The sequence below is a fragment of the Desulfonatronum thiosulfatophilum genome, from assembly GCF_900104215.1.
Lineage (GTDB): Bacteria > Desulfobacterota > Desulfovibrionia > Desulfovibrionales > Desulfonatronaceae > Desulfonatronum > Desulfonatronum thiosulfatophilum.
The window spans coordinates 56,915-233,780 of sequence record NZ_FMXO01000004.1; the positions used below are offsets into that span (position 1 = coordinate 56,915).

The following is a 176,866-nucleotide window of genomic DNA, read 5'->3' on the forward strand; positions in this document are numbered from 1 at the left end:
TCCAGCCGGGGCCATCCCTTGATCGGTGACCGTAAATACGGCGGGCCACCCCGCCCCTCAGGCATGCTGCTGCATGCCTGGCACATCCGTTGGCCTGGCCAGGAGTTTCAGCTTTTGCCGGACTGGCAGGGGACCTGGGCAATTTCTCGGATTGCTTCCGAGGCCGTGTTGCTGCAAAGAACCAGGGAGCTTATTGCAATGCCGGGGAAGGTGGATTGGGATTGCGGGACAGGTGGGGGCTAAAAGGTCCGGGCCGCGATCCATCCTCCGGAGATGAAGGCCGCCAGGGAGCTGCCCAGGTTGACCAGGGCCACAACGAGCAGGATCCGGCAAAGCGGATTGGTCCAGAAGCCTTTCAACGTCGTGATGGCCTGGGGGAGATCTTCAAGGTCCGCCACGGTGGGGCGCCGGATCACGGCCTGGACGAAACCGGCCACGAATCCGGCGGCGATCATCGGATTGAGGCTGGTAAACGGAGAAGCGACCATGGCCGTGAGTATCGTCAACGGATGGGCCCAGGCCAGAACGGCACCCAGTCCGGCCAGGACGCTGTTCAGGCCGATCCAGATGAATGCCGATTCCATGGCATGGCTCTGACCTTCCTTGAAAAACCCCCACGCTATCAGGGCGAGAATGGCGATGGGAATGGCCCATTTCAGAAATTTCGCGATGTTGGTCTTGGGCGGTAAAACCACCAGGGGAGTCAGGTCGATGTCCTGGTGGATGTGAGCTTCAATGCCGCTGACATGGCCGGCGCCGACCACGGCCACAATTGTTTTTCCGGGGGCCTGACGAATTTTTTGGGCCAGGTAGACGTCGCGCTCATCAATCAAACGCCGTTTGACCTGGGGAAACTCGTCCGCGAAAGCATCCATCAGGATTTCCAACTGGTCTTTCTTCTTCAAGGATTCCACGACCTGATCATCGATCTTGCCGGCAAACAACAGCCCCATCAGCAACTGCCCGACCATCTTGAATTTTTCCAGAAATCCCAAATGCCGCCATGTTCGCTTCAGGGTAATTTCCACTTCCCGGTCCGCGAGAACCAGTTGCGCCCCTGTCTCCTTGGCCAGGCGGACTCCCTCGGCCATGTCCGCTCCCGGCTGGATGCCGAGCTGATCGCCCAGCTTGCGGTAGAACGAGGAAAGTATCAGCTGGGCCAAAAGAAAGGGAGTCTTGCGTTCACGGATCACACGCATGATGTCCATCTTGCGCCATCCGTCCCGGTCGACGATGGCGCGGTGGCGGGAGGCGCAGAGTTCAACGCAGATGGTGTCCGGGTGGACAGCTTCGACGGTTTGGCGGACATCCTGTACGCTTTGCTTGGAAACATGGGCCGTGCCAACTAGGTACACGTCTCTGTCGTCAACACGGACATGTTTTACGCAGGAAGGCAGTTCAAGGGGCTCAGCCGGGGAATTTTGTACTTGATTCATTGTTCGGAAAATGGAGAAATGTTCTGCCGGGAAAAAGATTTGGGGGAATAGCGGAAAAAATAATTATCTACACCGGGCGGCAAATGAGAGCAAGCGGGTGGGATGACGAATTCTTGACCATCACTGGTTTGGATACAATAATTGAGTCTGGATGTTCCACACAATACAGCATTCTTGCCTTGACATTTTTCCAGAGATTGACCAAACACAGCGCATGTGAACTTTATCGCAAAGGAGCGCACTCATGGGCATCACTGAAATTATTCCCACTTTGATCAGCAACGCAGCCAAGGAAGCCGATTTGTCCAGCGTGATCGGCGTCGGTTTCATTTTCACCTACCTGACCATCATTGTCGTCACCGCACTTGTTCGCATCAAGCAGGGCAAGCACATGGATCACTGATCCATCGGCGACGATGTCCTGACCTGAGCTTCATCAGGACCTGATCTCCATCAAAGCCGGGCATTCCTGCCGGATTCATGCAGGATGTTCGGCTTTGCAACCGACGGGAGCCGCCATGAACGTGATCCTTCGGTCCTCACGGGAAGAGGCTGTCGTTCGTGACCAACGCCTCCCCCTATTCACTTCCGGTTCCCCGAAGAGTTTCGCCGGCCCTTGTTTTATCATTGACCAAGGGGCAATGCCCACCGTGGGTTCCGTGCTGACAAGCCCGGACGATGCGGCGAGCGTCCAGGTCGTGAGCAAATTCTATTGGGCGGAAGATTCAGAAGACCTGCCAAGCATTGAGAGCTGCTGGGTGAGGATCTTGAAGGATTTTCATGCGGATTCCCTTGCCTTGCCCTGGACGGTTGCGAAGCAGGGATACGCTTTGGCCTGGGTTACCCTGAGCGACAAGGGCTATGTCGGCGCCAGGGAAGATCAGGCCGGGCCCTTGATTGCCGAGCTGGTCGGCGGGGATCTTTCCGTGGCTCTGGTGCAAGGATATCTGATCCCGGATGACCCGAGGCGACTGCGTTCGCTCCTTGTGGGGCTGGCCCTGGAGCAGCAGTTCGACCTGGTCCTGACCACCGGAGGGACCGGAGTCGGTCCTCGCGACATCACCCCGGAAACGACGCTGTCGGTAATTGAGAAGCGGCTTCCGGGAATGGAAACGGCGATGCTCCAGACGGCATTGCTGAAAACAGCGCACGCCGTTATCTCCAGGGCCGTTGTCGGCACGCTTGGTCAAAGCCTGATCATCAATCTGCCCGGTTCTCCCAAGGCGGTCCGTGAAAATCTCGGCGCGCTTCTCCCGGCTCTTCGTCATACCTTGGCCAAGCTCCAAGGCGATCAGTCCGACTGCGCGCAAGTCTGCTGAAGGCGCGCGAATTCCAAGACGAGCATTTCATTCTCTAATCCCGATTGGCATCTTCCATGTCCAGTGATCTGTTTCGAGCCGATCTTCACATCCATTCGCGGCATTCTCGCGCCACGAGCCGGAACCTCTCGCCCCGGCTTCTCGCGGCCTGGGCCCGGGTCAAGGGGTTGGATGTGGTGGCCACCGGTGACTTCACCCACCCCGGATGGCTTGCGGAACTGGAAGACGATCTGGAAGAAGACGGATCGGGACTGCTGGTTCCCAGGCAGCCCGTTGATGTCGCCGCTGAAATCCCCTGGCTGGAAGCCGTCCCCCCGGTATCCCGAACGCGGTTCATGCTTTCCGCGGAAATCAGCACCATCTACAAACGTGGGGACAAGGTTCGCAAGGTCCATCACCTGGTTTTTCTGCCCGGTCTGGAGCAGGTCAGAGCCCTGAACTTCAAGCTGGCCCAGATCGGCAACCTGGGATCGGACGGTCGGCCCATTCTGGGGCTCGATTCCCGCCACCTGCTGGAAATGGTCCTTGAAACCCATCCCTTGGCCTTTCTCGTCCCCGCCCACATCTGGACGCCCTGGTTTTCTTTGTTCGGCTCCAAATCCGGCTTCGACACCATCGAGGAATGCTACGGTGATCTGGCTTCGGAAATTTTTGCCCTGGAAACCGGACTGTCTTCGGACCCGGCGATGAACTGGCAATGGAGCGCGCTGGATCGATTCCGGATGATCTCCAATTCGGATGCCCATTCCGGGGAGAAACTGGCTCGCGAAGCCAACCTGTTCAGTGGCGAGCCGAGTTACGAGGGGATTTTCCGGGCCTTGCGCGGCGAAGGGCAGAGCCACAAATTCTTGGGTACCGTGGAATTCTTTCCCGAAGAGGGGAAGTATCATCTGGACGGACACCGGAACTGCAATGTGGTGCTGGACCCCAAGGAATCCAAGGCTCATCAAAACATTTGCCCGGTATGCAACCAGCCTTTGACCCTGGGCGTATTGCACCGCGTTCTCGAACTCGCCGACCGGGGCCTGCCTCTGCAGCCGGAGAACCAGCCGGATTTTCATTCCCTGGTGCCGCTCAACGAGCTGATTGCCGAGATCGTGGGTACGGGCCCGGCCACGAAGCGGGTGCGCAACGAGTACTCCCGGCTGGTCGCCTCACACGGATCGGAACTGCACATTCTCGGTGAATTGCCGCTGGACGAGCTTCGTCGCAACAAGCCGCTCCTGGCCGAATCCATCAGCCGCATGCGCCAGGGAAAGGTTCTTCGTCAATCCGGTTTTGACGGAAACTACGGCAAGATCTCCATGTTCACGCCACAGGAGCAACGTGAATTCCTGCGCGGACGGTCCTTCTTCATCCCTGAGCCGACAGCGGCTGCCTCTCCCGAGGTGGCGGCCCAGACCGCGGCGCCATATTCAGCCACGGAGACCCAAATTTCGGATCACCCGGTTCAAGACGCCGCACCCGTTCTTGTGTTCAACGAAGAGCAGGATCGGGCCCTGCGGGCCGGGCCGCATCCGGTTCTGGTACTTGCCGGACCAGGCACTGGAAAAACAAGGACATTGATGGGCAGAATCGCCCATCTGCTGCGCCAGGGAGTTCATCCGCGACGGATGCTGGTGGTCACGTTCACTCGTCGCGCCGCCCAGGAACTTCGCGAACGACTGGTAAACATGCATGGAGAGGACGAGGCCATACCCCAGGCTGATACGCTGCACGCCATGGCTTATGAAACCTGGACCCGCGTCCAGGGCGAGGCGCCGGTCCTGCTCTCCGACGACGCAGCCCGGCGCGTTTTTGCCGCGGCCAACCCCGAGTTGACTTCCGCTCAGCTTAAGCAACTGTGGGATGAACTTTCCCAGGCCAGGGAACGGCGAAGTTTATCCGAAAACATAACGGAACCCGCCGATCGCTATGCTCGCCAAAAACAGGACTGGAATTTGGTGGACTATAGCGATCTCCTGGAATTCTGGCTGGCACATGCCGCGAACGATCAGACTTCCAGCCCTTATACGCACATTCTGGTGGACGAGGTCCAGGATCTTTCACTCCTGCAATGGGAGTTGCTGCAACACCTGTCCCCGGCGGACGGCGCAGGGTTCTGGGCCATCGGGGATCCTCGTCAATGCATATACGGATTCCGGGGCGCCGTGCCGGATATTGCTGACGCCATGCAATCAAAATGGTCGAATCTGGAAACCATTCCCCTGAACGTCAACTACCGTTCGGCCTCAAACCTGACGCAACTCTACCGCGGATTGTTCCCTGAAGAACAGGCAATGCAATGCCATGACCAGTCAAGCGGGCGAATTGCGCTGTTTCAAGCTTCCACCGACATGCGGGAAGCTGCCTGGATTGCGGGACAGGTCCGGGGACTTCTTGGCGGGACGGGACACTGGGAATCGGATCATGGGCGGCACGGGTGCCTCAGTCCCGGCGACATCGGGATTCTGGTGCGGATGAAGACTTTGATTCCCGCGGTAATGCAGGCCTTGCAGCGGGAGGGGATACCCTGCTCAGCCCCGGAAGCCGAACCCTTCTGGAAAGAACCCCGGGTTGCGATTCTGCTCCAGGCGGCGTCCGGAATCCTCGGACTTGGCGGAATGGAAGAAGGAGCTTTGCAGTGTCCGCAACAGGTGGTCGTTCAAGGTCCGGTGGCCCTTGCGGCGCATCTTCAGGATGTGATGCCGTTTGACCGGCTTTTCTGGCAAGGCAAGGAGTTCCTGGCCCTCAAAAAGGCCTATGCACGACATCAAGGCTGGGCGGGACTGCTGACCTGGATCAATTTCCAGGCTGAATTGGAACTTGTTCGAAGCCGCGCGGAAACGGTACAGGTGATGACCCTGCATGCATCCAAGGGACTGGAGTTCGAGGCGATCTTTCTGCCGGCTCTGGAAGACGGTTTGCTGCCCATGATCGGTCTGGACCTGTTTGGAGGGTCAGGCGGGAACACAGCCGGCGTCTCGAATATTCCTGCCGGTCGCCAGACGGATCTGGAAGAAGAGCGCAGGTTGTTTTACGTGGGGTTGAGCAGAGCCAAGCGATGGTTGTTTCTCAGCCATGCCGGAAAACGGAATCTCTTCGGGCGGAGCCTGAGACTCAAGGCCTCCCGTTTTCTCGAGAACTTTCCCAAAAAGGGAATCCAGCGCAGTAAAACCGTAGAGCAGACCGTACGCCGCCAAAAGCGCATTTCCCTCTTTTCCTGAACGGGGAAGCACGGCTTCCTAAAACCGTCGCAAGAGCCGGCACATTCTCATTGCAAGAATGAAGTGGTCCGGCATGATTCGATTTTTAGTTGCCGGTTGTATGATGAAGCCAGGCTTCGTTCCTCGAGCTATTGCCCTGAGGGCTGATGCGCCAAAATTGGTATTTGCGCAAGCGGCTCGATGCAAGAAGCCGGCGGGAAATTTGTATTCTCAACAACGCAGTTGATTCTCTCGTTCTGAGAAAACGGGATAATGTTATTACGGGAGTCGCTCGGGCATTATGAGAAACGGAGTCTCAAACCCGTACTGAAGTGCAATTGAAAGGGAGCGAGGGAATCTGATCTGAGTCAGGAAGATGCGCTACTGAAGCTAGAAAAATCGCAGGGCACGGTAGATGAGACGTTCGTAGACCGTGCATACCCTTTGAGCCGTGCAGGTGTCGACGCCGATTTCGCGTAGCCTGCAGTATACGTGCAAGGGGTTAAAATAATGTTGAAAAATAATACGAACTTTGCGCATTCCTGGATGGCCTTTCGTTTCAGTGACGAACTACATGTAGATTTTGATCTCTGTATGCAACTGCAACGTATGTGCCATGTCTTGCTCATCAAACCTTGCGCATGGAATCTATTGCTGTAAAATATACTTTGTGTCAATCACCTTGCGCCATGACAGGTAAACAATTCGGCAGTATGGAAGTACGCTCATTTCTTCAAATCAAGAACATCCTGCAAAAGTGCGAGCAATAATTGCCGCTCCGTCCTTTGTCTGGCCGGAGCACATTGCCGGCAACTGCCTGCGTCTCTGCGAACATGTCGATGAAGTCGGCCTGCTTTTCCTGGAATCACAAACCTGCCTGGCCTATACCGATCATGACCTGCCGAAGTTTCTTGGGGAGACAGGGCTGCGGTTTCATGTTCACTTGCCCTTGGACCTGCCATGGTGCGAAGGACCGGAGCGCGTCTGGCAGGTTATCTGGGGGCTTCAAAAGAAAGCGGCATTTCTCAATCCCTGGGGGGTCGTACTGCATCCGCCCTCTATGGTCGGTATCCGATCTCTTCAAGAGGAGGTCATCGATCCGCTGGCAAGCGTTGCGGATCAGTGGTTGCAATCTGGGGCACAAGCTGAAAGTCTGCTCTTGGAGAATACCAGGGAAAATGACCTGATCGCCTTGTGGCCATTGATTCAAGCGCTCAAGCTGGGTATTTGCCTTGATTTGGGCCATCTGCTCGCCTATGGTCAGGGAATGCACAACATCCCCGGTGTATGGCCGCATGTGCGAATGGTTCATCTCAGCGCACCGGGGCCACATGGCGAGCATTTTTCTTTGCGAAAACTGGATGATCGTGGCTTTGCTCTCATGCAGGAAATCCTTCGTCAGATCGACCCGGGTTGTGTGTTGATGGTGGAAGTGTTTGACCCAAAAGATTTTCTAGAATCACTCCATATCCTTCTAGCCCTGATAGGTTCCGAAAATGATCACCCTGATTCTCGGCGGTGAAAAATCCGGCAAATCCGGCTGGGCACTGCAGCATCTGCTGCAAGCCCCGGGGTCACGCCTGTTTGTCGGCACGGCCAGAGCCCGTGACCTTGAAATGCGTCGGCGCATCCGGGAGCATCGCCGTGATCGCCCCGCGCATTTGCCGGCCCGGGAGGCCGACATCGACCTGCCCGCCATCCTGTCTCAGGAAGTCCCGCAGCATGGGGCGATCCTGGTTGACAGCCTGGACTTCTGGCTTTTCTCCTGCGTCCAGACTGATCAGGAGGAGTTGCTTCGCGAAAACCTGCTGGATTGTCTGCGCAACACAACACCCACGACGCATTTAATCCTTGTCAGCTCGGAAATTGGTTTTGGACCGATCCAGGCAACTCCACAGGCTCGGTCCTTTGTGCGTTCCCTGGGCCTGCTCAACCAGCAGGTGGCTGCTCTCGCGGACGAAGTCGTAATGATCGTGGCCGGGTTGCCTCTCTGGTTGAAGGGAAGGAATTGAAATGGGTTATTTTCGTTCATTGGAAGCCAAGCTGGAGGTACTGAGCGGATTGTGGCGCAAATCGGATCGCTGGTTGATCATGATGAACGCCGATCCCGATGCATTGGCTTCAGCTCAGGCCTTGCGCCGAATCATGGCCAGAAAAGTGGCCGCGGTGGACTGTGCTCAGGTGAACGAGATTTCGCGTCCGGACAATCTGACCATGATCAAGTCCCTGCGCATCCCGACACAACGACTGACTCCGAACCTCGCCGTCCAGTACGACCGGTTCGCCCTGGTGGATTCCCAGCCGCACCATCATCCAGCCTTTCGTGAACATGCATTTTCGGTGGTCATCGATCACCACCCGCTGGTTCCGGATAATCCCGTGGAAGCTGAATTCAAGGATATCCAGCCCGGATACGGCGCCACCAGCACCATGTTGACGGAGTATCTCTACAACCTGAAGATCCGGCCCGGAGAGTTGCTGGCCACGGCTCTGCTCTACGGCATCAAGACTGATACCCAAAGTTTTGAGCGTCAGTTTTCAGATATCGATGTGCGTGCCTTTCGCTACCTGAGCAAGTTCGGCAACCACAACTTGCTTCGCAAGATCACGCGCAGTGAATTTCGGCTGGACTGGCTGAAATATTTCTCGCTGGCCTTTCGCAAGCTCAGGGTGAGCGGTCATTGCCTCCATGTGTTCATGGGCCGTCTGGACTCTCCGGACATTCTGGTCATCCTCGGGGACTTTTTCCTGCGTCTTTACGGCATATCCTGGACCGTGACCTGCGGCATCTGCGACAGCACCCTGATCCTGATCTTCCGGGGAGACGGGCTGCATCGGGACATGGGAAAGCTGGCCGCCAAGCTGTTCGGCGATGTTGGATCGGCCGGAGGACACGCGACCATGGCCCGGGCGGAAATTCCGCTGGAAAATATCGGTGATCAAGAGCCGGAGGATTTCATTCTGCACCGCCTGTGCCCCTCGAAGGTCCGCCCTCTTGCCGTTCCTGTCCAATCATAGAGAACCCATGAGTTTAAAATCCCGCCTCAATCTGAATACGGATCCCATTTTCCTGATCGACGGAACGTCGTTTCTCTACCGGGCGTTTTACGCCTTTCCGGACCTGAAACGCTCGGATGGATTTCCCACCAACGCCCTGTTTATCGTTCTGCGCCTGCTGTTGCGCTTGCAACGAGAGGAGAACCCCGAATTTGCGGGCTTTTTTCTGGACGGGCGGGGGGCGACCTTTCGCCACGAACTCTTTACGCCTTACAAGGCGCAACGCCAGAGCACGCCCGAGGGCTTGGTGCAGCAGATCGAGCCCCTGGTGCAAGGGGTTCGTCTTTTTGGTTTGACGACGCAGATTTCCGAAGGCGTCGAGGCCGACGATCTCATTGCCAGCCTTTGCTCCCGGTTCAAATCGCAACGTCCGGTGATCATTGTCGGCTCGGACAAGGATCTGCTGCAGTGCCTGGATGCCAACGTTTTTCTTTGGGACCCCGGTCTGAAGAACGAGAAACTGGTCTCCAAAGAATCATTCCAGCAAGAACATGGTCTCGATCCGCGGCAGTGGCCGGATTATCAGGCTCTTGTGGGCGACAGCAGCGACAATATTCCCGGTGTTCCCGGAGTTGGTCCCAAGACTGCCAAGGCCCTGATGCAGCGTTTTCCCACGCTGGAGGCATTGCGGGACAATTTTTCATCACTATTGCCCAAAGAGCGAAAAAAGATCGAACCCAGCCTGGAAGATCTCTTCATCTATCGGGAATTGACCCGCTTGCGCACGGATCTGCAGCCGGAAGCCCGGATTTTCGATTACCAGTGCAAACCGCATGAAGGTGATGCGTTCAGGAATTTTTTGCGCACGTATGAGTTTCGATCCCTGGAGCGGGAAATTTTGGCTTTGACGCCACATCTGGCCGGCAGTGGCGATTTGCTCCGACCGAGAACGGCAAAGCCTCTCCGACCGGTCGGCAGACCCAAGGCAGTTCAAGCCGTTAGTTCGGCTATACCCGAATCAGGCGCACTCCATGACGAGGCGCAACGTCGTGTCCTGCCGCTGGAGGAACTGCCGGATCTTGGATCTAAAACCGTCAGTGTCTTGCGACTTCCCGATGGGTGGGGCCTTGGGTTGGGTGACCAGGAACTGCTCTGGACTGGTCCAACGGATGCCTTGATCGCCGCGGCGAAGGGCTCGGATTTGGTTGCGGCGCATTCCTGGAAGGATCTTCTGGCCGCCGAGCCCTCCTGGACAGTCATTGACATGGCTCGCCGGTTCGACGTCAGCCTGGCGGCATATCTGCTGCAGCCCGAGGAACGGGACTACGCTCCTGCTGCTCTGGCACGCAGATACCAGCACGAATTGGCCGAGGAGGCGTCGCCGGCCAACCCTGCCCAACTGATTCTCCAACTGACGGCCGTCCTGCAGCGCAGCACGGCGCAGGCCGGATTCGAAGGTCTTGTCGCCTCGCTGGAAATGCCGTTGATCCCGGTGTTGGTGGACATGGAACGCAGCGGCGTGCTGCTGGATCAAAAAGCGTTGCGCTCTTTCCTGGATGAGGTTCAGGCAACGCTGGCCCAGCTTTCCTGCTCCATTTGCGAGAAGGCCGGAAAGGAGTTCAATTTGCGGTCCAGCCAGCAACTGGCGGAAGTCCTTTTCCAACGCCTGGGGCTGAAAACCGGCCGCAAAACTCCCGGAGGGAGCCGTTCCACGAACGTGGAGATTCTCGAAAAGCTGGCCGGGGAACACCCCATCGTCCCTGAAATTCTAGAGTATCGGAAACTGGAGAAACTGCGATCCACCTATCTGGAGCCCCTTCCCAAGTTGATGGATCGCGAAGGCCGGGTGCACACCACCTTCAACCAGTTGGCCGTGGCCACGGGGCGGCTGTCCAGCAGCAACCCCAATCTCCAGAACATCCCTATTCGTGGACCTCTGGGCATGAGGATGCGGGCCTGCTTTACCGCTCCGGAAGGACATCAACTGATCAGCGCGGACTATTCCCAGATCGAACTGCGTGTCCTGGCCCATCTTTCCGAAGATCCTCACCTGAGGGATCTGTTTACCCGGGGTGTTGATGTTCATGCCGGTACGGCAGCCATTCTTTTCGTGAAAGACCCGGATCAGGTTACAGCGGATGAACGCCGTAAGGCCAAGACCATCAATTTCGGGCTGCTCTACGGCATGGGGCCCCAGAAACTCGGTCGGGACCTGGGTATCGGCCTCCAGAAGGCGAAGGAATTTATCGCGTTGTACTTCATGCGGTTGCAGAAGGTCCGCGACTTCTACGAGCATATCGTGGCGCAGGCCAAGGAACAGGGCGCTGTGTTCACCCTGGCCGGACGACGCAGGATTCTTCCGGACATCAATTCCCGCAACGACAACATGGCCCAAACCGCTCGCCGGATGGCCATAAATACGGTAGTCCAGGGCTCGGCGGCGGACATCATCAAAATGGCCATGATCCGTGTGCATCACGATGAAATCCTGCGCGAGCTGCGCGCCAGAATGGTTTTGCAGGTCCATGACGAGCTTCTTCTGGAGGTTCCCACGCAAAGTTGCCGGGAAGCCGGAGCCCGGGTCGCCGACCTGATGGCCACGGTGGTTAATCTGGATGTCCCCCTGGTCGTGGACTGGGGATGCGGCCCCAACTGGGCCACGGGACATGATTGATACACGGACCGAAACACCGAATATCAGCATATCCTTGACCTGCAGGCTTGGGATGAGCTTTGGTTCAGCGGGTTGCATTCCTATGAAGCAATGTGCCGGATTCCATTAATTCGAGTGGTGGATAGTCCGGGTTGAAATCAATACAGAAGGTAACTACTCAGCACTTTTGATGACAAAACTCGGAATGTTCCGGCTGGTCTCGATTTTTCGGCATCGCCTGTCTGACTGAGCCAGGATTCGTTCATCGAACCATTGCCAAGCGCCTGAAGCGCCCATTGATGTTTATTCAAGCAATGGTTTGATGTTACGAAGCCGGCGAAGGAGTTGCGAGGTCGAAAAATCGAGACAAGCCGGAACGCTGCTGAGTAATTCCTACAGAAGGATAAATAAGAACATGCGCAATAAACTTCGTCTTCTCACTCCCGGTCCAACGCCCTTGCCCGAGGAGGTTCGCCTGGCTCTGGCCCAGGACATGGTTCATCACCGCAAGGCGGGTTTCAAGGAGGTCTTGCACCGCGTTCAGGAAGGCTTACAGTGGCTGTTCGGCACGCGTCAGCCGGTCCTGCCGCTGACCTGTTCCGGAAGCGGGGCCATGAACGCGGCGTTGTGGAATCTGTTTGCTCCTGGTGAGCGGGTGTTGGTGGTCGATGCCGGCAAATTCGGGCAACGCTGGGGAGATATCGCCCAGTCCCGCGGCTTGGAAATCACAGCGATTCGTCTGCCTTGGGGCGTGGCCGTTTCTCCGGCGCAAATCCAGGAAGCCCTGGATAACGATCCCTCCATCCGGGGTGTGTTGGTCCAGGCTTCGGAAACCTCCACCGGAGTGCTCCACCCGATCCGGGAAATAGCGGAAATAACAAAGGTCCGGGAAACACTGCTGGTGGTGGACGGAATATCCGCCGTGGCCATTTCTCCGTGCCCCATGGACGACTGGGGGGTGGACTGCCTGCTTACCGGCTCCCAGAAAGGGTTGATGCTGCCGCCCGGGCTGGCCTTCATTGCGCTCAGCCCGCGGGCCTGGAACGAGGTGGAACGCCATCCTTGCGCCGTGGCCTATTTTGATCTGCTCCGGGAACGTGAGAACTGTGGAAAGAATCAGACCCTGTTCACTCCGGCCATTAACCTGCTCAACGGGTTGGATGTTTCCCTGCATCTGTTCCGGAAACAAGGCCTGGAGGAAATATTTCGCAAGCAATGGGCTCTGACCTGTATGACCCGTGCCGGCGTCCAGGCCCTGGGACTGGATTTGATGGTCAAGGAAAACTATACATGGGGACTGACCAGCATTCTTCTGCCTCAAGGCATGGACGGGCAACGCTTGCTGGAAATTGCCGCCCGGGATTACGGCGTGGTCATGGCAGGCGGTCAGGATCATCTCAAAGGGCGAATTGTTCGGCTTGGCCATATGGGACATGTGGATTTCGCGGATATCCTGGCCGGCATCTACGCTTTGCGTCAATCCTTCAAGGCCTGCGGTGGACATTCCGGGAGCAGGGATTATTTGGAAATCAGCTTGGCCGCGTACCAACAGGCGCTTGATCACAAAACATGATCGGGTGACCGCATTTTCGCGCTGCAGTTGCGTGACGTATTCACAATTGTACAAAGCCACTATCCGCGCAAAAGCCATCTATACATGAGGTTTACCTGGAATGTCCGCATGAACTGGTACTTCATGCCTGATCTCCGCGAGAGGGCAAACGCAACAGCGCTGAAATTTTCAAGAAGGAAGGTGAGTGATGACCGAAGACGCCAAAATCACGGACCGCAGAATCAACCACGAAACAGGTTCCACGGAACAGGGGCCATCCGTCATGGAACAAGCCCATGCGGATCATCAAGCTCAACGGGGAGCATTCCAGGAATGCTTCATGCCCCATGTCTGTTTTTCCACGTTCGTACTCTCCTTGAGTTCTTCCGCCCTGGTACACCTGGGGGAAGTTCCGGATCCGGACAATGGGAAAACATCGATCAATATTTCCTTGGCAAAACATACCATCGATATCCTGGTCATGCTTGAGGAAAAGACCAAAGGCAATCTCGATCTCGAAGAATCCAAGCTGCTCAGGGACATGCTCTTCGAGTTGCGCATGCATTTCGTTCGCAAGTCATCCTGACACCCAACACCCTCCAGAAGGAAACCCATGCAACGCATTCCCGTCGGACTTGTAGGCGTGGCCGGTTATACCGGCATGGAGCTGTGCCGGTTGCTGGCCGCACATCCGGAGCTGGAACTGGTCCGGGTCACCAGCCGGACCGAGGCCGGCAAGACGCTGGGGCAAATCCTGCCTCATCTGCACGAAACAGGGCTGGCGGAACTGGTCGTTACAGCGCCGGATACGCAGGACCTGGCCCAGGCCTGCAAGCTTGTTTTTCTAGCCGTGCCCCATGGAACGGCCATGGATCTGGCCGCGGACCTGTTGCGGAAAAACGTTCGGGTGGTGGATTTGAGCGCGGATTTTCGTCTTCGCGATCCCGAGACGTATTCCCAGTGGTACAATCTGGACCACCGTCATGTCTCCTTGCTGGAACAGGCGGTCTACGGTTTGCCCGAGCTGTACGGCAAGGAGATCGCCGGAGCGAACCTGGTGGCCAATCCCGGTTGCTACCCCACCAGCGTGCTGCTGGCTTTGGCTCCAGCACTGCACCACGAACTGGTGAATCCCGAGGATATTCTCGTGGACAGCAAGTCCGGAGCCACCGGCGCGGGACGCAAACCGTCCACGGCGACTCTCTTTTGTGAAGTGCAGGATAATTTCCGGGCCTACAGCCTCGGAAGACATCGTCACACTCCTGAAATGGAACAGGAAATAGGCGTGTTGTCAGGCCAGCAGGTTCAACTTTCCTTTACTCCCCATCTGCTGCCCATCGGCCGGGGAATCCTCTCTACGATCTACGCACGGCTGAAAACCACGGCTTCCTCCGAAGAGGTCCATGCACTCTACCGTGATTACTACGCCCAAAGTCCCGTATCTGCCCGCTGGGTGCGCATCCAGACGCCCGGCGTCTGGCCGGAGACCCGATTCGTCCGCGGAACCATGTATTGTGATCTGGGCCTGCTGGTGGATCAGCGCACCAAACGGTTGCTCATCGTCAGCGTCATCGACAACCTCTGCCGCGGTGCCTCCGGTCAGGCTCTGGCCAATGCCAATCTGATGCTCGGGCTGGCCCCGGACATGGGCCTGCCTGTCGCGCCCATGGTGCCGTAGACGGTCTCCCCCGACGTCCGGCCTCCGAATACATACTTGCCTTCACAACAGTGAATCCCTTGCTCTCCATATTTCCGCTGCTTTCCCTGGTCCTGGGGCTGTTGCTGGGAAGTTTTTACAATGTCTGCGTTCATCGGTACCTGACCGGACAATCCGTGATCCTCCCGGCCTCACATTGTCCCAAGTGCGGGCATGGGCTGTCCTGGTGGGAGAACATCCCCCTGTTCAGCTTTCTTGTACTGCGGGGGCGCTGCCGTTCCTGCGGCGAGGGCATTTCCTGGCGCTATCCATTGGTCGAGGCGGTGTCCGGGCTGTGGGCCCTGCTTCTTGCCTTGCAGTTCGGCTTTGGCTGGGCATGGTTCCTGTACATGGCGGCCGGCGGACTGCTGATTATCATGAGCTTTATCGACTTCCAGGAGTACATCCTTCCGGACATTTTCACCTTTCCCGGAGCCCTGCTCGCATTTGGCGGGTCGTTTCTTCTGGCGGACATGTCCTGGCAGGATTCCTTGCTGGGAGCCCTGTTCGGCGCCGGTGCGTTCTGGCTGCTGCAGAAAGGGTATTATCTTTTGCGCGGAGTGGAAGGGTTGGGCACTGGGGACATCAAGCTGATGCTCATGCTCGGAGCTCTGGTGGGCTGGCAGGGCTTGCCGATGATGATTTTTCTGGCCGCATTCACCGCACTGGCGGCAAGCCTGGGATACATGGCAAAAAATGCCCATCAAGGCATGCAGACCCGGATTCCCTTCGGCCCGTTTCTCAGCCTGGGCGCAATGCTGCAAATCCTCTACGGCCAACAGTTGATGGCGCTTTGGATGCCCCTGGGCTGATCCGGCTTGACCATCAGAGGTAATATTGGCAATTTAATTGCAAAGCGAATGAACAGCCGGATTTCACCGTCACCAGGAGTATGCCAATGAAAATCAATCCCGAACAAACCTCGGCTTTAAAGGCAGATGCGGACCGGGATGCCCGCAAGGTGAACAAGAGCGGCGAGCGCTTTGAAGATCTCCTCTTCCGTGCATCGAGAAACGGTGCATCGCCTCAGGATTCCTTGTCTCCCGCCGTGTCGCAGCCGTCAGGCCCCATGTCCCCGATGCACCTCACGCCGACGCAGATGCTGTTTCCTGTTGAAAATGCACCGGCATTCCAGAGCAAAGCCATGGACACCTTCGACAATCTGCTTTCAAGGTGGGAAAATTATGCCCACCAGTTGTCCGCCGATCCTCAAGGGTTGCGTAACGCCAACGGCATTCTTGAAGAGATTTCCGAGCAAATCGGAACTTTGAAAGCCAACTGGCCGCAGCAGGGATCGTCACAACCTCTGGGTCCGGAGTTGCGGGGCATGCTTGACGAACTGGAAGTCATGGCGGTCACCGAAAGAATCAAGTTCAATCGCGGGGACTACCTGTAGCGCACCATCTTTCCGATTTTTGTTCGTCCGTCCTATGGAACCGGATCATTAGCTGGCCGGAGTTCGAACTCGGCCAGACGTTGATAACATGGCCCGGCCGGCGTCAGCCGGCTTTGCCACAGCACGATCCGTTCCATTCTGATTTCCGGCCAGGAGGCGCGCCGCAACTCCGACAGCAGATTTGCCCATGGGTCATCCAGGGCTTGCCTGATACGGGCCACGGTCAGATGGGGCTGGAAGGGACGGCTTTCAGGGGCAAAGCCCAGGGTGGCGCATCTTCGGTCAATTTCAGCAGCCAGATCCTGGACTGCTTTCATTCCTTGCCCGACACCCACCCACAAGACTCTGGGGCGCCGCCGGTCCGGGAAAAAACCTCCTCCCTGTCCTTGCAATGTGAAGGACTCGCCCAGGGGAGTCTGAAACAGTCCCACCAGAGACTCCAGCTTTTCAGAAGAGACTTCCCCAAGAAATTTCAACGTCAAATGCCAATTGTCCGGCCTGGTCCAGGATATTCTGGAACGCAGTCCGGGTTTCACATCGTTGATCAGGACCGCCAGATTGCTTTGGTATGCCTCCGGCATCGGCAAACCGAAAAAACAGCGCATTATCCGTCCTTGGCCAGCTGATCCAGAATCAGGGCGAAAAAAAGGCCATTTGGACCGGCAAAAAGCCATCCGAGATGACTGCGGCAACGGCTGCAGACGGCAATCTGCCATGTGCACTCGGAAAACCAGGAAAACTCCGCGCTGCTCGGACCCAGGGGCATCGCTCCGGGTGCATTCCCGAAGCAACCGATCTCAAAGACATGGCCATGGGGGTTGAAGAAGACGTGATCATGACGTCCGTTTACTGAGATGCGATTCGCATCCTTTGTGACGACCAAACCACAGTTGCGACAGCGCAACGACGAATCATCGTCCGTCGTCGGTTCACCGACTGTTTGGTCGTCCAGCCCCCGATCGGGGTTATTGCCCTGATCCAGACGCAATAACATTGCCGGCCGCACTGCATATTCCGTTGCCGATTTTGAAAAGTCGCTTTCGGTTGAACCGCTGATACCTGTTAAGAGCGCCATCAACTTTCCTGCCATCTGAGTCAACTCAGTGAACGCAAGGCATTCCGAGCTTTGCCCGTCGTTATCCATTCTTCCATGTCCATGCTGTATCTCTTCAGCAAATATTTTCTCGCAGCAGACTTGAACTGGTCCGTTTCGGCTAGGTCGCTGCTCCATCCATCTCATTCCTCCATGCTCAAAAAATCAACCATGATGATCTTCAAGCCGAAGCCGGGGAAGTTGATGCGGTAGCGGTTGGGGGGGAGGAATTCCACGATTTTGCCGCGACCGAAAATCTTGTGTCGGCAATGGCCGAAGGTGTTGTTTCGGTGCCGGGCGGCACCGGGAGATGGGAGTGGGGCCGAGTGGGAAGGCGTGTCGGGGTTGTTGCAGAACGGGCGTGGCTCCCGCGCTGGGAGCGGTGTGCGCGGCTTGACCTGGCCGAGGTAGTTTTCCCGCAATTCCTCATAGCAGGACGGCGGCAGTTCGCTGACAAAGAGGCTGGGCAGGGCCGGCTCACTGCCGCCCATGAACCGGTTGTAGACCGAGGAGGGGACGAACAGGCCGAGGTAGTCCCTGGCCCGGGTGCAGGCCACGTAGAGCAGACGTCGCTCTTCTTCAAGATCTTCGCTGTTCTCCATGGCATGGCGGGAGGGAAAGCGTCCGTTGACCAGATCAATGACCAGTACGGCGGACCACTCCAGTCCTTTGGCCGAGTGCACGGTGGACAGGACCACGTGATCCTCGACGTCGCAATCCTCTTCCCGGCTTTCCTCCGGACTTTCCAGAGTCAGTTCGGCCAGAAAAGCGTCCAGGTCAGTAAACCCAGATGCGATCTGGAGCAGTTGATCCAGCCCGGCCTGACGACGGGGATAATCGTCCGGATAGCGATCCTGAAAGAGCGGCGTGTAGAATTCCAGAATGCGCTGCAAGGCCGAGGTGGGCGCGGGTTTTTCATGGCGCAAGGCATTGATCAGGTCGAAGGCCGCGGCCACGTCCGGAAATTTCTTGGTGGTGCGGGCGATTTTTTGCTGTTCTCCTTCCAGCAGAGCCTGACAAAAGGTGTTGCACGTCTTGGGGCCCATGCCTTTGACGTGGGATACGGCCCGCTGCCAGGCAGGCAGGTCGGCTGGGTTCACGATCAGCCGCAGGTAGGCCAGTACGTCCTTGACGTGCGCGGCGTCGGTGAATTTGAGGCCGCCGTATTTGCGAAAGCGCAGGCCGATCTTGTTCAGGAGCATTTCCACGGGATATGACTGATATCCGGCCCGGAACAGCACGGCGATGTCCCGCAGGCGGCAACTCCGGGAAAGCTCCAGGATTTTATCCACCACCACCTTGGCCTGGGTCTGGTCGCTGACCGTGTTGATTAGCTGAGGCTTGAGACCATCCGTGCGGCGGGAGAAGAGATTCTTGTCAAACTTTGTGGTCGCGTTCCGGAGCAAGGCGTTGGTCAATTCCAGGATGGGCTGGACCGAGCGGTAGTTTTCTTCCAGGCGGACAATGGTCGTGTTCGGGAAGGTATCAGGAAAGGCGAGGATGTTGCGTACTTCGGCTCCGCGAAAGGCATAGATGGACTGGGCGTCGTCGCCCACGGCCATCACTCCCCGTCCATCGCCGGCCAACTGCCGGACAAGTCGGGCCTGGACCTTGTTCGTGTCCTGGAACTCGTCCACCATCACGTGGCTGTGGCGCATGCGCAAGAATTCGGCCAGGTCATCGCGCTCCAGGAGCAAACGTTCCAGATTGAACAGCAGGTCGTCGTAATCCATCAATCCGTGACGCAGTTTGAATTCCGCATAGGTCCGGGCGATGCGGATCATGTCGTCGCCATAATGCAGCATGTGCGGGGATTCGCGCTCCAGGAGCATCGCCAGGTCGACTTCCTTGTTTCGTGATTTGCTGATCAGCCCCAGGATGGTCTTTTTTTTGGGGAACGCCTTGTCTCCCTTGCCCACTCCCAGTTCGGCGCGAACCTGTCCCAGAATTTCGCTCATGTCCGGACCGTCCATGATCGTGAAACGGTCCGGATAGCCCAGGACCGAGGCGTAACGCCGCAGGATCGAACCGGCAAAGGAGTGGAAGGTGCCGCCGGCCACGCCCCCAAGTTCCTGGCCGATCAGGCTGGAGGCGCGGAAAAGCATTTCCTGGGCGGCCTTGCGGGTGAACGTGAGCAGCAGGATGTTTTCCGGTGCTACGCCGTTCCGGACAAGATAGGCCAGGCGATAGGCAATGGTCCGGGTCTTGCCGCTGCCGGCCCCGGCAATAACCAGGAGGGGCCCATGGGCAGCGCGAACCGCCTGCCACTGGGCGGGATTGAGTTGTTTTTCGAAATCGATGGACATTTAAGATTGTTGAGCAGTTAGAATGACAGGATCCAAGGCGTTGAAATGTTCCAGCACGGTTCGGCCCACATCCCGGACCCGCTGAGGCCGCTTTCCCTCGGAATCATAGAAAAAGGCATCATCCCGGGTATGGCAGCCCTGGCGATCGGCCCGGCCGAATATTGAGGTCTGGTCAAACTTGGCCCGCAACGAAAAGCCTTTGCGGGGCACGCAGACCAGATCCGGGACAGCGGAGTCGCGGGTCGCCAAGACGGCGGGGAAATGCTTCTCCTTCAGGCCGGGATAAAGTTCTTCCGCCCGGAGCACCTCGGCCATGACCGGTTCCCCTTGCCATTGCAGATCAAGGAGGCCGGCGCGGACGGCTTCGCGCAGTTTCGGCGCTTCAGCAAGGGAAACATGGCCCCGGCTGAAGCGGGGAGTATGCAGATATATCCGGCTCGGGTCCAGGGCAAAGGCCCTGCTCCTGGGGCTGATGTTTGAGCAGTCCAGTTCATGATCCGGCGGCGTGTCCTGGACGAGGTGACCCTGTTGGCGAAGCCAGGCGTTGAGGTCCACTTCGACATTCAGAGTTGTGAAACCGTGGTCGGCCAGTACAAGGAGGCGTTTCGGCTCCGGAAGCTGTTCAAACCGCTCCAGCACGTCGCCGATCAGCTCGTCCCACCGGTGCATGAAGGCCAAGCATGCATCCCGCTGGGGATGGCCGGGATCTTCCAGGGCCGGAAAGAGGAAATGACCCAGGCGGTCCGTTTCCGTCAGCACGAATACAAAAAGATCCCAGGCCAGATCCGGCCAGAGCAGATCCAGGGCTGCCCTGCGTCCGCGCAGGGCGGTGTCCAGCATTGTCAGCAGATAAGACGGATCCCTGCCCCCACGGCTTGTGTCGGCTTCCAGCACGTAGCCCGCCGCACGGAGCTGGTGGGCCAGAAATGGAGGAAACGTCGCCCGGGTCAGCTCCGGAGCCACGAACCCGGCCACCAGCATGCCCTTGATGGGCTTGACCGGATAGGTGTTGGGCAGGTTGATCACCCGGCTGGTCAGGCCGCGGTCGCCCAGCCGGTCAAAGATCGTCCGGGCGCGGACCTGGGTGAAGTCGGCAAAGCGGAGGGCATAACTGTGTGGGTCGAGGCTGGTGAAACCGTAGATCCCATGCTCCTCCGGTCCGGCAGCGGTGAAAAACGAGGTCCAATTCACCGGGGACAACTCCGGAAGCTCCGCCTGGAGGGGGTGAGCCTCGGATGTCAGGGCAATCCGCGCCAGATTGGGCAGGTATCCCGCCCGACATAACCGGACAGCCGTGCTGAAAGGCAGGCCATCCAGCCCGAGCACGAGCAGCCTGGAACGTTGCGGGGGGTGAGACATATTTATGAAAGAAGCGGTGACAAAAGAAGTCACCCTATGCGAGTTGCTGTTCCCCCGCAAGGAACATGAAATCAAACTGGCCGCCTTTAAAATCGAAATCGAAATCGAAATCGAAATCGAAGTCGATCAATATTTTCAGTAGCTCGCAGCGTGCGATGGCGCCGTATGGACTGGCCCCTTAGATGACGGCATGTTGCGAAGGTGGAGTTGATGGTTGATTTTTTTCGATTTCGATTTCGATTTCGATTTCGATTTCGATTTCGATTTCGATTTCGATTTCGATTGCGAGGGAATTGTCGAGTTGGTTGCGGTATGGGGGGATCAAGTTTTGTGTTGCTAAAGGAAAAATATTTTTTGTGTCCTGAGAGAATTTCTTGACAACATGCCCCGGTTTTGACTATACAACAAATCCTTCAGGGCGGGATGGGCGGATAGCTCAGCTGGGAGAGCATCGGCCTTACAAGCCGAGGGTCACAGGTTCGATCCCTGTTCCGCCCACCATTACATGCGGGGCCGTAGTTAAGCTGGTTATAACGCCGGCCTGTCACGTCGGAGGGCGCGGGTTCAAGTCCCGTCGGCCCCGCCAGATTGCAAGTTCCTCTTCGAGAGGACTTATTTAAAGGCCGGAAGCTTGCTTCCGGCCTTTTTATGTTTAATGTTTATACTATCCAAGATTCCGGCAGTTCAAATCGATATGGGTCGGGCGTCCTTCTGCCCCCTTGTGCCTTTTTTGATTTTCAAGTAGCCGGAATTCAGGACGGAAGATCAGCGCACGTTTGTTTTCCGATCTTCTTGGTTTTTTGGCATGTTGGAAAGGACATCACCTGAATTGGCCCGAATCTGGGCGACCGGCCTCAGTAGAAAGCGGTCAAACGTTAACTGGAGATTCTCGCATGGAAAACAAACTGTACGTTGGCAACCTTTCCTATTCAGTCACCGAAGACTCCCTGCATTCGCTTTTCGCGGAAGCAGGTTCGGTGCAGTCCGTCGCCTTGATCAAGGACCGCGACACAGGCCGCTCCAAAGGTTTTGCGTTTGTCGAGATGAACTCGCAAGAAGATGCGCAAAAGGCCATTGAGCAATTTCACGGCAAAGATTTCGATGGGCGTCCTCTGACGGTGAACATCGCCCGACCTCGCGAAGATCGTCCTCGCGGTGGAGGAGATCGGTATGACGGTGGAGGCAGGGGAGGCCGCTCCGGTGGCGGACGTTCAGGTGGCGGCGGTGGCGGCGGTGGGAGACAGCGCGGCTGGTAGTACCGTCTGAAACGGATTTGATTTAGATTCATATAACCGACCGGACATCAAGTCCGGTCGGTTATTTTTATTGGTTCTTCTGCAGATCCCGGGCATGGCTGGATATGCCGAAATATGTTCTAGCTGGTCCACCCGGCAACAGTCGAATCTATCTTCTTCGATCACGCTGATGGTCGATCCAGTCGGATTTTACTATTGCGGTTAGAAGCCTACGTCTGCTCGTTCAAGACCACAACGTCCTCGCCGTCCTGTTCCCGCACGAAAACATCCACTTTCTCATGCTGGGAAGTATTCACTTTTTTGCCGACATAATCCGCATGAATGGGCAGTTCACGGTGGCCGCGATCCACGAGAACCAGGAGTTCCACCCGCTTCGGTCGCCCGTAATCCAGTATTGCCTCCAAAGCCGCGCGAATGGTCCGTCCAGTGAACAGCACGTCGTCCACCAGGATGATTTCACGATCGTCCACATTGAAGGGAATCTGCGTCCTGTGAATCTGGGGCTGGCTGTCCATGTTGGTCCAGTCGTCCCGGTAGAGATTGATGTCCAGACTACCCAGAGGGATCTCGGACCCGAATCGACTTTCCAGCACGCTTTTGAGGCGCTTGGCCAACTCCACCCCGCGGCGCTGAATGCCGATCAGGGCCAGAGGGGCGCCTTCACCGTGGCGTTCGATAACTTCATAGGCCAGACGTTCCATGGTCCTTCGGACCTCTTCGGCCTGCAGCAAAACCTTTCCGCGGGGGTGGGTGGTTGATCTGGTCATGTTTCACCTCCAGTCGTGCACGAAACCGGCTATCATTATATGAAGAAAGCGAGTTTCGATTGATGAACAGCAATTGAATTCACCTTGTTTGGCGAATGAGCTTTCAATTCTTCAATTCTTTCCATACGTAGCCGCATGCCTCAGCTACTGCCTTATAGACGACCTTTCCACCAACCACGTTCAGGCCGCGGCCCAGAGCCGGATCTTCCCGGCAAGCCTTGTTCCAGCCCTTGTCCGCTAGCTGCAGCACGTAACGAAGCGTGGCGTTGGTCAGGGATTCGGATGCCGTGCGTGGATAGGCGCCGGGCATGTTCGAGACGCAATAGAGATTGACTCCGTTGCCCACTTGAAGGCAAGGGCTGTCATGGGTGGTCGGCCGGGACAGGTCCGTGGTGCCGCCCTGGTCAATGGCAATGTCCATGATCACCGCTCCGGGCTTCATGGCTTCCAACAGTTGCCTGGTGATCAGTTTTGGCGCCGATGCGCCGGGGATGAGCACGCAACTGATTATTACATCCGCCTTGACCACCTGGTCCTCGATGTTCATGGCGTTGGAAAACAAAGTTTTAATTTGTTGGTTGAGGTGATGATACAGGCGGTAAAGTTTGGCCATGTCCACATCCAGTACCAGTACGTCCGCCCCTAGGCCCACGGCCATCTGAGCCGCTCCGGCTCCGGAAATGCCCGCGCCGATGACGATTACCCGGGCCGGCAGAGTTCCGGTCACCCCGCCCAGGAACACGCCGCTGCCCCCGTTGTTGTGGCAGAGCATTTCCGTGGCCTTGGTCACGGACATCCGTCCCGCGATTTCGGACATGGGCGCCAGCAGCGGCAGGCTGTTGTCAGGCAATTGCACGGTTTCATAAGCAATGGCCACGCACCCGGAGCCGACCAAGGCGTCGGTCAGGGGCTTGTCCGCGGCCAGATGCAGATAGGTGAACAGGCATAGGTCTTCCCGCAGATGCCTGTATTCCTGGGCTAAAGGCTCCTTGACCTTGACCACGAGTTCCTGACTCCAGGCCTCATCGGCTGTTCCGATCCGGGCGCCCTGGGAACGATAGACATCGTCCGAGGCGCCGCAACCCTCGCCGGCCCCTGCTTCCACCACCACCTGATGTCCATGCTCCACCAGCGCCTTCACGCCGGACGGAAACAAACCCACCCTGCGTTCCTGGGCCTTGATCTCCTTGGGCACTCCAACCAGCATGTCGTCCTCTCCTTTGCAAAGCATGATATGGCCGTATCCGGCGGCAAGCGATTCACAATGACGGAGAAAAAACGTACTCAAAAAGGACCTTGACCATGGACGTCGCCGTGACCACAAATGAACCAGATGTTTAGACGGAAGTTGAGCCGGCATTATATCCGATAAGGATCTAAAACCCCCTACACGTCGAAGCCGTTGGGCGCAATCGGTCATGAAAGAAGTGCATTCGCGACCGGACGCGCGCCACGCAGGAGGTGACCTTCGAATGATTCCCGAACCTGAGGTGCGTCTTGACGCACAGCAAAGCCGAAGATCGGAATATGCCGTCCAGGGCATGACCTGTGCCGCCTGCGTGCGCCGGGTGGAAAACGCCGTTTCCGAGTTGCCCGGCGTGCGCACTGTTTCCGTGAACCTGGCCACGGAGACCATGTCCGTGGAATGGGATTCGGAAGCGCTTCAGCCGGAAAAAATTGTCTCCGCGGTGGAAGAGGCCGGATACGGCCTTCGCTCCAAAACCGATGACGGTCTTATTGAATTAGGCATCCGGGACATGACCTGCGCTGCCTGCGTGCACCGGGTGGAAAGCGCGGTCAGCTCCCTGGAGGGCGTGGAAGAGGCCACCGTCAATCTTGCATCTGAAACGGCTCAGGTACGCTTCCGTCCGGAAAAGGTCAATCTTCAGGCCATCATGGAGGCAATCCGGGAAGCCGGATATGAAGCGTTTCTCCGGGAATCCGGACCGGAGTCACTTGCGGATGTCCAGCGCAAGGAAATGATGGAACGCCTTGCCGCTCTGCGCCTGAAGCTCCTGCTGGCCACCTTCTTTTCCGTTCCTCTGTTCATCGTCTCCATGGGGGAGATGGTGGGGCTGCCCATGCCGGGCTTTCTCAGTCCGCACCACGCTCCACTCTCATTTGCCTTGACCCAGTTCCTGCTGACCCTGCCCGTGGTCTGGGCCGGCAGGGAGTTCTACCTGCGCGGGTTTCCCAATTTATGGAAACGGGTTCCGAACATGGATTCCCTGATTGCCGTGGGTACCGGCGCCGCTGTGGTTTACAGCACTTGGAACCTCCTGGAAATCGCTCTTGGCCACGAGGCCATGTCCCGGGCCATGGATCTCTATTTTGAGTCCGGGGCCGTGATCATCACCCTGGTTCTGCTCGGCAAATATCTGGAAACCCGCTCCAAGGCCCGCACTTCGGACGCCATCCGTCAGTTGATGGCCTTGACCCCCAACACGGCCACCCGAGTCCGGGATGGACGCAGGGAGAGCATCCCCTTGGAACAGATCCGCCCTGGTGACGTGCTTCTGGTCAAGCCCGGCGAACGCATTCCCGCGGACGGCCGGCTGACGGAAGGGCAGTCAAGCGTGGACGAATCCATGCTTACCGGCGAGAGCTTTCCCGTGGCTAAAAAAGAGGGAGATCCGCTGATCGGCGGCACCCTCAACGGTCACGGCTCCATCTCCATGACCGCGGAACGTGTCGGCAAGGACACGGTCCTGGCGCGAATCATCCGGCTGGTCCAGGAGGCCCAGGGCTCCAAGGCGCCCATTGCCAGGATGGTGGATCAACTGAGTCTGTACTTCGTGCCCACGGTGATCGTCATCGCAGTGGTATCGGGATTGTCCTGGTATTTCATCGGTAATGAACCCTTCACTTTTGCCCTACGCATCTTCATTGCGGTCCTTGTCATCGCCTGCCCCTGCGCCATGGGATTGGCCACGCCCACGGCGATCATGGTCGGCACCGGCCGCGGCGCGCAACTCGGGGTCCTGATCAAAGGCGGTGAGGCCCTGGAGACGGCCAGGGGCATCCAGGCCGTGATTCTGGACAAGACAGGCACGCTGACGGAAGGCCGACCGGCGGTGACGGACATCGTCCTGTTGCCTGATCAATCCATTTCGGAAGATGAACTGCTGCGTTTGGCGGCCGGAGCGGAAGCCGACTCCGAGCATCCGTTGGCAGCGGCCGTGGTCCGTTCGGCGGAGGAACGCGGCCTCGAGGCGCCGCAAGCTGGAGACTTCCTCTATGTTCCGGGGCAGGGGATCCAGGCTTTGGTGGACGGGCGGACGCTGCTTCTGGGGAACGACAAGCTGTTTGAAGCCAATGCCATAGCCGGTCGGGATGCCGCTGTCCTTGGGGATGTCCGGGACAGACTGGCCGGAGAGGGCAAGACGCCGCTGCTGGTGGCCGTGGACGGGGTGGCCGCGGGAATTTTGGCTGTTGCAGACCGCATCAAGCCCGAAGCCGGGCAGGTGGTCGCCAATCTTAAAGCCATGGGCCTGCGCGTGGTGATGCTCACCGGAGACAATGCTCGCACGGCCGGAGCCATCGCTCTTCAGGCGGGCATTGACGAGGTTCGGGCGGAAGTATTGCCGGAAAACAAGGCGGAGATGGTCGACCGACTTCAGGCGCAAGGTCTCAAGGTGGCCATGGTCGGCGACGGGGTCAACGATGCCCCGGCCCTGGCCAAGGCAGACCTGGGCATTGCCATGGGCACGGGCATCGATGTGGCCATGGAATCCGGGGATATGGTATTAATGAGCGGCAATCTCAACGGCCTGATCACGGCCTTGACCTTGAGCCGAGCCGTGGTGCGCAACATCAAGCAGAACCTGTTCTGGGCCTTTGCCTACAACGTGCTGGGCATTCCCGTGGCTGCCGGGCTGCTCTACGCTTTCGGCGGGCCAACGCTCAGCCCGATGATTGCCGGCGGAGCCATGGCCATGAGTTCCGTCTCCGTAGTCAGCAATGCGCTGCGGCTGCGTTTTTTTCAGCCTTCATAACGGTTTGAACTCACTTTTTTGTTCTGATGTTTGACAAAGCATTATCGTGTATTTATTTAATCTGTTGAACGCAATATTTCACTTGGAGGTAAGATTGTATGTTCGAACTGACATTGTCTGCGAAGCAGCAGTTGGATAGTTATTTCCAGGACAAGGACACATCGCCGATTCGTGTCTATATGGCACCCGGCTGAGGCGGTCCAAAGCTTGCTCTTGCTCTGGATGAGCAGAAGGAATCCGACAGCGTGCATGAGGTTGATGGGTACAAGTTTGTCATTGAACAGGAACTCCTCAAGAATTCCGGTGGAATCAAGGTGGACATGACACCCTATGGATTTGCCGTCAGTTCAGCCGTCAATCTTGGCGGTGGCGGTGGCGGTGGTTGCAGCGGATCCTGTTCTTCATGTTAATTTAAAGTTGAAGCGTTGATAAGACGCTAAAAAGGCACGCCATCGGCGTGCCTTTTTTTGTTGCATTGCCGCAACGCTTAATGAGTATTGCTATGCGTCTTCGTAATTCCGTTCATCCACCAGGGCCGGCGCATTCTCGGAAAGTCCTTCCGATTCAGTTCGTATGGATACCTCCGGCCTGAGCTTCAATCCTTCCTGAAAAGCTGCTTGCACGGACGCGGAGTCGATGTTGTCGGCGATTTCCAGGCGCAGCTCCAGATGATCCTTGCCCTTTGGATTTGAAATCACCACCTGCCAGCGAACGACCTGGGGAAAACGGCACATCACCTGGGCCACCTGGTGAGGATAGATGAATTGGCCCTTTACCTTGGCCGTGTCGTCGGCCCGGCCAAGGATTCCAGCCAGTTTGGGAGCTGTGCGTCCGCAGGCGCAGGGTTGGGTAATCAGCCGGGAGAGATCGCCGGTGGCAAAGCGGATCAGCGGATAAACCGGGTTGAACGGAGTGACCACCACTTCCCCGGTTTCACCGGCCGGAAGCGGTTCGCCGGTTTTCGGATCGCAGATTTCCACCAGGCAGCGGGAGGAAAGGTGCATCCCTCCCATGTCCGGGCATTCGTAGGCGATGCAGCCCAGATCCGCGGTGCCGTAGCCCTGACGAACAAGCATGCCGAAACTTGTTTCCAGGTCCTCGCGCACGGCCTCGGTAAGCCGTTCCGCGGCCACGAAGGCGGTGCGCAAATGAAAGTCCGTCCGGGGATTTTTGCCCTGGCTCACCGCCTTGTCCCGAATGATCTTCAGAAAACTGGCCATGCCCACGAAACCGGTCACCGGCCAGGAGGTCATGATCTCCACCTGCTGCATGGTATTGCCGGGGCCAGCGGGAATCACGGCACATCCCAACTCGCGCAGGGGTTCCTCCAGCATCAGGCCGGCCGGCGTAAGGTGATAGCCGAAGGTCATCTGCACCAGGTCCGACTTTCGAAATCCCGCGGCATAAAAGGCCTCGGTCCAGCCCCAGAAGTCCTGGTCGCGACCTTCCGGGTCGGCAATGGGACCAGGAGAGAAGTAGAGCCGCTGCAAGTCGCCCAGGTCCGTGGTCAACAGGCCGCCCAGGCGGAGCCCAGAGCGCTGCAGGTCGATCAGCTGCTTCTTGCGCAGCACCGGGATGCGCTGCCAATCCTGGGCGGATCGCACATCCTCCGGGGTCATACCCGCGTTTTCCAGCCGAGTCTTGAACGCCGGGGCCGAGTTCCAGGCCTGACGGATCAGTTCCACCGCTGCCTGCCACTTGCGCTCCCGGCGCTGCTCCTCGGGTTCCTGTTCCAAATCGTGATACATGCCGTTTCGTCGCGTTGCGTCGTCCATGCGTCGCTCCCCCTGCTGGTCGTATAATGTTCCGGGTTGGTTATGGGCGAGTATGCGAGCCGGAGCGTGATGTCCCCAGCTTCCCCCGGTAATTGTTACCGTGGACCTGGAAAATATTCAATTGTTCTCGTTGAAGATATCATTTCATTCAAGATCTTCTAAAACGGGGATTGTCCGGTAACTACTAGCTCATCCGAGTTAGAGCGAATCGATTTAAAGTTAATGATTAAATGAGAATGCTGCTTAAGTTCGCAGAGTTAGTAGTCTTGATAAGCCCTGGAAGGTCTGCCTTGACGTCATTGTCAAAATGCGTAAGTTCAGCATCGAATTATTGTTGTTTGAAAAAGAACCTCTTTCAATACATCCTCATCTTAAATTTACTCTCGATCGTCATTCCCTCACGTGCTCATGTTCCACCAAACCGCTGTCGCCATTGATCGTTTCGGGGCCTTGCTGAATTGGCTCACGGAGCGGGTCTGCGCGTTGCTGGTGGCTGTCATGGTCGTCATCATCTGGTGGGGGGTGATTACCCGTTATTTTATCGGCACCGGAGGGATCTGGACCGAGGAGCTTTCACGCTACGTGATGATATGGGCCGCCTTGCTGGCGATTCCCGTGGGCGCATATCGACGAGAGCATATTGGCCTGGACATTCTGTTCCGGTTTTTTCCGCAAAAGCTGCAGAAATGGTTTCGCGCCCTGCTGGACCTGGTGGGCTTTTCTTTTTTTCTTTTTTTGACCATCTACGGCATTGGCATGACCCAGGCCGGGGCCTCGCAGTTCGCCACGATTTTCGGGATGACCATGTTCTTTCCTTTCGCTTCCGTGCCCGTGAGCGCCGGATTGGCCTGTCTGCAAATACTGGTGGCCATGGTCCGCGACCTCGCGGAACTGCCGCCCCCACTTTTTTCCATGTCCGCTCCGAACATCGCCGCTCAGGAGAAACCGTGATCCTCGCTAAGGAGGGAGCATGATCCTCGTTGCCACGGTTTTCTTCGGCCTGCTTCTGCTTGGACTGCCCATCGGATTCACCCTGGGCATCGCCGGAACCGTCGGTCTGCTTCAGATCGGTGGCGAGCAGTTTCTGACCATGGCGCCGAAGCGATTCTTCGAGGGGCTGGATCTGTTCACCTTCATGGCCATGCCTTTTTTCATCCTGGCCGGAGAGATCATGAACCGTTCGGGGATCACAGAACGTCTGGCCCATTTTGCCGACGCTCTTGTGGGCTATCTGCGCGGCGGCCTTGCTCATTCGAATATGGTCGCTTCCGTGCTTTTCGCGGGGATGACCGGCGCCGCGGTCTCCGACACCGCGGCCTTCGGCAACACTTTGGTTCCGGCCATGGTCAAAAAAGGCTACACACGGCCCTTTGCCTGCGCCGTGACCGCGGCCGGATCGATCATCGGGCCCACCATTCCCCCGTCCAATCTGATGGTCATCTACGGCTCCCTGATGGGCGTTTCCATTGCCGGCCTGTTCGCCGCGGGCATTCTACCGGGACTGCTGATTTGCCTGCTGTGCATGGCCTTGATCGCGGCCATGGGCAAGCGCTGGAATCTGCCCAAAGGCGAAGGCGGACCAAGCCTGTGGAAAATCCTGAAAGCCTTCAAGGACAGCATCCTGGCTTTGCTGATGCCCGCGATCATTCTCGGCGGCATTCTTGGCGGCATCGTCACCCCCACCGAGGCCGCGGCCATTGCCGTGTTCTACGCCCTGTTCATCGCCATCGTTATTTATCGCTCCCTCTCTCTGCAGGACATTCTGGAAATGCTCATCCGCACGGCGCGGATCACCGGCGTGGTTTTTTTGATCATCGCCTCGGCATCCATCTTGAGCTGGTGGATGACGTTCATGCAGATCCCCCAGTCCATAGCGGCATTTTTTCTGACCATCTCTCAGGAACCGCACGTAATTATCGCCATGATCCTGGGATTGCTTTTGATCATCGGGATGTTCATGGACATCAACGCAGCTTTGATCATTTTGGCCCCGGTCCTGGTTCCTCTGACCCAGGCCATCGGCATGCATCCGGTGCATGCCGGAATCATGATTGTCCTGGCCCTGAACATATCCCTGATGACTCCCCCCGTGGGAGCCTGCCTGTTCGTATTGTCGTCGGTCACCGGCGAGCGCATCGAGCGCATCGCCGTGGCCTTGTGGCCGTTCCTGTTGCTGCAGGTGGGGATTTTGTTCTGCGTGGCGTATTTCGAAAAGCTGACCATGTTCATTCCGCGCTTGCTGCTGGGGATAGGGTAGGTTTGACGGTGGGAAGGAAGTTGTTGATGTTTTTGTTCGATTTCGATTTCGATTTCGATTTCGATTTCGATTTGGATGAGATGAGATGAGTGTGATATTTTGTTGCAACCAATCAACCGAGTGGAGGATGATGATGAGGCTCTCGACCAAGTTTTTTGCGCTGGCCCTTGCTCCTGTTATGGCTTTGGCCCTGGTACTGGGAACGGCTCCCCAGGCCGCGGCTCAGAAGAGCATCAAGCTGCATCACCTGAACAATGACGATCCGTTCGACAATGCCACCGGGGCCATGGCCACGGTGTTCAAAAGTCTGGTCGAAGCCGGAACCAATGGCCAGATCAGAGTGCAGACCTTTCCCAACGGTCAGCTCGGCAAGGACAATGAAGTGCTCCAGCAGGTCCGGGCCGGCGTGATCGAGATGGGCATCCATTCCGTGGGCGGCTTTGCCAGCATCTATCCCATGATGGGCATCATCGACGTGCCCTTCGCCTTCCCGGATATCGCCGCCACCTATGAAGTTTTCGACGGCCCCTTTGGGCAGAAGTTCGCCGCGGACATGGAGGCCAAGACCGGCATGAAAATTCTGGGCTTCGGAGACTCAGGAGGCTTTTTTCACTTCACGAACTCCCGGAAGGCCATCACCACGCCGGATGACATGAAAGGCCTGAAGATCCGGACCATGACCCTGGACACCCACCAGGCCATGATCAATGCTCTGGGCGCCCAGCCTGCTCCCATCGCCTGGGCCGAACTGTACACCGCCCTGCAGACCGGCGTTGCCGACGGCCAGATGAACCCTGTTCCAATCATCGCTTTTGCCAGGTTCAACGAAGTCCAGAAGTACCTCAGCCTGACAGGACACCTCTTCGCTCCTTATGTCTGGGCCGTGAACATGAAGTTCTGGGATACCCTGAGCCCTGAAGAGCAGACCATTGTCCAGAATGCCGCCCGCTCCGCCATCGTGGCCGGTCGCGGCATTTCCCGGATCATCGAAGCCTCGGATCGCGGCCTTCCGGCTCTGTCCAGAAACATGGAAGTCAATGCGCTGACTCCTGAACAAAAAGCCGCCTTCCAGGCCCAGGCCATGCCCGCGGTCAAACAGGTCATCGCCGACAAGCACGGCGACGAAGGCGTCGCCATGATGAACGCGTTCCTGGAGGCCATCGAGCAGGCCGGCAACTAATCGCAATATCCGTTTTCTGTAGCGCGCCCGGAAATCCCGCGGGCGCGCTTTTTTTCGGCAGTCTCACGATCATCATCACTGAAGTTGTTGACAGGGGGCTTTTGGTGTTGGTATTAAATCCAACATGAAGGCTGTCCCGCTTTTCCATCATCGTATCGTGCTTGCTCCGGATGCCTTCGCGGAAGTCGTGATATGGCGCGTTTCGGCGTCTGTTCCGCCATCGAGTCATGAGTTCAAGTACCGCCTGGCGTATGTTGTGGGTGGGAAATGCGTGGTGCGGTACGACAATGAGCGGGGCAAAGGGGATCATCGACATTTCGGAGAAGTGCAAGAATCGTATGTCTTTTCAGGTCCTGATCAGTTGATGATTGATTTTCAGGCCGATATTGCGAGGTGGAATCATGAGCACGGTCGTTCTTGAGGTGAGCACACTGGAGAAAACCCTGGCTCGGGCGGCGCATTCCATGAAAACCGGCCAGGCTGATGAGGATGTGCATATAGCCTTTGCATCACCTGAACTGCTCTGGCAGGTACTGACTGCAAAGCGTTGGGAGATTTTGAAGGCATTGTGCGGTATCGGGCCGGTTTCCATTCGAGAAGCCGCCCGTCGTGTCGATCGCGACGTCAAAGCCGTCCATGGGGATGTCACAGCTCTCCTGCAGGCCGGTCTGCTCAATCGTACTAAAACGGGCGGGATTGAGTTTCCATTCGATGCCGTGAAGGTGGAGTTTTATTTGAAGGCCGCATGACGAATGCGGCAAAAACGTTGTTGCGACTAACTTATAAAGCTGCAAAGAGGCTGGCATGACTGTAGATCCAAAGCGTATTCTTGAACGAGCGGAACATTACAAGCCGGAGATAAGCCGGTTCCTGCGGGAAATGATCGCCATTCCCAGCGAATCGGGTCAGGAAAAGGAAGTCTGCGCCTTGATCAAGCGCGAGATGGAAAAGGTCGGGTTCGATCGGGTGGAAATCGATCCCATGGGCAATGTCCTGGGGTTCATTGGCAACGGACCCCGGTTGATCGCCCTGGACGCCCATGTGGACACCGTGGGCGTGGGTGACCGGAGCCAATGGACGTCTGATCCCTTTCTCGGCGATGAAGACGAGGAGACCATCACCGGGCGCGGGGCCAGCGATCAGGAAGGCGGCATGGCCTCCATGGTCTATGCCGGCAAGATCATCAAGGAACTGGATCTGCTGCCTCCGGACGTGACCCTGATGATGGCCGGTACTGTCCAGGAGGAGGATTGCGACGGCCTTTGCTGGCTGTACATCATCAACGAGGGCAAGCTGCGGCCGGAATTCGTGGTCTCCACCGAGCCGACATCCTGTAACGTCTCTCGAGGCCAGCGCGGGCGGATGGAGATCCGGGTGGGCACCAGGGGCTTGAGTTGCCATGGTTCGGCGCCGGAACGCGGGGATAACGCCATTTTCAAGATGGGGCCGATCCTGGGCGAACTCCAGACCCTGCACGCCAATTTGCGCACCGATCCCTTTCTGGGCAAAGGCAGTCTGACCGTCTCCGAGATCGGCCACTGCTCCCCGTCACGCTGCGCCGTGGCCGACGGTTGCTGGATTTCCGTGGATCGCCGCCTGACCTGGGGCGAGACCTGGGAGGAAGCCCTGCAGCAGATCCGCGACCTGCCTTCTGTAAAGGCGGCCGGAGCTGAAGTGAGCATGTACAACTACGACAAACAATCCTACACCGGCCTGGTCTATCCCACGGAATGCTACTTCCCGGCATGGGTCCTGGAAGAAAGTCATCCGGTCTGTGAAACACTGGTCCAGAGCTACGAACGTCTTTTCGGGCAAAAGCCCCTGGTGGACAAATGGACCTTTTCCACCAACGGCGTTTCCATCATGGGCCGGCTGGGCATCCCCTGCATCGGCTTCGGTCCTGGGCATGAAGACCAGGCGCATGCGCCCAACGAAAAAACTTGGAAAAAGGAACTGGTCCAGGCCGCGGCCATGTACGCCATGATCCCCGCGGTATACGTGGAGCAGACCCAAGGATGAGGAAGAGACGGTCCAGTCCCTCTCATCCGTTCCATTGCAATTCCGAAAGACACCTGACTTCAAAACAAGGAATCAATCATGGACAAGATCGGTATTGAACAGGCCATTCGTCGGCTGGCCGACCGTCGCGTTGACGGCATGCATCATCAGGATTTTTTGCTTACCTGGGAAAAGTCTATGGAAGAATTGGCCGCGGTTTTCGATACGGCCGAGATTCTGCGGGCCATGCGCGGCTTGGACCTTTCGCCGCGGCTGTTTGATTCCGGCCTGGCAATTTCCATCTTCCGGGACAACTCCACCCGGACCCGGTTCAGCTTTGCCGCGGCGGCCAATCTTTTGGGATTGACCGTTCAGGATCTGGACGAGGAAAAATCCCAGATCGCTCATGGGGAAACCGTGCGGGAGACCGCGAACATGGTTTCGTTCATGGCCGAGGCGGTCGGCATTCGCGACGACATCTTCCTGGGCCAGGGCAATACTTACATGCGCGAGGTGGCCGCCTCCCTGCAGGACGGCTACCAGCAGGGCGTGCTGCCCACCAGGCCCACGGTGGTCAACCTGCAGTGCGACCTGGACCATCCCACCCAGACCATGGCCGACGCCCTGCACCTGATCAATCACTTCGGCGGCCTGGACAAGCTCCGGGGCAAGAAGATCGCCATGACCTGGGCCTACTCTCCGTCCTACGGCAAGCCTCTCTCCGTGGCCCAGGGCGTCATCGGCCTGATGACCCGGCTGGGCATGGACGTGGTTTTGGGTCATCCTGAAGGGTACAACGTGCTGCCGGAAGTGGAGTCCATGGCCGGGAAACAGGCGGCCGCATCCGGCGGATCCTTCCAGGTGGTCAATTCCATGGCCGAAGCCTTTGCCGACGCGGACATCGTCTACCCCAAAAGCTGGGCGCCCTTTGCGGTGATGCAGGAACGCACCGAGCTGCTGACCAACAACGACACCGCCGGATTGAAGGAACTGGAAAAACGCTGCTTGGAAAACAACAAGCGCTTCGTGGACTGGGAATGCACCGAAGAGCTGATGCGGAAAACCAGAAACGGCGACGCACTGTACATGCACTGCCTGCCGGCGGACATTTCCGGGGTCAGTTGCAAGCAGGGCGAAGTCCAGGCCTCGGTCTTCGAACGTCACCGGATCAACACCTACAAGGAGGCCGGCTACAAGCCCTATGTCGTTGCCGCCATGATCCTTCTCGCCCGTCTGAAACATCCGGCGGATGCGTTGCAGGGCATCCTTAAAAGGAGCCGGACACGCCGAGTGGCGTGAACCGCTCCATCCGCGACGGCGGTCATGACCGGTGCAGCCGGGTTGTTGATTCACCAATAAAAAAAGCGGGCATAGCCCGCTTTTTTTATTGGATCTTATCAGCCATTGTCATTGATCGTCCAAGCCAATCAAGGAAGGTTCATATCCCTCAGGTGCTTCATAACCTAGCAATGTGCAGAGGGTCGCGGCAACATTGGCCAGGCCGGGTTCGGCCACGCCGGTCAGCCGGAAGTTGTTGGCGCCGCAATAATCCTTGATGATCAACGGCACCGGATTGAGGGTGTGGGCGACCATGGGGGCGACCTGGCCTTTCTTCTCGGTCCACATGCTGTCCGCGTTGCCGTGATCCGACGTGACCACCGCAATGCCCCCGGCCTGCCGCACCGCTTCCAGGATGCGGCCCAGGCAAAAATCCACGGTGGCCACGGCAATGCGGATGGCCGGTTCCACTCCGGTGTGGCCGACCATGTCGCCGTTGGCCAGGTTCAACCGGATGAAACGGTGCTTCCCTTCGGCAATGATCTCCAGGACGCGGTCCGTGATTTCAGCGGCCTTCATCCAGGGCCGTAGGTCAAAGGCGATCCTGTCCGAGAGTATTTCCTCGTAGGTTTCCAAATTCTTGTCGATATATCCCGACCGGTTGCCGTTCCAGAAATAGGTGACATGGCCGAACTTCTGGGTCTCGGAAACGGCAAAGGAGGTGACGCCGGAGCCGCAGAGATATTCGCCTAGTGTCCTGTCCACAATGGGCGGCTCAACCAGAAAATTCTTCGGGATCATGGCGTCCCCGTCGTACTGCATCATACCCGCGTAAAAGACCTTCGGAACGCGGACCCGGTCAAACTCCGTGAAATCGTCCTCTTCAAATGCCTTGGAGATCTCAATGGCCCTGTCTCCGCGGAAGTTGAAGAAAACCACTGCGTCGCCGTCCACGATGGGACCCACCGGACCGTCCTTGTCGGCGACCACGAAGGAGTCCATGTACTGGTCCGTGATTTTGGGATCTTCACGGTAGTAGGTGCGGACCGCTTCGGAAGCCGTGGGAAATTCCCTGGCCTGACCCAGAACGTGGGCCTGCCAGCCCTTTTCCACAACCGGCCAGTTGGCATTGTAGCGATCCATGGTCGTGACCATGCGGCCTCCTCCCGAGGCAATCCGATAATCGCGGCCGTCCGTGGAGAGTTCGGCAAGCCGTGCCTCCAGCGGTTCGACATAGCGCAGGGCGCTCTTCTGATCCACATCCCGGCCGTCCAGCAGGGCGTGCACCCGCACCCGGCGCACGCCGGCCCGGAGGCATCCGTCCAGCAGGGCATGGAGCTGGTCGATATGGCTGTGCACGTTGCCGTCGGATACGAGGCCGATGAAATGAACGGTGTTGTCGTCCATTCCTGCCTGGATCACCCGTTGCCAGGCTTCGCCCTGGAAGACGTGGCCCGAGGCAATGGCTTCGTTGATCAGTTTCGCTCCCTGGGAGATGACCCGGCCCGCGCCCAGGGCGTTGTGGCCGACTTCGGAATTGCCCATGTCGTCGTCCGAGGGCAGGCCGACCGCCGTGCCGTGGGCCTTCAGCGAAACCGTCAGCGGCTCCTCCAGCAATGCGTCCAGCACCGGCGTATGTGAAATAAAAACTCCGTCGCGTTCATCCCGTGATCCGAGTCCGATGCCGTCCAGGATGACGAGAACCAGCGGACCGGAGCAGGGTTGGGCTTCGGGCAAAGGAGCAAGATGGAGTTTGGACATGATATGGTTCCTCGTTCCATGCAAAGCAGGTCGATCTTCTGCGACGACCATCAGCAACGCATGATGCTTGCTTGAGTACGGATTAATTGATCAAATCAATGCGCGTCCGGCCAGGGCGAACTGGTTCTGGCCGGAGCATAGCCTTCTCGGAACGCCTGTTCCAGGGAAAAGATGGCTACGCGATTCGCGGAACTGATGCGCGAGGCGTAATGGCTGTCCGGATGATGGAAGCGTTTGCTGCGGCGATTGCCCACCCAGCCGGTCAGGGGTTGGGGCAGGGAGAGAATTCGTGGCCAGAAACCTTTCTGGGCCGAGATGGCCCGGTTCTGTGATTCGAGCATCTGCTTCTGGAAATCCCGGCTCTGGTGGGCATGGGGGTAGAAAAAGGCCATTCCTTCTTCCACAAGAACCTGATTCGCCATGCGTCCATCCGCCAAGTAGACATATGCCAGGATCCTGCCGTATCGATCCGGCCCCTGATCGTCAGCCTCCAGACGAACCGGCCTGTCGCCCACCAGTCGCCGCAGGTAATCGCGGGCTTCCCGGGCATAATACTGATCCGAAGCATTGTCCCGGCCGAATTCCGGAGCGTCGATGCCCAGCAGCCGGACACGGCGGCCGTCCTCCAGGTGAATCGTGTCGCCGTCCGGAATCCACTTCACCCGCACTTCATCGGCGTGGGACGGCAGGGGCCAGAACAGCCACAACGCCAGAAACAGGCACATGATTTGCGAGCCGATCCGCCAAGCGGCAACGGGGCAAACACGATTCATGGCGTGACGGTGCAACATGAGAATCATCCGTCGTAGAACGAGCGCAGGATCTGGCTGCGACCGGGGTGGCGCAGTTTGCGCAGAGCCTTGGCCTCGATCTGCCGGATTCGTTCCCTGGTCACGTTGAAGAGCTTGCCCACTTCCTCCAGAGTATGGTCCGACGGTTCGCCGATGCCGAACCGTTTGCGCAAAACCTGTTCCTCCCGGGGAGTCAGTTCGGACAAGATCTCAGCGATCTGTTCGGAAAGCTTGGCATTGACCACCTCTTCGGCAGGAGCCAGGGCCTTCTTGTCCTCGATGAAATCGCCCAGACTGCTGTCCTCTTCCTCACCGATGGGCGTTTCCAGGGAAATGGGCTCCTTGGCGATCTTGAGGACCTTCTTGACCTTGTCCAGGGGGTAGTCCATTCGCTCGGCGATTTCCTCGGGAGAGGGATCGCGGCCCAGTTCCTGGACCAGATAGCGGGAGGTGCGGATCAGCTTGTTGATGGTCTCGATCATGTGCACGGGGATGCGGATGGTCCGGGCCTGGTCGGCAATGGCTCGGGTGATGGCCTGGCGGATCCACCAGGTGGCATATGTGGAAAACTTGTACCCGCGCTGGTATTCGAACTTGTCCACGGCTTTCATCAAGCCGATGTTGCCCTCCTGGATCAGGTCCAGGAACTGCAGACCGCGATTGGTGTATTTTTTGGCGATGCTGACCACCAGACGCAGGTTGGAGCGGATCAGCTCCTGCTTCGCGGCCAGGGCTGCGATGTTGCCGCGTTTGGCCCGCCAGAGAACTTCCTCCAGGTCATGGACGCTGTGATGGCACTGCTCCCGGAGCCGTTCCAGGATTTCCATCTTGCCGGCCAGCATCTCCTTGAAGGAAAAGAGTTCGTCCATGGTCATGTTCAGGGAGTCCGCCGCGGCTACGGGGCTGATTTCCCGCTTGTCCAGCAAACTGAAGATTTCCTTGATCTCACTCTGGGTTTTTCCCACGGAAAGAATGTATGCGCTGATGTCGCGCTGGCAGTTGTGCATCTGCCGGACAAAATCCTCCACCGTTTCGATCAGCCTATCTATCAGGGTTTTCTCCAGCTTGATGTCCCTCAGAGATGCGACGATTTCTTCCTTGAAGGCGATCACTTCCATCTGCAGGCCGTAAACCCGACGATCCAGCCGGGCGCACTGGTCCAGCTTCATGTACACCTTGCGCTTTTTCCGGTAGACCCCGCGAATTTCATCCAGCAGGAACAGTACGCGCTGGCGCTGGTTCATCTGATCTTCGGAAGGATCGTCTTCCTCAATGGTTTTGACCACGTCCTTGAGTTTAATCCGGCCCTGTTTCAAGTCTTCGCCGATCTTGATCAACTCGTCGATGACCACGGGAACCTCCACCAGGGCGTACAGCACCTCCATCTCGCCAACCTCGATCTTCTTGGCGATGTGCACCTCTCCCTCCCGGTCCAGGAGGGGCACTGCACCCATCTCACGCAAATACATCCGGACAGGATCGGACCCACGGGGGGCGTACTCAGCGTCATCGCCTTCGGCAAACTGAACGCCGACACTCTCGGTTGCCGGCGTTTCGTCAATTTCTTCGGTCAGGATGCCCTTGGTCACCTTGCCCGCGTCGATGATCGTGATATCCAGCTGATCAAAAATATTGATGACTTCCTCGATCTGCTCGGGGTTGCTGATTTCCGAAGGCAGAGCCTTGTTCAGCTCCTCAAAGGTCAGGAAGCCTTTTTTCGTGCCCTCGGCAATCAACATTTTGATCTGTTGGATTTCCTTGATATTGCTCATTATGCCTCCATGGCGAGATCTTGATAGGCTTGAAGCAGTTCGGCCACACGTTGCTGGTCGCCCTGGTTCTGGGCTTCACGCATGGCCCGCAACATGTCTTGTTGTTTTTTCTTGAGAAGATTCCTGTTCAGGCAAGTTTGGATTTCCGTCCAGAGTACACCCCGGTCCGGCTCTCCACGCTGTTGCACTTCCGCGAGTAGCTGATAGCAGACGCGGCGTTCGTCCTCATCCAAACTTGTATAATCAAAGCCGGGCCGGACGGAGCTCTCGGATGAGCCGTCTTCTTTTCCGGTGAGGTGTTCCGCATCCATAGCTCGCAATTTGGTCCAGAGCCGTAGGGCCCAAGGATCTTCCAGGACCGCTTCCAGATCGCCGGTGGCGAGTTGAGAGCGATATTCCGGACAGCTCACGGCAAAGGCGAGCAACTGCCGGTCACGGGTCGTGAGTCTGGATTTCCCGGCAGTACTTTTACCGGAATCCGGGGATGATGCCCCAGTCGTTTCGGAAACAGATGACGATGCCGACGTGAACCGGCTACGGCGCAGTTCTGTTTCGGACATGCCGAGTCCGGTGGCGAGTCGCGGCAGGTAGTAGGCCCGCAGGTCATCCCCGGGTATGGAGTCTAGAAAGCGGCGCACCCAGTCCATGATATCCCGTGGCGCATAGGTTCTGGAAATGGTCTGCACGCAAAATTCCAGGCCGGAACGGGCGGAATCGAGGATTTTCCCCAGCGCTTCCGGTCCCTGGCCATGGAGGACGTCGTCCACGTCCCGGCCTTCGGGCATGGTCGCCACATTGCATGCAATTCCCTGGATCAAAAACATTTCCGCGGCACGCACCGCAGCTTTCAATCCGGCCTGATCACCGTCGAAAAGCAGGTCGACCCGAGGGCACAAACCGCCCAGTCTTTTGACTTGGTCTTGGGTCAGTGCAGTCCCCAGAACTCCAACAGCGCCGGTGAATCCGAATTGATGCAGGGCCACCACGTCCAGATAGCCTTCGGTCAGAAGCGCCCGCTTGTCGCGGACGATGGTTCGCCTGGCTTGATACAACCCATAAAGATGCTTGCCTTTGGTGTAAATCGGTGTTTCACTGCTGTTGATATATTTTGGTTCGGAACTGTCAATGGCCCGACCGCCGAAAGCAATGATCGCTCCGGCAAGATCATGGATGGGAAACATGATCCGATTCCGGAAACGGTCGTACACCTTGCCCTGGTCATTGCGCACCAGTAGCCCGCAGGTCACGGCCTTGTCCTGGTCATACCCCTCGGAGAGCAGAAACTTCTCCAGCCCGTGCCAATCCTCGCGGCTGCAACCGATCTGGAAGGCATCGATCATCTCCGGGCTGACCCCGCGATCCAACAGGTATTTGCGTTGCATCCCCCCCTTGGAAGAAACGAAATTTTCCTGAAAATAAGCCGCGCTCCGGACGTACATGCGCAGATAGATTTCCCGGTCCTCCAGGATTTTTTTATCCTGGGGATTCGTGGGACCGTCATCCAGTTCCACGCCGGTTTCTCGGGCCAGCTGGGTCAGGGCCTGCCGGAAGTCCAGCCCGTTGATGCGGGCGTAGAAATCAATGGCGTCTCCGGAAGCCTGACACCCGAAACAGTAGTAGAAACCCTGGCCCGGATTGACGTGAAAGGAAGGGTGGGTTTCGTGGTGAAAGGGGCAGGGGCCGCTCCACCGTTCGCCATTGGGCCGCAATTCCAGATACCGGCCGGCCAGCTCCACGAAATCGAGCCGAGATTTGATTTGCTGGATGGCGGTTTTGTTCATAATTCCGATGGGAGAATAATGGCAGTATGTGGTTCGGGTGGACGACGCCGTCGAAGGCATCAATCTCATCCGGATGGTTGATTTAGCGCAGCGTGACCATGGTCATTCCGTCGCCGCCCTCGTCCTCGTTGGCAGTGGCATACGAGGCGACCACGGGATGATCCTTCAGGAATTGATGCACTTCCCGGCGTAGGGCGCCGGTACCCCGGCCGTGGATGATCTCCACCTGATGCGAACCACGCAACAGGGCGCGATCCAGAAAGGCCGCCAGCAGGCTGAGGGCTTCGTCGGCGCGCTGGCCACGCAAATCAAGGCGCAGCGGCATGGCTTGATCCGGCGATTTTCGAATCAAGACCGAGCCGGATGCGGCCTGCTGGGGCTGACTGCCTGATCCACGCGGGGTTACATCCTGGTACGGAAGCCACAACGACACCCCGCCCAGTTCGACCTTTAACGCCTTGCGCCGTTCGTCCTTCTCCTGGATGGTTCCGGACTTGTTCCAGGCCGGATAGGAGACGGACTCACCAATCTGGAAATCCTCCCATGCCTTCTCCTCTACCCGGGACGGCGATTCGGACTCGGCTTCCAGCTCTTTGCGGGTTCGGGCCAATTCGCGCAAGGCTTGGCGACGGGAAACTTTTTCTTCTCGCAACCGCAGCAGAACATCCTGGGCCTGTTTCTTGATTTCCTGGAGCAGAGCCGCTTTCTCCCGCTCAAAGCCGGCACGCAGCTTTGTTTTCTGCTCGTCCAGCGCGCGGCGCAGTTCGCGAGCCCTGGTCAGTTCCTCTTCGCGCTCCACGGTCAGGGCGTTGAGCCGCTCGATCAGCCTGCCCGTATCCGCGCCGTCCACCAGGAGATACTGCTCCGCTTTGGTCAGAATGGAATCCGGCAGGCCGTATTCCCTGGCAACTTCCATGGCCTGACTGGCTCCAACCTGATCATAGGCCAGACTGTAGAGGGGCTTGTTGTTCTTCGGATCGAAAAGCACGGATGCTGAGCGCACTCCTTCCCTGGTCAAGGCGTAGGCCTTCAGAGACGGAAAATGCGTGGCCACGGCGGCCCAGGCCCCTTTCTCCAGCAGCCCGTCCACCACGGCCTGGGCCAGAGCCGCACCCTGACTGGGATCGGTTCCGGCGCCGAACTCGTCCAGCAGGACGAGGCTTTGCGAACCGATGTTCTCCCATACCGCGGCTACATGGCTGATCTGGGCTGAAAAGGTGCTCAGCTGGCCTTCCAGGCTTTGTTCGTCGCCCATGAAAACATGGATGTCGAGCAACAGCGGCAGGGTGCTGCCCTCGCCCACGGGCACCGGAAGCCCGGACAGGGCCATCAGGGCCAGCAGCCCGGCCGTCTTCAGGGCCACGGTCTTGCCGCCGGCGTTGCCGCCGCTGATGATCAAGACCCGGTGTTCGCCCTTGAGTTGGACATCCACCGGCTTGGCCGCATGGCCGGACAGGACCAGCAGGGGATGCCGGGCAGTCCTCAGGTTCAACTCGCCGCCGGAAACAATGTCGATGGAACGGGCCTGCATCTGGTCCGCGAGCCGGACCTTGGCCAGCAGCAGATCCATGGACGCCAGCCAGAGGAAAAGCGCCTGCAACGCATCCAGTTCCTGGCGAATCAGCCCCGTGAGATGGGCCATGACCCGCGCTTCGGCTTCACGTTCTTCCTGTTTCAGTTCCTGGAGTTTGTTGTTGACCTCCACCAGGAACAGCGGTTCTATGTAACAGGTTTCCCCGGTCTGGGAATAATCATGAATGATTCCCGGGACCTTGCCCTTGAAATTGCTCTTGAGCGGCAGCACGTAGCGATCCGAGGAGATGGTCATGAAGTCGTCCTGCAGATAGGTGCCGATCCCCTGCTCGGCGACGTATTCCTTGACCCGCCGTGTACACTGCTGATGGATAGCCCGGATTTCCTGCCGCACGGACCACAGTTCAGGGGAGCTTTCGTCCTTGAGATGGCCGTCGTCGCTGAGGCATCGCTTCAGCGAGGCCGCGGTCATCTCCGGCCAGGCCAGGTTTGCGGCCTCTTCATGCAGCTCAGGCCAGCGCGGGCCGTCCGTTGCAAGCAGTGCTTGCCGCACGTACTTGGCGGCGGTAACGAATTGTCCCACTGCCCAGAGCGCGTCCAGATCAAGGATGCGCGATGGAGACTGGACATATGTCCAAACCCCGGCCAGATCCGGAAAGGACGGGCAATCCACGCGGCTTTCCCCGGCCCAAGCCATGGCCTGACGCAGACGGCGCTGCCGGCGGGCGACTTCTGAGACATCACGGGCCGGCGTCAACGCATGACTCGCCTGCCGTCCTGAATCGGACCGACAACAGGCGGCAAGGGCGTCAAGGATTTTGGGAAATTCTAAAAGAAGATATGTTCGTGATTCCATCGGAAATGGAACCGGGCGTGTTTTTCAGGAAGAAAGGCGGTTCCGCACCAGTTCGCTGACGGTCTTTCCGTCTACCCGCCCTTTGTGGGTATTCATGATCGCCTGGATGACCCGGCCCATATCCTTGATGGATGTGGCGCCTTGCTCAGCCGTCACGGCATCGACAAGCGCGTACAATTCATCGGAGGACAATGGTTGTGGCTGGTAGGCCCGCAAGAGTTCCAACTCCAGGGCCTCCTTGGCTGCCAGCTCGGTCCGGCCGGCCTTGGAGTACATTTCGATGGACTCCTGGCGTTGCTTGATCTGCTTGAGTACGAGGTCGAGGACTTCGTCGTCCGTCAGGGAACGTCGCAGCTCGACCTGACGATTTTTGACGGCTGCCTTGAGCATTCTCAAGACAGCCGTCAAATCGTGATCTCTGCTTTTGTAGGCGACGATGTAGTCGCCCTCAATCCGCTCGAGTAGGCTCATCGGAAAGATGTTGTCTTTCTGCTTTTCTTGATTGCACGTTTGCGGGCCGCGGCTTCCTTTTTCTTCTTCTGGACGCTGGGCTTTTCATAGTGCTGCCGCTTTTTCAGCTCGGAGAGGATTCCGGCCTTTTCCACTTGTTTCTTGAACTTTCGCAATGCAAAATCAAAGTGATCGTTCTCACTCAAAACAATTCCTGGCAAGTTGTATTCACCTCCCGGCCTCACGCCGGGGGCGGACGTGAGGGGAACTTTCAAAAGATTATGACTATATCCGAAATGTTTGCAGCAGGCAAGCGACATTCTGAATAAAATGTTCACCGTATCGTGCGCATGGCGCAACAATTGTTGCGCCATGTAATTCTTAAAATAAGTAGTATACTTGCTGAACAAAGTATGCTAACGGGCAAACAATCTTCACGAATCCTTACTAATTTAGTCGGCTATCTTCGACATGCATGTCTTCGTGTAGGAGTTCAATAGTGGGGTATGCCTTCGGTTATCATGGCCAATGATGGGATTTATATTTTCACGGTTCAGCATGCAGTGGGGAATGGCGTTCAGGGGCTTCCGGGAAACATGCACATCGAAACATTTTTTATAAATGGAGCAAATCAATGAAAGTGTCGATTTTCGGCAAACTGATCGGGGTTGTCGTCCTGGCGGTGCTGCTGACGAGCAGCGTCCTGTTTTTCACCACGAATCATTATGTCGCCAAAGGATTTGATGAGAAGGCTCTGGAGGAACTGAACGGTTTCCAGGGAGCAGTGCGGGCGCAGATCGAGGATTGGGAAGAGTTGCTTGAAGCCGTTGGATTTTTAATGTCCTCCAACTTTGAAGTTCAACATGCCTTGCAACAAAACGATACTCAAATGTTGAAGGAATTTGCCCGCGACGTCATGCAGCAGACCGGAGTCGATTTTCTTACCATATCCGATCGTAACGGAGTGGTAGTCGCCAGGGGCCATTCACAGCGAACCGGAGACAGCGTCGCCAATCAGGTCAACGTGCAAAGAGCGCTCAAGGGGGAATCCAGCGTGGGGATCGAGCACGGGACGGAAGTCAAGTTTTCCGTGCGTGCTGGTTTTCCGGTCAAAATGGGCGATCGAATTTTGGGGGTTGTCACGCCCGGCTTCAATCTTGGCTCCTTCGCTTTCGTGGATGACGTCAAGCGCCGGTTCGGGGTCGAGGCCACGATTTTTGAGGGTGATACCCGCTTGGCCACAACGATCATGCGCGACGGCCAGCGTGTGGTGGGCACCAGGATGGACAATCAGCAGGTGCTCTCCACGGTTCTGCAACAGCGCCAAACCTACTTCGACAGGAACATGATTCTCGGTCAGAATTATGATACCGCCTACTGGCCGATCATCAACAGTAGGGGAGAGGTAAGCGGGATGTTCTTCATCGGCGTGCCGCGCAATGTGGTGGAGGAGGCCCAGAACAACATTCTCATGTCCATTCTGTTGGTCAGTTTGGTCGTCGGCGGAGTCATGATCGCCGTGGGGATCTTGTTCGCACGCAGTTTGGCCCTGCCTATCCGCAATGCGACTGCTTTCGCGACCCAGGTTGCCCAGGGAAATTTGGACGAGCAACTGGAGGTCAAGAACAAGGATGAGATCGGCATCCTGGCGGGTGCGCTGAAAACCATGGTCGGTAATCTGAAGATCAAAATCCAGGAGGCGGATGAAAAAGCCCGGGAAGCGGCACTGGCCGCGCAGCAGGCCCGTGAAGCCACTGAGGAAGCCATGCAAGCGAAGGAGCAGGCTGAGAATGCCAAGCGTGAAGGTATGTTGCAGGCCGCTGGCCAGCTTGAAGGCGTGATTGAGCAGATGACTTCGGCTTCCGAGCAGCTTGCCGCCCAGGTGGAGCAGGCCAGTCGCGGATCGGAGGAGCAGCGGGCCAGGACCGGGGAAACCGCCACGGCCATGGAGGAAATGAACGCAACGGTACTTGAGGTGGCCAAGAATGCATCCCAGGCAGCAGAAGCCTCGGACCAGTCCAGAACCAAGGCCGAGGACGGGGCGAAGGTCGTCACGGCTTCCGTCGCGGCCATCAACAAGGTCCAGCAACAGGCCGCGGAAATGAAGAACAACCTGAATCAACTCGGTCAGCAGGCCGAGCAGATCGGTCGCATCATGAACGTGATCGAGGACATTGCCGACCAAACCAATCTATTGGCCCTGAACGCGGCCATAGAAGCGGCCCGGGCCGGTGATGCCGGTCGCGGATTTGCCGTGGTGGCCGACGAGGTGCGCAAGTTGGCGGAAAAGACCATGAATGCAACCAAGGAAGTCGGGCAGGCCATATCGGCCATTCAACAAGGCACTAAAGCAAACATTCAGGGTATGGATCAATCCGTTCATGCCATTGAGCAGGCCACGGACTTGGCGAACCAGTCCGGTCAGGCCCTGAAGGAAATTCTGGCCCTGGCGGAGCAGGCGGCGGATCAGGTCCGCTCCATTGCCACGGCTGCCGAGGAACAGTCTGCCACCAGTGAAGAAATCAATCGCGGCGTGGAGGACATCAACCGGATTGCCTCTGAGACCAACGAGGTTATGAGCCAGTCAGCCCAGGCCGTTTCCGATCTGGCCAGGCAATCCCAGGATCTGCAGAATCTCGTGCGGCAGATGAAGGATTCCTGATCTTTGTCGCCCAGGCGCACATGCCCGGAACTCACGCATGAGTTCCGGGCATGTGCGCCGGAGTTGCCGACCTGTTGCGCAACTGATATGGACCCTGCATCATTCACCGTTTCCGGAGAAATTGTCATGCAAGAGCAATATACGCGACAAGACAAGGACAGCGCACTGCTTCAACTGGTCACCTTCAACATCGGCGATGAAGAGTTCGGTGTGGAAATTCTTAAGGTTCAGGAGATCATCCGAATGATGGGCATCACCCGGGTGCCCAAGGCGCCGGATTTCGTGGAGGGCGTGATCAACCTGCGGGGCAAGGTCATTCCAATCATTGATCTGCGCAAACGGTTCGGCATGGCTACACAGGAGCACGACAAGCACACCCGGATCATCGTGATCGAGATCAGCAAGGTGATTGTCGGCTTTGTTGTGGATTCCGTCTCCGAGGTTCTTCGCATCCCGGCGAATACCGTGGAACCGCCACCGCCCATCATTTCCGGGATTGAGTCCGAATACATCAGCGGGGTGGGCAAGCTGGCCGATCGCCTGCTGATCCTGCTGGATCTGGACAGGCTGCTGAGCAAGGGCGAGCAAAGTATGCTGGCTGGAGTCTAGCCTCGCCAGTTGCCTGTTTAACAATCTTCTCTTCCTCCTCCTTGCCCCGGGGCGTCACGCGCCTCGGGGCTTTCATCGCATTTTGCAATTACGCAGCAGATTCCATTTATGGCCTTAATTCGGTCCTGGATTCCCGCCTTTGCGGCGATTTTTTATCTGGGCGACTTCAAATCAGCTATGCCCACGAAGGGAGGTATCCAGTTCTTTTATCCATATGAACTGAGTAGTTTCCGTAATTTCACATTTAATCAGCGCCTTATGGCGTCTCCCACCTCTTCATGCACTTGCAACGTTATCGCTTGATTGTCACCGGCCAGGTTCAGGGCGTGGGATTTCGACCTACGGTGTACAAGCTGGCCCTGGAGTCGGGGCTGACTGGATTCGTGTTGAATTCTGCTGAAGGCGTGGCCATAGAAGTTCAGGGATCGGGTTCGAATGCTTCAATTTTCGCGGATCTTCTGCGTCGCTCGCTCCCGCCATTAGCCCAAATCACTTCTCTTTCCGCGACTCCGGTCCCGGTCCAAACCGGGGAGAAGGAGTTCCGGATTCTGCAGAGCATCTCCGCAACCGGTCACCAGGTTCTGATCAGCCCGGACACAGCCACCTGCGACGATTGTCTGGGAGAACTCTTCGATCCCCGAAATCGGCGCTACCGCTACCCGTTCATCAATTGCACCAATTGCGGCCCCCGGTTGACCATCACCAAGAGCATTCCTTACGACCGCCCGATGACCTCCATGGCCTGTTTCCCGCAATGTCCGGATTGTCTCCGGGAATATGAAGACCCTCTGAATCGCCGCTTTCACGCCCAGCCGAACTGTTGTCCAATTTGTGGTCCCCAGGTCTGGCTTTCCTCGCACCAGGGCAGCCGTCTGGCTGAAGCGAATTCCGCTTTGGAAGGTGCGGCTCGGGCTCTGGCTGAAGGCAAGATCCTCGCGGTCAAGGGGCTTGGCGGCTTTCACTTGGTCTGCGCAGCCGGCAGCGATCAGGCCGTGGCTGAACTGCGGCGGCGCAAGCAGCGCTGGGAGAAACCACTGGCCGTGATGGCTTCGGATGTGGAAACGGCACTTCGGGTCGCCGTGGTGTCCCCCGCGGCACAGGAGCAGCTGGTTTCCATTCAGCGTCCCATCGTGCTGTTGCCCGCTGCCCACAATGGAATTCTGTCCGAACATCTGGCTCCGGATACGGACTATCTGGGTCTGATGCTGCCGTATACCCCGTTGCACCATGTTCTGCTGGACATGTTCCGCCTAGCCGTCGGGCCCAAATGGCCACCGGTTCTGGTGATGACTTCCGGCAACCTGAGCAGTGAACCCATAGCCTTGGGCAACCGGGAGGCCCTGCAGCGCCTTGCGCCGCTCGCGGATCTCTTTCTTTTCCACGACCGGGACATTTTGATCCGCTGTGATGATTCCGTACTCCGCCCCAATTCGGTTACCGGGCAGCCGGATTTTTTCCGGCGAGCCAGGGGATACACGCCGTCTCCGGTATTTTTACGCCGCCCGGGACCCAGCGTGCTTGGCCTCGGTCCGGAACTGAAGGTCACCGTCTGTCTGACCAAAGGCGACCAGGCGTTTGTCAGTCAGCATGTAGGGGATCTGAAGAACCTGGAAACCTTCGCCTTCTACCGGGAAACCATCAGCCACTTGCAGAGCATTCTGCAGGTCCGCCCTGAAGCCCAAGTCGCAGACCTGCATCCCGACTATATGAGCACCGTCCATGGCCGGGAACTGGAAGGGCCGCTGTTTCAACTTCAGCACCATGTGGCGCATATTCACTCGGTCCTGGCCGAGAACCGGCATGAACTTCCGGCTCTGGGGCTGGCTCTGGACGGGGCCGGGCTGGGCGACGATCGGACCATCTGGGGCGGCGAAGCCTTGCTGGTTGATCCTCGCGGCACCGAATACGCAAGACTTGGACACTTCGCGCCGGTGATGCAGCCCGGCGGGGAAGCCGCGGCCCGGGAGCCATGGCGCATGGCCCGCAGCTATCTGTGGAGCATCGGAATCGCTACTCCGGCGGATCGGCCCTGGCCCTGGCTTGAGACCCATGGCCAGGCCGACGCCATGGTGGGAACCATGCTCCATAAGCAGATCAATTCTCCGCAAACCACGAGCTGCGGCAGGCTGTTCGATGCCGTGGCCGGCTTGCTGGGACTCAAAAACGTCATGGCCTATGAAGGACAGGCCGCCATCATCCTGGAACGGATCCAGCATCCCGGCGATCTTGAACCCTATCCCTGCCCGTTACGTCTGGATCTCGAACCGGTGCAGCTGGATACCCTGTTCCTCTTTTCCCAGGTTCATGCCGACTGGGAGAGAGGCGCACCGGCAGGTATGATCAGCCGCCGGTTCCATTTGGGCCTGATCAGGGGATTGGCCGAGCTGGCGGTTCGTCTGGCCGAACGGGCCGGTGTCCACAGCGTGGGGCTCAGCGGCGGGGTGATGCAGAACGCCACCCTTGCCACTCTCCTCCCGGCTGCTCTGGCCAAAAGGGGCCTGACTGCTCTGATGCACGCCCAACTTCCCCCCAATGACGCCTGCATCTCCCTGGGGCAGGCCATGTACGGCCGGATGATGTTGGAGCGCGGATAAAAAACGCCTCGGCAAGCTCAAGGACCCGGCCCGCCGTTCCAAATCGGCGTTATTCGACGACCATCACTGCCCCCATCACAAGCCTTTCGCTTGCATTTACAATCCCTGTTCATATTTCTCGATGAGCACTTCTGGCAAAGCCTCAGGGCGAGGGTTTCTGGGTAATAACTGTTCGCGGATTCCTATCGCAATCCAAATCGAAATCGCAATCGAAATCGCAATCGAAATCGCAATCGAAAAAAAACGCTTTCCCTCGTTGAGCCGTGATCCTTATTTATATGGTCTTCGATTTCGATTGCGATTTCGATTGCGACTGCGGTGGGACAGAGTGTTCAGGTGTATCTATATCCTCCCGAATTTATGATAAAATCGAAATTTCCTGCAAGCCTCTGGCAATCACCTTGTCTTTCCCATCAGTCTTAACTAACATTCATTCCTTTTCGCAATTTTCAGGTTGGTATTCATGACATCACGTGGACCGCATATCTCCATTCCTCATATTCGTTTATTGCCCCGGGTATTCAATTTGACGCAGGAACAGGTCGATTCCTGGCCGGAAAGCGTCCGTTCCCTGGCCGTGGAAATGGCCGCGGAACTTTTTCTGCTGCGTTACAATCCGTTCATTGCACCGGACATGGTTCGGAACAGCGTGAATGCGCAACTGTCGGCCAACGCCCCTTCCCTGGACTCGGAATATGCCACTGCCCTGGAACAGGCCGTGGATCATTTCTGGCAGGACTACGAGGCGGAACAAAATTTCAAGTCCGACCTGATCAAGCGCCTTCAGGAATGTCTGCCCACGGAGTGCATTAACAATAATCCCAATGCCCTGGTGGAGTGCTCAACGGACGCTACGGACTTGCGCCTGGAACTGCCGTTGCTGGTGGTGGCTCCGGAAAATACCGAACAGGTCCAGTGCATTATCCGATTGGCCAATGAAATGGGTTTCAGCATCGTGCCCCGCGGCGGCGGTTCCGGCCTGACCGGAGGGGCCATTCCGGCCGGAAAACGAACGGTAATGCTCAGCCTGAGCCGGATGAAAAACATCCTCAGTATCGACAAGAAGGAAAAAAAATTGTGCGCCCAAAGCGGCGTGATCACCCTGAACGCGATCCAGGCGGCTGCCGGCCAGGGTCTGCTGTTCACCGTTGATCCGGCGTCCAAGGCAGCTTCGTCCCTGGGGGGCAACATCTCCGAGAACGCCGGAGGCCCCTTCGCCTTTGAGTACGGAACCACCCTGGACAACATCCTCAGCTATGTCATGGTCCTGCCCAGCGGGGACTGCATCGAGGTGCGGCGGAAAAATCATCCTCTGCACAAGATTCTTCCCAACGAGGACGCCGTTTTTGAGGTTCTGGACGATCAGGGACAACCGCGGGAAACCATTTCCCTCCACGGGAGCGATATCCGCGGCGAGAACCTGGGCAAGGACGTTTCCAACAAGTTTCTCGGCGGCCTGCCTGGAATCCAGAAAGAAGGCGTGGACGGCATCATCACCGAAGCCTGCTTCATTCTGCACCCCATGCCCGCCTATTCCCGCACGCTGTGCCTTGAATTCTATGGTCGGAGCATGCATCCGGCCATGCTGGTCATCAATGACCTGGTGGCCATGCGCGACACCATCCGGGAGCAGGGGGACCTGGTCAAAATGTCCGCTCTGGAAGAATTCGGGACCAAATACGTCCAGGCCATCGAGTACCAAAAGAAATCATCCCGATATGAGGGCGATCCGATCTCGGTGCTTCTGATCCAGATGGACTCGGACGACGAGGCCGCGCTGGATGGAGCTGTCGGAACAGTGGTGGACATTGTCGGTCCGTATGAGAACGTGGATGTATTCGTGGCCTCGGACTCCAAGCAGGCTGAAATATTCTGGGAGGATCGCCACCGCCTCAGCGCCATCACCCGCCGGACCAGCGGTTTCAAGATCAACGAGGACATCGTCATCCCGCTGAAGGTGATTCCCGAATTTTCGGACTTTTTGGAACATCTGAATCTGCGATGTCTGGCCAAGGCCTACCGCCGGGCTCTCCAGGAAGTCGCCGGCCTTCAGGGTGTGGCCGACCAAGACGAATTTGTGGAAATGGAGCTGGACTACTGCGCTCGGATTCTCAAAGACGAAATTACGGCCAAGGAGTTGTCGGACCAGGAGTTCGAGATCCAGACCCAGTTTTTCTTTCAGGATCTGCGCAACCGCTACCCCCGTTTGCAGCCGGAACTGGACGAAATCCTGACCCGGATGCGGGCCACGCGGATTATCGTGGCCAATCACATGCACGCCGGTGACGGCAACTGCCACGTCAACATCCCCGTCAACTCCAACGATCCCCAAATGCTGCATCAGGCAGAGGAAGCGGCGGGCGAAGTCTTCAAGAAAGTCCTGGAACTCAAGGGCGCGGTTTCCGGCGAGCACGGCATCGGGATCACCAAGATCGCCTTCCTGCCCGATGAGAAGATCCAGGCCTTGAAAGCCTACAAGAACAAGGTGGATCCTAAAAATATCATCAACCCCGGGAAGCTGACCCTGCGCGAGCAGCCCTCCCCCCCGTACACCTTTTCCTTCAATCGGCTGATCCAGGACTTGAGCCGGAGCGGATTGCCGGAACGGGATCGGTTGATCAGGCTGCTGACCAACATCCAGACATGCTCGCGCTGCGGAAAATGCAAGCAGGTCTGCCCAATGTATCTTCCGGCTCAGGGCCTGTTGTTCCACCCCCGCAACAAGAACATCAGCCTGGGTGCGATGATCGAGGCTATTTACTACACCCAAACCCTGACCGGACAGCCCGAGCAGAGACTGCTCAAGGAACTGGGCAGGTTGATGCAGCACTGCACCGGATGCGGCAAATGCACATCCGCATGCCCCGTCAAGATCAACACACCGGATGTTGTTCTGGAACTGCGGGGGTATCTGCAGGGCAAGGGCGCGGACGGCCATCCATTCAAGAATCGGATCATGGACTACCTGGCCAAGGATCCTCCGTGCCGCCTGCCACGGGCTGCAAAATTCATGGCCGTGGCGCAGAATATTCAGAACAAGGCCATTGGCCTTGTTCCGACCAAATGGCGGCAGCGGGCTGAGAGTCCGTTGCTGCGCGGCAAGGGGCCGCAGCTGGAATTCAGGAATCTGTCTGAAAGCTTGAGCCTGGGCAAAGGCAGCATCTTCATTCCCGCCGGAAACGGAAAATCCATCCAGAATAAAGAGACGGTGCTCTATTTTCCGGGCTGCGGGGCCGGCCTGTTTTTTCGCTCCATCGGCCTGGCCACGATCAGCCTGCTTTTGAAAGCCGATTGCCAGGTCATTCTCCCGGAAAGCCACCTGTGCTGCGGTTATCCCCTGTTGGCCGGAGGCAGTGAGAAGGCGTTTCAAACCAACAAGGACCGAAATGTCGCGGCCCTGACCCGCCTGCTGAACAAGGCCAAGGGCCAAGGGTTCACGGTCTCACATATCATCACGGCCTGCGGTTCCTGCCGGGAAGGCGTGAAGGATTATCATTTGGCGGCGAAGGCCGGACATGCCCTGAAACACCAGGACTCCCTCCAGTTTCTTTTGCAGCGCCTGGCGCACAAGCTGCCGGAATCGCTTCATGCTCCAGGGCCGTTGCTTTATCATGCCGCCTGCCATAACGAATGGTCCGGCGTGGAGGGAGTCAAATCCGGAAAAATCTATGCCGAGGCCCTGTCCAAGCTTCTGAAGACGGACGTGCGGATCAGCCCCCACTGCTGCGGAGAAAGCGGCCTGGGCGCCATGACCTCGCCGGCCATCTACAACAAGCTGCGGCGAAGGAAAACGGATCAATTGCGGTCGGACATCGAGCAGATGGATTCCCCGGAACCGATCCTGGTGGGGTGTCCCTCCTGTCGTATCGGCTTGACCAGATGCCTGCAGGAACTGGGGCAACAGAAAAAGGTAGTGCATACAATGGAATACATGGCTGGCCTTCTTGCCGGGGAGGACTGGGAAAAGAACGCCGCCAAGGAGATCGCCCAATCCCGTTTCACCCAACGAAATACCAGGACATGACGAGGACTCTCTTACAGAGACTACTTTCTATTTTCGCAGATTTTCTATCGCAGCGCGTTAGGACTTAACCACCAAGGCATTGAACCGAAAACCACTGAGGAGCGATCATTGATGAGCACGCATTTTTCGGCAAGTTACAGTTTTACCATGGACATTCGGCTGGAAAAAAAGCAGGAGAACCGCGTTCGACTGCTGGAGACCCTGGGGCGGGAGGGTGCCCGACTAATCCAGTTCTTTCGCATGGGCGACAACATGGAGGCCGAGGAAATCACCATTGAGTTCTACGCAACTTCAGTGGAGCACGGGGAAAAGGTGGTAGCGGCGCTGCAAGACCTGCCGGGTGTTTTGGAATCCTGGGCCACGGACACGACCATGGCCATCCATGACGGAGGCAAGCTTGAAATCTCTCCCACATCCTCCGTGGACAATGCCGACGAACTGGCCATGGCTTATACCCCTGGCGTGGCCAGGGTCTGCCAGGAAATTCACAAGAATCCGGAGCGGGCTTTTGATCTGACCATCCGGCAAAATTGCGTAGCCGTAGTTTCCGACGGCACCGCCGTGCTCGGGCTCGGCAACATCGGTCCCCTGGCAGCCATGCCCGTGATGGAAGGCAAGGCAGTTCTTTTCAAGGCCTTTGGACGGGTGGACGCGTTTCCGCTGTGCGTGAAAACGAAGACTCCGGAAGAATTGATCGACTTCGTGGAAAAGGTCGCACCGTCTTTTGGCGGCATCAACCTGGAAGACATCGCTGCCCCGGCCTGCTTTCAAGTGGAACAGGAACTGAAAAAACGTCTGGACATCCCGGTGTTTCACGACGACCAGCACGGCACCGCGGTAGTCGCCCTGGCCGCGCTGCTCAATTCGTTGAAGCTGTCCGGGAAGAAGATCGGGGAGCTGAAGATGGTGATCAACGGCTTCGGAGCCGCGGGCGTGGCCTGCGCCAAGATGTTTGCCGAAGCCGGGGTCAAGAACATCATACCCTGCGACCGGGCCGGCGCGATCTACCGTGGACGCACCCAGGGCATGAATTCCGTCAAAGAAGAATGCGCTCAAATCTTTAACCCAAATAACGAACAAGGTTCTCTGAGCGAGGTGATCCAGGGGGCGGATATATTTATCGGCCTTTCCGGCCCCGGCACGTTGAAGCGGGAGGATGTCCTGAAGATGGCGCCCAAGCCGATCATCTTTGCCATGGCCAATCCCATTCCGGAAATTCTGCCCGAAGAAATCGCCGACCTGGACTGCCTGATCGCCACGGGCCGTTCCGATTATCCGAACCAGATCAACAACGTGCTCTGCTTTCCCGGCATTTTCCGCGGGGCGCTGGATTGTCGGGCTTCGGACATCAACGAGGCCATGAAGCTCGCCGCGGCGCAGGCCATTGCAGACTGCGTCGACGACGAGCAACTGGCCCAGGGCATCATCATTCCCAGCGCCTTTCACCCCGGCGTGGCCGATTTTGTGGCCGAACGCGTCGAGCAGGCCGCCAGGGACAGCGGAGTCGCCAGGATTTAATGCCCTCCCGAGGCATTTAGCATGCGTCTGTTGGGCATCGACTACGGTACGAAACGGGTGGGCCTGGCTTTGAGCGACGGCCTGGGGCTTCTGGCCCACCCGTATGCAACCCTGGAAAAGACGACTCGGGATCGGCTTTTTGCCGACCTGCTGGCGATCATCGCCAAGGAAGATGTTGGCGCCGTGGTGCTCGGCCTGCCCCAATCCCTGAGCGGGGAGGACACCGATACGACCCGCCAGGTCCGTAATTTCGCCCAGAGCCTGCGACGCCGCACGGCGATACCGGTATACTTTCAGAACGAAGCGTTCAGTTCGCGGGAAGCTGAATCACAATTGTGGCAGAGCGGACGCCGCGGTCGAAAACTGCGCCCGGTGCTGGACCGGCAATCTGCCGTGATTATTCTCAACGATTATCTGGAATGCACCAGAGAATCCCGAACCGACGTCTCTTAGGAGGACCCATGGAATCAATCCTGTCCCCGATAATCATTATCCTTGTCGTTGTCTTTTTTGCGTATATCATGCGCCGCGGCGGCGGCTTTTCCGGGTGAGGCCCGGCCAAGGGTTGCGGTCCGCAACCACCGGAGCAGCAGGGGAAAAAGCCTGCGGGCAAGGGAAAAGGCAAGCAGGAACGCAGCTGAGCAGTTGCCAGCACGCTATCAATTGATGAAGGCGGGCAGTGAGAATTTGCTTGCAAACTCAGAAATAATACTTTAAGTATCGACGTTTCGCGTGGAGAGGTGTCCGAGCGGCCGAAGGAGCACGATTGGAAATCGTGTGTACGCTAACCCCGTACCGTGGGTTCAAATCCCACCCTCTCCGCCATTATTTCAGGTATTTAAGCCGCCCCTTGGGGCGGCTTTTTTGTTGTCTCGGGATCTAACGCATGGCCTCGGGGAAAAGTTTGGCGGCCATTTCGCGCAGCTTGTACTTCTGGATCTTTCCGCTGGCGGTCATGGGATACGAGTCCACGAAGGCCACGTAACGCGGCGTCTTGTAGCGGGCGATCTTGCCGCGGCAGAAGTCGCGGACCTCTTCCGGCGTCAAGGTCGCGCCGGGTTTGGGGATGATGAAGGCGCCCACTTCCTCGCCGTACTTGCGGCTGGCCACGCCCGCCACCTGCACGTCCGAGACGCCCTCCAATGTGTAGAGAAACTCCTCAATCTCCCGCGGATAGATGTTTTCCCCGCCCCGGATGATCATGTCCTTGATCCGCCCGGTGATGGCCAGATAGCCCTCCTCGTCCATTACGCCCAAATCTCCCGAGTGCAGCCAGCCGTCCGCGTCGATGGTCTGGGCCGTGGCTTCAGGCATGTTGTAGTAGCCCTTCATCACATTATAGCCTCGGCAGCAAACCTCGCCCTGGACTCCGCTCGGCACGGGCTCGTTCGTCTCCGGATCAACGACGCGCACCTCGATGGCCGGCATGGCCCGACCCACGCTGGCTACGCGGCGGTTGACATCGTCGTCCACCCTGGTCTGGGTCATCACCGGCGACGTTTCGGTCAGACCGTAGCAGATGGTGATGTCGTTCATGTACATCTTCTCCATGACCTGGCGCATGACGCGAACCGGACAGGGCGAGCCGGCCATGATTCCGGTGCGCAGGGAGCTGAAGTCGAACTTGGGGAAAAGGCGATGCTCCAGCACGGCGATGAACATGGTGGGCACGCCGTAGAGTGCGGTGCAGCGTTCCTGCTCCACCGAGGCCATGACATGCACCGGATTGAATCCCTCCAGAATGACCAGGGTGCTGCCGTGGCTGACCGCGGCCAGCACGCCCAGCACGCATCCGAAACAGTGGAACAGGGGTACGGGCAGGCAGATCCGGTCTTTGTGGGTGAAGAGCTGGTTTTCGCCGATCCAGTAACCGTTGTTGGCGATATTGTAGTGCGTCAGCATCACCCCTTTGGGGAAGCCCGTGGTGCCGGAGGTGTATTGCATATTCACCACGTCGTGGGGGTTCAAGGCGTCCTGCCGGGCTTGATACTCGGATTGCGGCGTCATGTGTCCCAAGGCGAGCAGCTCCGGAATGGAGTACATGCCGCGGTGCTTTTCCGGGCCAAGAAAGAGGACGCGTTTCAGGTGCGGGAAGCGCGCGCTCTTCAGGTGTCCGCGAGGCATCGTGCGCAGCTCCGGGACCAGTTCGTTGATGGTGGCCACGTAGTCCGTATCCCGGAAACCGTCGATCAGAAAGATGTTTTCCGTCTCGGATTGTTCCAGAATATATGCCAGTTCGTTGGTTTTGTAGTTGGTATTCACGGTCAGCAGCACCGCGCCGATCTTGGCCGTGGCGAACTGCAGCGCCACCCAGTACGGCACGTTGGTGGCCCAGACGGCCACCTTTTCACCGTGTTGCACGCCGAGATGCATCAGCCCTTTGGCCAGTTGATCGACCACCTCGCCGAATTCACTGTAGGTCAGGCGAAAGCCGCGGTCGACATAGACCACGGCGTCGTTGTCCGGGTGGTTCCTGACTGCCTCGTCCAGAAGTTGGCCCAAGGTAATTTCTCGTAGAATGGAATTGTCCACAAAGCGCTCCTTCGCAATATCGGAATATCGACAACTGGCCGGGTGCGCGACAACCGGCCAAAATTTCTCTCAGACCGCTACTCCGGAATGTAGAGCACGGCGTAGATTTCAGCGGGATCCGGACCTGCCGTTCCCAGGTGATGCGGCACCGCGGAATTGTAGTATACAGAGTCTCCCGCCTTCAGGCGATGAGTCTCCTGGCCGTAGAGGATCTCGATCTCACCGGAAGCCACGATGATGAATTCCTCGCCCTCGTGAAAGGACAGCTTTTTTTCCGTGGAGGACTCGGGAAGAACCTGGATGAAGAACGGTTCCATGTGCCGGTCGGTCTTGCCCTGGCCGAGAGGGAAGAAGCGAAGGGCCACGGGACCGCCCTGATCGTGATGCATGTTCAGGCCGGCTTGACGCTCCTCAAGACGGACAACCAGGGGGTCACGACTGACGTGATCATCCAGAAACGTCCCCAGGCGTACTCCGAGACCTCGGGCAATTTTCAAAAGCGGCCCCAGGGACGGCGGGTTTCCCGATGCTTCTATCCTGGCGATAAATTCCGCGGGCAGGCCGCTGCGTTCGGCCAGGTCTTCCAGGCTCAGTTCCCGTTCTTCGCGCAAACTCCGAATTCTGACTCCGACGTTTTCTTTGCTCATGTTTGTTACCTTTGGTATGCATGACCGCGGCAGCGATCTGATTGAACGAAGGTCGACCAACTTCCCGACTGCGGGAATTCGGCTAGATCAATGATGTACATGTCGATAAAAAAGGTTGTCATATTCAGCATCCCGTCCTCGTGCAACCCCAGATTCATCTGATGCGTTCCGAAAATAATAGCCAGGATCTCCACGCAACTGAAAAAGGACTTGTCCATGTGCTCGGACTGGGCCAGTCTGTTCAGGAGATTTCCGCACCGCGCATGGAGTTGATCAATTCCGCGGAGCTGCTTGTGGCCGGAAAACGACTGCATGGGGCATTTCCTGACTATCAGGGAAGGCGGATTACCTTGAAGGCCCCTCTGGCTCAGGTGATGGATGAACTGGAACAAGTCGTCGTCGATCATGGCCCGCGGGTCGTGGTGCTGGTCGGCGGAGATCCCTGTTATTACGGCATAGGTCCGCTCCTGGTGCAACGCCTGGGTCCGGAGCGGGTGCGGCTGCATCCCGGAACCACCACGCTCCAGGCCGCTGCTTCCCTGCTGGGCTTGGCCTGGCAGCATGTCGGCGTGGTTTCCCTGCATGGCCGAAACGGCACGACTCTGCTTTTTGCAGCTCTGGCCCGCAACCGACATGTTGCCGTGTACACCGACGACAGCAATACACCGGCGGCCGTGGCGACCATGGTCCTGGAGCGGGGGGGGGAGAACTTCCGGATGTGGGTCTTTGAAGATCTGGGCACGCCGGAGCAACGCTGGGGACAATTCACCTTGGAGCAGGTTCTGGGACAGGAGTTCTCGCCCTTGAACCTGGTTCTTCTGGAACGTACCGCGGAGCCTGAACTGCAGATTTGCCTGGGCATGGCCGAAAAAGATTACTGCCGCGAGAACGGGCTGATCACCAAGCGGACGGTTCGCGCCGCCGTGATCGCGGCCCTGGCGTTGCAGCCGGACAACTTGCTCTGGGATCTCGGAGCCGGGTGCGGTTCCGTGGGCCTCGAAGCCGGCTTGCTGCTGCCTCAGGGCGGCGTGACAGCTGTGGAGAGAGAGCCGCGAAGAGTGGCCATGATCCGGGAGAACATCCGCCGGACCAATGCCTTTTGGCTGCAGGTGGTTCAAGGCAGGATGCCCGAGTGTCTACATGGACTGCCGGTTCCGGATCGTATCTTTATCGGCGGGGGGCTCTCCGGCGGCATGTCTATTCTGGAGGAGGCCTGCATGCGTCTCAAGCCGGGCGGGCGGCTCGTGGCCTCAGTCGTTCTCCTGCAAAGCCTGGAGCGGATCAGGGATCATCTTGAGCACATGCGCTGGCCTCTCGAAATACTGCAGATCCAGGCCAGCCATGCCGTGCCTCTGGCTGGCGGGCATCGCCTACAATCCCAGAATCCGATTTTTCTCGTCTGCACTCTCAAACCGGAAGATGCGACACCGTGACAAATCATAACCCACCCCTCGTCCATTTCGTCGGCGCCGGTCCCGGTGATCCGGAGTTGCTGACAGTCAAGGCCCAGCGCCTCATCCGGGAGGCGGATCTGATCATCTACGCCGGCTCACTGGTTCCCCGGACCATGCTGGATCAGGCCAAGTCCCGGGCCAGAATTCATGATTCCGCCGGACTGACTCTGAAGCAGACTCACGGCCTGATCCGGGACGCGGTCCTTTCCGGTGAATTCGTGGTCCGGTTGCACACCGGCGATCCGGGTCTTTACGGTGCTGTACGCGAACAAGTCCGCTTGCTGGAAGCGGAAGGAATTGACTACGCCGTGGTCCCCGGGGTCACCGCGGCCATGGCCGCGGCGGCCGCGACGAGAATTTCATTCACGATTCCCGAGACCTGCCAGACTCTGATCCTGACGCGCATGGGCGGGCTTACTCCAGTACCGGAGCGCGAAAGATTGCGCGGTCTCGCCACGCATCGGGCCGCTCTGGCCGTCTATCTCAGCGGGCCCAACCACCTGGAGATGGCCCGGGAACTTCTGGACGGAGGCTATCCGTCGGACACGATGATCATCGCGGCGCACCGGGTCGGGTGGCCCGAAGAGCGGATTGAGCGCCTGACCCTGGACAAACTGGCCGCAAGCGAGGCAAGGACGCACTGGAAACGACAGACGGTGTTCCTGGTCTTGCCGGGACAGGAACAGTCCACATCCTCGCGCCTCTATGCGCCGGAATTTGAACACGGGTTTCGTGACGCCGTCGATCCTGCGACGGGGGAATGATCCGGTTGTCTTGCACCGTCATCCGAATCTTGAGCAATACCATGAACCAAAACGCACGAATCTACGTTGCCGGTCATCGCGGGCTGGTGGGATCGGCCTTGGTGAGGGCTTTGGAAGGCGAAGGATATACCCGGATTCTCAAGCGGACTAGCGTTGAATTGGACCTGACGAACCAGGCTGCCGTGCGAGAATTTTTCCAACGCGAACGTCCGGAGTACGTCTTTCTGGCCGCGGCCAAAGTCGGCGGTATTCTGGCCAACAACACCTATCCAGCCCAATTCATCCACATCAATCTGGCCATCCAGACCAACGTGATCCACGAGGCTTGGCGTCACGGCGTGCAGCGTCTGCTTTTTCTGGGATCATCGTGCATCTATCCGCGGGAATGCCCTCAGCCCATGAAGGAGGAGTACCTGCTGACCGGACCGCTGGAGCCCACCAATCGGCCCTATGCCGTGGCCAAGATCGCGGGCATTGAGATGTGTCGGGCCTACAACCGGGAGTACGGAACCCGCTACCTGGCGGTAATGCCCACCAATCTGTACGGACCCAACGACAATTACGATCTGGCCGGCAGCCATGTGATCCCGGCAATGATCCGCAAGTTTCACGAGGCCAAGGTTTCCGGCTCCGGACAAGTGGTCCTCTGGGGTACCGGCAGCCCCCGGCGCGAATTCCTGCACGTGGACGACCTGGCCCGGGGCTGCGTGCACTTGATGCGACTGGAGGGAGGCGGCGAAGAAGCTTTTCTGGATTCAGAAAACGTACCCTTGATCAACATCGGTTCAGGCGTTGACCAGACCATCCGTGAGCTGGCCGAAATGGTCCGCGAGGTGGTTGAATACACAGGCGAGATTGTCTGGGATGCGGACAAGCCGGACGGCACGCCGCGCAAACTCCTGGATGTGAACAAGATGAACGCCGTGGGCTGGCAGCCGAGCCTCACTCTGCGGGAAGGATTGGCCGTAACGTATCAAGACTTTCTCGCCAGGACATCGAGCTGACTTGTCATGCGGCATTCCTGTCAAAAGCTTTCATCCTAAAATTCACGACATCCTTCGGATTGACATCATTCGCTGGAGAAATACCTATTCTGGTATTGGCGTCAGCTGCATTGACCATCCTCGCATCGCTCCTCTTTCCGGTATTCTTCCTGAAGTCACAGCTTCTTGACGTCGCCCCGCCACTCGTCCTCTGCAGGTTGATGATTGCCCATTAGGCGTTTATTCAAGGCCCGTCACGGCAACAATTCTTGCTTGCAGGGGAAATGGATTTCTGGAGGTCTTTCCATGAAAACGATTTCATTTTCTTGTGCATTGCTGCCAGCTTTCCTCATTCTCCTGCTTTCTGGTTGCGCTCAGACATTTACCCGCGAAGGCTTGCGAATGGTTGACGAGGATGTTGGCATTCATCGACTTCGAGCAGAACCGCAAGCCTATGCCGGACAGACCGTTCTTTTGGGAGGCGCAATCATCGAGGTCGAGAACTTCGCCGACCATACGGAACTTGTGATTCTGCACCATGAGCTCGGCTTCACCAACAGGCCCAACCATCGCCGTCCCTCCGGGGAACGGTTTCTGGTACGAATTCCGAGATTTCTCGACCCGGCGATCTATCATCCGGGGAGATGGATCACGGTTCTGGGTACCGTGGCCGGCGGGGAACAGCGGCTTCTTCAGCGCGCCACCTATCTTTACCCTGTCATAGTCGGAAATGAGCTGCACCTGTGGCCTCTGGACCAAAATGCTCCCGGCAGGAGTCGGCTCCATTTCGGACTTGGCATCGGCATTGGACTCTGAACTAAACTGGAAAAAGTGCTGTTACCCTGAAACCAGTTGAGGTAATCCATGCGTGTACCCATTATGTTGACATTGATGGCATCGGCGCTGTTGGGAGGATGTACACATGCCGTTTCGCCTGCCTTGCTGGATATGGCGGATCGGGATCTTTCTTTTGCGGAACTGCGACAACAGCCTCAAGCCAATCAGGGAAAAATTGTCGTCCTCGGCGGAGTTATCGTCCAGGTTTTGCACTCCGAAGAAGGTTCCTTGCTGGAAGTCTATCAGACCAGGACCAACCATTTAGGCGAGCCGGTCGACCTGGACCGTTCCGGCGGACGGTTCATGGTACTCCATCCCGCCGTGCTGGAGCCGGGAATCTATCGCAAGGGGCGAAGGGTGACCGTGGCCGGACGAGTGATCGGTGAAATGATTGGGGATTTGGGAAATCTGGAATACCGATATCCATATCTTGCAGCCTTGGAAATCCGTCTCTGGGAAGAGCGGCCGCAACCTCGGCATGATCCATTTCATGATCCGTTCTATGGCCCGTTTTACAGTCCGTACTGGGACCCCTGGTACGGAAGGTACCGCCGACATCCCACTCTTTTCCCCTACCGGCGACATCCGTTTTATTCACCCTGGTGGTGATCCATTTCGATTTTCTTGCCCCTGGGGTGCGGCGGCGGTCCCAGGCTGAGTTAACAATAAAGTCGTCCAGGCGCCGGATTGCTCCGCGCCTGGACGACTTTGCTGCTGGATTGTACTCGCTGCTACCAAGTGCTGTTGCCTTCCTGGTATTCCGGCATGGCCTCCAGTTCCTGCTCGGTCATGGGAACGTAGACCCGCAAATCATCCCCATTGCCACGGTGGATTTCCACCTCGTCAATGTCAATGGCCACGCTGTGCGTGCCGATGCCGAGAAAACCGCCGACATCCACGACCAAACGTTCGACGTCGCCCTGGGGCGTGATCAGGACCTGATCTACATTGCCCACATTTTCGTGGTTGCTGTCATAGACATCGGCATTCTGAAGATCGTTCACGCTGATCAGGCCAGGCGAGACCCGATCATAGCCCTCTTGCGGTTCCACGCCCTCTCTGGTTCGGTGTGGGCGAGTCGGATCCGTGGTGGGTTGTTCTTGTTCATGAGCGTCGCGCGGCCGGACTTGCTGATCATTGTCCATGCCTTCACCCGGAGCTGTGCGACGATTCGTTTCGTTCATCCGCTGATTCTGCTGACCGGTGCTCCGCTCCTGCTGATCGCCGTAGGTCTGGCGGCCGTTCTGATCAGTTTCTCGCTGCTCCCTGGTCATCCCAGGCTGAGCCGCATCACCAGTGTGGTCCTCGGCATCCCTGCCCAAGTCAGGAGTTGAGCGGTTGCGGTCAATTTCTCTTTGTTCTCCCGGAGTCCACATTTCGTCACCCTGACCAGCGGGACCTGTTCGGTCGCTCTGGATGCCTCTGTCTTCCTGTCCTTGTCTGGTGGTGCGGTCGGTGTCCTGGGTCTGTGCAAATGCAGGATTCAGATACAACAAACCGGCAACAATGCTGATGACTAAAGTTTTCATAAGACCTCCTCAAGTCTGATAATTGGTGGTTGAACAATGTGCTTTAAGCCTTTTTATTCATCCACCGTGAATTCATCTGCCACAAGAACTCGCCTCTTGATTTCTATCATCATTAATCAACGTTGTTTTGAAAATGGGGGAACTCATGTATCCAGTAGCTAGAAGACATGTACTTTAAGGAATGTAATATTTTTATGCTGAACCACTTGTAAAAGTTTCAAAATATTCGCTTCGAAATTCTCGAAGTTGCATCATTGTTAGAAAATTGGTCGGAATACTCAAGTTAAAGCGGTTTCTCATCCGGGATTAAAAAAAAGCCGTCCAGGCGTGAATTAAAAACTTCGCCCGGACAGCTTTATCATGTTGTTCTGGGACAAATGACTAGTTGTCTCTTACTTGCTGCTGAGTTCTCAATTCTTCGATCATGGGAATGTAGACGCGCAACTCATCCTTGTCCTCATCCTTATGGATATCTACGTCTACTATGTCGAAGGCCACGCTGTGCGCATCGATTCCGAGAAATCCACCAACATCCACGACCAAGCGCTCGACCTCGCCCTCAGGTGTGACCAGGACCTGATCCACATGGCCTACACTTTCGTGGTTGTCGTCATAGACAACGGCATTCCGGAGATTGTCCTGATCGATTTTGTCAGGCGTTACCCGTTCGTACCCCTCTTGGGGCTCCACTTCAGTAATCTGGTGCGGACGAGCCGCGTCCCTGGAGGATTCTTGCTGCTCATGCGCGCCGCGCGGTTGGAACTGTTGGTCCTGTCCCATTCCTTCACCCGGAGCAGGACTCGTGGGGTCTTCGGCGCCTCTTCCCAACTCAGGGGTTGAGCGATTTCGGTCGACTTCTCTCTGCCCTCCGGGAGTCCAAATTCCGTTGTCAGGATCGGCGGGTCCGGTACGTTCACTTTGGATATCCGTATCTTGCTGAGGCTGACTGGGCATGCGTTCGGTATCCTGGGTCTGTGCAAATGCAGGATTCAGATACAACAATCCGGAAATAATGCTGATGATCAATGTTTTCATAAAAATACCTCCTCAGGTCCTATTGGTGATTGGGATTACCTTAAATGATAATCATCCTTTTGCCGAAATGTCTTTCGTTCATCCATCGTGTGATACACGATCGACACCCTCTTTCGCTTCAAACATCATCAATAAGCACGCTTATGAAAATGAGGGAGTTCCTGTATCCGGTTTTCTGTTTGCACGTAATTGAAGAAAGGGCAGGGATTAGGCGTACTCCATCTCGTTGATTCCGTGTGAAATGACCAGATCAAGACTTGGCGGGGGCTTGACTTGAGTCCAGCTGACAGCAACTCTTCCATTATCAACTCAGCTCAAAATGCCGGCGAACAAACGACTTGCGTCCGGAAAATCTGCCTTGAATTTGAGCTGAAAGTGCATGGAGGTGCGTATGGCTGGAAAAATGAATCGCAGAAAATTTTTGCGGAACACAGTGGGTGCGGCTGCCGGGCTGGGGCTTTCCGGTCTCATCTCAGCCGTTGATCGGCCAAAAAGTTTTGCGGCGGCGATGTCGCCTGCCACGATGCCCAAGCGAAAACTTGGAAGAACGGGGTTTGAAGTCTCGGTGTTCAGCCTTGGAGGGGAGTCGGCTCTGGAGCGAAGGGGAAATCAATACGAGGCTATGGCCCTGATCGATCGCGCCTTGGATTTGGGCGTCAACTACATCGACACTTCACCAACTTACGGTGCGGGAGGCAGTGAAACCAACATCGGCAAGGTCATGGCGCTCAGGCGTAACGAGGTGTTTCTGGCCACCAAATCCCATGATCGTGGTTACGATGGAACCATGCGGCTTGCGGAGCAAAGCCTCGAGCGGCTGCAGACGGATCACCTGGATCTGTATCAAATCCATAACGTGCGGGTCATGGAGGATGTCGACATGGCGCTGGGCAAGCAGGGCGCTATTCGGGCCATGGAGCAGCTACGGTCCGAAAAGGTGATCCGTCATATCGGCATCACCGGCCACAAGGATCCGGAGGTCCTGCTGCATGCCCTGCGGTCATATGACTTTGACACTGTGCTCATGACCCTCAATGCCGGGGATATCCATTTCAAGCCCTTTCAAAAGGATCTCTTGCGCTTGGCCGAAGAAAAACAGTTGGGCATCATTGCCATGAAAGTCACCGCGGTGAATCGAATTTTTCGGGAAGGCGGGTTAAACTCGATGCGCGAAGCGTTGGGTTATACCCTGAGCTTTCCGGTGAGCACGGCCATCGTGGGTATTTCCAATCTGGAACAACTAGAGGAAAATGTTCAAATAGCCTCGCAGTTCGCACCGTTTTCCCAGCAAGAACTTGGCGCCATTGAGGCCAAGGTGCAACCGTATCACGACGAGGCAAATTTTTTCAAACACTACTGGTAGCTCCTTCGCGGGCAATAATATCCCTGTTTGCTTTTTCTCGCCGTTCAAGCGAAAAGACAAACGCATTTGCGTTGCCGTCGTCCTCCCTATGCAAGGACATTTCGGAGCCTAACTCTCTGGATTGCTGCATATTCTGGAAAATACTGCATCTGCTTCATGGATAATCATACTCAAAAAGAATCGAACCTCCAATCCGAAGACGCTTTTCTGGCGCTTATTGACCGTTGTTTCCCGAGTTCGGATCGATTGCTGCTGGGCCGGGGCGACGATTGCGCGGTTGTTTCCTGCACCGATTCGCTCTGCGTCTCCTCGGATCTGTTTCTGCAAGACGTTCATTTTCGACGAGAATACTTCAGCGCCGAGGATTTTGGTTACAAGGCCCTGGCCGTAAACATCAGCGACATTGCCGCCATGGGAGCGAGGCCGACGGCTTTTGCCTTGAATCTCATGATCCCCGATGGAGTCGATGACGCGTACTGGATTGAGTTTTTTCAGGGCATGGCCGGGCTGGCCGGGGAGCATGACCTCGATCTTGTCGGAGGGGATTTGTCCCGGGCCTCTTGTCTGGGAGCGGCTATTACCATCTGGGGTGAACGAGTTCCCGGCGGTCGTTACCTGCAGCGGGCCCAGGCACGGCCCGGAGACGTACTTTTCATAGTTGGCGAAGTCGGCTTGGCCCGTCTGGGCTTGGCCCAGTTGGAAGAAAGCCTGGCTCTGAACGGTAATGTAAAAATCCAGGACTACAGTTTCGGGAGACAAAATCGCCACGCGCAGGCCATGTATCCGCAGGCGATCCAGGCCCATCTACGGCCCGCCATGCATGTGGCGGAGGCCTGCGCTCTGGGAGCCATGGATACAATCCGCGGACTGATGGACGTCTCCGACGGACTGGCTCGGGACCTGCCGAGGTTTCTCGGCCCACACCTGGGCTGCCGTATCACACTGGCAGAGCAGGATCTGCATCCGGAACTGCGCCGCTTCGCCGCCGAAAATCTGGTCGACGCTTTGGAATGGGCGCTGCGGGGAGGCGAGGACTATGCTCTCCTAGGGGCCGTCGCCGCTGGGAGTTGGGAGGTCTTGCAATCCGCCGTACCCCAGGTAAGCCGTCTCGGCGACGTGACCCCGACCTCGGGAATCATGCTCAGAGAAGAAAGAATTCTGCTTCATGGATTTGACCATTTTGGCCGGTAGCCGCCGATAACCCTTTGCCATATCCATTTTTTCACGCTCTATCCCATTGCGTGTGGCCCTTTGTGCGTCTTGTTTCCGTGTCGATCTACATCCAGCTGGAGGAAATGAAGTATGAAAAAACAACTGGTTGCCTTTTTGCTTATTGCCCTGATCTCTCTTTCCGGCCCTGTCCTGGCCGCCGAACCCATTAAGATCGGCGCATTTTTCGCCCTGTCCGGTCCGGCTGCGTTCATCGGCACTCCTACCAAGCTGGTTGCGGAAATGGTGGTGGAGAAGATCAACAAGGACGGCGGCATCAACGGGAGCCCTCTGGAATTGGTGGTCGCGGACACCGAGAGCGATCCCCAGAAAGCATTGCTGGCGGCGCGCAGGCTGGTGGAGCGGGAAAAGGTCACGGCCCTGGTGGGCCCTACCCGTACGGACACCGGCATGGCCGTAAAGGCGTATCTGCATCAGCGACGGGTTCCGACAGTGATGACGGTGGGCGGAGATCCGGTGATCATGGGCGACCGCTTCGGTCCCTTCGACTGGATCTTCAAGAGTCCGCAACGTTCTTCCGTAGCTGTGAGCCGGGTTTATGAATATCTGCAAAGCCGGGGCGTGACCCGTGTCGGATTGCTCACGGCCAGCGACGGCTTCGGCAAGGACGGCCTGTCCTGGCTGACCAGCCTGGCCGGAGAGTATGGGATCACCATCACGGCCAATGAACAATTCGCCCCAACGGATACGGACATGACTACTCAGCTGGTCAAGATCCGGGCAACCGATCCCGAATTCATCATTTGTTGGACCATCGGACCGGCTGCCGCCCTGGTCAGCAAGAACGTCCAGCAATTGGGACTGACCATTCCCCTGATGCACTGCCACGGGATCCCCGATCCCAAGTATCTGGAACTTGCAGGCGATGCGGCAGACGGAACATACATGCCCTCCACCAAGCTCATGGCCGCGGAGCAACTGTCCGACGACGACCCCCAGAAAGCCGTAGTCATGGAGTTCATCCGCCTGTACAAGGACGTCTACCAGTTCGAGCGTCAATACCCCATGAACACGCATTCCGGATATGCGTGGGATGCGATCATGCTTTTAGCCGAAGCCCTGCGCAAGGTCGGTCCTGATGACCCCGTAGCCATTCGGGACGCTCTGCGCCAGACATCAGGTTTTGTCGGGGTCAGCGGTGTATTCACCCTGTCCGAGGAAGACCACAACGGCCTGGACACGGATTCTTTGATCATCGTCAAGGTCGAGCAGGGCGAGTGGGTCATGCAGTAGGGGCAATCCTCGCGGTTGCCTGCTTTTGCGCATTTTCTGCCAATTTGGAATGTTGATGTTTACCCGCAAGCCCTCCCCGGAGGATGCCCCTGTGAATATTGCCAGATGATTGGTCCCATGACAGTATGCTCGGCCGAATGACTATCGGGGGATCGTCCCGCGTGCCATGATTCTAATAAAATATTGATTCTAGAGGAGTTCTTCGTGACGTCGTCCATTTCATTGACCTCATTGCCCGAGATGCCTGCCGGGCTTCCGGAACCTGTTTTGCCGCCCAACGCTGAGGTGGTTTTGACCAAACGCTACCTGCGCAAGGGCTCCCAGGGCGAAGTATTGGAAACACCGCGGCAACTCTATTGGCGCGTGGCCGCGGCCATTGCTTCCGAAGAGGCCAAATATGTCGATTCATCTTATTCCGTGGAAGAATTGGCACTCCATTTTTATGATCTGATGATCACATACCGTTTTCTGCCCAATTCACCGACCCTGATGAACGCGGGCACGGATCTCGGACAGTTGGCCGCCTGCTTCGTACTGCCCGTGGGCGACTCCATGGAGGAGATCTTTGACGCCATCAAGTACGCCGCCCTGATCCACAAGTCCGGCGGAGGAACCGGCTTTTCCTTCTCCCGCCTGCGTCCCCAGAAGAGCCGCGTCGGCTCCACCGGCGGAATCGCATCCGGCCCGATTTCCTTTCTGCGGATTTTCAATACGGCCACGGAGCAGGTCAAACAGGGCGGTACGCGTCGCGGCGCAAATATGGGCATCCTTCGGGTGGACCACCCGGACATCCTGGAGTTCATCCGGGCCAAGGAACGGGAAGGCGACCTGAACAACTTCAACCTTTCCGTGGGATTGACCGAAGTTTTCATGCAGGCCGTGGAGAAGGACGAGGAATATGAACTCGTCGCGCCCCACACGAACCAAGTCAAAGAACGGCTCAAGGCGAGGGAGGTGTTCGGTCTTCTGGTCCAAAAAGCCTGGGAAAGCGGCGATCCCGGCATCATCTTCCTGGACCGCATCAATCGCGACAACCCCACCCCCGGCCAGGGTGAAATTGAGAGTACGAATCCTTGCGGGGAACAGCCGCTGCTTCCATACGAGGCCTGCAACCTGGGCTCCATCAATCTTTCCAGGTACATCCAGAATTCCGGAAAGGACGACATCCTCTGGGATGAGTTGAAGCGCGACATTCATCTGGCGGTCCGTTTCCTGGACAACGTGATCGACGCGTCCCGCTACCCCTTGGATAAAATTACGGAAACAGTGCAAAAGAACCGCAAGATCGGCCTGGGCGTGATGGGCTGGGCCGACATGCTGTTCCGTCTGAACATTCCGTACAATAGCCAGGAAGCCCTGAATCTGGCGGAAAAGGTCATGCACTTCATCCAGTTTGAGGCCCAGAGCGCATCCAAGACTCTGGCCGAGGAGCGTGGTCCGTTTCCCGGCTTCGCGGAATCCACCTTCGCCGAACACAAGCAGGGCCCGTTTCGCAACGCCACGGCCACGACCATCGCCCCCACGGGCACGCTGTCCATTCTGGCCGGTTGCTCCTCCGGGGTGGAGCCGCTGTTTGCCCTGAGCTTCGTGCGCCAAGTCATGGACGGTGAACGGCTGCTGGAAGCCAACCCCTGGTTCGAGAAGGCCCTGCATGCTGCCCAGTGCTTCAGCCCGAAATTGATGGAGGAAGTCGCGTCCAAGGGCACCATCCATCACCTGGATTACCTTCCTGAAACGATCCGCAAGGTCTTTGTCACGGCCCACGACATTCAGCCCACATGGCATCTCAAGATGCAGGCCGCGTTCCAAAAATTCACGGACAACGCCGTTTCCAAGACCGTGAACCTGCCTCACGAGGCCACTCGGGAAGACATCTGGCAGATCTACTGGATGGCTTACGAAATGGGCTGCAAAGGCGTCACGGTCTATCGGGACGGCTGCAAGAGCAACCAAGTATTGTGCACCGGTGACGGCGGCAAGCCCAAGGAGTCAGAGAAAGCGCAGCGGGTTGTCCGGGAACGGCCGGACGTGGTCTACGGCTTCACCCAGAAGGTCAAGACCGGATATGGGTTCCTCTACCTCACGGTGAACGAGGTCGACGGACGCCCTTTCGAGGTCTTCACCACCATCGGCAAGTCCGGACGATCCATCACGGCCAAGGCCGAGGCAATCGGTCGCCTTGTTTCCCTGGCCCTGCGCTCCGGAATCGGCGTCGAGGACATTGTCAGCCAGCTCAAGGGCATTGGCGGCGAGCATCCGGTCTTCCAGAAAAAGGACATCCTGCTCTCCATCCCGGACGCGGTTTCCTGGATTCTCGAAAGCCGCTACATGCAGGGCCGCAAGGCTGAAATGACCGACACCCTTTCTTCGCCGGAATGCCCGGAATGCAGCAAGCCTCTGATTTTTCAGGAAGGCTGCTTTGTCTGCCCGGGCTGCGGGTATACGAAGTGCGGTTGATTCTCTGGCGTATATGATCACTCTGCGTCATGTATCTCACAACTTCGGGCCTCATTGGGCCCTGAAAAACATCTCTCTGGATGTTTGCAAGGGTGACTTCCTTTTCCTTGTCGGCCCCAGCGGCGCGGGCAAGACGACCCTGCTCCGCCTGTTGCACGGCGCCATCCCCTTGCAACGCGGGCAGGCCTCGGTGGCGGGTTTCGACCTCCAGACGCTCACCTCGCGCAATGTGCATCGGCTGCGGCGCGAGGTGAGCGTGGTCTTTCAGGATTTCAAGATCCTTCCCGAACGTACGGTTTTCGCAAATGTGGCTTTGGCCCTGGAAGTGCGCAACATGCCCCGTCCCCATACCGAGCGCCGGGTCCGGGCGGTGCTGCGGGGGCTGGACCTGGAAGCCAAGGCGCAGAATTTATGCGCCGAACTGTCCGGAGGCGAGCAGCAACGCGTGGCCGTTGCCCGGGCCGTGGTGGTGGGCCCGCAGCTCCTTCTGGCGGATGAACCCACCGGAAACCTGGACCGGGAGCTGGCCATGCGCCTGATGAGCATTTTTCTCCAGTTTCATGCCCACGGCAGCACCATTATTTTGGCCACCCACAACCAGGAAATCCTGTCCTGCCTGCCTACGGCCAAGATCCTGCATCTCGAGGACGGCTCCGTCGCCTGGGCCAACTGGTCGCTGTCCGATACGGAGTAGCCTGACGTGTTCCAGATCATCGGCAAGCTTTTTCTGCAGGGGCTGACGGATATCCGCCATCATCCCTGGATCCAGGTTCTGACCCTGGCTGCCGTGACATTGGTGGCCTTCCTGGCCGGTTTGTTTCTGCTGGTCCTGTACAATCTTGATCAGGAACTGCAACGCTCCCAGGGGGAAATCCAGTTCCAGGTTTACTGGCAGCCCGGAACGGATCAGCAGGTCATCCAAGCCCAATGGGAAACGTCCTTGAGCGCCCTGGATCATCTTGTGGAGATGAAGACCTACACCGCGGACCAGGGGCTGGAGCTGCTCATGCAGCGCCTGGGCGCATCCGGCGACTTCTCCTGGCTACGGGGCCAAAGCCCGCTGCCGGCAACGGCCCTGCTGACGTTTGCGGTCAGGGACGACGACCAGCAGACCTGGGCCAAGTCCACCTACCTGTATCTGGAAGCCCTGCACGGAGTGGAAAAGGTCAGCTTCAATCCGTTGCAACTGGATCTGGCCAGGGGCTGGGCCCGTTTCAGCAGTCAAGTCATCTGGCCGTTGATCTTGTTTCTCGGACTTGTTCTGGCCCTGGTAGTGGGCAATACCATCAAGCTTTCCCAGCTGCATCGGCGCAACGAAGTGGAAATTCTGCGCCTTGTGGGCGCCTCCCGCTGGTACATCCAGCTGCCCATGCTGGTTTCGGGAGGGCTGCTCGGCTTGGCAGGAGGGTTGCTGGCCCTGCTCATGCTCAAGGGGGTCCAGCTCAGCCTGAAGGATCTGCTCCATTTTCCGCCCCTGTGGCTGCACCTGGACTATTTGCCGAACGATCAGACGTTGCTGTTTCTGGTGGTGCTTGTATTCATGGGCATTCTCAGCAGCTGGGTGGCCCTGCGGGAAAAGTAACCGCCCGCAAGGCTTTTCCGTCTCCTCCCCAAAATTGGGTTTTTCATCAACAGATATTTTGATACCGTCAACGCTTCAGTACAACAAACAAGGAGTTCCCATGCGCAGTGAGATCATGACCAAGGGCCTGGAAAAGGCGCCCCACCGTTCCCTTCTGCACGCTCTGGGCATGACCCGGGAAGAGATGCGACGGCCGTTGGTGGGCGTGGTCAATTCCGCCAACGAGGTGGTTCCCGGCCATATCCATCTGCATACCATCTCCCGGGCGGTGAAGGACGGCATCCGTTCCGCCGGCGGCACGCCCATGGAATTTCCGGTCATCGGCATCTGCGACGGCCTGGCCATGAACCACGAGGGCATGCGCTACAGCCTGCCCAGCCGGGAGATCATCGCCGACAGCATCGAGGCCATGGCCATGGCCCACCCATTTGACGCACTGGTCTGCGTGCCCAACTGCGACAAAGTCGTTCCGGCCATGCTCATGGCCATGCTTCGTCTGAACATCCCTGCTGTTCTCGTCAGCGGCGGCCCCATGCTGGCGGGTGCCTGGCAGGGCAAGGCCGTGGACCTGATTTCGGTTTTCGAAGGCGTGGGCCGGGTGCGCAAGGGCCAAATGAGCAACGAGGAGCTGGAGGAGCTGGAAGCCTGCGCCTGCCCCGGCTGCGGTTCCTGTTCGGGCATGTTCACGGCCAATTCGATGAACTGCCTGTCCGAGGCCATCGGCCTTGCTCTGCCCGGCAACGGAACCATTCCCGCGGTCACCGCGGCCCGGGTCCGGTTGGCCAAGCAGGCCGGTTCGCGAGTGATGGATCTGCTGGCACGGAATATCCGGCCCCGGGACATCGTCACGACAGCATCGGTGGGCAATGCCGTGACCGCGGACATGGCCCTGGGTTGCTCCACGAACACGGTGCTGCATCTGCCGGCCATTTTTGCCGAGGCCGGCCTGGATCTGGGTCTGGACATCTTCGACCAGCTCAGCCGACGCACGCCCAACTTGTGCCGCCTGTCACCGGCCGGCAGCCATCATATGGAAGATCTGCAGCGCGCCGGCGGGATTCCGGCCGTGATGGCCGAACTGGCCAGAGGCGGCCTCCTGGACCTCACCGTTCAGACCGTCACCGGCCAAACCCTCGGCGAGAATTTGGAATCCGCCGGAGCCAGGATTCTGGACAGCGACGTGATCCGCTCCCTTGCCGCGCCCTACAGTCCTGAAGGGGGCATCGCGATCCTCAAGGGCTCGTTGGCTCCGGACGGGGCCGTGGTCAAGCAGTCCGCCGTGGCCCCGGAAATGCTTGTCCGCACATCCGTGGCCAGGGTCTTTGAGAGCGAGGAAGAGGCGGTGGCCGCCATACTCGGCGGCGCGATCAATCCCGGAGACGCGCTGATCATCCGCAACGAAGGCCCCAAAGGGGGGCCCGGCATGCGCGAAATGCTCACTCCCACTTCGGCCATTGCCGGGATGGGGCTGGACAAGGACGTGGCCCTGATCACGGACGGTCGGTTCAGCGGCGGCACCCGGGGCGCGGCCATCGGCCACGTCTCGCCGGAAGCCGTGGAAGGAGGACCCATCGGACTGGTCCAGGAAGGGGACACCATCGAGATCGACATCCCGGCACGAAAGCTCAACCTGCTGGTGGACGAAAAGGAACTGGCCGCACGACGCGCTCAATGGCAACCGCAACAACGCAACATCACGTCGCCCTTCCTGCGACGCTACGCCCGCCTTGCATCCTCCGCGGCCAAGGGCGCCGTTTTTACTTCTTCGTAGGGAGAGTCCAGTCACATCGTCCATCTTGGAGAGGAACGGAATATCTGAGCGTTACCATCCTGCATAGGCGCTCCGCGCAAGCGGCTATGCAGACGATTCACGTTATTAATCGAAATGACCGGGACGGCATTGACATTGTAGGGACGCCTTTACAAAGGTCCATTCAACACCAAAACCCGCGGGAGATTTTCCATCACTGAACGCATCAACAGGGAACAGGCCGTAGTCTACGACCGCTGGCATGAAACCGAAGTCGGCACCTTTGCCCTGGCCCAGGAAAAACGCCTGCTGCAGCATTTCATGGCTCCCTGGACTCGGCGGCAGCAAAAACTGCTGGAAGTGGGCTGCGGTCCGGGTCGTTTTCTGCAGTTTTTCTGGGAAAGCGGCTTCGACGTCACTGGCTTGGACGCGTCCCCGGCCATGCTTGAATTGGCCAGAGAGCGGTTGGAACATCGGGCCGATCTGCACCTGGGGCAGGCCGAGCATCTGCCGTTCAGGGACAAGGAATTCGATGTGGTGGCTTTGTTGACGCTCCTGGAATTCTGTTCCGATCCCGATCAGGTCATCAGCGAGGCCTTGCGCGTGGCCAGAAAGGCCATTCTGGTCACCTTTTTGAACAGGCATTCTCTTTACGCCGTTGCCCGGCGCAGCAGTTTGCGAAGCGGCAAGAAAGGATTCCTGGACAAGGCCCGCTGGTTCTCCTGGTGGCAGATCAATTCCCTGATCTGGAAACAGGCCGGGTCACGTCCCATGCATTCCCGCTCCGTGCTCATAGGCCCCCAGCGGACATGGTCCGCCAAGTCCGGATGGCGCAAGCTCAACTGCCGCCTGTGGCCGCCGTACCTGGGTGCCTATGCCGGGGTGCGCTGCGACCTTGTCGGCGACACGCCGCTCACGCCGATCATGGCCTGGAAGGAAAAGGCCAAACTCCGCCCCATGGAACAGCCCGCCTCATCCGGGGCTAACAGGAGCAAACCTGATAATCATCAATTGCTGTAATACCGGAGAATTCAGGATTTCTATCCGATCTCCATCCTAGCCCTGGAGATCAGTTCCCCATGCTCTGCAGCGGGGCCGGGACCCGACCCCCCAGGTTGATAAATCGATCGGAGCCGCCGGCTCCGGGCACGGGGATGATCACGGCCTCGCCCAGGAGTCCTCCGAAGAAGGCTTTTTCGCCGGCCTTTTTGCCCGGAACGGGGATCAGCCGCGCCGCCGTGGTCTTGCGGTTGATCATGCCGATGGCCATTTCATCGGCAATGATCGCAGCCAGGGTTTCGGCGGAGGTGTCGCCAGGCAGGGCGACCATGTCCAGGCCGACGGAACAGACGCTGGTCAGGGCTTCCAGCTTGTGCAAAGTCAGGTGTCCCTGGGCCGCAGCCTCGGCAATGTTCAGGTCTTCGCTCACCGGAATGAAGGCGCCGCTGAATCCGCCCACGGACGAACTGGCAAAAGCGCCGCCCTTCTTCACCGCGTCGTTGAGCATGGCCAGGGCGGCGGTGGAACCGGGCGCGCCGATGTGCGCAAGGCCGAGAACCTGGAAAATCTCGCCCACGGAATCACCGACGTTGGGCGTCGGAGCCAGCGACAGATCCACCACCCCAAAGGGGACGTTCAGTCTCCTGGCCACTTCCCGGCCGATCAGCTCGCCGACCCTGGTCACCTTGAAGGCCGTTCGCTTGATGACGTGGGAAATCTCGTCCAGGGCCAGATGGTCGTCCTCCTGCATGGCCCGCTCCAGGGCCCGCTTGACCACGCCCGGCCCGCTGACGCCTACGTTGATCACCGCATTAGGCTCGCCCACGCCAAGATAAGCCCCGGCCATGAACGGCACGTCCTGCGGGATGTTGGCGAACACGCCCAGCTTGGCGCAGGCCAGGCCGTCCTTGTCCGCGGTCATGGCCGCTGCGGCCTTGATGGTCTTGGCCATCAAAAGCACGGCGTCCATGTTGATCCCGGCCGCGGTGGTGGCCACGTTGAAGGACGCGCACAGCCGCGAAGTGGCGGTCAAGGCGTCGGGTACCGCCTCGATCAGGCTCAGATCTCCCCGGGCCAGCCCCTTTTCCACCAGGGCGCTGAACCCGCCGATGAAATCCACGCCCACTTCCTGGGCGGCCCGGTCCAGGGTCATGGCCACCTGAACCAGCTCGCGGGAGGAGAAGGGCGCTCCCACCACGGCCATGGGGCTCACGGAAATCCGCTTGTTGACCACGGGGATGCCGTAGATGTCCCCCACTTCATCGCAGACATCCACCAGCGTGGACGCCATGCCCGTAATTCTGGACATCAATCGATCCTGAAAGCGTCCTATGTCATGTGTCGCAAGATCAAACAGGCTCAGCCCCAGGGTCACGGTGCGCACATCCAGGTGCTCGTTGCGCAACATTTCCAGCGTGCCCAGCACTTCTTTTTCTGTAAGCATTTATGATTATCTCCAATATTCCATTATAAAAATCTGGGACGCTTTGTACGAGGTACGCCCTGAACGACCATCAGGAGTTACTTGTCCCGCCTTGGTGACACTTGGGTAAAGCTGCTTTTCGTTGGCTTTGTCCATGATATATTGCCGATAGGCTTGAAGTCTTTTGGCTCCTGCATTTGTCCAGCAGGAGCCAAAAATCTTTCTTCTTTGCGCACTCCGTGTCCTGAGCGAAGCGGGCGGTTCAATATTTCATTTCCGTCAAACCCGATGCACGGCCTCGAAAATGCTCCTGTGCTGGAGGCTCAGGATCTGGCGTAGTTCCTGGGCTCTGCCGTAAAGGGCTTCGCGGAATTGTTTGCGGTCCACCTGTTGAGGCACGTCGACTTCGTAGATCATCACCCATTGGGAGGCGTCCTCAGTTTTGACGTTGGCCCGCAGGGCCGTGATGTTCACGCCAAACCGGAACAGAACTTCGGTAATGCCAGCCACAAGCCCAACTTGATCCGGGCCGATGGTGGTTATCACGAAGGGGGCCGCCGGCTGCCCGGCGTCGCCCGACTGCGCAGTCGTGGCATCATCCAGGAGCGAGACCCAGAAGGTGAGTTCCTCTCCCGCGAAGCCCTGCTCCAGGGCGTGCAGCACATCGCCCGTGGAGAGGCTCTCCGCCTGGGGCTGGAACACGAACATTCCGGCAAATCGGGAGTGTAGAATGGTCTGAGTGGCATCTTCGATATTGCAGCCCATCGTGGCCAACAACCCGGAGACCCGGGCCACGATCCCGGGCCGATCCCGCCCGAAAACCGCGATCATCATTTTTTGAACATGGTCTTGCATTGTATATCCTAAAAGTTGTTGATTTCCGTCATATCAGCCAACCCATTCGTCGTCGCTGGCGATGGGCGCAAAGCCACGGCGCATCGTGTTTTCCGTGATAACCCGCGGGTCCATGAACTGCAGCAGATAGTCCGGACCGCCGGCCTTGGAGCCCACGCCGGACATCTTGAAGCCGCCGAAGGGCTGGCGGTAGACCAGCGCGCCGGTATTGTTACGGTTCAGGTAAAGATTGCCCACACGGAAATCCTTTCTGGCCTGCTCCAGACGTTTGGGGCTGCGCGAGAATACCCCACCCGTCAAAGCAAACCGGGAATTATTGGCCATTTCCAGGGCCTCGGTGAAATCCTTGGCCCGCATCACGGCCAGCACAGGACCAAATATTTCTTCCTGGGCCGTGCGGTGTTCAGGGCGAATGCCCTCGACAATGGTCATGGGCGCGTAGCAGCCATTTCCCGGGACTTCCCGCTGTACCGCGATCCGGCCTTCCTCTTTGGCCACCGCAATGGCCGCGAGAACATTTTGCTGCTGGTTTCGGTCCACGACCGGCCCCATGAAGTTGCCGGGATGCTCGCCGGGGCCGATCTTCACGGACAGGGCCGCATCCCGCAGCCGGTCCATGAATCGGTCATAAATCGCATCCAGCACGATCACCCGGGAGCAGGCCGAGCACTTCTGACCCTGGAAGCCGAAGGCCGAGTACAGCACTTGGGGCACGGCCTCGTCCAGGTCCGCGTCGTCGTCGATGATGATGGCGTTCTTGCCGCCCATTTCCGCGATTACCCGCTTGCACTGATCCTGGCCCGGATGGACCTTGGCCGCCTTGTCCATGATCCGCAATCCCACGTCCACTGATCCGGTAAAGGCGATCAGGCTGATTTGGGGATGTTCCACAAGATAATCGCCCATCACCGAACTGCGGCCCGGGCAGTAGTTGAACACTCCGGCAGGCAGTCCGGCTTCCTGGAATATTTCCACAAGACCGTAGCCCACAAGGGACGACAGGGAGGAGGGTTTGTAGATCACCGGATTGCCGGTGACAATGGCCGCGGAGACCATGCCCACGGAGATGGCCAGGGGGAAATTCCACGGCGCGATCACCGCGGCAATGCCCTTGGCCTGGTAAAACAGCTCGTTGACCTCGCCGGGAGCGTTGCCCATCCGCTGGGGTGTTCCCAAACGAATCATTTCCCGGCCGTAGTACTCCAGGAAATCCACGGCCTCGGCCACGTCATTGTAGGCCTGATCCCATTGCTTGCCCACCTCCAGAACCTGCCAGGCCGAGAGCTCATACACCCGGCGGCGGCAGATGTCCGCGGCCTTGAACAGGTAGGCGGCCCGATCCGCGGGCGATGTATCCCGCCAGCTTGGCAGGGCCTGCTGCGCGGCCTGCAGAGCCTGATCCACCTCCTCCCGGCCGGCCTGGCAGACATGGCCCAGGATTTCCTCCGGATCCGCGGGATTGTACGAGGCGATGGCATCCTGGGTAACCACTTCCCGGCCGTTGATGAACAGCGGCCAGGTTCGGCCGCGCTGGGTCCGGATGCGGGCAATGGCTTCAGGGAAAGCCATGCGGGCTTCGGGCACGGTGAAGTCCACCAGGGGCATGTTCTTGAAGCCTGCTCTCTGTGAAAACTCCCGGGCCGCGGCCTGCGGCGAAGCGGCCTGGGCCTTTTCGCGTTCCAGGGTACTCAGCGGATTTTCCAGCAGGCGGTCCATATCCGCCTGGTCCGCGAAGCTTTGCTTGAGGAAGGATTCGTTGGCGGTATTCTCCAGCAGGCGGCGCACCAGGTAGGCCATGCCCGGCAGGAGTTCCCCGTAGGGGCAGTAGAGCCGGACCCGGTCGGCCACGTTCTTCAAGCCCTTGCGCACGGGTTCAGCCATTCCGTACAGCACCTGGAACTCATAGCGTTCCGGCGGTACGGCCAGATCCCGCGCCGTTTCCATGACCATGGCAATGGAGCGGATATTGTGCGAGCCGCATTGGAAGTAGACCCGTTCGTGGTCTTGCATGATAAGTCTGGCATGACGTTCAAAGGCCGCGTCTGTTTCCGGCTTCTTTGTCCAGACGGGAACCGGCCAGCCGTTCTGCACCGCGACGATGGTCTCCTGATCCCAGTACGCGCCCTTGACCAGGCGAATGCCGATGGGCAGGCTGCGTTCCCTGGCCCAGGTCAGCAGATCGGACAGATCCTCGTCCGTGCAGCGCAGATAGGACTGGAGCACAATGCTCAAGTGCGGATAATCCCGGAACTCGGTTTCCGTGCGCAGGCGTTTGAACAACTCCAAGGTGGCTTCCTTGAACTTGAGCGACTCCATGTCGATGCACAGGGCGCCGCCCAGTTCCCGCACTTTTCGGTATATCGGCCGGAGCCTGGCAAGAATGCCCTGAACCGTGTCTTCCACGTCCACGGCCTTGGCCTGGGAGTAGAGCGCAGAGGGCTTGATGGAGACGTTCAACTTGGGGGTATGGCCCCAGTCCAGGTCGGACAAGGGAGCGACCCCGGATAGTTTGAGCGGCTGCCAGGAGGACTGGGTCTTGGCCAGGGCATCCAGCAATTCCATGTAACCCTGCATGTACGCCTGGGCTTCCTCCTCGCTGACCGTGGCCTCACCGAGCAGATCCACGGTAAAGGCGAATCCGTCCTTGCGGATCTTTTGCAGGCTGGATACGGCCTCCTTGGTGTTCTGTCCGATGATGAACTGCCGGGCCATGCCTTCGATGTTGGCCCGGATGAGCTTGCCCATGGCCTTGGCCGCAAACGAGCCGAAGAGTCCGCCGGATTTTTCGGCGCCCCATTTCAAAACCGGAGGGATGTCCCCGCTGCCTTGACCGGAAAAATATTCTTCGATGTGTCTCTGCAAGGATTCCGAAGTGTTCAGGTATGGCAACACGTCCACAAAACGAAACAATTGGATCTTGAAATCTTCGTTTTGCATGGCCCAATCCATGACCTTGCCGGTCCAAAACCCTTTATTGAAAACGCTGGGCGCCTCACCCTTGATGGAACCAAAAAATTGCCGCCCCCGGGCAACGACCCGGCCCTCGAAATCCGTGTCATGCATCGATTTCACCTCCAAAAGGATTGTATTTTCGTCGGTCATTATTTTCTGGAACAGGTTGCCGCACCAGTACATATGCGGCACCTGAAAACATTCTTCTCTAAGCCGGGAGTGTCCTCCGGTCAATTACGTTCATCTGATGATGGACAGAGACAGAGCCATTTGTTAGGTTCACTTTTTTTGGCAACGGTTTTTAGGAAAAGTGGAGGAAGCCGGGTGGCATGAGTGCTGCCAATCCCGTCAGGCCCGAAAGGGAGCAGCGGTAACAGTGGCTTGTGGGTGCCTGGCTTCCTTGAAAGCACGGACAATCGTCCGTGCTTTTTTATGTCTGAAACATCATGCCCGGCGCGGCCAGTGGCGTTGATACAAAAAGCAAACGGAACTGTTCAGCTCATCCCGAGCAAAACGGACTGGATGCCCGCCTTCGGGGGCATGACTGACTCGGATGCGGCATTGGAAAAACAAGTCATTCCCGCGAAGGCGGGAATCCAGGTCATGCTTGCCACAAGTTTTTAAACCGCCTTTTCCCTCGCAAGCTGATTTGTATAGTTGCAAGTAAACAAGACCGGAAGAAGCACATGAATGAAGCGCTCTGGATTGGATTTGCCCTGCTGGACCTGATCATGGTTCTGGTGGTTTTTCGCTGGTTCGGCAAGCCGGGCTTGTTCGCCCTGATCGTGTTCAACCTGATCCTTTGCAATGTCCAGGTCTTGAAAACAATTGAACTGTTCGGCTTGACCACCACTCTCGGCAACATCCTCTATGCCAGCGTCTTTTTCGCCACGGACCTGCTGAACGAACACTACGGAAAAGAAGAGGCCAAGAAAGCCGTCATGCTGGGTTTTTTCAGCCTGATTCTGGCCATGGCCTACATGCAGATCGCATTGGTCTTCATCCCGTCCCCGACGGATTTCGCCCAGCCGCACTTGGAAGCCATCTTCGGCGTCCTGCCCCGCATCGTCCTGGCCAGCATGGTAGCCTACCTGATCTCCCAATGGCACGACATCTGGGCGTTTCAATTCTGGAAAAACCGCACCGCCGGCAAGCATCTCTGGTTGCGCAACAATGCCAGCACCCTGGTCAGTCAACTGCTGGACACGCTGATTTTCTGCTCCATCGCCTTTATCGGTATCTTCCCCATGGACGTCTGGATACAGATCGTTCTCAGCACCTATTTGATCAAACTGCTGGTCGCTTTCCTGGATACGCCGTTCATTTATCTGGCGGCCCGCTACAAACCGCGGGACGTGCTTGCAGTTCGTGAAAATAAGTAGACGTGGAGGCTTGAGTCTACCTCGCCCTTTATTGATTTTCGGTGGGTAGGGAGTTGTCCAGTTCAGCCAGCACGCTCCGGAAAATCTCCTCGGGGCACACTTTTTCATCAATTTCGCAACATGACAGCGCATCCGCATCCGCGATGCAGTTCAGCGTCTCGTAGATGCAAGTCAGCAGGGTTTCATCGCCTGATTCACAAACACGGGTAACCAAATTCGATAACGGGCGAGGAGCATCTTCGTTCAGTCGAATCTGTATTTCGTCCTTCAGGAATTTAAAGTCAAAGTATTCCAGGTATTGCTTCGCTTTTTCCCGCATCAGCCACCTCATTTCGCCGACCAGCATTTTTGTTCTTCTCGCATATCTCACCCACCCAGGCCTTTAAAGGATGCGCCGCATCTTTGTCCACCAACTGTTCACCTGCTTGGTTTGACAATCAAGATGATCGACTGAGAACAGCAAAAATATCAAGCAGGACCGGAGGCGCGAAGTTGGAAATGATCCCCCTGAAGGTCTGCATTTCCACTTGCCCGAATGCTGACAGGTGGTTATATGAAGTCGGGGCGAATGGGAGTTGCCCCTGCCCGCCCTTGGCTCAGCTACATGCAAATTCGGTTATCATGCCGACTTTCCCGTCCTTGAAGGAGTCCCTGCACATGGCCTACCATATCGGCGTCGACGTCGGATCCGTCAGCGTCAATTGCGTCGTTCTCGACGAATCTGAAAATCTTGTTCACGAAGCCCCTTACCGCCGCCATTTCGGCTTGGTCCTTGAAGAGACCGCCAGAGTTCTGGATGAAGTTTTCGCCCAGTTTCCACAAGAAAAGGTCCGCTCCATTTCTTTCACCGGCAATCAGGGACAAGCCATCAGTGAGCTCCTTGATGCGCCTTTTGAAGTCGAAACCATTGCCCAGGTTCTCGGAGTCACCAAGATTGTTCCGAATGTGCGCAGCATCATCAGCATCGGAGGCCAGGATGCGGCGCTTTTTGAACTGGACTACGACCACGGCCAGTGGCGGTTGTCCGCGTTCAACGTCAACGGCCCCTGCGCTTCGGGCACGGGTTCCTTCATTGATCAGCAGGCCGAACGGCTCACCTTCGCCATGTACGGTGAAAATTTCGACATGGACCAGGAAAAGCTGCAGAAGGTTCTCGAGGATTTCATTGAGCTGGGCGCCACCAGCACCTATCCGGCTCCCGTGGCCTGCCGCTGCACCGTGTTCACCAAATCGGACATGATCCACTTGCAGAACAAGGGTGAAAGCCTGCCGAACATCATTGCCGGCCTGCACCACGGCACGGCTGCCAACTATATGAGCACCATCGTGGCAAATCGGGAATTGGCCGAGCCCGTGGTCTTTGTCGGCGGCATGGCTTCCAATCGGCTGCAGGTGGAGGCTTTTCGGAAATACTATCCCAATTTGACCGTTCCCCAGCACCATGCTTCGCTGGGCGCCTTGGGGACAGCCCTGCAATCCCTGCGCAACGATTTGCGCAATTCCGTGGACACGGCTGCGTTACGCTCTCCCGCGGCTTCCAAGGTGGATGCCATCGGCAGGGCCGAACCCCTCTCCCTGCAGCTTACAAACTTCGACCCGGACAACACCCTGGCGCCGCTCCCGGACACGGGTGAAGTCATCGACGCTTATCTTGGCGTGGACATCGGCTCCACATCCACCAAATACGCCCTGATCGACGATCAGGGGCGCATCATTCACAAGCGCTACGTCCCCACCCAGGGCAAACCCATCGAGGTTGCCCAGAATCTGCTGCGCCACCTCAAGGACGAAGTCGGCTCCAAGGTCCGCATCAAGGCTGTGGCCACCACCGGTTCGGGCCGCAACGTGGTCGGAGACTTTGTCAGCGCGGATCTGATCATCGACGAAATCACGGCCCATGCGCGCGGCGCGGTGGCCGTGGATCCCAAGATCGACACGATTTTCGAGATCGGCGGCCAGGATTCCAAGTACATCTCCATCAGCCGGACCCATCCCACGGACTTCATGATGAACAAGGTCTGCGCCGCGGGTACCGGAAGCTTTCTGCACGAGCTGGCCAACAAGATGAAAATCAACATCTTCGGCGAGTTCCAGGAGGTTGCCCTGGCCTCCCAAAAGCCGGTCAATCTGGCCGAACGCTGCACCGTGTTCATGGAATCGGACTTGACTGCCTATGCCCAGAAAGGGGCGGAGCGGGACGACCTGATCGCCGGGCTCTGCTACGCCATCGTGCGCAACTACCTGCACCGGGTGGTGGAAAACAGGCACATCGGGCAACGGATCATGTTTTTGGGGGGACCGTCCTTGAACAAAGGCATCGTGGCCGCCTTCGAGAAGGTTCTCGGCAAGCCCATCCTGGTGCCCAAGCACCGGGAGGTGATGGGCGCCTTCGGAGCTGCTTTGGCGGTGCGGGAACAGGCACGAGCTGGGAAGATGGAAGAAAAGCCCCGCAACCTGGAAGATCTCGCCGGCCTGGAAGTCGCTTTCAAGGAGAAGGTTTGCCAGGTCGACAGGGATTGCCACAATGAATGCAAGCTGAAGATCTACAACTTCGGCGGGCGCAAAAGCGTCTGGGGCGGAGACTGCGGCCGTTATGAAACCACCCAGCACAGTGAACGTAAAGAAATCGACTATTTCCAGTTGCGCTGGAAGTTGTTCCATGAAGCCGTTACCAGCACCGGCGCGCAGCTGGGCAACGGCATTCCGGAACGTGACAGTCGGCCCTTGATCGGAGTGCCGCTCAGTCTGCATTCCATGGATTGGGGAGTATTCTGGGCTCACCTGCTTTCAGGCTTGGGTTTCTCCGTCTACTTCAGTCCTCCCACCACCCAGGCCATGGCCATGGCCGGAGTGGAGAGCATGACCGCGGAAACCTGTTTTCCCGTGAAGGTATTTCACGGCCATGTCGACCATCTCCTGAAAAATACGGACTACCTTTTCCTGCCCAACGTGATCAACATGGCCACGGCGGATCCCAAGGAAAAAGGCCAGTTGTGTCCCCTTGTCGAAAGCTCGCAGTACCTGGTCCGATCGGCCATGCGTATCGAAGACCATCGCATCATTAAACCGACGTTTTTCCTCAAGGACGGGCCGGAGATGCAGGTGGACGCGGTATATCACAGCCTGCCCGTGAACTTGCGGCCCTCCAAAAAAGCAATCGCCACTGCCCTGCAACAAGCATGGGAACGCCAATATGCCTTTCGAGAGGATCTACGTAGCCGCGGCCGGGAGATCCTGAGCGAGGTCGCCGAGGATGAAACCGTTTGGATCATCACCGGTCGGCCCTACAACCTTTACGACGAGCGCCTCAATCTGCAGATGGGCCGCCAGATGGCCAAGCTGGGCATCAAGGCACTGCCCTTGGACTTCCTGGATGTGGACGAGGAGTCGCTGGAAGATTTCCCCCGGATGTACTGGGGGCTGGGCGCGCGGATCTTGCGGGCCACGAAGAAAATCGCCCGCATGCCCAACTGGTACGGTCTTCATCTGACCAACTTTTCCTGCGGTCCGGATTCCTTCATCGAGCATTTTTACAGCCATGTGCTCAACGACAAGCCGTTTCTGATTCTGGAACTCGACGAACACAGCGCCGTAGCCGGAATGCTGACCCGGATCGAGGCGTTTCAGAACGTGGTCAAGAATGTCCAGAGCGCGTCAAGCCAAAACTGAAGCATGCCTTTAACGGTCGTGGATCATCTGGATGTTATGTTGTGAGATGTCAATCGACGTTCTTCGGGTTTTCGAATGACGGCCAGACCTGCTCCGTCACATCCCACTTCCTACTGAATTCACCTGAACAAACGGATATGTAAATGGAAATGTCACCCCACAAGCCAAAGTCATCGGCGTCATTTGCGGATCGCATGGTCAACAAAGTCGGGCAATTCGATGTTGCCGGCAGAACTTTGCTGATACCGGACATGTCGCCCACGGGCTCCCGGCTTTTGGCCGCCAGTTTTCGGGCCTTCGGTGTCCCCTCCGTGGTCATGCCCACCTATACCCATCTTCATCTCGGCAAGGAGTTCACATCGGGCAAGGAGTGTTTCCCTTGTCAGGTCACCCTGGGCGACATCCTCGGCTTTTTGGAGGAGGAGAAAAAGCGTCAGGGCGACAGCTTCAACGTCTCCGATTACGTTTACTTCATGCCCGAAGCCGACGGCCCCTGCCGTTTCGGGATGTACAACAAGATGCATCGGCTGGTTCTGGACCGCTTTCCGGATTTCAAGGACATTCCCATTCTCTACATGTCCACGTCGGACGGGTATGCCTCCACGGGCATTCTGCCCGGGGAGAAGTCTAAATACTTCCGTCGCCTAGCCTATGTAACCATGATTGTGGCGGACGTTCTGGATCGGATCACGTGGCGGGTCCGGCCCTACGAGCGGGAGCCCGGGCAGACCGACGCCTACATGGCCACGGCACTGCAAGAAATGATGGAGCTGGTAGAAAAACGCGGTGAAGCCAGGGATTTTGACGCCATCTACGCCCTGCTCGGCCGGATCGCAGCCCATGCCAAGACCATCATCGATCCGGCCAAGCCTCGAAAGCCGCGGATCGGAATTATCGGAGAAATCTATCTGCGCACCCACCCGGAATCGAACCAGAACATCATCGCCGAACTGGAACGTTTCGACGCGGAAGTTGTCGACGCATCCCTGGGCGAGTGGGTCAACTACGTGGCTTTTGAGCAGTATCGCGAAATCTGCAAGGACTGGAAGCAGGCCTGGCAGCGCAAGGACATGTCGACCCTGGCCGATGCCACACGCAAGTGGGCGGAAAGCAGAATCGAAATGGCCTGGCAGGGCTGGCGGCAGAACCAGGTTTATGAGCAGGCCCTGAAGCACCTGGACATCCAGGCCGACCATCCCATCCCCGACGTGGAGAAAAAACTGGACAACGACCGGCTCTTCACCTTCGATATCGGCACCGAAGCCGCGTTGAGCATCGGCGGGGCGCTGGGATTCGTGCACGACAATTTCGACGGCGTGGTCAACGTCTATCCCTTCACATGCATGCCCAGCACCATAGCCTCGGCCGTGCTCAAACCCCTGCTCTTGAAGCAGAACGTTCCCTACATTGACGCCTCCTACGACGGCGCCATTCAGCCCAACCGCGAAGTCGCCCTGCGCACATTCATGTACCAGGCTGCCCAGCACAAGGCAGCGCGGGATGAAGCATAGCTGAGGGCATGGGATTTGAATTTGCGTCAAGCAAAGGCATCGCGTTCATTCGAACGCTGATGTGTAGAGCAGAGACAATAAAAAAACGTTTCCAGCTTCCGCTGGAAACGTTTTTTTATTGTCAGGAGCGAATCTGATCTAACAGATGTTCTTGGCGGCCATAGGATTTTCATGAAGCACCAGGGACTTTTCGCCCTCACGCAGCACGCATATCATCCTGGCCAAAGAATTGTCATGCAACTCTTGGATGTAGTCCCGGCTCACGCAGGTCTTCTTTCGGCTGAAATTGAGCAAGGACAAGAAGACGAAGCTCTTGTAGATTCTTCGGTTGGTCTTGAAGGAAAAAATGTAGCTGTTCAGCGAGCTTTCCAGGAAGCGGTCGTTGCGTCGCTGCACGGCCCGGCTGAAGCTCACGGATTGGAGCCAGTAGGCCTTGTGGATCATGGCGTCCGCCTGCATTTCCAGCCAGGCGTGCGAGACATCCTGCTGTTCCTCCAGCAACACTCCGTGCGCCACGGTATCCGCGGCCAGATGGCACAGATACCCGTAGGCGAAAGCCTGTTCCGACTCGTTCCGGGCCTGCTCCAGGAAACGCATCCCCGTGGCCCAACTGTGCGGACTTTTGTCCTCCGGCAGGTGGCTCTTTCCCAAAATCATGTCCGCCATCAGGTTTCCGTACAGAAAGTCTTGACGATATCGAGACAACAACCCAAATATGGCGGGCGGGATTATGGAAGCGTAGGCAAAGAGTTCACTGGCAACGTAAATATGCGTTAACGGCCCCCATGCCCAGGCCGTGGAGGGGATGACGAGCAGCCCGACAAGTACGAATAAACACCTGATGAACATTCGTTATTGCTTCCTTGAGATAATTTCAGGTTTCAAACCCGGTGAGGACCATCGGCACAAGACTCGGTCAGGCCGATGCCAATCCCAGTCAGGTGCTGAAAATAGCGCTTTTCGTAGATTTGTCCAGAGGAATGAAGAAGAACCGTTTGTCAAAAACTTGACCCAAGAAAAATCAATCATATCTCCACCACACGTAACCATCTTGCCTTCCAAGACTTTGGCGCAAGGAGAACAAGCATCATGAGCGTTTCTTTCAAGGATTACTATCAGCTTTTGGACGTCTCCAAGACCGCGTCCCAGGATGAACTTTCCAAGGCCTTTAAGAAGATGGCCCGGAAGTATCATCCTGATCTGAATCCGGACAATGCCGAGGCGGAGAAGAAGTTCAAGGAGATCAATGAAGCTTATGAAGTGCTCAAGGATCCTGAAAAGCGGAAGCTGTACGATTCCCTGGGGCCAAATTGGCAGCACGGTCAGAATTTTCAACCGCCTCCGGGTTTTGATCAGCGCGGCTTCCGCTCCCGCTCGGCCGGAGGGCCGCAATTTGAGGCTGGAGGATTCGGCGGGTTCAGCGATTTTTTCGAGACCATGTTCGGCGGACAGTTTCGCGGCCAGCAGGGCTACGAAGGCGACCCCTTCGGTTCCGGCGGTTTCGGGCCCAGACAGACCAAGGGCCGGGACGTGGAGGTGGGCATGGAACTGCCTCTGGAAGATGCCTACTCCGGCGGAACCAAGACCATCTCTTTCCAGGAGCAGGTGGTGGGGCCGGACGGCATGCCGCGCATGGAGACCAAGTCGCTGCAGGTGAACATCCCGGCGGGAATCAAGAATGGTTCACGGATCCGACTCGCGGGGCAGGGTTCGCCGGGGCTACGGGGAGGCCCATCCGGAGATTTGTATTTGAAAATTCACATCGCCCCGCACCCTCTTTTCAAGCTGGAAGGCAATTCCATCGTCTACGATCTGATGCTCGCGCCCTGGGAAGCGGCTCTGGGGTCAAAGGTTCGCATCCCGACCCTGTCCGGGGCCGTGGACATGAACATTCCGGCCGGATCCGGCAGCGGCAAAAAACTTCGCCTGCGAGGCAAAGGACTGGGCAAAGGCGCGGATCAGGGCGATCAGCTGATCCGGGTCATGATCACGGTTCCGCCTACGCCCTCGGACCAGGAACGAGCCCTGTGGGAGCAGCTTGCCCAAGTTTCCGACTTTCAACCGAGGGAACATTCCTAATCGCATTTTGAGGGAGCATAATTATGGCGCTGCATATCAGAATAAACAACGACGAGCTTCCCGTCCGGTCGGAACTGGTTGTCTGGGCGGAGTTTATCGATTTGACCGGCATCCATCCTTCTCGTCTGGGCGAACTCGTGGAACTGGGCTGGATCTGCCCGGACAAGCAGGGCGAGGAGTGTTATCTTTTCCACCCCCGCGACGTCTATAGGGTCAGCAAGCTGGAACGGCTGTGTCGGGATTTCGAACTGCCCGCCCTGGCCGGGACCATCATTGTCGACCTGCTGGAACGCATCGACGACCTGGACCGTCAGGTCAGAGATCTGCGCCGGCTGCTGTGAGCCCGGCTTTGGCTTACTGTTATCGCAATCGCTTGAAACGACTCTGACGGCAGCCCAGGATACCAGAGCAGCCGACATTGATACAATTCATCATCCTCAGGAGGAATCCGCATGGAAATGAGCAAGTTCACGCAAAAATCGCAGCAAGCCGTGGCCGAAGCCCAGGGAGTCGCCATCCGGTTCGGCAATCAGCAGGCGGATGTGGAGCATATGCTGCTGGCCTTGATCAGCCAGGAGAACGGACTTGCCCCGCGGCTGCTGGACCGGGCCGGCGTCTCCCCCCAGAACTATCTGCAGGCCCTTGAGGCCGAGATCGGCAAGCTTCCCAAGGTCAGCGGACCGGGAGTGCAGCCGGGACAGATCTCAATTACCCAAAGGCTGAGCGCTGTTCTGCTCAAGGCCATGGAAAAAGCAAAGAAAATGCAGGACGATTACGTCAGCGTGGAGCATCTCCTGCTGGTCGTACTGGAGGAGCCGGCATCAACGGCCGCGGGACGGGTCAACCGCCAGTTCAACCTGACCGCGGATCGCATCCTGGCCTCGCTGACCGAAGTGCGCGGCAACCAGCGCGTCACTTCGGCCAATCCGGAGGACACCTACGAAGCGCTGCAAAAATACGGTCGTGATCTTGTCGAGGAAGCCCGCAAGGGCAAGCTTGATCCGGTCATTGGCCGGGATCAGGAAATCCGGCGTTGCATTCGCGTGCTTTCCCGGCGGACCAAGAACAATCCCGTGCTCGTCGGCGAGGCCGGCGTGGGCAAGACGGCCATCGTCGAGGGATTGGCCCAGCGCATCCTGAAGCAGGACGTGCCCGAGGGGCTGAAGAACAAGACTGTTTTCTCCCTGGACATGGGCGCGCTCATCGCCGGCGCCAAATACCGAGGTGAATTCGAGGAGCGGCTCAAGGCCGTGCTCAAGGAAGTCCAGCAATCCGAAGGCAGGATCCTCCTGTTCATCGACGAAATCCACACCATTGTCGGCGCGGGCAAGGCCGAAGGGGCCATGGACGCGGGCAACCTGCTCAAGCCCATGCTGGCTCGGGGCGAACTGCACTGCATAGGGGCCACCACCCTGGACGAATATCGCAAGCACATCGAGAAGGACCCGGCCCTGGAACGCCGCTTCCAGCCCGTACTGGTGGAAGAACCCAGCGTGGAGGACACCATCTCCATCCTGCGCGGACTGCGTGAGCGGTTCGAGGTGCACCACAAAGTCCGCATCAACGACAGCGCCATTGTCGAAGCTGCGGTGCTTTCCCACCGCTACATTACGGACCGCCAGCTCCCGGACAAGGCCATAGACCTGATTGACGAGGCCGGGGCCATGCTGCGCACGGAGATCGACTCCCTGCCCTCGGAACTGGATGAGATCAGCCGCAAAGTATTGCAATTGGAGATCGAGCGGGAGGCGTTGAAGCGAGAGACAGACGACAATTCACGCATTCGCCTTGAAAAACTTGAAAAGGAGTTGGTTGATCTCCGCGAGTCGCAAGAGGCGCTCATGGCACAGTGGGAGCAAGAAAAAAACTCCCTTAATGAACGAAGTCGGTTGAAAGAGGAAATTGAAAAGACTGAATTGGAAATTGATGAAGCCAAGCGAGGTCTCGATTATTCGAGAGCTTCCGAACTACAATACAGTACCCTGACAAACCTCAAGAGGCTCCTGGTCGAACACGATAAACAACTAAATTTGGCATCAGGAAGCGAACGGATGGTCAAGGAAGAAGTCGGCCCCGACGACGTGGCCGAGATCATTTCCCGCTGGACCGGCATCCCGGTGTCCCGGCTTCTGGAAGGGGAGCGGGAAAAGCTGCTCCGCCTTGGAGACACGTTGCACGAACGCGTCATCGGCCAGGACGAGGCGGTTCAGGCCGTGGCCGACGCTGTGCTCCGGGCCCGCGCTGGATTGAAGGACCCCCACCGGCCCATCGGCTCCTTCATCTTTCTCGGCCCCACCGGCGTGGGCAAGACCGAGCTTTGCAAGACTCTGGCCCAGGCGCTCTTCGACACTGAGGAAAACATGGTCCGTCTGGACATGTCCGAGTACATGGAAAAGCACACGGTGGCTCGACTGATCGGCGCTCCTCCGGGCTATATCGGCTACGACGAGGGCGGCCAGCTCACCGAGGCGGTGCGCCGCAAACCCTACAGCGTGGTGCTTTTCGACGAGGTGGAAAAGGCGCACCAGGACGTGTTCAACGCCCTGCTCCAGATCCTGGACGACGGCCGGTTGACCGACAGCCAGGGCCGGACCGTGGATTTCAAGAACACGATCATCATCATGACCTCCAACCTGGGCTCCCAGTACCTGTTGGAGGGCATTACTCCGGAGGGCGAACTGCGCCCCGGCACACGGGAAGAGGTCATGGGTACCCTGAAGGCTCATTTCCGGCCCGAATTCCTGAACCGGGTGGACGAGGTGGTACTCTTCAAGCCGCTGCTTCTCGAACAGATCAAGGAAATCATCGATCTGTTGCTGCAGGGACTGCGCGGACGCCTGGCGGATCGCAAGATCGAAATCGAGCTGGCCGACCAGGCCCGGGACTTTATCGCCCGGGAAGCCTATGACCCCATCTACGGCGCCAGGCCCCTGCGCCGCTATCTCCAGTCCAGGCTGGAAACGCCCCTGGCCAAGGAGATCATCGGCGGACGGATTATGGACGGCCAGTCGATTCGGATCGACGTGGACGACGAAGGGCTTGTGTTGACAAAATAAGTATCAAGCAGCGTCGGCAGTCAGAAGCTGGAATAATGAGAATCACAGCATGTGTAATGGGCGCAAGGGAAAGTGCAAACAGAGTGGAAACCTGAGGTGGATATAGTGGTGAATAGCGAATGGATGACGATATGATGGCTGGAGAGAAAAGCGTGAAGTCTGGTGGGACGGATTGCGAGCCGCGTTCCGTGCTGTGCCTGGACATCGGCAGCGGGACCCAGGACGTGTTGCTTCATCTTCCGGGAGAGCAGCCGGAAAACTGTCCCAAGTTCGTCCTGCCTTCTCCGGCCAGGATGGTTTCCAGGCGTCTGGCCGCGTTGACCGAAGCCCGCCGTGCTGTCTGGCTCTATGGGGACAACATGGGCGGCGGATTCTACCGGGATGTGAAGCGCCACCTGGAGCAGGGCCTGCCTCTTGCCGCCCATCCAGAGGCGGCAATGTCTCTGGGAGACAATCCGGAACGGGTGCGGGCCCTGGGTGTGACCCTGACGACGCAGTGCCCGGCTGGCTTTACTCCCCTGCATGTATGCGATTTTGATCCAGGATTTTGGCGGACATTCCTGGCTGCCGCGGGTCTGGATTATCCGGACCTGATTCTGGCCGCGGCCCAGGATCATGGCTATCATCCGGATTCCAGCAACCGCATTGGGCGCTTCCGGCTGTGGCGGGACTTCCTGCTTCAGGCTCGGGGGCGGCCGGAAGCCCTGGTCTTTGCCGAGCCTCCGGAGGAACTGACCCGGCTGCGAACCCTGAAGAGCCGCATCGGTTCCGGCCTGGTGGCGGATACGGGCGCGGCCGCAGTCCTGGGCGCGCTCCACGAGTCCGAAGTCCGGGAACGCAACAGCCGGGAAGGCATTTGCGTTGTCAACGTGGGCAACAGCCATGTCCTGGGATTCCTGCTCTTCCAGGACCAGGTTCTGGGCGTCTACGAGCAGCATTCCAATCGCAGCCGGGAGGACGTTCTGTCCGACCTGGACCTGTTCCGCCGCGGTGAATTGACTCATGAACAGGTCATGGACGAATACGGCCACGGCTGCCTGACTCTGGACCTGCCACCCGCAGCCGGAAATTTCACCTCCACCTACGTCCTCGGCCCGCGCCGCGCGCTGCTGCAAAACATCGGCGCGACATTCCTCGCTCCCGGCGGAGACATGATGCTGGCCGGATGCTTCGGCCTCCTGCAGGGCTGGCGGTTCGCCGCGGGCCGGACGTAGCATATCTTGGTTAAAGATTCGTTAAATAGGAAGCTCCGAGGTTGTTCATCTGCCTCTCGATCTGTTTGGCTCTTTGCTGAATATATTGAGAGGGAGCGGCGACGCTGAATCTTTTGGGCTGGGGCAGCACAGCAGCCAATAATGCGGCCTCCGACCTGGTCAGTCGCAAAGGCTCTTTCCCGAAAAATATCAATGCCGCCGAGTGCACCCCGTATATGCCGTCGCCAAACTCGGCGATGTTGAGGTACACTTCCAGAATTCTGGACTTGGGCCAGAAAATTTCCATCAAGAAAGCAAACCAGGCTTCCAACCCTTTGCGCACCAGACTCCTTCTTTCCCAAAGAAAAAGATTCTTGGCGGTCTGTTGCGTAATGGTGCTGGCTCCACGGACTCGCCCGTTCGCTCGTCGCTCTTCGATGGCTTGGGATATGGATTGAAAATCAAACCCCCGATGATGCGGAAATTTCTGATCCTCCGCGGCCACCACGGCGAGCGCCATGTGCGGTGATATGAATTCCATGTCCACCCATCGGTAGTGGATGTTTGGCGACCTATCATCCTGAACCCAGCCTTGCAGCTGCCTTTTGATCATGAAAGCACTGGTGGGCGGAGGCACGAAACGAAGAAAAACCACCAGGAGGACAGATAGGCTCACAAAGGCGATGATCGTGAAGAACAAGGTCTTCCCGACTGCCTTGACGAGGCTTGATCGGCGTTTTCGAAGCTTGTCTTTGACCATCCTGAACGGCCAGAAAAGATTTTGAACTACCTCCCGGATCATCGCCTGAAAAGATTGATCAATACCGATATTACGATACTGATGACGATCATGGATGTTATGGGGATGAAAACTCGGCTGCGTCCGGATTCATAGCGGATGTCTCCCGGGAGTTTCCCGAACCAGTTGAGAAGCCAGGGAGTAAAATGCCAGATCAGTCCCAATACGATAAGCAGGCCACCGGTGATGATCAGAAATCGAGCCATGAATTATTCCTTTATGAATATGTAAACCGACCCTGCCATCTGTTCTCGATGATAAGACAAATCGGCCGATCGTCCAATAGATTCTCTATATGCGTTGCGGTGCACTCCAAACGACCCGTGTTTTACCTTTCCTGTAGCCTTTCCTGTAGCCTCTCCTGATCCGCCGGAGAATATCCCGCCTAACTCTTCCCTCCCCCTGATCCCGCCGTATTTTTTAATGCCAGTGCTCGTTCTGCATTCCTTGGCACAGGAAGCCCACTTATGAATGTCACACCAGCCATGAATTCAGCATTCAGCAAGCGAACAAGATCAGGAGGTTTGCGATGCGGAGACAATCACTCATCTTATGTCAGAGCATTTTGGCTGCAGGGAGCGTGTTGAAAGGGTTCAGGTTTTTCTCGAGACGGGCACTACTGTTGACCTTCGCCATGATCTTCATGGCTGGTCCGGCTTGGGGAGCCACCAAGGTGATCCAGTGGGACGATCCCGTTGAAGTGGCTGAAGGCGAGGCGTTTCGCGGGCCCTGGCAGATGAACGAGTCAGACTGGCGTTTTGTCGACGATCCGTCCGTGGCCCTCACAGAGGACCGCCAAGCCGGCGTGGTCTGGGTCGATCAGGCTCGGCAGGATCTTTTTTTTCAGGTTTATGGTCCGGATGGAGAGCCGCGTTTCGACGAGCCGGTGAACGTGTCCCGAAGTCCGGAGGTCTTTTCGTGGCTGCCCCGGGTAATCATGTCCGGCGGTGAACCGGAAACCGTGTTCATCCTGTGGCAGGAGATTATCTTTTCAGGCGGCTCCCACGGCGGGGACATCCTTTTTGCCCGTTCCCAGGACGGCGGGCGCACCTTTTCCGAACCGCTGAATCTCTCCAACACCATTGCCGGAGCCGGCAAGGGACGCCTCTCACGGGATATCTGGTTCAACGGCAGCCTGGATATGGCCCTGGGACCCGAAGGAAATATCTATGTCGTCTGGACGGAGTATGAGGGCGCTCTGCGTTTCAGCCACTCTACGGATCAGGGGCAAAGCTTCTCCGAATCGTTGTTGATCGCAGGAGGACGCAGCGAACCGCCTGCCCGGGGTCCCAGCCTGGCTGTCAGCCCGGAGGGCGAGATTCATCTGGCATGGTCCGTGGGGGAGGAAGGCGCAGCGGACATCAGATACACCCGATCCACGGATCATGGCCGATCGTTCTTCGCCGAACACCGGTTTATCGTCCCAAGCACCGGCTTCTCCGACGCACCGAAGATTGCAGCGGACGAGCGGGGAATCGTGCATATCGCCTACACCGAGGGGCCATTCGGGCCGTTACAGGGTCTGCAGGTCCACTACTCCCAATCCGTGAACGGCGGTCTATTTCCCGAAGCCATCGAGATTTCCCAGGACCATGCCGAAAGCTTTGCCGGCGCTGGCTTTCCGTCTCTGGAACTGGACGGCCAGGGCAACGTGTACGTGCTCTGGGAACTCTTTCCGGAGAAAGGATTTACCCATCCCAGCGGGCTTGGAATCACCTTCTCTGACGACAATGGCCAGACTTTTGCCGACCCGATCATCGTCCCCGGCACGGATGATCCGGGGCTGGGCTTCAACGGAAGCCAGCAAGGGATGTTCATGAACAAGCTGGCCGTGAACCGCAACGGGGACCTGGCCATCGTCAACAGCACCTTCAAGGCTGGTGAATCCAGCCGAATCCGTCTGATCCGCGGCAGGATCGCCGCGGAGGAATAACGCCGAACAGAATAATCAACCACGGAGCGCACGGGGATCATCGTGATTGCATCTCGTTGAGCAAAGTTCACTTGCCCGTGCGCTCCGTGGTTCGATCCTCAGCGGTTTTTTCCGTTCCAAGATGTCACTGAAGTCCGCGCACCATGACATCCTCCCTGCCTTATATCCTTCCTCCCGCCACTCTGGCGGCTGTCCTTCAAGAACAACATGTTCTTCATCTAAAGCTCCAGAACTCATAAAATAGGTATTTCCCCTAATTGTTCCCACCGATATGAATTAGTATCTATTTCATTAATAAATATTCAGAAAATAATCATATTTTGTTCGTTTGGCCTCCGATTGAGTTAAAAGTGCCATGGCGGACAAAAATGCTTGAAGAGCGACTTTTAAAGGACACCTTTCAGAAGGCTGTACAGCAACTGTGTACGGAGTTCAGACAGGAACGATGTTGTTCGCCTTAGGCGCAAAGATTCTGGGACCGTGAACCCCAGTGCGGCTGTCCCAGGGGGCGGCGGCATGCGCGAAGTGGATGCCTAAATCATGCAGCGACATCAAAATTTTGCAATATGGGTAGAACGTTATGAAGAGTACCGTTGGAACAACCAGGTCCGTATGGATGGAAACGGCGCAGGTTCAGAATCGTCCAAGTCTTTCGGCAGAGGATAAAGGTGCTGCCTGCAACCGGCAGAAGATCAAGGCCGAGAGCCGGCAGATGGAAATGGAAATACCGACAGGTTGCAAAACAACGTTCAGGCTTGAAACTCGACCTTCTGATCCCATGCATGGAAGTACTCCGCAGCAAGACATGCAGGCGGACGTCTGCATTGTCGGTGCGGGCATGGCCGGCATGAGCACCGCCTATTCGCTGGCTCGGGAGGGCAAGTCCGTCATTGTACTGGATGCGGGGCAAATCGGCGGCGGCATGACCGAACGGACCACGGCCCATCTCTCCAATGCCCTGGACGACCAGTATTCCCAGATCGAGCGGTTGCACGGCGAGCAGGGGGCAAAGTTTGCAGCGCAGAGTCATACCGCGGCCATAGAGCACATTGAACGCATCATTGCCGCGGAAGAAATTGATTGCGATTTCGAGAGGCTCGACGGCTACCTCTTTGCCGCATTCGGCGAGTCTGAAACGAATCTTGAACGAGAAATGAAGGCCGCGAATCGCGCGGGGCTGGTTGACGTAGAGCTGATCAGGCACGCGCCGCTGGAAGGATTCCAGTCCGGTCCTTATCTCCGATTTCCCCGGCAGGCCCAATTCCATCCCCTGAAATATCTTGCCGGTCTTGCTCGGGCCATTGAGCGGAATGGAGGCCGGATCTTCACTGTAACACGGGCGACGGACATCAAGGGCGGTACCTCCGCGTATGTCCGCACGGACTCCGGACACGCAGTTTCCGCCAAGGCCATTGTCGTCGCCACGAACTCCCCGATCAACGACATCGTCACGATCCACACCAAACAGGCGCCGTACACCACGTATGCCATCAGCGCCCGCTTGCCCCGCGGTTCGGTCCAGCGGGCGCTGTATTGGGACACGCACGATCCGTATCACTATGTGCGCCTCCATGGCGTAGCCGATGAAACCGGCGAATACGATCTGCTGATTGTCGGCGGCGAAGACCACAAAACCGGGCAGGCCAATGACGGCGAGCAACGTCATGCTCGTCTCGAGAACTGGGCTCGGGAACGGTTCCACATGATGGAAGACGTGACCTTCCGCTGGTCCGGACAGGTCATGGAACCTGTGGACGGCGTGGCCTTCATTGGACGCAATCCTTCTGATTTCCGCAATGTCTATATCGCAACGGGTGATTCGGGAATGGGCATGACCCATGGCGCTATTGCCGGGATGTTGATCACGGACTTGATCATGGAACGTGAGAATCCCTGGGCCGATTTGTACGATCCCTCCCGCAAAACCCTGGGCGCTCTTGAGAAATGGACCAAGGAGAACCTGAACGTCGCGGCGCGGTTCATGAAGGATTTTTCCGCCGGCGAGTCCATGGCCGCGATGGAAAAAATATCGGCTGCTGAAGGCGCCGTCCTCCGGCAGGGACTGAAAAAGGTGGCGGTCTACCGCGACGAGCACGGAGAAGCGCATCAACTTTCGGCCAAGTGCGCGCACCTGGGATGCGTCGTGAGCTGGAACAGCCTGGAAAAGTCCTGGGATTGCCCATGTCACGGGTCGCGCTATGACCGGTACGGACAGGTGATCAACGGCCCCGCGAACCAGAATCTCCCGAAGATGGAAAAATGAGATGCATGAGCCGGATTTCAGCGGCCGGCGGACAGCGGTCATCACCGGGGGAAGCTCGGGAATTGGCAACAGCTTGGTCCGGAAATTCTGCGAGAACGGGATTTCAACGGCATTCGCGGACATTGCAGAGCCGCATGAAGAAAATCAAGGCGCGACGTTTTATCAGGTAGACATCGCCGATCCGGAGCAGGTGCAAGGTTTTATTAATGATGTCGACGCTTCTCTCGGAACGCCGGGCATCATCGTCTGCAACGCAGGCCGCGGGATTCACGAACTGTTGCGGGAAGGTGATCCGGAAAAATGGGAAATGATCTTCCGGGTCAACGTGTTCGGAGCACTGCGCATCATCCGGGGGTTTCTGAACGGGATGCTGCATAAGGGAGGCGGGGACATCGTGTTCGTCTCTTCGGTTTCCTCCCGGCATCCCTATGCGGGCGGCGGCGTTTACGCCGCTACCAAGGCCGCTATCGACGTGATCGCCGAAACATTGCGTCTTGAGGCCCAGCCCTCGGTCCGGGTGACGAACGTCGCGCCGGGCGTAGTGGATACCCGGTTTTTCGCGAGCATCATTCACGGCGGGCAAACGCCGGAAAGCATTGGCTGGGGCGCTTTGGAATCGGGTGATGTCGCGGACGCCGTATATTACGTCATCAGCCGACCCCATGGCGTGGCCATCAACAATCTGGTGATCAGGCCGACGGCGCAACCCATGTGAGACGAGCAATATGAGCAAGAACATCCTGATAACGGGCGGCGCCGGCTTTATCGGCTCCCATCTGTGTGACGAATTGCTGCAACACGGCTACAATGTGAGGGTGCTGGACAATCTTGTGGAACAGGTCCACGGCAACAATGGATCCCGGCAGGTTCATCTCCATGATGTGGAATTCATTCATGGCGACGTCCGCGACTCGCGGATCGTTGAACACGCCTTGAAGGGCATGGATGCGGTATTCCACTTCGCTGCCTGCGTCGGGGTCGGGCAGAGCATGTACCAGATCCGGAAGTACACGGACGTGAACAACATGGGCACGGCCGTGCTGCTGGAATGCCTGATGCGCCGGCCGGTTGCCAGGCTGGTGGTCGCCTCGAGCATGAGCATCTACGGAGAGGGGCTGTATGCTGCCGCGGACGGAACGCTTCATGAAGATGCGGGAAGAACCATGCGGCAACTCAAGGCAGGCGACTGGGAACTAAAGGGCCGTTCGGGTGAGCCGCTGTTCCCGCTTCCCACGCCGGAGACGAAAAAGCCGTCTCTGGCCTCCATCTACGCCCTCTCGAAATACGACCAGGAAGTCATGTGCCTTCTGTGCGGGAAAGCCTATGGCATCCCCACTGTGGCCTTGAGATTATTCAACGTCTACGGAACACGGCAGTCCCTTTCAAACCCCTATACCGGCGTTTTGGCCATCTTTGCCTCCAGGTTGTTGAACGACAACCCGCCGTTAATATTCGAAGACGGCCTCCAGAGAAGAGATTTCGTGAATGTGCTCGATGTGGCGCGGGCTTGTCGCCTGGCCCTGGAAACGACCGAGGTCGACCATGATGTCTTCAACATCGGCAGCGGCCAGAGCTACACGATTCTCGATATAGCCCAGCGCATGTGCGATCTGCTGGACAAGCCGGACATCAAACCGAGCACCAATGGGAAGTACCGCGTCGGAGACATCAGGAACTGTTTTGCGGACATATCCAAGGCCCGGAAGATCCTAAAGTACCAGCCTGAAGTTTCGCTGGAAGAGGGTCTGGAAGAGTTGTCGGCCTGGCTCGACCCGCAATTGGCCGTGGACAGGGTGGAATACGCGGGAATCGAACTGGCTGCCCGAGGCCTGACCATCTAGCACTGCGTGGAAAATCATGAAGACATCTTCATTTCCGAACAGGTCGTTCCAAGGCGGTCATCAAACGCCCGAAGCCGTGGGCATCGTCGAATGGTTCCGGGTAGGCGAATACGAGCAGGTGGAAAAAGCGCTGGATGAGATGGATGCGCTTTCCTTCTCGCACATCAGGACGGGGATCTCCTGGGCCGACTACCATGCTGAAGGTGGGCGGCAATGGTTCGACTGGCTGGTCCCCACCATTTGCCGAAAGATGAACATGCTGCCCTGTTTCCTGTATACGCCGCCTTCCCTCGGCATCGAACCGAAGGCTTCGTCTCCTCCGAAAAACCCGAAAGACTACGCGGATTTTCTCGACGTCATGATCACCAGGTTCGACGGGTTTTTCGACTGGGTGGAACTGTGGAATGAACCGAATAATCGCGCTGAATACGATTTCACCTTTGACCAAAACTGGACCATCTTTTCCGAAATGATCGGCAAGGCCGCCTATTGGATGCGCCAATTGGGAAAGAAGACCGTGCTGGGCGGGATGAGCCCCGTTGATCCGAACTGGCTGGAAATTATGTACCAGAACGGGGTGATGCAATATGTGGATGCCGTTGGATTTCACGGCTTTCCAAACGTGTTCGATCCGATGTGGCAAGGCTGGGCAAAGAACGCGGAGCGCATTCGCAAGGTCATTGACCGTTACGGGGGGAGCCAGGAGATCTGGCTGACGGAGGCCGGCTTTTCCACATGGCAGCATGACGAACAGCAGCAGCTGCGCATTTTTCTCGATGCTCTCGAAGCCCCGGTCCAACGCGCCTACTGGTACAGCCTGAACGATTTGGATTCAGGACTGCCGACGGTTAACGGCTTTCATATTGACGAAAGAGAATACCATTTCGGTCTAATCGGAAAACACGGCCACAAGAAGCTGCTCTACAGGCTGCTGGCGGCACAGGGAATCAAGAACATCAGGAACAGCCGGCAACTGGCCGAACCGTACCGGGCATCGGCCGAGCCCACCTCCAGAAGACACGCTTTGGTGATCGGCGGCGCCGGCTTCATCGGCACGAATCTTGTCCAAAAACTTTTGCACGAAGGCGCACAGGTCACCATTCTCGACAATTTGTCGCGTCCCGGAGTGGAAGACAACGTGCTCTGGCTGCGTCGTATGAACACGGGCCGTCTCAGCATTGAAATCGCGGATATTCGCAATGAATACGCCGTAGACCATCTGGTGAACGCGGCTTCCGAGGTTTACCACCTTGCCGCCCAGGTCGCGGTGACCACAAGCTGTGAGAATCCGGCGGACGATTTCGACGTCAATGCCCGGGGAACCCTCAACATCCTTGAAGCCGTGCGCAAGTCGGAACATGCGCCCCCACTGATTTTCACCTCCACGAACAAGGTTTATGGCGCTCTCGAAGACATTCCCATGCAGACCGCCGATTCCCGCTACGTGCCACTGGAAAAGACGCATGCGGCGCATGGGGTGAATGAAGACAGGCCTCTGGATTTCCACAGTCCCTACGGCTGTTCCAAAGGCGCCGCCGATTCCTACGTTCTGGATTATGTGCGGACATACGGCATCAAGGCCGTGGTGTTCCGGATGAGTTGCATCTACGGCCGACACCAGTGCGGCACCGAAGATCAGGGCTGGGTCGCCCACTTCCTGCTCAGCGCCCTAAAGGGAGAGCCCATCGTCATCTACGGAGACGGTCTACAGGTCCGGGACATCTTGTTCGTGGACGACCTGCTCAAAGCGTTCGATTTGGCCATCAAAAACATGAACCGACTGACAGGCCAGGCCTTCAACATCGGCGGTGGGGCGGATAACAACATCAGCCTTCGGGAACTGATCCAGGTCGCCGAGAGGCTCCAGGGGACCGAAATGGCTGTGGAGCACGGCGACTGGAGAAAAGGCGATCAGAAGTATTTTGTCGCGGACTACAGGAAATTTCATGCGGTCACCGGCTGGAAGCCCGCGATTTCAGCCAGACAAGGCGTGCCCATGCTCTACAGGTGGTTGAAAGAGGCGAAGCCGGTTCGCAATTTGGTGCGGACGGCGAGGCAGCCCATCTCATGGGACCGGCTCCAGCAAACGTACCAAAAACTGGCAAATTAAAGATGAACATGAAGACAGCGATCATCGCGGCGCCCGGAAAGATCGTCATTGAAAACAAGCCGGTTCCCAAACCTGCTCCGCATGAGGTCCTGATCCGGCTGGAGGGCTGCGGCATCTGCGCTTCCGACCTGCCGGTCTGGCAGGGCAGGGACTGGTTTGACTATCCTCAGGAAGCCGGATCTCCAGGGCATGAAGGCTGGGGCTGGGTTGCGGAAGTGGGAGAGGAAGTTGAAAGTCCGCGTGTCGGGGACAAGGTCGCGGCCGTATCGTACCATGCCTATGCTGAATATGACGTCACGGATGCCAAAAACGTTGCCGTACTTCCCGAACAGCTTCATGGCCGCCCTTTTTCCGGCGAGCCCCTGGGCTGCGCCTGGAACATCTTCGAGCGAAGCGAAATAAAGGCCGGCGACAACGTCGCCATCATTGGAATCGGTTTTCTCGGATCGCTGCTGACCCAGCTGGCGAAGAATGCCGGAGCGAGAGTGATCGCGATTTCCCGGCGCGAATCCTCCCTGGAGATGGCGTTGAAATTCGGGGCGGATGAGATCATCAGCCTGGACGACGTCAACCTCGTGGCAAAGGTGGATTCCCTGACCAAGGGCAGGTTCTGCGACAAGGTGGTCGAGGCCACGGGGAAGGAAGGCCCTTTGAATCTTGCAGGAGAACTCGCCGCTGTCAGGGGAAAGATCATCATCGCCGGCTACCACCAGGACGGCATGCGTCAGGTCAATGTTCAGCTCTGGAACTGGAAAGGTCTGGACGTCATCAACGCCCATGAGCGGGATCCTCAAAAATACATCTCCGGCATCCGCAACGCCATGGAAGCAGTGGTCGACGGACGGATGCGGCCCGATCTCCTCTACACGCACGAGTTCGGGCTTGAGGACATCCAGAAAGCGTTTCAGATCCACGCCGACGCGCCTCCGGGCTTCGTCAAGGCAATCCTGAAGTATTGATGATGGCTAAATGATCATGAACGGAAAACCCAGACTGGGCTTCGTCGGTGTCGGATGGATCGGCAGGAACAGAATGGAGGCCGTTGTTCGCAGCGGTCTTGCGGAAATCGTCTGGATTCAGGACGTCAACCCGCAGTTGTGCGCCGCAGCGCGGGAAATGGTTCCCTCGGCTCGGATTTTCGACAACGGCGAAGAGTGGACCAACCGGGACATTGACGGCGTATTCATCGCCACGCCCAGTGCGTTGCACGTGCGGCAGTCCGTCCAGGCCCTGGATGCAGGCATCGCTGTCTTCTGCCAGAAACCCCTGGGCCGGAATGCTCTTGAAACAGCGGAAGTGGTCAAGGCGGCACGAAAAAACGACAAACTGCGGGGAGTCGATTTTTCCTACCGCCATACCCGCACCATCCAGGCTGTGAAACAGGTGCTGGATTCGGGCGAACTCGGAGAAATTTACGCCATGGATCTTGTCTTTCACAATGGATACGGCCCGGACAAGCCATGGTATTATGATCCGGAACTTTCAGGCGGCGGCTGTCTGGTCGACCTGGGCATCCATCTGGTTGATCTTGTCTTGTGGCTATTCGATTCTCCTGAGTTGAACGTCGTCCAGAGCCATGTCTTTTCCCGCGGCAAGTTGCTTGCTCCGGGGACGAAAGCAGTCGAGGACTACGTCACGGCACAACTGCTGTTCAGCAATGCCATCTCAGTGCGTCTTGCCTGTTCCTGGAACCTGCCCGCCGGTCGCGATGCCGTGATCAAGGCGGTTTTTTACGGTCAAAACGGCGGCGTTTCCTTCTCTAATATCGATGGGTCCTTCTATGATTTTGTCGCTCATAGATTTCACGGAACATCCACGCAAATGATCAGCAATGGACCTGATGACTGGGGAGGCAGAACCGCGGTGGACTGGGTCGAAAAACTGTCCCTCAACAGCGATTTTGACGATGAATCCTTTCATTATGTCGAGGTGGCACGAGTTCTTGATGCGATTTACGGCAGGTGAGTGATCATGCGTTGGGCTGATTTATCGCAAAATTCCCTTTACCCAATCCCGTCCCGGTTCTGATGCGGATCCTGATGACCGCGGACACCATCGGCGGGGTGTGGACCTATGCCTGTGAGCTGGCCAAGGCGCTTGAGCCGTTCGGCGTTGTGGTCCATCTGGCCTGTATGGGGCAGCCATTGTCGGAAGATCAGTCGCAGTATGCGGCGAAGACCGCAAACCTACGCATCCACGCGAGCAGCTACAAGCTGGAATGGATGGCCGATCCCTGGGAGGACGTCGCGGAAGCGGGGAAGTGGCTCAATGAACTGGAGGCACGCCTCCAGCCGGATATCATCCATCTGAACAACTATGCCCACGGCAGCCTGGAATGGAACGCTCCCGCTGTCATGGTCGCGCATTCCTGCGTCTTCACCTGGTGGAGAGCGGTCAAGAGCGAAGATCCGCCTGCTGAATGGCACGTGTATTACGACAAGGTCAGGGAGGGACTTCGCAATGCGGACATGGTGGTCGGGGTCAGCCGCGTCTTCCTGGATGATGTCGCTGCACTGTACGGGCCATTGAGGCAGACCCGGATGATCCATAACGGGCTTGATCCGCAGGATTATCACATTCGAAAAAAGCAGGACATGGTGTTCGGAATGGGCAGGGTCTGGGACGAAGGCAAGAACCTGAGCGCCCTGGCGTCAATGCACGGCAGGGTCGGGTGGCCGATCAGGATTGCGGGAAGTACGCGGTTGGAGGAAGCCGAGGACGGCCAGAATGCCGCCGGAGTGTTCATGGGGCGACTGGACCGGGAAAAGATACGGGAAGTTCTGAGCGAGACGCCCATCTATGTACTTCCGGCAAAGTACGAGCCATTCGGCCTCTCAGCCCTGGAAGCCGCATTCTCTGGCTGCGCACTGGTCCTGGGGGACATACCCACTTTGCGGGAGATATGGGGCGACGCAGCCATCTATTTCCCGCCGGGTGATGCGGAGAGACTGGAATTTCATCTGAAGTCGCTCATCGGGACACCGGAGCTGCTGGCACACCGACAGAAGCTGGCGGTCGAAAAGGCTCAGCAATACAGCGCAGACAGGATGTCCGCGAGTTACATATACGCATACCAGGAATTGATTGCCTGACTGACATCATGAAAATATCCATGTTCTACCACTCCCTGATCTCCGACTGGAACCACGGCAATGCGCATTTTCTGCGGGGGTTTGCATCGGAGCTGGTCAGACGCGGACATGACGTGTCGGTCTATGAGCCGGAGAACAACTGGAGCCTGCGCAACCTGCTGCAAACCGCGGGCGAGGAGGCTGTTGCCGAGTTCAACCGGTATTTTCCATCCTTGCGCAGCAATTTCTATGATCCCGACAACCTGGAACCGGAAAAAATCCTTGAAGGCCAGGACCTGGTCATCGTTCATGAATGGAACGAGCTGTCCGTGGTCAACGCCATCGGACGCCACAAGGCCTCCGGCGGAAAGTACATCCTGTTGTTCCACGACACGCACCATAGATCCATAACTGACCATGAGGGAATCGGCGGGTACGATCTGTCGGCATATGACGGTGTGCTGGCGTTTGGAGACGTGATCCGGGATAAATATCTCGCCAACGGATGGGCGAAGCACGCCTGGACCTGGCATGAAGCGGCGGATACCGCGATTTTTTATCCCCGTGCAAAAGTTCCGCCGTCCGGGGATCTGGTCTGGATCGGCAACTGGGGCGACGAGGAGAGAACGCGGGAGCTGTTCGAGTTTCTCATCGAACCGGTCCGGGAGCTGAATCTCAAGGCCAAAGTCTACGGCGTCAGGTACCCTGAGCACGCCTTGCAGGCGTTGTCGGACGCAGGCATCGAATACGGCGGGTGGCTGCCCAACTACAAGGTTCCTGAAATTTTCGCCCGGTACAGGGTGACGGTACATGTGCCGCGCAGGCCCTATGTCGATGCGCTGCCCGGTATTCCGACCATCCGGCCCTTCGAGGCGCTGGCCTGCGGCATCCCGCTGGTCTGCTCGCCCTGGCAGGACACGGAGCACCTGTTTGCTCCGGGTGAAGACCATCTTGTGGCCTTGAACAAGGAGGAAATGAAGATGCGCCTTTCGAGAATCCTGGACGACGACGTTTTTTCAGCCGCTTTGGCTGCAAACGGTCTGCAAACCGTTCGCAGCAGACATTCCTGCAGCCACAGGGTCGATGAACTATTTGCAATCCTGGATCAGCTCGAATCCTGAAGCCAGGCATCGGGCAACAGCAGCGCGAGGTACAGACCTTTATGAAACGACCACTGAACATCGCCTTTTTCGGTTCAAGCCTGGTCTCCGCATACTGGAACGGCGCGGCGACTTATTACAGGGGCATCATCAAAGAGCTTCACAAGAAAGGGCACAGGGTGACCTTTTACGAGCCCGACGCCTATGACCGGCAGAAGCACCGGGATCTGCCCGATCCCGAGTGGGCGGACGTGGTGGTCTACGAGGCGGCTGAAAAGGCGGTCCTTGATATGGTGGGGCGGGCAGTGGACGCCGACATTCTGATCAAGGCCAGCGGGGTGGGCGTGTTCGACGAGTTGCTGGAGTCCGAGGCAATACAACGCCGCGGCAGGGAACAGGCCTGCATCTTCTGGGATGTGGACGCTCCGGCCACGCTTCAGCGGCTGGAGGAAAATCCTGATGACCCGTTCCGCGACCTGGTGCCGCAGTACGACGCCGTGCTCACCTACGGCGGAGGTCAGCCGGTTGTTGATGCGTACACGGCATTGGGTGCCCTGGAATGCGTCCCCATCTACAATGCATTTGACCCGGAGACCCACCATCGCGTTCAGCCGGAATCCAGATTTCAGGGCGATCTGGCTTTTCTCGGCAATCGTCTTCCGGACCGGGAGGCGCGTGTGGAGGATTTTTTTCTGAAGCCGGCCGCACGACTTCCGGACAGCAATTTCGTCCTGGGGGGCAACGGATGGACGGACAAGGACTTGCCGCGCAACGTCCGGTATGTGAACCATGTCTATACCAGGGATCACAACGCCTTCAACGTCTCACCCAAGGCGGTCCTGAACATCAGCCGGGACAGCATGGCCCGCATGGGATTCTCTCCGGCCACCAGGGTATTTGAGGCAGCTGGGGCCGGGGCATGTCTGATCACCGATCATTGGGAAGGCATTGAGCTGTTTCTGGAGCCGGACACGGAAGTGCTGGTCGCCCGGGATGGTGAAGATGTCGTGAACATCCTCAAGAATCTGTCTCCGGAACGGGCCCGGTCCATCGGCGAAGCGGCACTCCGGCGCATGTTCTCCGAACATACCTATGCCCACCGCACCGAACATCTGGAGAGCATTCTCGACAGACTGGTCGAGACGCGAAAAGTCGCGTCGGGGATGACATTGGGGAGCAACACGCCATGAGGTCGCTGAACATTGCCATCCTAGGCCTGTCCATCACTTCATCCTGGGGAAACGGGCATGCCACCACGTTCCGGGGGCTGGTGAAGGAACTGGACAAAGCCGGGCACGCGGTGACGTTTTTGGAGCGCAATGTTCCCTGGTATTCCGACAACCGGGATCTGCCCAACCCGGAGTACTGTCGCCTGGTTCTCTATGAGGACCTTGCCGAGCTGCAGAGCGCGCATGTTGAAGCAGTCCGGAGCGCGGACCTTGTAATTGTGGGCTCCTACGTGCCGGAGGGCGTGGAGGTCTGCGCGCATGTGATCCGGCAAGCCAGGGGAGTGAAGGCCTTCTACGATATCGACACGCCCGTCACCCTGGCCAGACTGGAAAACAACGACTGCGCGTACCTGGCCAAGGACCAGATCGCCCGGTTCGATCTGTACCTGTCCTTTACCGGCGGACCAACCCTGGAACTCCTGGAGCAGAAATATCGTTCTCCGGCTGCCAGAGCCCTGTATTGCAGCGTGGACCCCGACTTCTATTACCCGGTGTCCACGCCGGTACGCTGGGATCTCGGTTATCTGGGGACCTACAGCGACGACCGGCAGCCGCCCTTGGAAAAATTGATGCTCGACGCCGCCAGGAACTGGCCGCAAGGCCTGTTTACAGCGGCCGGAGCGCAGTATCCGGAAAGCGTGCAGTGGCCCGCGAACCTGCAATACCTGCCCCATGTGCCCCCGGATGAACACCGGGACTTCTACTGCGCCCAGCGCTACACCATGAACATCACCAGGGCGGACATGATCCAAGCGGGATATTCGCCCAGCGTACGCCTGTTCGAGGCCGGAGCCTGCGGCGTTCCCATCATTAGCGATTACTGGCAGGGGCTGGACGAGCTGCTCACGCCCGGCAAGGAAATCCTGATCTCCCGTTCCGCCGCCGACACACTCGCCTTTCTGAAGGAACTCCCTGAAGAGGAACGAGTCCGCATCGGCCAGAACGCAAGAAAAAAAATTCTGGCCCGACACACCTCCAGCCGACGAGCGCGGGAACTGGTGGGGTATTATGAGGAAACTCGCGGATCGTAGACATGGCATTGGAGTATAATACTCCGGTCTGCCGAATCCGGTCGGGAGACTGCTGCCAGGAAGGCTTTGAACTTCAGAATGGTCTGTATCGCGTCTTTTTTTGCGCCTATTAATCCGCCTCAACTCTCCTCGCAGAAGCACTGGTCCTGAGACGCTCTTTTCGAAGCGTACATCTTATGGTCTGCCCGTTGAATCAGCGTTATCAGCTTTTCGCCGGGAAGGTGCATGGCTACGCCGATGGAGGCGGATATTGTAATGTCTGTCGTGGCGGAACATATTTTGGAAACGCGCACATTCTGGATGGCCTTACGGATTCTGGATGCCGTGCGCAGAGCAATATTCTGTTCAACATCAGGCAGAAGCAGGAGAAACTCGTCTCCCCCGTGGCGAATGAATATGTCGTAGTCGCGAATGATGTTCTGAATGCACTGGGCCACGGAAATGAGGATGCGGTCGCCACAGTCATGTCCCAGGGTGTCGTTGACCTGCTTGAATCCATCGAGATCGATGAACAACAAGGCAACGGGGAATCCCTTGCGCTGGGCGAAATCCAGGATGCGCGGCGCATGCTTGAGCAGATAGTTCCGGTTATGGCAGCCAGTGAGATAGTCCGTCGTGTTTTCGCGAATCAGTTTTTCATGATCCCTGAGAGTTACCAGCGACCAGGCAAACAAATCCGCAAAAAATTCAATATAATCCGTGGCCATTTTGTTGCTGTAACGCTGGGGATTCTGGTCAATCAGCGTCAGGAAGCCGATCAGTTCGCCTGGTTGATACTTGTTCCACAGGGAAAAAACACAAAGCGACCCCATGAAAGCAGGAGAATTCTCGGCAGGAAGCAATACCTTGATGCCGGGCGTCTGGAACCTTATTTCCTGGAATGCCCCCATCAGAGGCTGTTTTGTGGAATAGTCCATGCACAGTTCTCTGAGAATGCGCTCCAGTGAAGCTTGCGGTTGGACGGCAATGGAGTCGGGGAGATAGTCAGCGTACTTCTCCTGAGCAAGAACAAGGTGGATGTGCCGGAGGTTGAGGCGGGCGCGTAAGACATCAAGAAGCTCCGGCAGTTCCGAAAGTGACGTCATGGATTGAATTTTTGTCGCGCATGTTTGAAACTTATGAAAGACAGCCAAGTTATCCTGATACAATTCCAGGGTATGCTTCAACTTGTCTCGTAAACACTGGACGCTGTCTTGAAGAGGTACCGGGTCGAGATTAGTCATTGTTTGGGTTCCGGCTCGAATCTCTGAGCTGTGTTGACGTCCATCTGCATAAAAGTGGATGCATCAATGCGTTTTGGAAGATGGAACACGATATGCGCTCCTTCCGTCTCGCTTGTGGTGAATGTTATTTGTACGCCGGAAGTGTCTTCCGCCCATCGTGCCGTGAATTTGATCTCTTAGACGCATTGGAATCAGGATTCAATGTCTTGGATAACAAAAAGGAATGCAGGCCGACAACCATGATTCTTCAAACTGGACAGAACAAGTGCTACGACGAGCGGGGCAGGGAATTGAATTGCAGCGAAACCATCCAGGACGGCCGGTTCCGACACGGCCTCAAATGGCCTGAACCGCGGTTTCATGCTGACGTGAACCTGGTACTGGACCGCCTGACCGGCCTGGTCTGGCCACGTAACGCCAACCTGGGCGAATTCCCCATGACCTGGCCCGAGGCGCTGGACTTTGTGGCGCAAATGAATCGGGATCAGGCTCTGGGGCATGATGACTGGCGGCTGCCCAACCGACGCGAGCTGCGCAGCCTGATGAGTTACCAGACCAAGAAACCATCCTTGCCGGACGGTCACCCCTTTCAAGACGTCGTATTGGGCTGGTATTGGACCTCCACTTCCGCGGCGATCAATCCTGCCTATGCGTGGTATGTGCATATGGAAGGAGCGCGCATGTTCTATGGGCGCAAGAATCAGTACTACATGCTGTGGCCGGTACGGGCGGGCGATCCGGGAAAAATGTTCCGGACGGGCCAGCGGACATGTTCCGATCCCGGCGGACAACCCATTGATTGTCGAGCAACACGGCAGGACGGCGAAGTTCGTTTCGGGGTGGACTGGCCGCAACCCCGTTTCGAGACCCGCGGGGAGATTGTTCGGGACCGGCTGACCGGCTTGTCCTGGCTGCGCCGTGCGGATCTGACCCAAGGCCCGGTCTCCTGGAAGCTTTGTCTGGAGGCTGTCGCAGAGCTGCGAAAGGAACGCTTTGCCGGGATCAGCGATTGGCGTCTTCCCAACATCAACGAGCTGGAATCCCTGGTGGACTGCTCGCAGCACAACCCGGCGCTTCCGCGGGATCACCCCTTTTCGAATGTCGGCGAGGGATACTGGTCGTCCACGACCAGCTACTTCGAGACGGACTGGGCCTGGGTGCTTTATCTGCACAAGGGGGCACTGGGCGTGGGCTTTAAGGTTAATCCGGACTTCCTGGTCTGGCCTGTTTCCGGTGGCCATGACCATGACCATTCCGGGTGAGCGATCATGCCCATGATCCCAGATAATCCCGCTCCTTGATACTGGTTGAGAAATACCTGTGGGACAGGTAAGACATTGCGAAAAGGCCATCTTTTTGAAATATTGTTTGGTTGCGCCTTTGGGTGCTTTCCTGGCAATACTGTTCGGCCGTGGAATATCATCAGCTGATTTAATGTTGTAGGTCTGGACTGGCGGTAGAAAATGTTCATCCCGCGCACAGCGCCAGGTTGACGGAGACTGTATGACGACAATGCCGACTTTGGATGACGACAGAAAGAGTCTTTCCGAAGTTCTTAAAAAATACGACCAGGGACGCGAAAATCTCATTCCCATGCTTCAGGAGATCCAGGATCGAATGTCCTTTTTGTCACCTGAGGCCGTGGCCATGGCGGCCGAACATCTCGGCCTTTCGGAGAACGACGTCTACGGGGTGGCCACGTTCTATGCCCAGTTCCGATTTCATCCGCCGGGGCGGCATCGGATCAAGGTGTGCCAGGGCACGGCCTGCCATGTGCGGGGTGGTGGATTGGTCCTGGACGCCATCGTGCGTAAGATCGGCATCTCGCCGGGGGAAACCAGCGAGGACAAGAATTTCAGCCTGGAACGGGTGGCCTGTTTCGGCTCCTGCGCCCTGCCTCCGGTGGTCGTGGTGGACGACAAGGTGTACGGCAAGATGACCGCCCGCAAAACGGAAAAGTTGATCGAGGATCTGGAATGAGCTTTTCGAATATCCAGGAACAGGCCCGGCAGGTCTGGGACCAATTTAATCGCCCTCAAGGGTTGCGCGTGCTGATCGGCGCGGCCACCTGCGGCCGGGCAGCCGGGGCTACGGAAGTGGTGCAGGCTTTTCGGGAGGAGTGCGCAAGTGTTCCTGAACTGCAGGACGTGGAAATCCGCGAGGTGGGCTGCCTGGGAATGTGCCATGCCGAGCCGCTGGTGGAAATTCAGGGGCCGGACGGAACGCAGGTCCTGTACCAGGGCGTGCTGGCCCATATGGTCCCGGACCTGGTCCGCGATCATCTGCTTGAAGGGCGGCTGGCCTCCAAGCTTGCCCTTTGCCGAATGGAAGGCAAATCCCAAGATGGCGAGGACGAGGAAATGCCCTGTTTTGCCGATCTGCCCATGATCCGGCATCAGTTGCGGATTGTGCTGCGCAATTGCGGGCTCATCGACCCTTCGAACATCGACCATTACATCGCCCAGGGCGGCTATTCCGGCTTTGCCCGGGCAATTGGCATGGGATCGGACGCCGTGATCGAGGAGATCAAGCTCTCGGGCATCCGCGGACGCGGCGGAGCCGGTTTTCCCACGGGACTGAAGTGGAGTTTCGCCCGCAAGGCCCAAGGGAACGTAAAGTACGTGATCTGCAATGCCGACGAGGGCGATCCCGGGGCGTTCATGGATCGTTCCGTGCTCGAAGGCGATCCCCATGCCGTACTGGAAGGGCTGCTCATCGCGGGGTACGCCATCGGCGCCGGCCATGGGTACGTCTACTGCCGGGCCGAATATCCTTTGGCCCTGGAACGCCTGCGAACCGCCATCGAGCAGATGCGCGCCAAAGGCTTTCTCGGCCGGGACATTCTCGGTTCCGGCTTCGACTTCGACATCACCATCAAGATGGGCGCCGGCGCCTTTGTCTGCGGCGAGGAGACCTCGCTGATGCAGAGCATCGAGGGCAAGCGGGGCATGCCGCGCTCGCGACCGCCCTTCCCGGCCGTGTCCGGAATGTTCGGCAAGCCCACGAACATCAACAACGTCGAAACCCTGGCGGCCGTGTCGGCGATCATGGAAAAAGGCGGCGCTTGGTATGCCGGAATCGGGACGGAAAAAAGCAAGGGCACCAAGACCTTTTCCCTGGCCGGCAAGATCACCCGTACCGGATTGATCGAAGTGCCCATGGGCATCAGCCTGCGCACGATCATCGAGGATATCGGCGGCGGCGTGCTGGACGGCAAGGCCTTCAAGGCCGTGCAGACCGGCGGCCCTTCCGGCGGGTGCGTGCCGGCCAAACACTACGACCTGCCGGTCGACTATGAACACTTGGCCCAGGTCGGTTCAATCATGGGGTCCGGCGGCATGATCGTCATCGACGAGGAATCCTGCATGGTGGATGTGGCCAAGTACTTCCTGGGCTTCACCGAAAACGAGTCCTGCGGCAAATGCGTGCCCTGCCGCATGGGCACCCAGCATCTGCTGCGCCTGCTCACGACCATCACCGAGGGTCAGGGCAGCGTTGAAGATCTGGAAACGATCCGCGGGATCGGGGACACCATGAAAAAGGCCTCGCTCTGCGGCCTGGGCCAGACCGCGCCCAACCCGGCCCTGACCACCCTGGATTCCTTCATGGACGAGTACCTGGCGCACATCCGGGACCACAAGTGCCCGGCCGGGGTCTGCAAGGCCCTGATCAGCTTTTCCATTGATCCCCAGGCCTGCACCGGATGCATGGCCTGCGCCAGGGTCTGCCCGGTGGAAGCGATTTCCGGAATCAAAAAACAGCCGCACCACGTCGATCAACAAATCTGCATCCGCTGCGGCGCCTGCCGTCAGGCCTGCAAGTTCGGCGCGGTGGCGGTGGAATAGCGTATGAATGCAATTCATTTGACAATTGACGGCCGGGATGTCGCCGTGCGGGAAGGGGCCACCGTGCTGGACGCGGCCCGGGAAGCGGGCGTCACGATCCCGACCGTCTGCGACCACAAGGACCTGAGCCCCTACGGCGCTTGCCGGATGTGCATCGTGGAGATCGAGGGCGTGCGGGGATATCCCACGTCCTGCACCACCCCGGCGGCAGAGGGCATGCAGGTGCGCACGCAGTCGCCGGAACTGGAGACGCTGCGTAAGCGGACTCTGGAATTGATGCTTTCCGGGCATCCCAACAGCTGTCTGGTCTGCGCGCACCGGGAGGCCTGCGAGTCCTTCCGGCCCAAGGCGACCAAGGCCGGAAGGAGCACGCGCTGCGGGTTCTGCAGCAACAGAGAGGAGTGCGATCTCCGCACCATGGCCCTGGAGGCCGGGGACCGGGACCTGCGTCTGCCGACGCTCTACGGCGCGCACAACCTGGAACGCGGCGACCCGTTCATGGACCGGGACTACAATCTCTGCATCCTCTGCGCCCGGTGCTGGCGGATCTGCGAGAAGATTCACGGCAAACCGGCCATCAGCATCATCAACCGGGGCAAGGAAGCACGGGTGGGCACGGCGTTTCACAAGAGCCACGTCCATTCGGGATGCACCTTCTGCGGATCGTGCATCGACATCTGTCCCACCGGAACTCTCACGGATCGCTTCGCCCGCTGGCACGGCAAGCCGGACGCCAAGACCCCTTCCACCTGCCAGCTCTGCCCGGAAGGGTGCTCCATGATCGCCAAAGCCCGGTCCGGTCAGTTCGTGGCCGCGACCATGACCGCTTTCCGGCCCGAGGCCAGCCTGTGCGCCCTGGGGCGGTTCGGCTACGCCCAGCTGGTGAACGCGCCGACGCGGTTGTTGCGTCCTGCCATCCGTGAAAACGGCGATGCCTTCACGGTAGACTGGGCCTCGGCCCTGGATGCCGCCGCAAGCGGGCTGCGTCGGCATGCCGGAAAGATCGGCATTTTGATCAGCGAAGCCATATCCCGTGAGGAGCGATATCTCTACGAACAACTCGCCCGGGAATTGGACGCCCGAATTGCTGCTGTACCCACCGTGCCCGTTGGTCAGGAATCCCCCTTGCCCGAATGGGTCGCCGAAATCGGAAGCGACACGATCACGGCGATGATTCTCGGCGGCAACTTTCTGAACGCGGAGCAGCTCACGGCCCTGGAGTTTCTTGTGGTTCTCGACGGACTGCCGGGCCGTTCCCGGGACGTGGCCAACGTGCTGCTGCCCGTGGCCCTGCTTTCCGAAAACGCGGGTACATTTCGCAACGCCGCGGGCGAGGTCAAGCCTCTGACCAGAGTCAGCTCCGCGCCGGGGCAGGCCCGACCGGAATGGGAAATCCTGCGCGACCTGGGGCAGCGACTGGACTTTGCGACCATGCAGTTCGCTTCCCTGGAGGAAGTAAGCCGCGCCGTAGGCGATGAACCGGCCCCCGGGCCTTTTTCCAAAGCTCCGCGCCATGACGTTTTTGCCCTGCCGGCGACTTATCGAGGCCATCTGGTGGCGGATATCGTTCCCGCTCTGGAAGCTTTCGGGCTTCCCACAACGCCCCGACCGGTTCAAAGTGATGCCCCGGAAGACGCGCTGGCTGACGGCTTCGAGTTGCTGGAGAAGCGGGAACTGGTGCCGAACATGCACCTGCTCCGGATCAGGGCGCCGCAGATCGCCGCCCATGCCAAGCCCGGCCAGTTCGTGATCCTGATGGCCGGGGAAACCTCGGAACGCACGCCCTTCACCCTGGCGGACTGGAACGCGGACCAGGGCGACATCACCCTGATCATCGAGGAAGTGGGACGGTCCAGCCGGGAATTGATCTCCCTGCCCGTCGGAGCGCGACTGGCCCATGTCAGCGGGCCGCTGGGACAGCCCTTCGACATTCAAAAGAAGGGCACCGTGGTCCTGGGCGGCGGGTGCTACGGCATCGGCGGCATTCTGCCTTTGGCCCGTGCCTTGAAACAGGCTGGAAACAGGGTGATCAGCGTCATTGAGGCCTCCAGTTCCTACCTGCTCTTCTGGGAAGAAGAGCTGCGGGCCGTGAGCGATGAAACGCGCATCGCCACCAAGGACGGCAGCAGGGGAACGCGCGGCGGGGTGCAGGAGGTCTTTGAGCAGTTGTACCGCCATGAAGGGCCGGTGGACATGTTCATTGCCATGGGCTGCACCTTCATGATGCGCATGACCACGGAACTGACCAGATCCTGGAAGGTGCCCACCTTCGTGGCCCTGAACCCGATCATGGTCGACGGCACCGGGATGTGCGGGGCCTGCCGGGTTTCCATTCACGAGGAGACGAAGTTCGCCTGCATTGACGGCCCGTTCTTCGACGCCCACGGCGTGGACTGGGACGAGCTGGACTGCCGACGCAGCGCCTACGCCCGGGAAGAAGTGGAAGCCCTGCCCCAGGCCGCGGACTTGAATGCGTTGATGTTCCCGGAGGCCGCACATCAGGGGTGCGGGTGCGGTCGATAGCGGTCCAGGATGCGGAGTTCAACGGTATCGGGTGCAACGTCCTACCGGCCGAAACGATAATCAGGTACGAAGTTCAGGAAGTGAGACATGCAGGCTGAAGAAATGATTTCATCTCCGGATAGCCCGGCCAGGCCGAAAAAAGGAAAGCGGCCGATGATTCCCCGCCAGCCCATGCCGGAGCAGGATCCCCGGCGGCGGCGGTACAATTTCGAGGAGGTCCCTCGGGGGTATTCCGAGGAAACCGCCATGCTCGAGGCCGGTCGTTGTCTGCGATGCAAGAAGGCCGGCTGCGTCAAGGGCTGCCCGGTGAACATCAATATTCCGGCTTTTGTCGCCCTGATTGCCGAGGGGCATTTTGCCGAGGCCGCGGACAAGCTCAAGGAGCAGAACGCCCTGCCCGCTGTATGCGGCAGGGTCTGCCCCCAGGAGAGCCAGTGCGAGGCCGGATGCATCCTGGGCAAGAAGGGCGACCCCGTGGCCATAGGTCGTCTGGAGCGCTTTGCCGCGGATTACGCCCGGACTCATGGCCATGAACCTCTGGCCTGCGCCGCGGAGCCCAGCGGCAAACGCGTGGCCGTGGTGGGCGCCGGTCCGGCGGGCATCACCGTGGCCGGGGATCTGGCGCGGTGGGGGCACCATGTGGTTGTTTTCGAGGCCCTGCACCTGGCCGGGGGCGTGCTGATGTACGGCATTCCGCAGTTCCGGCTGCCCAAGGAAATCGTGCAGTACGAGATCAGCAACCTGAAAAAGCATGGCGTGGAAATCCGCACGGACATGGCCATCGGCATGACCCAGACCGTGGATCAGCTCCTGGAAAACGAATTCGACGCCGTATTTATCGGAACCGGGGCCGGATTGCCCATGTTCTTGAACATCCCGGGGGAAAACGCCATCGGTGTCTTTTCGGCCAACGAATTCCTGACCCGGATCAATCTGATGAAGGCCTACGACTTTCCTCGCTACGCCACGGCCCCGATCCGCCCGAAACGGGCCATAACCGTGGGCGGCGGGAACGTGGCCATGGATTCGGCCCGGACGGCGCTGCGTCTGGGCGCGGAATCACTGATCGTCTATCGTCGCGGCATGGAAGAAATGCCGGCCCGGGTCGAGGAAGTGCACCACGCCCAGGAAGAAGGCGTGGAGTTTCATCTTTTAACCGCGCCTAAACGGATCGTTACCGATGGTCGGAACCGGGTCACGGGTATGGAATGTCTGCGCATGGAACTGGGTGAGCCCGGACCACGGGGACGCAGGCGGCCCGTGCCGGTGGAGGGCAGCGAATTCATCATCCCGGCGGATACCGTCATTGTGGCCGTCGGCAACCGCCCCAACCCCCTGGTCCCGAGAACGTCGTCGGGCATGGAAGTAAGCAGCCGGGGAACCGTGATCGCGAATGAAAATACCATGATGACCTCCAAGCCCGGCGTTTTCGCCGGGGGGGACATCGTTTCCGGCGCGGCCACGGTGATCAGCGCCATGGGCCAGGGCAAACAGGCGGCCCGAGCCATGCACAAATACATGACCGGCGAAGAACCGCCGTGTGTTTGAGTCCCAGTAAATCATGATCTGGTTTGACTGAGGTCCGGCTTGCCTTAATTTTGCGGTCTCACAAACTCCTTCGCCGGCTTCGTAACATCGAACCATTGCGTGAATAAACAGCAATTGGTGCTTCAAGCGCATGGCAATGGTTCGATGAACGAATCCTGGCTCAGTCAAACATGCGAGACCGCAAAATCAAGGCAAGCCGGACCAGTTCTCGACTCATGACCAGAATTTGCTGAATAATCAGTTCCCAGAGATCATTCGACCAAAGAGGAGTTGGAAACATGCATGAACTTTCCGTACAAACGCCGCAACGTGAGTTCATGGTTGATATTACTGCGCAGGTGCAGGATTTCGTTCGCAACCGTGAACTCCGCAACGGCATGGTGATCCTGTTCTGTCCGCATACCACCGCCGGATTGACCATCAATGAAAATGCCGACCCCACGGTTACCCGGGATATTCTGACGACCCTGAGGCGGCTTATCCCGCATCAGGGCGACTACCAGCATGCTGAAGGCAATAGCGACGCCCATGTGAAAGCCGGCCTTATGGGCTCGGACCTCCGAATTTTAGTGGAGGAGGGGAGGCTGATGCTGGGGATGTGGCAAGGCATCTTTCTGACGGAATTCGACGGGCCGCGGTCTCGCAAGGTATGGATCCAGTGGTTCGCCTCATCGACGGCAGCCTGAGAACAACCCGCTATCATGCCCATGCCCACTGACGACCTGCTGAAACCCATACCGGAATATTGCGTCACGGATCGAAGATTGCTGATCTGTGTCGGCGAGGATCCGGCGCTGCTGCATGGCGTTCGGTTCGTGAGCAGTTTCTTCCAGCCGGCCCCGGATCTGCGCATCGACCTCGCCTTCACGCCCGGGGCCGGACTTCGCAATGGAGATCCGAACCGCCTCTCATCGGACGAGGCCCGGAAATGGGCCACATCCATGCTCATGGAAAAAGGTTTCACCGTGGGCGCTCCACGCAGCGACGACGTCTGGGAGCCTGTTTTGAGCATCCGCGATATCGCTCTGATTGCTGAAAAACATAGATACGACGCCGTTTTGCTGGGCCGCAGGGCGATCCATCGCCTGGAGGAGCATCTGGACACGGAATTCAATGAGGCCGTTTTTGACCGGCACCTGGACTTTCCGTTTTGGATCTGCAGGGAGCCGGATTCGACCCGAACCAATGTGCTGCTTTGCGTGGACGGTTCCAAGCCGGGATTATGCGCCGCGGATCATGTCGGTTGGATATGCGCTTCCGAAAGCCGGCACCAAATATGCGTCGCCTACCTTGCCGCCCCGGAAAAGCGCGATTACCGCGACGAAATCCTGATTCTCGACAATGCGGTGAAGATGCTTCAGGTGAACGGAATTCCCGAATCACGGATCACGACCAAGGTGCTTGTGGAAAAGGATTACGCCCGTGGTATTCTTGAGGAGGCGCAACGGGGCAGGTACGCAGTTGTAGCCGTAGGGCGCGCCGGGGCCGGCCGGGGCATGATGGTCGAACGGCAGTTCGGGTCGATCAGCCTGCTGCTGGCCCGCAAGCTGGAGGGAGCGAGTTTGTGGGTTTGCGGCTACCCTTGCAAGCTCTAGCATCCGGTTGGTGGCACCGAGACCCTTGGTTTTACGCTCTCCTGGCCCTGGGACCCTTGGCCTGGCTGCTCCCGGAACCCGTGTTCCGCATCGCGATCTGGCGTTTGACGATCATGGCCCTGGCAGAGGAACTCCTCTTTCGCGGTCTGATCCAACAGTTCATGCTGCGCAGGCCTTTGTTTCAGCACCGCCTTGGACCGCTGACCCTGGCCAACGTGGCGGCTTCCATCCTCTTTGTGCTGGCGCACCTGGTCGCTCAACCTCCTTTGTGGGCAGCGGCCGTTTTTATCCCGTCGCTGATTTTCGGGTGGATCTGGGACAGACATGGCCGGGTTGTTCCCTGCACCATGGTTCATTTCTGGTATAATCTCTGTTTTTTTTTACCGCTTTCAGCTATAGGCAGTGCATTATCAACATGCGACGCCGTCAATTCCTGACCATGGCCGCCGGATTGGCCGCCAGAGCCGTCACAGCGGGCTGTTTCGGCACGACTTTTCTTGCCCCCCCTGTCCTGCATGCCAGACAGGATTTTCCCGCTCCCCGTCAAGAAACCTACCGGGTGATCAACACCTATCCGCATGACCCCAAGGCCTTCACCCAGGGGCTGTTTTTTCACGAGGGCCGTCTCTACGAGAGCACCGGAGGCTGGGGCAGCTCCTCGTTGCGTAAAGTCGAGCTGGAGACCGGCCGGGTGCTCAGGATACATCATCTGCCCGCGCGATACTTCGGCGAGGGGCTGGCCTTGTGGCAGAATCGCCTGATCCAGGTCACATGGAAATCCGGAACCGGCTTTGTCTACGATCTGGAGACGTTTGAACAGCTGGAGACTTTTTCCTATCCCGGAGAGGGCTGGGGGCTGACCCAGGACGACCAGGGACTGATCCTCAGTGACGGTTCCAACATCCTGCGTCGGCTCGATCCGACCACATTTCAGGAAACGGGCCGGATCGCGGTGCACTATGAAGGGCGGCCGATGCGGGGCCTGAATGAGCTGGAATACATTGAGGGCGAGGTGTGGGCCAAGGTATTTCCCACGGAGGATATGGTGCGCATTGATCCGCAAACCGGTCACGTGCTGTCCCGGGTAGTCTTGACCGGCATTCTTGGCCCGCGGCGGTTGCCCCATGACGCCGTACCCAACGGCATTGCCTACGACGCCGCGACGCAGCGCATTTTCGTCACGGGCAAGCTATGGCCCGTTCTGTTTGAAATTCGGGTCATTCCCAGGTAAGCGTCACATCGCATTGATACATATTCACCAACCTTCGGGCACAAGAAGAGAAGAGCATACACATGAACCAACTCGTCGGCGTGATCTCGGACACCCATGGGCTGCTGCGATCCAGCGCAATGAACATACTCAAGACGTGCGACCTGATCCTCCATGCCGGCGACATTTGCGGTCAGGAGATCATTGACGAACTGCAGGCTCTGCAGCAGACCGTCTTTGTGCGTGGCAACATGGACCGGTTCCCTTCCGGGGGGGCAATTCATAGCACAGCATCCTTGGAAATCGCCGGTGTGCATTTCTTCATGCTTCATGATGTATCCCAATTGGATCTTGATCCGAAAGCCGCGGGAATCGACGTCGTAATTTACGGGCACTCCCACAGCCCGGACATCTCCTACAGAGACGACGTTCTCTTTCTCAACCCCGGCAGCATTGGTCCGAAACGATTTTCTCTGCCTATTTCCATGGCTGTGATCCGTGTCGAGAACCAGGTTCTGCATCCCGAATTAATCACTTTGGACGACTAAGTGCGGTTCCACGCCGGAGCCGAGCCGTCGGAACAACGGACAAATCGCTCCTGCACCCACTTTCAATAGACATGATCATGACACGCAGACAAATGGAGGCGAATACATAATGCCGATCATCATGGGCACGGCGGGGCATATCGACCACGGCAAGACCAGCTTGGTGAAAGCCTTGACCGGCATAGACTGCGACCGCCTGCAGGAAGAGAAAAAGCGGGGCATCACCATCGAGCTCGGCTTTGCCTTTCTGGATCTGCCCGGCGGCATACGGCTCGGGGTGGTGGACGTGCCCGGCCATGAGCGATTCGTCAAGAACATGGTGGCCGGAGCCGCGGGAATCGATTTCGTGGTTCTGGTAATTGCGGCGGACGAGGGCGTCATGCCCCAGACGCGCGAGCATTTGGAAATCTGCACGCTGCTGGGCATCCGGCGCGGGCTGGTGGCGCTGACCAAGGTGGATATGGTTGATGAGGAGTGGCTGGAGCTTGTTCAGGAAGACGTGCGCGCCTTTCTGGAGCCCACCTTTCTTGGCGAGGCCCCGGTGGTCCCTGTTTCCGCCCACAAGGGGCTGGGCCTTGAGGAACTCCGGCAGCGGATCTCCGCCCTGGCAGGGGAGTTCCAGCGGGATTCCCGTTCCGACGTTTTTCGCTTGCCCATTGACCGGATTTTCACCATGCGCGGCCATGGCACCGTGGCGACGGGCACCCTGGTCTCGGGCACGCTCAAGGTGGGCGACGAGCTGGAGATTACGCCGTGGTCCCTCAAAAGCAAGGTCCGCGGCCTGCAGGTGCACGGTGATTCCCAGGAACGGGCCGAGGTCGGGCAGCGGACCGCCGTCAACCTGCATGGTCTGGAAGTGGAGGAGTTGGAACGGGGCATGGTCCTGACCCATCCGGGAAGCCTGTTCCCCAGCACCACTTGGGATGTGGAATTGACCTGCCTGCCCTCCACGCCCAAAGCATTGAAGCATCGCACCCAGATCCACTTTCACCACGGCACCAAGGAGACATTGGCCCGTATCTATTTCCTGGACCGCGACAAGCTGGAACCGGGCGATACGGCCATGACCCAGGTCCGTTTCGAAGAACCCATGGTCGGCATGTACGGCGACCGGTGCGTTCTGCGGTCATTCTCCCCGCTACGCACCGTGGCCGGTGGAAAGGTGGTCAATCCCCTGGGCCGCAAGGTGAAACGCTTTTCCGCCGTGGTGGACAAGCTGGCTGCGTTGGGTGAAGCCTTGGGCGACCAGCGCATTCTGCTTCAGCTTGAGCTTGCCGGACTGTCCGGACTGACCTTCGCGCAACTGCGAGCCCTGACCTGCCTGGATACCAAGGAGCTGGAAAAGCTCCTCCAAACCCTGGGTGGCAGACAGGATGCCTTTTTGTTCGAACGGGACAACAGGACCTATGTCCATGGACGCCTGGTTCAGGAGCTGTGCGCGGGCATCGTGGAGTTTACGGCTGATTTTCACCGCAGGGAACCCATGAAACAGGGAATTTCACGCAGCGCCCTGGCTTCCGGATGGGGCCGGAAGCTGCATCCGAAGCTGTTTCACTTCGTCCTGGAGCGCACCCAGAAACAGGGTGAACTGACCGCGGACGGCGATCTGTTTCGTCTTCCGACCCACAAGGTATCCCTGGCCTCGGACCAAGCCAAGCTGCGAAGCGCAATTTTGGACGCATTCAGGAAAGGTGGCGTGACGCCGCCCAACGTCAAGGACGTTCTGGCGCCGTTGGACCTGGAAATGAAGGACGCCGCGCCGGTCTTTCGTCTGCTTCAGGAGCAGGGCGAACTGGTCAAAGTCAAGGAGGACATGTTTTTCACCACCGAGGCCATGAACCAGCTCAAGGGAATGATCCGGGACTTTTTCCGCGACAAGGAGGAAATGGAGCCGTCGGACTTCAAGACCGTAACCGGCCTGACCAGAAAATTCTCGATTCCCCTGCTGGAATACCTGGACAAGGAGAAGATGACCGTGCGTGTAGGCGACAAGCGCCGGCTGCGTTCTGGAGGATGAGGTCTACTGGACGGTGACGTTGCAGGAGCCCTCGTCTTCGCCCACTGCCTTGATCAGATATTCGCGCACGCTGCTTAAGGTGTTCGCGAAGAGCTTTGCTCCAGCCAGGGTGGTGAACGGGTTGTCCCGGTCTCCGCAACAGTAGGCGAAGGCCGGGCCGATGGCCTGGGTGGGGTCGTTGTCCGGCTCGAGGGCGGCCATGGCCTGGACATACGTTTCCAGACGGGATTTCAGGATCTTGAAATATTCGATGTCCTTGCCGATGAGCAGGGACGTGGTTTGGGAAATGTTTTCGGAAAACTCCCGCATCGCCTGCCAGTAGGGTTCCTGGATCTGGTCCTTGAGCGGATCCTCCTGGAGATAGAAGGAAATAGCCCACCCCGTGCTCACGATTTTGAGCAGCTGCAGTTCATACTCCACGGTATTCAGATCCACTTGCCCATCCTGGGGCAGACCCTGGAGCAGCCACTTGATGTCCTCGCGGTCCAGAGCAAAGTTATACAGATTTTCCGCATACGGGTTGAGGAGGGCAGGTTGTTTGCCGCTATCGTTCATTATTCAATATCTCCGTGGAATGAATTCTTGTTTTGTTGATCGTTGTGCATGTCAGGCTCAGCGGGCCGTAAAGAATTATTCAACATAGAGCGGGGTTTGTCCGGCATGATTCACAGCGGATATCCCCTTGGCGTGAGCATCCGGTTGCCGAGAAAACGGGTCTGGCTGTTGCCGATAAACAGAATGCTGAGCATGTCCACGCGTTCGACGGGTACCTGATGCAAAGGGAAGACCGAAACTTCCTGGTCCGGTCGGTAGGCGTTGCGTACCAGGCCCACCGGGGTCTCCGGACTCTTGAAGCGCAACGCGATGTCCACGGCCTGGGCAAGTTGCCGGTCCCGCCCCTTGGAGCGCGGGTTATAGAGAACAAGAACGAAATCAGCCCGGCTGGCGAGCTCGATGCGTTGGACGATCCGTTTCCAGGGCGTGAGCAGGTCGCTGAGGCTGATCACCGCGAAATCATGCATCAACGGCGCGCCCAGGAGGCCTGCCGCCGCCGCAAGGGCCGGAACGCCGGAAATGACTTCACATTCCACTCGGTCCAGGGCGCCGAGCTGCTCCAGGACTTCCAGACATGGACCGGCCATTCCGTAGATTCCGGCATCGCCGCTGCTGACCAGCGCGGTATTCACTCCCTCCAAGGCCAGTTCCACGGCCCGGTTGCAACGTTCAATCTCCCGGCGCATGCCCGAGGCCAACACTTCCTTGCCGGCCAGAATCTCCAAGGGGATCAGGTCGATATACACGCTGTATCCCACGATGGCTTGCGATTGTTCAAGAGCCTGGAGAGCCTGGGGCGTCAGCAGGTCGCTGCTTCCGGGGCCGAGGCCGACGATTTTGAGCCAGCCGGGGCCGGAAACATTCGCGGGAGATTTTTCAGCTACATCCATTTTTTTCTTGTCCATTTCAAGTTGTCACACATCTTTTCTCGCCACGGCCAGGGTCAGGCCGTCGCCCTTCACCTTGGGGACCAGCAGTGGGGATGTTCCTCCGAGAAGCAGCGCGGCTGCTTCGCAGACGCTGGCCGTGCCGATCAGCCGCCGCGCCACGGCCGAAGGGTGAGGCGTGGACACCCCGGCAAGTTCCTCGGCGGAAAAAAAAGCGGCATCGACCTGCAAAACGTCCAACGCCTCCCGCACTCCTGCCTCGCCGGCCCTGGATCGAATCGTGCCCAAAGCGGCCAGGCTCTGCAGGGCCAAGCCGCTTTGGGCAAAGACCGTTTCGATGAACCGGAGAACGTCTGCCCCGGCGACGCCGCGGTGACAGCCCAATCCGGCCACCAGACAGCGCGGATGCAGGCACAAAGTGAATGGTGCGTCGCCTGGCGCATCATTGCGCCAGGAAACCCAGATGCCGGGTTGCGCATTTTGCCACTGCGAGGGGTTGTCAACCGGCGTGAAATGCGCCTCATGGCCGGACATGCGGATCGAGGGCCGGAGGCGATCTTCCGGATCCCAGAGCTGTACGCTGTCCTTGTCCAGCATGGCCGCGACAACGGTTTTCAGCAGTCGCGGAGGATGCGGCGCCAGATTGAGATCCCTTGCCAGCAGATCCAGAGCCGGCAGCCCTTCGGTATCCGTGGCCGTGGTGATCACGGCCTCTCCGTTTGTCATTCGCGCGACCTCTTCGGCCAGGGCATTGGCTCCGCCCATATGCCCGCCCAGAAGGCTGATCACGTGCCGACCGTCCTGATCCAGGACCACCACGGCCGGATCCGTGGTCTTGCTGTTCAGGACAGGCGCGACGCACCGCACCACAATGCCGGTGGCGGCAATGCAGACATGACGCCGGAAGCAGCGAAACTGCGCCGCAAAAGTCTGGGCAAACCCCTGGAACGATCGTTCGGATTCACACCGGAGATGCTTTTGCGGAACAAAAAGGGTTGCGTTCAGGCGCGAAGTCAACGACCGCCCCAGATCGCAACCCTTTGCGTTCAAGGCCCAGACCGCAGTGGAGGCTTCGGAATCCACTGCGGTCCGGCGCTTTTCAGAAGTGCACGGTGCGGCAGGCGTCCAGGGTTTTCTCAAAATCCTCGTCCGTATGGGCAAAGGAAGTGAACGCGCATTCAAAACCCGAGGGCGCAAGAGCCACCCCGGCGTCACGCATCTGGCGGAAAAAACTGGCGTACGTCACGGCGTCCGCCTTGGAAGCCGAGGCAAAGTCCGTAACCGGATCCGTGGCAAAAAAGAGGGTGAAGAGCGAAGCCATGCAGTTCAGCTGCACTTGCACGCCGCGCTCTTCCAGAACGCTCTTCAACTCGCCGGCCAGGGCCTTGGTTCTCCTGGTCAAATCCATGTAATCGGCCTTGCCCAACTCCCGCAAGGTGGCCACGCCCGCGGCCATGGCCACGGGATTACCGGAAAGCGTTCCGGCCTGATAAACGTCGCCGCAGGGAGCGATGCGGGACATGATCTCCCGGCGTCCGCCGTAGGCGCCTACGGGAAAGCCGCCGCCGATGATTTTGCCCAGGCAGGTCAGATCCGGAACGATGCCGAAGACATTCTGCGCCCCGCCGTAAGTCAGACGGAAGCCGGTGATCACTTCGTCAAAGATGAGCAGGGCGCCATGACGCTGGGTCAGCACGCGGAGGGTGGGCAGAAAGCCGGGTTGCGGCAGGACCATGCCCATGTTTCCGGCCACGGGCTCGACAATGACCGCGGCGATCTCGTCGCCGTGGGTTCGAAAAAGCGCCTCCACGGCGTCCAGATCATTGTACGGGGCCAGGAGCGTATCCGCGACCACGGCCTCGGGCACTCCCGGGGTGCCGGGAATGGACAGGGTGGCCACGCCGGAACCGGCGCTGGCCAGAAACGCATCGCTGTGGCCGTGGTAGCAGCCCTCAAACTTGAGCACCTTGTTTCGGCCGGTGTAACCCCGCGCAAGGCGCAGTGCACTCATGGTCGCCTCGGTGCCGGAATTCACCATCCGAACCATGTCTACCCCGGGCAGCGCGGCCACCAGCATTTCCGCCAGCTCGATCTCGGCCTGGCAGGGAGCACCGAAGCTCGCACCCTGATCCACGGCCTGATGCACGGCTTCCACCACCGCGGGATGCGAGTGGCCCAGGAGCATCGGTCCCCAGGACATGACGTAGTCAATGAGTTCCCGGCCCTCCACGGTCCACATCCGTGAACCATTGGCGCGGGTTATGAACAGGGGCTCGCTTTGCACGCTCAGGCAGGCGCGCACCGGGCTGTTCACCCCACCGGGGATCAGTTCCTGGGCCTTGGCAAACAACGTTCTGGAGTCAGTCATGCTTTCACCTCGATATATTTGTTTCAATTCTTAAAAATAAGCCATAGAGGTTTTTTTCAGCTCCTTGCGACTGAGGAGGATATCGTATTGCGGCACTTGGGCTATTTTAGAGAGGTTCTCCACCACGCTCAGACATTCCTCCCGGCTGCGGGCGTGAACCATGGTGTACAGGTTGTACGGCCAGTCGTAACAGTTCACCCGTTCGTAGCAATGGGTGATTTCCGGACGCTGGGCCATGATAGCACCGACCTCGTCCATGTCCCTGTCCTGCTCCACGTACCAGCCGACCATGGCATTGGCGCCGTATCCGGCCTGCTGATGACGCAGGGTTGCTCCGAAACGGCGGACAATGCCCGCTTCCTTGAGTCCCCGAAGAAGCTCCATCACGGCTTCCTCGGTGAGGCCGGCCTGATCGGCGATGTCTTTGTATGGCTGAACCGAATCCGGTATATCCGCCTGAAGCAGTCGCAGCGCGACCTGCTCCGCCTCGCTGTGGGCTGAAGATGGGTCTGTTTTGGGCATGTGTTGGTCCATTTTCATTTTTCCGTTTGAGTGTCGTGTATCCGGACGATTTTCCGGATTGATCCGTTTCGAGCCTGATCACCTGGTCATCACCATTTAGAGCTTTCCGCGCCTGATCGCAAGGACGCGCCCTTATTCAAGCGGATTACACTTGATTGAGCTGACGCCTTGGGGTAATAATTGAAATCTTGTCGACAACGAGTGCTGTCGCGAATCCTCAGCCTGCTTTCAGATCACCCGGGTTCATTCCTTGCAAAATCTGGAACAATGTGGTTCAAACTCCTTTCAACTCCTTTCAAAAACGAGACATCAAATCATGCAAACGGCGATATTTGGAGGTGGAAGCTGGGGGACGACCCTGGCCAATCTCTTGGCGCGGAAGAACGGTTCGGCACGACTTTGGGTCAGGGAGAAGGAGCTGGCGTCGCTGATCAGGACCAAAGGCTGCAATCCCTGGTATTTGCCGGAACTGGAATTGTCGCCGAATCTTTTTGTGAGTGACGATCTGGCCCAGGTGACGGAGAATGCGGAGTACTTTTTGTTTGTGGTTCCCAGTCAGTTCTATGGCGGCGTCTTGAAGACCGTCCGGGAGCATCTCCCCAAAAAACCCGTCATTATCTCTGGAAGCAAAGGCATCACCCTGGACACGCTGCAGACCATGTCCGAAGTGACCGAAGACACGCTGATCGGCCTGAAGCCGGTTTTTGCCATGCTGTCTGGGCCGTCCTTCGCCAAGGAAGTCAGTAAGGGCATGCCTACGGCAGTCACTTTGGGCTGCAAAGACAAAACCGCGGCTCGAGCCATCCAGGATCTGCTTTCCACGGATACATTCCGGGTCTACACCAACAAGGATGTTCGGGGAGTGGAACTTGGAGGCGCGTTCAAGAACATCATCGCCATTGCCTCGGGCATTTCCGATGGTCTCGGTTTCGGCACGAATGCCCGGGCCGCGCTGATTACTCGGGGCCTGGCGGAAATGTCCCGCCTGGGAGTGGCCATGGGGGCACAGGCCCAGACCTTCATGGGCCTGTCCGGCATGGGCGATCTGGTCTTGACCTGCACCGGAGATCTTTCCCGTAACCGTCAGGTCGGGCTGAAGCTGGCCGAGGGGCACAAACTCCTGGATATTCTCGGCCAGATGAAAATGGTGGCCGAAGGCGTCAAAACCACGGAATCCGTGCATGCGCTGGGCAGCAAACACAAGGTGGAGCTGCCCATAACGGAACAGGTCTACCAGGTGCTCTACGAAGGCAAAGATCCCTTGACGGCCGTCCATGAATTGATGCACCGGGAACTGAAAAGCGAGCAGTAGTAGAAAAAGGGGCAATGGTAACTACTCAAAATTGTCATAGAACGCATATCCTGTTTTTTCCTTGGAGGTTAAATCATGCGATCAACGAGAAAGACTTTGGCAGTGTTGGCAATCCTTGCGCTTTTGGCCACCGGATGCGGGGGCGTACAAGGAGGAGGTCAGGTCCATCAGATCGGCGGTGGATTGCTGGGAGGCATCGGCGGCGGTATTGCCGGCGCCCAGATCGGCGGCGGCAGCGGCCGTGTGGCCGCGATCATCGGTGGTACCATCCTCGGTGCGGCACTGGGCAGCTATGTCGGCGGGTACATGGACCGGATGGACCAGCAACAGGTCAGCCGCACTCTGGAAACCCAGCCCACAGGACAGACGTCCCAGTGGAGAAATCCGGACACGGGCCATCAATATCATGTCACTCCGGTGAATACCTTTCAAAAAAGTGACGGCCAGTACTGCCGCGAGTTCAGGACTCAGGTCGAAGTAGGGGGGAAGTTGGAAGAAGGCTATGGCACGGCCTGTCGCATGCCTGACGGTGCCTGGAAGATGCAGTAGTAGCGACCAGCCGGGACGCTCATTCAATTATTGTTGAGAGGAGATGATCATGATCAGAATGATTCTCATGCTGTTTTGCTTTCTTTTCCCAGCCCTGCCGCTTTCCGCGCAGCAGACCATAGACAACTGCCCCATCCTTCCCTACACCCGTTGCCCCGGAGTCGATCTGCAGGGAGCAAATCTGGCGGGAGCAAACCTGCAAGGCGCCTATCTGAAGGGCGCCAAACTTCAAAACGCCGATCTCAGTGGCGCTGTTCTCATCGATGCCTATCTGTATGACGCCGATTTGCGAGGCGCCAAGCTTGACGGCGCTAATCTCAGCAAAGCCGTATGGACCGACGGTCGGGTCTGCGCCTTCGATTCAATCGGGACATGTAAATAGTGGGAACTCGGATATCACCGGCTCGCTTGACTATAGTCCACACTGAAGCCTCGGATGCCTGGGGCGGACAGGACATCCGGGTCTTCAACGAAGCCCTCTGGTTCCGGGACCGGGGACACCGCGTGCATTTGTTCGGGCCGAGGCATGGAGAGTTGTTTCGGCGCGCCCATGAATCGAGCTTGAGCTGTGAAGCCATCTCGTTTGCCAAGAAGGCAAAGCCCTTTGATTTCTTGCGCCTCGTACAGCGATTCAAGGCCATTCAGCCGGATGTGGTATGTACGCACAGCAGCGTCGACAGCTGGGTGGGGCTCTTGGCGGCCCGCTTCTGTAAGGTCCCGGCGACAGTACGCTATAGGCATGTCAGCACCCCGGTGAACGGACATCTGTTGAACCGTTGGCAATATCGCGGACTGTGCGATCATGTCGTGACCACGGCCAAAATGGTCCAGCAAAACATCCAGCGTGTCTTCAATTTGCCTCCGCAAAAAATCAGCTCGATTCCCACCGGCATCCTGGCCCCTGTTCTGCCCTCCCGAGAGGAGGCCAGGACACAACTGCTGCGTCGATTCAACCTGCCGGACAACGCCCTGCTTATCGGTCAGGTTTCGGTCCTGCGCAGCTGGAAGGGACAGTACGTGCTTATAGACGCGTTTGAGCAACTGGCTGACCGGATCCCGAACAGCTACCTCCTGCTCGTGGGCGGAGGTCCGGTCACGGGCGACTACTCCAAGCGCGCCAGGGAAAGTCCGCAGGCTCAGCGGATTCTTTTGCCGGGACACCAGGACGATGTCTGGCCGTTTTTTCGAGGGCTGGACGTCGCGCTACTGAGCAGCACGAAGAACGAGGGCATCCCTCAGGCCGGACTACAGGCCATGTTTGCGGGTTGCCCCTTTGTCGGCACCGATGTCGGCGGCATCCCGGAAATTGTGGATCACGAACGTACAGGGTTGATTGTGCCGCCGAGCGATGCACCGGCATTGGCTGAGGGGATCATACGTATCCTGGAGCAGCCGGAACTCGGGCTGGAAATGGCAAGACGCGCCCGGGACATGGTCATGGAAAAATTTACCCTTGAAGACATGGGTCAGCGACTGGAACAGCTTTTCCAAATGCTTGTCGCAACCTCGACCAGGAGACGGCGCGCATGAGCCATGCTGATGCCCATGAAGACGGATCGTGGACAAGTCGCACATCGGGCTGACCTACGTCACCCACTACTACCTGGATCAGAAACGACCGGACTCGGTCCTGGACCTTTTTCGGCGATACCAGGGGTATGCACCGGAAATTCTGGACCGGATCCAGTTCGTTGTCGTGGACGATTGTTCGCCTTTGAGATTTTCACTTCCGGACCTGGATCTGAACCTGACCTGGCTGCGCATCACGGACGACATACCCTGGAACCAGGGCGGCGCACGGAATCTGGGAGTGGTCTATGCGGCCTCGGACAAGGTGCTCCTTACGGACATCGACCATGAATTTCCCGAGCCCACCCTAACCTACATGCTGCGGATGCGGGAGTGCGGACGCGATTTTTTCAAGATCTACAGGACGGATCCGGCTACGGGCCAGATGCGGCACGGCCATTCCAACACCTTTCTGCTTTCGCGGGCCAGATTCCTGCGCTTGTACGGATATGACGAGGAGTTTTGCGGCCACTACGGCGCCGAGGACTACCGGTTCGTGAAGTTCCAGAAATATCACGGTTCCCGGCAGCGCTATCTGCCCAGGAAGTACCGCTGCATCCCGCGCATCGACGTGAACCGAGAGGAATCCTATCACTCTCTGGAGCGCGACCTGTCCCACAACACCCCCATCGATTTCCGCAAGGAATACGAGATGAAGCAGTACGGCGGGGACGCCGGGCATAGTCGCTTGTTTCTGCGTTTTCGCTGGGAGATCCTGATGGATAGATCCCGAACAGTCCGGATGAAACGCAAAAAGAATCCGTTCTGGCAGAAGGCCTGGTACTGGCGCTGGCTGGTGGGAGAGCGCTGAGCACATGAAATTTCTGTTCATCAAGCTTAAGCATATCGGCGACTCCCTGCTGCTGACCTCGGTGGTGCGAAAGGTCCGGGAAACCTATCCACGGTCCCTGATCTGGGTGGTGGTGCGTCAGGGCTGCGAGGGCATCCTGGCGGGCTGCCCGGATATCGATCGAATTCTCACGGCCGCGGCCCCGGAAAAGGCCAAGCGCAGCCACTGGAACTGGGCTTCCGACCTTGCCCTTGCCGCAGTGGTCCGCCGGGAGCGGTTCGACTACGCCTTCGAGCTCGGCGACGGCGACCGCGGACGCTGGCTGACCCTTGTCAGCGGGGCGCGCCATCGCTGCGCCAACGCCGCCGGGCGGCCCCTGCATTGGTGGTGGCGACGAACCTTCACAGACTTTTCCAATTATTGGTGGTACAAAAGCCACCAAGTGGAGAAGGAATTCTATACGGTCAGCGACTGTTTACCTGCTCCGCTGAACCCGCCCCTGTCGCCGCTGCGGTTCGTCAGCAAACGGACTCAGGATTGGCCGCCTGCCCGAGAGTTGACGGATTTTGTCCTGCTTCACCCTGGAACACGCTGGTCCATCAAGCGCTGGCCGGAGGAGCGCTGGCGAGATTTGTGCGTACACTTGCTGCGTCGTATTCCGAACATCCTGCTCAGCTGCGGCCCGGATGTCCGGGAAGTGGATCTGTGTGCGCGGCTCATGATGGTGGAGCCCGGGCGCATCATGAGCACTGCCGGGCGTGCTTCCTGGGCGCAGTTGGCCGGACTGCTGTACAGGGCAAGGCTGTTTGTTGGCGTTGATACAGCGGCCATGCATCTTGCCGCGGCGTGTTCCTGCCCCACAGTGGCTTTGTTTATCGGCTCCAGGCCGGAGGACTGGTCGCCCTGGCAGACCCGAAACATCGTGGTGCAGCCCCGGGCGGACAAGGATCTGCAGCAGCCACCGGCGGAGCGGATTTCGCTGGAGCAGGTTCTCCAGGCCTGCGATGCACTGCTTCAGAACGAACCGGCCCCATGAACACTTTGTTTTTCGTCATCAACCAGAACCCCGGGGACGGTTCGGCTCATGGCCTGTACTGCCTGCGTCATTGCTGGTGGCTGGCGGCGGTGGAGCAGCGAAAAACCGTTCGCCTCATATATCCTCGTCCCTCTCTCCTCGCCGCCCACGCCACCACCGAAGAGATACTGCGCCGTATCGGGCTTGCCCCGTTACCCAATTTTCATCTTCACGCCCTGCCTGCCCTGCTCAAGCCCAGGGGCGGACGCGGGATAACCGTCAATGCCGTCTACTATTGGTCGCTTTCTGCTTTCCTGCAGAAAAGCAAGCAGCCTCAGGATATCCTGGCTGGGGCCAGTTTTCCGAAACTGATGCGCTTTCTTTATGGACGCAAAAAGGCAATAGCTGGATTGCGCCGGGTTTATGAAGTGCATCAGCTGCTGTGCCTGGAACGCGGAGCACTGTCCGTGGAAGCAGGAATCGAGCGGGAGGTGCTTGCCGGTTCTAGAAAATTGTTGACCACCACCTCGGTCTTGCGCCGTCAGTTGGAAGGGATGGTTCCGGGCAAGGATGTCGTCACCGTCGGCCTGTCCTGCGGCTTTGATCCCGGCGAAATTTCCGAACGCATCCCGGAACCAACACGACCCTTCACCCTGGCCTATATCGGCTCGTTATATCCGGAGCAGGGAGTTCAGTGGCTGGTTCAGGCCTGGAATGAATTATCCCGTCATGTCGGCCTGCCCCTGGAACTGATCATTGCCGGCGGCAAGCCCGCGGAGGTGGAGGAGTTGCGGTTACTGGCAAAAGAGCGGCAGGTCTCAGTCCAGGTGCGCGGTCCGGTCCCGCCGAAAGATTTGTCGGCTTTGCTCAAGTCTGTGGATGCCCTGATTATCCCGGCATTGCCCCTGGGACGCATGCCATACGTGGCCCTGACTAAAGCCTACGACTATCTTGGGTTGAATCGGCCGATCCTGGCTTCCAATCTGCCTTCGGTGGCCGAGGTGCTGCGTCCGGGACAGGAGGCTCTGCTGTACGCGCCTGGTGATGTCGAGGCCCTGGCTGCCGGCATCAGCCAGGTGGCAAAAGACCAGGTTCTTGCGGACACACTGGTGGCAAACTGTCGCGAACGCCGGGAAGCGTTTTCCTGGGAATCCCGGTCCAGGCAGTGGTGGAAGGCGGTCACGGCATGAAAATATCTATCATCACTCCCACGTGGAACCGGGCGGCGCAACTGCGATCAGCCCTGGAAAGCGTTGCCTGTCAAGAAGCACCGCCTTGTGAACATATCATCATCGACAATCTGTCCATGGACGGCACGCAAGAACTTGTTCTTGAGTATGCCAAAACGGCAAGGTATCCGGTCAGGTGTATTCGTGAGGCGGACGGAGGAATCTACCAGGCCATGAACAAGGGCATTGCGTTTGCCACTGGCGAGGCCCTGTATTTTCTGAACGACGACGACATGCTGTATGACGCCCAGGTGCTGTCCATGATGAGTCGGTGCCTGAAGTCCATGGATGCGGACATCATTTTCGGGGATGTGGTGCTCCTTGACGAAGGGCAAAAGGGTGGGCGCTATTATCGCCGCCACCGGCAGGTCAACTGTTTGACCCTGGTGGAGCGTGCCATCACGCAGCAGGCCATTCTTTATCGTCGGGAGGCATTTGATCGTTGCGGCGGTTTTAATCAGGAATTGCGCATTGTCGCAGATCACGACTGGCTGCTCCGGGCTTTCCTGCACCATGATATCCGCGGCATCTACCTCAAACGCCCCGTGGCCGTCTTCCGCATCGGGGGCGTATCAAACGATGGCGAATCCGCGCAGGCGCATCGCAGGGAACGAAAACTGGTTACAGAACGATATTATTCCTCACGAGAGATCAAGGCAGCTCGACTTTATCGGAACCTGTTGCGCAAAGTCCCTTTCGGCGCAACCCTCCTAAACTGCTTCGTGCCCCTGCGGCTAAAGATTTGGACATTGCGCGAAAAAAACGGCACCTTTCATCAAGACCCCTTGGCCTGGATCGATCTCTAGCTCTGCATTGCACGGCTCCCGGGATAAAAGCCGTTGTAATGATTCTTTTGAGAACAACTCGGACTGCGAGACCGTAAATCAAGGCAAGCCGTCAGTTCCGATCTTATGATCAGAATTTGCTGAGGAGGTGCGAGGTTATCCCCATGATTCCCGTGCGCCCTCAAATGTTGCTGTAGTTATAGGCTACGACGGTATGCGCAAGCCGATCTCGGGGCAGAGCCTGACCAAAGATTTCCAGTGTTCGTCGGCGATGGTCCGGATCGTGCTCATGTCCAATCCCTTGTACTTGGACGGCCACATTACGAAATCCAGTCATGGCCACCATGGCCAACCGTCTGCTCACTGATCAGATCAGCTTACGCATCAGTCTGAAAGCATCAGCGCGTGTTTTGAGGCATCCCAGATGTTCCCTGGTCACTAGGTGCAACGCCAGAACAGACCAATGGCAGCCTGGCAAGCCCGTTCTATGTTCAGGAGCAGAGCATCGTATGGGTGCCAATTAGTGAGTTCCGGATTAAAGGCGTGCTTCCTCCCACATCGAGCGCATCGCCCGCTTCCATGATGGCAGCAATGTTGCGGCAGGCGTCATTAGGCTTGATAGGCTTCAGGACCTCATGTCGCTCTTCGTCGAACAGGAAGCGAGCCGCGCCGGGTTTGCAGGAAGCGAACAGACCCAATCTTTCAGGGGCTAGAAGGGCTGCCCGGGATTATTGCGGAAGGGGGAGGGGATGATGGGCCTGTTCAGATTTTTCCGGCATGTTCTTCCCGCCGGGCGCGGATTTCCGAGCCAATAACCAGTCCCACGGGCAACCAGAACTGAAACCACATGGGCGAAACCCTGGACAGTGTTAGAAAACTGTCAAAGAAGCCGAAGATCAGGGGATAAAGCACAATGGCAAAAAGCAGGAAACTGCCGGTACGGCGGTATTCACGCCACGCCCCGCGTAGGGCCAGGACAATCAGGCCTAAAAGCAACAACAGTCCGACCAGACCTCCGTATTGCAAACAATCCAGGAACATATTGTGTGCCGTGTCATGATTATATCCACTGGCGACAACCAAACCTTGGATTTCGTTCAGCCCGAAGCCGAACCAGGGCCGTTCCCAGGCCCGGTCCAAGGCCAGGGACCAGATCTCCAAGCGCGCGTCCGACATACTGCTCCGCATCGCGACAACGGCCAATAAGGCTCCGGCCGACACGGCTGACATCAGAAACAGACGTCGATCACCCTGGGCCAGCACCCCCAACCCGAGTACCGTGACAATGCCGAGCAAGGCGCCACGGGTCTGTGTCAAAAACACGAAACCCAACACGGGCACCAGGGCTACAGCCCCTATCCACATCCACATATCGGGGGATTCCCCTTTCCCCTCTTGCCTTCCGCCCTCCGATTTCCGGATTTTGCCTTGTCTTCCGCAAGTCACTAATCCAAAAATCAAAAACACGGCTACAGCCCCGTACAGTCCACTGGAATGACCGATATGCCGGGCGGTTATGCCAATATCCCAGGCTCGGTGCGTCAGCCATTCCGTTATGGGGATCTGGTTGCTGATATAGAACGCGTACACGGAAACCAGAGCCGTGATTCCCACCACGCAGGCCAGACATTTCGCCAGCAAGCGCGAAAAATTGTCAACGACCAGGGAGTAAAAAGCAATGATGGCCAGGAAGATAAGCATTAGAATCAACGACCGTGTCTCGTTGTAAAAGTTCAATGCTCCGGATGCCGTAGACCAGAAAAAACTCACCCAAAGGTATCCGAGAAAGGCTAGGCTGGCCAGAAAGACAGGTGAACGAAACAGGCTGTAAAAGAACGAAACCGGAACCTGGAGGAAAAAAAGAGGCAATACGAGTAAATAATAGACGTTTCGGTGTATTCTGAGATTATCGGTCATAAAGATGGTGCTGAGAGACAAGCAGAACAGCAAGGCCCAGAGAGTACGATAAGAGTCAGAGGAAATATTTTCACGAATGCGCAACATATTACTCAATAAAGTCATTGTATAATCACTCCTTGAAAGGATTACTCATCCATTAAGGAAGGAATAGGAGTTGTACCTTATTAGAATTTGGGGTTTTCAACTGGCCTGTTCATCTGAAATCCTCGAAGACCGTCTTTGGCAGAGAATTTTCGGGGACGAGGAGTACGTTTCGATGATTCAAGAAGCTGAGTACTCATCCGCCAGCATGGTCGAGGTTGGAACAACTCCTAATGCTCCCGTTCTCTTGGCGCGCCAGATCGACATTTTAGCACCTGGGCCATTTAATAATTGAAGCACTTATGCTGTTTCATGAGAAGTGATATTTTGCAACAGTGTAACAATAGGCTACAAAATAAATGCAAATTATTTAAAATAGATCTGTAGTAGCCATAGACACAGGTTGTTCTAGAAGAGAAATCTATCTAGGCTTCGACGAAAATCTTCTATTGGAACATTGATGTTGTCAAGAGTCGGATTAATGCATTCACTATTTTTACGATTTCCTATAATGTAATGATATTCCAGTTTTACTTGATTTGCAATTGCCCAAAAGCAAACATTAACATAACTTGGAGAAAATATTTCAAGGACCTTTGCATTAGGGTTACACCATATTAAATTTGTTAGCCCAGCACCGTGAGGAGCAACAATATGCTCGGCACTTGAGAAGAGTGAGATTTGAGTAGACAGATTATGGTCCTCTAGCCATACTGGTGTAAATCCAAATTTTTCTAAATATTTAAGCAGATCATCTTCGTTTATCACTTTTCTTCTCTTTGCTTTTGATCTGCTGATATATAACTTAGGTACTTTGGAAACACTTGCTAAACCATTAAGGAAATTTTCACGTAAAAAAGCAATGACCCAAGCCGGAGGATTGCCTGTTAAACCGGGAAGAGAAGGAACAACGAGGTTCTTCGCTTGGATATGGAGATTCTTGTCAGCATAAATGAGCTTGTCCGAGGGTATTCCCAACATTGTTAATGTCTCATCAATAATTGGAATTCCTTTGTTCACAACGTACTTATCAATACTTTCAAGTCCCGATGTTTTTCTGATTATTTCAAATCTTGGTAGTGCATCCGTCAACCAATGAAAAAAATTTCCACCACCGGCAGTTGCCATAACGGCAATTTTTTGATCTGTTTTTTGAAAAAATGGAAGCTTAAGATAATTAAAGATTTGATGTGATTTTGCTTTTTTTGCAATACCTTCAATGCCAAACTGTAGGGAAACATCTAGTAATAACATGTCATTATGTGTAATGATTGTCCCTTTGTTAGTAACAACCCTTCCATTAGGAACTGTAAGAAGAAATGTTTCAGGATTTTCATGTATATATTTATCAGTAAAATTTCTATGAATTTTTTTATGAATTGAAATTGGAATATTTCTTCTGCTAATTGAAGAAAGCATATGCGCTTTATAGTCTAGAACATTTAAAAATTCTGAATTAAATAAATCATAGTATTCTCTAGAATATGTATAAAAACCCTTAGGTGAACCGATATGCTTAGATGTAAGAGGAAATATGGAAATAAATCTTATCATCCATCGTTTGATTTTTATTCTTAAATTTTTTAATTTTCTTCTAAAAGGTTTCATAACAAAACTCCAGAATGTGCTGCTAGATTCTAAATCAACTTCCGGGGTTGGTAATACAGTTTGATTTGTAGCCAACCAAGACGCCAGGATGATCCCAGAACATTAGAGTCATTGTTCAGTGCCTGTTGTGAAGAAAAGAAGGATCTGGACTACATGGCCACAATGAAGCGCGCATACTCGGTGACATTGCGCAGACCTAGAGAAACGCAGAGCAGATCTGCCGCTCCTTGATATCCGCAGTATTGGGGACAGCCATTAAGTTCATTGGTCTGGATCGGCAATGTGATCAAAGAGAAAAGACTCTTGTTAGCCAAAAAGTACTCCGAAAGTTGAGTATATAACGACATAAGTTACCCACTTCTACCTCCCGATCACAGTACGTGCGCGCCGCAATTTTTTCGTAATCTTGTGCTTAGCCTTACGCAGGAGGTAACTTAGCATGTAATTGTAGAAACCACGAAATGCCAACGGGTTATTGGTATCATCATTGTAGGTTGCGTGAATATCCTTCCACCCTAATCCCTCTAAAGCTAAGACGCGCAAGAAGGTGCTGGCATTCATCCATGCCCCGTCCACGTCATTTCCGAAAGGGCCTGCGGAATGTAACGGAAAAGAGTACATAACATGACTCCCCTCATTATCGCAGGCTATTGCACAATTTGAGTAATCTTCTGAGACGAAACGGGCGTTAACAGTTTGAACGCATCGTAGCGACCTTGTGTGACAAGTAAAGAAAATACTTCTATGGAATGCGACTCTGCTGAAATGAATGGTGGGAAAACACCTGCGTTGAACAAGCCCTTAAGAAGAGGAGCGTCATAATGCTCAATGTCTACTTTGATGTAGTATGGATCGCCATGTGTCTTCAGAAGATCGGAGATAGTCTTGGAGGGTAGTACTACATTTTCAAAATTGTCTACTTCGCTGGGCATAGGCGGTGGTAGTTGACTTAGAGCATGATACAATTTGTGGATGTAGAAATCAATCGGACCGCTATCTCCTTCCGCAGTGACAACACAATTCTCCACAACAAGTCTGCCAGCCTGCACTTCAGCGCCAAATTTCGCGTTAATTAATTCGCAAAGAATAGGATTTGCTTCGACGGCTTCCAATCAAAATTTAAATCGTGGCTCGAGGATGAATCACAACAGGTGCCGATGGTTCTGTAACTGCAGGATGAGTTTCAAAGATGCCCTGTAATTCAATTTTCCTTTATAAGGAATAGTCAGTTGAGCAGTTACGTGCAGCTCCGCAAGCACATGGCGCGTTAGCATTCACGTTTCGTCAGCCCTTCGGGGGTAACATGACCATTACGCAGTCGCAACATCACCGGGAACTCAACTCCGCGACGCACTCGATATGCGAGGTGTGGGGGAACATGTCAACCGGTTGGATGCGTCCAGAGACATAGAGCGATGAAAGACTTTTGACGTCTCGGGCCAGGGTGGCGGGGTTGCAAGAGACCAGGATCAGTTTCGGAGCGCCGATTTCCAGAAGCCTGGCGATGATGGCGGGCTGCATTCCGGCCCGAGGGGGGTCGGCCACGATCACATCGGGTTTCTTGGTGAGGTTGTCACTGATGGCCCGGGGGATGGTCCTGGCCACATCGCCGGCCAAGAACCGGCACCTGGTCCGGGGCAAGCTACGGGCGTTGCGGGCGGCGTTGGCTTCGGCGTTTCGCACGGCCGCTGGTTCCATCTCGAATCCCAGCACTTCCGAGGCTCCGCGTGCCAGATACAATGCCAATGCGCCGACCCCGGAGTACAGGTCCCAAAGGGTTTCCCGGCCGGACAACCCGGCGAAATCGCGGACCACTTCGTACAGTCGGTCGGCGGAGTGGGTGTTGGTCTGGAAAAATGATCGGCTGGAGATGGCCAGGGTCATGCCGCCCAGCTCGTAGAGCAGTTCGTCCGGGCCGGTAACCGAGATGACACGTTCTCCCTGGGCAACCAGGCTGCGTCCTCTGCGCACCTCATGTACGACCGTCTTGACCTGCGGGGCATGGCTGACGAAATGTTCGGCCAGCCGTGGTCCCATGTCCTCTCCGCGAGGATCGTGGCTGGTGATCAGGCAGGCCATCAAATAATTCGGATCATCGCCTCGGCGCAGAACCAGATGTCGCCAGAAGCCTTTTCCGGTATTCGGGTCGTAGGCGTCCAAACCGGAATTCGCGGCCCATCGGCCGACAATGTCCTGGACGTCGACCATTTCTTGCGGGCAAAGGAGACAGGTACGGATGGGAGTCGTCAGATTGGCCATGTTTCGGGGCCGCATGCCAATGGCCGGGCCGGTGGAAACTGCGAAGGTGTTCTTGCTGGAATCGTCTGTCCGCTTTGGCATAACGGCCTGGGGAGAAAAGGCGAACTCCATCTTGTTGCGGTATCCGCGCGTGACGGGCGAGGCAATGGTCGGCGCAACCACGGCGTCGACGCCTCCGATGTGGCGCAGGGTTTCCCGGACAAGTTCGCGCTTCCAGTGCAGCTGGCGGCCGTACTCCATGTGCAGCCAATCGCATCCGCCGCAGACTCCGAAATGGGGACAACCAGGAGGAACATGCTCCGCGGACTGCTCCACCACCTCCAGCAGTTCCGCCTTGGCATGCCGAGCCTTGACCGAGGCAACCCGGGCCAGAACCCGTTGCCCCGGCACCACCCCCGGCACGAACACGGCCATGCCTTCATGGCGGGCAAGGCCGTCGCCGCCGAGGGTCGGCTTGAGTACTTCCAATATCAGTTCCTGTCCCGGTTCAATCTGCAAGTTGATGACTTCCTTCAGTTATATGGGCAGCTGTGGCTGGAACGGCACTAACTGCGCGTCAAAAGGTTGGGAACACCTGAACTGCGTGCTGAGTTTTTCCATGGTCACGGCCGTTCAATGGATCAGGACTCATAGGTCACGGAAATGATCTCGTAGCGGATCTTGCCTCGGGGGGCGTCGACAACCACCTCGTCGCCCTCCTCCTTGCCCATCAGGGCTCTGGCCACGGGAGAAGCGAGGGAGATGCTGCCCTCGTTGGGGTCGGCTTCATCCGGACCGAGAAGGGTATATTTCTTGGTTTCTTCGGTATCCAGGTCCTCCAACTCGACGGTTGCTCCGAAAGCGATCCGCGATCCACCGAGGGTTTTGCGATCAATGACGTTGAAGCGGGACATCCGCGATTCGATGAACTTTATTTTGGCCTCAAGCATGCCCTGGCGTTCGCGAGCCGCGTCATATCCGGCATTTTCCCGCAGATCGCCTTCCTCACGCGCCACCTTGATCGCCTCGACGATCTCCGGACGTTCTCTCTTCAGCCGGTCCAGTTCTTTCTCCAGTTTCCGGAATCCTTCGACGGAAATGGGGATGGAATCCATCACATGTTCCTTTGATTGACGGTTGGGAGCATTATGCGCTCGATACGTTCCAAATGACGAAAAGCCAGGATACCCATTGCAATTGGTTTGGGCAGCCCTGGCCATAAATTCCCCCCTCGGGGAAGTCGTATATTTTTTGAGACAGGTATCCCATGGGCCGGGAGTGGTCAAGCCGTGCAAAAACGCATCACCTTGTTGTAGATATTATCTTGCCGAGTTACCCCATGCCGGCTTTTATCCTCAGCACGCACCACCCGCCGGCATGTGATTGACCTGCTCCGCAGCCTTGTGCAAGGAAATGCAGGGGCGACAATATTTTGGATTTCGGGTAAAGTCGGAATCTTTGTCGCCGGACAAGAATTGGTCAGGCTTTCCTCAGTGCCGAGGTTTCCGAACGGCTTCCACGCGAATCAACCAGGAGGCAAGGAGAATATGCATTTGCACGTGCTGGGTTGTTCCGGTTCCGATCTTCCGGGATACAACCTGACATCTTTCCTTGTGAACAAGACCTTACTGCTGGACGCCGGTTCCGTGACATCCAGCTTGTCCTCGGCGGATCAGGCGCAAATTCAGGATATCCTGGTCACCCACGCCCACCTGGACCACATCAAGGACATCCTTTTTCTGGCCGACAACCTGATCGAACTGGTGGTCCGCAACGAGCATGGTCCCGTGCGCATCCGAGCTCTCGCACCAGTGCTGGACAGCATCCGCACCCACCTGCTCAACGATACCATCTGGCCGGACTTTACCGTCCTGCCTGCCATCGGCAACCCCGTACTGACGTATAACCCGCTGGAACCCGGGGTTTGGGTGGACGTCAACGGCCTTCAGGCGGCGACGTTCCCGGTCAACCATGCCAAGGCGGCCTCGGGATACGTCCTGCGTGAAGAGTCAAGTGGAGCGAATTTCGCCTTTACCGGCGACACCGGACCAACCTCGGACTGGTGGCATTTTCTCAATGGCCTGCCTTTTTCTCTGGAACACCTGATTATTGAAGCCTCTTTTCCCAATTCCATGGAGGAATTGGCGTTGCTGTCCCAGCATTTGACCCCGGCTCTACTGCGCGTTGAACTGGACAAACTGCATGCGCGGCCGAAGATCTATATCTCGCACATGAAATCGACGTTTTCCAGCGAGATCCAGGAGCAACTCAACCAAGCCCTTGACGGCTATACCTACCACCTACTGCGCGATGGCGAAGACATCACTTTCTGAATTCCCTGATTTCACGGCATTTCAACAGCACATGGACAAGCTGGGCATGTTTCACATGCGCCTGGGCTTTGACCGAATGCGCCAAGCCGTGAAAAGGCTGGATATTGCCCGCCCACCCATGACCACGGTCCAGGTGGTGGGCACCAACGGCAAAGGTTCCACAAGCTTTTTTCTTGCCCGGATCGCCCAGGAACACGGCTTTGCCACGGGGCTTTTCACTTCACCGCATTTTCTGACGCTCAGGGAGAGGATCCGCATCAACGGACGACCCGCGTCGGAAGAAAAGGTTCTGGAGTGGGCGAACATCGTGCAGGAGAAGTGCGCGGACCTGGGGCTGACCTATTTCGAAACCATCACCCTCATTGCCATGGTGGGATTTCGCCGGGAAGGGGTCGACCTTGCGGTGCTGGAAGCCGGCCTTGGCGGACTCAACGACGCAACCACGACCTGGGATCCGGACCTGTTGCTGGTCACTCCCATCGGTCTGGACCATGAACAGATCATCGGCCCAGGCCTGGTGAACATTGCCCTGGACAAGGCCGGCGCCGTCAAAACCGGATCCACGGTGGTTTCGGCCCGCCAGGAGCCCGCGGTATTGGTCATTCTGGGAACAGCGGCTGCCTTGGACAGAGCAAACCTCTTCCTGGCCGATGAACAATGGGCTGTTCCCGGTACTTCCGGTTCTCACCTCCAAAACCCATCAGAACCGCTCCCGGCCTTGCCGGGCGCGCACCAAAGAACCAATGCCGGACTGGCCCTGGCAGGCTGGTCCAGACTCTGCGACCATCGGGGCTGGACCGTGCGGCCCGAGGCATGTCGCCGGGCTCTGGCCGACGCGGGTTGGCCCGGACGTTTGCAACGCATTCCCGGAACTCCGGAATTCATCCTGGACGGCGCGCACAATCCCCCGGCCGTGAAAGCTCTTGCCGCTGCCCTGAAGGAGTTGGAAATTCGTCCCGCGGCCGTGGTTTTCACCTGCCTCCAGGACAAGGATCTGGCCGCCATGGCTCCGCTTGTCCGCGCCATGACAGACGGGCCGATTCTTGTTCCTGGACTGCCCACGTATCAGCGCACCCGCCAGGCTGCCGAAGTCTGCCAAATTCTCGGCCCGCGCGCCAAGGCGGTCCAGGATGCGGCGGCAGCGTTGCGGGAAACCCGGCAGCTGAGCGGTCCGGTCCTGATCTGCGGGTCGCTGTACCTGCTGGCCGAAACGTATGCCCAGCATCCGGAATGGCTTGATTGTTGCGCTGCTTGAATTCCCGACTTCGGCATCATCTCCAATGGAGTCTTCATGTCTGAACTCTTCCGCCTTTTGCCCTCGGTCGATTTGGTTTTGCAACGGGTCGGCGAGGCGGATCAATACGCCCACCTGCCCCGTCCCCTGCTCAAGGACCTGGTGAATGTGTTCCTGGATCAGCTGCGCGCGGATATTCGTTCCGGGCGCATTGCCGCATCCGGGCAACTGCAATGGGCAGCGCTGCAAGCGCCGTTGGACGCGTTTCTGCAACGGTCTTCCCGGCCGCACTTCCGGCGCGTGATCAACGCCACCGGCGTGGTGGTGCACACGAATCTGGGCCGCTCCCTCCTGGCCCGACAGGCGGTGGAGGCCGTGACCGAAGCCTGCGCTTTTTATTCGAACCTTGAATTTTCTCTGGAAACGGGGCAGCGGGGCAGCCGCTACGCGCATGTGGAAGAGCTGTTGTGCAAGCTGACCGGGGCCGAGGCCGGGCTGGTGGTGAACAACAATGCCGCCGCGGTACTGCTCATGCTGGATACTCTGGCCAAGGGCAGGGAAGTGGTGGTTTCGCGGGGACAGCTCGTGGAGATCGGCGGGTCTTTTCGCATCCCGGACGTAATGGCCAAGAGCGGAGCCGTGTTGCGGGAAGTGGGGGCCACCAACCGGACGCATCTGCAGGACTATGAACGGGTGATCGGGCCGGAAACTGCGGCCCTGCTCAAGGTACACACCTCCAACTTCCGGATCATCGGCTTTCACAAGGAAGTCAGCCTCCGGGACATGGTCGCTTTGGGGGCTAGACACGGCTTGCCCGTGCTGGAGGATCTGGGCAGCGGCAACCTGTTCGACTTCATGCCCTACGGCCTGGATCACGAACCCACGGTGCAGGAGACCGTAGCCGCCGGCGCGGATGTGGTCACCTTCAGCGGGGACAAGGTTCTGGGCGGCCCCCAGGCCGGCATCATTGTCGGTCGCAAGGAATATATCGATCCCATCAAGAAGAACCCCATGAACCGGGCCCTGCGCATCGACAAGATGACCCTGGCCGCTCTGGAGGCCACGCTGCGCCTCTATCTTGATCCGGAATCGGCTCGCAGGGAAATCCCGACGCTGCGGATGATCACCGTCTCGGCCGAGGAGTTGAAGCGCCAAGCCGACAAGCTGGCCCGGGTTCTGCGCCGGGTTCTGGGAGGGGAAGCCGAGGTGCGGCTGTTGCCCGGCGCCTCCAGGGTGGGCGGCGGGGCTTATCCGGAACGGGATCTGCCCACGACTCTTGTGGGAATTCGCCCGCGCAACCCGGATTTGAGTGTGGAAATGCTGCGGGACAGACTTCTGGAGACCGACCCTCCCCTGGTGGGTCGGATCGAGCACAATGCCCTTTGCCTGGACCCCAGAACCCTCGCCGCCAAGGAACATGCCCTGGCAGCCAGGGTCCTGGCGGCTGCAATGGAAGTGGGAGGATAGCTACCCGATTCCTTCAAAAAGGACGCTGGAGAGATATCTTTCGCCGGCATCTGGCAGGATCACGACCATTGTCTTGCCTTCGAATTCCTCGGTGGAGGACAGCCGGGCAGCCGCGGCAACCGCTGCGCCGCAGGAAATGCCGCAGAGCAGCCCTTCTTCCAGGGCCAGGCGGCGGCCGAATTCCACGGCTTCGGCACTGTCCACTTTTTCCACCCGGTCCACCAGCGACAAATCCAAGGTTTGCGGGATGAAGCCCGCGCCGATTCCCTGAATCTTATGCGATCCGGGTTGCAATTCCTGTCCGGCCAGAGCCTGGGTGATCACCGGACTCTCGGCCGGCTCAACCGCCACGGACAGGATTTCTTTGCCTTTCTGACGCTTGATGAAGCGGGAAACGCCGCTGATGGTTCCCCCGGTGCCGACGCCGGAAATCAGCACGTCGACGTCGCCGTCGGTATCGTTCCAGATTTCCGGTCCGGTGGTGGCTTCATGGATTGCCGGATTGGCCGGATTCATGAACTGCTGGGGCATGAACCAGTGCTCAGGATCATCGGCGGCCTTCTGCTCGGCACGGCTGATGGCGCCTTTCATCCCTTCCGAACCCGGCGTGAGGATCAGCTTTGCGCCAAAAGCCGCCAGCACCCGGCGTCGCTCCATGCTCATGGTGTCCGGCATGGTCAGGGTTAATTTATATCCTCTTGCCGCGCAGACATAGGCCAGGGCTATCCCGGTATTGCCGCTGGTGGGTTCGATGATCTCCACTCCCGGCTTCAGCACCCCGCGCTTCTCGGCATCCCAAATCATGGCCGCGCCGATGCGGCACTTGACGGAATAGGCCGGATTGCGGCCTTCCACCTTGCCCAGCACCCGAACCTTCCTGTTGCTGATGATACGGTTCAGCCGCACCAGGGGAGTGTTGCCTATGGAAAGGGAATTATCATTGAAAATGCGACCCATTATGGAACCTCCGCGTTAGATGAAGGACGGCGCCGAGTTGACGCCTAGGACGTTGAACAAGCTTGTTGAGTGATTTTCTTGGTAGGTAAGCAACCTGTACCTTGTAACCATGTCCGGCTTCAAGTATCCGCGGCCGCCCGTGACAATTTGATCAAAAACCGTATCTTGTCGTCTTTTTAGGCCCGCCATTGCCTGTTTCCCTGGAAACGGATAGACTGAGCAATCCGTACTTGCCACAAGGGGAGCTGCTCCTTGTGGCTTTTTTTACTCATCAAGGCCGGCCAGAGCCGAAAGGATAGTTATGATCATGGAACAAATACAGGCGGGCAGCTCGGTGGAGTCCGCTTGCCGGAAATGTAAAACCGTCACCGACCACCATGTCGTGGTCATGCTCGATGATAAAATCGGAAAAGTACAATGCAAGGTCTGCAGCGGAAAGCATGCCTACCGTCCTCCCAAGGAAGAACCCCTGCCCAAGGCCCCTCGCGTCAAAAAAGCGGCCGCGGGCAAGAAAGCCGTCGCACCCAAAAAACTTTCTCCCGAAGTGACGGCCCACTGGGAAAAAATGGTTCAGACCACTCCCCAGGAAAACATGCTGCCCTACTCCATGTCCGGAGCCTTCCAGCCCGGCGACGTCATCAGCCACACCACTTTTGGCCCGGGCTACGTCCAGCAGTTCATCAAGCCGAACATGATCGAAGTCCTCTTTCAGGACAGCGTGAAGAAGCTGCGTTGTTGCGCTTGAGGTATGGCAAATCCCGCCTAATGTGCCAAAGCGATGAACCAGGGGGATCATGGCTCAGGGCCGGAATGAGGGCTTGAGGGTCGCCATGCCTTCTGCCGCCTGATCCTGCCATGTCCCCCATCGAGTCTCCGGCTACCGTTCCCGCCGCAACACCGCATCTTCATTCTTCACCGGGCCCTTCGCCCGGCGCTTCGATACAGTTCAATCCCGCGTCCTTCCGGGCTGTTCTGCTGGTTTTATGGGTGCTGCTTTTTGTCACATGGAGCCAGTTCATGCTCATTGCGCCGCTGCTGCCGCGCATCAGCATCCGGCTGGACGTTCCGGAGATGCACCTGGGGTGGCTGATTTCCGGATACGGCATCTCCATGGGCGTCTGCACTTTGCTCTGGGGGCCGATTTCCGACCGCCTGGGGCGCCGTCGTCTCTTGACTCTGGCCGGCATGCTGATGACCCTGGTGCTTTTCGCGCACTGGTGGGCCACCAGCTTCACGAGCATGCTGGTGATGCGGGTTCTTTCCGGAGCCATTGCCGGCGCATTGACCACCGGAACCTTGGCCGCCGTGGGCGACTATATTCCTCCATCACATCGCGGTTGGGCCACGGGCTGGATCATCAGCGGCTTCGCCGCCGGACAGATTGTTGGCATCCCGGCCGGGGTCTTTCTGTCCGGCTTCATGGACGATCGTCTGCCCTTTGTCCTGCTCGGTCTGGTTATGGTCGGGGCAACGTGGTTGACCTGGCGCCTGTTGCCCCGGCTTGATCCCGCTCCGTCCATTGCCTGGGCGACGATGATCCTGGACTACCGGCGCTACCTGTCCTCGCCCCGGCTCCTGGCCGCATGCGGCGTTGGAGTTTGCGTCTTCGGAGGGATGGGGCTGTTCATCCCGTTTTTTCCGTTATGGATGGAACGCTCCTTGATGCTCTCCAGCCAGGATGTGGCCTGGGTCTTCTCTGCCGGCGGCGTTGCCGTGGTATTCAGCAGCGTGGTCCTGGGGCGTCTATCCGATCGTATCGGACGGCAGGGTCTGATTGTGTTTGGCTCCCTCGGGGTCGGCGTGTTCATGCTTGCTTCCCCGCTGTTGGCTCACTGGCCCGTGGGCGCTTTTCCGCTTTTCGCCCTGATCATGGGGTGCGCCGCAGCCCGGGGCAGCGCTTTCCGAGCTCTGCAGACCGAACTGGTTCCGCCGGGAGATCTTGGCCGCTATCTCAGTCTTTCCGCGGCATTCGAAAACATGGGATATGCCGCCGGCGGCGCCATGTCCGGCTGGCTCTTCGTCGCCTTCGGCTTCAGCGCCGTGGCCGCCTCCGCAGCCGTGACGGGTCTTGTCATCCTGATCCTGGTGCGCATCTTCCTGCAACCCCAATAAAAGCCCAAGCAGACCGACGCAAACTCTCTCCCGTCAAATCACCCGCCATCAAAATCGAAATCCAAATCGCAATCGCAATCGCAATCGAATCGAATCACCACCCCACCCACGCGCCTAAAAATCATCCTCCCTTTCCCTCCGACAAAACAGCCGCCGTCATCACATCGGAGAACCTTTCGTCTGGCCTTTTCCAGGAAAATTCGGTAAAGACGCCAACATAACCATATCCAACCAACCCAGTCCAATTTAACCTTGAAATCTCCAGTTAAGGAGGTCCATTGATGTTGTTCTCTTTTGGTCCTCAGGGACCGCATGGTCCTCAGGACCCGTTTTCACAGTTCAAGATCGAAGAGATGGACTTTTCCAAGTTTCATCGCATGCTCCGCCTGGGTCTGTTCGTTCTGGCCCTGATCGTGCTTTGGTCCGGATTGAACTGGGCCATGTCCTTCTACACGGACTGGCTCTGGTTCAGCGAGGTCGGCCATGAAGCGGTGCTCTTGAAAATCGTCTCCACGCGCGCCGGATTGTATCTCGGCGCGGCATTGCTGTTCCTGGCCCTGGCCGTTCCCAACATTGTCGCGGCTGTTCGGGTCACCGGGCGGATGTTCCCCCGCGGCGGCCACAAATTGCCGCCGCACATCTACAATGCTGCCAGAAATGTGCTGATCTGGCTTGCGGGCGGAGTCACCGCGGTGGCGGCCCTGCTTCTGGCAGCGGGTCCCGCCGCGGAATGGAATACGGTTCTGCGCTATCTGAACCAGGTGCCGTTCGACACCACCGACCCCATCTTCAACAATGATTTCTCCTTCTACATCTTCACCTTGCCGGCGCTGGAATTCTTTCGCTCCTGGCTGGTCGGACTGACAGTCCTGGTGATGATCATCGTGGCTGCGTTCTACTATCTGAACAGCATGCTGCGCGGAGAGTTCTTCGCCCTGAAAGGGCCGATCTTGTCCCATCTGGCCATCCTGGGAGCGTTTCTGTTCGTGCTGATTGCCGTCGGGCACTGGCTGAGCCGCTACGACCTGCTCTATTCGTCCATGGGCGCGGTCTACGGCGTCGGGTACACGGACAGTCTTGTCAATCTCCCCTCCAGGGCGTTCATGGCGGTTGTGGCCCTGCTGGTCGCCGCGGCACTGCTCGTTGCCGCCCGTTCCCACCGCAAGGAACTGGTGATCTGGTCCGTCGGCGCCTGGTTCGCCTTGAGCATCGTTCTCGGCAGCCTGCTTCCGGCCGTGGTCCAGCGCCTGCTGGTCGAGCCCAGCGAACTGGCTCGGGAAACCCAGTTTTTGGCCAACAACATCCACCATACGCGCCAAGCCTTCGGCATGGATCGGCTCAGAACCATGACCCATCCGGCACGAGGCGACGTTGATCACGCCACCCTGGAAGCCAACCAGGGCACGATCCAGAACATCCGCCTCTGGGACGAGGGGCCGCTGCTGCAAAGCTACAATCAAATCCAATTCTTCCGGCTCTATTACGACTTCATGGCCGTGCACACGGATCGGTATCAGGTGGGTGACCAGCTGCGTCAGGTCATGCTGGCTTCTCGTGAACTCTCCGCGGAAAAACTGCCCGCTGAGGCTCAGCGCTGGGTCAATCGCCACCTCCAGTTCACCCACGGTTACGGTGTGGCCATGAGCCCGGTGACCGAGGTCCAGGCCGGCGGACGGCCGGACTTCTTTATCCGCGATCTTCCGCCCGCGGGGGAGATTCCGCTGGAGCGGCCCGAGATTTACTACGGTTTGAAAAGCCTGGAATACCTGATCGTGAACAGCCGGATGCAGGAGTTCAACTTTCCAGGTCCGGACGGTCCGGTGTACACGCACTATCAGGGCGACGGCGGAGTTCAGCTCAGTTCGTTCTTCCGCCGCTTGATGTACGCCTGGCAGTTCAAGGATGTGAACATTCTCATTTCCGGCGAGGTTACCGCTGAAAGCCGGATTCAGTACCGACGCGTCGTGCAGGAACGCTTCGCCACCATTACCCCCTTCCTGATGCGCGACCGCGAAGCCTACTCCGTGGTGGCCGACGGCCGGTTGTTCTGGATCCAGGACGCCTACACCACCACGAATCGTTATCCCTATTCCACCCCTTGGGACCGTCGCTTCAACTACATGCGCAACAGCGTGAAGGCTGTGGTTGACGCCTATCACGGGAACATCTCCTATTATGTCTTCGACGAGGACGATCCCTTGATCCGCACCTACCAGGCCATGTTTCCCGGCCTGTTCAAGTCCCGGGACGAGATGCCGGAACATCTCCGACAGCATGTCCGCTACCCCCAGGACCTGTTCACGGTGCAGACCCAGATGCTCCTGCAGTACCATATGGAAGATCCGGTGGTCTTCTACAACAAGGAAGACCAGTGGTCCGTGCCCATGCAGCATTCCTTCGGCCGGACGGAAACCCTTCGGCCCTACTACATCGTGGCCCGTCTGCCCGGCGCCGAGCGGGAGGAGTTTCTGTTGATCCAGCCCTTTACGCCCATCAACCGGCACAATCTCGTGGGCTGGATGGCGGCGCGCAGCGACGGGGAGCATTACGGCGATCTCGTCCTGTTCCGGTTCCCCACGGGCCGGCACGTGGACGGTCCCAGCCAGGTGGAGGCTCGTATCGACAACGATGCGGTCATCTCCGAGCAGTTCACCTTGTGGGGGCAGGTCGGTTCGGAGGTTTTCCGGGGCATTCTCCTGGTCATCCCCATCGGCGATTCCATCCTTTACGCCGAACCGGTCTTCCTGCGCCCGGAAACCATCGATTTTCCGGAGTTGCGGCGGATCATCCTGGCGGATTCGCGGCAGGTGGTCATGCACCAGACCCTGGATGCGTCCATCAGCGCTCTCGTTGGCGATCTGCCGCCGGTTGCGCCGGTGGTGGAGATGCCTGAAGATGAGCCTGAGCCTTTCCTGAGACTCCCGGATTTCAACCAGGGATTACGGGATGCCGTGGACAAGCTGCAGGAGGTCGTGGACCAACTGCGCAGATTGATGCAGTAGATTCCATTCCTGCCATGAGCTTGAAACGAGCCGGCATCCGAGACGGATGCCGGCTCGTTTATTTTGATCGTCACATCGCATTATTTGGAGCAAGGAAGGTGAGGGCAGCGACTAATTGAAGTTCCGACGAGAACCCATGGCTTGACAACAACGAACGTGAATCTATGGAGAGGTAACAAAGACAAACCACGCCAACATGCCAAACGCCAACAGGAGGTCGAAACCATGATGGATTATGATCCTGTATTCCGGCACATCAAACATCCCGCTAAAAAGCAAGAAATTCTCGATGCCGCGGAGAAAGTCCGGAAGCATTGGGAGGAACTGGCCCTGGATCAAGGCCTGGATCCGGCCAAGAACGTTTTTCTCCAGGAAGGGGATAAAGAGGTACGGGTGGTGATCAGCGAGGAATTGTCCACGGTCTACAGGGAAGGCCCCGGCTCCTGGCGATAGTTTCAGGCTGGGCATGTACAGATTGAACTGGGTAATTACTGGGTAATTACAAAATAAGGCACGTATCATCATCTTATGTGTTTCATTGTGAATGTTTCATGCCCGTGTCATGCCGTTCAAAAACAACAACCTATTTTCGGAGGTCATTATGCAAAAACTCTTTACCATCAGCGCGTTACTCCTGGCACTCTCCTTGTTGTCCGCTCCCGTTTTAGCCCAGCACCAGCACGGCGCTCAAGATCAGGAAACGCAAGCCATGGATGCGCATCCGGTTCTAGGGGATCTCTCTGAAGAACAGCGTGAGGCTCTCAAGAACATGATCGAGTCCCACCGTCAGGAAGTCATGCATCACAACTTGCGCATGCGCGCCAAGCAGGCGGAACTGGACGTTCTCCTGGCGTCCCCTGAAGCAAACCAGGATGGTATTAATGTCGTGACCCAGGAAATTACCCAACTGTACGGCGACATCTTGAGAGTCAACAATAATCTGCGACGCGGAGTATTCGAGGAAACGGGCCACCTGATCCCAAGCGGTGCGCTTGGCGGCAAAGGGCAGGGCATGGGCGGCCAGGGCATGGGCGGCCGTGGCATGATGTCCGGAAAGGGCCGCATGATGAATTGTCCGATGATGCAAGGACATTCAGACGATTAAGTTTGCTCTTTTTTCAACAACAAAAAAAAGCCGCTCCTATGAGCGGCTTTTTTTGTTGAAACGAAATTACCTCACGACTATTAACGATAGGTGATCTAACCGTGGATCGCCATTCCGACCGGCCGTGTCTGATCCCACGCCTGTGGTACGGCAGACATAAGACCGGCTACCCTTTTATTTTGGGGGAATTATTGCTACTTGGTTCCATCTCCGCTTGTGGCTATATCACTATCCATGACCTGCAGGCCTGACCAATCCCGCCAGGCCCCTATCACGTATACCCTTTACTTGAGGAGCACGACGCGGCATGACGCGACGAAGAACACTACGACCCGCTTTCCGGACCATGGCCTTGGCTTTGATGATTATGGCCGCCTTTTCACTCCACCCTCAAGCCCTTTGGGCTTCCCAATCAATGGAGAAAGAACTGCCGGAAGCGGTTTCCACTAGCTTGGCCACCCTAGTCCAACGGGTCCAGGATCGTGAAGCAGTCATGCTTGTCAACGCGATACCACTCCTTGATTTTGCGAAAAATACCGCCTTGTCCAGGGACAACTGGAAAGTTGAGGATTTTATGGAAGCCACGGGCGCCTACTTTGGTTACTCCATTGCCTCTCCCGTGGACCGGATCGTGAAGTATCTCTATCACCCCGAGTTACCTCCATCAATTTTTCATCCATCGGTGGTTCGCGTTGGAAAGTGGGACGAGGGGCCTTCCGAGGACATCCCCGCGCTCTGGCAAGATTTGCATGAAAACGCCGTGGTCGCCGTCTATGGACAGGAGACGGAAGAGAATACGCCGGATGTAACTACAGGTGGATATTACACCTATCATGCCGACCGATTGATCTTATTGATCAACCATGGCGGGGAGAAGTACCTCCTTTCCATCAGCAAACAGAGGGACCAGTCCAGTGTGGGCCGGAAAGGGGTGGTCATCGGTGATGATGCGGACTGGAACTACTTTTATACGGATGAAGAAGGTCTAACGAAGGGAGGACTTGGCTGGGTCAACTCGTACATGTTCGATTCATTTTCCGTCACGGTGCTTTCCGCTGACAAATCCGATCCGGAACGCACGCAACATGTGATGTTCAAATGGGTCAGAGCCGGCTGGTCCGGCATGAACATGGTTCGCAGCGGGCATGTGCGCAGCGGCTGTGAGCGGTTTTCGCAAAGCCTGATCAAGTTGATGGAATCCGACAGGTTGCCGGACATTGAAACTTTCCAATCCATGACTCGGCATGTCCGGGCTATGGATCGTCGGGAACTGTCGCGGACATTGCAACCCTACATTGAGAAACTCCGGGAAATGAGCGCGGAGGATACCGTTCTCTCCAGGCGTTCATTCCAGCGAATGTTGGCTGAAGATGATCCTTTAGAACACTATTCCGACTATGCCCTGAAAAGTCTGGTCATGAAGGAATTTTTGAAAAAGAGTATCGGCATACCGGCAATGCTGACCATGTCTCATGACGATGTCCTGGCTTCGCTATTCCCTGAACATGATCAGGAAAGCTGAAAAGCTTACTTGGACTGGGGGGCGACGGGGCGGGTGGTGAACTTCTTGGGATCGATGCCGTATTTCTTGATCTTGTAGTTCACGATGCGGTAGCTGATGCGCAGGTCGCGTGCGGTTTGCAGCATGTTGCCGCGCGCTTTTTTCAGCGCGTCGACGATGATCTCCTGCTCGAACTTGGCCACGGCTTCGCCGAAGGAGAGGTCCGTGTCCGTTGCCGAGCTTTCAGCTGTCTGCAGGGTCGGCGGAAGATGGTACGTCCGGATGACCTCCTCGGTGCACAGCAGGACGGCCCGCTCCAGGCAGTTGCGCAACTCGCGGGCGTTGCCGGGCCAATGGTACTGGGTCAGCAGGTCCAGGGCCGGCGTGGAGATACGCCGGATCTCACGGCCGTATTCCTTGGAAAAAGTGTTCAGAAAATGTTCGGCCAGGGGCAAAATGTCCTCCCGGCGTTCCCGTAGGGGTTGAACGTAGATGGGGAAGACGTTGATCCTGTAGAACAGGTCTTCGCGAAACTGACCGGCGGCGATTAAGTCCTCGAGCTGACGATTCGTGGCGCAGACCAGCCGCGTATCCACGATAATGGTCTGCTCGCTGCCCAGACGCTGGATTTCCTTTTCCTGGATCGCTCGCAACACCTTGGCTTGCGCATCCAGGCTCAACTCTCCGATCTCATCCAGAAACAGAGTGCCCTGGTGGGCCAGCTCGAAACGGCCTTTCTTGTTCTGCACCGCTCCGGTGAAAGCGCCTTTTTCATGTCCGAAAAGCTCGCTCTCCACCAGTTCCGCGGGCAAGGCGGCGCAGTTCAGCCGGATCAGCGGCTTTCCGGCCCGCGGGCTGGCCATGTGGATGGCCTCGGCCAGCAGTTCCTTGCCCGTGCCGGATTCGCCACGCAGAAGCACCGTGGCCCTGCTCGGGGCAACCTGGCTGATCTGCTGGAGCACGAGCCGCATGCTTTTCGAGGCATGGACGATGTTCTTCGGCGAGAAGCCCGCATCATAGATGGCCAAGCCCTGCGCCATCAGGTGCTGCTGCCGGGCCATGTCTTCCTGCAGGCGGGCTACGCGGTGGGCGATAATTCTGGCCACAACCTCCAGGAACCGGCAATGAGTCTGCAGGACCTGCATCGGCGCCATGGGCAGGTCCACGCTGAGCACGCCGAGGATTTCCCGCCCACGCCCCTCCCGCTCTTCGTGTACCACCGGAACGCTGACAAAGGCCAAGCTCGCCATTTCTTCCTTGCTTCGCCCGAAAGCCCAGTTCAGGAATTCAGGATGCTCACCGATCACCGGGACAATAATCGGCTCGCCGGTGGAGAGCACTTGGCCGGTCACTCCTTGCCCTTCGCCATAGGAGACCTGGGTCGGTTTCTGTGGTCCGTGGGTCAGGCTCAGTTTTAGACTATGGGTTTCGGAATCATAGATGGCCAGAAAATTGCGCACGTATCCCAGGTTGTGGGACAAGACCTGGAGTACGGATTTCAGGCTGGTCTCCAGGTGCACGTCCGGCTGCATCTGGTCCAGGATCTCTTTCAGCGTGTCCAGACAAAGAGAAAGATTATCCAATGTGACTGCGCGGGATGGCATGATGTTTCTGACGGTTCCGATGGAAAAAGGCGAATGTATGGTAAGCTCTACAGCCTGAGCTTGCGTTTTTATCCGGAATTGCTTCCGTGATGAAAACGCAAGCTACAGGCTGAGAAAGTATTTGGCCGCTCATCCGGTTATGGAATGAATGGCATACTGATGAGCGCTTGCGGCGTTTCAGTTGAAAAACAATGCGTCCTTCGACGTGTGGTTAGCGTACTGCCTCCGCGCCGAGATGCAGAGCCTTGATGTTCGATTCCACCAGTTTGGGTGCAATGGAGGAAGAAATGGTCTTTTCCATCCTCTCCAGGCCGAAAGGCAGGCGGTTCAGGACGCACAGCGCGCCCAGCAGGGCCATGTTTCCGGCCGGTATTGATCCGGCCTGGACTCCAAGTTGCTGGCAAGGCAGGAAGTGGACGTTGGAAGTGCATTCCCGAACCATGCGTTCCATGTCTTCAAATGGCGGCGCCTGCTCGCGGCCGCAGGTGACGCTGATGGGCGGCAATTGTTCGCTGCTGCTCAGGATCAGCCCGCCGGGTGCGAGATACGCCAGCGCGCGCAGTGTTTCCAAGGGTTCGAAGCCGAGCAGGACATCCGCTTCGCCGGGGCTGATGCGCGGGCTGACATATCCGCCGATCAGCACGGTGGACTCGACGATTCCGCCGCGTTGCGCCATGCCGTGCACCTCGCCCGCCACGACTGGCAGACCTTCATCCAGAGCAGCCTGGGCCAGGAGCCGGGTTGCCGTGACCGTTCCCTGTCCGCCCACGCCGGTAAAAAATATTCGCATGCGGGACATGGTCAGCTCCTTTTCCGGGGTTTGATGTGTTCGCAGATCTGGACGCAGAACATGCATCCATTACACTGGCTCTCATTGATGGCCATTTTCCCTTCCAGAACGTAAAAAGCGGGGCAGGCCAGATGATCCATGCATTCGTTGCAACTGTCGCAACCTTCGTCCACCGCTGCCACCGAGGGGCGCTTCCGACCCAGGGCCCTGCGGGCGAAGAGCGGGCAGGGCTCTTCGGTGATCAGCACCCGGACGCCGGAAAGGGCTTTCAACTCTTCCAGGGCCTGCTTCGTGGCCTTGAGATTGAGAGGATTCTGCACCCGGACGTGTTCCACGCCGCAGGCCTTGACCAAGCCCAGAATGTCCACTCTTGCGGGATTGGGTCCCATCAAGGAGTGTTCAACACCGGGATGCGGCTGTTGTCCGGTCATGGCCGTGGTCTTGTTGTCCAGGATGATTACCAGCAGGTCGCGCTGGTTGTAGACCGCGTTGGCCAAACCGGTGATCCCGGAATGGAAAAAGGTGGAGTCGCCGATATAGGCGACCACGGTGCGTCCACTGACCTTGGCCAGTCCCGAGCCCGTGGAGATGGAGGCCCCCATACAGACGCAGGTGTCCGCGGCCCGCAGAGGCGGGAGAACGCCCAGGGTGTAGCAGCCGATGTCCGATGAGTAGAGCGCGTCGTCGCCGAAGACCTGACGCACGCTGTAGAACACGGAGCGGTGCGGGCAGCCGGCACACATGTTCGGCGGCCGCATGGGCAGTTGCTTCGGTGTCGGGCAGGGAGCGGCCATCTCGGTCGGCAAGCCCAGGATCGCGCTCAGGGCCTGCTTGAGAATCAGAGAGGAGTATTCGTCGAACAGGGGCAGATGTTGCCCTTTTCCATGGATCTCCAGGGAAAGTCCAAGTCGCTGTGCCAGGGCCCGGATCTCTGTTTCCAGAATCGGCTCGCCCTCTTCAACGATGATGACCTTGGAGAGCTTTCGAAGATGGTCTTCAATCATCCGCTCGGGCAGGGGATAGGAAAATCCCAATTCCAGGACCCGGATCTTGTCCTTCAGGTCCAGGTCCAGCAGGGCGTCTTGCAAATAGGCCCGGCTGATCCCCGAGGCAATGCAGCCGACTTCGCCCTGCCCGGATACGGTGTTGTAGCTCGAATTCTCCGCCAGTTCCCGGTATTGCTCCAACTTTTCCAACAAAATCTTGTGCCGGGCTCGGGCCACGGCGGGAATGATCACGAAGCGCCGGGGGTCGGAAACAAAATCATTGACCTGAAGAGGCTCGCGCATCTCGCCGAAGACCACTTCTCCGCGCTGATGGTTCACCCGGGTGCTGGTGCGCAGCATGACCGGCTGCTCGTGCTTCCTGGACAGTTCCAGGGCCGACTTGGTCATGTCCTTCATTTCCTGGGCGCAGGACGGCTCCAGGCAGGGCAGCCCGGCCAGGCGGGCATAGTATCGATTGTCCTGTTCGTTCTGACTGGAATGGCATCCGGGATCGTCGGCGCTGAGCAGAACCAGTCCGCCGGGGGCGCCGAAATAGGCCACGCTCATCAATGGGTCTGCCGCGACGTTCACGCCGACATGCTTCATGGTGACCAGAGTCAACGCACCGGCCACTGTGGCGCCGATGCCGACCTCCAGGGCCACCTTTTCGTTGGTGGAGTATTCAAAAGTGTAAGAACCCTTGTCGCTCAAGCGAAAGAAGGTGTCCGGCACTTCGGAAGACGGCGTTCCCGGATAGCAAGAGATGAAGTTGATGCCTGCCTCCAGAGCGCCGCGGACAATGGCCTCATTGCCCAAAAGGAGGTGCTTTTCTCCCGTTTGTCCCGCAAGTAGTAAGTCCATGGCAATTCCTGTGTTAGCGTTGAGTTAACATTTATGATCTGTCTTGGGCCGCTTGCTGGCGAATCCTGGCTTTTCGGAATTCCAGGAAATCGGCATGCTGTAAGCTGCCGCGAGTCTTGAGTTCGTCATAGGTGTCCAGGGCCGTGTCCCAATGCCCGGCGGCTTCCGCTGCTTCGGCCAGCTGCCAGAGGACAATGGGCATGAATTCTTCCGATGCGCTGTCGCGCAAGGATTGCAATTCCGTCACGGCCTCATCGGCCTGGCCGAGATGCAACAGGGCCGTGGCCTGTCCGAGTCGAGCCGTGGTCACCCAGTTGCCCGGGGTAAGCGCTGCAAGTTGGTTCCAGTACTCCAGGGCCGTGGCCCAGTTCTGGACGTTCTGGGCTGTCCTTGCCGTTTCCAGGTGATGGCGGGGCAGAAGGGGTTTGGCCAATCGTCCTTCGATTTCCAGAAGGGCATTCAATCGCTCTGCTCCCTGTGTTTCCAGCAGGACCTGATCAAGGGCTTCTTCACTTTTGGCCACCCGACGTTCCTGATATGCGCCGTAACCGGCCGTTCCGGAGATCAAGAGCACGAGCACACCCACGCCGGCTGCGATCCACTGCCAATGGTTCACGAGCACATGGAAGAATTGTCTGGATGGGGTTCCGATTTCCGCTTCGAATTGTTCTGTTAGGCCTTTATCCGGAGCCTTTCCCTGTTCCGGAAGGGGCTTCTGATCTTTTGTAGACTTTGGCGACATCTTTTCTCCTCATGAAGGCATTAGATAACTGTGACTGACTGCTCAGCTACACATAAATGTCATAAAGGTAAAGCATGTCCGGCGTAACGGCAGCTCATTCTGAATGATAAGTGGAAAAAATAATGTGGTAATCGGAGAAGGAGTTTTCTTTCTAATTCATGGAGATCAAGGCAACTCCGGCCACCATCAAAGCGGCGCAGGCGACTCGTCGACCCAGATCCTTCTCGCCGAAGACGAAATGCCCGAAAAACACGCCGAAGACGACGCTCATGCGTTTGATGGAAACCACGTAGGCGGCAAGGGTCAGGGTGATCGCCCACATTTGCAGAACCAGGGCCAGTGCGCCAAAGAGGCCCACCAAGAAGAGGGCTTTGAAATTGCGGCGCAGTTGCTGCCACGGACGGTGCGATTTCAGCAGAGTTACCGGCAGGAGGCCCAGGCTCATGGCGATGAAAAAACAAAAGAGCCAGAATGCCGGTGAAGAATTGGTCACGCCGACCTTGTCCAGATTCGCCGTAAAGCTCCACAGGAACGCCACCAGCAGCATGATCCTTGGTCCTGGTTCGTCCCACAATGCCCGGATTGGAGCCAGCAACCCGCGTGACTTGCGTCCCAGGTGCATGCCATAGGCGCCGGCAATGATCAGGATCATGCCCGTCGCCCCCCGCAAATCCGGAAATTCTCCCAGGATCAGTGGAGAGGTACCCAGCATGAACAGCGGGGTGAATGTGAGCATGGGCAGCGTCAGAGAGAGATCGGAAGCCTTGATCGCTCGCATGTAGAGGGTAATGGCCACCATGTTCAGGCCCACCCCGAAAAACAGAGCCCAGATAAAGTCGTCCCCTATGGACGGGATGCCGTCCCACCAGAGGTACAGACCGGTGAGGGGCAATCCAAATGCGCAGTACGACCAGGCCAGCAGGTATTCATCGCCCAGCACCAGCTGGCGCTTGCTCAGAGTGTCCTTGACGGCCTCGAAAAAAGCCGTGCCCAGGGCGAGAAGAGCCCAAAACATGCGTTAGCGGAAAAAACCGAGCAGGCCGAGAAAGCCGAGAAATCCGAAGTATCCGAGCCAGCGCCATCGTCCCGGCGCTCCCCAGGCGCCGAAGGCGGCAAAAGCGGCAAAAGCACTGAACATGGGTTTGAAAAAGCCGAGCAGTCCAAGAACCCCCAATACTCCGGAAAGCTGGATCATCCGTCCAAATTCCATGACATCCTCCGTAGGCTATGAACATTTGTTGCCGGGTTCCGTTTCCTGGTCCGACCCGTCATTGGCCACGCCCCCGATGCAGTGCCCGTCCCAGGAAGAATCTTCTTCCACCGGCTCAACGTGAATTGTCAGAGAGGCATTGTCCAGTCGTGATTCAACGTGCTTTTCGATGCGGTCGCACAAGTCATGAGCCTCTTTCACCGTGCATTTGCCTGGAATCAGCAAATGGACGTCGATGAACCGCTTTGAACCGGATTTGCGGGAGCGCAAGCCGTGAAAGGGAGCATCCGGAGCCTGCTCATGCAGAGCATCCTTGATGATCTGGATCTCCGTCGAGGGAAGGGTGTGGTCCATCAGACCGCTCCAGGAGCGGCGCAGCAGGTCGAGGCCGGAGCGCAGGATGTTCACGGCAACGGCCATGGCGATCAGCGGGTCGAGAAAAACCCATTCCTCCGGAGCTGCCATAATTACCGCAACCCCCAGGATGACGGCCAATGACGTCCAGACGTCGGTCATCAGATGCTTGGCGTCCGCTTCCAGAGCGATGCTGTCGAACTTGCGGCCTCCGTGCAACAGAAGGCGGGCCGCGCCCAGATTGATCATGGCGGCTACGGTCAGCACCGCGGCGCCGAGTCCCAGGCTCATCAGGGGCTCCGGCGCGAACAGACGCTGCAGGGCAGTGTAGAAAATCGCCACGGACGCGATGAGAATCAGGGTGCCCTCCACGCCGCTGGCAAAGTACTCTGCCTTGTCGTGTCCGTAGGTATGCCGCTTGTCAGCGGGGCGGGCGGCGAGGACCAGAGCCGTGAAGGTGACCAGACCCGCGGCGAGGTTGATCACGGATTCCGCGGCATCGGAAAAGATGCCCACCGAACCGGTCATCCAGTAAGCCCAGAACTTCAAAGCCATGGTCACCAATGAGGCGGCCACGGAAACCAGGGCATAGCGCGCGGGTGTATTCAACACGGTCATGGTTGATTTGTAAGACACAAGGTGCTGACTGTCTAATGGATCGGAATAACTCCGGGATTCTTCAGCACATTATCCCGCATTTCGTTTCCAGCTCCCATGCCGGTTCAGGTGCACCAGGCCCGGCTATTCTGGCGTCTCGGATGATGCAGGGGGGCAAGGGCCGACGACGCCCACAGTCATGCTCTTGCGAACCTAAAATTCAGGTCCCGCAGAGCCAGAACTCCTGCTTCGTTCCGTCCTTGAAAGCTGCGGCAAGGCTGTTGAACAACGTCTGCTGTCCGATGCTCTGGACATGGCAGCGCTTCCGTTTCCGCTTTGATGGCAGACGTGATTTCAGTTCACGCTACCCTTTCGGCTCCACGACTTCCATCCCTTCCATGAAGGGCCGCAGAGCCTTTGGGATGACCAGACTGCCGTCTTTTTGCTGATAGTTTTCCAGGATGGCCACCACTGTACGCCCCACGGCCAGGCCGGAGCCGTTCAAGGTGTGCACGAAGAGATTCTTGCCGCCGGCCGTGGGCTTGAAGCGGATATTCGCGCGCCGTGCCTGGAAGTCCTCGAAATTGGAACAGGAGGAGATTTCCCGGTAGGCGTTCTGGCCGGGCAGCCAGACTTCGATGTCGTAGGTCTTGGCCGCGGAAAAGCCCATGTCGCCGGTGCACAGGGTGATCACCCTGTACGGCAGTTCCAGGAGCTGAAGGATGGTTTCGGCATGGCCGAGGAGCAGTTCCAACTGGTCGTAGGAGGCGTCGGGATGGGTGAAGCGGACCAACTCGACCTTGTTGAACTGGTGCTGCCGGATCAGCCCCTTGGTATCCTTGCCGTAGGCGCCGGCCTCGGAGCGAAAGCAGGGCGTGTAGGCGGCATAGGCCAGGGGCAGGACGTTCTCAGCCAGGATTTCTCCGCGATGGATGTTGGTCACCGGCACTTCGGCCGTGGGGATCAGGAAAAAATCCGTCTCTTCGAGCTTGAACAGATCATCGGCGAACTTGGGCAAATTGCCGGTGCCGGTCAAGCTGTCCCTGTTCACGATGAACGGCGGCAGGACTTCCAGGTAATCATGGCGCCGGGTATGCTGGTCCAGCATGAAGTTGATCAGAGCGCGTTCCAGGCGGGCGGCCCACCCGGTCATCAATGCGAATCTGGCCCCGGTTATTTTCGCGGCCCGCTCGAAATCCAGCCCCTGCAGGCGGGTACCCAGCTCCCAGTGCTCCAGGGGGGCAAAATCCCATGCGGCCGGCTCGCCCCAGCTCCGCAGAACCGGGTTGTCGGCTTCGCTGCGTCCTACGGGTACGGTTTGGTGCGGCAGGTTGGGCACGTTGAGCAGCCAATCCTGGACATTCTGCTCCAGGAATTTCAGCTCGCCGTCCAGGGACTTGATCCTCTGGGACAGCTCGGAAAGCTCATCCATCAGCGCGGATGCGTCTTCCTTGGCCCGCTTGCGCTTGGCTACCTCGGCTGAGGCCTGATTGCGCCGCGCCTTGCCTGTTTCCACTTCCTGCAGCAATGCGCGGTGCCGCTCCTCCATGGTCAGAAATGCATCCAGATCAATATCAGCCCCGCGATTTTCCAGGGCCTTGCGTACGCGTTCCGGAGACTGGCGAATGAATTTCGCGTCAAGCATGGCAATCCTCTATTATTGAAATTTATCGTTAAGAGTTAAGCGTCTATCACCACGTGTCCCATGCCGCAACTGCGCAAAGCTCGACTTTGCGATATAATGGCGGTAGGCGAAATACCACGCAGACTACGCTGCACCAGGCGCTTGCGCGGATTCAACAAGCATATTCTCGATCGAGCACTATTGATCATGAGTAACTACTCGCCAGCGGTCCGGCTTGTCTCGATTTTTCGGCCTCGCAACTCCTTCGTCGGCTTCGCAGCATCGAACCATTGCGTGAATAAACAGCATTTGGCGCTTCAAGCGCCCGGCAATGGTTCGATGAACGAATCCGGACTCAGTCAGGCAGGCGATGCCAAAAAATCGAGACAAGCCGGACCACTTCATGCCATGCAATCAACGGTGCTGAATAATTACGATTATGAACAGATATCTCGTCATTCAACTGGCCCGGTTCGGGGACATCGTCCAGACGAAACGGCTTGTCCGGGGGGTATGCGCGGATCAGGAGAATGAGGTGCATCTGGCCGTGGATGCCGGTTTGGCGGATCTGGCCGGGCTGCTTTATCCCGGTGTTCGGATTCACGGTCTGCCGGTGCACGGTTCCCGGTTCGATCCGGGCGTTTTGCTCCGCACTTGCGGGACGATTTTCGCCGACTGGAAAAGAGCTGATTTTCACCGCGTCTTCAATTGCAACCATGGCGGGTGCAACCACGTCCTGGCCGGACTCTTCGCACCGGAGCAGCTTATCGGCTATCACTGGCGCCATGGCCAAACCCTTCGTGGACCATGGCCGGAGATGGTTTTCCGGTTGAGTGCCAACCGTCTCGCCAATCCCTTGAATCTGATGGATTACTGGGGCCACTTTCTGCAACCTGCCTTGGCGCCGGAATTGGTGAACCCTCCTGCCCGGCCCAAAGGCGGCGGACTGGGCGTGGTCATGGCCGGCAGGCACGCCCGGCGCAGCCTGCCCATTCCCGTGCTTGGCCGGCTTGTGCAGGCGGCCGCGGCCAAATTCGACGGATCGATCCACCTGCTGGGAACACAGGCCGAACATCCTGCCGCCAGACAGCTCCGGGACCATCTCCCCACCACGGTCCAATCCCGGCTGAAGGATCTCACAGGCAAGACGAACTGGGCGGCCTTGTGCGATGTTGTCCAGGGCCTGGATCTTCTGCTCACTCCGGATACGGGAACGATGCACCTTGCCGCGCACTTGGGAACCCCAATAACGGCCTTTTTTCTTTCGTCGGCCTGGTGTTTCGAAACAGGCCCTTACGGCGAGGGTCATCATGTCTGGCAGGCCGTGGAGTCCTGCGCTCCCTGTCTGGAGTCGGAGAGTTGTGGGCGTTCCACAGCCTGTGTTCAGCCGTTCACGGACAGAGCGGTTTTGGCCCGGCTCAGCGGCGATGCTCGCCGACCGCTTCCCGAGGGGCTCTGCCTGCTACGGACAAGTGTGGACGACTTCGGAGCGCAATTCAATGCCCTCGCTGGCGAGCTGCCTGAGCAGGAGCCGCGCACGGGCAGGCGAGAACTGCTCCGATCCCACTGCCTGCGGCTGCCGCCGCGCAAGCTGGCCATGGAGCAGGAGCCCGCTTCCTCCTTGTACAACGAAACCGACTGGATGATCGAAAAGACATGAGTCATTCCCTGCGTATTCTCACGGTTCTGCCCATGTATGGCGGCTCGCTGCCCATCGGCCGCTACTGCGCCCAGGCCCTGAAGGAGCTTGGCCATATCGTGGAAATCTTTGACGCACCGGCTTTTCACGGCGCCTTCGCTGCCTTGAAGGAGCAGCGCATCTCCACGGATCGGCTGATATCTCTGGAGAACAGCTTTCTGCAGATCGTGGCCCAGACCATCCTGGCCAAGGTGGAATCATTCCAGCCGGACCTGGTCCTGGCCCTGGCCCAAGCGCCGTTGAGCCGCCAGGCCTTGCAACGCCTGCGGCGGGACAAGGTGCCCACGGCCATGTGGTTCGTGGAGGACTTTCAGGTGTTTCCCTACTGGAAGGCCTTTGCCCGGCATTACGATTTTTTCGCGGTGATTCAGAAGACGCCGTTCCTGGATATGCTCACGGAGCTGGGACAGGAAAATGCGCTGTACCTGCCCTTGGCCGCGGATCCGAATTTTCATCGGCCCCTGGAACTCTCCGCCGTGGATCAGCGTCGCTACGGCGCGGACATCTCCTTTCTGGGCGCAGGGTATCCGAATCGTTTGTCTGCTTTCCGGCAGTTCCTGTCCCTGGATTTCAAGATCTGGGGCAACGACTGGCCTGCTCACGGCGCGCTGACCCCGCTCCTGCAGCGTCCGGGAGAACGCATCAGCGCCGAGGAAGCGGTCAGAATATTCAATGCCTCCCGAATCAATCTCAATCTGCACTCCAGCGTGAAGGCGGAGCCCATGGTTTCCGGCGGCGACTTCGTGAATCCCCGGACCTTCGAGCTGGCCTCCTGCCAAGCCTTCCAGCTCGTGGACCGCCGCGCCCTGCTGGGCGAACTGTTCACGGACGAGGAGGTGGCCGTGTTCGAGGACATGGAGGGGCTGCACGCCGCGATGCATCATTATCTTGCACGCCCTCAGGAGCGACTGGAAATGAGCCGCAGGGCCAGGGAACGGGTGCTGCGTGAACACACCTACCGACACCGGATGGAAACCTTGCTGGCCTTCATCCGCGAACGCGGCGCTTTCGGGACTGCGGCAGCCGAAACGGAATTGCACCCTTCCGCATTATCCGAACTCTCACCGGACCTGCGCCAGGATGTCCTGCAACTCCTCCAATCCCTCGAGCTGCGGCCATCGGTCAGCTTTTCGGATCTGATCTGGGCCATCCGCCAACGCAGCGGCGTCCTCAGCGAACTGGAAACCGCCCTGCTGTTTCTGGACGAATGGCGCAAGCAGTATGTCGCGAAGAGATAGGGGGAGCGGGCTATTTGATGGGAAGGGCGGGCGTGTGCTCGTTTTTCGGCAGTGTAACCGTGACGTGGGTTCCTTCTTCCTCGGTGCTGGTGAAGGAGATTTTGCCGCCGTGGGTGCGGGCGATGAGCATGGCGCTGTAGGTTCCGAGGCCCGTTCCCCGGGCCTTGCCCGCGGTGGCGTAGCGTTCGAAAAAACGATCCCGGACTTCTTTGGGAATGACGCCCAGGTTGTGGACGTCCATGACCCAGCTCTCTTCGGTGTGCCGGACGTTCAAACAGACCTGGCTCCCGGCCGGGGCGGCCTCCAGGGCGTTGTTCAGCAGATTGGTAAGCATGGAGTGGATGTTGCGCCGTTCGCCGAGCATCTCCAACGGTGTGTTCCAGTCCAGGGGGTGATCGTTCAGCAGATAGGCGACGCGGACGTTGCCTTGGTTGCGCAGGGCCTCGGTCTCCTGGTCCAGCGCCCGGATTACCGCCGTAAGATCGAACGGAACCGGCTGCAGGGTGTATCGGCCCTCTTCCATGTTGAACAGGTCCATGGAGTTGGTGATCATTTCCATCATACGCCTGGCGGAATCGAGAATGTGGCTGATAAAGACCTTTTGCTGCTCCGGAGTTTCCTCTTCCAGCAGACCTGCGAGCCCGATGATGCCCACCAGAGGGGTCTTCAGGTCATGCTGGACGATGCGTTCGACGTCCTTGCGCAGGTTGGCCACCCGGCGCTGTTCGGTAATGTCGCGCTGAACGCAGACCATCTGCCGGATTTCATCCTGATCGTTGAACACGGGCCAAGCTGAGACCTCCAGGAACAGAATTTCTCCCTCGGCGCCTTGATGCTCTTTTTGCAGCAAGCAGGGCGAGCGGTTTTCCAGGAATTTTTGAATGGGACAGGCGTTCTCTGAACCATCGCTCAAGCCGGCGCGCTGTGCGACTTCCTGAAAATCCGTTCCGACCAGCTCAGAGCGGCTCATCCGGTAAAATTTCGTAAAGGCGTGATTCACGTCGAGGATGGACATGTTGTCCATGTCCACCAAAGCAATGGCTTCCGGAATGCTGCTCAGAATCGTCCGGCTCAGCATTTCGGATTGTCGCAACTGCATCGTCCGCTGTTCGACCATTTCCTCCAATTGCGTTTTGTATTGTTCCAATGCCCGGATATTTGATGCCAGGGCCTGGTCCCGGCGGCGCAATGCGGATGCAAGAACGCCGATTTCATCACGTCTTGTTTCGCCTGGGTACTCCGGCAGGTCCTCCTGGAATTCCGAGGAAATCTGGGTGGTCAGCCGGGACAGGTCCAGGAGGTAGTGGCCGCTGATGCGCCAGACAAGGTAGATGAAAATGGGGACAAAACAAAGAAACAACAGAACGCCGACCATCAGGATATACAGGATGCCCGTCTGGAGCGGAGATCTGGAAAACCCGACCTCGATCCATCCCACGGATTGGCTGTTCACGAAAATCGGTTCAGTGAGCACATGCGCGGCCATCATTTCGCGTTCCATGATCAGATGTCCGTTCTGGTCCTGGATGCGGATCCCTTCAATACCCTCATATTCCATCACCAGCTCAAGCTGACGCACCAAACCGAGGTAGTCCACGGCCTCAATGGCGGGAGCCAGGGACACCGCGGCTAGGCGCATGTGCGAGCGGATGCTCTGCTCATGGCTGCGGGCCAGATAATTGTAGCCGGACAAGAATCCCACACCTACGCCGATGAATGTCATGCCCGCGGCGATCAGGGCAATCCAGAGCGCAAGACGCGTCCGCAATGATGTACTGGAAATGCGATGCATCACGAGATGTCTAAACCTTCTCCAGGAGATCGTTGAAAATATTGCGATGCAGGATTTCCGCGTCACGGATGGCCGTAATCCTGGCTCGCAAGGGCTGACTCAGGTCATGCTCGAGGATTTCCGAGTAGAGGTCCACGGCGCCTTGTTCCGCGGCGATATCCAGCAGCACAAGCTGGCGGGGAGCGACTCCGGATCGAGGCGGCCAGACCGCCAGGGTGGGGGTAACCCCCGAAGCGATCAGCACATTGACCAGGGTCACCGCATGGTCGACTTCGTCGGCGATTATTTCCTGGATGGTCTTGGCGAAAGTCGGGTTCACCCAGTGGGACAGCAACCCGGCATGGTTGGCGTATTGGACCATGGCCCCGTGTTCATGCTGCAGTGCCAGGGTCATCAGTTCTTCAGCCTTGCTCAGTCCGGCGCCCGTTCCCCGCAACTGCACAAAAGATTCGTCACGGGTCCAGGCCAGACCCGGGGAAGCCAGCAGCAGCCCAGCCGCGCCCAATCCGGCCTGCAGCAGCTTTCTGCGACTGCCGCAAATACCCCCTGATTGGCAGGGTGCCGAGTCGTGGTCGTTGGGGGCGAACAGGGAAATGGTTTTATGGCTCATAAAAAATCCTTGATGCTTTCGGACGGACCGTTCCCGAGTGGGGGGAGATTCCGCGAAGGTGGAAGGGTTCGAAGGTCTGCATTGCTGCAACGCGGCTTCGCGGACAATTTCAATCCTCTACAACCCCGCCAGTTTGCCCGGCTCAATACCGAAGACGGAGAAGAAAAAGGGCAACAGCAGGCCCATCAGCCAACACAAAAGCTTGTTGTCGCCGCGGCGATGCTTGATGAACCCGAATACCGGCAGCAAACCGATAAGACTAATGGCGCCAACCCATTTCACGCATGATGTTCCCTGATTCATGATGTTGTGCCGCAGCGGTGAAAACTGGGAGGGGGGAGTCCCGCCTCGATGCGCCGGTATTCCATGGCCACTTGTTCTTTCAGCCACTCAGCCAGCTCGCCGTGCGTCTGTATCGCTGCAAAATCAACCTTGCAGCCACATAAAAGCTGGAGCGTCAATCCATAGGCGGGAAGCATCATCGGAGTCAGGCCGGCAAGGAAATACCCGCTGTATTCGGCAGCATGAACGAGGCGAGCTGCCCCAGGATCGGCCAAATCCACCGTCAGATAAATCACATCCACGCCTTCTCGAGACAGCCTTCTTGTTTCGTGCAAGAGAACCTGGGCGTAATCCGCGCCAACGGAGACGATTTGAATTCGTCCCACATTGATGTAGGTCGCTGCTGAAACCGTGTACACTGTTTTGCGCCCCGTTAAATCCGCCTGTTCGTCGCCTTCGAGCAAGCACTCCTCGGGCAATGGGGGGGCAAGCGCCGCCAGCAGTCGCCTGAGCACCGGCGCATGATCGTGAGGCAAATAGAGCGTTTGCACCGGCAACGGATGGGTGCAACGTACAGACAGGAACGTGCTTTCACGCTGTTTGAGTTCGTTATTGATGCCTTTGAATTTCATCGTGCCCGGCGCGTAGGCAAGAAGCAGCGCGATAGATTGAAATCCGAATCGGCTACAGGTCTTCTGCGTGTAGGGATGCGTCGTCACAGCATGCGCGTACAGGATCTTTTCCTTTTGGTCGGCGGCGTAATCCATGGCCGCGCGAAGCATGTGCTCCATGAGGCCCATGCCGCGCCATTTCGGATCAACCACCGCCACGCCCCATTCCAAAGCCCCCGAGTCCGTCGACTCTTTCATCAGTGTCAAATGTCCGACCAAACGGCCGGAAGGCGTTACCGCCCCCCACGATTTGAGCTGGCCGGAGTGAAAAAACGCGCGTACGCGGTCAGGGTAGTAAATGTCCTCGTAAACATAGGAGAAGCCATAGCCGCGAAAAACCAGCCGCGCAATTTGAATGGCGAATGCTTCATCCAGCACGCGAACATCCTCCACCTGCTCCGGCGGAAGCTGTTCATCCTCCGCCGGAGCGGCTTCGTGCCGCAAATTTTCAATGTGTTCGCCGGGCAAGAGCCAAGTCAACTCGACTTGCAATCCCTCCCGGCCATTATTCACCAGCCGGAAATTATCCGCGCTCTTCTTAATCAGATGCATCGCCAACCCCTCTGCCGCGGCATCCTCTTCAAGCGTCGGCGCACCCTTGTATTCGGGAATCATGGAGAGATCGAACGGCAACCCTTTGTTAATGACATTGACGAGGAAGTAAGGGGGTTCAATCTTGAACTCGAAGGTCAACTCGCCCTCGGTAACGTTCCCGTCATCAAACGAAATATGCAGAATGCCCCGGATCAGTTCCTCCACGGAGAGCTCAATGAGCTGGCGCTTGTTTTTATCAATCCCGCAGCGCTCCGATAACGAAGATGCAACCTGCTGAACCGTTCGAATCGTGTCGGTCGAGGGAGGGATCGTTATTCGGACCCAGGTTGCCGCGGGCGGCATCAGGAAAACCTCCTGTCGATCAGGCGCATCAGTTTGCCCGTGCGCGGATTCGTCAGCAGTTCGCCCGGCGTCACCCACTCAACCACCGGCGAATGAACAGCCCCTTTTTCAATGGATTCAGGAAACAACGGACGTTCCTTGTAGAGCGCGTCAATAACAGCCGTCGACATCTCTTTGGGCACATCCGTAGGGTTGGGAACCGCCACGCGCACCGTGCAGCGGTCTCGGCGGTCCTCGTGATCGACAACCAGTTGAAAGGCCACAAAGCCGGTCTCGCCCGCTGCACCACTCAGCACCCGCTGCATATCCTCCATGTAGAAGGTCACCGGACCGATCCGCGCGCCTTTCTCGGTGCGGCCCAACACCTTGAAGCGTCGCCCCGGCGTGCCCGGCGGGTCCGCCCAGCGTCCGCGATCGCCCACAGGATATCGTACGATCGGCATCAGCTTGCGTTGGAAATTGGTAATGTACAGCGCACCCTCCGCGCCGGCATCGTCAAGCGAGCGACCTTCCTCGTCCAGCAATTCAAGAACGGTGCTGTCATCAAATGTCCGATGAACACCGGGTTCGCACGACGCATCCACCCAGCCCATTTCCCCATAGTCCACGCCCGCGATGCCGATGGACCGCACACGACAGCCCGGCACGGCGCGCTGCAAGGCCGCCACCTGATCGGGATACATGGCCTCGCCGCCATACAAGAACTGCGTAACCGTCAGCTTTCCTTTTTCCGCCTCGAGCAGCGGAATCAGATTCATAATCGTCGTCGGAACCCCCGCAACGGTGCTGATCCCGAACTCCTTGACGTTTGCGATAATCTCCTCCGGCGAAGCAAACCCTGCAATCGGGAAATTCACGCCCACCCCGGCTTCTTCGATGCAGCGTCCGACAAAGAGCAGCGAGGCGTAAAGCTGGCCGCCATAAAATATGTTCGCCACGCGCTCACCCGCGCTCAAACCGCCGCGCCGCAAGCCCTGACCGAATTGCCGACAGAACAGGAACCAATCCTCGTTGCTGAAAAATGAAAACTTGGGATTCCCCGTCGTGCCGCCGCTTTTGAAGACCACGCCATCCGTATGAGGTACGGTCAGCAAGCGATTATTTTGCGGCGTGTTGGCTTCCCAATAGTCAACATGATCGGTAATCGGCAACTCGCCCAACGGAGGCGCCGTGCCGCCACGCTTCCATGCCGCGGACCACGCATCCCCGTAATACGGCGAACACTCTCTGACAAAACACAAATGCTCTTGGAGGTTCGTTTCTCTGCTCATCTTAATTCACCCTGTGATCGCAAATCGGTTTCACCTTGCCGCTGGCGCTGACCCGCTCGAACTCGCAATCCGCCACGGCGCGCACCTCAAAACGAAAGGCCAATCCCGTTTGCTCGCTGAAGGCGATTTCCTCATATTGTTCGCGGACCGCCTTTTCCGCGGCGACCGCGTCGCCCTCCGAGCTGATCAACATTTGCAGCACCGTCACATGGCCATCCTCGCGGATATGCAACTGAACCGGCCCCATATAATTCAACTGTTCATCCAGAATGGTCACAAAGCGTCGGGCATTGAAGAAAGGCGCCCCCGCCTTGAACACATCGCCCATGCGGCCTTGCAGATCGAAGCGCGGATCGGTCCGTCCGCATGGGCAGTCGCCCTCCACCCAGCAGCCCGTGTCGCCAATTTCATAGCGGACCACGCGCGGATATTCACGCGCCGAGGACGTAAACAGCAGCCGACCGCTTTGTCCGGCATCCACCGGACGGTCCTCCGCCATGTCCACAATCTCCAGCCGCTGAATCGCGCTCATCAGATGATGCACGCCCCCCTGACAATGCGGACACTGATAGCCCATCGGTCCCGCGTCATTGGAGCCATACGCTATGGAGCGCACTATCTTCACCCCGCACTCATTGGTCAGATACTCCCGCTGCGCCCGCGTCATGCGTTCGCCCCCGAAAAATACCTTCTCGACTTTTCCGCGCAGCAGCTCGCCTTGCGCCTCGAACAAGCCCAGAATATGCGAGGGCAAGCCGATAGCCACATTTGCCTTGTTCAGCAGAATTGTCTGCGCGATTTCACCGAACTCCTGCACCATCCCCATCGGCAACTGGCGCGCACGAAGTTTTTCGAGAATTGTCCAGAAGCTGATAAAACTGCCGTACAAATACCCCGAGGCAAACAAGTTGATCACCAAGTCACGTTCAGGATTCAGTCCCGCTGCCAGCAAGCCATGCGCCGCGCAGGTCATCTGGTCGTGATAGTCATCCCAGGAGAACATCGAATAAACTGGGTTTCCACTCGAACCACCACTGCGAAAAACCAAGTCAGGGCACTGCACGCTTGCGGCCATTTCCTGGAATTGCGCCTTGTGCAGAATCGGGGCAGTGGCCTGTACAGTTCCGGAAGAGGCCGAAGCTTCCAGTTCGTCAAAGCTGCCCACGCCCTCGGCTGCCTCCGGTCCATCCAGGGAAATGCGTCGTGACAGTTGTTGGAGTGCGTAAACTCCGTCGTGCGGCGCGCCCACATAGCTGTCCACCATCTCGCCCGGACGGGCCACCCGCGTGACCCCGGCACTGAAAAGCGCACGGCTGATCTCCGCCAGGGAGCGCAATCCGCAGGCCAGCCCGCAGCTTTGCAGCCAAGCCCGCATGGGCCTCAAAACCGTGGTGATCTCCTCGCGAGCCAGTCCCTTGACCCAAACCGTGCGGTAAAGCGGCGACGGCCGCAATCCCGGGCGTCGGTCCACCAGAACGCGCCAGCGTCCTTCCCGTTGATCCTCGAATATCCGGGTCAGCCCCAGCGCCTCCTCCGCGCGGGCAACCAACATGGTCGTCGTCAGTTCCGCCTGTTCGCTCGCATCCGGCAACCGTCCGGGGATTGTGGGTGAAATCTCGGCCAAGCGTACTGCCAAATCCGCCGCGAACGCTTCCACGCCTGCATCGTCCGCCTCCACGAAAATCGTCTGCGGGCTGGAACAGGCCTGCTGATCCAAACGGCACACGTCCCGCGCCGCTCCTATCAGGGCCGCGTCCCGTTCCGCGCTCCCCGGTCGCAGGCACTCCGCCGCGACATAGCCGAAAGAGACCTTGTGCCCCCAACTGATTACCCGGGCCCCTCCCGGCGCGGCCTGGCGCACCGCCGCAATGGCCTTTTCCCCGCCCCAGACCGATATCGCATCCGCAAACCCGAAGATCGTCTCCAAGCGCTCCCGATCCGTTGAAGCCACATGCACCACCGCGACATACTCTTTTAGACGGCCTCCCGCATCCAGGGAGCACAAGGCTTCCGCGAAACACGCCCCGAATTCCGTATCCCGGGCACTGACTTTGACCACGTTCACGTTCCCGGCCAACAGACTTTCCACCAGCCCCAGCGCGGCCACCGTGAATACATTGGACGGCATTACATGCACCACGCAGCCCAGCGGAGCCCACGCCTCGAACTGCCGCCCCGGATACTTTCTGCTGAGCGTTCCCGGACGAGAACACCCCAACTCCGAGCGCACTCGCCCAAGCAAGGCGTCACGGGACAACGCCCCGGCGATGCCCCGCATCATTGCCTCGACATCCTCGCGGGGCGTGGTCTCACACGCCAGGGCCACCAGCCGCTCGTACAGCTCATCGCCCGGAACAAACCGCCCAGCCAGGGCCTCGGCCGCCACCAGTAAATCCCCGAAGGGAAACGGCGGGCACAGGATCCGCGCCAGCCGCGCCTCCAGTCCCTGCAACGCCGCATCAAGGGCGGCATCATCCACCCATTCACCGAACCAGAAATGTCTATTCATTTCAGCAACTCCGCTGCTGCCGCCGCGCAACTTTTGTTCGCCGAAATGCCGGCACGGCCCAGCACTTCGAACCACGGGGTTGGATGATCACCGCATGGGCAATTATCCGCCGCATGGCGCACCGCCAAGTCCCCCATCACCACGTTGTGCGCCGGAGCCGACGTGATGTAAGGCGACACAAACGAAAGAAATCCCGGTGTTCCGTCCGGCACCGGCTTCAGCGTCTTCAGATCGCGCACCAGTACCCGCGACCACGTAGGCTGATGCAGGCGATGCCTCTTGCAACCCACATACGGCACCGAATGTTCCACGGCTCCATACGTCTCCACGATATGTTCGGAAGGAATTCCCAACTGACGTTCGATGTCCGCGAACAACGTGTCTTTCGAAACGGCCTTGTCCGCGTGTCCCTTCCACCCCCCGCCGAAGATCACGAGACTGCCCTCTGGCAAGCGCAGATCGTCCATGCCCAGGGCACGCATGCGTTCCAGGATAAAATGCAGAAACGCCGGGAAGCCGATGATGCGCACCGGCGTATCTCCAGCCGCCCATGTTTTCAGACGCGCAACGGCTCCGAATGAATCAAACTCATGGCGCCCCCCGCCAATATGGCGCAAGGTCCAGAACTGCTCGGCCACCGGCGCATACCGCATCAAATATTGGTTTGTATTGGACGTGCCCACCTTGATCCCCTCAAAGGGCTCATAGGCATTCACCAAATAATGCGCCGCTGCTTCGCTGAAGATCCCACGCGTCCGCAACGCTCGGTCCACCATTTCCCGGGCGTGCCCGATGGTGAACGCATCAAAAAACATCTGCGACTTTTGTCCTGTTGTGCCCGATGAGGTCAAATGCACCGCCACCCGCGAAAGCGGAATCGAGCGAATCTCATGAAACTTAAAGAAGTTCGCGTGCACTGGAGGCAAGGCCATCACATCCGCCATGCTCCGAAGATGGTCCACCACAATCCCGTTTTGCTCCGCAAAGCATCGGTACCACGGCGAACGCTCCATATGCAGGGCCGTCACCTCTCGCATCGCCGCGACAAACAAATCCTCATACATTTCATCCCGCGCGTAGGCCTCCGGAATCGAACAAAAACGTCGAACTGACTCCGGAATGTCCTCGCCGACACGACCATCCGGTTCGTTGATCATCTGCGCTGCTCCCTTCACATTCAAAAACAAAAAAATGACGTAATCGCTACTCAGCTGCGTTCCGGCTTGTCTCGATTTTTTTCGGCCTCGCAACTCCTTTGCCGGCTTCGTAACATTGAACCATTGCTCGAATAAACATCAATCGGCGCTTCAGGCGATTGGCAATGGTTCGATGAACGAATCCTGGTTCAGTCAGACAAGCGATGCCAAAAAATCGAGACAAGCCGGAACATTCATCAAAGAGCTAAGTAGTTAGTCGAGCCTGAAAAATCCGATATTTTCGTTACAGGATCATCATAGAAGGCTGACGGGTTGTGGTGCCGAAAAACAGCCAAAGCGTAAAAAGGGCAAAAAAGTGTTCGAACTTCCGAATCCACTTCCTGAAATTGAATGCCGCGGCAGCCATGAACAGGTTGATCGCGTCGCCGAGAACCCCTTTCAGGTAGTTTCGGGACAAGCGATGATCCTGTTTCAGGTGACCAATTATCGGCTCTATTCCTGCTCTACGGCGAAAACGCTCACGGGCGATCCGCCGTTGATAGGGGCTATCGCTTTTCTTCGGACGCCCTGGCCGCAGGATTTT

Annotated in this window: 146 protein-coding genes, 3 tRNA genes and 1 other RNA gene (1 of these 150 only partly in view); 96 read left to right on the top strand and 54 right to left on the bottom strand. The window is 57.8% G+C overall.

All coding sequences use genetic code 11. From position 1 onward, the window contains the following. Positions 1–243: the 3' end of an RluA family pseudouridine synthase gene (locus BLP93_RS04090; protein ID WP_092117489.1), read on the top strand. 732 nt of this gene lie to the left of the window's left edge; 243 of the gene's 975 nt are visible here — the last part of the coding sequence; its start codon lies beyond the left edge, outside the window; the stop codon is at positions 241–243. Here the strand turns inward: BLP93_RS04090 and BLP93_RS04095 are convergent. Then, positions 240–1,436: a TraB/GumN family protein gene (locus tag BLP93_RS04095; RefSeq protein WP_092117491.1), complete on the bottom strand. Its 1,197-nt coding sequence runs from the start codon at positions 1,434–1,436 to the stop codon at positions 240–242. The two genes, BLP93_RS04090 and BLP93_RS04095, sit on opposite strands and share 4 nt — an antisense overlap. 244 nt (positions 1,437–1,680) lie before the next feature. Between BLP93_RS04095 and BLP93_RS17090 the strand changes: the two genes are divergently transcribed. From BLP93_RS17090 to BLP93_RS04150, 12 genes are all read left to right on the top strand, one after another. Next, positions 1,681–1,839 carry a hypothetical protein gene (locus tag BLP93_RS17090; RefSeq protein WP_153304275.1) on the top strand — a complete coding sequence of 53 codons (159 nt, stop codon included), beginning with the start codon at positions 1,681–1,683 and terminating at the stop codon, positions 1,837–1,839. A gap of 115 nt (positions 1,840–1,954) precedes the next feature. Next, on the top strand, positions 1,955–2,755 hold the full coding sequence (locus BLP93_RS04100; RefSeq protein WP_092117493.1) for a MogA/MoaB family molybdenum cofactor biosynthesis protein: 801 nt from the start codon (positions 1,955–1,957) through the stop codon (positions 2,753–2,755). 56 nt (positions 2,756–2,811) lie between these two features. After that, positions 2,812–5,961 (top strand): UvrD-helicase domain-containing protein, encoded by a 3,150-nt coding sequence (locus BLP93_RS04105; RefSeq protein WP_092117495.1) that lies wholly within the window; start codon positions 2,812–2,814, stop codon positions 5,959–5,961. Positions 5,962–6,697: 736 nt separating this feature from the next. Further along, positions 6,698–7,462 carry a cobamide remodeling phosphodiesterase CbiR gene (gene cbiR, locus BLP93_RS04110; RefSeq protein WP_092117497.1) on the top strand — a complete coding sequence of 255 codons (765 nt, stop codon included), beginning with the start codon at positions 6,698–6,700 and terminating at the stop codon, positions 7,460–7,462. Continuing rightward, positions 7,437–7,952, top strand: a complete 516-nt coding sequence (locus tag BLP93_RS04115) for a bifunctional adenosylcobinamide kinase/adenosylcobinamide-phosphate guanylyltransferase (protein ID WP_092117499.1) — start codon at positions 7,437–7,439, stop codon at positions 7,950–7,952. The genes cbiR and BLP93_RS04115 overlap by 26 nt, the downstream gene beginning before the upstream one ends. A gap of 1 nt (position 7,953) precedes the next feature. Then, positions 7,954–8,958: a DHH family phosphoesterase gene (locus BLP93_RS04120; RefSeq protein WP_092117501.1), complete on the top strand. Its 1,005-nt coding sequence runs from the start codon at positions 7,954–7,956 to the stop codon at positions 8,956–8,958. Between the two features lie 7 nt (positions 8,959–8,965). Beyond that, a complete protein-coding gene (gene polA / locus BLP93_RS04125) occupies positions 8,966–11,611 on the top strand; it encodes a DNA polymerase I (protein ID WP_092117502.1) in 2,646 nt (881 codons plus the stop codon). Between the two features lie 394 nt (positions 11,612–12,005). Then, the gene (locus tag BLP93_RS04130) at positions 12,006–13,163 is read left to right on the top strand and encodes a pyridoxal-phosphate-dependent aminotransferase family protein (RefSeq protein ID WP_092117504.1); all 1,158 of its coding nucleotides are present in this window, start codon (positions 12,006–12,008) and stop codon (positions 13,161–13,163) included. A gap of 262 nt (positions 13,164–13,425) precedes the next feature. Continuing rightward, positions 13,426–13,728, top strand: coding sequence for a DUF1844 domain-containing protein (locus BLP93_RS04135; RefSeq protein WP_092117874.1), 303 nt, complete (start codon positions 13,426–13,428; stop codon positions 13,726–13,728). 27 nt (positions 13,729–13,755) lie between these two features. Continuing rightward, positions 13,756–14,820: an N-acetyl-gamma-glutamyl-phosphate reductase gene (argC, locus tag BLP93_RS04140; protein ID WP_092117506.1), complete on the top strand. Its 1,065-nt coding sequence runs from the start codon at positions 13,756–13,758 to the stop codon at positions 14,818–14,820. A 59-nt stretch (positions 14,821–14,879) separates the two neighbouring features. Further along, positions 14,880–15,650 (top strand): prepilin peptidase, encoded by a 771-nt coding sequence (locus BLP93_RS04145; RefSeq protein ID WP_244148635.1) that lies wholly within the window; start codon positions 14,880–14,882, stop codon positions 15,648–15,650. Positions 15,651–15,736: 86 nt separating this feature from the next. Continuing rightward, positions 15,737–16,234 (top strand): hypothetical protein, encoded by a 498-nt coding sequence (locus BLP93_RS04150; RefSeq protein ID WP_092117509.1) that lies wholly within the window; start codon positions 15,737–15,739, stop codon positions 16,232–16,234. A gap of 32 nt (positions 16,235–16,266) precedes the next feature. Here the strand turns inward: BLP93_RS04150 and thpR are convergent, their stop codons facing one another. The 4 genes from thpR to BLP93_RS04165 form a co-directional block, all read right to left on the bottom strand. Beyond that, positions 16,267–16,839 carry an RNA 2',3'-cyclic phosphodiesterase gene (gene thpR / locus BLP93_RS04155; protein ID WP_161946188.1) on the bottom strand — a complete coding sequence of 191 codons (573 nt, stop codon included), beginning with the start codon at positions 16,837–16,839 and terminating at the stop codon, positions 16,267–16,269. After that, the gene (locus BLP93_RS16995; RefSeq protein ID WP_161946189.1) at positions 16,839–17,240 is read right to left on the bottom strand and encodes a cereblon family protein; all 402 of its coding nucleotides are present in this window, start codon (positions 17,238–17,240) and stop codon (positions 16,839–16,841) included. Before BLP93_RS16995 ends, thpR begins: the two co-directional genes overlap by 1 nt. A 230-nt stretch (positions 17,241–17,470) precedes the next feature. Then, positions 17,471–19,633, bottom strand: coding sequence for an ATP-dependent helicase (locus BLP93_RS04160; RefSeq protein ID WP_092117513.1), 2,163 nt, complete (start codon positions 19,631–19,633; stop codon positions 17,471–17,473). Continuing rightward, a complete protein-coding gene (locus BLP93_RS04165; RefSeq protein WP_092117515.1) occupies positions 19,634–20,992 on the bottom strand; it encodes an alkaline phosphatase family protein in 1,359 nt (452 codons plus the stop codon). It abuts the gene before it with no gap. A 4-nt stretch (positions 20,993–20,996) separates the two neighbouring features. Here BLP93_RS04165 and BLP93_RS16885 point away from each other — a divergent pair, with 4 nt between their 5' ends. The 4 genes from BLP93_RS16885 to BLP93_RS04180 all read left to right on the top strand — a co-directional run bounded on the left by BLP93_RS16885 (position 20,997) and on the right by BLP93_RS04180 (position 22,248). Continuing rightward, on the top strand, positions 20,997–21,134 hold the full coding sequence (locus tag BLP93_RS16885) for a hypothetical protein (RefSeq protein ID WP_153304276.1): 138 nt from the start codon (positions 20,997–20,999) through the stop codon (positions 21,132–21,134). Between the two features lie 283 nt (positions 21,135–21,417). After that, a tRNA-Val gene (locus BLP93_RS04170) sits at positions 21,418–21,493 on the top strand. 8 nt (positions 21,494–21,501) lie between these two features. After that, positions 21,502–21,578 (top strand) — tRNA-Asp (locus tag BLP93_RS04175). A gap of 307 nt (positions 21,579–21,885) precedes the next feature. Continuing rightward, complete coding sequence (locus BLP93_RS04180; protein WP_092117517.1) at positions 21,886–22,248, top strand: RNA recognition motif domain-containing protein; 363 nt, start codon at positions 21,886–21,888, stop codon at positions 22,246–22,248. A gap of 209 nt (positions 22,249–22,457) precedes the next feature. Here the strand turns inward: BLP93_RS04180 and pyrR are convergent, their stop codons facing one another. After that, a complete protein-coding gene (pyrR, locus tag BLP93_RS04185) occupies positions 22,458–23,015 on the bottom strand; it encodes a bifunctional pyr operon transcriptional regulator/uracil phosphoribosyltransferase PyrR (protein ID WP_092117519.1) in 558 nt (185 codons plus the stop codon). Positions 23,016–23,118: 103 nt separating this feature from the next. Next, complete coding sequence (gene ald, locus BLP93_RS04190; protein WP_092117521.1) at positions 23,119–24,222, bottom strand: alanine dehydrogenase; 1,104 nt, start codon at positions 24,220–24,222, stop codon at positions 23,119–23,121. Between the two features lie 265 nt (positions 24,223–24,487). On the opposite strand from ald, the gene BLP93_RS04195 reads away from it, so the two are divergent. Together BLP93_RS04195 and BLP93_RS17360 are read left to right on the top strand one after the other, a co-directional pair. Beyond that, entirely contained in the window at positions 24,488–27,010 is a 2,523-nt protein-coding gene (locus tag BLP93_RS04195) for a heavy metal translocating P-type ATPase (RefSeq protein WP_092117523.1), read from the top strand. 98 nt (positions 27,011–27,108) lie between these two features. Next, positions 27,109–27,420: an IscA/HesB family protein gene (locus BLP93_RS17360; protein WP_092117525.1), complete on the top strand. Its 312-nt coding sequence runs from the start codon at positions 27,109–27,111 to the stop codon at positions 27,418–27,420. 90 nt (positions 27,421–27,510) lie between these two features. Here the strand turns inward: BLP93_RS17360 and BLP93_RS04205 are convergent, their stop codons facing one another. Beyond that, the gene (locus BLP93_RS04205; RefSeq protein WP_244148636.1) at positions 27,511–28,785 is read right to left on the bottom strand and encodes a phenylacetate--CoA ligase family protein; all 1,275 of its coding nucleotides are present in this window, start codon (positions 28,783–28,785) and stop codon (positions 27,511–27,513) included. Between the two features lie 408 nt (positions 28,786–29,193). Here BLP93_RS04205 and BLP93_RS04210 point away from each other — a divergent pair, with 408 nt between their 5' ends. The 7 genes from BLP93_RS04210 to ygeW all read left to right on the top strand — a co-directional run bounded on the left by BLP93_RS04210 (position 29,194) and on the right by ygeW (position 35,519). Then, entirely contained in the window at positions 29,194–29,736 is a 543-nt protein-coding gene (locus BLP93_RS04210; RefSeq protein WP_092117527.1) for a TRAP transporter small permease, read from the top strand. Positions 29,737–29,755: 19 nt separating this feature from the next. Continuing rightward, entirely contained in the window at positions 29,756–31,042 is a 1,287-nt protein-coding gene (locus BLP93_RS04215; RefSeq protein ID WP_208596560.1) for a TRAP transporter large permease, read from the top strand. Positions 31,043–31,175: 133 nt separating this feature from the next. Next, positions 31,176–32,222 carry a TRAP transporter substrate-binding protein gene (locus tag BLP93_RS04220; protein WP_092117530.1) on the top strand — a complete coding sequence of 349 codons (1,047 nt, stop codon included), beginning with the start codon at positions 31,176–31,178 and terminating at the stop codon, positions 32,220–32,222. 124 nt (positions 32,223–32,346) lie between these two features. Further along, positions 32,347–32,643: a toxin-antitoxin system TumE family protein gene (locus tag BLP93_RS17660; protein WP_092117533.1), complete on the top strand. Its 297-nt coding sequence runs from the start codon at positions 32,347–32,349 to the stop codon at positions 32,641–32,643. Next, complete coding sequence (locus tag BLP93_RS04230) at positions 32,624–32,971, top strand: HVO_A0114 family putative DNA-binding protein (protein WP_092117535.1); 348 nt, start codon at positions 32,624–32,626, stop codon at positions 32,969–32,971. Before BLP93_RS17660 ends, BLP93_RS04230 begins: the two co-directional genes overlap by 20 nt. Positions 32,972–33,026: 55 nt before the next feature. Next, positions 33,027–34,241, top strand: a complete 1,215-nt coding sequence (locus BLP93_RS04235; protein ID WP_092117538.1) for a YgeY family selenium metabolism-linked hydrolase — start codon at positions 33,027–33,029, stop codon at positions 34,239–34,241. Between the two features lie 78 nt (positions 34,242–34,319). Then, positions 34,320–35,519, top strand: coding sequence for a knotted carbamoyltransferase YgeW (gene ygeW / locus BLP93_RS04240; RefSeq protein WP_092117541.1), 1,200 nt, complete (start codon positions 34,320–34,322; stop codon positions 35,517–35,519). Between the two features lie 108 nt (positions 35,520–35,627). On the opposite strand, the gene gpmI is transcribed toward ygeW, so the two are convergent. The 7 genes from gpmI to rpsU form a co-directional block, all read right to left on the bottom strand. Further along, positions 35,628–37,259: a 2,3-bisphosphoglycerate-independent phosphoglycerate mutase gene (gene gpmI / locus BLP93_RS04245; protein ID WP_092117544.1), complete on the bottom strand. Its 1,632-nt coding sequence runs from the start codon at positions 37,257–37,259 to the stop codon at positions 35,628–35,630. A 95-nt stretch (positions 37,260–37,354) separates the two neighbouring features. Next, positions 37,355–38,050: a thermonuclease family protein gene (locus tag BLP93_RS04250; protein ID WP_161946190.1), complete on the bottom strand. Its 696-nt coding sequence runs from the start codon at positions 38,048–38,050 to the stop codon at positions 37,355–37,357. 5 nt (positions 38,051–38,055) lie between these two features. Then, positions 38,056–39,822 (bottom strand): RNA polymerase sigma factor RpoD, encoded by a 1,767-nt coding sequence (rpoD, locus tag BLP93_RS04255; RefSeq protein ID WP_092117550.1) that lies wholly within the window; start codon positions 39,820–39,822, stop codon positions 38,056–38,058. Then, positions 39,822–41,663, bottom strand: a complete 1,842-nt coding sequence (dnaG, locus tag BLP93_RS04260; RefSeq protein WP_161946191.1) for a DNA primase — start codon at positions 41,661–41,663, stop codon at positions 39,822–39,824. The genes rpoD and dnaG overlap by 1 nt, the downstream gene beginning before the upstream one ends. 22 nt (positions 41,664–41,685) lie before the next feature. Further along, positions 41,686–43,992, bottom strand: a complete 2,307-nt coding sequence (locus BLP93_RS04265; RefSeq protein ID WP_092117556.1) for an endonuclease MutS2 — start codon at positions 43,990–43,992, stop codon at positions 41,686–41,688. Between the two features lie 24 nt (positions 43,993–44,016). After that, positions 44,017–44,463, bottom strand: a complete 447-nt coding sequence (locus BLP93_RS04270; RefSeq protein ID WP_092117559.1) for a GatB/YqeY domain-containing protein — start codon at positions 44,461–44,463, stop codon at positions 44,017–44,019. Beyond that, positions 44,460–44,663, bottom strand: coding sequence for a 30S ribosomal protein S21 (rpsU, locus tag BLP93_RS04275; protein ID WP_092117883.1), 204 nt, complete (start codon positions 44,661–44,663; stop codon positions 44,460–44,462). Before rpsU ends, BLP93_RS04270 begins: the two co-directional genes overlap by 4 nt. Before the next feature lie 413 nt (positions 44,664–45,076). Between rpsU and BLP93_RS04280 the strand changes: the two genes are divergently transcribed. The 7 genes from BLP93_RS04280 (at position 45,077) to BLP93_RS04310 (ending at position 56,674) form a co-directional block, all read left to right on the top strand. After that, complete coding sequence (locus BLP93_RS04280) at positions 45,077–47,104, top strand: methyl-accepting chemotaxis protein (RefSeq protein ID WP_092117562.1); 2,028 nt, start codon at positions 45,077–45,079, stop codon at positions 47,102–47,104. 126 nt (positions 47,105–47,230) lie between these two features. Next, entirely contained in the window at positions 47,231–47,713 is a 483-nt protein-coding gene (locus tag BLP93_RS04285) for a chemotaxis protein CheW (protein ID WP_092117886.1), read from the top strand. 278 nt (positions 47,714–47,991) lie between these two features. Next, the gene (gene hypF, locus BLP93_RS04290) at positions 47,992–50,307 is read left to right on the top strand and encodes a carbamoyltransferase HypF (protein WP_092117565.1); all 2,316 of its coding nucleotides are present in this window, start codon (positions 47,992–47,994) and stop codon (positions 50,305–50,307) included. A 463-nt stretch (positions 50,308–50,770) separates the two neighbouring features. Then, a complete protein-coding gene (locus BLP93_RS04295) occupies positions 50,771–54,331 on the top strand; it encodes an FAD-binding and (Fe-S)-binding domain-containing protein (protein WP_092117568.1) in 3,561 nt (1,186 codons plus the stop codon). Positions 54,332–54,442: 111 nt separating this feature from the next. After that, positions 54,443–55,849 (top strand): NAD(P)-dependent malic enzyme, encoded by a 1,407-nt coding sequence (locus tag BLP93_RS04300; RefSeq protein WP_092117571.1) that lies wholly within the window; start codon positions 54,443–54,445, stop codon positions 55,847–55,849. Positions 55,850–55,870: 21 nt separating this feature from the next. Further along, the gene (gene ruvX / locus BLP93_RS04305; RefSeq protein ID WP_092117574.1) at positions 55,871–56,302 is read left to right on the top strand and encodes a Holliday junction resolvase RuvX; all 432 of its coding nucleotides are present in this window, start codon (positions 55,871–55,873) and stop codon (positions 56,300–56,302) included. 281 nt (positions 56,303–56,583) lie between these two features. After that, positions 56,584–56,674: transfer RNA gene (locus BLP93_RS04310), tRNA-Ser, on the top strand. A 54-nt stretch (positions 56,675–56,728) separates the two neighbouring features. Here the strand turns inward: BLP93_RS04310 and BLP93_RS04315 are convergent. Together BLP93_RS04315 and BLP93_RS04320 are read right to left on the bottom strand one after the other, a co-directional pair. Continuing rightward, positions 56,729–58,381, bottom strand: a complete 1,653-nt coding sequence (locus BLP93_RS04315) for an AMP-binding protein (RefSeq protein WP_092117577.1) — start codon at positions 58,379–58,381, stop codon at positions 56,729–56,731. A gap of 77 nt (positions 58,382–58,458) precedes the next feature. After that, positions 58,459–59,028 (bottom strand): helix-turn-helix domain-containing protein, encoded by a 570-nt coding sequence (locus tag BLP93_RS04320; protein ID WP_092117580.1) that lies wholly within the window; start codon positions 59,026–59,028, stop codon positions 58,459–58,461. 161 nt (positions 59,029–59,189) lie between these two features. Here BLP93_RS04320 and cbiE point away from each other — a divergent pair, with 161 nt between their 5' ends. The 5 genes from cbiE to BLP93_RS04345 all read left to right on the top strand — a co-directional run bounded on the left by cbiE (position 59,190) and on the right by BLP93_RS04345 (position 63,675). Further along, entirely contained in the window at positions 59,190–60,461 is a 1,272-nt protein-coding gene (cbiE, locus tag BLP93_RS04325) for a precorrin-6y C5,15-methyltransferase (decarboxylating) subunit CbiE (RefSeq protein ID WP_139162912.1), read from the top strand. Further along, positions 60,458–61,246: a precorrin-4 C(11)-methyltransferase gene (cobM, locus tag BLP93_RS04330; protein WP_092117586.1), complete on the top strand. Its 789-nt coding sequence runs from the start codon at positions 60,458–60,460 to the stop codon at positions 61,244–61,246. Before cbiE ends, cobM begins: the two co-directional genes overlap by 4 nt. A gap of 41 nt (positions 61,247–61,287) precedes the next feature. Continuing rightward, a complete protein-coding gene (locus tag BLP93_RS04335) occupies positions 61,288–62,250 on the top strand; it encodes a GDP-L-fucose synthase family protein (protein ID WP_092117589.1) in 963 nt (320 codons plus the stop codon). A gap of 285 nt (positions 62,251–62,535) precedes the next feature. Then, entirely contained in the window at positions 62,536–63,045 is a 510-nt protein-coding gene (locus BLP93_RS04340) for a Slp family lipoprotein (RefSeq protein WP_092117592.1), read from the top strand. 48 nt (positions 63,046–63,093) lie between these two features. Then, entirely contained in the window at positions 63,094–63,675 is a 582-nt protein-coding gene (locus BLP93_RS04345; protein WP_092117595.1) for a Slp family lipoprotein, read from the top strand. Between the two features lie 122 nt (positions 63,676–63,797). On the opposite strand, the gene BLP93_RS04350 is transcribed toward BLP93_RS04345, so the two are convergent. After that, positions 63,798–64,595 (bottom strand): PRC-barrel domain-containing protein, encoded by a 798-nt coding sequence (locus BLP93_RS04350; protein WP_092117598.1) that lies wholly within the window; start codon positions 64,593–64,595, stop codon positions 63,798–63,800. A gap of 381 nt (positions 64,596–64,976) precedes the next feature. Beyond that, positions 64,977–65,630: a PRC-barrel domain-containing protein gene (locus tag BLP93_RS04355; RefSeq protein WP_092117601.1), complete on the bottom strand. Its 654-nt coding sequence runs from the start codon at positions 65,628–65,630 to the stop codon at positions 64,977–64,979. Positions 65,631–66,021: 391 nt separating this feature from the next. On the opposite strand from BLP93_RS04355, the gene BLP93_RS04360 reads away from it, so the two are divergent. The 7 genes from BLP93_RS04360 (at position 66,022) to ilvD (ending at position 75,266) form a co-directional block, all read left to right on the top strand. Further along, positions 66,022–66,993 carry an aldo/keto reductase gene (locus tag BLP93_RS04360; protein ID WP_244148637.1) on the top strand — a complete coding sequence of 324 codons (972 nt, stop codon included), beginning with the start codon at positions 66,022–66,024 and terminating at the stop codon, positions 66,991–66,993. Between the two features lie 156 nt (positions 66,994–67,149). Further along, positions 67,150–68,184, top strand: coding sequence for a thiamine-phosphate kinase (gene thiL / locus BLP93_RS04365; RefSeq protein WP_092117604.1), 1,035 nt, complete (start codon positions 67,150–67,152; stop codon positions 68,182–68,184). Positions 68,185–68,295: 111 nt separating this feature from the next. Continuing rightward, positions 68,296–69,456: an ABC transporter substrate-binding protein gene (locus tag BLP93_RS04370; protein ID WP_092117607.1), complete on the top strand. Its 1,161-nt coding sequence runs from the start codon at positions 68,296–68,298 to the stop codon at positions 69,454–69,456. A gap of 240 nt (positions 69,457–69,696) precedes the next feature. Further along, entirely contained in the window at positions 69,697–71,913 is a 2,217-nt protein-coding gene (locus tag BLP93_RS04375) for a vitamin B12-dependent ribonucleotide reductase (RefSeq protein ID WP_092117892.1), read from the top strand. Between the two features lie 13 nt (positions 71,914–71,926). Further along, positions 71,927–72,607: a cell division ATP-binding protein FtsE gene (ftsE, locus tag BLP93_RS04380; RefSeq protein ID WP_092117610.1), complete on the top strand. Its 681-nt coding sequence runs from the start codon at positions 71,927–71,929 to the stop codon at positions 72,605–72,607. A 6-nt stretch (positions 72,608–72,613) separates the two neighbouring features. After that, positions 72,614–73,495 (top strand): cell division protein FtsX, encoded by an 882-nt coding sequence (locus BLP93_RS04385; protein WP_092117613.1) that lies wholly within the window; start codon positions 72,614–72,616, stop codon positions 73,493–73,495. 100 nt (positions 73,496–73,595) lie between these two features. Then, a complete protein-coding gene (gene ilvD / locus BLP93_RS04390) occupies positions 73,596–75,266 on the top strand; it encodes a dihydroxy-acid dehydratase (RefSeq protein WP_092117616.1) in 1,671 nt (556 codons plus the stop codon). A gap of 105 nt (positions 75,267–75,371) precedes the next feature. On the opposite strand, the gene BLP93_RS04395 is transcribed toward ilvD, so the two are convergent. Next, positions 75,372–75,563 carry a hypothetical protein gene (locus tag BLP93_RS04395; protein ID WP_092117619.1) on the bottom strand — a complete coding sequence of 64 codons (192 nt, stop codon included), beginning with the start codon at positions 75,561–75,563 and terminating at the stop codon, positions 75,372–75,374. Between the two features lie 3 nt (positions 75,564–75,566). Between BLP93_RS04395 and BLP93_RS04400 the strand changes: the two genes are divergently transcribed. After that, entirely contained in the window at positions 75,567–76,265 is a 699-nt protein-coding gene (locus tag BLP93_RS04400; RefSeq protein WP_092117622.1) for a class I SAM-dependent methyltransferase, read from the top strand. Between the two features lie 49 nt (positions 76,266–76,314). Here BLP93_RS04400 and BLP93_RS04405 read toward each other — a convergent pair whose 3' ends face one another. The 3 genes from BLP93_RS04405 to pruA form a co-directional block, all read right to left on the bottom strand. Further along, positions 76,315–77,688, bottom strand: coding sequence for a PFL family protein (locus tag BLP93_RS04405; RefSeq protein ID WP_092117625.1), 1,374 nt, complete (start codon positions 77,686–77,688; stop codon positions 76,315–76,317). A gap of 258 nt (positions 77,689–77,946) precedes the next feature. Beyond that, complete coding sequence (locus tag BLP93_RS04410) at positions 77,947–78,522, bottom strand: glycine cleavage system transcriptional repressor (RefSeq protein WP_092117628.1); 576 nt, start codon at positions 78,520–78,522, stop codon at positions 77,947–77,949. Between the two features lie 33 nt (positions 78,523–78,555). Continuing rightward, positions 78,556–81,585, bottom strand: coding sequence for an L-glutamate gamma-semialdehyde dehydrogenase (gene pruA / locus BLP93_RS04415; protein ID WP_092117895.1), 3,030 nt, complete (start codon positions 81,583–81,585; stop codon positions 78,556–78,558). Positions 81,586–81,785: 200 nt separating this feature from the next. On the opposite strand from pruA, the gene ffs reads away from it, so the two are divergent. Continuing rightward, positions 81,786–81,881, top strand: an RNA gene (gene ffs / locus BLP93_RS04420) — signal recognition particle sRNA small type. 279 nt (positions 81,882–82,160) lie between these two features. Continuing rightward, positions 82,161–82,856, top strand: coding sequence for a queuosine precursor transporter (locus tag BLP93_RS04425; protein ID WP_092117631.1), 696 nt, complete (start codon positions 82,161–82,163; stop codon positions 82,854–82,856). A gap of 28 nt (positions 82,857–82,884) precedes the next feature. Here BLP93_RS04425 and BLP93_RS04430 read toward each other — a convergent pair whose 3' ends face one another. Then, entirely contained in the window at positions 82,885–83,202 is a 318-nt protein-coding gene (locus tag BLP93_RS04430) for a hypothetical protein (RefSeq protein ID WP_092117634.1), read from the bottom strand. A 311-nt stretch (positions 83,203–83,513) separates the two neighbouring features. On the opposite strand from BLP93_RS04430, the gene BLP93_RS04435 reads away from it, so the two are divergent. Beyond that, the gene (locus tag BLP93_RS04435; protein WP_092117637.1) at positions 83,514–86,525 is read left to right on the top strand and encodes an acyl-CoA dehydratase activase; all 3,012 of its coding nucleotides are present in this window, start codon (positions 83,514–83,516) and stop codon (positions 86,523–86,525) included. 143 nt (positions 86,526–86,668) lie between these two features. Further along, complete coding sequence (locus BLP93_RS04440) at positions 86,669–88,036, top strand: CoA activase (protein WP_244148638.1); 1,368 nt, start codon at positions 86,669–86,671, stop codon at positions 88,034–88,036. Between the two features lie 138 nt (positions 88,037–88,174). Here BLP93_RS04440 and BLP93_RS04445 read toward each other — a convergent pair whose 3' ends face one another. Then, a complete protein-coding gene (locus BLP93_RS04445; RefSeq protein ID WP_092117640.1) occupies positions 88,175–88,885 on the bottom strand; it encodes a zinc dependent phospholipase C family protein in 711 nt (236 codons plus the stop codon). Positions 88,886–89,125: 240 nt separating this feature from the next. Here BLP93_RS04445 and BLP93_RS04450 point away from each other — a divergent pair, with 240 nt between their 5' ends. From BLP93_RS04450 to BLP93_RS04465, 4 genes are all read left to right on the top strand, one after another. Next, a complete protein-coding gene (locus tag BLP93_RS04450; protein ID WP_092117643.1) occupies positions 89,126–90,115 on the top strand; it encodes a DnaJ C-terminal domain-containing protein in 990 nt (329 codons plus the stop codon). 23 nt (positions 90,116–90,138) lie between these two features. After that, positions 90,139–90,456, top strand: a complete 318-nt coding sequence (locus BLP93_RS04455) for a chaperone modulator CbpM (RefSeq protein WP_092117646.1) — start codon at positions 90,139–90,141, stop codon at positions 90,454–90,456. Positions 90,457–90,567: 111 nt separating this feature from the next. Next, the gene (gene clpB / locus BLP93_RS04460) at positions 90,568–93,171 is read left to right on the top strand and encodes an ATP-dependent chaperone ClpB (RefSeq protein WP_092117649.1); all 2,604 of its coding nucleotides are present in this window, start codon (positions 90,568–90,570) and stop codon (positions 93,169–93,171) included. Between the two features lie 119 nt (positions 93,172–93,290). Further along, complete coding sequence (locus BLP93_RS04465) at positions 93,291–94,385, top strand: DUF1786 domain-containing protein (protein ID WP_341844732.1); 1,095 nt, start codon at positions 93,291–93,293, stop codon at positions 94,383–94,385. A 10-nt stretch (positions 94,386–94,395) separates the two neighbouring features. On the opposite strand, the gene mtgA is transcribed toward BLP93_RS04465, so the two are convergent. Together mtgA and BLP93_RS04475 are read right to left on the bottom strand one after the other, a co-directional pair. Further along, entirely contained in the window at positions 94,396–95,166 is a 771-nt protein-coding gene (mtgA, locus tag BLP93_RS04470) for a monofunctional biosynthetic peptidoglycan transglycosylase (protein WP_341844733.1), read from the bottom strand. Beyond that, positions 95,163–95,369 (bottom strand): DUF2905 domain-containing protein, encoded by a 207-nt coding sequence (locus BLP93_RS04475; RefSeq protein WP_092117652.1) that lies wholly within the window; start codon positions 95,367–95,369, stop codon positions 95,163–95,165. The genes mtgA and BLP93_RS04475 overlap by 4 nt, the downstream gene beginning before the upstream one ends. Positions 95,370–95,743: 374 nt before the next feature. Here BLP93_RS04475 and BLP93_RS04480 point away from each other — a divergent pair, with 374 nt between their 5' ends. The 11 genes from BLP93_RS04480 (at position 95,744) to BLP93_RS04530 (ending at position 109,741) form a co-directional block, all read left to right on the top strand. Continuing rightward, on the top strand, positions 95,744–97,096 hold the full coding sequence (locus BLP93_RS04480; protein WP_139162913.1) for a sialidase/neuraminidase family protein: 1,353 nt from the start codon (positions 95,744–95,746) through the stop codon (positions 97,094–97,096). A gap of 805 nt (positions 97,097–97,901) precedes the next feature. Beyond that, the gene (locus BLP93_RS04485) at positions 97,902–99,359 is read left to right on the top strand and encodes an FAD-dependent oxidoreductase (protein ID WP_244148639.1); all 1,458 of its coding nucleotides are present in this window, start codon (positions 97,902–97,904) and stop codon (positions 99,357–99,359) included. Between the two features lies 1 nt (position 99,360). Further along, positions 99,361–100,074, top strand: a complete 714-nt coding sequence (locus tag BLP93_RS04490; RefSeq protein ID WP_092117658.1) for an SDR family oxidoreductase — start codon at positions 99,361–99,363, stop codon at positions 100,072–100,074. A gap of 10 nt (positions 100,075–100,084) precedes the next feature. Continuing rightward, on the top strand, positions 100,085–101,200 hold the full coding sequence (locus BLP93_RS04495) for an SDR family NAD(P)-dependent oxidoreductase (RefSeq protein WP_092117661.1): 1,116 nt from the start codon (positions 100,085–100,087) through the stop codon (positions 101,198–101,200). 16 nt (positions 101,201–101,216) lie between these two features. After that, complete coding sequence (locus BLP93_RS17365) at positions 101,217–103,310, top strand: NAD-dependent epimerase/dehydratase family protein (protein WP_092117664.1); 2,094 nt, start codon at positions 101,217–101,219, stop codon at positions 103,308–103,310. A 2-nt stretch (positions 103,311–103,312) separates the two neighbouring features. Continuing rightward, positions 103,313–104,269, top strand: a complete 957-nt coding sequence (locus BLP93_RS04505; protein WP_208596561.1) for an MDR/zinc-dependent alcohol dehydrogenase-like family protein — start codon at positions 103,313–103,315, stop codon at positions 104,267–104,269. A gap of 10 nt (positions 104,270–104,279) precedes the next feature. Beyond that, positions 104,280–105,275 (top strand): Gfo/Idh/MocA family protein, encoded by a 996-nt coding sequence (locus BLP93_RS04510; RefSeq protein WP_092117667.1) that lies wholly within the window; start codon positions 104,280–104,282, stop codon positions 105,273–105,275. 74 nt (positions 105,276–105,349) lie between these two features. After that, the gene (locus BLP93_RS04515) at positions 105,350–106,402 is read left to right on the top strand and encodes a glycosyltransferase family 4 protein (protein ID WP_161946192.1); all 1,053 of its coding nucleotides are present in this window, start codon (positions 105,350–105,352) and stop codon (positions 106,400–106,402) included. Positions 106,403–106,410: 8 nt separating this feature from the next. Next, positions 106,411–107,502: a CgeB family protein gene (locus tag BLP93_RS04520; RefSeq protein WP_092117673.1), complete on the top strand. Its 1,092-nt coding sequence runs from the start codon at positions 106,411–106,413 to the stop codon at positions 107,500–107,502. Positions 107,503–107,543: 41 nt separating this feature from the next. Next, positions 107,544–108,671, top strand: coding sequence for a CgeB family protein (locus BLP93_RS04525; protein ID WP_092117676.1), 1,128 nt, complete (start codon positions 107,544–107,546; stop codon positions 108,669–108,671). After that, on the top strand, positions 108,668–109,741 hold the full coding sequence (locus BLP93_RS04530) for a CgeB family protein (RefSeq protein WP_092117679.1): 1,074 nt from the start codon (positions 108,668–108,670) through the stop codon (positions 109,739–109,741). Before BLP93_RS04525 ends, BLP93_RS04530 begins: the two co-directional genes overlap by 4 nt. Before the next feature lie 119 nt (positions 109,742–109,860). Here the strand turns inward: BLP93_RS04530 and BLP93_RS04535 are convergent, their stop codons facing one another. Next, positions 109,861–110,826: a GGDEF domain-containing protein gene (locus BLP93_RS04535; protein WP_161946193.1), complete on the bottom strand. Its 966-nt coding sequence runs from the start codon at positions 110,824–110,826 to the stop codon at positions 109,861–109,863. Positions 110,827–111,203: 377 nt separating this feature from the next. Here BLP93_RS04535 and BLP93_RS04540 point away from each other — a divergent pair, with 377 nt between their 5' ends. The 11 genes from BLP93_RS04540 to selB all read left to right on the top strand — a co-directional run bounded on the left by BLP93_RS04540 (position 111,204) and on the right by selB (position 124,250). Next, entirely contained in the window at positions 111,204–112,226 is a 1,023-nt protein-coding gene (locus BLP93_RS04540) for an Lcl C-terminal domain-containing protein (RefSeq protein WP_092117685.1), read from the top strand. A 241-nt stretch (positions 112,227–112,467) separates the two neighbouring features. Next, on the top strand, positions 112,468–112,944 hold the full coding sequence (nuoE, locus tag BLP93_RS04545; protein WP_092117688.1) for an NADH-quinone oxidoreductase subunit NuoE: 477 nt from the start codon (positions 112,468–112,470) through the stop codon (positions 112,942–112,944). Continuing rightward, the gene (gene nuoF, locus BLP93_RS04550) at positions 112,941–114,809 is read left to right on the top strand and encodes an NADH-quinone oxidoreductase subunit NuoF (RefSeq protein ID WP_092117691.1); all 1,869 of its coding nucleotides are present in this window, start codon (positions 112,941–112,943) and stop codon (positions 114,807–114,809) included. Before nuoE ends, nuoF begins: the two co-directional genes overlap by 4 nt. Positions 114,810–114,812: 3 nt before the next feature. Further along, on the top strand, positions 114,813–117,332 hold the full coding sequence (locus BLP93_RS04555) for a sulfide/dihydroorotate dehydrogenase-like FAD/NAD-binding protein (protein WP_092117694.1): 2,520 nt from the start codon (positions 114,813–114,815) through the stop codon (positions 117,330–117,332). An 87-nt stretch (positions 117,333–117,419) separates the two neighbouring features. After that, positions 117,420–118,880, top strand: coding sequence for an NADPH-dependent glutamate synthase (gene gltA / locus BLP93_RS04560; RefSeq protein ID WP_167353014.1), 1,461 nt, complete (start codon positions 117,420–117,422; stop codon positions 118,878–118,880). 278 nt (positions 118,881–119,158) lie between these two features. After that, entirely contained in the window at positions 119,159–119,566 is a 408-nt protein-coding gene (locus BLP93_RS04565; protein ID WP_092117697.1) for a secondary thiamine-phosphate synthase enzyme YjbQ, read from the top strand. 15 nt (positions 119,567–119,581) lie between these two features. Then, positions 119,582–120,475 carry a universal stress protein gene (locus BLP93_RS04570; RefSeq protein WP_092117700.1) on the top strand — a complete coding sequence of 298 codons (894 nt, stop codon included), beginning with the start codon at positions 119,582–119,584 and terminating at the stop codon, positions 120,473–120,475. After that, on the top strand, positions 120,463–120,912 hold the full coding sequence (gene mrtJ, locus BLP93_RS04575) for a JDVT-CTERM system glutamic-type intramembrane protease MrtJ (RefSeq protein WP_092117703.1): 450 nt from the start codon (positions 120,463–120,465) through the stop codon (positions 120,910–120,912). The genes BLP93_RS04570 and mrtJ overlap by 13 nt, the downstream gene beginning before the upstream one ends. Beyond that, positions 120,891–121,706, top strand: coding sequence for a glutaminyl-peptide cyclotransferase (locus tag BLP93_RS04580; RefSeq protein ID WP_092117706.1), 816 nt, complete (start codon positions 120,891–120,893; stop codon positions 121,704–121,706). Before mrtJ ends, BLP93_RS04580 begins: the two co-directional genes overlap by 22 nt. Before the next feature lie 62 nt (positions 121,707–121,768). Continuing rightward, entirely contained in the window at positions 121,769–122,233 is a 465-nt protein-coding gene (locus BLP93_RS04585; protein WP_092117709.1) for a metallophosphoesterase family protein, read from the top strand. Between the two features lie 109 nt (positions 122,234–122,342). Then, on the top strand, positions 122,343–124,250 hold the full coding sequence (selB, locus tag BLP93_RS04590) for a selenocysteine-specific translation elongation factor (protein ID WP_092117712.1): 1,908 nt from the start codon (positions 122,343–122,345) through the stop codon (positions 124,248–124,250). 3 nt (positions 124,251–124,253) lie between these two features. Here the strand turns inward: selB and BLP93_RS04595 are convergent, their stop codons facing one another. The 5 genes from BLP93_RS04595 to ahbB all read right to left on the bottom strand — a co-directional run bounded on the left by BLP93_RS04595 (position 124,254) and on the right by ahbB (position 128,582). Continuing rightward, entirely contained in the window at positions 124,254–124,805 is a 552-nt protein-coding gene (locus BLP93_RS04595) for a hypothetical protein (protein ID WP_092117715.1), read from the bottom strand. Positions 124,806–124,915: 110 nt separating this feature from the next. Beyond that, positions 124,916–125,710 (bottom strand): precorrin-3B C(17)-methyltransferase, encoded by a 795-nt coding sequence (cobJ, locus tag BLP93_RS04600; RefSeq protein WP_244148640.1) that lies wholly within the window; start codon positions 125,708–125,710, stop codon positions 124,916–124,918. Positions 125,711–125,719: 9 nt separating this feature from the next. Then, entirely contained in the window at positions 125,720–126,832 is a 1,113-nt protein-coding gene (locus BLP93_RS04605; protein ID WP_161946194.1) for a cobalt-precorrin 5A hydrolase, read from the bottom strand. Further along, a complete protein-coding gene (hemL, locus tag BLP93_RS04610) occupies positions 126,792–128,060 on the bottom strand; it encodes a glutamate-1-semialdehyde 2,1-aminomutase (protein ID WP_092117721.1) in 1,269 nt (422 codons plus the stop codon). Before hemL ends, BLP93_RS04605 begins: the two co-directional genes overlap by 41 nt. Before the next feature lie 30 nt (positions 128,061–128,090). After that, positions 128,091–128,582, bottom strand: coding sequence for a siroheme decarboxylase subunit beta (ahbB, locus tag BLP93_RS04615; protein ID WP_092117919.1), 492 nt, complete (start codon positions 128,580–128,582; stop codon positions 128,091–128,093). A gap of 316 nt (positions 128,583–128,898) precedes the next feature. On the opposite strand from ahbB, the gene BLP93_RS04620 reads away from it, so the two are divergent. The 8 genes from BLP93_RS04620 (at position 128,899) to BLP93_RS04655 (ending at position 135,852) form a co-directional block, all read left to right on the top strand. After that, positions 128,899–129,894 (top strand): NAD(P)H-dependent glycerol-3-phosphate dehydrogenase, encoded by a 996-nt coding sequence (locus BLP93_RS04620; protein ID WP_092117724.1) that lies wholly within the window; start codon positions 128,899–128,901, stop codon positions 129,892–129,894. A gap of 75 nt (positions 129,895–129,969) precedes the next feature. Beyond that, complete coding sequence (locus BLP93_RS04625; protein WP_208596562.1) at positions 129,970–130,443, top strand: RT0821/Lpp0805 family surface protein; 474 nt, start codon at positions 129,970–129,972, stop codon at positions 130,441–130,443. A gap of 49 nt (positions 130,444–130,492) precedes the next feature. Beyond that, positions 130,493–130,825: a pentapeptide repeat-containing protein gene (locus BLP93_RS04630; RefSeq protein WP_208596563.1), complete on the top strand. Its 333-nt coding sequence runs from the start codon at positions 130,493–130,495 to the stop codon at positions 130,823–130,825. A 26-nt stretch (positions 130,826–130,851) separates the two neighbouring features. After that, positions 130,852–131,973: a glycosyltransferase family 4 protein gene (locus tag BLP93_RS04635; protein WP_139162914.1), complete on the top strand. Its 1,122-nt coding sequence runs from the start codon at positions 130,852–130,854 to the stop codon at positions 131,971–131,973. A 28-nt stretch (positions 131,974–132,001) separates the two neighbouring features. After that, positions 132,002–132,823 carry a glycosyltransferase family A protein gene (locus BLP93_RS04640; RefSeq protein ID WP_208596564.1) on the top strand — a complete coding sequence of 274 codons (822 nt, stop codon included), beginning with the start codon at positions 132,002–132,004 and terminating at the stop codon, positions 132,821–132,823. 4 nt (positions 132,824–132,827) lie between these two features. Then, positions 132,828–133,838: a glycosyltransferase family 9 protein gene (locus tag BLP93_RS04645; RefSeq protein WP_092117740.1), complete on the top strand. Its 1,011-nt coding sequence runs from the start codon at positions 132,828–132,830 to the stop codon at positions 133,836–133,838. Then, positions 133,835–135,007, top strand: a complete 1,173-nt coding sequence (locus BLP93_RS04650) for a glycosyltransferase family 4 protein (protein WP_092117743.1) — start codon at positions 133,835–133,837, stop codon at positions 135,005–135,007. The genes BLP93_RS04645 and BLP93_RS04650 overlap by 4 nt, the downstream gene beginning before the upstream one ends. After that, positions 135,004–135,852 (top strand): glycosyltransferase family 2 protein, encoded by an 849-nt coding sequence (locus BLP93_RS04655; protein WP_092117746.1) that lies wholly within the window; start codon positions 135,004–135,006, stop codon positions 135,850–135,852. Before BLP93_RS04650 ends, BLP93_RS04655 begins: the two co-directional genes overlap by 4 nt. Before the next feature lie 741 nt (positions 135,853–136,593). Here BLP93_RS04655 and BLP93_RS04660 read toward each other — a convergent pair. The 5 genes from BLP93_RS04660 to greA all read right to left on the bottom strand — a co-directional run bounded on the left by BLP93_RS04660 (position 136,594) and on the right by greA (position 142,793). After that, the gene (locus BLP93_RS04660) at positions 136,594–137,748 is read right to left on the bottom strand and encodes an O-antigen ligase family protein (protein ID WP_161946195.1); all 1,155 of its coding nucleotides are present in this window, start codon (positions 137,746–137,748) and stop codon (positions 136,594–136,596) included. 492 nt (positions 137,749–138,240) lie between these two features. Next, complete coding sequence (locus BLP93_RS04670; RefSeq protein WP_139162915.1) at positions 138,241–139,515, bottom strand: glycosyltransferase family 61 protein; 1,275 nt, start codon at positions 139,513–139,515, stop codon at positions 138,241–138,243. Positions 139,516–140,087: 572 nt separating this feature from the next. Next, complete coding sequence (locus BLP93_RS04680; protein WP_092117760.1) at positions 140,088–140,552, bottom strand: class I SAM-dependent methyltransferase; 465 nt, start codon at positions 140,550–140,552, stop codon at positions 140,088–140,090. Between the two features lie 214 nt (positions 140,553–140,766). Then, positions 140,767–142,197 carry a 23S rRNA (uracil(1939)-C(5))-methyltransferase RlmD gene (gene rlmD, locus BLP93_RS04685; RefSeq protein WP_092117763.1) on the bottom strand — a complete coding sequence of 477 codons (1,431 nt, stop codon included), beginning with the start codon at positions 142,195–142,197 and terminating at the stop codon, positions 140,767–140,769. A 122-nt stretch (positions 142,198–142,319) separates the two neighbouring features. Continuing rightward, entirely contained in the window at positions 142,320–142,793 is a 474-nt protein-coding gene (gene greA, locus BLP93_RS04690; RefSeq protein WP_092117766.1) for a transcription elongation factor GreA, read from the bottom strand. Positions 142,794–143,225: 432 nt separating this feature from the next. Between greA and BLP93_RS04695 the strand changes: the two genes are divergently transcribed. From BLP93_RS04695 to selA, 3 genes are read left to right on the top strand one after another with little or no spacing between them, the layout of a single operon-like run. Next, positions 143,226–144,011 (top strand): 3',5'-cyclic-nucleotide phosphodiesterase, encoded by a 786-nt coding sequence (locus tag BLP93_RS04695; RefSeq protein WP_092117769.1) that lies wholly within the window; start codon positions 143,226–143,228, stop codon positions 144,009–144,011. Positions 144,012–144,057: 46 nt separating this feature from the next. Beyond that, positions 144,058–145,266: a bifunctional folylpolyglutamate synthase/dihydrofolate synthase gene (locus BLP93_RS04700; RefSeq protein WP_244148641.1), complete on the top strand. Its 1,209-nt coding sequence runs from the start codon at positions 144,058–144,060 to the stop codon at positions 145,264–145,266. A 36-nt stretch (positions 145,267–145,302) separates the two neighbouring features. Further along, a complete protein-coding gene (selA, locus tag BLP93_RS04705; RefSeq protein ID WP_092117775.1) occupies positions 145,303–146,712 on the top strand; it encodes an L-seryl-tRNA(Sec) selenium transferase in 1,410 nt (469 codons plus the stop codon). Here the strand turns inward: selA and cysK are convergent, their stop codons facing one another. Beyond that, positions 146,713–147,669 carry a cysteine synthase A gene (cysK, locus tag BLP93_RS04710; RefSeq protein WP_092117778.1) on the bottom strand — a complete coding sequence of 319 codons (957 nt, stop codon included), beginning with the start codon at positions 147,667–147,669 and terminating at the stop codon, positions 146,713–146,715. It lies immediately after the preceding gene. A 307-nt stretch (positions 147,670–147,976) separates the two neighbouring features. Between cysK and BLP93_RS04715 the strand changes: the two genes are divergently transcribed. From BLP93_RS04715 to BLP93_RS04740, 6 genes are all read left to right on the top strand, one after another. Beyond that, positions 147,977–148,414 (top strand): hypothetical protein, encoded by a 438-nt coding sequence (locus BLP93_RS04715; protein WP_139162917.1) that lies wholly within the window; start codon positions 147,977–147,979, stop codon positions 148,412–148,414. Positions 148,415–148,524: 110 nt separating this feature from the next. After that, entirely contained in the window at positions 148,525–149,781 is a 1,257-nt protein-coding gene (locus BLP93_RS04720) for an MFS transporter (RefSeq protein ID WP_092117784.1), read from the top strand. 281 nt (positions 149,782–150,062) lie between these two features. Next, complete coding sequence (locus BLP93_RS04725) at positions 150,063–152,783, top strand: UPF0182 family membrane protein (protein ID WP_092117787.1); 2,721 nt, start codon at positions 150,063–150,065, stop codon at positions 152,781–152,783. Between the two features lie 225 nt (positions 152,784–153,008). After that, positions 153,009–153,236, top strand: a complete 228-nt coding sequence (locus tag BLP93_RS04730) for a hypothetical protein (protein ID WP_244148642.1) — start codon at positions 153,009–153,011, stop codon at positions 153,234–153,236. Positions 153,237–153,384: 148 nt separating this feature from the next. Further along, positions 153,385–153,888 carry a periplasmic heavy metal sensor gene (locus tag BLP93_RS04735; protein ID WP_161946196.1) on the top strand — a complete coding sequence of 168 codons (504 nt, stop codon included), beginning with the start codon at positions 153,385–153,387 and terminating at the stop codon, positions 153,886–153,888. 307 nt (positions 153,889–154,195) lie between these two features. Further along, positions 154,196–155,410 (top strand): hypothetical protein, encoded by a 1,215-nt coding sequence (locus BLP93_RS04740; RefSeq protein WP_139162918.1) that lies wholly within the window; start codon positions 154,196–154,198, stop codon positions 155,408–155,410. 5 nt (positions 155,411–155,415) lie between these two features. Here BLP93_RS04740 and BLP93_RS04745 read toward each other — a convergent pair whose 3' ends face one another. The 8 genes from BLP93_RS04745 to serS form a co-directional block, all read right to left on the bottom strand. Continuing rightward, a complete protein-coding gene (locus BLP93_RS04745; protein WP_092117797.1) occupies positions 155,416–156,993 on the bottom strand; it encodes a sigma-54-dependent Fis family transcriptional regulator in 1,578 nt (525 codons plus the stop codon). Positions 156,994–157,204: 211 nt separating this feature from the next. Continuing rightward, positions 157,205–157,792 (bottom strand): indolepyruvate oxidoreductase subunit beta, encoded by a 588-nt coding sequence (locus tag BLP93_RS04750; protein ID WP_092117800.1) that lies wholly within the window; start codon positions 157,790–157,792, stop codon positions 157,205–157,207. 2 nt (positions 157,793–157,794) lie between these two features. Next, the gene (gene iorA, locus BLP93_RS04755) at positions 157,795–159,630 is read right to left on the bottom strand and encodes an indolepyruvate ferredoxin oxidoreductase subunit alpha (protein WP_092117803.1); all 1,836 of its coding nucleotides are present in this window, start codon (positions 159,628–159,630) and stop codon (positions 157,795–157,797) included. A gap of 31 nt (positions 159,631–159,661) precedes the next feature. Beyond that, positions 159,662–160,372: a tetratricopeptide repeat protein gene (locus BLP93_RS04760; protein ID WP_092117806.1), complete on the bottom strand. Its 711-nt coding sequence runs from the start codon at positions 160,370–160,372 to the stop codon at positions 159,662–159,664. A 151-nt stretch (positions 160,373–160,523) separates the two neighbouring features. Then, positions 160,524–161,387, bottom strand: coding sequence for an EamA family transporter (locus BLP93_RS04765; protein ID WP_092117809.1), 864 nt, complete (start codon positions 161,385–161,387; stop codon positions 160,524–160,526). 3 nt (positions 161,388–161,390) lie between these two features. Continuing rightward, positions 161,391–161,582: a hypothetical protein gene (locus BLP93_RS04770; protein ID WP_092117812.1), complete on the bottom strand. Its 192-nt coding sequence runs from the start codon at positions 161,580–161,582 to the stop codon at positions 161,391–161,393. 15 nt (positions 161,583–161,597) lie between these two features. Further along, on the bottom strand, positions 161,598–162,554 hold the full coding sequence (locus tag BLP93_RS04775; RefSeq protein ID WP_092117925.1) for a cation diffusion facilitator family transporter: 957 nt from the start codon (positions 162,552–162,554) through the stop codon (positions 161,598–161,600). Between the two features lie 343 nt (positions 162,555–162,897). Beyond that, positions 162,898–164,178, bottom strand: a complete 1,281-nt coding sequence (serS, locus tag BLP93_RS04780) for a serine--tRNA ligase (RefSeq protein WP_092117815.1) — start codon at positions 164,176–164,178, stop codon at positions 162,898–162,900. A gap of 418 nt (positions 164,179–164,596) precedes the next feature. On the opposite strand from serS, the gene BLP93_RS04785 reads away from it, so the two are divergent. Beyond that, positions 164,597–165,817 carry a glycosyltransferase family 9 protein gene (locus BLP93_RS04785; RefSeq protein ID WP_092117818.1) on the top strand — a complete coding sequence of 407 codons (1,221 nt, stop codon included), beginning with the start codon at positions 164,597–164,599 and terminating at the stop codon, positions 165,815–165,817. After that, entirely contained in the window at positions 165,814–167,094 is a 1,281-nt protein-coding gene (locus tag BLP93_RS04790) for a CgeB family protein (RefSeq protein WP_092117821.1), read from the top strand. Before BLP93_RS04785 ends, BLP93_RS04790 begins: the two co-directional genes overlap by 4 nt. 10 nt (positions 167,095–167,104) lie before the next feature. Here BLP93_RS04790 and BLP93_RS04795 read toward each other — a convergent pair whose 3' ends face one another. Then, positions 167,105–168,886 (bottom strand): PAS domain-containing sensor histidine kinase, encoded by a 1,782-nt coding sequence (locus BLP93_RS04795; protein WP_092117824.1) that lies wholly within the window; start codon positions 168,884–168,886, stop codon positions 167,105–167,107. Positions 168,887–168,896: 10 nt separating this feature from the next. Further along, positions 168,897–169,496, bottom strand: coding sequence for a ferritin-like domain-containing protein (locus BLP93_RS04800; protein WP_092117827.1), 600 nt, complete (start codon positions 169,494–169,496; stop codon positions 168,897–168,899). On the opposite strand from BLP93_RS04800, the gene BLP93_RS16590 reads away from it, so the two are divergent. Next, complete coding sequence (locus BLP93_RS16590) at positions 169,488–169,784, top strand: hypothetical protein (RefSeq protein WP_139162919.1); 297 nt, start codon at positions 169,488–169,490, stop codon at positions 169,782–169,784. The genes BLP93_RS04800 and BLP93_RS16590 overlap by 9 nt on opposite strands. An 11-nt stretch (positions 169,785–169,795) precedes the next feature. Here the strand turns inward: BLP93_RS16590 and BLP93_RS04805 are convergent, their stop codons facing one another. From BLP93_RS04805 to BLP93_RS04825, 5 genes are all read right to left on the bottom strand, one after another. Then, positions 169,796–171,346, bottom strand: a complete 1,551-nt coding sequence (locus BLP93_RS04805) for a GNAT family N-acetyltransferase (protein ID WP_092117830.1) — start codon at positions 171,344–171,346, stop codon at positions 169,796–169,798. After that, positions 171,346–172,617: a phenylacetate--CoA ligase family protein gene (locus BLP93_RS04810; protein ID WP_139162920.1), complete on the bottom strand. Its 1,272-nt coding sequence runs from the start codon at positions 172,615–172,617 to the stop codon at positions 171,346–171,348. The genes BLP93_RS04805 and BLP93_RS04810 overlap by 1 nt, the downstream gene beginning before the upstream one ends. A 1-nt stretch (position 172,618) precedes the next feature. Continuing rightward, entirely contained in the window at positions 172,619–175,126 is a 2,508-nt protein-coding gene (locus BLP93_RS04815) for an acyl-CoA reductase (RefSeq protein ID WP_092117835.1), read from the bottom strand. Then, positions 175,123–176,283: a LuxE/PaaK family acyltransferase gene (locus tag BLP93_RS04820; RefSeq protein WP_092117838.1), complete on the bottom strand. Its 1,161-nt coding sequence runs from the start codon at positions 176,281–176,283 to the stop codon at positions 175,123–175,125. The genes BLP93_RS04815 and BLP93_RS04820 overlap by 4 nt, the downstream gene beginning before the upstream one ends. Positions 176,284–176,566: 283 nt before the next feature. Continuing rightward, positions 176,567–176,866: transposase (locus BLP93_RS04825; protein WP_244148643.1), on the bottom strand; the 300-nt coding region annotated here is incomplete at its 5' end.

Coding starts and splice junctions, on each gene's coding strand:
- BLP93_RS04220 (WP_092117530.1), top strand. CDS start 31,176: ATGAGGCTCTCGACCAAGTTTTTTGCGCTGGCCCTTGCTCCTGTTATG.
- BLP93_RS04300 (WP_092117571.1), top strand. CDS start 54,443: ATGAGCACGCATTTTTCGGCAAGTTACAGTTTTACCATGGACATTCGG.
- BLP93_RS04645 (WP_092117740.1), top strand. CDS start 132,828: ATGAAATTTCTGTTCATCAAGCTTAAGCATATCGGCGACTCCCTGCTG.
- BLP93_RS04135 (WP_092117874.1), top strand. CDS start 13,426: ATGGAACAAGCCCATGCGGATCATCAAGCTCAACGGGGAGCATTCCAG.
- ruvX (WP_092117574.1), top strand. CDS start 55,871: ATGCGTCTGTTGGGCATCGACTACGGTACGAAACGGGTGGGCCTGGCT.
- BLP93_RS04620 (WP_092117724.1), top strand. CDS start 128,899: ATGCAAACGGCGATATTTGGAGGTGGAAGCTGGGGGACGACCCTGGCC.
- cbiE (WP_139162912.1), top strand. CDS start 59,190: ATGCGTTCCGAAAATAATAGCCAGGATCTCCACGCAACTGAAAAAGGA.
- BLP93_RS04355 (WP_092117601.1), bottom strand. CDS start 65,630: ATGAAAACATTGATCATCAGCATTATTTCCGGATTGTTGTATCTGAAT.
- ygeW (WP_092117541.1), top strand. CDS start 34,320: ATGGACAAGATCGGTATTGAACAGGCCATTCGTCGGCTGGCCGACCGT.
- thpR (WP_161946188.1), bottom strand. CDS start 16,839: ATGCGCTGTTTTTTCGGTTTGCCGATGCCGGAGGCATACCAAAGCAAT.
- thiL (WP_092117604.1), top strand. CDS start 67,150: ATGGATAATCATACTCAAAAAGAATCGAACCTCCAATCCGAAGACGCT.
- BLP93_RS04180 (WP_092117517.1), top strand. CDS start 21,886: ATGGAAAACAAACTGTACGTTGGCAACCTTTCCTATTCAGTCACCGAA.
- BLP93_RS04335 (WP_092117589.1), top strand. CDS start 61,288: ATGAACCAAAACGCACGAATCTACGTTGCCGGTCATCGCGGGCTGGTG.
- BLP93_RS04505 (WP_208596561.1), top strand. CDS start 103,313: ATGAACATGAAGACAGCGATCATCGCGGCGCCCGGAAAGATCGTCATT.
- BLP93_RS04810 (WP_139162920.1), bottom strand. CDS start 172,617: ATGAGCAGAGAAACGAACCTCCAAGAGCATTTGTGTTTTGTCAGAGAG.
- BLP93_RS04360 (WP_244148637.1), top strand. CDS start 66,022: ATGGCTGGAAAAATGAATCGCAGAAAATTTTTGCGGAACACAGTGGGT.
- BLP93_RS04805 (WP_092117830.1), bottom strand. CDS start 171,346: ATGCCGCCCGCGGCAACCTGGGTCCGAATAACGATCCCTCCCTCGACC.
- BLP93_RS16885 (WP_153304276.1), top strand. CDS start 20,997: ATGAAAGAAGCGGTGACAAAAGAAGTCACCCTATGCGAGTTGCTGTTC.
- gpmI (WP_092117544.1), bottom strand. CDS start 37,259: ATGTCCAAACTCCATCTTGCTCCTTTGCCCGAAGCCCAACCCTGCTCC.
- BLP93_RS04130 (WP_092117504.1), top strand. CDS start 12,006: ATGCGCAATAAACTTCGTCTTCTCACTCCCGGTCCAACGCCCTTGCCC.
- BLP93_RS04510 (WP_092117667.1), top strand. CDS start 104,280: ATGATCATGAACGGAAAACCCAGACTGGGCTTCGTCGGTGTCGGATGG.
- BLP93_RS04430 (WP_092117634.1), bottom strand. CDS start 83,202: ATGCTGGTCGGCGAAATGAGGTGGCTGATGCGGGAAAAAGCGAAGCAA.
- BLP93_RS04250 (WP_161946190.1), bottom strand. CDS start 38,050: ATGTTGCACCGTCACGCCATGAATCGTGTTTGCCCCGTTGCCGCTTGG.
- BLP93_RS04445 (WP_092117640.1), bottom strand. CDS start 88,885: ATGTTCATCAGGTGTTTATTCGTACTTGTCGGGCTGCTCGTCATCCCC.
- selA (WP_092117775.1), top strand. CDS start 145,303: ATGTCTGAACTCTTCCGCCTTTTGCCCTCGGTCGATTTGGTTTTGCAA.
- argC (WP_092117506.1), top strand. CDS start 13,756: ATGCAACGCATTCCCGTCGGACTTGTAGGCGTGGCCGGTTATACCGGC.
- nuoF (WP_092117691.1), top strand. CDS start 112,941: ATGAGCTTTTCGAATATCCAGGAACAGGCCCGGCAGGTCTGGGACCAA.
- selB (WP_092117712.1), top strand. CDS start 122,343: ATGCCGATCATCATGGGCACGGCGGGGCATATCGACCACGGCAAGACC.
- BLP93_RS04795 (WP_092117824.1), bottom strand. CDS start 168,886: ATGCATCGCATTTCCAGTACATCATTGCGGACGCGTCTTGCGCTCTGG.
- BLP93_RS04490 (WP_092117658.1), top strand. CDS start 99,361: ATGCATGAGCCGGATTTCAGCGGCCGGCGGACAGCGGTCATCACCGGG.
- BLP93_RS04440 (WP_244148638.1), top strand. CDS start 86,669: ATGGAAATGTCACCCCACAAGCCAAAGTCATCGGCGTCATTTGCGGAT.
- BLP93_RS04195 (WP_092117523.1), top strand. CDS start 24,488: ATGATTCCCGAACCTGAGGTGCGTCTTGACGCACAGCAAAGCCGAAGA.
- BLP93_RS04815 (WP_092117835.1), bottom strand. CDS start 175,126: ATGAATAGACATTTCTGGTTCGGTGAATGGGTGGATGATGCCGCCCTT.
- BLP93_RS04105 (WP_092117495.1), top strand. CDS start 2,812: ATGTCCAGTGATCTGTTTCGAGCCGATCTTCACATCCATTCGCGGCAT.
- pyrR (WP_092117519.1), bottom strand. CDS start 23,015: ATGACCAGATCAACCACCCACCCCCGCGGAAAGGTTTTGCTGCAGGCC.
- BLP93_RS04465 (WP_341844732.1), top strand. CDS start 93,291: ATGGATGACGATATGATGGCTGGAGAGAAAAGCGTGAAGTCTGGTGGG.
- BLP93_RS04100 (WP_092117493.1), top strand. CDS start 1,955: ATGAACGTGATCCTTCGGTCCTCACGGGAAGAGGCTGTCGTTCGTGAC.
- BLP93_RS04350 (WP_092117598.1), bottom strand. CDS start 64,595: ATGAAAACTTTAGTCATCAGCATTGTTGCCGGTTTGTTGTATCTGAAT.
- BLP93_RS04280 (WP_092117562.1), top strand. CDS start 45,077: ATGAAAGTGTCGATTTTCGGCAAACTGATCGGGGTTGTCGTCCTGGCG.
- BLP93_RS04495 (WP_092117661.1), top strand. CDS start 100,085: ATGAGCAAGAACATCCTGATAACGGGCGGCGCCGGCTTTATCGGCTCC.
- BLP93_RS04425 (WP_092117631.1), top strand. CDS start 82,161: ATGAATGAAGCGCTCTGGATTGGATTTGCCCTGCTGGACCTGATCATG.
- BLP93_RS04625 (WP_208596562.1), top strand. CDS start 129,970: ATGCGATCAACGAGAAAGACTTTGGCAGTGTTGGCAATCCTTGCGCTT.
- BLP93_RS04395 (WP_092117619.1), bottom strand. CDS start 75,563: ATGCTGCAGCAGGCGTTTTTCCTGGGCCAGGGCAAAGGTGCCGACTTC.
- BLP93_RS04745 (WP_092117797.1), bottom strand. CDS start 156,993: ATGCCATCCCGCGCAGTCACATTGGATAATCTTTCTCTTTGTCTGGAC.
- BLP93_RS04585 (WP_092117709.1), top strand. CDS start 121,769: ATGAACCAACTCGTCGGCGTGATCTCGGACACCCATGGGCTGCTGCGA.
- BLP93_RS04340 (WP_092117592.1), top strand. CDS start 62,536: ATGAAAACGATTTCATTTTCTTGTGCATTGCTGCCAGCTTTCCTCATT.
- BLP93_RS04525 (WP_092117676.1), top strand. CDS start 107,544: ATGAAACGACCACTGAACATCGCCTTTTTCGGTTCAAGCCTGGTCTCC.
- BLP93_RS04770 (WP_092117812.1), bottom strand. CDS start 161,582: ATGGAATTTGGACGGATGATCCAGCTTTCCGGAGTATTGGGGGTTCTT.
- nuoE (WP_092117688.1), top strand. CDS start 112,468: ATGACGACAATGCCGACTTTGGATGACGACAGAAAGAGTCTTTCCGAA.
- cysK (WP_092117778.1), bottom strand. CDS start 147,669: ATGGGTCGCATTTTCAATGATAATTCCCTTTCCATAGGCAACACTCCC.
- BLP93_RS04660 (WP_161946195.1), bottom strand. CDS start 137,748: ATGACCGATAATCTCAGAATACACCGAAACGTCTATTATTTACTCGTA.
- BLP93_RS04735 (WP_161946196.1), top strand. CDS start 153,385: ATGCAAAAACTCTTTACCATCAGCGCGTTACTCCTGGCACTCTCCTTG.
- ahbB (WP_092117919.1), bottom strand. CDS start 128,582: ATGCCCAAAACAGACCCATCTTCAGCCCACAGCGAGGCGGAGCAGGTC.
- BLP93_RS04215 (WP_208596560.1), top strand. CDS start 29,756: ATGATCCTCGTTGCCACGGTTTTCTTCGGCCTGCTTCTGCTTGGACTG.
- BLP93_RS04235 (WP_092117538.1), top strand. CDS start 33,027: ATGACTGTAGATCCAAAGCGTATTCTTGAACGAGCGGAACATTACAAG.
- polA (WP_092117502.1), top strand. CDS start 8,966: ATGAGTTTAAAATCCCGCCTCAATCTGAATACGGATCCCATTTTCCTG.
- BLP93_RS04115 (WP_092117499.1), top strand. CDS start 7,437: ATGATCACCCTGATTCTCGGCGGTGAAAAATCCGGCAAATCCGGCTGG.
- BLP93_RS04800 (WP_092117827.1), bottom strand. CDS start 169,496: ATGAGCCATAAAACCATTTCCCTGTTCGCCCCCAACGACCACGACTCG.
- BLP93_RS04775 (WP_092117925.1), bottom strand. CDS start 162,554: ATGACCGTGTTGAATACACCCGCGCGCTATGCCCTGGTTTCCGTGGCC.
- BLP93_RS04435 (WP_092117637.1), top strand. CDS start 83,514: ATGGCCTACCATATCGGCGTCGACGTCGGATCCGTCAGCGTCAATTGC.
- greA (WP_092117766.1), bottom strand. CDS start 142,793: ATGGATTCCATCCCCATTTCCGTCGAAGGATTCCGGAAACTGGAGAAA.
- BLP93_RS04535 (WP_161946193.1), bottom strand. CDS start 110,826: ATGACGTCACTTTCGGAACTGCCGGAGCTTCTTGATGTCTTACGCGCC.
- BLP93_RS04230 (WP_092117535.1), top strand. CDS start 32,624: ATGAGCACGGTCGTTCTTGAGGTGAGCACACTGGAGAAAACCCTGGCT.
- ftsE (WP_092117610.1), top strand. CDS start 71,927: ATGATCACTCTGCGTCATGTATCTCACAACTTCGGGCCTCATTGGGCC.
- cobJ (WP_244148640.1), bottom strand. CDS start 125,710: ATGGACAAGAAAAAAATGGATGTAGCTGAAAAATCTCCCGCGAATGTT.
- BLP93_RS04695 (WP_092117769.1), top strand. CDS start 143,226: ATGCATTTGCACGTGCTGGGTTGTTCCGGTTCCGATCTTCCGGGATAC.
- pruA (WP_092117895.1), bottom strand. CDS start 81,585: ATGCATGACACGGATTTCGAGGGCCGGGTCGTTGCCCGGGGGCGGCAA.
- BLP93_RS04725 (WP_092117787.1), top strand. CDS start 150,063: ATGTTGTTCTCTTTTGGTCCTCAGGGACCGCATGGTCCTCAGGACCCG.
- BLP93_RS04270 (WP_092117559.1), bottom strand. CDS start 44,463: ATGAGCCTACTCGAGCGGATTGAGGGCGACTACATCGTCGCCTACAAA.
- BLP93_RS04265 (WP_092117556.1), bottom strand. CDS start 43,992: ATGGAATCACGAACATATCTTCTTTTAGAATTTCCCAAAATCCTTGAC.
- BLP93_RS04405 (WP_092117625.1), bottom strand. CDS start 77,688: ATGCTTACAGAAAAAGAAGTGCTGGGCACGCTGGAAATGTTGCGCAAC.
- BLP93_RS04565 (WP_092117697.1), top strand. CDS start 119,159: ATGCATGAACTTTCCGTACAAACGCCGCAACGTGAGTTCATGGTTGAT.
- BLP93_RS04370 (WP_092117607.1), top strand. CDS start 68,296: ATGAAAAAACAACTGGTTGCCTTTTTGCTTATTGCCCTGATCTCTCTT.
- BLP93_RS04410 (WP_092117628.1), bottom strand. CDS start 78,522: ATGCAAGACCATGTTCAAAAAATGATGATCGCGGTTTTCGGGCGGGAT.
- BLP93_RS04580 (WP_092117706.1), top strand. CDS start 120,891: ATGCGACGCCGTCAATTCCTGACCATGGCCGCCGGATTGGCCGCCAGA.
- BLP93_RS04630 (WP_208596563.1), top strand. CDS start 130,493: ATGATCAGAATGATTCTCATGCTGTTTTGCTTTCTTTTCCCAGCCCTG.
- BLP93_RS04765 (WP_092117809.1), bottom strand. CDS start 161,387: ATGTTTTGGGCTCTTCTCGCCCTGGGCACGGCTTTTTTCGAGGCCGTC.
- dnaG (WP_161946191.1), bottom strand. CDS start 41,663: ATGCCTTCGACGGCGTCGTCCACCCGAACCACATACTGCCATTATTCT.
- BLP93_RS16590 (WP_139162919.1), top strand. CDS start 169,488: ATGGCTCATAAAAAATCCTTGATGCTTTCGGACGGACCGTTCCCGAGT.
- BLP93_RS04540 (WP_092117685.1), top strand. CDS start 111,204: ATGATTCTTCAAACTGGACAGAACAAGTGCTACGACGAGCGGGGCAGG.
- BLP93_RS04570 (WP_092117700.1), top strand. CDS start 119,582: ATGCCCATGCCCACTGACGACCTGCTGAAACCCATACCGGAATATTGC.
- BLP93_RS04295 (WP_092117568.1), top strand. CDS start 50,771: ATGACATCACGTGGACCGCATATCTCCATTCCTCATATTCGTTTATTG.
- BLP93_RS04485 (WP_244148639.1), top strand. CDS start 97,902: ATGCAGGCGGACGTCTGCATTGTCGGTGCGGGCATGGCCGGCATGAGC.
- BLP93_RS04375 (WP_092117892.1), top strand. CDS start 69,697: ATGCCTGCCGGGCTTCCGGAACCTGTTTTGCCGCCCAACGCTGAGGTG.
- BLP93_RS04320 (WP_092117580.1), bottom strand. CDS start 59,028: ATGAGCAAAGAAAACGTCGGAGTCAGAATTCGGAGTTTGCGCGAAGAA.
- BLP93_RS04655 (WP_092117746.1), top strand. CDS start 135,004: ATGAAAATATCTATCATCACTCCCACGTGGAACCGGGCGGCGCAACTG.
- BLP93_RS04730 (WP_244148642.1), top strand. CDS start 153,009: ATGATGGATTATGATCCTGTATTCCGGCACATCAAACATCCCGCTAAA.
- BLP93_RS04165 (WP_092117515.1), bottom strand. CDS start 20,992: ATGTCTCACCCCCCGCAACGTTCCAGGCTGCTCGTGCTCGGGCTGGAT.
- mtgA (WP_341844733.1), bottom strand. CDS start 95,166: ATGATCCGGGAGGTAGTTCAAAATCTTTTCTGGCCGTTCAGGATGGTC.
- BLP93_RS04150 (WP_092117509.1), top strand. CDS start 15,737: ATGAAAATCAATCCCGAACAAACCTCGGCTTTAAAGGCAGATGCGGAC.
- BLP93_RS04595 (WP_092117715.1), bottom strand. CDS start 124,805: ATGAACGATAGCGGCAAACAACCTGCCCTCCTCAACCCGTATGCGGAA.
- BLP93_RS04785 (WP_092117818.1), top strand. CDS start 164,597: ATGAACAGATATCTCGTCATTCAACTGGCCCGGTTCGGGGACATCGTC.
- BLP93_RS04650 (WP_092117743.1), top strand. CDS start 133,835: ATGAACACTTTGTTTTTCGTCATCAACCAGAACCCCGGGGACGGTTCG.
- BLP93_RS04400 (WP_092117622.1), top strand. CDS start 75,567: ATGGCTCCCTGGACTCGGCGGCAGCAAAAACTGCTGGAAGTGGGCTGC.
- hypF (WP_092117565.1), top strand. CDS start 47,992: ATGCACTTGCAACGTTATCGCTTGATTGTCACCGGCCAGGTTCAGGGC.
- BLP93_RS04515 (WP_161946192.1), top strand. CDS start 105,350: ATGACCGCGGACACCATCGGCGGGGTGTGGACCTATGCCTGTGAGCTG.
- BLP93_RS04750 (WP_092117800.1), bottom strand. CDS start 157,792: ATGTCCCGCATGCGAATATTTTTTACCGGCGTGGGCGGACAGGGAACG.
- BLP93_RS04095 (WP_092117491.1), bottom strand. CDS start 1,436: ATGAATCAAGTACAAAATTCCCCGGCTGAGCCCCTTGAACTGCCTTCC.
- serS (WP_092117815.1), bottom strand. CDS start 164,178: ATGCTTGACGCGAAATTCATTCGCCAGTCTCCGGAACGCGTACGCAAG.
- ilvD (WP_092117616.1), top strand. CDS start 73,596: ATGCGCAGTGAGATCATGACCAAGGGCCTGGAAAAGGCGCCCCACCGT.
- BLP93_RS04205 (WP_244148636.1), bottom strand. CDS start 28,785: ATGGACGACGCAACGCGACGAAACGGCATGTATCACGATTTGGAACAG.
- BLP93_RS04720 (WP_092117784.1), top strand. CDS start 148,525: ATGTCCCCCATCGAGTCTCCGGCTACCGTTCCCGCCGCAACACCGCAT.
- BLP93_RS04475 (WP_092117652.1), bottom strand. CDS start 95,369: ATGGCTCGATTTCTGATCATCACCGGTGGCCTGCTTATCGTATTGGGA.
- BLP93_RS04700 (WP_244148641.1), top strand. CDS start 144,058: ATGTTTCACATGCGCCTGGGCTTTGACCGAATGCGCCAAGCCGTGAAA.
- BLP93_RS04450 (WP_092117643.1), top strand. CDS start 89,126: ATGAGCGTTTCTTTCAAGGATTACTATCAGCTTTTGGACGTCTCCAAG.
- gltA (WP_167353014.1), top strand. CDS start 117,420: ATGCAGGCTGAAGAAATGATTTCATCTCCGGATAGCCCGGCCAGGCCG.
- BLP93_RS04715 (WP_139162917.1), top strand. CDS start 147,977: ATGGAACAAATACAGGCGGGCAGCTCGGTGGAGTCCGCTTGCCGGAAA.
- BLP93_RS04520 (WP_092117673.1), top strand. CDS start 106,411: ATGAAAATATCCATGTTCTACCACTCCCTGATCTCCGACTGGAACCAC.
- BLP93_RS04455 (WP_092117646.1), top strand. CDS start 90,139: ATGGCGCTGCATATCAGAATAAACAACGACGAGCTTCCCGTCCGGTCG.
- BLP93_RS04740 (WP_139162918.1), top strand. CDS start 154,196: ATGACGCGACGAAGAACACTACGACCCGCTTTCCGGACCATGGCCTTG.
- BLP93_RS04530 (WP_092117679.1), top strand. CDS start 108,668: ATGAGGTCGCTGAACATTGCCATCCTAGGCCTGTCCATCACTTCATCC.
- BLP93_RS17365 (WP_092117664.1), top strand. CDS start 101,217: ATGAAGACATCTTCATTTCCGAACAGGTCGTTCCAAGGCGGTCATCAA.
- BLP93_RS04820 (WP_092117838.1), bottom strand. CDS start 176,283: ATGATCAACGAACCGGATGGTCGTGTCGGCGAGGACATTCCGGAGTCA.
- BLP93_RS04345 (WP_092117595.1), top strand. CDS start 63,094: ATGCGTGTACCCATTATGTTGACATTGATGGCATCGGCGCTGTTGGGA.
- ald (WP_092117521.1), bottom strand. CDS start 24,222: ATGCTGGTTGGAGTGCCCAAGGAGATCAAGGCCCAGGAACGCAGGGTG.
- BLP93_RS04760 (WP_092117806.1), bottom strand. CDS start 160,372: ATGTCGCCAAAGTCTACAAAAGATCAGAAGCCCCTTCCGGAACAGGGA.
- BLP93_RS04790 (WP_092117821.1), top strand. CDS start 165,814: ATGAGTCATTCCCTGCGTATTCTCACGGTTCTGCCCATGTATGGCGGC.
- BLP93_RS04160 (WP_092117513.1), bottom strand. CDS start 19,633: ATGTCCATCGATTTCGAAAAACAACTCAATCCCGCCCAGTGGCAGGCG.
- hemL (WP_092117721.1), bottom strand. CDS start 128,060: ATGACTGACTCCAGAACGTTGTTTGCCAAGGCCCAGGAACTGATCCCC.
- BLP93_RS04555 (WP_092117694.1), top strand. CDS start 114,813: ATGAATGCAATTCATTTGACAATTGACGGCCGGGATGTCGCCGTGCGG.
- BLP93_RS17090 (WP_153304275.1), top strand. CDS start 1,681: ATGGGCATCACTGAAATTATTCCCACTTTGATCAGCAACGCAGCCAAG.
- BLP93_RS17660 (WP_092117533.1), top strand. CDS start 32,347: ATGAAGGCTGTCCCGCTTTTCCATCATCGTATCGTGCTTGCTCCGGAT.
- BLP93_RS04285 (WP_092117886.1), top strand. CDS start 47,231: ATGCAAGAGCAATATACGCGACAAGACAAGGACAGCGCACTGCTTCAA.
- BLP93_RS04210 (WP_092117527.1), top strand. CDS start 29,194: ATGTTCCACCAAACCGCTGTCGCCATTGATCGTTTCGGGGCCTTGCTG.
- clpB (WP_092117649.1), top strand. CDS start 90,568: ATGGAAATGAGCAAGTTCACGCAAAAATCGCAGCAAGCCGTGGCCGAA.
- iorA (WP_092117803.1), bottom strand. CDS start 159,630: ATGGACTTACTACTTGCGGGACAAACGGGAGAAAAGCACCTCCTTTTG.
- rpoD (WP_092117550.1), bottom strand. CDS start 39,822: ATGAGCAATATCAAGGAAATCCAACAGATCAAAATGTTGATTGCCGAG.
- BLP93_RS04120 (WP_092117501.1), top strand. CDS start 7,954: ATGGGTTATTTTCGTTCATTGGAAGCCAAGCTGGAGGTACTGAGCGGA.